Consider the following 224,458-nt stretch of genomic DNA (forward strand, 5'->3'; position numbering starts at 1 on the left):
TCCGTCCGCGTCCTCACCGTGGGCCTGGGCGTCTTCAAGTCCCAGTCGCCCCAGGGTGCACCGGACTGGTCCGGCCTCATGGCGGCAACCCTGGTCTCGGCCCTTCCGGTCCTGATCCTGTTCGCCGCCTTCGGCAAGAAGATCGTCAACTCCATCGGCTTCTCCGGCATTAAGTAACACCCCTCAGCTCCCCAGCTCCCTGACCCCGGCCGCGCCATGGCGGCGCGCCCGGAAGCACACCCTGAAAGGACCCTCATGAACAAGAAGAAAGCACTCGGTTCCCTCGCTGCAGCCGCGGCCGCCGTCCTGGCACTCTCCGCCTGCGGAAGCGGTGGCTCCGCCGAGGCCGGCAAGGGCGAGATCAACTACTGGCTCTGGGACGCCAACCAGCTCCCGGCCTACAAGCAGTGCGCCGACGACTTCCACAAAGCCAACCCGGACATCACCGTCAAGGTCACCCAGCGCGGCTGGGACGACTACTGGGGCACCCTTACCAACGGCTTCGTCGCAGGCACCGCGCCGGACGTCTTCACCGACCACCTGGCCAAGTACCCCGAGTTCGTCAAGAACAAGCAGATCCTCGCCCTGGATGACGCCGTCAAGAAGGACAACATCGACACCGGGATCTACAACTCCGGGCTGGCGGACCTCTGGGTCGGAGAGGACGGAAAGCGCTACGGACTGCCTAAGGACTGGGACACCATCGGCCTGTTCTACAACACCAAGCTGGCAGCGGACGCAGGCGTCACCCCGGAGCAGATGGCCACCCTGACCTGGAACCCCCAGGACGGCGGCACGTACGAAAAGACCATCGCCCACCTGACGGTGGACAAGAACGGCAAGCGCGGCGATGAGCCCGGCTTCGACAAGGACAACGTGGCGGTCTACGGTCTTGGCCTCAATGGCTCCGGTTCCGGCCAGGGCCAGACCGAATGGAGCTACCTGACCGGGACCACCGGCTGGACGCACACTGACAAGAACCCCTGGGGCAAGCACTTCAACTATGACGACCCCAAGTTCCAGCAGAGCATCGACTGGTTCGCAGGCCTGGTGCAGAAGGGCTACATGCCCAAGCTCGAGACCACAGTGGGCGCCAGCATGGCGGACACCTTCGCGGCCGGCAAGTCCGTGATCAACGCCAACGGCTCCTGGATGATCGGCCAGTACACCGGGTACAAGGACATCAAGGTCGGCATCGCCCCTACCCCGACGGGTGTGGACGGCAAGCGCTCCAGCATGTACAACGGGCTGGCTGACTCCATCTACGCCGGCACCAAGAAGCCCGAAGCTGCCGCCAAGTGGGTCGAGTACCTGGGTTCGACTGCCTGCCAGGACGTGGTCGCGGCCAAGGCCGTCGTCTTCCCCGCCATCAAGTCCTCCGCAGACAAGGCCGTCGAGGCGTTCAAGGCAAAGGGCGTGGACGTCACCCCGTTCAGCCAGCAGGTCAAGGACGGCACCACTTTCCTCTTCCCCATTGCGGACAAGGCAGCCAAGGTTGACGGCATCATGAAGCCGGCCATGGACGCCGTGGTCACGGGCAAGGCCCCGGCCAGCTCCCTCACGGCGGCCAATGACCAGGTCAACGCCCTGTTCAAGTAGCCCCTCCACGTGGCTGCGTATGTGGTCGCAGCCACCCCGGCCGGGTGCCGCCGTCCCCCTCCCGGCGGCAGCATCCGGCTACCCTGTCCCCACCCTTTAACTTTCAGCGCACAGCATCATCACGAAGAGAGATTTTCCTATGGACCCCCTGTACCTCCGTTCCGCCGGCACCAGCCTGCTGGTCAGCTTCGACAGCGGGGAGGCCGAGGTCATCCACTGGGGCGCCGACCTCGGAGCAGACGTGCCGCACCTCGGCATCCTGGGCGCTCCGGTGGGGCACTCCTCCATTGACGCCCACGTTCCCGCCGGCCTCCTCCCCTCGGCCGCTTCCGCCTGGCGGGGCCGGCCGGCCCTGCGCGGCCATCGAATCACCGCCGGCGCCGCCGGCTTCGACTTCTCGTCCCGCCTCCGCGTCACCTCCGTGAACACTGAGGGTGCCGCCGCCACCATCGTGCAGGCCGACGCCGACGCCGGGCTCAGTGTCTCCTCCTCCCTTAAGCTTCACGACGGCGGCCTGCTGGAACTGCGCCACACCGTCACCAATGACGGCACCACCCCGTTTCAGGTGGACGAACTGGCCACCGTCCTCCCGGTGGCACCGGACGCCGTCGAACTCCTGGACCTGACCGGGCGCTGGTGCCGGGAACGCCACCCGCAGCGGCACCGGATCCAGCAGGGCACGTGGGTCCGGACCGGACGGCACGGCCGCACCGGCCACGATTCCTCCCTGCTGTTCGCCGCCGGCACCCAGGGGTTCGGCAACCGGCACGGCAAAGTCTGGGCGACGCACCTGGCCTGGAGCGGCAACCACGAACAGTTCGCGGACACCATCGGTGACGGCCGGACCATGATCGGCGGCTCGGAGCTGCTGGGCCCGGCGGAAGTCACCCTGGAACCGGGTGGCAGCTACACCACCCCGGCACTGTTCGCCGCCTACTCGGACCGCGGCCTGGACGGCATCACCGAAGCCTTCTACAGCTGGTTCCGCTCCCGCCCCCACCACGTGCTGCCCGCCGCGTCCACCGGCCTGCCCGCAGGCAAACCGCGCCCCGTGGTGCTCAACACGTGGGAGGCCGTCTACTTCGATCACAACCTGGACACCCTGATCGAACTGGCGGAGTCCGCGGCCGGCCTCGGCGTGGAGCGCTTCGTGCTTGACGACGGCTGGTTCCGGGGCCGCCGTGACGACCACGCCGGGCTGGGCGACTGGTACGTCGACGAGACCGTGTGGCCGGAAGGACTGGCCCCGCTGATCAACGCGGTCACCTCGCGTGGCATGGAGTTCGGGCTGTGGGTCGAGCCGGAAATGGTGAACCTGGACTCGGACGTGGCCCGGGCGCACCCGGACTGGATCGTGGGCCCCTCCGCGGCCGCGCACAAGGACGGCGGCCGGCTGCCCCTGGAGTGGCGCAACCAGCACGTCATCGACCTGGTGAACCCGGAGGCGTGGCAGTACGTCTTCGACCGGATCGATGCGCTCCTGGCCGGGAACAACATCAGCTACCTGAAGTGGGACCAGAACCGTGACCTGGCCGAACACGGCCACGCCGGCCGCCCCTCGGTCCACGCACAGACCCTGGCCGCGTACCGCCTGTTTGACGAGCTCCGGAAGGCCCATCCCGGCGTGGAAATTGAGAGCTGCTCTTCCGGCGGCGGACGTGTCGACCTGGGCATCCTGGAGCGGACCGACCGTATCTGGGCTTCCGACTGCAACGACGCGCTGGAGCGGCAGACCATCCAGCGCTGGACCGGTGCGGTGGTTCCGCCCGAATTGGTGGGCAGCCACATCGGCCCAACCACCTCGCACACCACGGCCCGCACCCACGACCTGTCCTTCCGGGCCATCACGGCACTGTTCGGTCATTTCGGCATGGAGTGGGACATCCGGGGCGTCCAGGGCAAGGACCGCGAGGAGCTGCGGCGCATTGTGGGCCTGTACAAGGAGCACCGGGACCTGATCCACGGCGGCCGCCGGGTCCATGCGGACCTCACCGACGACTCGTTGCTCCTGCACGGCGTGGTGGCCGGTTCTGCCGGGGACGGCATCGAAGTCCAGGAAGGGACGACGGCGGGCCTGTTCGCCCTGGTCAGCACGCGCACCTCGGCAGCGGAGGCACCGGGCCGCATCGGCATCCCGGGGCTCGACGCCGGCCGCAGCTACCGGGTGGAAGCGCTCTTCCCCACCACGGACGACGCCGACCACGCCCACACGTACACGCAGGTCGAGCCGCCCGCCTGGCTGTCCGGCGGCGCAGAGGCCAGCGGCAGGTTCCTGGCAGAGGTGGGGCTGCCCATGCCCATCCTCAACCCGGAGCACGCAGTACTGCTGAAGGTCACGGCCCTCTGACATCCATTGCCGCGTACTTGTCGTTTTGGAGCTTCAGAACGACAAGTACTCAGCAGTCGATGGTGTATGCCGGCGTAAGAATGCGCGGCAGGGATGGCCAACCGATAGATTTGCAGGCATGACTGAAGCCTCCTCCACTGTCGAAGCCGGCCGCGGCACCATCCTCGTAATCAATGGCCCCAACTTGAACATGCTGGGTACGCGGGAGCCGGAAAAGTACGGCACCTCCACCCTTGCCGACGTCGAACAGCTGGCTGCGGCCGCCGGGAAGAACCACGGATTCGCCGTGGAGTGCGTCCAGTCCAACCATGAAGGCGTCCTGCTGGACGCCATCCACGCAGCCCGGGGCGCCGCCGTGGGAATCGTCCTGAACGCGGGCGCCTTCACGCACACCTCCGTGGCACTTCGCGACGCCCTGGCAGCCGTGCAGCTTCCCGCCGTCGAGGTTCACATCACCAACGTGCACCAGCGGGAGGAATTCCGGCACCACTCCTACCTGTCACCGGTTTGCGCGGCAGTGATTGTGGGCGCTGGAGTGTTCGGCTACAAGCTCGCCATCGACTACCTGGCAGAGGTCCTGTAGCCGGAGGGACGCGGTGCCCTTACTTCTGGATGCAGTGCCTTATTTTTGGATGCACTGCCCGGAGGACACGGGTGAGGCCAGCGATGGCGCCTGCTCCGCGACGGGGTCCAGGTCATTCATGGTGATGGCGAACCCCACCTCGGCGTCCGAGGTTGCCTTGGCGAAAATTACGCCTGCCACCTGGCCGTCGGTGGTGAGCAGCGGCCCGCCGGAATTGCCCGGCTGGACGTCCCCGGCAAGGCGGTAGATGTCCTCCGGCGCGGGATTGTTGCCGTAGATGTCCGGGACCAGGACGGTGGCAATGTCCTGGACGGTGGCGGGCTTGGACTGGAATGGGCCGCCGTGCGGGTACCCGGCGAACGCAGCCTGGCTGCCGCCGGGTAGGTCGCGGCTCAGTTGCAGCGGCTGGGACGGCAGGTTGTCCACGGCCAGGACTGCAAGGTCGCGCCGGGTGTCGAAGTAGACCACCCGCCCGGGCATGGCCCCGCCGTCGGGCATTTCCACCACCGGCTGCGACACACCGGCCACCACGTGCGCGTTGGTTACCACGCGGTCCTCCGAGACGACGAAGCCACTGCCGGTCTGGTTCTGGCCGCATTCATAGGCCGTGCCCGCGATCCTCAGGACGGACTGGGCAGCCCTGTTGAGCGCGGGTGTATTGGTGCTGGTGTTGGGCACCTGGACGGCCTGGCCCTGGTCCAGGCCTTCGAGCAGGGTGGGGATGCCGTTGCCGATCACCGTGGACCGCAGCTCCGCCATGGTGGCCTTGACCGGGGTGGGCGTCAGCCCGTCGATGAAGCGGATCACCTTGGATTCAGCCAGCTGCTGGGACACCACGGGCACGCCGAGCGAGCTAACGCTGAATGCCAGCATGGACATCACCAGGGCGGACACCACAAGGTTCAGCGCCCCGCCCACCAGCCGGTCCACCGCCCGCAGCGGCCGGATCCGCACCACGCCGCGGAGTTGGCGCCCCACCATGGTTCCCAGGCCATGCCCCAGTGCCATCAGGACGACGGCGGCAGCGATGATGGCGGTGAGCCTCCACCCGGAGTCCTCAACAAAGGTGCTGACGAGCGGGACGGCAAAGAAAGCGGCAATGGCGCCGGCGGCAAAGCCTGCAAGGCCGCCGACAGTGACCAGGAACCCATTGCGGAGGCCGTAGACCAGGTATGACAGCAGCGCCAGGATCAGGACAATGTCCAGGACAGTCAGGCCGACCACAAAGGCTCCTTATTTACAGTTGAACCCCCATTCTAGTGGCGGACGCTGACAATCTTCTGTGGGGTGCAGCGGCCTCCGGCGGACCGCCGGCGGGCTGCCTGCGGGCGTTTCCCATGCCAAGTTCGTCACAGAACCTTGAAAATTCTGAAACAATGGCAAAAGCGCCCACAGCCGATACTTTTACTCAGGAGATTTCATGGACATCGAGGTACTGCGCCGAGCACCCCTTTTCGCCACGCTCGACGACGACGCATTCCGGCTGCTGACGGACGAACTCACCGAGGTGGACCTTTCCCGCGGCGCATCAGTGTTCCGCGAAGGTGACCAGGGTGACCAGCTGTACTTCATCGTCTCCGGCAAGGTGAAGCTCGGCCGCACCTCCCCGGACGGCCGTGAGTCGCTCCTGGCCATCCTCGGCCCCGGCGAGCTCTTCGGCGAGATGGCGCTGTTTGATCCCAGCCCCCGCACCGCCACCGCCACCGCGGTGTCCGAAACCCGGCTGGCCGGGCTCAAGAACGAGAGCCTGAACGCCCTGCTGCGCACCCGCCCCGAGGTCTCGGCCCAGCTGCTGCAGGCCCTGGCCCGCCGCCTGCGCCGCACCAACGACTCCCTCTCGGACCTCGTCTTCTCGGACGTCCCGGGCCGCGTGGCCAAGGCCCTGCTGGACCTTGCCGACCGCTTCGGCCGCCCGGCCACCGACGGCGTCCTGGTGGCGCACGAGCTCACGCAGGAAGAACTGGCGCAGCTGGTGGGCGCCTCCCGCGAAACCGTCAACAAGGCCCTGGCCGAGTTTGTCCAGCGTGGCTGGCTCCGGCTCGAGGCCCGCGCCGTGGTGATCCTGGACATGCAGCGCCTCCGCCAGCGCTCCCGCTAGGACCACACAAAAAAGGCCGCCCCACGGGGCGGCCTTTTTTGTTGCGCAGCTGCGGGAGTCAGTTTTTCACCACGTCCAGTTCGACGACGGCCCACGACAACGCAGGAAGGCTGAGGCGCAGCTCAGAGCCGTTTGCCTTGGCACCCTCCAGCGGCTTCAGGCCCACGCGGTCCTGGTTGTCCTGGTTGTTGATGGTGAAGCGGTCACCGCCGTCAGGGATTTCCAGCACTTCCGCCCTGACCACCCGCTGCGCGTCGAAGCCCCGCAGGCTGACCTCCACGTCCGCTGCCTCCTCGAGGCCGCGGTTGGCAAGGAACAAGGCCACCCGGCCCGTCTCCTCGTTCCAGGTGGCGCTGACATCGACCAGGTCCGTATCGCCAAACCGGGTATTGGCGTACTTGTCGGAGTCGACGGACAACCGCAGGATCTGGCCCTTCGCCAGTTCCGCCATCCTGGAGAACGGGTGGAAGATCGTTTGCCGCCAGGCCGGACCGTTCTCCTCGCTGAAGATGGGGGCGATGACGTTGACCAGCTGCGCCTGGTTGGCGATCTTGACCCGGTCGCCGTGCCGGAGCAGCGAGTTGAGCAAAGTTCCGACGACGACGGCGTCCGTCACGTTGTACTTGTCCTCGATGACCCGGGGGTGCTCACGCCAGCCGGCCTTGGACACGTTGTGCGGCTGGTCCTCCGTGTCCAGGCCCCGCTGGTACCAGACGTTCCATTCGTCGAAGGACAGGTTGATGTGCTTCTTGTGCTTGCCCTTGGCGCGGACCGCGTCTGCGGTGGCAATGACCGATTCGATGAAGTAGTCGGTGTCCACTGCGCTGGCCAGGAAGCTGCCGACGTCCCCGTCGTGCTCCTGGTAGTAGGCGTGCAGGGAAACATAGTCGACTTCGTCGTAGGCGTGGGTCAGGACGGTCTGCTCCCAGGCTCCGAACGTGGGCATCCGCGAGTTGGAGCTTCCGCAGGCCACCAGTTCGATGTCCGGGTCAACGAACCGCATGGCCTTGGCCGCCTCCTGGGCCAGCCGGCCGTACTCCTCTGCCGTCTTGTGGCCGATCTGCCAGGGGCCGTCCATTTCATTGCCCAGGCACCAGAGCTTGATGTTGAAGGGGTCCTTGTGGCCGTTTTTGGCGCGCAGGTCCGAAAGGCGGGTGCCGCCCGGGTGGTTGGCGTATTCGACGATGGCGCGGGCTGCGTCCACTCCCCGGGTTCCCAGGTTGATGGCTTCCATGATTTCGGTACCGGCCTGGCGGGACCAGTCCACGAACTCGTGGAGGCCGAAGGCGTTGGTTTCCAGGGTGTGCCAGGCCCCGTCAAGCCTGCGCGGCCGGTCTTCGCGGGGGCCAATTCCGTCTTCCCAGTCGTAGCCGGAGACGAAGTTGCCGCCGGGATAGCGGACCACTGTGGCGCCAAGCTCCTTGACGAGTTTGAGGACGTCCTGGCGGAAGCCGTTTTCGTCGGCCTCCGGGTGGCCCGGTTCGTAGATGCCGGTATAGACGCAGCGGCCCATGTGCTCCACGAAGGAGCCAAAAAGGCGCCGGGGCACTTCGCCGATGGTGAAGTCGCGGTCGAGGGTGATTCTGGCGCGGGACATAAGAACGATCTCCTTGGTTGAACGTCAGGCAGGTGGTGGAAAGCGACGGTGGGCGTCAGGTGCCGGCGAGTCCCGTCGTCGCAACGCCCTTGATGATCTGGCGCTGGAAGAACAGGAAAAGCAGGATCAGCGGCAGGGCCGCGAGCAACGCGGACGCCATGTTCTGGGCGTACTGGATGCCGTAGGCGCTCTTGATGGTCTGCAACCCCACGGGGAGGGTCAGGACGGACCCGTCGTTGGTGGCGATGAAGGGCCAGAGGAAGTTGTTCCAGGCGCCGATGAACACGAAGATTGCCACGGCCGCGAGGATGGGGCGGGACAGCGGAAGGATGACCTGGAGGAAAATCCGCATCCGGCTGGCACCGTCCATGACCGCGGCTTCTTCGAGTTCGCGCGGGATCTGGTCGAAGAACTTCTTGAGCACGAACACCATGGCGGGATGGATGACCTGCGGCAGGATGATGGCCCAGGAGGTATCGATCATGTGCAGTGCCACCATTTGGTAGAACAGCGGGATGATCAGGACCGGCGGGGGAACGATGATGGACGCGATGATCACGGTCATCAGGACCTTCTTGCCCCGGAAGTCGATGCGGGACAGCGCGTAGGCCACCAGCGCGGAAATGACCAGCGTGATCACTGTGATGGCCGCCGAGGTGTACAGGGAGTTCCAGGTCCAGAGCGGGATGTTGCCGTCCTGGAACACCTTGACGAACGCATCGGCGGTGAAGCCCGACGGCGGGATCCAGCTGATTTTCGGAGCGGCGGCATCAGTTTCGCTCTTGAAAGCGGTGACGGTTGCCCAGGCAAAGGGCACCATCCAGAGGACGGCCAGCAGGGCGGCGACTGCCAGGACCGCAACGCGGCCGGGGCTCATCCTGCGGCCGTTCCTGCCGCCGGCGGACGGCGTGGCCGTGGAGGGAACAGGGCGGGCGAGGGTTTCAGTTGCCATGGCTATGCACTCCTGCGGCGGGTGATGAGGAACTGGATGACCGAGACAGCCACGATCAGTCCGAAGAAGATGTAGGAGATGGCTGCCGAGTAGCCCAGGCGGTATCCGGTAAAGCCGGTTTCGAAGATGTACTGCACCACGGGCCGGGTGGCGCCGCCGGGGCCGCCGGCTGTCATTTGGTAGACCTGGTCGAAAATCTTCAGCGAGGCCAGGATCTGGAGGAGCACGATCATCACGGTGGTGGGGGCCAGCTGCGGCAGGGTGATGGAGAAGAACTGCCGCCAGGCACCGGCGCCGTCCAGCGACGCCGCCTCATAATGCTGGGCGGGGATGTTCTGCATCGCCGCCAGGTACAGGAGGAAGTTGAAGCCCACCGTCCACCACAGTGTGGCGATGACGATTGCCCACATCGCGACGCCGGGGTCGTTCAGCCACGCAACTTTCGGCAGCCCTATTTTGGCCAGCGAGTCGTTGATCAGGCCCAACTGGGGGTTGTACATCCAGGTGAAGAACAGGGAGACAACGGTGGAGGCCAGCAGGTACGGGGCAAAGTAGGACAGCCGCCACAGCCATTGCGCGGGCAGTCCGACATTGACCAGGGCGGCCATCACCAGGGCGACGACCACCAGCGGGACGGTGCTGATGACCGTGAAGTAGAGGGTGTTGCCCAGCGAATGCCACATGTCGGAGTCGGCGAGGGCTTCGCTGTAGTTCGCCAGCCCAATCAGGCTGTCGTTGGCGCCGGTAAGGGACTTGCCGGTCAGGCTCATGTACAGCCCGTAAAGGAGGGGCCAGACGAGGAAGACCAGGAAGAATGCCAGGAACGGTGCGGCGAAGGCCCAGCCGTTGAGGTTGTCCCTGCTTCCCTGGGAACGGGACCCGGCGGTCCTGGACCCCGCCTGCCTGGACATTCTTTGGCGGGACAGCCCGGGCAGCGAACCCGCCGGACCCTCGCTGCTGTGTGAAGTTGCTACGGAACTCATTTGGACTCCTGTGTCGCTTGGCGGTTCAAACCGGGTTGGGACGGGAAAGCAGGGTATTGGTGCGCCGCACGAAGGCATCCCAGCCATCAGTTGCCTTGTCGCGGCCGAGGAGCACGTTCTGCACGGTCTCCGCAAAGTACGTTTGCCAGTCGGAGCCCGATCCGCTGAACCAGGCCTCCGGGTCGTAGGCGATGATGTCTGCGGCGTTGGCGTAGTGGATCTGGGGCGTGAGTTCGCGGTAGGCCTGGGATTGCACCACCGGCTGGAAGGCGGGGATATGCCCTGCCTCAGCCCAGGACAGCGAGCCCTTGAGGATGTCGCTGACGAATTTGTAGACGTCGCGGCGCTTGGCGTCGTCGACGTTCAGCTGCCGGGGAAGCACGAAGGAATGCGAGTCAGCGTAGGCGGCCGGCGTTCCAAACAGCGTGGGGATGGTGGCGGCGTCAACGGGCAGGTTTGCCTTCTTGAAGGTGGGCAGCTCCCAGACCCCGCTGAAGAGCATGCCTGATCCCCCGCGGGCGAATTCCGCGATGCCGGTGCTGATGTCGCCGCTTTGCGCCGCGATGGTGTCATCGAACAGAGAGGTCATGAATTCCAGGGACTCAACGGCGGCCTCGTTGTCGGCCACCATTGGCTTGCCGGGGGTCAGTTCCATGCTTGCCCCGTGCTGCCGGTAGAGGGTGTAGAAAAGGCGCCACATCTGTGACCCGCTGCCGAGGTACCCGAAGGACAGACCGTGCGCCTGGGTCACTTTCTGCATTTCCCGCGCGATGCTGATGAATTCCTGCGGGGACTTCGCTTCCTGCAACTGCCCGTTGCTGCCAAGCAGTCCTGCCTTTCCCGCCACGTCACGGTTGTAGAACATGACAAAGGGGTGCGAATCCAGGGCGATGGAGAAGACTTTGCCGTTGTTCTGGCTCTTGTCCCAGATCCTGGGCGCGAAGCTCTGGCTGGTGACGCCGAACTCTGACAGCAGGTCCAGGTCCCATGGGTCGATCAGGCCGCCGGGCGCATAGCCGGGAACGCGGCTGGCATGCATGATGGCCAACTGCGGCGGACGGCCGCCGGCCGATGCCATGGCCAGCTTGGTGTAGTACGGCGGCCCCCAGGCAAGAACTGTCGGGTGCACCTTGAACGCGGGGTTGGCGTCGTTCACCTTGCTGATCATGTTCTGCATCTTGATGCCGTCGCCACCGGACAGGAGATGCCAGAACTGGATGTCCCTGGGGGCCGCGGCGGAGGCATTTCCGCCGCACCCGGACAAGGCCGCCGCGGCGAACACGCTTCCCAACGCTGCGCTTCCGGACAACAGCCGGCGCCTGGACAGTTGCCTGTCGTCGAAAAAATCAAACTGCTTCACCCGTCACTCCTTTGGATGGGTCCGCTGAAAGTCATTCCGTTGCCACAACCGTTGCTGCCGGGTGTCCCTCATCGCAGTCCCGCAAGCTCCGGTGTGACGCACGCCTCACATTACATCGATGTAATGTGTCCCGCAACGAAAATTGTTAGCGTTCGCAAAGTGATTCCGCTGTCTCGCTTCGACGCCACGCCAGTGGCCGGCGCTGCGTGCAGGGCCTAGGAAGAGGTGCTTTCCCGCTCCACGACTTCGTAATCGACGGCCACCACCCGCTGCGGGCCCTCGCGGTCCTGCATGCGTTCGGTGAGGAGCCGCAGGGCCTCGCTGGCCACCCTGCGCTTGTCGAACGAGACGGTGGTCAGTGACGGCACCGCGTACTTCGCATCCGCGATGTCGTCGAAACCCGCAACGGCCACATCGTCGGGAACCCGAAGGCCGCGCTTCCACAACACGCTCAGGGCACCGATCGCCATGGAATCGGTGAAACAGAACAGCGCCTCGGGCACCGGGTGCGCGTCAAGGTAGGCGGAAAGAGCATGGGCTGCCGTATCCGGGCTCCACTTTTCGCACGGGATGATCAACGAGTCGTCCCAGGGGATGCCGAGTTCGCCAAGCGCGGCCTGGTACCCGCGGGTGCGGAGGACGGCTGCCGCGGAGCCCCTGCCCTCGGCGGCGCCCAGGACCGCGATACGCCGCCTGCCCGTCCTGCCGAGCGCCAGTGTCATGTCACGGGCGGCGGCGACGCTGTCCACCCACACACGGTCGGCCAGCTTCTGGGACACTTCCCCAAGCAGGACCACGGGGGGCAGGGCGACGCCCACTTTGACGGCACTCTCGTCCAGCACCACGGGGTTGAGGATCAACCCGTCTATCAGGTTGGAGCGCGCGCGGGACATCAATTCGTACTCGCGGGTGGGATCGGATCCCGTCTCCTCGATCTGCACGCTCCAGCCCTGTTCATGGGCTACTTCCACCACGCTGTGCGCAATTTCGGCAGAATACGGCGTGGCCAGGTCCGGCAATGCCAGGGCAATGACGCCAGACCTGCCGTTGCGCAATCCCCGGGCCGAGAGGTTGGGCACGTAATCCAGTTCCGCCATGGCCTGCTCCACCTTGAACCTGGTGGGGCCGCTGACGGGAACAATTCCGTTCATGACGTTCGAAACCGTCTTTGGCGAAACCCCGGCGAGGCGCGCGACGTCCTTGACCGTTGCGCGCAAACGCGCCCCCTTGCTCCCGGTGTGGTTTTGCTGACGAGTTTATACTCCGGCCCGGCGAAGCATCAGCGCTCGCGCTGGTGATCCCCCGCTACAGTCTTGGCCGCTTCGACTTCAAGCATGAGCCTGCCGTCCTCTTCGACCAGGACCGGCTGGTACACGTGCGGCTTGCGCTTGTAGCTCAGATACGCGATGCAGCCGTTGGCCGTCGCCATCTTCTCGAGCATGATCTCGGAACCCGGCACAAGCAGTTCGCCCAGGGGCCGGCCCACGGTGTTCTCCTGGCCTGCCTCGTCACCGAGCTTGCTGGTGTTCCGCTCCCGAACCACCTCCGCGGCGTTCACCCACCTGCCCCACACGCCTTTGCCCTCAAGCAGCGACGGTTCCTGGCCAAGCGGCTGGGTGGCCGCAAAGTAGCGGGTGTCGAACCTGCGGTGTGCAAAGTCGGGGCTGCGCCAGTTGACCAGGGACTTGAGCAGGTCGGTGCGCAGGGAGAGCCCGCGCTTGCCCAGCACCTGGGCCAGGGTCTTCTCCTGGTCCGCAACCGCAACGCGTGCACGCATCCATTCGGAGGTTGAGGTGGCTTCGACCGTATTGGACATGTCCGGGCCGGCCAGCAGGATGCCTGTTTCCTCGAAGAGCTCCCGGATGGCGCCCACCACGTGGCGCCGCGCCAGCCCGACGTCGTCCGTTCCCATCTGCTCAGCCCAGTGCTGCGGCGACGGGCCCAGCCAACCCATGGGCTCGTCGTCGGACGGGTCGAGGGACCCACCGGGAAACGCGAGGACCCCCAGCGGCGAGGAGCCGGGCCGGTAACCCAGCCACGTCTCCAGGCCGGTGGGGGAATCACGCAGGAGAACTACGGATGATGCGTAACGGGCGGCCCTGGGGGTCCGCTCGCCGTGTTCGAGCCAGCTTTGTGCTGCCCCTTCAAGATCCTGGGGCAGTGCAAAAAGGCGTCGTGCGAGGTGAGGCAAGGGAAGTGTCCGGTCTTAGCTGAATTCGGCGATCAGCTCGACCTCTACGGGAGAGTCGAGCGGAAGAACGGCAACGCCGACGGCGGAACGTGCGTGCTGCCCGGCGTCGCCAAGGACGCGGCCCAGCAGTTCCGAAGCGCCATTGACAACCGCGGGCTGGCCCGTGAACGTCGGGTCCGAGGCGACGAATCCCACAACTTTGACGATGCGGGTGATGCGGTCAAGGTCCCCGATGACGCTCTTGACGGCAGCCAGTGCGTTGACCGCGCAGACAGCCGCGTGGCGCTGGGCGTCCTCCGGGGAAACGGTGGGTTCGTCGGCGAACCCTTCCGTACCGGCGGACACCTTGCCCGTAGCTTCGAGTTTGCCGTTAATAAACGGCAGCTGGCCCGAGGTGTAGACGTGGTTGCCGGAGACGACGGCAGGGACGTAGGAGGCTACCGGCGCGGCAACCTCGGGAAGGGTGAGGCCAAGTTCGGCGAGGCGCTGTTCGACGGCGGATGCCGGCGCCGTTGCGGCGCTGGACTGGGCTTCTGCGGGGGTGCTCATGCTACTGCTTCTCCCTCTTGAGGTAGGCGACAAGGCCGTTGCCGTCAGGTCCGGGGACTACCTGGACGAGCTCCCAGCCGTCCTCTCCCCACTGGTCCAGGATCTGCTTTGTGGCGTGGATGATGAGCGGAATCGTCGCGTACTCCCATTTGGTCATGAGAGAAAGCGTAGCCCTTGCCGGTAAAGTGGAAAACATGGCGACTCGCAACAACCCCTTATTCGACACTGCCACCACACTGGGTAAGATCCTTCTTTTCCTTGGTGTGAGCGCGATTTGCGGTGTCCTCGTGGCGGGCCTGCTGGTCCCTGCCGCCGCCGTCTCCGGCAGCGCGGCAAGCGGTTCCATCGATTTCTTCGATTCCCTTCCGGCGGAACTGAAGGTTGATCCGCCGAGCCAGACCACCAGGATCCTGGCTGCCGACGGCAGCGAGATCGCCAGCGTGTACACGGAGAACCGCACAAAGGTTCCGCTGGACCAGATTTCACCGAACATGAAGAACGCCATCATCGCGGTGGAGGACAGCAGGTTCTACGAGCACGGCGGTGTGGACACCACCGGCATCCTCCGCGCGCTGGTCGCCACCGCCCGCGGCAACAAGCAGGGTGCGTCCACCATCACGCAGCAGTACGTCAACAACGTCCTCAACGCCAACCTCGCAGCCGCCGGCGAAGAGGACCAGATCAAGCTCAACGGCGTCAACAAGGGCGTGGGCGACAAGCTCCGCGAAATGAAGCTCTCCATCGCGCTGGAGAAGGAGTTCACCAAGGACCAGATCCTTGAGGGCTACCTGAACATCGTGTTCTTCAACCGTGACGCCTACGGTATTGAAGCGGCGTCCCACTACTTCTTCAGCACCACCGCCAAGGACCTGACCCTGCCGCAGGCGGCGCTCCTGGCAGGCCTGGTAAACAGCCCCTCGGCCTTCGATCCGATCACCAACCCGGAGAAGTCCAAACAGCGCCGTGACTTGGTGCTGGGCCTGATGAAGGACCAGAACAAGATCACCGCGGAGGAGTACCAGGCCGCCGTGGCCACCCCGGTGGAGCCCAAGGTGACCCAGCCGAAGCAGGGCTGCGCTTACGCCGCTTCCGCCCCGTACTTCTGCGACTACATCCTGCACCTGCTGGAGAACAACCCGGCCTACGGAGCGGACGTCAAGGAACGCCAGCGCCTGATCTACGGCGGCGGCCTGACCATCACCACCACCCTTGACCCCAACGCCCAGGCCACGGCCCAGGAACAGGTCAACGCCGCCACCGGGGCCAACCCCGATAAGTGGGGCTCCTCGATGGTGTCTGTGCAGCCGGGTACAGGCAAGATCGTCTCGATGGCCCAGAACACCACGTTCCTGCCCGGCCAGGGCTTTGATTCCCAGTTGAACTTCAATGTGGACAAGCTGGACAAGGACGGCAACGACCTCAACGGCGTGGGCGGTTTCCAGCCCGGATCCACCATGAAGCCCTTCACCTTCGCCGAGTGGCTCAATGAGGGGAAGACCATGAACACGGTGGTCAACGCAGCCCAGCGCGTCTATCCGCTCAACTACCCGTGGAAGAACACCTGCGGCAAGGTCAACGGCGCGTACAACACGGCGCAGAAGTCCTTGGGCGCTGCGGACGACCTCCAGAACGCTGAGCCGCAGTGGTACCGCCCGCTCACCGTCCTTGAGGGCCTCTACAACTCCATCAACACCGTGACGTTCGCGTCGGCAGCGCAGCTGGACTTCTGCGGCATCCAGAAGATCGTCGACGCCGTGGGCCTGCACAGCGGACTGCCCTCGGCAGACGGCAGCGAACCGCACCCCAAGGTGGACATGATGACCTTGGGCAACCTGCTCGGTTCCACCCAGACGTCACCGCTCACCATGGCCAGTGCATTCGCCACGTTTGCGAATGACGGCAAGTACTGCGAACCCATCGCCATCACCTCGGTTGTGGACGCCACCGGCAAGCAGCTCCCGGCGCAGTCCAGCAGCTGCCGCGATGCCATCAAGCCCGAGGTTGCCCGCGGCGTGAACTACGCGCTGCAGGAAGTCATGAACCAGGGCTCCGGCTCCCTGATCCGGCCGCGCCTTTCGACCAAGACCAGCTTCCCCATCGGCGCCAAGACCGGTACCTCCAACAACAACGGTTCCACCTGGGTTGTCGGCCACACCACCGGCCTGGCCACTGCCGCCTGGTTCGGTGACCCCCTGGGCGGTCAGAGCCGCGCGGGACAGAACATCACCGTCAACGGCAAGTTCTACCCGGGCATCGACGGTTACATGATCGCCGGGCCGATGTTCTCCAACTTCATGACCAAGATCGCTCCGGCGTACGGGACCAACCCGTTCCCCGCGCCCCCGAGCAACATGATCAACGGCACCACCCGCAACACCACCCCCGCCACCACTGCGCCGCAGGCCACCCAGGCCCCGGCCCCGGCCCCCTCAACGCAGGCACCCCAGGCTCCCGCAACCCAGGCGCCGGTACCTGCCCCCAGCAACAACGGCAACGGCAACGGCAAGGGAAACGGCTAAACACGCATGAATATCGATAGCCTGGCAAGCCGCGCCCGTTCAATCGGGCGCGGCTTTGCCGTCACTGCCGGAGCCGGGGCAGCGGCTGGAATGGCCGCTTTCGGGTATGGCCTGTGGGAGAAGAACCAGTTCGTCCTCCGCGAGGAAACCCTGGCCATCCTCCCGCCCGGCAGGGCTCCTTTCCGGATCCTGCACCTGAGCGACATCCACTTCGTGCCCGGGCAGAAGAAGAAGGCTGACTGGCTTGGTTCCCTGGCCGACCTCCGGCCGGACCTGGTGGTGAATACAGGCGACAACCTCAGCCACGTCAAGGCTGTGGACCCGCTGCTGGATGCCCTGAAGCCGCTGCTGCGGTTCCCCGGCGTCTTCGTCCCGGGTTCCAACGACTACTTCGCACCCAGCCCGAAGAATCCCGCGTCCTACCTGCTGGGACCGTCCAAGGTGAAGCCCAAGCCGGTTGCCCTGGACTGGCCGCGCCTGCGTTCGGGGTTCGGCATGAGTGGCTGGGTGGACCTGACCAACCGCCACCAGTCGGTTGTCCTCAACGGCATGCGCTTCGATTTCTCCGGCGTCGATGATCCGCACCTGAAGCGGGAAAGGTATGCCGGCTGGCCCCGGGGAACGGTCAACCAGGATTCGAATGACCACCTCCGGATTGCGGTCATCCATGCGCCGTACCAGCGGGTGCTGGACCACTTTACGGAAGACGGCGCAGACCTGCTGCTGGCCGGCCACACGCACGGCGGCCAGCTGTGCATCCCCGGTTACGGCGCCATCATCGCCAACTGCGACATTCCCACCTGGCGCGCCAAGGGCCTCAACGACTGGTCAAGCAACGGAAGCACGACGCCGGTCAACGTCTCGGGCGGGATCGGCACCTCACGTTTCGCCCCCGTCAGGATTGCCTGCAAGCCGGAAGCCGTCCTGCTGACCCTGACCTCCCCCAGCTGACCTTCGCATTACAGAGTGCAATAACTGGGGAAGCCGCCAGCGGGCCGCGGCATCCCTGTGAATCGTCTCACTCCATGGCTTAGGGTTGTTGCTAGAGGAAACTACATTCGTTTTAGAGCTTGAGAAGCGGGCATGGCCAAGCAGACTCCCTTTTTCCGATCCATCAGCCGTCTTTATCCGCACGTCCGGCCGATTATCCCCAGGCTTTTGCTCGGCCTCCTCTGCGCACTCCTGGCCAGCGTGGTGGCCTTGACCATCCCCCAGGTGCTGCGGGTCCTGGTCAACACTGCCCTGCAGCCCGGGGGTTCGGCGGACGCAGTCTGGACCTCTGCAGGCGTCATCCTGGTGCTGGGCGTCGCCGAGGCGGGACTGGTGGCCCTGCGCCGGCAGTTCGTGATCAACCCCGCCACCACCGTGGAAACGCGGATGCGGGTGTCGCTCTATGACCATCTCCAGGAACTGACCGTCTCCTTCCACGACCGCTGGGGCTCCGGGCAGCTGCTGTCCCGGGCCATGACCGACCTGAACTTCCTCCGGCGGTGGATGGCCTTCGGTGCCATCATGCTGGTGGTCACCACCCTTACCGTGGTCATCGGCATCGTGGCCATGTTCGCAATGAGCTGGCAGCTGGCCCTGATCTTCCTTGCCGCCGCCGTTCCCATCATCATCAACAGCTTCCGGTTCCGCACCCGGTTCAGCAAGGTTGCCAGGCGCAGCCAGGACCAGGCCGGCGACCTTGCCACCACGGTGGAGGAATCCGTCCACGGCATCCGCGTGCTCAAGGCGTTTGGGCGGAGCCGCGAAGCCCTGGAAAACTTTAACGAGCAGGCTGAGGAACTGCGGCAGACAGAGATTGAGAAGGCACGCCACCAGGCAACGTTCACCCTGGTGGTCACCTTGCTTCCCGAGCTGGCGCTGGGTGCCGGCCTGGTGGTGGGTGTCATGCTGTGCGCCAGCGGCGAATTGAGCATCGGCTCCCTGGTGGCGTTCTTCGCCACTGCGGCAGTCATCGCCTCCCCCGTGGAGTTCTCCGGCATGCTGCTGGCCATGGCACTTACCGCCAAGACCGCCGTCGACCGACACTACGAAGTGATGGACACCCGGAACACCATCACCAGCCCCGCGGAGCCCCGGCGGCCAGGGGAACTGGCCGGTGCGCTCCAGTTCACCAACGCCACCTTCGCTTTCGAGGATGCCCCGGACAAGCCGATCCTCAAGGACATCAACCTCGACGTCAGGCCCGGGGAAACCATGGCCCTGGTTGGCATCACGGGCAGTGGCAAAAGTGCGCTGATCCAGCTGGTGCCGCGCCTGTACGACGTCACCAGCGGGGCCATCAGCATCGACGGCGTGGACATCAGGGACTTCGAGGTGGAGGAACTGCGCAGGATTGTGGGCGTGGCGTTCGAGGACACCACGCTCTTCTCCAACTCGGTGCGGGACAACGTCCTGCTCGGTGCGCCCGTCCGCTCCGAGGAGGTCCTGGACGAGGCCCTCGACGTGGCGCAGGCCCACTTCGCCTACTCCCTGCCCCAGGGCGTGGACACCCTGATCGGCGAGGAGGGCCTGAGCCTGTCCGGCGGCCAGCGGCAGCGCATCGCCCTGGCCCGGGCCATCGCCGCCCGTCCGCGCGTCCTGGTGCTGGATGATCCCCTGTCCGCCCTGGATGTCCACACTGAGGAACTGGTCGAGGCACGCCTCCGGGAGGTTTTGGCGGACACCACCACCCTCATCGTGGCCCACCGGCCGTCCACGGTGGCCCTCGCTGACCGTGTGGCGCTGCTGGAAAACGGGCGCATCGCCGCGGTGGGAACGCACACCGAACTGCTGGGCCGCAACCAGCACTACCGCTACGTCATCGCCAGCCTGGACCGGGAGCCGCGGGACCTGGACACCGAACTGTCGGCACTTGAGGACCAGGCTGAGGAAGTGACCCGATGACAACCGCATCGTTCGGCACAGCCAACGAAGACAACGCCCACCTCACCAAGGCGGAGAGCCGGGCAGTACGACGCCGGTCGCTCGCCTTGCTGGGGTCGCTCATCCGTCCCGTGCGGGTACGGTTCTGGCTGACGATTGCCATGGTGGTGCTTTCCCAGGCCGCGCGGGTGGCGGGTCCTGCCCTGATCGCCTTCGGCATCGACCATGCCCTCCCCGCCCTCCAGGCCGGCAACAACCTTCCCCTGGTGTTCACCGGAGTCGCTTACCTGCTGGCAGCGGTCGCGACGGCGGGACTCACCGCCCTGTACGTCACCTCCACCGCGCGGCTCAGCCAGGCCATGCTGCTGGACCTCCGGGTCCGCGTGTTCCGCCACACCCAGCGGCTCAGCCTGGAGTTCCACGAAAAGTACACCTCCGGCCGCATCATCGCACGCCAGACCTCTGACCTGGAGGCGCTGCGGGAGCTCCTTGACTCGGGCGTCAGCTCGCTGGCCTCCGGAATATTGTTCATGGCCTTCACCGCCGCCACCATCTTTGCGCTGGACTGGCGGAGCGGGCTGCTGGTGCTGGCCGCCGGCGTGCCCATGTTCTTCCTGTCGCGCTGGTACCAGAAGCACTCGCAGATCGCCTTCCGCGAATCACGCGTGGTCTCCGCCCGGCTGATCGTGCATTTCGTGGAAACCATGACCGGCATCCGCGCCGTGAAGGCCTTCCGCAAGGAGAAGGAGAACTCGGAGCGCTACGGGAAACTGGCAGAGGACTACCGGCTGGTGACCGTCCGCTCCATCAACCTCAACGGCATCTTCCAGCCCGGCCTGGTGCTGATCGGCAACGTCTGCGTCGCCGTCGTCCTGCTCTTCGGCGGGTTCCGCGTGCTGGACGGCGGCCTTGCCGTGGGCGTGCTCCTGGCCCTCATCCTGTCCACCAAGCGGTTCTTCCAGCCCGTAGACCAGATGGCCATGTTCTACAACTCGTTCCAGAGCGCGCAGGCAGCCCTGGAGAAGGTCTCCGGACTCCTCGAAGAGGTGCCAACGGTCCGGCCGCCCAAAAACCCGGTTGCCCTGCCCAGCGCCACCGGGCGTATCGACTTCAACGACGTCGAGTTCCGCTACGGCGACGGCCCCGTGGTGGTGCCCACCCTGGACCTGCACATCCCCGCCGGGCAGACCGTGGCGCTGGTGGGCCAGACGGGTGCCGGGAAATCGACCCTCGCCAAACTCATCGCCCGGTTCTATGACGTCACCTCCGGCACGCTCACCCTGGATGGTGTGGATCTCCGGGACCTGGCCACGTCCGACCTCCGCCGGAACATCGTCATGGTCACCCAGGAAGCGTTCCTCTTCAGCGGCTCCGTGGCGGACAACATCGCTTTGGGCAGGCCGGAGGCGTCACGCGGTGAAATCGAAGAGGCTGCCAAGGCAGTGGGAGCACACGAGTTCATCCTGGAACTTCCGGAAGGCTACGACACGGACGTCAACAAGCGCGGCGGCAGGGTCTCCTCCGGCCAGCGCCAGCTGATCAGCTTTGCCAGGGCCTTCCTGGCGCGGCCGGCGGTGCTGATCCTGGATGAAGCCACCTCCTCGCTGGACATCCCCTCCGAACGCCTGGTGCAGGCCGGACTGGCCAGGCTGCTTGCCGGCACGGAGGCAGCGCGGAGGACTGCGCTCATCATCGCCCACCGCCTTTCCACAGTGGAGACGGCGGACCGGGTCCTGGTGGTCCACGACGGCAGGATCGTGGAGGACGGTACGCCCGAAGAACTCATTGGCGGGGGCGGCCGGTTCGCTGACCTGCACGGGGCGTGGAAGGATTCGCTGGTTTAGGGTTCCCGCGGGTGCCCGGCGTCCGGATTTCGCATCGGGACCCTCGATCGGCTATCCTTGTAAAGTTGCTTTTGCAGCGGATCGGGATGTAGCGCAGCTTGGTAGCGCGCTTCGTTCGGGACGAAGAGGTCGCAGGTTCAAATCCTGTCATCCCGACCATAACGAAAAGAGGGTCTCCTTGCGGAGGCCCTCTTTTTTGTATCTCGATGTGGTTACGGCAAATCCCCCAGCGAGTGTCACCGGCAGTTAAAAGGAACGGCCCCGGAGCTGTCGCTCCGGGGCCGCCTTCGCCTCCTTTTGTGAGGAAGCTATTTAGACGGGGTCAGGCCAGTTGCCGGTGTAGGTGACGTAGCTTGTGTCGGTGGTGGTGGTGCTCTTCTTGTCTTTCTTCACCTTGCCGGAAACAGGATCAGGCCAGTTGCCGGTGGCTACAGCTACATGCTCGGAGTCGGCAAGGGAACCTGCCGCCAGAACGGCCGGGGCGGCCGCCGAAAATGCCAAGGCACCAGCCAGAACGGCTGCCGCTGCAATCTTCTTCAACATATAAGTTCCTCAATACGAGTCGGATTCGTTACAAAGCCAGCACTGTCCTTGTTGACACACATTGTAAAATGTTTTCCACAGGGGCTGTCAAGCCCCCGTGCACGAAGTCCGGAAGAGGAGGAGTCCCGTGGGCAATGGATTCGGGGAAAAGCTCAGGGCGGAGCGGCTCGAGCGGGGCATGACCCAGGCTGAGCTGGGCAAAGACCTTTATTCACCCAGCTACATCTCCCTACTCGAAACCGGGCGTCGTGAGCCAACGGCCGAGGTCATTGAGGAATTAGCCCGAAGGCTCGAATTGGCGCCGAAGGCCCTGGAAGCGTGGAGCCAACCCATCTCCGTCAGCGACGCTGAATATGTTCTCGCGGGCCTGTATGCCCGCCAGGCCTGGGACCTCAGGGACTACCCCTTGGCGGCCAGTCATGCTGCCTCCGCCGCCCAAATAGCACTCGAAGGCAGGAACACGAGCGCCTGGTGGAACATGAGCTACATGCAGGCGGAGTGCCTGCTGAAACATGGAGATCTGCTCGAGTGCCGGCAGTTGACCGAGAGGCTTCTGGAACACCCGATGGCACGGGAGTCCGCGGGGCTGGGGGCGCGTGCCCGCCAAATGCTGGCTGTGGTGTACCAGCGCCAGGGCCAGCTGACAACAGCCGTCGATCTCGCCACTGATGCCGTAGCGGTCGCGCAGCAATTGTCCAAGGGCTCAATAATCACTGTCGGCGCATACAGGGCACTGATTGGTGCCTTGGCCGAAAGTGGCCGCCTCGACGATGCCTGGAAGTACTGTCAGGATCTGCTTGGACAAGTCGATGAAGACGCGATGACGCAACTGGCCGGAGAAGTCGCTTGGGTGGTCGGCAATGTGGCGTTCATGCGCCACGACTACACCGAGGGCGTGAAGCACCACGAGCGGGCGGCCCGCCTGCTCTCCCCCGCCAATGACATCGAGTTGTGGGCGCGGTTCAACAAGGCGTCTGCGGCAGTCAGGCTTTCCTCAGGCATCGTCGAGCCGGAAACGCTGGCTGCGATCGAGCGCGCCGAGCTGGCGTTCTCCATTGTCAGCGGCACCAAGAGCGACGAGCTCGAAGTCGCCTTCATCCGCGCACGATGGCTCTATTTGACGGGGGACATTGTCGCCGCCGTCGAAAAACTCCGCGAAATCCACGCGGAGCGTGCAGAGCTCGCCAAACACACCGCGGGTGAAGTTTCGCTCCTCCTGGGCAAGTCACTCAAAGCATCCGGAGAACTCGATGAGGCACTCGTGCATCTGGAAGAAGCCCGGAAGGCCTTCGCTACAGCCGGTGCGCAGGACCGGGTGCAGCAGGCGCTGGACGCCATCCTTGAAATCAAGCTGGCGCAGAAACGCGCGGCCGCGTCCTCAAAAGCCAGCTGACCACAGGGCCCGCAAGCCAGAAGGCCAGTCAACCGAAAGACCAATTAACTCAAAAGCCAGGCAAGCCCGCGGACGGCGGGCTCACCTGGCTTTTGGTTGCGTCCTAGGAAAAGGTCTTTCCGGTGATCTTCTCGTACGCCTCGACGTACCGGCTGCGGGTACGGTCAACCACGTCTGCCGGAAGGGCCGGCGGCGGGGTGTCGGATGACTTGTCCCAGCCGGATTCGGCCGAGGTCAGCCAGTCACGCACGTACTGCTTGTCGTAGGACGGCTGGGCCTGTCCCGGCTTGTAGGTGGCTGCGTCCCAGAAGCGCGAGGAATCGGGGGTCAGCACCTCGTCGCCCAGGGTGATCGAGCCCGAGACGGCGTCATACCCGAATTCCACCTTGGTGTCCGCCAGGATGATGCCGCGCTCCCGGGCGATCTTTTCCGCCGTCGTGTAGATCTTCAGGGTCAGCTCGCTGAGGCGGCCGGCGATGTCGTCCCCCACCAGGGCCACCACGGCGTCGTAGGTGATGTTCTCGTCGTGCTCGCCGATCAGTGCCTTGGCCGACGGGGTGAAGATCGCGTGCTCCAGCCGGGATCCGTCCACCAGCCCCTCCGGCAACGGGATGTTGCACACCGTTCCGGACGCCTTGTATTCCACAAGACCGGAACCGGTGAGGTAGCCGCGGGCAATGCACTCCACCGGGAACATGTCCAGCTTCTTACAGATCATGGCCCGGCCTTCAACCTCGGCCGGAACACCGTCCTCAACGGTGGAGCCGAGCACGTGGTGTTCAACGCCCAGCTGGTCGAACCACCAGAGGCTCAGCTGGGTGAGGATGCGTCCCTTGTCGGGGATTTCGCTGGACAGCACGTGGTCGTAGGCGCTGATGCGGTCGCTGGCCACCACCAGCACGCAGTCCTGCCCGAACCGCTGAAGGACGGCTTCGTCGGCGGGCTCGTAGAGGTCGCGGACCTTGCCGGAATAGATGTGCTTCCAGCCGGGCAGGTCCAAGGTGTCGGTGGCGTAGCCGCGGTTCTCGGGAGTAGTCATGTCAGGCCTTTGCTTTCACGATGGGCATGGAGCCCGTAGCGCCGTAGGGCACCTTGATTTCGCCGCGGGCGGCCTTGCGGGCGATGTCGCTGCGGAACTGCGAGCCTTCCAGCTGAACCAGCTCCACGCCGTCGTACGCCCGTTCGCGCGCCTCCACCAGGTCGCTGCCCAGGGCGACGACCGCCAGGACGCGGCCGCCGGCCGAAACCACCTTGCCGTCCCCGTCCAGGGCGGTTCCGGCATGGATGACGTGCACGCCGTCCAGGGCTTCCACCTTCTTGAGCCCGCGGATGCGGTCGCCCGTGCGGGGCTTGTCCGGGTAGTTCTCGGAGGCAATGACGACGGCGACGGCGGTTTCCTTGGCCCACCGCAGCTCTTCTGCCTTGTCCAGTTCGCCCTTGGCCGCCGCCATCAGCAGCGCACCGAGGGGGGTCTTGAGCCGGGCGAGGACCGCCTGCGTCTCGGGGTCACCGAAACGGACGTTGAATTCGATGACCCGGGTACCACGGGAGGTGAGGGCCAGGCCGACGAACAGGACGCCAACGAAGGGGGTTCCGCGGCGGGCCATTTCATTGACCGTGGGCTGGGCTACCCGTTCGAGGACTTCCTGCACCAGGCCCTCGGGGGCCCACTCGAGCGGGGTATAGGCACCCATGCCGCCGGTGTTGGGCCCTTCATCGTTGTCGAAGATGCGCTTAAAATCCTGGGCGGGCGAGAGCGCCACGGTGTTCTGGCCGTCGCAGAGGACAAAGAGGGAAACCTCGGGGCCGTCCAGGAATTCCTCGATGACCACGGAGCCGCCGGCGTCGAAGCAGGACTGGGCGTGGGCCAGGGCTTCGTCACGGTTCCTGGTGACCACTACGCCCTTGCCGGCAGCCAGGCCGTCGTCCTTCACCACGTACGGGGCACCAAAGGTGTCCAGGGCGGACGCTGCTTCCTCGGCGTTGGTGGCCACAAGGGCCATGGCAGTGGGGACGCCGGCCTCCGCCATGACCTCTTTGGCGAAGGCCTTGGAGGCCTCCAGCTGGGCGGCAGCCTTGCTGGGTCCGAAGACGGGGATACCGGCTTCACGAACGGCGTCGGAGACACCCGCAGCCAGTGGAGCCTCGGGGCCCACCACCACCAGGTCCACGGCGAGCCGGGTGGCCAGTTCCGCAACCGCATCGGGATCGTTGCCGTTGATGTTGTATGTGGGGACCAGCTTGCTGATCCCGGCATTGCCGGGCGCCGCGTGGACTTCGGACACGTTGGGGTCGGCAAGCAGGGAGCGGACAATGGCGTGTTCGCGGCCTCCGGGGCCAATGACGAGTACCTTCACAGTGTCCAAGGGTACTTTGTGCACCCTTTCCGCTCCTAAGCTGTGTCCTTGCCCGCCCGGTCAATCCGTGCCGCCCGCCGCTCCGAACCATACACATGACAAAGCTTCGAAACCGGATTACGGGCCCCGCCCCCCTGGCCGCACTGGCAGGCGTGGTGGCGGCCGCCGTCGTACTTGCCGTTGCGGAGCTGATCGGCGCATTCTTCACCGCCCGGGCAACGCCCCTGTTTGCCTTGGGCTCGACGTTCATCGACTTCACCCCGCCGTGGATGAAGGACTTTGCGATCGCCACCTTTGGGACCAATGACAAGGCCGCCCTGTTCGTGGGCATGGGCCTGACCATCGCTGTGCTGGCCTGCATCCTGGGCGTGGTGGCCTACCGGAAGTGGGCTCTGGGAGTCCTGGGGGTCCTGTTCATGGGGGCCGTGATCGTGGCCTGCGTGGTGACCCGCTCCGGCGTCAGCGGCGCGGACGCCATCCCGTCCATTCTGGGAACTGTTGCCGGCCTGGCGGTCCTGCGCCGGCTCATGGTGCCGCTGTGGGGGCTGAAGACGTGGCCTGAAGCGCCGGCGGACCAGGCGGACGACGACGACGCCCCGCAGCAGGGTGCGGGCACCAACCGCAGGCGCTTCTTTGCCACTGCCGGGGTTACCGCGGTGGCCGCCGGTATCGCCGCCACCGGCGGGAGGCTACTGGGTGCCGCCCGCAGCAACGTCGCCAAGGCACGCGAAGCGCTAACGCTGCCGGCGCCGGCAAAGGCGGCGTCCCCCGTACCGGCCGGGGTCCAGTCCCCGGTCCCGGGCGTCACCTCGTGGCTGACACCCAACAACGACTTTTACCGCATCGATACGGCCCTGAGCGTCCCGGAAATCAACATTGATGACTGGCAACTGCGCGTGCACGGCCTCGTGGAGCAGGAGATCACGCTCACCTTCAAGGACCTGCTGGACGCACAGCTGATCGAATCCCATGTGACCCTCACCTGCGTGTCCAACCCGGTGGGCGGCAACCTCGCCGGCAACGCCAAATGGCTGGGACTTCCCATCCGCGAGGTCCTTGCCCGCGCCAAGCCCAAGGACGGTGCGGACATGGTGCTGTCAAAATCCATCGACGGTTTCAGCGCCTCCACTCCCCTGGAGGTCCTGCAGGATGACAGGGACGCCATGCTGGCTATCGGCATGAACGGCGAACCGCTGCCGCTGGAGCACGGCTACCCGGTGCGGATGGTGGTTCCCGGGCTCTACGGCTTCGTCTCCGCCACCAAGTGGGTGGTGGACCTGGAGGTCACCCGTTTCGCGGACAACAAGGCCTACTGGACCGAGCGTGGCTGGTCCGAGCGGGGTCCCATCAAGACCATGGCCCGCGTGGATGTGCCCAAGTCCTTCGCCAAAGTGCCTGCCGGGAAGGTGGCCGTGGGTGGTACCGCCTGGGCCCAGACGCGCGGCATCGCCAAGGTGGAAATCCAGATCGACAACGGTGACTGGGCGGAAGCCACGCTTTCCACCGAGGCTTCCACCGTCACCTGGCGCCAGTGGTCCTACGAGTGGGATGCCACGCCGGGCCCGCACTACATCAAGGTCCGCGCCACCGACGGCACCGGGGAGGTCCAGACGGACAAGCGTGCCGATCCGGTTCCCGATGGCGCCTCCGGCTGGCAGTCGGTAATGGTCACGGTTCAGTAGCCACGGTTCAGCAGAAGGTCACGGTTCAGTAGATGGCCACTCCCGCGTAGATGACCACGGCTCAGCAGGGGCTGGCCCATAGACTGGCCGTATGCCGCACAATCCGCACGCAACCTTTACCGTGGACTCCGCCGTCGAACTGGCTGTGATTGAACGCAGCGGCTTCGTGGAGTCGCGGCACATCGGCTCCGCCGTCCTCCTGTCCGCCGACGGCGCGGTGGTGACCGAGCTGGGCGACATCAATACGCCCATCTACGCCCGGTCCGCCCTGAAACCGTTCCAGGCGCTGGCATCCATGCAGTCCGGCGTTCCGCTGCGTGGCGCCCAGGTTGCCATCGCATGCGGAAGCCACACAGGATCCTTGGACCACATGGACGTCGTGGCTGGAATGCTCAAGGCGGCCGGTGTCCGCGAAGACCAGCTTCAATGCCCGGAAGCGTGGCCTCAGGACGAAACGGCCCGGAACTGGCTCGTGCGCTCCGAGAAGGGGAAGTCGCGGCTGGCCTACAACTGTTCCGGAAAGCACGCCGCTTTCCTTTGGGCCTGCACGGAGAACGGGTGGGATACCCACAGCTACCTGGAGCCCAACCACCCCCTGCAGCAGCGGGTCCGCAGCGTCATCGAGGAGTACACCGGCGGGAAGATCGCCCATCTTGGGATTGACGGCTGCGGCGCCCCCCTAGCGGCCGTTTCCCTCAAGGGCCTGGCCCAGGCATACTCACAGCTCGCCAAGGCCCCGGGCGACCACAGCTACAGCGCCAGGGCCGCAACGATCGCCACGTCGATGCTCGATTATCCGTGGGCCGTCCAGGGCCGCGGCGAAGCCAACACCGTGGTCATGGACGAGCTGGAGATCATCGCCAAGATCGGGGCCGAGGGTGTGCTCGCAATGGCCACGCCCCAGGGGGTCTCGGTCGCCGTGAAAATCCTGGACGGGAACATCCGGGCAACCTCGCTGGTGGCCCTGACCTTGCTTGCCGCTGCCGGCGCGGTCGAGATCCCGGGGGTTGCCAGCGCCTTGGAGAAGGTGGTGGAACCCGTGCTGGGCGGCGGCCGGCCGGTCGGCAAGATCCGGTTGGGGCCGGCGGTTTCGGCACTCCTGGATTGACACCCGTCTCCACCCGACGCGAAAGGAAGACTGAGAGCATGGCCGTAGCCCGCCGTCGTATTGACGTCCAGGAAGGCAAGGCAGCGCTGAAGGCATGGCTGGAAGCTGCGCAGCCGCCGTCGGGCACTCCCCTGCCTCGGACCGTTCTGGCCACTGCCGTGCGGTACTCCCTGGAGGAGTTGACGGCGCGGGCGCCGGGCAACTCGGTCGAGGTGCGGGTTCCGCCCTTTGGCGTCACCCAGTGCGTGGAAGGCCCACGGCATACGCGCGGGACCCCACCTAACGTCATTGAGTGCGACGCCGCCACCTGGCTTGCCATGGTCACCGGCCGGATGGCGTGGGCGGACGCGGTCGCTGCCCACAAAGTGGCGGCGTCCGGCCTGCGTGCGGACCTCTCGGCCCTGCTCCCCCTCTAACCTGGCCCCACCTGCGGGTCAGATGGAACGGGCAGCCGGATCCACCTCGGCCGGGCGCGCCGCTGCATGCGGGACCCGGTTCTGCAGCCGGGTGGACAGCGCCGCCACCACGGCAAAAGCAAAAGCGCCGAGCGCGATCAGGACCGACATCACGGCGACCGTGCCGTAGCCGGCAGCCCTCGGATCAAGGAATGGGTACGGGTACCAGTCCACGATGGGGCCCCGGACCAGGCTGTAGGCAAGGTAGAGGACCGGAAACGAAAGCCACACCAGGGAGGTCCGGACCGGGATCCGGGTCCGGGGCAGGTCCACCAGCCAGTCGATGACCATAACGGTGGGGATGGTGTAGTGCAGCACTACATTGATCCACGGGATGGGTGTGTTCACGTCCACGTCACTGAGCAGCAGGCTGTACGTGATCCCAGTAATGGTCATGTAGACGGTGGCGGCGCCGCGGAGCAGCTCGAGCCACCGCGGGCTGCTGCCTTTCCACGCGTACCAGCCCGCGGTCGCCAGGGTCACGAAGGCGATGATGTTGGACTCGATGGTGAAGTAGCTGAAGTAGTTTCCGGCTTTGGCCCCGGGCACGTTCTGGACCAGGTGCAGGAACTGGAACAGCACCGCCACGAAGCCCAGCAGTGCGAACCAGAAGCGGAAAAGGGCCAGTCCCCTGTTTGCGGTCATGGCCTGATCCTAGGGCCTTCTTTATGGCCGGCCCCGCAGCACTGCCCGGGGTGGCTACCCGCGTCCGATGAAGGGCATGCCCGCGGCGGTGACCACTAGCGAGCCCACGCTGGCCGAGGCGGGCATGTTGGCCATCATCAGCACCGCGCGCGCCGCGTCCGCCACCGGGAACATGGGTTCCACCTTGCGGCTGCCGTCCGCCTGCAGCGCCCCGGAGCCGACGCCGATGGTGTCCATGATCTCGGTGGCCGTGTTGCCGATGTCGATCTGCCCGCAGGTGATGCCGTAGCCGCGGCCGTCCAGTTCAATGCTCTTGGTCAGGCCGGTCATGGCGTGCTTGGTGACTGTGTAGGCCACAGTCCTGGGGCGCGGCGAATGCGCGGAGATGGAGCCGTTATTGATGATCCGCCCGCCCTGCGGCTCCTGCCCCTTCATGGCCCGGACGGCTGCGGCGGCACACAGCATGGATCCCGTGAGGTTCACGGCCAGCGTTGCGTTCCAGTCCGCCAGGCTGATTTCGTCCACACCGGCCGCCGGGCCAAAGACGCCGGCGTTGTTGAACAGCACGTCCACCCGTCCCCACTGTTGCCTGGCCGCCTCGAAAAGCCGTTCGACGTCGTCGGGCCGGGTGACGTCGCACGGCACCACCAGCGCGTCCGGGCTGCCATCCGCGGTTTCCTTCAGCTGCGCCTCCCGGCGGCCGGCAAGTGCCACGCGGTAGCCGTCGGCCAGCATCTGCCGGGCAACCTCCCTGCCGATGCCGGATCCGGCCCCGGTGACGACGGCTACTCTTCGGACCTGCTGGGGGGTGCTCACGGTGTTCTCCTGGCTCAGAGCTGTGCCGGCACGGCCGGCGTGTTCAGTGGCCAGCCTATGACGGTCTTGGGCCTTGGGGCAGCGAAGGTCCGCACCTTGGAGGTGGACAGGCGCATCCTGACCAGTGATTCAGCGATGGTCACCGCGGCGGCCACACCGTCCACCACGGGAACGCCGGCCCGCTGCCTGATCTGTTCGTCCAACCCGGCCATGCCGCCGCAGCCCAGGACAATGACCTCGGCCTTGTCCTGGGTGACCGCCAGCATGGCCTGGTTGATGATGGCTTCCACGGCGCGGTCCGGCTCCTCCTCAAGCTCCAGCACGGCCATGCCGCTGGCCCGGACTGAGGCGCACCTGGCGTCCAGCCCGGCCAGCTTCAGCCGGTCCTCAATGAGGGGAACCGTGCGGTCCAAGGTGGTGACCACGGAGTATTTGTGGCCCAGGAACATGGCCGTGCTGGCGGCGGCCTCCGTGATGTCCACCACCGGCACGTCCAGGAGCTCCTGCAGCCCTTCGCGGCCGTGTTCGCCATAGCCGGCCTGGATAACGGCGTCGAACGGTTCCGGGTAGGACGTGACGGCATCCATGACAGCGATGGCAGCCAGGTAGCTTTCGAAGTTTCCTTCGCAGGAGTCCGCGCCAAACCTCGGGGTGATGCCGACGATTTCCGTCCCGGCTGCGGCCACGCTCCGTGCAGAGGCCGCAATCGAGTCGGTCATCGACGAGGTGGTGTTGACGTTTGCGACGAGTATGCGCATGGGGTGGTTCCTTAGTGGGGTGGGCTCAGTGGGTGCTGGCGACGGCGATGGCCTCGCCGTCGTGGTCCACGAGTCTTTGGTTGCGGTCGGCGATGAAGAAGTAGAGCGTTGCGGCGATACCGGCGGCAAAGAACCAGGCGAACGGCGCCGCGGCGGCCAGCCCCGGAACGAAGGCGATGAGGAGGGCCAGGACGGCAGCGGGAACCATGGCGATAATCGCCCTGGGGTTGACGCCCTTCTTGTAGAAGTACGCCCCGTCCGGGGACGCCGTATAGAGTTCCGGCACGTTGACCATGCCACGCCGGATCAGCCAGTAGTCAGCCATGACGACGCCGAACAGCGGGCCGAGCAGCGCACCGAGGCCGCCAAGGAAGTACACAATGACCAGTGGGTTGTTGTAGAGGTTCCAGGGCAGGATGAGAAGGCCGATCGTGGCCGAGACCATCGCCGCCTTGCGGAAGTTGAGCCGCTTGGGGAACAGGTTGGTCAGCGCATAGACGGGGGCCACGAAGTTGGCCATCAGGTTCACTGCGATGGTCAGGATCAGCAGGGCAAGGCAGGCCAGGACCAGGAACAGCGTGTTGGGGATGGTCTGGACGATGTCCGACGGGCTCTTGATGATGGTGCCGTTGATCTTGAACTGGCCGCCGGCCATCACCACCACAATGGCTCCGAAGAGCAGCATGTTGATGGGGATGCCCCAAAAATTGCCGCGCACTACAGCCTTCTTGGATACCGCGGAGCGGGTGAAGTCGCAGAAGTTCAGGACGAAGGTGCCGTAGATGGAGACCCACAGGGCGCCGCCGGCGAAAATAGTGAGCCACATTTCCGGCCCTTCCAAGGCCTTGTCCGAGGACCAGGCAATGCTTCCTCCTGCTTCCACGAAGATCCAGACGGCCATCGCGGCCATGGTGGCAAGGATGACGGGGCCGGCGAAGGCCTCGTACTTGCGGATCATTTCCATCCCGAAGCTGACGATCACCAACTGGACCACCCAGAGGGTCACGAATGCCATCCAGCCCAGCGTGGACAGGCCCAGGATGGAGTCTTTGTCCACGTCTGCCAACGCAGGAAACATGGCTACGAGCATCACGCGGAACACCACGGAAGCGAGGTACGTCTGGATGCCGAACCAGGCCACAGCCACGGCACCGCGGAGGAGGCTGGCAATCTGCGCTCCCCTGATACCAAAGCTGATGCGGCTCATGACCGGAAAGGGAACACCGGTTTTGACGCCCATGAATCCGGAAAGCGTCAGGAGTCCGAACAGCAGCGCCGCGCCAATGCCGAGCGCCATGAGGATCTGCCACCCACCCAGGCCCAAGGCAAACAGTCCAATGGCAAAGGCGTAGTTGCCCAGGCTGTGCACGTCATTCGCCCAAAGGGTGAAGATGCTGTAGCTGGTCCAGCTGCGGCCGGCGCGCTTGGTTGGGGCAAGATCGGAGTTGTACAGGGAAGGGCTGATGGCCGTGCCCGAGGCGGCGCTGGCTGATTCGCAGAGGGCTTCAACGCTGCCGGCGGGATGTGCTGCAGGAGCTGACGGCACTGTCACGCCCTGCTCAGCATCAACGCCCGCCGTGGGAGGGGTTTGCATAGGGGTCTCAATTCTTTGGAGTATTCCGTGTGGTGAGGCCGACCTGCGTCGTTTCTGTTATTCCACATTGCGGAAACGAGATATTGAATAGTGAAATAAGAGTATGACCCGGGTCACTGCGGGTCAAGTGCCGCAGGGTGCCCAGCCCGGTCACAATGCGTTCCTTCGGGGCCGCGTGCGGCAATCCCCGCGCTGGTGGCACCCATCACGTTGACCGGCCGACAGGCTGGCAGTAATCTCATCTAGCAATAATATTTTCTCGCAATACGAAAATATTGCCTAATGCATTCAATGACGAAAAGAGGCTGCCGTGGCTGCAGGAGAAGATACCTCCCATATCCTCAGCGGGTTGACTAACCAGCTGCCTGATCGTGATCCGGAAGAGACTGCCGAGTGGGTTGAGTCCCTGGACGCGTTGATCAGGGAACAGGGCACCGAGCGTGCCCAATACATCATGCGGAGCCTGCTGCAGCGCGCCGGCGCGCAGAGCGTGGGTATGCCGATGGTGACCACCACCGACTACGTGAACACGATCCCGGTGGACCAGGAAGCTGCGTTCCCGGGCAACGAGGAGTTCGAGCGCCGCTACCGGGCGTACATGCGGTGGAACGCCGCGGTCATGGTGCACCGGGCGCAGCGGCCCGATATCGGAGTCGGCGGACACATCTCCACCTACGCCGGGGCCGCGACCCTGTACGAGGTCGGCTTCAACCACTTCTTCCGCGGCAAGGACCACCCCGGCGGCGGGGACCAGGTCTTCTTCCAGGGCCACGCCTCCCCCGGCATGTACGCCCGGGCATTCATGGAAGGACGCCTGTCCGAGGAAGACCTGGACGGGTTCCGGCAGGAAAAGTCCCGCGAGGGCCACGCCCTGTCCTCCTACCCGCACCCGCGCCTGATGCCGCAGTTCTGGGAATTCCCCACCGTGTCCATGGGCATCGGGCCGATGAACGCGATCTACCAGGCCCAGAACAACCGCTACCTGCACAACCGGGGCCTGAAAGACACCTCGGACCAGCAGGTCTGGGCGTTCCTGGGCGATGGTGAAATGGACGAGCCCGAGTCCCGGGGCCTGCTGCAGCTGGCAGCGAACGAGAACCTGGACAACCTGAACTTCGTGATCAACTGCAACCTCCAGCGCCTGGACGGCCCGGTGCGCGGCAACGGCAAGATCATGCAGGAACTCGAAGCGTTCTTCCGCGGCGCGGGCTGGAACGTGATCAAGGTCGTCTGGGGACGGGAGTGGGATGACCTGCTCACCCGCGACACCGACGGGTCCCTGGTAAAGATCATGAACGAAACCGTCGACGGCGACTACCAGACCTACAAGGCAGAGTCCGGCGGGTTCGTCCGCGAACACTTCTTCGGCAAGACCCCGCAGACCAAGGACCTCGTCGCGGACCTCACCGATGACCAGATCTGGAACCTCAAACGCGGCGGCCACGACTACCGCAAGGTCTACGCCGCATACAAGGCCGCCACCGAATTCAAGGGCAAACCCACCGTCATCCTCGCCCACACCGTCAAGGGCTACGGCCTGGGCCCGCACTTCGAGGGCCGCAACGCGACCCACCAGATGAAGAAGCTCACCCTCGATGACCTGAAGAAGTTCCGCGACCACCTGCGGATCCCGGTCACCGACGAGCAGCTGGAGAAGGACTCCTACCGGCCGCCGTACTACCACCCCGGTAACGACGCCCCGGAAATCAAGTACATGATGGAGCGCCGGGCGGCCCTGGGCGGATCCGTCCCGGAGCGCCGCGACACCCACGCCGAGATCGTGCTGCCGGAGGCCAAGTCCTACGAGGTGGCCAAGCGCGGTTCGGGCAAGCAGCAGGCTGCGACCACCATGGCGTTCGTCAGGCTCCTGAAGGACCTGATGCGGGATAAGAACTTCGGCAAGCACATCGCCCCGATCATCCCGGACGAAGCCCGCACGTTCGGCATGGACGCGTTCTTCCCGACGGCGAAGATCTACAACCCCAAGGGGCAGAACTACCTGTCGGTGGACCGGGACCTCGTCCTGGCCTACAAGGAATCCCCCGCAGGGCAGCTGATCCACCCCGGCATCAACGAAGCCGGCGCCGTGGCAGCCTTCACCGCCGCCGGAACCTCTTACGCCACCCACGGCGTACCCCTGGTCCCGGTCTACGTGTTCTACTCCATGTTCGGCTTCCAGCGCACCGGCGACGCCTTCTGGGCCGCCGGAGACCAGATGACCCGCGGCTTCATCATCGGCGCCACCGCAGGACGGACCACCCTCACCGGCGAAGGCCTCCAGCACGCCGACGGACACTCCCCCCTGCTGGCCTCAACCAACCCCGCCGTCCTCACCTACGACCCCGCCTACGGCTACGAAATCGGACACATCATGCGCTCCGGCCTGGAACGGATGTACGGGGAAGAGTCCGAGGGACACAACTGCGACAAGAACTTCATGTACTACCTCACGGTGTACAACGAACCCATCATCCAGCCCGCAGAACCGGAGAACCTCGACGTCGAAGGCGTCATCAAGGGCATCTACCTGCTCGCCCCGGCCAAGATCGACGGTCCCCGCACCCAGATCCTAGCCTCCGGCGTCTCCGTGCCCTGGGCCATCGAAGCCCAGCGCGTGCTTGCCGATGACTGGAACGTCTCCGCCGACGTCTGGTCCGTGACCTCCTGGAACGAACTGCGCCGCGACGGCCTCGCCGCCGAAGAGGAAGCCTTCCTCAACCCCGGCCAACCCGCCCGCGTCCCGTTCGTCACCCAGCAACTCGAAGGCGCCACCGGCCCCATCGTCGCCGTCTCCGACTACATGAAAGCCGTCCCCGACCAGATCCGGCAATTCGTCCCCAACGAATACGCCACCCTCGGCGCCGACGGCTTCGGCTTCTCCGACACCCGCGCAGCAGCCCGCCGCTTCTTCAAGAACGACACCCACTCCATCGTGGTGAAAGTCCTGCAGATGCTCGCGGCGAGGGGCGACGTGGAGGAGGGCGCGCCGTCGTACGCCATGGACCGCTACAAACTCCTGGACGTCAACGCCGGCACCACCGGTGGGGCGGGTGGCGACGCCTGAGCGTTGCTCCCGTAGGGTGCAGCTATGGGTGACGGAAGCAGGACCAGTTCAGCGGGAATGAGGACCACCGGGGTGGTGCTCGCCGCAGGGGCGGGCACCCGCCTGGGACTGGGCCCGAAGGCCCTGCTTCCGTACCGGGGACGCCCGTTGGTGGAGGCTATCGCCGGAACACTGCTCGACGGTGGCTGCCGGGAGGTGGTGGTGGTCCTCGGTGCAGGTGCGGCCCAGGTTGAGGCTGCCGCCAGGCTGGACGGCTGCCGCGTGCTGACCAACCCGGAATGGGAATCAGGAATGGGCAGTTCCTTCCTGCTCGGCAACCAGGCCTCGGACCCGGCAGACCATCTCTTGGTCGCGCTGGTGGACCAGCCGGGCCTGACACTGGAAACGGTGCACCGCCTGTTGTCCTGCCACCGCCCTGGGCGGATCACCGCGGCCGCGTACGGCCGTCGTGATTCCAACGACGGCGGTGCGGCGGGGCTCCGCCGCGGGCATCCCCTGGTCATCGACGCCTCCCTGCGCGACGCCGTGTGTGCAACGGTGACGGGTGACGCCGGGGCCCGTGGCTTCCTGCGGAGCCATCCGCATCTTGTGGATGAGGTTGACTGCAGCGACCAGGACACGGGCGAGGACGTGGACACACCGGACCAGCTTGGCCTGCTCCAGTAGCACCAGCACCCGGAGACCGTCAGGCGTGAGCCCGCAGGAACCGCTCAAGGGCATCCTCCCAGGGGGACGCGCCATGGCGAACGAGGTCGACGCTGCCCGGCCACTTTCCGTCCGGCCACTTCCGATCCGGCCAGCGTGGTGGTTCCCAGTCCTGGTGTTCGCTTTGGTAGTGGCGGCCGGTGGGTGAGGTCCAGCCGGGTGGTTCGTTCTTGGTGGCGGGGGTGGGTTTCCAGGCGGTGGTGTGGCGGAGTTTGTGGTGTTTCGGGCAGGGCTGTCCCAGGTTGCTGATTCCGGTGGTGCCGCCGTTGGCCCAGGCGAGGATGTGGTCGGCGTCGTTGTCCAGGGAGTTGTTGCTGCAGCCAGGGAACGGGCATTTGCCATCCCGCAGCCGCAGCCACGCCCGCATCGCGCCGGTGACCCGGTAGCTTGTCCGGCCGATCTCCAACGGTGCCCCGTCCCGAGGATCCACCAACACCCGGTAGAACGAGCCCGCACCGGAGGCGACGAGTGCCCTGGCCATTGACGGCGGGATGGGACCGTACCCGTCCAGCACCGCCGGTTCATCGGTCAGACCCAGCAGGGAGAACACCGGGACCGTGACCAGCACCTGCGCACGGATCGGTGATTCCGCGCGGTCCCGGGCGGCACCCGCGCCCTCGGTGAAGATACTGCTGCCGCGGGTTTCGGCGTCGTTCGTGGTGCCATTGGTGAGGATCGCCTCGGCGAAGGTGTCGGCCCGGAGTTGGGGCATGCTGCGGGGCTCGTCCGGTCCCTGCATGCCCCGGGCGGCCGCGGTGAGCCGGTTCCACCCGGCCAGGGCCTGGTCCGCGGGAAGGTACGCGGACAGCCAGGCCATCCCGTCCTGGTCCGGGCGGAACTCCACCCGCCGGTCCGCGACCCCTTTGGCGTGGCGTTTTTCGATGGACCCGGCCTGGTGGCGTTCCCGCCAGGTCCGGGCCTTGGCCTTGAACCGGTGCGCCGGCAACTGCCCCACCGGGCACCCCCGCGCCGGGTCCGGGGCGTCCGGGTCAAGGAAATGGGCTTCCAACGCCGCAGCCCCGGCAGGATCAAGGCACGCTGTCTCGTCCGCCATCACCACCGCGTGGCTCCAGGAAATCGCCCCGGCCTGCAACGCCTCCAGCGTCCGCGGCAACGTCGCCGTGACCGCGTGCGAGGTGACCAGGAACGACGACGCCGCCCGCGGACCCAGGGCCAGCACACACCCGATCTCCGCCGCGACCGCCATCTCCTGCGCCCGCACCGGAACATCCGGCCCCGCAACAGCAGCGGCGCTCTCCATATACCCAACGGCAGCCTTGGCCTTCACCGCAGCGATCCCGGCTTCAACCTCACGGGACCCGGCCAGAATCTCCAGGCAACCATCCGCCAAACCAGCCAGAGGGTCAGCCGCAGAAAAAGGCACCGCACGCGCCCCATCCGCCTCCGCATTCAGCACAGCAAGGGCAGCCTTGATCTCCTCAAAAGCCCTTACCACCGTTGCCTTCCCCATAAACCCATCATGACAAAGGGGTACGACATTCAAGACCGGACGCGGAGAATCAGCTCAGGCCGGCATCCCACGCTCCAGCAATTGCTCCAGCCCCAGTTTGAAACCGGACCTGCCACCGTGGGCGGGATGCCGGATCTTCGGTACGTCCAGGCCGCTGCGTTGCAGGCTGTGCTGGGCCACGTTGCCTACGGCCACGATGGTACTGATGCCGAACAGTTCCGCGAGCTCCTGCCAGAAAGGCGTGCCGAGCTTGGTCTCGGAGGGCCGGGGCGTGCGGTTGGACAAGGGATTTCCCGGTTGGTGCGGGTGCCAGGGAAAGGCACTCCACAGCAGTGGAAGGAACCCCACTTCTTCCAGGACCTGCCAGAGCACGGTGGCGGTGGGCTCCGCGGCAACTCCCGCAGCTTCGGGCGGCAGCACGTAGCCCTTGCCAGGGCCGAAAAGCCCAAAGCTGTTGGCGGCCCCTCCGAGGATGACCCTGTTGGTGAAGGGCACCCCGGTGATCCGCATGCCCCTGAAGCCGGGCGCCTCCCCCACCAGCAGTACCTTGGGCCGGCGTTCCAGCATCTCCTGCAGGTAGAGCTCCAGGTTGTGCCGGCGGAGCGCATTCTCCGGAACTGCGTGGTTGAAGAAATTGTTGGCCGCAGCACCCGTGTCGACCACTGCAAGCTGCTCAACGAATGCCGCGATGCCGGAAGCAGGCTCCACTCCCGCCACCTTGGACGCTGTAGTTACCAGCGCGGGTGGATGGCCTCGCGGAAGTAGTGGTCGTAGATCCAGCGGACGCCGTCGTCGGACTCTTTGCCGATGCTGACGCCAGCCGCGGCCGCGTTGGCACGGGCCTGTTCCACGTTGCGGGCGCCCGGAATCACGGTGCTGACCCCGTCCTGCGCAGCAATCCAGGCGATGGCGGCCTGGGCGGTGGTGGCGCCCTCCGGCACCAGCTGCTCGAACTCCTTCACAGCTTTCAGGCCCAGCTCGTAGTCCACGCCGGAGAAGGTTTCCCCGACGTCGAAGGCCTCGCCCTTGCGGTTGTAGTTCCGGTGGTCGTTCTCCGCGAACGTGGTGTCCTTGGAGTATTTGCCGGACAGCAGGCCCGATGCCAGCGGAACACGGGCAATGATGCCCACGCCTGCGGCTTTGGCGGCCGGCAGGACGTCGTCCAGGGGCTTGAGCCGGAAGGCGTTCAGGATGATCTGGACGGAAGCGGTTCCCTCGTGGCGGATCGCTTCCAGGGCCTCGTCCGTGCGTTCCACGGAGACGCCGTAGTTGCGGATGGCGCCCTCGGACACCAGGGTGTCCAGTGCGTCGTAGACCTCGTTGTTGCTGTAGACGGGAGTGGGCGGGCAGTGCAGCTGGACCAGGTCCAGCGTGTCCGTCCCCAGGTTCTTCCTGGAACGGTCCACCCACTGGCGGAAGTTGGCCAGGGTGTAGTTTTCGGGCTGTTGTTCCATCCGGCGGCCCATCTTGGTGGCCACGGTAATGCCGAGGCCCGGGTTCTCCTTCAGGAACTTCCCGATGGCCTGCTCGCTGCGTCCATCACCGTAGACGTCGGCGGTGTCAAAGAAGGTGACTCCCGCTTCCATGGAAGCCGCGAGGATCGCCTGTGCCTGCGCCGGGTCCACGTTGCCCCAGTCCGCGCCGAGCTGCCAGGTGCCGAGCCCCACAATGGACACATTCCGTCCGGTCTTGCCTAAAATCCGCTGTTCCATCCCCCGACTATATGCAACGATGCAAGCCGGGGTCAGATCCGCCCCGCCCGGGGCAGACCCCGGGAGCCGCATGTGGCCCCCGGCGTGGTCCTATGCAGGAACCTGTTCCAGCCCGGGCACCAGTCCCGCTTCCTTGAGCCCCAGGTAGATCCGGTCACGAGCGATCGGCAGGGATGTGAACCGCACTCCCGTCGCGTTCCGGATGGCGTTGGCAAGCGCCGGAGCCACCGGATTAAACGGGCTTTCGCTCATGGATTTCGCCCCCAGCGGACCCATCTTGTCGTTCGTGTCGGCGAAGTACACCTCGCTGCGCGGCACGTCCGCAAACGTAGGGATGTGGTACTGCCGCAGGATGTCCGTGGTGACCTTTCCGGCGTCGTCCACCACCACTTCCTCATACAGCGTGGCACCCAGGGCCTGGGCGATCCCGCCCTCGATCTGTCCGCGGCACTGGCGCGGGTTGACCACCACCCCGGCGTCCGCTGCCTGCACGCTTTGCAGGATCTTCAGTTCGCCGGTGCCGCGGTTTACCGCCACCCGGAAGCCGTGCACGTTAAAGGCGACCGAGCGCGGTGTACCGCCCCAGCGCCCCTCCGCGGCCAGTTCGACGCCGGCATCCGCGGCGGCCCGCGCCAGTTCAGCCAGTGCCACGGGAGTTCCGTCGACCACCACGGCGTCACCGTCGAGGACACAAGCGGACGCCTGGGTCTGCCGGATCCCGGCGGCAAAGGCGCGGATCCGGACAGCCAGCTCTTCCGCGGCTGCCAGGGTCGCCTTGCCGGCCACCACGGTGCCGGCGGAGCCGAACGCACCCGTATCGTGCTCCACCAGGTCGGTGTCCGACTGCCGCACCGCCACCCTGGAGGCCTCCGTGGACAAGGCTGTAGCCGCCAGCTGGGCGTGCACGGTGGTGGTGCCGTTGCCGAACTCGGCGGTCCCGACGTCGGCCTGGTACGTCCCGTCCGGCAGCAGCCGGAGCCGGGAATGGGCAAAGTGGCCGCGCGGGGGCACGGTGTCGATCATGGACAGGGCGGCCCCTTCACCCACCATCCAGTCGGGTCCAAGGTCATCCAGGCCTGCGTCCCGGTACCTGGCCTTGCCGCGGTCCAGGGCATCCCGGACGAGGTCCAGGCACTGGTCCAGTCCGTAGCTGCCGTAGTGGACGTCTTCCTCCGGGTCCGGCTGGGTGGACAGCATGTGGTCGCCCTCGCGGACCATGTTGCGCCGGCGGAACTCCAGAGGGTCCATGCCGATTCCGGCGGCGAGCTCGTCCATGGCGGACTCGATGGCGAAGATCATCTGGCTCAGCCCGTACCCGCGGAACGCACCGGACGGCACGGTGTTGGTGTAGACCGAATGCGCATCCACTTTCTTGTTGGCGCAGTTGTACACAGCCAGGGATTCGCCGCAGCCGTGGAACATGACGCCGGGGCCGTGGTTGCCGTAGGCGCCGGTGTTGGTCACGACGTCCAATTCGAGCGCGGTCACCCGCCCTTCCCTGCTGGCCCCGGCCTTCAGCTTGATGGTGAACGGGTGCCGGGTGGTGGTGGCGGTGAACTGCTCGGTGCGGGTCAGTTCCAGCTGGACCGGCCGCTGCAGCTTCAGGGCCGCGAGCGCCACGAGGTCCTCGGTAAGGACCTCCTGCTTGCCGCCAAATCCGCCGCCGACGCGGCCCGCCACCACATGCACTTTGTCTTCCGGCAAACCGAATACCCGGCACAGGGTGCGGCGGACCAGGAACGGGACCTGGCTGGATGTGCGGACCTGGAGCCGCCCTTCGGCGTCCACCGAAGCGATGGCCGCGTGGGTTTCCAGTGCCACGTGCTGCACCCGCTGGGTCTGGTAGGTCTGTTCGTGGATAAAATCGGCGGCGGCGAAGCCGTCAGCCACGCTCCCCAGCTCCGAGTGCAGTTCCGCCACCACGTTGCCGTCCGGCCGCGAGATGCGGGAGCGGGCGGCATCCTTGTCCCCGTGGACCAACGGCGCGCCGGGACGCAGGGCCTCCTGCGGCGAGAAGACGGCGGGCAGTTCCTGGTATTCCACCTGGAGCGCCCGCACCCCGGCCTCCGCGGCGCCCACCGACTCGGCGACGACGGCGGCCACCCGCTGGCCAATGAAGCGCACCACGTCGTCCAACACCCGCGTATCGTCCGGGTCGTCGGTGAAGAGCTCGTGCTGGGCGGTGGAGAACAGCTGCTCCGGCGCATCCTCGTGGGTGAAGACCGCCACCACCCCCGGAATCTTCAAGGCTGCTTCCGTATCAATGGACACCACCCGGGCGTGTGTGTGCGGCGAGCGCAGGATCTTCAGGTGCAGCAGTGCCCGCTGCTGGTCACCCGGGAGATCCAGGGTGTAACGGGCGGTCCCGGTGACCACCGCCCGGCTGGCAGGCGCGGGAACGTCGTCGCCCAAACGGCCCGGCTCCGGGTCAGGCTGCCCCTCCCCTGCGATACCGGATCCCGGTCCCTGGGGATCGGGGTGGCCGGCGTTCCCGCAGACCGCGTCGGCGATGGCGCGGTAGCCGGTGCAGCGGCAGAGGTTGCCCTTCAGGTTGCGGGGCAGGTTCTCCTTTTGGTCGTCGTCGAACGTGGCGGCCGTCATCACCATGCCCGCCGTGCAGAAGCCGCATTGGAAGCCTTGGCGTTCCATGAACTGCTGCTGCACCGGGTGCAGCTCCCCCTCGGGACCACCGGCGGCGGCGGCCAGCCCCTCGATCGTGGTGACCGCATGGCCCTCCGCGCGTACTGCCGGGTAGATGCAGCTGTGGACCGGCGTCCCGTCCACGTGCACGGTGCAGGCACCGCAGTCTCCGCCGTCGCACCCCTTCTTCACGCCGGTGTTGCCCTGCTCGCGCAGGAACGTCCGCAGGCATTGCCCCGGGCGCGGGTCCGCGCCGGCGGGGGTTCCGTTAATCTCGATGGCCATGCTCAGGCCCCTTTCGGCAGTGTGGTAGTCCCTGCGGCCGGCCTGTCGCCGGCCCGGGGCGGCCAGAAGTCGCCGGAGACAGGAACATCGTGGGCACTGGCGCGTGCGGCGAGTTCTGCGCGGATTTCCTCGGCCAGCCGGGAGGTCATGTCCCGGCGCCATGCAGGCAGGCCGTGGATGTCATCGTGGTAGAGCTCCGCGGGGATGTGGTCATCCAGCGCGGCGGTCAGCCGCTCTGCGTCCGGGAGCGTGTCGAAGCGCAGCTGCACCGGCCGCTTGGTGGCGGCGGTGACCGTCAGGATTAGGGAGGCGTCGCCGTCGAGCCGTCCGATGAGCAGCGCCCCGGACCGGCCCAAGTTGCTGAGGGAGAGGCGCCGGAAGGCCACGCGGGCGGAAAGGGCCGACGCCGGCAGGTGGACGCTGCGAAGCAGCTCGCCGGGTGCCAGGCAGTTTTGCGCATCCCCGGTGACGAACTCCGCCACGGGGACGGTACGGCTGGAACCGCCTGGCGCGAGGACGGTGGCCACGCCATCCAGTCCGGCGCACAGCGAGATGATGGGACCGGCGGGCAGCGAGGTGCAGAGGTTGCCGCCCACCGTGGACATGTTCCACACCTTGAAGGACGCCACGAATGAATCGCAGCATGCACGGACCAGGTCCAGCCCCGGCCAGTTGAGCCCGGCTGCCTCCGGGGTACCGGGCAGGCCGTACAGCTGCGCGATGGTGCAGGTGGCTGCGAGCTCAAGCCCGTCTCCGGTGACGGTGATGGGCGTCCAGCCGGCGTCGCCGAGGTCCAGCAGCCGCTTGAGCGGCCGCGGGCCAAACGCATGGCTGCCGTAGGAGAAAAGGACCGTGCCGCCGGCAAGCCAGGCGTCGCCGTCGCGCCATTGTGCGGGGTCGGCGGTGCGGACCACCGCCTCGATGGTGTTCATGTCCATGCGATCTCCTGCGTATTAAGGTCTGTGGGCGCCGGGGCAGCCGGGTGGTGATGGATGGTGCCGGAGGTTTCCCGCAGCGGCTGGCAGCTGGCTGCGCGGGTGCGGGCGGCGATCAGTTCAGCGGTGACGGATACCGCCACTTCGGCGGGAGTGACCGCACCGAGGTCAAGGCCGATGGGTGAGTGGAGCTGGGCGATACGCTCCGGCGCGACGCCCGCGTTGAGGAGCTGCTCAACCCGTTGGAGGTGGCTCCGCCGGGACCCCATGGCGCCAACGTAGGCGAGGTCCAGGGCCAACGCCGTTTCCAGCAGGGGGAGGTCGAATTTGGGGTCATGGGTGAGGACGGCGGCCACGGTGCGGCTGTCCGTCCGGCCTGCCGCCGCTTCCGCTGCCAGGTAGCGGTGCGGCCAGTCGGTGACCACCTGGTCGGCGGCCGCGAACCGGGGCTGGGACGCGAAGGCTGGCCGGGCATCAACGAGGGTCACGTGGTAGCCCAGCAGCTTGGCTGCGGGGACCAGTGCGGCACCGAAGTCGTTGGCGCCGAATACCAGCATCCGCGGCGGGGCCAGCCTGGACTCCACCAGGATGGCGGGTTCCGCGGCAGGTTGAGCGTCGCCGGACTTGGCGGGGGCGCATTCGCCCGGCTGCAGGAGCCGGACCAGCCCGGCACCGCCGCTGCGCACCAGGGATTCCACCTGCAGGGCCGGTTCCCCGTGCAGCAGCGCTGCCAGCTCCGAAGATGCCGCCAGGCGGAAGGCGCCCGGATCGGAGAGGACGACGGCGGCACATCCTGGAGTACCGAGCAGCCGTACCAACGCCACGGGGTGGGCCGGACCCAGGCCGGCGAGCTGCAGCAGGGCGGCCCGAAGCGGGTGCGGGGTTTCGCCGGGCACGGCCGCGGTCACGGGCTGGATCTGGATGCCCAGTTCGCCCCCGCAGGTGAGTCCGGCCGCGAAGGCATCTGCGGAACTGAAGCCAAAGGTCCCGTGGCGCGGGACGGCGTCGTCCATTGCCTCCTGGGCGAGCGCCACCACGGCGCCTTCCACGCAGCCGCCGGACAAGCTGCCCAGCACGTCACCGGAACCGGCGACCAGCATGGACGTTCCCACGGGCCGCGGCACAGACCCGGAGGCCGCCACGATGGTGGCCACGGCGAACTCCCGGGCTGCGAGCCGGGGCACCCAGGGGCCGAGCGAAGGGATCAGGTCAAGCATGGCGTCGCTCCTTCTTCCGCAGCGGTGGTGTCAATTGTCGGTCCTTCCGGGGGCCGGGCCAAGGGCTGGCACGGCCCCCGGAAGGAAAGGGCACTACTTAGCCGCCCAGCAGGGCGTTGATCGGCCCGCGGGCGAAGTACACCAGGAACCCGGCGCTCACCACCCACATCAGCGGATGGATCTTCTTGGCCTTGCCGGATGCCGCCCCGATCACGGCCCAGCTCACAAAGCCCACGCCGATGCCGTTGGCGATCGAGTAGCTCAGCGGCATGGTCACGATGGTGAGGAAAGCCGGCAGGGCCACGGTGAACTTGGTGAACTTGATCTCCCGGATCTGCGCCATCATCATGGCCCCCACCACCACCAGGGCGGCGGCGGCAACCTCGAGCGGCACCACGCCGGTGAGCGGGGTGAGGAACATCGAGCCGAGGAACAGGACGCCGGTGACCACCGACGCCAGGCCGGTGCGGGCACCTTCGCCGATGCCGGCTGCCGAGTCGATGTAGACGGTATTGGAGGAACCGGAGGTGGCCCCGCCCGCCACGGCGCCGAAGCCTTCCACGATGAAGGCGGACTTCAGCCGCGGGAAGGTGCCGTCCTTGTGGGCGACGCCGGCGCTCTTGGCCAGGCCGGTCATCGTGCCCATGGCGTCGAAGAAGTTGGTGAACACGAGCGTGAACACCAGCATGGTGGCTGCGAGTCCGCCGATCCTGGCGAAGGAGCCGAAGAGGTCGAAGTGGCCTACGAGGCCCAGGTCCGGGGCGGACACCAGCTGGCCGGACAGGACCGGGGTGTTCAGGTGCCAGCCGCCGGGGTTGGTGGCGCTGGCGGGGCCCAGTTTCATGACTGCTTCCACGACGGCGGCCAGCACGGTGGTGCCGACGATCCCGATCAGGAGTCCGCCCTGGACCTTGCGCGCCACGAGGATGCCCATGGCAAGGAGGCCGACGACGAACACCAGCGTGGGCACGGAGGTGATGGAGCCGCCGTCGCCCAGCTGGACGGGCGGGCCGCCCGCGGTGGGCCGGACGAAGCCGGAGTCCACGAAGCCGATGAAGGCGATGAACAGGCCGATGCCGACGGTGATGGCGGCCTTCAGTTCCTTGGGGACGGCCCGGAAGATGGCGGTCCGGGCGCCGGTGACGCCGAACAGGACGATCAGGATGCCGTTGATCACCACCAGGCCCATGGCCTCGGGCCAGGTGACTTCCTGGATCACCGAGACGGCAAGGAAGGAGTTGATGCCCAGTCCGGCGGCGAGCCCGAAGGGCAGGTTGGCGATGAGGCCGAAGAGGATGGTCATGACGCCGGCGGTGAGGCCGGTGACGGCGCCCACCTGCGCGGCGGAGAGCCAGCCCCCGGCGACGTCGGTGGGGGCGTTGTCCGCGCTGAACCCGCCCAGGATGAGGGGGTTGAGGATGACGATGTACGCCATGGTGAAGAAGGTGACCAGGCCGCCACGGAATTCGCGGGCAAGGGTTGAGCCGCGCTGCGTGATGTGGAAGAACCGGTCCAGGAGGGAGTCCGGCGCCGGCGGGGTGCTTCCCAGCCGCGTCCGTCCGGTTGCCTTTTGCGTTTCGCGTGCCGCTGCGGGCTCTGCGCTGTTGTTCCCGTTGGGGAGCAGCGCAGCCTGCTTTTCAGCGGAATTGTCCAGGATTGTCATGTCAGCCACCGGGCCCTAGTAGTCAATCCTGGTTTCGAGCGTGTTCCAGGTGGTGAACGGTTCCAGCGGGGCCGGGGCCTGGGGATCGCCCAGCTCCAGCTTGGAAACCGGCATCAGGGAATCCCTGTCCTGGTTGTCGAAGTATTCGTAGAACACTGCGTCGTCGAAGCCGACCGAGGCGGCGTCGTGGCGGTCCGCCGCGTAGACAACGCGGCTGACCCGTGCCCAGAGTGCGGAGGCCAGGCACATGGGGCACGGCTCGCAGCTGGTGTAGAGGGTGGCGCCGCTGAGGTCGAAGGTCCCCAGCTCGCGGCAGGCGGTGCGGATGGCGGTGACTTCAGCGTGGGCGGTGGGATCGTTGTCAGCAGTGACGCGGTTGACGCCGTCGAACGTCTTGCCGTCCGCCGTGACGATCATGGCGCCGAACGGGCCTCCGCTGTTGAGGACGTTGGCCGTTGCCAGCCGGATGGAGCGGGCCAAAAACTGTTCGGCCGTGACGGTGGTACTCATGATGCGACTTCCTTTTGCCGGGAAGCCTGTTGCCGCGCAGGACCAGTAAAACCAGGTGCGAACGGTTACCAGGCTTCAGCATGTGCTGTGAAGGTTAAGTTGCGCCTGGTAGATAGCTTCCCGGGTTCGGGCGCCCGCCTTTGGCAGAATCGAGATTAGCACCGCTTTGTGGGCCGCGCCATAGTTTTCTGGAAATTTAATTTCGCGATGTGAAATCTATGTTTCGCGCTCTTCACCGGCCCGTCCGTCTCCGCGGTCACAAACAGAGGCATTGACGCAGGCCAGGCCGTTTCCCTACTCTGGTCGCACCCGCGCCGCCCGACTGCACGGGAACCTGGATCAGCAGACAGGGCCTCACTGAGCTGGATATAACTGCACCGCACTCCGCTCAGACAAGGACAGCCCATGACCATTTCCTCCCCTGCCCCCATCAGCCGGCTCTGGATCAGGAATCCGTTGGCCGCGTTTACCGCCAACTCCCTCGACGCCTGCGGCGGCGTGGTGGTCAGCGGCGGTGTTATCACAGAGGTCCTTGCCGCCGGCCAACAGCCGTCCGCGCCCTGCACCGAAACGTTCGACGCCGGCAAACACGTACTGCTGCCCGGCCTGGTCAACACGCACCACCACTTCTACCAGACCCTCACCCGCGCCTGGGGCCCGGTGGCCAACGCCCCACTGTTCCCCTGGCTGCAGAACCTCTATCCAGTGTGGGCGCGGCTCACTCCCAAGGACCTGGAACTGGCCGCAACGGCTGCCCTCGCCGAACTGCTGCTGTCCGGCTGCACCACCGCAGCGGACCACCACTACCTCTTCCCGGCAGGGCTCGAGGATGCCATTGACATCGAGGTGGAAGCAGTGCGCCGGCTGGGCATGCGGGCCACACTGACCCGCGGCTCCATGACCCTTGGAACCGACGACGGCGGCCTGCCGCCACAGTCCACGGTGCAGGATCCGGAGGTGGTGCTGGCGGACAGCGAGCGCCTGGTTTCCACGTACCACGAGCGCGGCGACGATGCCGTGATCCAGGTCGCCCTGGCCCCGTGCTCCCCGTTCTCGGTCACGAAGGACATCATGGCCGAAAGCGCTGCCCTCGCTGAACGGCTGGACGTCCGGCTGCACACGCACCTGGCAGAGACCCTTGACGAGGAGGACTTCTGCCGGGAGATGTTCGGGTTGCGCACGGTGGACTACCTGGACAGCGTGGGCTGGCTGACGGACCGCACCTGGCTGGGCCACGGCATCCACTTCAGCGACGCCGAGATCACCCGCCTCGGTGCGGCGGGGACCGGCGTCGCGCATTGCCCCACCTCCAACATGAGGCTTGCCTCCGGAACAGCCCGGGTCCTGGAACTGGAGGATGCCGGGGTACCGGTGGGGCTCGGCGTGGACGGTTCGGCGTCGAACGATGCCTCCAACATGATCCTGGAAGCACGCCAGGCGCTCTACCTGCAGCGGCTGCGCTACGGGGCCGACGTTCCGGTGGAGCGGGCGCTGGGCTGGGCCACCCGCGGCTCGGCTGCCGTGCTGGGCCGGCGGGGACTGGGTCAGCTGGCACCCGGGATGCAGGCCGACCTGGCGCTGTTCACCCTGGATGAGCTGCGCTTCTCCGGCAGCCACGACCCCATCGCCGCCCTCCTCCTCTGCGCCGCCGACAGGGCCGACCGGGTGATGGTCGGCGGGAAGTGGCGGGTGGTGGACGGCCAGATCCCCGGACTGGACATCGCAGGGCTCATCGCAGAGCACTCAGCCGCGGCACGGCGCCTGGTCAACGGCGGCCGGTGAACGGCTGACAGCGGTCCGGGCCGCTGCTACCGTGGCGGCATGACCCCGTCAAAGACGCCGCCCGAGGTTCTCGACATCGATGGAATCGAAGTCCGCATCTCCAGCCCGGACAAGGTGGTATTCCCGGAGCCGGGGCTGACCAAGCTCGACCTGGTGCGCTATTACCTTGCAGTGGCGGAGGGCGCACTGCGGGGCGCGGGCGGCCGGCCCATGGTGCTCAAGCGGTTCCCGAAAGGCATTGACGCCGAGCCGTTCTTCCAAAAACGCGTGCCGGAAAACCACCCGCCCTTTGTTGGTACCGCCACACTGCATTACGCGTCCGGGACCTCGGCCGAGGAAGCCGTGATCCGGGATGCCGCCGGCCTGGCCTGGGTCATCAACCTTGGCTGCCTGGACCTGAACCCGCATCCCGTGCGGGCAGAGGACCTGGAACACCCGGACGAACTGCGGGTGGACCTTGACCCCATGCCGGGCGTGGACTGGTCGCAGATCGTGGATACGGCGTACGTGGCCCAGGAGGTGCTCGATGACGTGGGCCTGGTGGGATGGCCCAAGACCAGCGGGTCGCGCGGACTTCACATCCTGGTCCGCATTGCCCCGGAGTGGTCCTACTCCGATGTCCGGCTGGCTGCCGAAACCCTGGCACGGGAAGTGGAAAACCGGGCTCCCGGCCTTGCGACGGCACGGTGGTGGAAGGAGGAGCGCGGCGAGAGCGTCTTCGTGGACTTCAACCAGAATGCCAAGGACCGTACGGTCGCGTCCGCCTACTCAGTCAGGCCATTGCCGGATGCCCGCGTTTCAGCGCCGCTCACGTGGGAGGAGATGCGCACGGCCCGGCCTGGACAGTTCACTGTTCCCACGATGCTGAAGCGGTTTGCAGAAACCGGCGATCCGCACGCAGGCATTGACGGGGCGGCCGGATCGTTGGATGGATTGCTGGCCCTGGCGAAGGAACTGGGTCCGGCGGAGAAGGCTCCGCGCAGCGGCAACGGGTCCGGCCGCCGCCAGTCGCTGATGCCGCTCATCGAAGTGGCCCGGACCAGGACCAAGCCGGAAGCGCTGGCTGCGCTCGACGAATGGAAGTCCCGGCACGCCGCCGTCGTGAATTCCCTGCAGCCTGCCGACATCCTGGTCGACGGGATGCGCGGGTCCAGCTCGCTCTGGTACCGGGTACGGGTCAACCTGCAGCACGTCCCCGACGGCGAGCGGCCGCCGCAGGAGGAGCTCATCGCCGACTACGACCCCTGGGCCGGCAGGCAGTGGCCGGGGCGGCCCAGGGCCTGAGGAACGAGCACGCGGAGACGGAGACTGGGTACTGGCAGCCGGAGGGCAGGTTCCGGGCTACTGCCAGGCCCGCACCCAGTCCACCTTGATGGCTCCGGTTTTGCCCAGGACCAGTTTGTCTGGGTTGATGCCGACATTCAGGAGGAGGTAGTGCGGGGCATTGCCGTCGCTGGTGGGGTAGGAAAACTCAAGCTTCCCGTCGAAGTAGACGTCGTTGACGCCGGCCTTCCGGTGCACCCCGTAGGTGTGGTAGCCGCCCGCCCAGCATCCAATGAACCATTTTGCGGGATCCCTGTCCGCAGAGTGATAGACCGTGGTCATGGTCCCGGCGAGGGGTTCTGCAATGTCGATCTCGCCGGTTGCGGGGAACTTTTGGCCGGTGGTCCACCAGGCCGGCCAGTTGTAGATACCGCCCGAGCAGGTTCCCGGGAAGTAGATCCGGGCCTCAACGTAGCCGGTGGTGTACTGGAACCCCACATGGCCCGGAACGCCGTCCTTGGGATTGGTGGACAGCAGCGCCCCCGATTCTGCGTCGGACAGCTGCAGGACCGCGTTTCCGTTCTCCACTTTGACATTGCTGGAACAGGTCTTGACCCCGTTCTTTGTCGATCCGGGATGGCAGTCACGGAACCAGTAGGGAGTCCAAAGACTGGTGTTGAGGGTGTCGAATTCCTCATCGAGCACCAGCTTCCACGCTCCCGGAGGGCCGAGCGGACCGCCCTCCTTGCTGGCCACAACGGGGGTGCCCTTGACCAGGGCTTCACTTACCGGGCCATCGGCGGGGGCTTCCTGGGCTTTGGCCGGTTCTTCCGCGCTGGGCTGCTCCGCTGCCGGCGGCTGGGCAGCTGATGCGTCAGTCCCGCCCGGAGCGGCCGGCTGTTCCGCACCAGTGCCACCGGTGGAATCTGAAAGCGCGGGCCCGGGGTCGGTACCGGCCACCGACGCCTCCTGTCCGGGCGGTGAGGCATCAGGCTGCCCCGCCTGCAGCATGGCACTGCCCGAGAGCCCTGCAACGACCAGCACACAGCACAGGACCTGCAGTAGGCGGGCTGTGGCTTGTGGCATCGCTGTCCTTCCCTCGCACGTAATGGCGATGGCCAGACCAAGGACGAAGCCTCCAAGCCCACGGTCGGCTGTCTATCGTGCAAGGCTAGAAGAATTTCCCACGCCAGTCCCGAGTAGCCGCTACTCAGCTTTAGGGACGGCTTTTACGCGCTTTCGCTGCCGGGGTACGCAGCGACTGGATCCACCGGGACAGGCGCCCGGTGGAGTGGAGGCGCTCCTCCGGCACGTACAGATCAGGGTCGACTCCTCCGCCGAGGGGGAGGTAGAACTCCTGCGCACCGGGCCCTGCGGACGGTGCTGCCGGAACAGGATGGTTGTCTTGCTGGTACATCGGAACCTCCTTTTTCATATTATGGAAAGCAATTTCTGCTATGTGAAAAGAATAGGCGGGCATTGGGGGGCGGTCAAGAGGTCAGCCCTACACTCCCGGCGCCCGGACGGTCACAAACGGAATTTTCAGTCTGTGATGTACACCACCGGATTGCAGGGGTACGCTGGTATGCAACTCGTGGCGCAGGTCACGTAACCTGGGAGCAGCAGGCAGGGTCGTAATGAGCTGGCATCAACGGATGCCGGCTCTTTTTTTGTTGGGTCGGCTCCATCGGAAACGCGCATGAAACGCGCGCTTAATTTCAGTGATGGAACCTAGGTTCCACTTACCGGAAGTTGGGAAAAGACCATGAGCAGCAAGATTATCCTCGGCGAAAACCAGTACGGCAAGGCAGAAGTGCGGGTCGTCAAGATCACCCGCGACACGAACCGCCACGAGATTGAGGACCTGAATGTCACCTCGCAGCTGCGCGGCGACTTTGCAGCGGCCCACCTGGAGGGCGACAACGCCCACGTGGTGGCCACCGACACCCAGAAGAACACCATCTACGCCTTTGCCCGGGAAGGCATCGGCTCGCCGGAAGAGTTCCTCCTGCGCCTCGGGGAGCACTTCACCTCCAGCTTCGACTGGGTCACCGGCGGACGCTGGGAAGCCGAGTCCTACGCCTGGGACCGGATCCAGGCCCACGGCAGCGAACACGACCACTCGTTCGTCCGCAACGGCCAGGAAGTCCGGACCGCGGTCCTGGTCCGGGACGGCGCCACCAGCCACCTCATCTCCGGACTGAAGGACCTGACCGTCCTCAAGTCCACCCAGTCCGGCTTTGTCGGCTACCCCCGGGACCGCTACACCACCCTCCCCGAGACCACCGACCGCATCCTGGCAACGGACGTTTCAGCCCGTTGGCGCTTCAAGACCGGCACCGATTTCAGCGCGCTGGACTTCAACAAGAGCTACGACGACGTCAAGGGTCTCCTGCTCGAAGGCTTCACGGAGAAGTACTCCCACGCCCTGCAGCAGACATTGTTCGACATGGGGACCAAGGTGCTTGAGGCGCACAGCGAAATCGACGAGATCAAGTTCTCCATGCCCAACAAGCACCACTTCCTGGTTGACCTCTCGCCGTTCGGCCTGGACAACCCCAACGAGGTCTTCTTCGCGGCCGACCGTCCGTACGGCCTGATCGAGGCCACCGTCCAGCGCGACGATGCCGCGGCAGCCCCGGCGGCCTGGTCCGGCATCGCCGGCTTCTGCTAAAGCACTCCACCAGGTGGTTGAGCCTGCCGGGTTTGGCGACCCGCAGGCTCAACCGCCAAACCCTGAAGCACCTCCCACAGCCTTACCTGTTAGCCAGACACCAGTTAGCCAGACGATGACGTCTGCCATGAACCAAGAAAGTCTGCCATGAACATCAAGAAGAAACTGGCCCCCGCGGCCGCCCAGCGAGGCGCCCGGCCGGCCCGTCCGGAAGACCAGCGGCTCCCGATCGGCAGCATGTTTGCCTACGGCTTCCAGCACGTCCTCACCATGTATGGCGGCATCATCGCCCCGCCCCTGATCATCGGCGCCGCCGCGGGAATGAATTCCCAGGACATCGGCCTGCTCATTGCTGCCTGCCTTTTCGTTGGCGGCCTGGCCACCATCCTGCAGACCGTCGGCGTCCCCTTCTTCGGTTCCCAGCTGCCCCTGGTGCAGGGTGTGTCCTTCGCAGGGGTTTCCACCATGGTGGCCATCGTCCACGGCGGAGGCGGAATCCAGGCTGTCTTCGGCTCTGTCATCGCAGCGTCCCTGATCGGGCTGCTGATCACGCCGCTGTTCTCGAAGATCATCCGGTTCTTCCCACCGGTCGTCACCGGCACAGTGATTACCACCATCGGCCTGACGCTGATGCCGGTCGCAGCCAACTGGGCCATGGGCGGAAACAACAAGGCACCCAACTACGGCAGCGTGGCAAACATCGGCCTGGCCGCAGCCACCATGGGCATCGTCCTGCTCCTGAGCAAGGTGGGCAGCGCCGCCATTTCGCGGTTGTCGATCCTGCTGGCCATGGTGCTTGGCACGCTGATCGCCGTCGTTTTCGGCATGGCCGATTTTTCCAAGGTGGGCCAGGGCGAAATCGTCGCCTTCCCCACCCCCTTCGCCTTCGGCCCGCCCACGTTTGAGGTCGCCGCCATCATCTCCATGCTGATCGTCATCCTGGTCACCCTCACGGAGACCTCCGCGGACATCATTGCAGTGGGAGAGATCGTGGGCACCAAGGTGGACTCCAAGCGGATCGGCAACGGCCTGCGCGCGGACATGCTCTCCAGCGCCGTCTCCCCGCTCTTCAACTCCTTCACCCAGAGCGCCTTCGCCCAAAACGTCGGCCTGGTGGCCATCACCGGCGTCAAGAGCCGCTTCGTGGTCAGCGCCGGCGGCGTGATCCTGGTGGTCCTCGGCCTGCTTCCCGTCCTGGGCCGTGTGGTCGCAGCGGTGCCCACCCCCGTCCTGGGCGGCGCCGGCGTCGTTCTCTTCGGGACGGTCGCGGCCAGCGGCATCCGGACCCTGTCCAAGGTGGACTACAAGAACAACATGAACCTGATCGTGGTGGCGGCCTCCATCGGCTTCGGGATGATCCCCATCGCCGCCCCGACCTTCTACGACCAGTTCCCCACGTGGTTCGGCACCATCTTCCACTCCGGCATCAGCTCCGCCGCCGTGATGGCCATCCTGCTGAACCTGCTGTTCAACCACCTCCGGGCCGGCAATTCGGACAACCAGTCCGTGTTCGTGGCCGGCACCGAGCGCCTGGTGCGCGCCGAAGACCTCCACTGCCTGGCAGAAGGTGACCGGTTCGAGAACGGCAAGCTGATCGACTGCGACGGCAAGGAAGTCCCCGTCCAGTCAGCCGAAAAGGCACCAGAACATTAGCAAGGACACCGCGAACGACGGCGGCCCGCACCTTCCAGCGAAGGTGCGGGCCGCCGTCGTCCGCTGTTGTGACGCGTCAGGTGCGGTTGAGCTCGCGGGAGATTGCCTCGGCCGCTTCCCGGAGGATCGGCACGGCCTTGTCGGCGAAGTTTTCATCCACCCGGGACACCGGGCCGGAGACCGAGATCGCGGTGGGTGTGGGGGCGTTGGGCACTGCCATGGCGAAGCAGCGGACGCCGAGCTCCTGCTCCTCCTCGTCGATCGAGTAGCCCCGCTCGCGGATGAGCTTGAGGTCGGCCAGGAGTTCCTCCACGTCGCCGATGCTCTTGGGGGTGGGCGTGGGCATCCCGGCGCGGGCAACGATGCCCCGGACGGTGTCGTCGTCGAGCTGGGCCAGGATGGCCTTCCCGACGCCGGTGGCGTGGGTGTGGGCGCGCCGGCCAACTTCGGTGAACATGCGCATGGAGTGCAGCGAAGGCACCTGCGCCACGTAGATCACCATGTCGGAATCCAGCACCGCCATGTTGGAGGTCTCCCCCAACCGGTCCACCAGGATCTTCAGCTGGGGCTGCGCCAGCGCACCGAGCTGCTTGTTGGCCCCCTCACCCAAACGGATGAGCCGGGGGCCCAGCGCGTAGCGCCGGTTGGGCAGCTGGCGGATGTAGCCCAGCGACACCAGGGTGCGGAGCAGGCGGTGGATGGTGGGCAGCGGCAGGTCGGTTGAGGACGAGAGCTCGCTGAGGGTGACGTCGCCCCCGGCATCAGTGATGAGCTCCAGCAGTTCGAAGACGCGCTCCACCGACTGCACCCCACCGGACGCTTTTTCTGCCATTCCGTTGTCTCCTGTGGCTCGGAATCCGACAACTCTTATCCGCATCGTGAAAAGAGTTGCTTAGAACACCCAAGATACAGCACGGCCGTCCCCACGGCGATGCGGGCGTACAGTCGCATTCGGAGGGGTTGTGTTTCCATAAAGTAGATAATAATATCCATAATACGAAAACATTCGGATCAGAGCAGAAGCCGGACCCGGCCCAATCAGGAGGACATTCAATGGCGAACCCCAGCCCCGGAAATTCGATCACCCTGCGCGTGGAAGCACCGTCAAGCTTCAGCGCCACCAGCGAGCTCGCCGCAGCCGTCGGAGCTGCCGGCGCCGCGATCACCGCCCTTGACGTCACCGAGTCCCACCACGAGACCCTGGTGGTTGACGTCACCTGCAATACCACCGATGACGCGCACGCCGCCCGCGTCAAGGACGCCCTCAACGCGCTCGACGGCGTCACGGTCCAGCACGTCTCGGACCGCACCTTCCTGATGCACCTGGGCGGCAAGCTCGAGGTGGTCCCCAAGGTCCCCCTGCGCAACCGTGACGATCTTTCCCGGGCCTACACCCCCGGCGTCGCCCGCGTCTGCCTGGCCATCGCCGAGGACCCCGCCGCCGCGCGGAACCTGACCGTCAAGCGCAACACGGTGGCCGTGGTCACCGACGGATCGGCGGTGCTGGGCCTGGGCAACATCGGCCCCGCCGCGGCCCTTCCGGTCATGGAGGGCAAAGCCGCCCTGTTCAAGCAGTTCGCCAACGTCGACGCCTGGCCCGTCTGCCTGGACACCCAGGACACGGAGGAAATCATCCGCACCGTCAAGCTCCTGGCACCGGTCTTCGGCGGCGTAAACCTGGAGGACATCGCCGCGCCCCGCTGCTTCGAGATCGAGGCCCGCCTGCGCGAGGAACTGGACATCCCGGTGTTCCACGACGACCAGCACGGCACGGCAATCGTGACCCTCGCCGCCCTGGTCAACGCCCTGCGCGTGGTGGACAAGAAGATCGCGGACGTCAAGATCGTGGTGTCCGGGGTGGGTGCCGCCGGCTCTGCCATCATCCAGCTGCTGAAGGCCCAGGGTGCCCGGCACATCGTGGCCGCGGGCCGCTCCGGTGCCATCCACAAGGGTGAGGCGTACAACGATCCGCACCGCACCTGGATTGCGGAAAACACCAACCAGGAAGGCTTCTCCGGCAGCCTGCACGAGGCCCTGGTGGGCGCTGATGTCTTCATCGGCGTCTCCGCCCCGAACATCCTGGAAGAAGAGCACATCGCGTCCATGGCGAACGACGCCATTGTGTTCGCCATGGCCAACCCCACTCCGGAGGTGGATCCGGCCATCGCCTCCCGGCACGCCGCCGTGGTGGCCACGGGCCGGAGCGACTTCCCCAACCAGATCAACAACGTCCTGGCCTTCCCCGGCCTGTTCCGCGGGCTCCTTGACGTGGGGGCGAGCGACATCACCCCGGACATGCTGGTGGCCGCTGCCGAGGCAATCGCCAACCGGGTGAATGATAATGAGCTCAATGCGAGCTACATCATCCCCAGCATCTTCGATCCGCACGTGACCGCCGACGTCGCGGCAGCAGTGGCCGCCGCGGCACACGCCTCAAATGTGGCAACGGCTGCCGAACCGGCCGATTCCGCCGCGGAGCCTGCACTGGCCTCCGCCTGACCGCCCGACTTCCAGCCAAAGGAAAGGACCAGAAATGGCCATCACCGTCACCGATCCCCGTCCGATCAACCGCGCAGAGGAGATCCTCACGCCCAAGGCGCTGGCCTTCGTTGAGGAGCTCCACAACCGGTTCGCCGGCACCCGCAACGAGCTCCTGGCAGCCCGCGCCGTCAAGCGGCAGCGCGTGGCGGAAACGGGCAAGCTGGACTTCCTGCCGGAGACCCAGGACGTGCGCGACGGCGACTGGAAGGTTGCGCCCGCACCGGCAGCTTTGCAGGACCGCCGGGTGGAGATGACCGGACCCGCCTCGCCGGCGAAGATGGCCATCAATGCCCTGAACTCCGGCGCCAAGGTGTGGCTGGCGGACCTCGAGGACGCCAGCACGCCCACCTGGGCCAACGTCATCGACGCCATCCTGAACCTCCGCGACGCCGCCCAGGGCACGCTCAGCTACACCTCGGAGGAAGGCAAGGAATACCGGCTCCGCACCGACGCGCCGCTCGCCGTCGTGGTGGCCCGCCCGCGCGGCTGGCACATGCAGGAGAAGCACCTCCTGGTCAACGGCGAACCCGCCGTGGGCGCATTGGTGGACTTCGGCCTGCACTTCTTCCACATCGCCAAACAACTGGTCCTCAACGGGCAGGGCCCGTACTACTACCTGCCGAAGATGGAAAGCCACCTCGAAGCGCGGCTGTGGAACGACGTGTTCGTTTTCGCCCAGGACTTCCTCGGACTGCACCAGGGCACCATCCGCGCCACGGTGCTGATCGAGACCATCCCGGCGGCGTTCGAGATGGACGAGATCCTCTATGAACTGCGGGACCACGCCTCCGGCCTCAATGCCGGGCGCTGGGACTACCTGTTCAGCATCATCAAGTACTTCCGGGACGCCGGCGAGGAATTCGTCCTGCCGGACCGCGCGTCCGTGGCGATGACCGCCCCGTTCATGCGCGCCTATACCGAACTCCTGGTCAAGACCTGCCACCGGCGCGGCGCCTTCGCCATGGGCGGCATGGCCGCGGTCATCCCCAACCGGCGCCACCCCGAAGTCACCGAGGCCGCCTTCGAGAAGGTCCGCGCGGACAAGACCCGCGAGGCCAACGACGGGTTTGACGGCTCCTGGGTTGCCCACCCGGACCTGGTGCCCACCTGCCGCGAAGTCTTCGACTCCGTGCTCGGCGACAAGCCCAACCAGGTGGACAAGCAGCGGCCCGAGGTGTCGGTCACCGCGGAGCAGCTGCTGGACGTGCAGTCCGCCGGCGGCCAGGTCACCGAGGCCGGCCTGCGCCTGAACCTCTACGTGGCCGTTGCCTACACGGCCGTGTGGCTGTCCGGGAACGGCGCCGTGGCCATCCACAACCTCATGGAGGACGCCGCCACGGCCGAGATTTCCCGCTCGCAGGTGTGGCAGCAAATCCGCAACAAGTCCATCCTCGCGGACACCGGCAACACGGTCACCAGGGAGCTGGTGGAAAAGATCCTGGCGGAGGAAACCGAGCGGCTGCGCACCGAATTCGGGGACGAGGCGTTCCGCCGCTACTACCAGCCGGCCAGCGAACTGATCGCAGACATCTGCCTGTCGGATGATTACACCGACTTCCTCACCACGCCCGCCTACGAGCTGGTGGGCTGAGATGGCAGCACCCAAGTCCTCGCTCTCCGCGGGGGACCTCGCGCACATCGACGGGCAGCTTGCTGCCACGGACCGGCTGCTGGAACAGAACTACCCGGGCGACGATGGCTCCCGCCAGCCCGTGCACACGGTGTACGTCCCCGCGGACCGTTTCACGGCGTCGTTCGCGGCCGACTGGGGCGCCCAGGCAACGGCGACGGCGGAAGCACACGGCGGGTTCGGAAAACTCTGCGAACTGCTGGGCCAGGACGCCGCGCTGGCACAGGCTGTAGCCCCGCGGGTCGAAGCGAAGCTTTCCAGCGAGCCGATCGAGGACCTGCGCCTGGACTTCGAGGACGGGTTCGGGGACCGGGGCGACGACGCCGAGGACGCCGCAGCGGTTGCGGCAGCGTCCGCGGTGGCCCGGGCCGTGGCGGCGGGGTCCGCTCCCCCGTTCATCGGCATCCGCTTCAAGTGCTTCGAGGCTCCCACCCGGGCCCGTGGCCTGCGGACGCTCGACCTGTTCGTATCCGGCCTGGCCGCAGCCGGCGAACTGCCGGACGGCCTGGTCCTCACCCTGCCCAAGGTCACCACTGTGGCCCAAGTGCAGGCCATGGACTATGCGGTCTCCCGGCTCGAGGAGATCCACGGACTGCCCGCCGGCCGACTCCGGTTCGAGGTGCAGGTGGAAACGCCGCAGCTGATCCTGGGCCCGGACGGCACGTCACCGGTGGCGCAGCTCCCGCACGCCGTCCCCGGCAGGATCAGCGGCCTGCACTACGGCACCTACGACTACTCGGCGTCGCTGCAGATCTCCGCCGAATACCAGTCCATGGAGCACCCGGTTGCCGACTTCGCCAAGGAAGTCATGCAGCTCGCCGTGGCAGGCACCGGCATCCGGCTCTCCGACGGGTCCACCAACATCATCCCGGTGGGCGACAACGTGGAGAACGCCTGGCAGCTGCACGGACGCCTGGTCCGAAGGTCGCTGGAACGCGGCTATTACCAGGGCTGGGACCTGCACCCGGCCCAGCTGCCCAGCCGGTTCGCCGCCACCTATGCCTTCTACCGCGAGGGCCTGCCGGCCGCCGCCGCCCGCCTGCGCAACTACGTGGAGCGGACCGAAGGCGGCGTGATGGACGAGCCCGCCACCGCCCGCGCCCTGGCCGCCTTCGTCCTTCGCGGCGTCCAGTGCGGCGCAGTGGGTGCGGAGGAAGTCCAGGCGCTTGCCGGCGTCCGACTTCCGCAGCTCACGGCGCTGGCCCATCCGCGGCTTGCCACTACTTCCAACTCCTAAGCAAAGGATTCCTTTCATGGGCAAGTACTACTCCCCCAGCGGCGGACTCCCGCCGCAGACCCACCTCACCACCGAACGGGCCATCGTCACCGAGGCCTACACGGTGATCCCCAAGGGCGTCATGACGGACATCGTCACGTCCAACCTGCCGGGTTTTTCGAACACCCGGTCGTGGATCATCGCCCGTCCCATCTCGGGTTTCGCCACCACCTTCTCCCAGCTGATCGTCGAGATCGGCCCGGGTGGCGGGGCCCCGAAGGCCGAATTCGAGGCCGGGGTGGAGGGCGTCCTTTTCGTGACGCGGGGCAAGGTCAACCTCACCCTGGACGGCGAACTGCACCCGCTGGAGGAGGGCGGCTACGCCTACCTGGCTGCAGGTTCGGAATGGGGCCTGGAAAACGTCTCTGACGATGTCGTGTCCTTCCACTGGATCCGCAAGGCCTACGAGCGCCTGGAGGGGTACGAGGCCAAGTCCTTCGTCACCAACGAAAAGGACGTGGAGCCCACGTCCATGCCGGACACCAATGACGTCTGGAAGACCACGCGGTTCACGGACTCGAACGACCTCGCCCATGACATGCAGGTGAACATCGTGACGTTCAAGCCCGGCGGGGTCATCCCGTTCCCCGAAACGCATGTGATGGAACACGGCCTGTACGTGCTGGAAGGCAAGGCCATGTACCTGCTGAACAACGACTGGGTGGAGGTGGAGGCGGGCGACTTCATGTGGCTGCGCGCCTTCTGCCCGCAGGCCTGCTATGCCGGTGGCCCCGGTGAATTCCGCTACCTGCTCTACAAGGACATGAACCGCCAGGTGAAGCTCACCTAAGCGCCCCTGACCCATCCGGGCAGACAGCAGAGGCCGTTATGGAATGTACATAACGGCCTCTGCTGTTGATGCTGTTGGTCAGGCGCCGGGGTTCAGGACCACCTTGATGCAGCCGTCTTCCTTCTTCTGGAACTTCTCGTACAGGGCAGGCGCCCCGTCCAGGCCCGAACGGTGGGTGACCAGGTCCATGACACCCAGCGGATCGCCGTCGTCCTCCACGAGCGGGAGGATGTCATCGGTCCAGCGACGCACGTTGCACTGGCCCATGCGCACCTGGAGCTGCTTGTCGAACATGGTGAGCATCGGCATGGGGCTGGCCTGTCCGCCGTACACGCCGCTCAGGGACAGCGTGCCGCCGCGGCGTACCGCGTCGATGGAGGCGTGCAGGGCCGCGAGTCGGTCCACGCCGCCGGTCTCCATCGCCTTCTGGGCCAGCTTGTCGGGCAGGAAGCCCAGCGCCTGGTGGGCAAATCCTGCCACCGGGGATCCATGGGCTTCCATGCCGACGGCGTCAACCACCGCGTCCGGGCCGCGCCCGGCGGTCATGTCCCGGAGTTCGTCTCCAATGGTCTTGCTGTAATCGAGCGTTTCCACGCCGTGCCGTGCCGCCATTTCCCGACGTTCAGCGACGGGGTCGATGCCAATAACCCGGAAACCGCGGTGCACCCCGATGCGGCTGGCGAACTGGCCAACCGGCCCCAGGCCGAACACTGCGAGCGTGCCGCCCGCCGGGACGTCCGCGTATTCCACGGCCTGCCAGGCGGTGGGGAGGATGTCGGAAAGGAACAGGTAGCGTTCGTCCGGAAGCTCGCTGCCCACCTTCACCGGCCCGTAATCGGCGTGCGGCACGCGCAGGTACTCGGCCTGGCCGCCGGGGACTGACCCGTACAGCTCGGAGTAGCCGAAGAGGGCGGCGCCGGATCCCTTTTCCTTGACCTGGGTGGTCTCACACTGGGACTGCAGGCCCTGCTTGCACATGTAACAGGAGCCGCAGGAAATATTGAACGGAACCACCACGCGGTCGCCCTTGCGGAGATTCGAAACGCCACTGCCTACTTCCTCCACGATGCCCATCGGCTCGTGGCCAATGACGTCGCCCTTGTGCATGTAGGGGCCCAGGACCTCGTAGAGGTGCAGGTCGGAGCCGCAGATCGCGGTGGAGGTGATCCGGACGATCGCGTCCGTGGGTTCCTGGATGACGGGATCGGGCACTTCTTCAACGCTTACCGACCGCTTTCCTTGCCACGTCAGTGCTTTCACAGTCTCCCTTTCGTCTACTGTGCCCCTGGAGTTCTCCCGGGGCGGGGCAGGGCACCCGCGGGCACCCTTTCTTCGACGCTATCTGTTTTGGGCGAAAAAAGTAAGCATGCTGATTAAAAGCTTGTGGCCGCCGTCGGCTGCTCATAGCGTAGGAAGGGACCAAGGGAAGACCACGTGAAAGAGGAACGCCATGTCGTTGTACCAGCCGGAACCGGTCGAGATCTCCACCCGAATGCGTCCGGGTGAATGGACGGAAGAAAGCCTGGCGGAACTGGTCAGCACCTACCGCACGCGCGTCCGGGAAATGGGGGCGCCGGCCACAGAGGTGGCCACCGACATCGAGCGGAACGACGACGGCTCGGTGAAGGTGGTGGTGTCGTGGACAAAGCCCGCCATCGCCGGCGACGAGGATTCCGTGCCGGGCGGGCAGCCACTGTAGGCCGGTCAGCCTTCCTAGCGGTGCGGCTGCAGCGCAAGCAGCCGGCCGATGGCGCTTGAGCCCAGGTTCTGCAGCAACTGACGCGGCCCGTCGAAGACCTCAACGGCACCCGCTTCGCGGAGTTGTGCCGCCTGGATTCCACCGCAGGTAAGTCCGATGGCAGGAATGCCCAGCGCGCCCGCCGCCTTCATGTCCCATACAGCGTCGCCCACGTAAACGGCATTGGCAGCCTCGACACCCACGGCCTCCAGGGCGGCTTCCAGGATGTCCGGTGCAGGCTTGCTCTCCTCCGCGTCGTTGGCGCTGGTGGCGGCATCAATGAAGGAGTCGGCGTCCAGCACGGAGCGCATGACCTGCAGGTCCCTTTCCCGCGCCGAGGACGCCAGGGCCACGGCCAGGCCTCCGGCATGGCACTGGCCCAGCAGGTCCTTGGCGCCATCAAGGGTGCGGAGCGAGGGCCAGTGCGAGGCATACAGCGCGCCATGGCTGGCCATGATGTCCTCATCCTCATCCCGGTTCCGGCCATCCGGAAGGAGGGTGTCCACCAGCCGGGCGCCGCCCATGCCCACGAGCTGGTGGATGGCTGCCATGGGGACGTCGTGGCCATACTGGCGGAAGGCATTCCACCAGGCGATGGTATGTATGTACGACGTGTCGATCAGCGTACCGTCGACGTCAAACAGGACCCCCCGGCGGGGGCCGCCAGGGGGTGTGGTGGATTCGGCCATCAGCCCACCGCTGCCCGTCGGGCGCCGGGGGCCTTTTTCAGCTTGGCCGCTTCCTCCTTGGGAGAACTGACCGGCCGGACGCGTTCCCGGATGACGGATCCGGCGCCGTCCAGGCTCTTGTCCCGGATCAGGCCCGTGCCGGCAATTTCCCGGGCCATCGCAACGCCCGCCACAGCGGCCCGCTTGGTGGGGAAGGTAACCGAGATGGCCATCAGGTTCCCGCTTCCGTCCATCATCCTGATCCGGTAACCGCCGTCAGGGGCATCCACGAGTTCGAAAAATCCGGCCATAACTATCACTCCTCCGTCAATCACGGCACTGTGCTTGGGAGCACTCCATGAGGTGTTAGTAAGTATACTTATCTATCCTGCGAAGGAGAAGTTCCAGCCCCGTCCGCGCCGCCTCAGCGCGTATCCGCCTGTGCAGACGGAAGGGGGGTGTCACTGCGCCGAACCGTATCCTGATGAAGCTCCAGGGCGCTAGTCACAAGGGCGAAGTGGCTGAATGCCTGCGGTGTGTTACCCAGTTGGCGCCCGGCTTTCACCGCCCACTCCTCGCTCAGGAGCCCCACGTCGTTGCGCAGTTCCAGCAGGCGTTCGAAGAGCTCGCGCGATTCCTCGTGGCGCCCCGCCCCCAGGAGCGCCTCCACCATCCAGAATGAGCACGCCAGGAAGACGCCCTCGTCGCCCGGCAGGCCGTCGTCGCTCTCTTCCGGCTTGTACCGCAGCACGAAACCGTCCTGGGTCAGCTCCCGCTGAATGGCGTCGATGGTTCCTATGACCTTGGGGTCGTCGTTCGGCAGGAAACCCACCCTCGGAATCAGCAGCAGGCTGGCATCGAGCTCCGGCCGGCCGTAGGACTGCACAAACGTATTGCGCCGGGCATCGAACCCGTTGGCCATGATGTCCCCGCGGATCTGCTCCCGCAGCGCCTCCCAGCGCTCCACCGGACCCGGCAGCCCGGACTCCCGCACGCCCTTCACCATCCGGTCCGCGGCCACCCACGCCATGACCTTGGAGTGGGTGAAGTGCCGGCGCGGCCCCCGCATCTCCCAGAGCCCGTTGTCCGGCTGGTCCCAGATGGTTTCCAGGTGCTCCATCAGGGCGATCTGCACGTCCCAGGCCTCATCCGTGTGCTTCAGCAGCGAGTTCCGGGTCAGCGCGAGGCAGTCAAGGACCTCGCCCCACACATCCAGCTGGAACTGTTCCGCAGCCGCGTTTCCGATCCGCACAGGTGACGAGTTTTCGTAGCCCTTCAGCCAGGGCAGCTCCATCTCGGGCAGCCGCCGCTCGCCATGGATTCCGTACATGATCTGCAGGTCGGCGGGGTCGCCGGCCACGGCCCGGAGCAGCCAGTCCCGCCAGGCGGCCGCCTCGGCGGTGTATCCGGCGGCCAGCAGGGCCTGCAGGGTCATGGCGGCATCCCGCAGCCAGCAGTAGCGGTAGTCCCAGTTCCGCTGGCCGCCCGGCTGCTCCGGAAGGGATGTGGTGACGGCGGCGACGATGCCCCCGGTGGGGGCATAGGTGAGCGCCTTGAGCGTCACCAGGGATCGGACCACCGCGTCCTGGTATTTTCCCTTGACGGTGCACTGCGAGGACCAGCCCCGCCAGAATGCGTAGGTGCTGTCAAGGACGTCCTCGGCATCAACACTGACCGGCCGGCCCACATGGCTTGGTGCCCAGGTGAGCACGAACGGCACCTTCTCGCCGGCGCTCACGGTGAAGTCGCTGATGGTGTGCATGTTCTCGCCGTGCAGGGGCGCAGGGGTGACCAGGTAGACGGCGTCCGGGCCGGCAATGGCGTGCAGCCCGCGCTTGTCCTTGCGGACCCATGGCACGATGTGGCCGTAGTCGAACCTCAGGACCAGCTCCCCGTGCATCTTGACTGTGCCGCTGATGCCCTCCACGATGCGGACAATGTCAGCAACGGAATCTCTGGGCGGCATGAAGTCCGTGACCCGCACCGTTCCGTCCGGCGTCTCCCACTCCGTATCCAGCACCAGGCTGCCGTCGCGGTAGCTCCGCCGGGTGCACGGTCCGCCGCCCTCCGGCGCCAGCAGCCAGCGACCCGAGTCAGGGGTGTCCAGCAGGGCGTTGAAGCACGCCGGGGAATCGAACCGCGGGAGGCAGAGCCAGTCAATGGAGCCTTCCTTGCTGACCAGCGCCCCTGTTTGAAGGTCGCCAACTACCGCATAGTCTTCGATTCGCGCCATGACATTACCCTGCCACACGGGGCTCCGAAGGGAAGGGGAGTGTGCAGGTGTAGCCTGAGGCAAATGGCTATCCACATCGGCACCTCCGGCTGGAGCTACGACCACTGGGAGAACGTCCTGTACCCGCCCGGGCTGCCCGTCCGGGACAGGCTCCAGTGCTACGTCGCCAGGTTCAGCACGGTTGAACTGAACGCCAGTTTCTACCGGTGGCCCAGGGACACCACCTTCGCAGGCTGGAACAGGCGCCTCCCGCCCGGATTCAGCATGTCCGTCAAGGCACCCCGCGGGCTGACCCACGCACGCAAGCTCTATTCACCGGAGGTGTGGATTGAGCGCATCACCAGGTGCTGGCATGAGCTGGGGGACAAACGGGCCGTGCTCCTGGTCCAGCTGCCGCCGCAGCTGGAGCGCGACGACGCCCGGCTGGATTATTTCCTGGCCGCGCTCCCCTCCTGGATCAGGGTGGCCGTGGAGTTCAGGCACCCCAGCTGGGATTGCCCCGAAGTGTTCGCCCTGCTGGAGCGGCACCAGGCGGCCTACTGCATCATGAGCGGCGCCAACCTCCCCTGCATCCTGCGCACCACCGCGCCGTTCGCCTACGTCCGGCTTCACGGGCCGGATCACGAGCACCTGTACGGCGGCTCCTACTCGGACGCCGACATGCACTGGTGGGCAGACCGGATCCGCGAGTGGGACGGCGCGGGCATCGACGTGTACGCCTACTTCAACAACGACGGCGGCGGGAACGCTGTGCGGAACGCCGAGACCCTGCGGGCTTTCCTGGGCGTCAGCTGATGCCTGCTGCCGCCCTGTGGCAGAGTTAGGGCATGGACACGGCTCCGCAGAACCCAGCCCCGGACACGGCACACACACCGCGGCAGAACAAAAAAGGCCAGTACGCACTGTCGGGAAGCCAGTTCTTCCGGCTGGCGCACAGGCTCTCTGATGCGGTCAACGATGTCCGGATCACCCTCGCCAAACGGTGGGACTTCGTGCCCCAAACCATCGCCTACCAGGGCTACGGTTCCACCACCCGGGTACGGGTGCTGGGGCGGGTGCTGCTGACCCAGAAGCCGTTGCCGGGGAGCAAAGCCGAGCACGAAGCGAAAAACGGGAACCAGAACATCCGGGGCTGGCGCGCCTTCACCGGGGTGCCGCTGCAGTTTACCGACGTCGAAATCACCATCGGCGACGTGGTCACCCACGTCACGGCGGACCGGGGCGGACTCATCGACACCGAGGTGGATGTCCAGCTGTCCCCCGGCTGGCATACGGCAGTCCTGCGCGCCGAGGGAACCGAGCCGGCGGAAGCACTGATCCAGGTCATCGCGCCCGGGGTGCAATTCGGCATCGTCTCCGACATTGACGACACCGTCATGGTGACCGCCCTGCCCCGGCCGTTCCTGGCGCTGTGGAACACCTTCGTGCTCAGCGAACGGGCGCGCATGGCCACGCCGGGAATGGCCGTGCTGCTGGACCGGCTGACCATTGAGCACCCCGAGGCTCCGGTCATCTACCTGTCCACCGGCCCCTGGAACGCCGCCCCCACGCTGGGGCGCTTCCTGACCCGCAACATGTACCCCAAGGGCGCGCTGCTGTTGACGGACTGGGGCCTCACCCAGGACCGCTGGTTCCGCAGCGGCCAGGACCACAAGCACCGCAACCTGGAGCGGCTTGCCGAGGAATTCCCGGACATGCGGTGGCTCCTGATCGGCGACAACGGCCAGCATGATGAGGCCATCTACTCCGCCTTCGCCGCCGGGAACCCGGAAAAGGTTGCGGCCATCGCCATCCGGCAGCTGTCCGTCAGCGAATCGGTCTTCGCCGGCGGCCACTCCGAGGACGGCGACCACACCACCTCCCGGGTGCCGTGGATCTACTCCCCGGACGGCGCCGGCATCGCCAAGCAGCTCGCCATGCTGGACCTGCTCCGGGGCTGACCATTCCGGGGCCGGCCCCGTTGCGTCCTACGCCCCGGCACCCAGGGGTGCGCCGTCGTCGGGCGCTTCATTGCCCAACAACTCCCCGTTGTCGAGCAAATCCCCACTGTCCAGCAAATCCCCGCTGCCCAGCAAATCCTCACGGTCCAGCACATCCTCACTGCCGAGCAGATCCGGAACCACGGCCTGGGCGATGCTGGCGTCAGCAGCGGCAGCCAGGTCACGTTCCTCGATGAGCTCCTGGTACCAGAAGTAGGATGCCTTGGGCGTGCGGTCCAGTGTCTCAAAGTCGACGTGCAGCAGGCCAAAGGGCTGCTTGTAGCCGGCGGACCACTCGAAGTTGTCCAGGAAGGACCACACGTAGTAGCCACGCAGGTCAACGGACTCTGCCACGCCGCCGGGGGCCGTGGCCCGCAGTGCGGTTTCAAGGTGGTCGGAGATGTACTTCAGCCGCCGCTCGTCCGGGATGAACCGGGTGTTGGTGGACTTGTCCCGGACGATGATGTCCTCGAAGCTGGCGCCGCCTTCGGTGATGATCACCGGCGGCAGGTTGGGATACCGGTCCGCCATCTCCTTCAGGGCCACGGCCATGTACTCCGGCTTGACCGGCCACCCGTAGGCGGTGATGTCCGCTTCCGGCCAGGCTTCCACGTGGAATGGCGTGGCACCGCTGCCCGTGGCGTTGAGGTCGCTGCCCATGGCTTCCGCCATGCTCGACGGCACTGTACCGCTGCCTGGCCCCGCCGCCACCTTGGTGGGCATGTAGTAGTTGAGCCCGTAGAAGTCCAGGGGCTGGGAAATGATCTCCATGTCCTCGTCGGGGTGTTCAAAGGAGCTGAAGAACTTTGCGGCGCGGATCAGGTCGGGGTATTTGCCCGTCAGGACCGGGTCCGCGTAGAGCCGGTTCTGGCCCAGGTCCATAACCCCGGCACTGATCTTGTCCAGCGGGTTGATCGAGTTCGGCACCATGGGCGAGTAGACGTTGGTCATCCCGATTTCGCCCGGCACCTTGGCAGCGCGCAGGGCCTGGACGGCGAGCCCGTGGCCCAGCAGCTGGTGGTGGACGGTGGGGAAGGCGCCCAGGGCCAGCTCCTTGCCGGGTGAGTGCAGGCCGAATGCATAGCCATTCGCGCTCACGGTGGCCGGTTCGTTGATGGTGACCCAGCGTGCCACCCGGTCCCCGAACGACTCAGCCACGATCGCGGCGTACTCCCCCAGCCGGTAGGCGGTGTCCCGGTTCATCCAGCCGCCTGCTTCATCCAGTTCCAGGGGCGTGTCCCAGTGGTAGATGGTGGCCATGGGCGAGATGCCGTTGGCCAGGAGCTCGTCCAGGAGCCGGTCATAGAACGCCAGCCCTGCGCGGTTGGCCGGCCCGGTCCCGCCGGGCTGGATGCGCGGCCAGGAGAAGGAGAACCGGTAGGAATCGACGCCCAGCTGCTTCAGGAGGGCCACGTCCTGCGGCATCCGGTGGTAATGGTCGGTGGCCACCACGGGGCTGTGGTCCTCCACGATGGCGCCGGGCCTGGCCGCGAACCTGTCCCACCCCGAGGGCCCGCGGCCATCCTCATCCAGCGCCCCTTCAATCTGGAATGCTGCGGTTGCGACGCCAAGCGTGAACCCCGGGGGGATGAGCGCTGCGAGGTCCTTGGCGGTGATGTGCATTGGGGTCCAGCCTTTTGGTCACGGTGGTTTGGGTACGTCCCAGAATGTCACAGCGCAGGACGGCTGACGAGCAGCAACTCCGCGGCGGGCACCGGCGGCTACTGTGAACCGAAAAGGAACTCCTTGGCGTGCGCCACTGCCTTGCGGAAGGCGTCGTTGCGCAGGGTCACCAGGTGCTCGGAATCGCCGTCGGACGGTTCCAGGTAGCCGGTGTACCCGGGCCGCAGGACCCAGATGTCCCCCGCCGGGGGCAGGTAGAACACGCCGAAGGAACGCTGCTGCCTCTCGTCGGCCGTCCAGACCGGGACCACCGCCAAGGCCGCACCGGTGGCAGGGTTGATCCACTGCGCGCGCGGCAGCGGCTGTTCGTGCGCCTCGGGGTCCAGGAAGGGCGCGGTTCCCGGACCCCAGCGCTGCTCAAAGCGCTCATGGAATGCGGGAATGAGGTGTGAATCGTAGCGCCGCCAGTCGCTCATGCAGCTTTCCGCCTCCTTGGATGAATGGCACTGCGTTGGTTGGTTTTCCGGGGTTCAGGGCCCGCTTCAGGGCCGGATTCAGGACCAGCTTTAGGGCCGGGGCCGTTTTCAGGCCCAGGGCCCGCTCTCCCACCGCACGGGGGTGACACGGATGGGAGGCCCGGACGGGCCGCCGGTGCTGCGGACTTTCCGGACCGGAACGATGGTGGGCACCGCCGCCGTCAGCCTCCGGTCGTACTCGGCCCGGCGCCCGGGGTCACGCAGCACGTTGAACGCCTGCATGATCTCCAGGAGTTCGTCACGCTGCCCGGGGTTGCGCGCCACCGCCGGCTGGCTCCCCCCTGGCTGATTGTTCCCGTCCGCCTGCGCGCCGTCCATGTCCGGATGGTGGCTGCGCATGAGGGCCCGGTACGCATGGGAGATTTCCTGCCGGGTGGCATCCCGGCCCACGCCGAGGATGGTGTAGTAATCGGGGACGTCATTCATGCCAGCCTCCTGCTCCGCCGGTGCCCCTGCCGGGCCGGCAGGGGCACGCGAAGGAAAGCCCTACGTGTTGATCTGCTGCATCCCGCCCTGCTGGGTCTGGATTTCGATCCTGCGCGGCTTGGCCTGTTCTGCAACCGGTATCCGCAGGGTCAGGACGCCCTGGTCGTAGCTGGCCTTGATCTTGTCGGTGTCCAGGGTGTCGCCCAGGATCAGCTGGCGGCTGAACACGCCGCGGGGACGCTCAGAGGCCACCAGTTCCACATTGGGCTGCGTGGGGTCCTGGCGCTCGGCCCGCACAGTCAGGACGTTTCGCTCGACGTTCAGGTCCAGCGAATCCACCTTCACTCCGGGAAGGTCGAACGCCACCACGAACTCGCCGTCCTCCTGCCAGGCGTCCATGGGCATGGCGGCCGGACGGGCGGCAGTCCCAAAGACCTGCTGCGTGAGCCGGTCCAGCTCACGGAACGGGTCCGTACGCATCAACATCATTTCCCACTCCTTCAGCTTCCAAGTGTTGATCTGCGTCTGCTCCACTATCACCTAATCTATGGTGGTGGATATAGATTTTTTATAGCACTCGTGGGAAACTGAAGCAAGACACGGGCCGCAGCGATTTTTGGGAGTACACATGGCAGAACCTGATGCGGGACGGCCTGCGCGCTCCGCCGGCTCACGGGCCCTGTACGCCATCTCGGTGGCCGCGGAGCTCACGGGAACCGGGCAGCAGAACATCAGGCTGTACGAAACCAAGGGGCTGCTGACGCCGTCGAGGACAGCAGGCGGCACCCGCCAATACAGCGATGACGACATTGCCGTACTGCAGCGGATCGGCGAGCTCCTCGAGGAGGGGCTGAACCTGGCAGGCGTTGCCAAGGTCCTGGAGCTGGAGGCGGCGAATGTGAAATTGCACAGGGCCCTGAAGCGCGCCAGGTCCCGGCCGCAGTGATGCAGCCGGGACCTGGCTGCAGCGAATCAGCCGAGCGACACAACCGGAATCAAGCAGCCGCGGTGACGCAACTGCAGTGAATTAGCCTGCCGGGGAGGGCGTTACTCCCGGGCGGATTCTTCCTTCGACAGCTCTCCCGTGACCGGCTCCCCGGGGATTCGCGCTGTCCGCCAGGTGTCCAGCGCGATGACTCCGCCCAGGATGAGCAGCGAGAGGGAAAACGATGCAAGGGTATCGGTGGGCCAGTGGTAGCCCAGGTAGAGCCGGCTGCCGATGGCGAGGATGATTCCGATTCCGGCCCCGATGAAACCGAACACCGCTGAGCGGGGGTTCCGGCGCCGGGAGAAGATCAGGTAGGCGCCCACCAGCAGGAAGTCGCAGGCTCCCAGGACGTGCCCGGACGGGTACGAGAAGGTCTGGTCCGCACCGAACAGCATCTGGTCAACGGGAGGCCGCGAGCGCTGGACGATGTGCAGGATGATCTGGGAGATGATCACCCCGGTCAGCATCGCGGACGCCAGCAGGATGGGGCGCCAGGCGTGTTTGGCCGCGAAGCCCCAGACGAGGATCACCACCAGCACGATGATGGGCAGGGCGATGGGGCCGAAGAACACGGCCAGGAAGATCATGAACGCGGTAAGTGCCCCTGAACGGGTTGTCAGCAGCCAGTCGTGCACCGGCTGGTCTGCAACGGTAAGGCCGACACCCTGCACCACGCTGATCAGCGTGGCGATAAAGAGTGCCAGCCCCACCACCGCCAGGATGACCGATGCACGGTAAAGGCGGCGCCGGTCGGCAGGATCGATGTAGCGCTCCTCCACCACGAACTTCTCATGGAAGGTGTGCCACCTGCCCGAGTTTCTCTGCGTGACTGCGGAACCTGCTGATTTTTGTGCCAATGTGCTGCCCGTCCCTGCGCCCTGTTGAATGCACGCCGTGTATGCGTGTTGTTGAATGCCTAGGCTGAAGATTATCCCCATGATTGGCCATTCACTCCATCACCGGGTCACCGGCCATGGAGCCGGCCCCGGCCAGGTAGGGCGCCAGGGCGGCCGCCACGGCCAACGGCAGGGCCGGTCCGGGCGACTAGTACGACCCGGTGGTGAACTGCCAGCTCCGGCCGGCCAGCGGATTGCCGGCGAGGTCGCGGATCCCGGCGGCCCCTCCAACCAGGGTCACCGTATACCGGGCATTGGCGGCCAGGGGTTCCTGGGGATCGAGGATCCACTGGTTGGTGGTGCCGTTGCGGTAGACAGAGGCTGCCACCAAGGCACCGGTGGAAGCGTTCTTCAAAGTGAATGTGGCGGTGCCGGCGCCCTGGACGGCTTCGCTGAAGGTGGCGCTGACGTTGCTGTTCCTGCGGACCAGGAGCGCATTGCTGCCCGGGGTGTAGCTGGTGAGGGTGGGCGCGGGACCGGTGGTGAAACTCCAGCTGGTGGTGGCCAGTGGCGTGCCTGCCGCGTCGCGGATGGCAGAGGTTCCGCCGGCCAGGGTGGCCGTGTAGGTGGTGTCCGCGGCGAGGCTTGCGGCCGGGTCAAGGGTGGCGGTCCTGGTGGTTGCGTTGTACGTGACGGTGGCGGCAATGTTGGTCCCTGCGGCGTTTTTGAGCACGAAGGTCGTGGCGGACACGCCCTGGACGGCGGCGCTGAAGGTGGCCGCCACGTTCGTGCCCGCGGCCACGGCGGTGGCCTTGGCGGCCGGCGAAACCGAGGTGACGGTCGGGGCAGGAGCAGGGGCAGGAGCCGTGGCGTCCGCACCGGTAAACAGCAGGCGGTTCGGGGTACCCGCGGTGACGCCGGTGACCACCCCGGAGGTGGCATTGGCTGCCAGTGCCGCGGCCACGTCCGCCGGTGCCAGGGCGGGGTTCTGCGAGAGCAGCAGGGCAGCGGCGCCGGCGGTGTGCGGAGCCGCCATGGATGTTCCGGACATGGACGCCGTGGCCGTGGTGGAGGTGTAGTAGTCGGAGGTGATGCCGACGCCGGGAGCATACAGGTCAACGCAGGACCCAAAGTTGGAGAACGATGCCTGCTTGTCGGTTGCATCGCTGGCCGCCACGGTGACGGCGCCGGACACGCGGGCAGGTGAGCCCGTGCAGGCGTCCACAGCGGAGTTGCCCGCGGCCACCACAGTGGTGACGCCGTCAGCCAGGACGGCCTGGACGGCGCTGTCCACCGTGCTGCTGGCCGCTCCACCCAGGCTGAGGTTGGCCACGGCCGGTGTTCCGGCTGCATGGTTTGCGGCGATCCAGTCCAGGCCGGCCACCACGTCCGAGTTGTAGCCCGACCCGCTGCAGTCCAGCACCCTGACCGGCACCAGGGTGGCGCTCTTGGCGACGCCGTACGTGGACCCTGCCACCGTTCCGGCTACGTGGGTGCCGTGGCCGTTGCAGTCAGTGGTGCCGTTGCCATCCGCCACGGCGGTCCAGCCCGCCGCCACCCGGCCGCCAAAGTCGCTGTGCGAGGCCAGGATGCCGGTGTCCACCACGTAGGCCGTCACACCGGCGCCGGACCCGGTCCACGAGTAGCTGCCGGAGAGCGGCAACGCCCGTTGGTCGGCACGGTCCAGGCCCCAGGGGGCCGGCTGCTCGTTCCCGGAAACCGTGAGGGGGGCGTCCGGTTCCACCGACAGCACCTTCCCCGACCTGGCAAGGGCTGCCGCCTGGGCGGGGGTTGCGGTGACAACGGCGCCATGGATTGCGTGCTCAAACGTGCGGCCGACGGCGAGGCCCTGGCCGCGCAGTCCGGCCGTCTCTGAGGCGACGTCCGCAGTGGGGGCGTACTGGACGATGTAGCGTCCGGTTGCAGCGGCGGCGGGTTGGACAGTGACAGCAGCCGCGATAGGAGCAGCGGCGGCGGGCAGGGCTGCCGTGGAAAGGACGACGGCGGAGAGCATCGCCGTGAGCGCAGGCAGCACGAAGAATCGGGTACGCATGTGGGGGTCCTTGCGGTGGCGGTTGGCGGTACCAAAAGGATAGGAGCCGGAAGCGCACGGCTTCCGGCTCCTTGGATGATCCTGCGCCAACCTTCGGCGTTTCCTGCGGCCCGGTTACTGCAGGCCCGGTTCTAGCCCTGGCCTCCTCCAGAGCCGGAGCCGGCTGCTGCATGGTTCCGCCAGCTGTGCTCGGGCTCGAAGCCCAGCAGCCGCCGTGCCTTGTCGATGGAAAGCATCGTTTCGTGCTCGCCCAGTTCCTTGGTGACCTTGACGCCGGGGAACACCTCAGCTGCGAGGCCGGCGCTTGACCGGCTCATGACGGTATCGGCATTGGCAATGATGAAGGCCTCGAATCCTGGCTTGGCGTTCTCCAGCGCCCGCGCCACGGCCTGCGCGCCGTCCCTGCCGTCGATGTAGCCCCAGAGGTTCCACTTCCGCAGCATCGCGTCCCCATCGAAGGAAGGGAACTTTTCGTAGTCGGCCTCGTCCATCACGTTGGAGAACCGCAGCCCCGTAATGCTCAGCTCCGGGTCCCACCGCGTCATCTCCACGGCCATCTGCTCCTCCAGCGTCTTCACCAGGGAGTAGGTGCTTTCCGGCCGCGGCGGGTATTCCTCGTCCACCGGGATGTAGGGCGGGTCAATGTCGAACGGCAGCCCCAGCACGGTCTCGCTGGACGCGTACACCACCTTCTTGATGCCGGCGCGCCGCGCGGCCTGGAAGACGTTGTAGGTGGACAGCATGTTGTTCTCGAACGTGGCGGCGTCCGGAAGGATGCCCGGGGCGGGAATGGCTCCCAGGTGCACCACGGCGTCGAACCCGTCATGCCGGTCATCAACCCCCAGCAGCGCGTCCACCACCTGCCCGTAGTTGCGCAGGTCCACTACCAGGAGCCCCGGGCTGCGCTCGCCAGCGCGGTCCAGGGTGAGGACCTGGTGGCCATCGTCGGTGAGCCGGCGCACCACGTGCCGCCCCAGTTTTCCGTTTCCGCCTGTAACGGCAATTCTCATCAGTGTTTCCTTCTGTTGGAGTGCGTTCACCGTGCGGTGTTTCGGTCAGGACGGGGGCCGCGGGGCTGCGAGGAACTGTTCGACGGCGGCGATTGCCACTGCGGTGATCCCGCCTTGATCGCCGCTGCCGTTGACGGACACCAGGATGCCCCGGCCCGCGTACACCGAGACTACTTCATGGGTCTGGCGGTGGTAGAGGTCCAGGCGGCGCCGGAAGACATCGATGGTGTCGTCCGTGCGGCCCTGTTCCGCAGCGCGGCGCTGCATCCGCTCCTCCAGTTCGGCGTCCGGCGCCTGCAGTTCGATGACGGCGTCCAGCGCATGGCCCTGGGCCGCGAGCATGGCATCCAGTTCGGCGGCCTGCGGCGCCGTGCGGGGGTAGCCGTCCAGCAGGAACCCGTGCCTCGCGTCGCCTTCAAGGAGCCGGTCCTTGACCAGTGCGTTGGTTAGGTGGTCAGGTACGAAGTGGCCGCCGTCCAAATACTGCGCAGCCTGGTTCCCCAGGTCTGTCTTCCGGCTTACGTTGCTCCGGAAGATGTCGCCGGTGGACACGGCAGGGACCTGGAAGTGGCGCGCCAGGTGTTCGGCCTGGGTTCCTTTGCCGGAGCCCGGTGGGCCGATGATGAGAAGCCTGGTCATGTTCCTGTCCTTCCGCGGCGGGACCACAGTCAACGGGCCGGCAGAGGCAGCACCGGCTCCCGCATCATTGTGCCGGTTGGTCCTTGCCCGGCGCCAGCAAGCGCTGTCGCCGCCCGGAAGCACATGGGCTTCGCCCCGGCCGGGGATGTATATACTCTGGTTATCGGTTTAGCAGCAGGCCGTTGGAAAGTTCGTCGATCCAGCGACCATCACCGGTTCCCCGCCCTGCTGCGGGGTGCTTGTGTGTTGCAGGCTCGTTTTGACCTGAACGAATGGCACCAGAAAACCGTGGCCAGCGAGTCAACAGCAAAAACCGATACATCCATCACAGAGCACCTGCATGAACTGGTCCTCAACAGCTCCGATGTTGAGGACTTCCTCAATGAACTGGCACAGGTGTCCGCGCGTAACCTCTCGGAGCCAGGCGATGAGATGCTATGCGCCATCACCCTGCTCCGGCAGCGGAAAACCGCCACCGTAGCCAGCAGCAGCCGGGAAGCAAAGTCCATCGGACGCCTTGAGCACAGCTTCGCCGAGACCCCCAGCCTGACGGCATTCACCGTCCAGGAGACAGTCCACGCTCCGGACCTCGAAGGGGACGGCCGCTGGCCGGAATACTCCACGGCAGTTGTGGCACGGGGAGTCAGGTCGGTCGCGGCTCTTCCCTTCCGGCTTGAAGGCGAAACCAAGGCAGCGCTGCTGCTGTACTCCGGCCGGGCCCACCGCTTTGAAGGCCGCGTGCTCAAGTTCGCCGAAGATTTCGTCAGCCAGACCTCGCTGGCACTCCGCCTTGCAGTGCGCTTTGCGCATTACAGCGAGACGGCGGCGAACCTCCGTGCCACGCTGGAGTCCCGCACGGTCATCGATATGGCGGTGGGCATCATCATGGCCCAGAACCGATGCAGCCAGCAGGACGCTTTTGCCATCCTGAAGACCGCGTCGAGCACCCGCAACACCAAGCTGCACGATGTTGCTGCTGCCGTGGTGAATGCCCTGGGCCAGGGCCCGGCGCGCACCCATTACGACGGCTAGGGCGGCGGTCTGCGCCAACGTGTCCTGCCACCAGTAGACTGGTGCCAACTTTTCGCCGGGGGGGCTCAAATGGAACAGCAGCGTGTTTGCCTTGTCGTGGAGGATGACGACGACATCCGGGGCCTGATCTCGGTGGTCCTGTCCCGCGCGGGGTTCAAGGTCACCGCGGTGGGAACAGGTGCGGAGGGCATCGCCGCGGCGTCTGATCCCGCCATCGCCCTGGTCACCCTGGACCTTGGGCTTCCCGACATGGACGGGCACGTGGTGGCCCGCGCCATCCGCGTCCTCACCACCGCACCCTTGCTCTTCCTGACGGCCCGCTCCGAGGAAGACGACGTGCTGGCCGGTATGGCGTCAGGGGCTGCCGGCTACCTCACCAAACCTTTCCATCCGAAGGAACTGAAGGCCCTTGCCGGGCAGCTGTGCCCGGCGGCGGCTGTTTCACAGGAGCCCCAGATACCGGGCAAATCCCACTGCTGAGCCGGCCGCCGGGAATCGAGCCGTAACTCCCGGCGCCCCCGGCAGCGGTGACGCGTCCGGCGGCGGCCCGTGCCGCCGTCGGACGCGCACTGGCGCTACTTCGACAGGAAGTCCAGCAGGGCCTCGTTGACCTCCGCGGCGTGCGTCCACAGCAGGCCGTGCGGGGCACCCTCGATCTCCACGTACTCAGCGCTGGGCAGCGCCTTGGCGAACAGGCGGCCGGTGGAGTCTATGGGCAGGATGTTGTCCGCGGTGCCGTGCACGATCAGGGCCGGGACATCGATCTTGGGGATGTCCTGGCGGAAGTCCGTGAGCCACGTGGGTTGGGCGGCAACGGAAGCCGTTGCACCCGAGCCGGCGGCAAGGTTCCAGCCCGCATTCATGACTTCCTGGCTCAGGCGGGGCGTGCCCAGGAAGGTGTCGGAGTTGTAGAAATTCTTGAAGAATTCGGTGAAGAAGGCGTAGCGGTCGGCCGTGACTGCTTCCAGAAGGCCGTCGAACACCTCCTGGGGGACGCCGTCGGGATTGTCGTCGGCCTTGAGCAGGTAGGGCTCCAGGGATCCGAGGAACGCTGCCCGGGCCACGCGTGCGGAGCCGTAGGTGCCCAGGTAGCGGCCGACTTCGCCGGTGCCCATGGAGAAGCCCACCAGCACCACATCGTTCAGGTCCAGGGTGGTCAGCAGGGTGTCGAGGTCCGCCGCGAAGGTGTCGTAGTCGTATCCCCCGGCAGGCTTGCTGGATTTGCCGAAACCGCGGCGGTCATAGGTGATGACCCGGTAGCCGGCACCCAGCAGGGCAGCGGTCTGCTTTTCCCAGGATGACCCGTCCAGGGGGTAGCCATGGATCAGCACCACGGGCTGTCCCGAGCCGTGGTCCTCGTAGTAGATCTCGATATCAGTGCTGTTCTCAGTGCCAACGGTGATTAAAGCCATCGGGGATGAATTCCTTTCGAGACTGACCAGGCGGCAGGCAGAACGCCGTGCCACGCATCTCCTACTCTAGGGCGGCCGGCTCCGGGCGGGGAGCGTTTTGCGGCAACGGTGGACGTCGCCAAAGTGCGTTGCGGCGGCAGCTGTGACAATATATGCGCATGAATGCAGATAAGAATGCTTGCTCGCTGGGCGCGGACAGCCAATACGTGGAGTTGGCGGTGGAGGTCTTCGCCATGCTGGCCGACGCTACCAGGGTGCGGATTATTTTGGCGCTCCGGGACGGCGAGATGGCGGTGGGCGCCCTGGCGGACGTCGTGGGCAAGTCCCCTGCCGCCGTGTCCCAGCACCTGGCGAAAATGCGCCTGGCCCGGATGGTGTCCACGCGGCAGGACGGGACGCGTGTGCTCTACCGGCTGGAAAACGAGCATGCACGGCAACTGGTGGCGGATGCGATCTTCCAGGCCGAACACGCCCTTGGCGGAGAGCCGGCACACCACCGCATCACCAACCATTCTGCGCAAAGGAGTGCCTCATGAGCGGGCCGCACCAGGAGTCGACACACACGCACAGCCACCCCCATGAGGAGGGGCACGGCGGACACGACCACGGTCATGACCACCCGCACGACCACGGTCATGAGCACCACCACGACCACGGTCACGACCACCCGCACGATCATGACCACGACGGGCACGGCCACCACCACCACTCCGGCTTCAAGGGCTGGCTGTTCGAACTGTTCGTTCCTCACACGCACGATGCCGCCGATTCCATTGACGACGCCATGGAGGCCAGCAGCGAGGGCATCCGGGCGCTGAAGATCAGCATGTTCGTCCTGCTGGCCACGACCGTGCTGCAATTCCTGGTGGTCCTGTTCAGCAGCTCGGTGGCCCTGCTGGCGGACACCATCCACAACTTTTCCGACGCCCTGACCGCGGTACCCCTGTGGGTTGCCTTCATCCTGGGGCGCAGGGCCGCCAACCGCCGGTACACGTACGGCTACGGAAGGGCGGAGGACCTGGCAGGCCTGTTCATCGTGGCCGTGGTGGCCCTTTCCGCCGTCGTTGCCGGCTGGCAGTCAGTGGACCGGCTGATCCATCCCCAGCCGCTGCAGAACCTGGGCTGGGTCACGGCCGCGGGCCTGATCGGCTTTGCAGGAAACGAAGCCGTGGCCATCTACCGCATCCGGGTGGGCCGCAGGATCGGTTCCGCCGCGCTGGTGGCAGACGGTGTGCACGCCCGGACGGACGGCTTCACCTCGCTGGCCGTGGTGATCGGCGCCGTCGGCGTCATGCTCGGTTTTCCGCTGGCGGACCCGATCGTTGGGCTGATCATCTCCGCAGCCATCATGGTGCTGCTGTGGGGCACCGTTCGGAGCATCGGACGGCGGCTTATGGATGGCATCGAACCGGAGCTGGTGTCGCGTGCCCAGTCCGCGCTGGAGGGGACGACGGGCGTCCTCGGCGTCCAGCACCTGCAGCTGCGGTGGTCGGGCCACCGGCTGCAGGGCTCGGCACGCATCGAACTGGCAGACACGGAGCTGTCGCACGCCGAGGAGGTCCTTGACCGCGCCGACCACCGGCTTCGGCAGGCACTGCCCAAGCTGGACCACATGCTCCTGGCTCCCGGCACCCGGCGGTAGCGGGCGCTTAACGCAGAGGTGACCCGGCCTGGCCGGGTCACTTCTGCGTTGCGGGGATTCCGGACCTAGGCGCGGGCAGCCTTTCCGGGCAGCGCGAGCTTGAAGACCTTTGCCCAGGAGGAGCCGACCTGCTTCAGCAGCGGCCCGGTGGTGTACTTCAGGCCGTACCGCTGGCAGATCTCGCGGACCCTGGGCGCCACCTCGGCGTACCGGTTCGAGGGCAGGTCCGGGAAGAGGTGGTGCTCGATCTGGTGTGAGAGGTTGCCCGTCATGAGGTGCATGAACTTCGAGCCCGAGATGTTGGCTGAGCCGATCATCTGGCGGACATACCAGTCACCGCGGGTTTCGCCGTCCACCATCTCTTCCGTGAAGGTGTCGGTTCCCTCCGGGAAGTGGCCGCAGAAGATCACCGCGTGGGCCCAGACGTTGCGGATGGCGTTGGCTGCGATCGTGCCGAAGAGGGCCTGCTTCGCGGACCCGGTGAGCATGGCGACCGCCGGGGTTGCTGCATAGTCCTTGGTGAACTGGGTGACAACCTTCTTGCCGAGCGCCTTGAGGTCCTTGTGCAGGGCCTCCTTGGACTTGGTGCCTTCCTTATACTCGGTCAGCTCAAGGTCGTAGATGGCAATGCCCCACTCGAAGACCGGGGCCAGGATGGCGTTGAACAGCGGGTTGGCCAGGTTGATGGGCTTCCACGGCTGCTGCTCATCCATGCGCAGGAGGTTGTATCCGACGTCGTTGTCTTTGCCCACCACGTTGGTCCAGCGGTGGTGCAGGTCGTTGTGGGTGTGCTGCCAGGAACGCGACGGCGTGACGAAGTCCCATTCCCAGGTGGTGGAGTGGATGTCCGGGTCCCGCATCCAGTCCCACTGGCCGTGCAGGATGTTGTGGCCCAGTTCCATGTTTTCCAGGATCTTGGCCAGGCTCAGCAAGGTGGTACCGGTGACCCAGGCAGCCTTGTTCTTACTGACCAGGAGGGCGGCCCGGCCGGAGATCTCGAGCCCGCGCTGGATCTTGATCATCCGGCGGATGTAGGCAGCATCCTCGGCGCCCCGCTTGGCCAGGACTTCATCCCGGATGGCGTCGAGCTCGCGGCCCAGCTCCGCTACCTGCTCGTCGCTGAGGTGCGCGGCCGCCGGCGGCCGGACGGTGGGGCTGCCCGATTCGGCGAGCTTCCCGGGGCGCGTTCTCGAGCTTCCCGCGGGCGTGACCTTGGTAGGGGTGATTACAGACATTCCGTGGTGCTCCTCAGATTTCGAGGTTTACGGGTCCGGCGGCTGCCGAGACACACGTTTGGATCAGTTGGCCGGGTTCGCCATGGATTTCCCCGGTACGCAGGTCCCGGACCTGCCCGGCAAGCAGCGGTGTGAGGCAGCTGTGGCAGATGCCCATCCGGCAGCCGCTGGGCATCAGCACCCCGGCGTCCTCGCCGACGTCCAGGATGGGGGTGTCGCCGTCGGCCTGCACCTCGCGGTCGGAGGCTTCGAAGGTGACCAGGCCGCCGTCGTGCCCTACGCCCGCGTTGAACGTGGTGTTGAAGCGCTCGATCATCAGGTTGCCGGGGTCGCCCGCCACGGCGACGTCGGAGCCGGGAGCCTTGGCGGTCAGTGCCCGCTTCCAGAGCGCTTCTGCGTCGTCCAGGAAACTGTCCGGACCGCAGGCGTAGGCTGCCCGTTCCTTCCAGTCGGGGCAGATCGCGTCCAGCTCCTTGGTGCTGGAAAAGTCCATGCGGCCCTGCTCGCCGGTGTACCAGTGCGCCAGCCGGAAGTTGGGGAACTGGTCCGCGAGCTCGGCCAGCTCCTCGCGGAACAGGCTGTCATCCGGCGTGCGGGCCGAGTGGACCAGGACGACGTCGGCATCCGGGCGGCGGGGAACGAGGGTACGGATCATGGACATCACCGGGGTGATGCCGCTGCCCGCTGTGACCATGAGCAGGGGGCGCGGGTGCTCAGGGAGCACGAAGTCGCCCTGGGGCGGGGCCAGGAACAGCACGTCCCCGGGCTTCGTGGTGCGCACCAGGGTGCCGGACACGGCGCCGACATCGGTGACCGTGATGGCCGGGTCCTTGCCGGCGGGAGCGCTGAGGGAGTAGGAGCGCCAGTGGCGAACGCCGTCGAGTTCTACGCCGATGCGGGCCCACTGGCCTGCCAGGTGCGCCTTCCAGCCACGGCCCGGGCGGAAGAAGATCGTGGCCGACTGGGCGGTCTCCTGGACCACCCGGGTGACCACGCCGCGCAACTGCCGGGCCGAGTAGACAGGGTTGAACAGCGCCAGGATATCTTCGGGCGCCAAAGGGGTAGTGAGCACTGAGGCCGCCTGGGCCAGCTGTCGTAGCCGGATCATACGGGTAAGCCTAGAGCGGTGCGAGCCATATTTCTCTCTCTCCGTCATATGACCGTTCCGCAGTCACACGCTAGTTGGTGGGCGCGAAGCCCCCACGCCGCACTCTTAAGAGTAACGGTTCGGTCTCACAAAAGGTTCCCGGCGTCCTTTCGGCTCCATCCCAGGGCAGGGGCCACGTATTTTGCGATGTTGCCCAAAAGCTTGGCGTTGAACTCCACGCCCAGCTGGTTAGGAACGGTCAGGAGGAGCGTGTCCGCAGCCTGCACCGCGGTATCGGCGGCGAGCTGCTCCGCCAGGAGGTCCGGCGGCCCCACGTAGCTCTTGCCGAACCTGGCCGTCAACCCGTCAATGACACCCACCTGGTCACGGCCATCGCGGAGCTCGCTTCCGGCAAAGAAGTACTTGTCCTCATCATCCACGATGGGCAGGACACTGCGGCTCACCGAAACCCTCGGCGCATGGGCATGGCCCGCCGCGGCCCACGCCTCCCGGAACAGCTGGATCTGCTCGGCCTGGAGTTCATGGAACGGGACCCCGGTGTCCTCCGTGAGCAGGGTGGAGCTCATCAGGTTCATCCCGAGTTCCGCGGCCCATACGGCGGTCTTCCGGCTGCCGGCACCCCACCAGATCCGTTCCGCCAGCCCCGGGGACTGGGGCTGGACCGGGAGTAGTCCGGTGGCCCCGCCCGCGTAGCGGGGATCGGCCTGGGCCACCCCGGCGCCGGTAATGGCTTTGCGGAAGGTGTCGGTGTGGCGGCGGGCCATGTCCGCATCGGTCTCCCCCGGCTGCGGCCGGTAGCCGAACGCGGACGCGCCCTGCAGGGCGGGCTCGGGTGAACCACGGCTGATGCCAAGCTGCAGCCTGCCGCCGCTGATCAGGTCTGCCGCGGCCGCTTCCTCTGCCATGTACAGCGGGTTTTCGTAGCGCATGTCGATCACACCCGTGCCAATTTCGATGCGGCTGGTGCGGGCCGCGATGGCTGACAGGAGGGGGAAGGGCGATGCCTGCTGCCGGGCGAAGTGGTGGACACGGAAGAACGCGCCGTCCACTCCGAGTTCTTCGGCGGCGACCGCAAGTTCGATGCCCTGGAGAAGGGCATCCGCCGCCGTCCTGGTTTGGGAACCCTGGCCGGGGCCCCAGTGGCCGAATGAAAGGAATCCGATGCGCTCCATACTTCCCCCAACGGTGCTGCCGGCAGCTGCATTCCCGGCTGGGATGATGGCTGGGTGGGTACTCCGGGTGAAACTGTCGCTGTCTTCAAGACCATCGTGCTGTTCGTGCTGGCCGCTGCCGCTGAAATCGGCGGCGCCTGGCTGGTGTGGCAGGCCGTGCGCGAGGGCAGGGACTGGTGGTGGGCGGGGCTCGGCGTGATCGCGCTGGGCGTCTATGGCTTCGTGGCCACGCTCCAGCCGGACGCCCATTTTGGGCGGATCCTGGCGGCCTACGGCGGAGTGTTCGTTGCCGGCTCCCTGGTGTGGGGCATGGCATTTGACGGCTTCCGCCCGGACCGGTGGGACGTCGCCGGATCCCTGGTCTGCCTGCTGGGCGTCGCCGTGATCATGTTTGCACCCCGCAGCGGCGGATAAAGCAGCGGGAGCGTGGCTAAAATCTAGCCACGACGAAAGGCGGGTCCTGTGGAGCGGGTGGACTACTGCGTTATTGGTGGCGGCATCGTAGGCCTTGCAACTGCCTACCAGTTGTTGCAGAGGCAACCGGGAGCCTCCCTGGTCCTGCTCGAGGCCGCGGGTTCCCTGGCTTCGCACCAGACCGGGCACAACAGCGGCGTTATCCATTCCGGCATCTACTACGCCCCGGACAGCCTCAAGGCCCGGTTCAGCAAGGCCGGAGCGCAACAAACCAAGGAGTTCTGCCGGGAGCACGGGATCAGGTTCGCCGAGCCGGGCAAGCTGCTCGTGGCCACCTCGGCCGTGGAGCTGGACCTGCTGGGCCGGCTGGAGGAACGCGCGGCCGTCCATGGGCTGGACTGCGAGCGCCTCGACCAGGCGGAACTCAATAGGCGCGAGCCCAACGTTTCGGGACTGGGCGCGCTGTTCATTCCGAGCACCGGCATCGTGGACTACGGGGAAGTGGCGCGGAAGCTGGCCGACCTCATCTCCGCTGCCGGCGGGCGGGTCATCACCGGAGCCACCGTGGGCTCGATCGTGGAGCATTCGGACCGCGTGGAGGTTGCCACGGGCCAGGCCGCCTACTCGTGCCGCCGCCTGGTGGCGTGTGCGGGCCTGCAGTCGGACCGCGTGGCGGAAATGGCCGGCATGAAGATTGATGTCCAGATCATTCCTTTCCGCGGGGAGTACTTCGAGCTCCCGGAATCCAAGTGGGACTATGTGATCCACCTGATCTACCCCGTACCGGATCCGGACCTGCCCTTCCTGGGGGTGCACCTCACTCCCACCATCAACGGCAGCATCACTGTGGGACCCAATGCGGTCCTGGGCCTGGCCCGGGAGGGCTACCCCAAATTCTCCGTGGACCTCAAGGACGTGGGCCGCTATCTGCGCTTTCCCGGGCTGTGGCACGTGGCAAGGTCCAACGCCGCCACCGCAGTGCGCGAAGTCCGGAACTCGCTGTTCAAGGGCAGCTACCTCCAGGAATGCCGCAAATACGCCCCCGGCCTGTCAAAGGCGGACCTGCTGCCGTACGAGGCAGGCATCCGGGCACAGGCGGTGCACCGGGACGGAACGCTCCTGCACGATTTCCTGCTTGCGGAGACGGACAGGATGATCCACGTCCTGAACGCCCCCTCCCCGGCCGCAACCGCCGCCCTGCCCATCGGGGAACACCTGGCCGGCAAAGCCGTGCTGCACCCCGCGTCCTGACCGGCAGGCTGGCACCGGCCACGGCTAAACTGGCCCGGTGATCAACAGTGAGCAGCCGCCCCGGCCAACGGTCCCGCCGTCGCGCGGGAGGATGGCGGAACGGCTGCTGCCCGGCGGCGAGGAACCGGACCCACGCTTCACGCTGGCGAACGAACGCACCTTCCTGGCCTGGATCCGGACGTCGCTTGCGCTGCTGGCGGGTGGCATTGCCATCGAGGCGTTCACTTCGGGCCTTTTCATTGAGCCTGTCCGGAAAGGCCTGGCCGTCCTGCTGCTTCTGCTGGGCATGATGCTCAGTGGCGGGGCCGCCATGCGGTGGCTCCGGGTGGAGCGCAGCATGCGGAACAAGGCGCCGTTGCCGCTGCCGCTCTTTGTGCCCCTGCTGGCCGGGGCAGGCGCGCTGGCTGCCGCCGTCGTACTGGTCTTTATTCTCTGGCGCTGATTCCGTGGCATCCAGCGGCCCCAGCCCCCACGGCGATCCCGGCCTCCAGCCGGAGCGGACGGCCCTCGCCTGGGGCCGGACCATGCTGGCGCTGGTGACGGCCAGCGCCTTCTTCCTGCGCTGGCTTCCCACCTATGGGCCGCCCATCCTGATGCTGCCGGTGATTTCCGGCGGCGCCGCCCTGGCCATTTACCTCACGCAGCGCCGCCGCTACCAGGCGAGGTCGCACGGGCTGGCCGGCGAAAGCATCGAGGCCGACCTGCCCGCTGTGCTCTGGACCGCCTTCGCCGGGCTCGCCCTGGGGTGCCTGGGCATTGTGGTGGTGCTGGTCAGCTAGAACGGTCCCTGCCAGCTGGACCCGTACCGGCCAGCTAGAACATGGGCAGGACGAATCCGGCCAGCAGGGCCACGGCGCCTATCGCCGTCAGGCACCGGCCCAGGACCGAGGCCGTCCTCCCGGCTTCCTCCGGCCTGGTGGTCTGCCACTGCGTCGGACGCTTGGGGTGGTAATAGATGGGCAGGGTGTCTCCCGCGGCCATGTCCTTGATGTCAAACGGGGACATCGGGGCGTTGTGCACCTGGTGCTTCCGGTCAAACCAGCGGAAGCCAACACCGGTGGAATCGGAGTACACCACGGCCTCGGCCATGTCCCACGGGTGCACGAAGCGGCGGAGGAATCCGGTGTAGAAGAGCAGTCCCAGCCCGGCGGGCAGGCACAACCAGGTGAGCACTTCCAGGATGGGACCTGCCATATCGAGCGCAGTGGGCATGAAGTTGATGGTACAGCTCAGGGGCTGGCTCCTTCAGCACCTGATACGTACGCTGAAGGAGACCGGACCGGAGTAAGGGGAAGCCATGAATGATCAGGACATTTTGACGCACATCCAGGCCCTCGTGGAGGAGGAGCACTCACTGCGTGAGGGCTCGGGGGGCGGGCAGGCCCCGGACCAGGCACGGCTCAAGTATGTGGAAGAAAGCCTGGACCAGTGCTGGGACCTGCTGCGCCAACGGCGGGCCAAGAAGGACTCGGGCGAGAACCCGAACGACGCCGAAGCCCGCCCCATCAGCGAGGTTGAAGGTTACAGGCAGTAGCCGTCGCCGGACCGCCTTGGGTGCCCGGGTCAACCTACCCGGGCACCCCTTTTCCGTTACCCACAGATTGAGTTTCTTCCATGCGTATCGCCGTAGCCCAGATCATCAGCAGTGCCGACACAGCAGCCAACCTTGAGCTGGTGTGGGAGTACGCTGCCCAGGCCAGCAACGCCGGCGCCCAGCTGGTGGTTTTCCCCGAAGCGACGATGCGCGCCTTCGGCCACTCCCTGAAGGACATTGCCGAGCCCGTTGACGGCCCATGGGCCAGCGAAGTCCGCAGGATGGCGAAGGAGCTGGACCTCACGATCGTGGCCGGCATGTTCACTCCGGGAAAGGACGGCCGGGTCCGTAACACACTGCTGGTCACCGGGCCCGGGGTGGAGGCGTCCTATGACAAGGTCCACCTTTTTGACGCCTTCGGTTTCGCCGAGTCCCGGACCGTCGAGGCCGGGGAGGCACCGGTAACCTTCGAACTGGACGGTACCGTGTTCGGCCTGGCGACCTGCTACGACGTCCGTTTCCCGGGCCTGTTCACCGCCAACGCCAACGCGGGTGCCCAGGTGAACATCGTGTGTGCCTCCTGGGGTGCCGGTGAGGGCAAGGCGGAGCAGTGGGACCTGCTGGTGCGCGCCCGGGCGCTGGACAGCACCACTTTTGTGGTCGCCTGCGGCCAGGGCGATCCCGAAACAGTGGGCGCCGGCCCGGCGGGCACAGCACCCACCGGCATCGGGCACAGCGCCGTGATCACCCCCCTGGGCAAGGCGGTGGTGGCGCTGGGCGGCAAGCCGGAACTCGCTGTCGTCGACATTGATCCCTCAACGGTGGACGACGTCCGGACCAAACTGCCCGTCCTGGCCAACGCCCGCACGTTCTGATCGCGTGAGGCGCTGTTCATAGCTTCGAAACAGACGGCGAAAGAGCGGACGACGCCGGGTCTCACCTTGGGCGCCCCGCGGGCGCCCGTGGTGGCAGGCATCGGGTAGGGCCGGGGCGTCCGGAGGCCGGCGGCGGAAGAGGCGCCGTTTACATGCCCGAAACATAGCCGATACGTGAACTTCACGCACGGGCGATTTGTGTAACGTGGCCGCAACTTTAAGCGGCATTGGCTGAAACACACACCGCCAAAAATGGATCCCGGGGGAAATGCCATGGGGCCAATCGGGCCCCTGCACCACGTTCACGTTGCGAAGGGACCCACCGGTGGAAATCACTGCCCAACACGTCTGGCTGATGATCTCGGCAGCCATGGTCCTGCTGATGACCCCGGGCCTTGGCCTCTTCTACGGCGGCATGACCCGCGCCAAGGCCGCCCTCAACATGATCATGATGAGCTTCATCTCGGCAGGGATTGTTGGCGTTGTCTGGGTTCTGTGGGGCTACTCGATGACCACCGGCGACGGCGTGCTGGGCCTCTTCGGCAATCCCTTCACCAGCTTTGGCCTGCAGAACCTCATGGGTTCACCGGACCTCCTCAAGGCCGGGTACAGCGCAACATTCGCCATCATCACCGTTGCCCTGATCAGCGGCGCCATCGCCGACCGCGCCAAGTTCGGGGCCTGGGCCCTGTTCGTGCCGGTGTGGATCACGGTGATCTACTGCCCGCTCGCGTACATGATCTGGGGCGGCGGGCTGATGAGCGCAGGGGGTGCCGTCACGGAAATCTTCGGCCAGATCATCGATTTCGCCGGCGGTGCCGTGGTGGAAATCAGTTCGGGAACGGCTGCCCTGGTGCTGGCCGTGATCGTTGGCCAGCGCCACGGGTTCGCGAAGGACCCCAACCACCGCCCCCACAACCTGCCTTTCATCATGCTCGGCGCCGCGATCCTGTGGTTCGGCTGGTTTGGCTTCAATGGGGGGGCCGCCACCAGCGTCGAACAGGCCGGCCTCATTTGGATCAACACCCTGGTGGCACCCGCGGCCGCCATGCTCAGCTGGCTGGTCACGGAGAAGGTCCGCCACGGACACCCCACATCCCTGGGCGCCGCCTCCGGCGTGGTTGCCGGCTTGGTGGCCATCACCCCTTCCTGCGCCAACATCAGCCCCGTGGCCGCTATCGGCCTGGGCCTGGTGGCCGGCGCGGCCTGCTGCGTATTCGTGGACCTCAAATACCGCTTTGGCCTCGACGACTCCCTGGACGTGGTGGGTGTCCACCTGGGCGCCGGCCTCATCGGCACCCTGTCCCTGGGCTTGATCGCCCTTCCCGTGAACGGCCAGGGCGGCGGCCTCTTCTACGGCGGCGGAGTCCAGCAGCTCATTGCCCAGACAGCCGCCGTCATCATCACCCTCCTGTTGTCCGGTGTTGGAACCGCGGTCATTGCCCGGATCATCAACAAGACGGTGGGCTTCCGGGTCAGCCACGAGGCCGAGACCGCCGGCGTGGACCTGTCCGAGCACGCAGAGACTGCCTACGCATTCGGTGAGATCGGAGCAGGATTCAATCCCCTGCGCCACGCCGCGGCCCACATCCCGACCGCAGCTGCCCCGGCTGAACGGCACGCCAAGGAAGACTCCTTCGCGTAGGTCTGCGTTCTAGTCCGCAAGGATCTTGTAGAGCGCGCGGCGCAATTCGTCCATCTTTTCGACGGCGGCAGCCCGCTGTTCCCCGGTCACTCCGGCGCGGAACTGGTGGATGGCACCCATGAGCTTGGCGATGCTCTGATGGAAGTCCCGGTCCGCGCTGTCCGGTTCAGCGTTCCACGCGTTCTCCATTTCCTCCGAGTGTTCCGCCACGTAGGCGCGGCCTGCATCGGTGAGGGCAAACTCAGTCCCGCGGCCTTCGCTGAGCGCCTCAATCAGGCCCTCGTCCACCAGCTGCTGGAGCGTGGGATAGATGGATCCCGGGCTGGGCCGCCACACGCCGCCGGTCTTGGCGGCAATGGTCTTGATCAGTCCGTAACCATTGGACGGCGCCTCTGCCAGGAGTGACAGGATGGCCGCGCGCACATCACCGCGGCTGGCCCGCCGTCCGCCGCGTCCAAAGCCGGGGCCGAACCCCGGACCAAAACCCGGCCCGAATCCAGGGCCAAAACCAGGCCCGAACCCCGGACCAAAGCCTGGACCGCGGTGCCCATGGGGGCCGCGGTGGCCCCTCCCCCGCTCGAAGCGGCCTCTGCCGAACTCAGGGCCCGGTGGTTTGTCGTCGAATATGCCTTTCATGGTGGAATCGTCCTTTCATACTGTCGTGTTCGCTGCGGATTCAGCGATAGTTAACGATATGTCGGTAACTATCGCTGGTCAATGGTCTGGCGTGATCAAATCCTGACCTTTCCGGCTCTGGTTCGCTCCCCGGCGGGAGCGTATCCTGATCCCACCTTCGAGCGCGGGGGCTGAGGAATGGCAAGGAAGCGGAAGCGCAGGCCCGGTTTTGGGACAGTTCTGGGACGGATCCTGGGGTTCCTCGCAGCGAGTGCCATGTGCGGCGTGCTGGCGGCCAGCCTGGTGGTGCCGGCCGTGGCAGCCGCGGGCATGGGGGTCAGTTCCTCGATCGGATTCTTCGACAGCCTGCCCGCTGAACTGACCGTGCAGCCGCCATCGCAGGCCACCAAAGTCCTCACTTCCGACGGGCAGCAAATCGCCACCTTTTACGCGGAAAACCGCGTGAAGGTGCCGCTGGACCAGATGTCGCCCTTCATCAAGGAAGGCATTGTCGCCATCGAGGACAGCAGGTTCTACGAGCACGCCGGTGTGGACCCGCAGGGGATACTGCGGGCAGTGGTGTCCAACCTGACCAAGGGCGGCGAGCAGGGCGCGTCCACCATCACGCAGCAGTACGTCACCAACGTCCTGAACGAGGCGCAGCTTTCGCAGGACAGGCCGGACGCGGTGGTGCTGAACGGGCAGAAGAACCTGGGCGACAAACTGCGCGAAATGAAGCTGGCCGTCACGCTGGAGAAGAAGTACACCAAGGACCAAATCCTTGAGGGGTACCTCAATATTGTGTTCTTCAGCAGCAACGCGTACGGGATTGAAGCGGCGGCACGCTACTTCTTCAGCACCACCGCGAAGGACCTTACCCTCCCCCAGGCCGCCTTGCTGGCCGGGGTGGTCAACAGCCCCACCCTCTACAACCCGGCCACGAATCCTGATAAGTCGATCGTGCGCAGGAACCAGGTCCTGTCCGAAATGCTGCGCCTGCGCAAGATCACGCAGGCCCAGTACGATGCCGCCGTAGCCACCCCGATCCAGCTGAAGATCACGCCGCAGCAGCAGGGCTGCGCCAACGCTGCCATGGCGCCGTACTTCTGCGACTACATCTCCCATCTGATCCTGAACAATCCCGCCTACGGGCCCACCGAGGCTGACCGCGAACGGAAGCTTTACCGCGGCGGACTCACCATCACCACCACCCTGGACAGCAGGCTCCAGGCAGCCGCCCAGGCCCAGGTGGACGAAACGGCGGGCGCGAACCCGGACCGGTGGGCGGCCTCGCTGCTGACCCTGCAACCGGGCAGCGGCAAGATCCTGGCCATGGCCCAGAACACGGTCTTCCTCCCGCAACCAGGCAAGTTCGACACCAACCTGAATTTCAACGTGGATGCCAAGGACGCCCAGGGCAACGACCTGAACGGCGCCGGCGGGTTCCAGCCCGGGTCCACCATGAAGCCCTTTACCTTTGCGGAGTGGCTGAACGAGGGAAAGTCGCTCACCGCCGAAGTGGACGCCTCACGGCGGGTCTATCCTCTGGGGTTCCCGTGGAAGGACAGCTGCGGGAAGGTGCTGGGAGCGTACAGCACGGCCCAGGCCAACCCTGCCCTCGGCGCTGCCGATGACCTGCAGAATGCGGAGGACGGCTTCTACCGCCCAATGCCCGTCAATTACGGCCTGTACAACTCGATCAACACGGCCACCTTCGCTTCGGCATCCCAGCTCGACTTTTGCGGCATCCAGAAGATGGTGGACGCCGTAGGGCTGCACAGCGGCCTGGACAGCACCCCGGTCAACATGCATCAGCTGGGCAACCTCCTCGGCGGCACCGGCGTGGCACCCCTCACCCTGGCAAATGCCTTTGCCACCTTCGCCACGGAAGGCCGCTATTGTGCTCCCATCGCCCTGGTTGATGTCACTGATCCCTCCGGGGCAAAACTGCCCGCCCAGGCCCCCGACTGCCACGACGCCGTCAAACCCGACGTGGCTCGCGGCGTCAACTCGGTACTGCAGGACGTGCTGAAGAAGGGTTCCGGCGTCTGGATCAACCCGAAGGTGCAGGACAAGGTTCCAACAGCCGCCAAGACCGGAACCTCGAACAACAACGGGTCCACCTGGGTAGTTGGCTACACCAGTGGCCTGGTCACGGCGTCCTTCTTCGGCGATGCCCTCGAAGGCCAAAAGCGGGCGGGGCAGAACGTCACCATCAACGGCACGTTCTACCCCCGCCTTGACGGGTACATGATTGCCGGGCCGCAGTGGGCCAACTACATGCTCAAGGTGGCACCCCTCTACCCGGCGGGTCCATTCGCGCCGCCGCCCGCTTCGATGATTGGGCCCAATCCCAACTACAGGCCGTAGCCCGGCTGGCACTTCCATCCCGGCCAATGCCGCGTCGCAGCAGGTGTGCAGAAGGATTGGCGTGGCCCGCCGGGGCCAGAGCGGCAAGTACTACAACGCCTTGTGCGAGCTGTTCGGGAGCACAAACCCTTCCGCCTAGCCCGTGCCCTTCCAGAGGCGCTTCCACCAGGACCGCTCCGGCTCCGGCTCAGCAGGCGCCTCCACCGCGCGCGCGGTCCGGCGGCTGCGCCAGCGCTCCACTTCGTCCTCCACGTCCCGGGTCCTGGTGACCACCGGCGGGCCGCCCTGGAGCTGGCGGCGGGCGTCGATCACGCGCCGGTTGAAATCCTGCAGGATGTCGCGGACCTGCTGCTCGGTGTACTGGGCGTCCAGCCTGGCGTCGAGTTCGGCGTCCTCAGTGCGGAGCAGGATGGCCGCCGGGCCCAGGCCGCTGATGTTCTCCCGCTGGATCAGCCCCTTCACCCACCAGTCGGGATCGTACGATTCGCCCAGGCCCGGGATCGGCTTGCCCGCGTACTTCAGGTTGTCGAACTTGCCTTGCGCCATGGCGTCGCGGACCAGGTATTCCGCCCGGGCAGCATCGCTGACTTTTTTGCGCTTCTCCCGCTCCTGCGCGTCGAGGGCGTCCAGCGCGGCTTCCTCCTCGGCACTGATGCCGGCACCACGGTATGACCGGACTTCGGCCGCACGCTCCAAGCGCTTGCGGAAATCCCCTGCGCCGCCGCTCATTGCCACCACCGCCTCTCCTCGCTTGGCCCCCATCTTCCAGTATTCAACGGTGGGCTTGGGCGTTCAACGCCCAAGGTGGGCGGACGACGGCGGCGCGTCCCGCCGTCGTCCGCCCACCCGGCGCTGTGGCAAAGGGTGGTGGTAGGTGCGCTGTCAGGCGTTGGCGTGCTCGGCGAGGATGCCGTCCATCTGGCCGACCGCCTCCTTGAGTCCTTCCTCCATCCCCATCTGTATCATCTGCTCCAGCTGTTCCTCGGACTCGAAGGTGGACAGCATGGTCATCCGGGTCCGCTCCCCCAGCGGCTCCAGGGTCACCGTGGCGTGGCTGATGCCGAACTCCCCCGTGGGGTTGCCGTCGCTGTCCGCGAACCCGTCGTCGAACTGCAGCTCCCGCGGGGACTCGATGCTGGTGAACTCCCACCAGCCGTGCGCCTTGTCCCCGCCAGGTCCTGTCATGTAGTAGCTGGCCCGGCCGCCGGGAACAAAGTCATGCTTGTAGAAAGTGGCGGGATAGGTGGGCGGTCCCCACCAGCGCTCCAGCCGGCGCGGATCCTCGAAGAGCTGCCAGACCCGCTCCACGCCGGCGTCGAACTCGGCGACGAGGGTGAGGCTCAGGGCCTCCGGGTTCTTATCCGTACTGATGACTGTCATGGCAATGCCTTCCTAACCTTCAGCGAGAATGTCGGCCATCCGGGCGGCCCGCTGCCGCCAGATCTGTTCAAAGTCATCGAGCAGCCGCCGGGCGTTGTGCAGTCCTTCGTGATCGCCCCGCACGATCTGCTCCCTTCCGCGCTTTTCCTTGGTGACCAGTGATGCGCGTTCCAGCACCGCCACATGTTTTTGGACGGCGGCGAAACTCATGGCGTACAGGGCTGCCAGGCCGGACACGGAGTACTCGCCCACGGTGACCCGGCGGACGATGTCCCGCCGGGTGGAGTCGGCGAATGCCTGAAAGAGGCGGTCCGTTTCGGTCTCGCTTAGCTTTTCTACAACCATTTGGTTGTACGTTAGTCCCGCAGTGACGGCAGGTCAAGCGTTTTTCCTTCCTCCGGCAGCCCGGCAGCGCCGGCCGGTACCTTAGAGCCCATGAGCATTTTCCTTGCCGGGGCCGGCCCGGATCCGCTGGGTTTTCCGGACGTCTTTGACCGGTTCGTGGAGGATATCCGGCGGCACGCCGCACCGGGCCGGCCTGCCCGGGTCGCCATTGCCGTGCATCACCACGGCGGAAGCCTGCAGGAGCTGGTGGAGGCCTGCGCAGGCCCGCTCCGGCCCAGGCTTGACTGTGAGGTGGTGGCGGTGCCGCTGGCAGAAGGCAGGACGGCGGATCCGGCTGGGTTCAGCAGTGTGGACGGCGTGGTGGTGGGCGGCGGATTGACGCCGGCGTACTGGAGTGGCCTCCTCCCGGCGGCCACGGCCATCTCCGGGCTGGTGGCAGGGGGCGCCCCCTATCTGGGGTTCTCCGCCGGAGCCATGGTGGCACCAGCCCGCGCGCTGATTGGTGGCTGCCGGATCAACGGGGTGGATGTGTGCGGGGAGGAGTGCTCGGAGGGCCTGGACGCAGTGGACCTTCGGGAGGGCCTGGGGCTGGTCCCGTTCGCGGTGGACGTCCACGCCGCCCAGGCCGGGACATTGAGCCGCGCGGTGGGCGCCGTGGCAGCAGGCCTGGTGGAATGGGCGGTTGCCATCGATGAGGGCACGGCAGTGGTGCTGGAATCAGTCGGAGCCAGGGACTACGAGGTCATTGGCAGCGGCAACTGCTGGGACATCCGCACGGCAGAAGGCGGGGCGGCGGTGTCCGTGCGGACCGCCCGTTGACCGGACGGGGACCGCTGGTGGACGGCAGGGAGCCTGGGGCGCCGGCCTAGGCCTCGAAGTGCGTCTGGATGCTGCTTCCGGACAGCTGTTCAATCAGTTCCTTGGCCACGTCCCGCAGCTTCCGGTTGCGGTTGCTGGAGACCTTGGTGAGGATCTCCATCGCTTCTTCCTGGGAACACCGGTTCTGCGCCATGATGACGCCGCAGGCCAGGTTGATGGCGGTCCTGCTCTCCAGGGCAGCTTCGAGGTCGTCTGCCCGGTTCTGCGCGGTGTGGATGCGGACCGAGAGGTGCAATGTGTTGTGGGCGGCGGCGGCGAATCCCGCCGCTTTGTCGTAGACGTCTGCCGTGAACACGCCCGGCTTGGTGGCGAAGAAGTTCAGGGCAGCACTGGCTTCGCTGCTGATTTCCAGTGGCACGCCCAGGGTGCTCTGTACGCCCCGGCCTGCCAGTTCCTGGTTGTACTTGGTCCACCGGGGGTCCCGCGCGACGTCGTCGATCAGCACAGGTGCCATCTCACGCAACGCACGGATACACGGACCGTCCCCCAGCGCCTGCTCGATGAGGTCCAGTTCCAGGGCCCGGGCACTGCTGCCGGCCGCAGTGGTGGGCCGGCGCCGGAGCTTCAGGGTCACCGCGCACTCAATGTCGTCACCGGCAGCCGCGGATACTGCCGCTGCCGCCATTCCCGAGAGTCCGGACAGGAACTCCACGGCATTTTTAGCACCCACCAGGACCTCCTGGAGGTTCTGGACGGTCACATCGTCGGCAGGATTCAGCATGGGGTTCATCTTACGGTCGCCCGGCCCCCGCGCGGCAGCGGAGCGGGCATTTACGGGGGCTTAAGCTGAAGTCTCAGGGATCCGCTTGGACTTACGCACGACGAAAGGCTTCAGCAACTTATGGGGAAGGCACGCCAAACGGGCAGCCCGCTGCAGTCCGCCAGCGCCTCGACGCCTGCCGGGTCGCCGGCAGGCCCGAACTAGGAACCAGCCTGTGGGCTTCGATCCAAACGAGCCGGAACAACGGCGCCGGCTCCGGGCGGCCATGAAAGCCGCCGACATCTCCATTTCGGCGTTGTGGCTGAAGTACTTTGGCCTGTCCGGGGACGCGGGCGAATATGAAGTGGAGGCCTATCTGCAGGGGCTCCTCTCGTTGCCGGCAAGCCAGCGCGACCTCCTGGCACTGGCAGCGAACGAACTCATAGAGGACTTGCCGCGCCCCCGCGCCCCGTATTCCGATGACTTCTCCCGCCAACCAGGTGGTTCCCCTGCCGGGCGGTCAGATACGGGCCTGCCATCAAACACGGGCCAGTCATCAGACACAGGGCAGGCAGAGGATGCCTCCGGCCGGGGAGATGGGAACGGCCGCAGCTTCCTGCCGGACGCAGAACACGACAGTGACGGCGGGGCGGGGCCGGGGACGACGACACCCGGCCAATAGGCGGCCGGGCCGCGCGAAGGCAACCGGCCGCTATACCAGAAGGACCCCCAAGGGCGTAGTGTCAAACGTAGGAGATTTCGGGATGGCACCAGGATCCGGAGGTTGAATGCACGGGCCGAACGCGCCAAGAGCGGGCGGCCGCCAGCCAGGAAAAGCAATATCTGGCGCAATTATGGATCGAGGCCAGATGGCCGGGAACAATGCGCTGACCACCGCCGGGCCATTGGGACCGCAAGGATGAACGCCGACTGGACCGGGGACCCTGACCAACTGCAGGAAGCCGACGAGCAGCGAAGGGACGTGGCCCGGCGTTTCCGCGAGACGCAGCTACCGATGCTGAAACTGTGGACGTACTACTACGGCCTCGGCGGCGACGCTGACGAAATGTCATTCGACGCCTACCTCAACGAAGCGCTCCACCTTCCGGCCTCCCAGGTGGGATTGATTGCCACGGCCATGAGGGAACTGTCAGCGGGCGAGGACCAATGACCGGCAGTGACGGGCAGCCCTTCCCGGACCCCGACGAACTGCCGCTGGAGGCAGCAGAGCTGTCCTTGCAGCAACTGGTGCTGGAAAGCCCGGACATCAAGGCGTTCCTGACTGAACTGGCAATCCTGGCAAGTACGCGGCTGTCCGGCCCCGGGAACACGATCCACAGCGGCGTCACGGTGCTGCGGCACAAGCGGCCCCAGGCCGTAGCGGCAAGTGACGCTGCGGCGCGGGCCCTTGACGAGCTGCAAAACGGATTCGGCCAGGGCCCCTGCCTTACCGCGCTCCGGCAGGGAACCACCCTCCTTGTGCCGGACCTGTCCGCCGAGGACCGCTGGAGACCCTATATCCGGACGGCTGCAGCGCACGGCGTGTCCTCCATCCTCGCCGTCCCGCTGGACCTGGCGGGGGAGGCAGAAGCGGTGCTGAACCTCTACTCAGGCCGCAGCAACGGGTTCTCCGGCGAGGACGTCGCCACCGTGGAGTCGTTCGCGGCCCAGGCGGCCAGTTCCCTGCGGCTGATCCTGCGGATTTCGCAGCTCAGGGAAGCCAGGAATGACCTCACCGCCGCAATGCAGTCACGCACCGTGATCGACATGGCCGTGGGCGCGATCATGGCCCAGAACCGCTGCGACCGGGATACAGCCTTCAGCATCCTCACGCGGGCCTCGAGCACCAGGAACATCAAGCTGCGGGACGTGGCCGCCACGGTCATTACGTCGATTTCAGGGGAAGAGAGGATTACTGCCTACTTCGACGAGTAGCTGTGGCGCCGGTCACACGTGATGAGATTCACTCGCAACAAATGCGTGATTTGGTTGAGCAGGCCCGTCCGCCATGGGCACTATGGATAGGCAGGGCCGGAATATCCGCCCTTGACATCCTGGTGACGCAACGAGGCCCACCGGTGAGCGCAGGCCACCGACCCTCCGAGCGCGGACAGGCCATTGCCGGGGACACAACCGGCTTGACACAGGAAAGTACTGAACAATGACGTTTAACACTGCCGAATCCGTGACGCTGAAGATCTGGGACCGGACTTCCCTCCACGAGACCCTCGATTCCGCGGTCTCCGACCTCTCCGCGCGCCACAACACCACCACCTGCCGCATCGCCGTCACCTGCAGCGGACCTAACACCTTCACCTTAAGCGTCCGCGGGAACGAGCCGGCACTGGCCCTCTAAGCGGCCCGCTCGCACAGGGCGTTGACGACGGCGGGCCCAACCCGCCGTCGTCAACGCCCTTTTTGCTGCCCGGATCCGAAAGTGACGACGATCACACGAAAACCTGCGTGAGGTTTTCCGCTCCCGCTGCGTCTTACTTGTGAGGGCGCACGAGGCGCCCTGGAATCCAGTTCCAGAACAAGAAGGAGCGACGCAATGACCACGCAGACGCAAACCCCCGCAACGGTCCAGCAGAAGAAGACGGCTGCCGCCCCTGCCCATGAACTTTCCTCCGCCGCCGGCCACGACGGACGCGGACGCACCACGGTGGCGGACGGCGTGGTGGCCAAGATCGCCGGCATCGCCATCCAGGAGATTGACGGTGTGCACGCCCTGGGCGGCGGCGCAGCCCGGGCCCTGGGCAACCTTCGCGAAAAGGTTGGCCAGAAGGACCTGACCCAGGGCGTCAATGTCGAGGTGGGCCAGACCCAGGTTGCCGTTGATGTGACCCTCGTGGTGGAGTACCCGCACCCCCTCCAGCAGGTGGCGGACAACGCCCGCGACGCCGTCTACTCCGCCGTGGAGGACCTGGTGGGCATGGAGGTCACCGAAGTCAACATCACCATCACGGACATCCATGTTCCGTCCGATGGTGAGGACTCGGACGACGTCGACCGCGAACCGAGGGTTGCATGACCCCGGTGGTTGCCGGGACGGCCGCCGGAGCCGTCCTGGCGCTGGCCGCCCTGGCCTTCGGATTCTGGGGCTTCCTGCTGACGGCGCTCTTCATGGGAACAGGAGCCGTACTGGGAAGGGCCGCTGAAGGCCGGCTGGACCTCGGCGCCGTGCTGGATGCCCTGCGCGGCCGCCGCTCGTCAACGTGACCACGCAGGCGCACACCCGCCAGGGCCACACCCGGATTGAGCAGGCAGCGCTGCGCCACGCCCTGGAAGCGGTGGCGGCCGGTGCCTTCAGGGTCCGGCCGGAGGACGTGTCAGCCACACTGCAGGACGATGCGGGAAAGCTGGGTGTGGACCTCCTGGTGCGGCTCCCGCCGCCCCCGTTGCCCGGACCGTCCGCACTGCAGGGACCGCCGGGACAGGGACAGCTCCCAGTGCTGGAGCGCGCAAGCATCGCCCGGCTGAGGATTTCCTCCCTGGGCCAGCAGATCACCGGGCTGCAGTGCGGCCGCATCAACATCCGCCTCGGAGCGGGAGGCCGGGCCGTCCGCGAGGACCGGGTGGACCAGCGGGTGGACCAGGCAGACCGTTCAGACCGTTCAGACCGCAGATTGGACAGGAGGAAACCGTGAACCAAGGACGCATCACCAAGCGGATCATCCGCCGGGAAACGCACTCATCGCGCGCCGGATTGTCCGTCCTTACCGCAGTCCTGCTGCTGGTGGCGTGCCTGTGGCTGGGAACCGAAAGCGTCCTGTCGCTGCTGGGGCAACCTGCGCTGCTGGCATCCCCAGGCCATCTCGCATCGCTCGTGGCAGCTGTTCCAGAGGCCGTCCTGCCCGCGGGCCTGGTGGCCGGCGGAACCGTCGTTGCCCTGGCCGGTGCCGCCCTGCTGCTCGCGGCGGTCAAGGGCGGGCGCCGCGGCCGGCGTGCCATGCTCAGCGGCCGCAGCGCCTTGGTGGTGGACGACGAAACAATCGCTGCCGCCATCTCACGCAAGGTGCGGCTGGCCGCCAACCTGGCCCCCGGGCAGGTGGCCACCGCCGTGGCCCGCAACCGCGCTCTGGTCCACGTCCACCCGACGTCGGGCATGACCCTGGACCCGGCCGTCCTCACGGCGGCGGCAGCCGAGGAAGTGGCATCCCTGCGCCTTCAAAAAACCATCCCGGCACAAGTCCGGGTTGCCACGGAAGGAGCGGTCGGACGATGAACAGCACCAACAGGGCCATGAACAGGCTCCTCCTGGCCACCGCCGGGCTGGTGCTGCTGGCGGCGGGCCTGCTGGCCGTGGGAGCGGGACTGGTTCCCGCTGTCCGGGAACAGTGGAATGCCGTTGCCACTGGCCTGGTGGAACGGTGGCAGGCCTTGCTTCCCACCGCACCGGCACCGGAGCCCCTGGGCAGTTGGTGGTCCCTCGCCCTGCCCGCGCTGCTGCTCCTGGGTGCGGCGGCAAGCATCTTCTGGTTGACGCGGCAGGGCGGCGGCCGCACCGGCACCGCCGCCAGCGAACAGGATCCGGAGTCCGGGGACACGGCAGTGGACGTCTCCTACCTGGCCGCAGCGGTGGACGAGGCCCTGAAAGGCAACCGGGCCGTCGTCGGAAGCTCCCTGACAGCCTGGCGGGGCCGCACCAAACGGAACACAGCCCCTGCCCTCCGGCTCACGCTGCAGGCCCGCAACGGCGCCTCCCCCCGGGAGGTCGCGGACCTGGCGGAGGACCTGGTTGGCGCGATTGACGCGCTCCTGGGTCATCACCCCACTGTTCTGGTCCGAATAGGAAGTGGAACCAGGACAAAGCTGGCCCGCGCACACCGCGCCGGCTGAGCAGAAACAGGAAACACAACGGAAGGAATCACCATGGGACTCGACGACAAGCTCAACAATGCAGCCACCAACCACCTCGGCGCAGCCAAGGAAGGTGCAGGGAAACTGACCGGCAACGAGGAACTGCAGCGGGAGGGCCAGCGGGACCAGGCCCAGGCCAAGCTGCAGGAGGCCGGCGAAAAGGTCAAGGACGCCGCCAAGGGCATCGGCAGCAACCTCAAGGACGCGGCGGCCAAGGTCAAAGAGGGCTTCAGCAAAGAGTAGGCAGTCCCCCTGCGGCAGGCCCGCTCCACCTCCGAGGTGGGCGGGCCGTCCTGCCGCCCGTCAGGCGCTCGCGCCGATAGTGAAAGCAGAAACCGGTGATACGTTTACCCTTGGTGCGGGACCAGTTGGACGTGGTCCCCGATGCCATCCTGGCAGGCAGGGCAGCCGACGGCGACACGGCGGCTTTCGAGTCCCTGGCCCGCCGCTATGGTCCACACATGCGGGCAGCCGCCCGGCGCCTGACGGGTTCGTATGCGGACGCGGATGACGTGGTGCAGGAAGTGCTGGTCCAGGCGTGGCAGCAGCTGGACACACTGCGCGAACCCGCTGCAGTGAAGGGCTGGCTGCTGCGGCTCACCGGCAGCCGCAGCATCGACCTGCTGCGGAGGCGCCGGAACCACGCCAGCCTCACCACGGCGGACGGGGAGGCGCCGGCGGATACTGTGTCCCCGGGCGCAGGGCCGGAGACAGCTGCCGTGGCCGGCGCCGGCATTGGCTCCCTCAAGGCTGCCCTGGCTGCGTTGCCCGAAGAGCAGCGGCGCTGCTGGATCCTGAAGGAAATCAACGGCCAAAGCTACGAAGAGATTGCCCGGACCCTGAACATCAGCCCAGCCAGTGTCCGGGGGCGGCTCGCCCGGGCCCGGATTACACTGGTCCGCGAAATGGAAGATTGGCGATGAGCATGCCCAACGACACGTTCGAGTGCGGCCACACGCTCGAGGAACTCAGCCTCTACCTGGACACCGGTGAATTCCCCGATCCGCCCCACCTGGAATCCTGCCCGGAGTGCCGCAACGGCCTCGACTCCCTCCGGCGGCTCTCCGCGGCCGGCGACGAACTCTTCGCCACTGACCTGGCAGCTGCCGGCAGCGGCACCGACGACTGGCTGAAGGACATCCTGGCAAACCTGGCGCTGGAACTGCGGCCGGGACGGAGCATCCCGCTGAGCTCCGACGATCCCGCGGACACCCTGTCCGAAACCGAGGGTTCCATCGTTGCCCTGGCCCGGTCCGTGGCGGACAGCCAGCCGGGAGCAGTGGCCGGCAAGGTCCGGCTGGAGGGAGACGTCACCGTTCCGGGCAGCCCTGTGGCGGTCCGGCTGGACCTGGCGGTCCTGTTCGGCCATGCGCTCATGGCCAGCGCCGCGTCGCTCCGGCAGGATCTGGCCGAGGCGCTGGCCCGCCACACCGAGCTGAACATTTCGGCCATCGACATCACCATTACCGACGTCATCGACGCACCACGGGAGGAACCGTGACCACCGCTCTGCAGCAGGCCATTATGGCGGTCGACGGCGTCACGGAAGTCTTTCCCGCCCGGACCCTGTGGCAGCGGCTTCCCGGCCAGGCGGCATCCCTGCTGCAGCGGAACAACGCCGACGCCCCTCCGCTGGTAGAGGTCCGGGAAGACGGCGGCCGCACCGAGGCAACTGTCCGGATCGGCGTCAGCCCGGACGCCTGGACGCCGGAAGTGGTCCGCGCCGTGGCTGCCGCCGTTCGAAGCCATTTGGCGCCGGGCAACGTCGCCGTCCAGGTCACGGTGGTACGCATCGCGGCCGGTTCGCCGCCCGCAGGCCGGGAGGGCTGACCTCGTCCAGTCACCAACCGGCGTAGCATTCGTCAGGTACACCCAAACGACGGGAAGGGCATATGGCTGCGCACCGGAAAAGCACCAGGTTCAGGCTCGAGTCGCTGGCGCTGCCCGTCATCCAGGCGCCCATGGCCGGGGGACCGTCCACCCCACAGCTTGCAGCGGCCGTCAGCGGGGCCGGCGGCCTGGGTTTCGTTGCGGCTGGCTACAAGACTGCCGCTGCCATGCGCGCCGAGATCGAGTCCGTCAGGAGCCAAACGGACAAGCCGTTCGGCGTGAACCTCTTCGTACCCCAGGCGTCCGTCATCAGTCCGGCGTCCCTGCAGCAATACGCCGATTCGCTGGCCCCGGATGCTGAGCGCTTCGGCGTGAGCCTCGGCGAGCCCCGGCATGACGATGACGACTGGGACCAAAAGCTCGAGGCCTTGCTGGACCTGGCACCGGCGGTGGTTTCATTCACCTTCGATATTCCGGAAACCAGCGTGGTGGAAGCACTGCAGCACCGCGGGATGTACGTCATCGCCACGGTCACGGACCGTGAAGAAGCGCTGCAGGCGCTCGCGGCAGGCGCCGACGCCCTGTGCGTCCAAGGCCCCGAAGCCGGAGGCCACCGCGGAACGTTCAAACCTGACGCGCCTGCTCCCCTGGTTCCCCTCCACGGGATCCTGGGCGGGCTGTCTGATCTGGAGGTGCCCCTCATCGCGGCGGGTGGCATTGCCTCGTCGGAGCACACCCGGGCTGCGCTGGCCGTCGGGGCGGTTGCGGTCCAGGCCGGCACCGCGTTCCTCCGCGCTGATGAAGCGGGAACCAAGCCCACGCACCGGGCTGCCCTCTCGGCGTCGGACCATTTCACCACCACCGCCGTTACCCGAGCCTTCTCCGGCCGCAACGCGCGCGGCCTCTACAACGGGTTCATGCGCCGCCACGACGGCGACGCCCCGTACGGCTACCCCGAGATCCACCACCTCACCACTCCCCTGCGCGCCGCAGCCGCGGCAGCAGGGGAGCCGGAGTGGCTGAACCTGTGGGCCGGCATCAATTACCGGGACACGAGGGAAGGCTCCGCGGTTTCCATCCTGGAAAGCCTCGCGCCGTAAGGCTTGGGCCGCCGTCGTCCGCTTTTTAAAGCCCGACGGCGGCCCGGCCCCTTGTGGGAGCCGGCCCGCCGCGCGCGCCGTGAAAGCGGGGGTGGTGCTTTAGAAGGTGGCGGTGTCGATCACGAAGCGGTACCGGACATCCGATGCCAGCACGCGCTCGTAGGCGTCGTTGATCTTCTCAGCCGGGATGACTTCGATCTCGGCACCAAGCCCGTGCTCGGCGCAGAAGTTCAGCATCTCCTGGGTCTCGCGGATGCCGCCGATCATGGAACCGGCGAAGGAACGGCGTCCGCCGATCAGCGCGAAGGCGTTGACGGGAAGCGGTTCCGCGGGGGCGCCCACGTTGACCAGGGCGCCGTCGAGCTTCAGCAGGCCCAGGTAGGAGCTGATGTCGATCGAGGCGCTGACCGTGTTGATGATCAGGTCGAAGGAGCCGCCGAGTTCGGAGAAGGTGTTCTCGTCGCTCGTGGCGAAGTAGTGGTCGGCGCCCAGCTTCAGGCCGTCCTCCTGCTTCTTCAGCGACTGTGACAGGACGGTCACCTCGGCTCCCATGGCGTGGGCCAGCTTGACGGCCATGTGGCCCAGGCCGCCGAGGCCGACGACGGCAACGTTCTTGCCGGGACCGGCACCCCAGTGCCGCAGCGGCGAGTAGGTGGTGATGCCGGCGCACAGCAGCGGTGCGGCGACGTCGAGGTCGATGCCCTCGGGAATGGTGACGACGAAGTCTTCGGTGACCACAACGTGGGTGGAGTAGCCACCCTGCGTGATGGTGCCATCGCGGTCAACCGCGCCGTAGGTGCCGGTGTTGCCCTTGAGGCAGTACTGCTCCTCGCCCTTCTGGCAGTTGACGCATTCCCGGCAGGAGTTGACCATGCAGCCAACGCCAACGCGGTCGCCCACTTTGTGCTTGGTCACCTCGGCCCCCACCTCGGTGACGATGCCGGCAATCTCGTGGCCGGGCACCAGCGGGTACTGCTGCGGGCCCCAGTCACCGCGGACGGTGTGGATGTCCGAGTGGCAGATGCCGGCGAACTTAATGTCGATCAGGACGTCGTGAGGGCCCACTTCGCGGCGCTCAATGGTGGTAGCCACCAGGTCCTCCGTGGCGGACGGGGATGCATAAGCCTTGACGGTAGTCATGGTTCTCCTGTGATCTGTTGGGGGGACATATAAATGCTACCGGGGTTGTTCGGAGCAAACCCGGGAAAAGGGGGCACCAAGGTGGCCCTGTTGTGACTGGTCTTGAGAGTCCTACCCTTTGGGCCCGTGTGGGCCATCGGGGCAAGGATGCGCTAGGGGCGCAGCAGCACCTTGATGGCGCGGCGTTCGTCCATGGCCTTATACGCGTCCGCGGCCTGCTCGAGCGGGAGTTCCAAGTCAAACACTTTTCCGGGATTGATCGTGCCGCCGAGGATCAGGTCGATCAGCTCCGGCAGGTATTGCCGGACCGGAGCAGGGCCGCCGTGCAGGTGCACATGCGAGTAGAACAGGTCCCGCCCGGGCAGCGCCACATCGTGGGAGACTCCCACAAAGCCCACATGGCCGCCTGCCCTGGTGGCGTGGATGGCCTGCAGCATCGATTCCTGCGTGCCCACGGCTTCGAGGACGGAGTGCGCGCCAAGGCCGCCGGTGAGTTCCTTGATCTTCTTCACGCCCTCGTCCCCGCGCTCCTCCACGATGTCAGTGGCGCCAAACTCGCGTGCCAGCGCCTGCCGGTCCGCGTGGCGGGACATGGCGATGATCCGTTCAGCACCCATCTGCTGCGCTGCGAGGACCCCCAAAAGTCCCACGGCGCCGTCGCCCACTACTGCCACTGTCTTGCCCGGGCCCACCTCGGCCGCCTTCGCGGCGAACCATCCTGTCCCCAGGACGTCGGAGGCCGCAAGCAGCGACGGAACCTTGGCGGCGTCGGGCATGCCGGGTGTTGCCACCAGGGTGCCGTCTGCGAGCGGGACGCGCATGTATTCCGCCTGTGCACCGCCCACGCCCTGGCGGTGGACACACGCGCTCTGGTAGCCGGAGCGGCAGATGTCGCAGGTGTTGTCCGAGGCGAAAAATGACCCGACGACGAACTGTCCAGGGCGGACATTCCTGACCCCGGCACCGACTTCCTCGACGATTCCCACGTACTCGTGGCCCATCGGCGCGGGCTTGGAAATTTTGTCAGCGCCGCGGTAGGGCCACAGGTCCGACCCGCAGACGCAGGCGGCAACGAGTTTGATGACCGCATCCGTGGGCTGCCGGACGGCTGGTTTGTCACGATCCTCGACCCGGACGTCTCCGGGCGCGTGCATGATGGTTGCGCGCATGCTGGGTCCTCCACATGGTGAAACGGCTGAAAGGGACAGTCCCATCAAACCCGGCCCCGGCACCGTTGGCGAGGGCCCTGCTGTAACTGGTTCTGGCAGAACCTCCTTAGGGTCCTGCCATCCGTCGTAACGTGTTCCCTATGGATAACCGAGCCGAGGTACGGCAGTTCCTGTCTTCACGCCGTGGGCGGATCACCCCCGAGCAGGCCGGCATCGAACCCTATGGCGGCCGCCGCCGTGTACCGGGGCTCCGGCGCGAGGAAGTGGCGCGGCTGGCCGGAGTCAGCGTGGACTACTACACGCGGCTGGAACGGGGAAACCTGCACGGCGTTTCTGACAGCGTCCTGGATGCCATCGCCGGTGCCCTGGAACTGGACCGCGCCGAGCATGACCATCTCTATGACCTGGCCCGGGCGGCCAACACCTCGGGCCGCAAGCGGGCTGCGGGTACCGGCGGCTCCGCCCCGTCCAAGGTCCGGCCGGAGCTGCAGTACCTGCTGGATGCCATCACGGAGGCGCCGGCTTTCATCGGCAACAACCGCCTGGACATCGTGGCCGCCAACACCCTGGGCTATGCCCTGTATTCGGACATGTACCGCACTCCGTCACGGCCGGCCAACCACTCCCGGTTCATCTTCCTGGACCCCCGCGCGCACAACTTCTACACGGACTGGGACCGGGCGGCCAACACCAACGTGGCCATCCTGCGACGGGAGGCCGGCCGCAATCCCCATGACAAGGGCATTGCCGAACTCATTGGTGAACTCTCGATGCGCAGCGACGAATTCCGCACGCTGTGGGCAGCCCACAACGTCCGCCGCCACTACGCGGGCACCAAGTTCTTCCAGCATCCCGTGGTGGGACTCCTCGAGCTGAACTACCAGGTGCTGGGCCTGGAAGAGGACCCGGGGCATACCCTCACCGTTTATCCCGCCACCCCCGGCAGCCCGTCCGAGGAAGCCCTCAAGCTCCTGGCCTCCTGGGCCGTCACCGAAAACATCGTGGAAACGGTGCAGGCGAAGGTGGGCGGCTAGAAACCTGCCCGGGCCGGCACCCGCCGCACCATCCGGCGGCCCGGAATCCACGTCCAGTCACATGAACTGCCGTTGCGGTTCCCTTAACCCAGGTTTCGGTTCGTGGCGCAGCATTGCCTGTTATGTCCCAAGAATGGCGCCATAAGTAGCGCCGTTTCGCCGCGTTTAGCGTCCGTTGCGTGACGCTGGCCAACACCCTCCGGGCCATGTTTAGGTGTTTGCACGGCACCGGCCACGCCGAACGCAGCATTCAGGAACCTCACCAAAACACAGCTCCTCAAGCACCCTCATCCCGCCGCACGGGCGGACCCATCCACCCCTTTACGCCCGCCCGGGCACCCACCCCGGGCGCCGTCGTCGTACCCGGAAACTTCCCGAAAGGAACACCATGTCCTTCCCAGCATCACCACCCAATCCCGCCCTGGGCATCCCCGCCTTTTCCCGCCGCCGTGCCCTGGGCGCGCTCCTGGCGGTGCCCGCCGTCGGGCTGCTCTCAGCCTGCGGCGGAGCGGCAACGGCCGGCAGTGAGCGGATCAGCCAGGGCGCCCTGGAGCCACTGGCAGCCAGCGTCCCTGCCGGCACCACCATCAAGGTGGGCGACCCCAGCATCAAGGTGGCGCTGGAACTGTCCGGCCTGATCAAGGAACTGGACGGCTTCACCGTGGAGTTCGCCAACATCTCCGGCGGCCCGCAAACCACCGAGGCCTTCCGGGCCAATGCGCTGGACACCGGTTCCGTGGCGGACATCCCGCCCATCCACGCCACCTGGACCGGACTGGACGTCCGCATCATCGCCGCCGGGTACCGGCAGGACGCCGTGGGCCACCCCATCTATGAACTCGGCCTGGCCCCGGGAGCAGGCATCACCCGGCTCGAGGACCTCCGCGGCAGGAAGATTGCCTACAGCCCCGGCCAGGCCCAGGGCGCGTTGGTCCTGCGGATCCTCGACAAGGCCGGGCTCAAGCAGGAGGACGTCAAGCTCGTGGAACTGCCCAGCACCGGGGATGCCTATGCCACGGCGCTGGCCAGCAGGCAGGTGGACGCAGCTCCCCTGGGCGGCGTCCAGATCAAGCGGTACCTGGCCAAGTACAAGGCCGACGGCGGGACCACCATCCGCCACGGGCTGCGGGACGATCCCAGCCTCCTCTACTCCCCCGCCAAAGTCCTGGCGGATCCCGCGAAGGCCGCCGCACTGGCCACCTACGTGAAGGTCTGGGGCAAGGCCCAGCGCTGGATCGAAGACCACCCGGCCGAGTGGCTGGAGGGCTACTACGTCAAGGACCAGGGCCTGTCCCGCGAGGACGGCCAGTACCTGATCGACGCCACCGGCAAGCGGGACATCCCAACGTCCTGGACGGACGCCATCGCCCGGCACCAGGAAACCATCGATCTCCTGGCCCGTGAACAGAAGAAGCCGCAGCTGACGGCGGCCGACCTCTACGACACCCGCTTCGAAGCCATCGCAGGCACTGCCTTCGCTTCCGCCGGAAAGGCGGGTGCCGCATGAGCGCCGTGCTGGAACGTCCCGTGGCGGCGGCACGCCCGGACCCGGCACTGGCTGAACAGCCCGACGTGCGGCCCACAGGGAAGAGGCTTGGGCCCGGACGACGCCGGCGGCTGGCCTGGGTGGGCCCGCTGGCTCTGCTCCTGCTCTGGACCGCCTCTTCCGCCACGGGGCTGCTTGACCCGCGGATCCTGTCCGAGCCGTGGACCGTGGTGGCCACCGCCGGTGAGCTCATCACGGACGGCCGCCTCCAGGAGAACCTCGCCATCTCGGCCCAGCGCGCAGGCCTGGGGCTGTTCTTCGGAATCGTGGTGGGCGCCGTGCTGGCGCTCCTGTCCGGACTGAGCCGGGTGGGCGAGGCGCTGATCGACGGCCCGGTGCAGATCAAGCGCGCCATACCGGGCCTGGCGTTGATCCCGCTGCTGATCCTCTGGTTCGGCATCGACGAGACCATGAAGGTCCTCACCATCACCCTTGGCGTCTTCGTTCCCGTCTACCTGCAGACACACGCAGGGCTGCGCGGCATCGACCTGCGCTTCGTGGAACTCGCCCAGACCGTAGGGCTAAGCCGGGCCGGCTTCATCCGCAAGGTGGTCCTCCCCGGCGCACTGCCCGGGTTCTTCCTGGGCCTGCGCTTCGCGGTCACCGGCGCCTGGGTGTCCCTGGTGGTGGTGGAGCAGATCAACGCCACCAGCGGCATCGGCTACATGATGGAGCTCGCGCGCACCTACGGCCAGACCAACATCATCGTCCTGGGCCTGGCCGTCTACGGCATCCTGGGCCTCCTCTCCGACGGCATTGTCCGCTTCATCGAACGAAAGGCCCTGTCATGGCAGCGCACCCTGGCGGGCTGACCGCCGCCGCATCTGCACCAGCAGCACCGTCCGCCGTTTCCGTGCGAAAGCTGGTCCGCAGCTTCGGCACCAAGAGTGTCCTGGACGGTGTGGACCTGGACATCGCGCCCGGCGAATTCGTGGCGCTGCTTGGCCCCAGCGGCTGCGGCAAAAGCACCCTGCTGCGGGGCTTGGCCGGCCTGGACCACGAGGTCCGCGGCGGCGGCGTGATCAGCGTTCCGGACCGCGTGTCCGTGGTCTTCCAGGATTCCCGGCTGCTGCCGTGGGACACGGTCCTGGGCAACGTCACCCTGGGCGTCCGGGAGCACGACGCCGATGCCCGGGCCCGCAAGGCCCTCGCCGAAGTGGGACTCGCCGGACGTGAAAAGGCGTGGCCGCACCAGCTTTCCGGCGGTGAGCAGCAACGCGTGGCGCTGGCCCGGTCGCTGGTCCGGGAACCGCAGCTGCTGCTGGCCGACGAGCCGTTCGGCGCGCTGGACGCCCTGACCCGGATCAGGATGCACGGGCTGCTCCAGGACCTGGTGGCGGCCCACCGGCCAGCCGTCCTGCTGGTCACCCACGACGTGGACGAGGCCATCGCGCTGGCGGACCGGATCGTGGTCCTGGACCGCGGGCGCATCGCCACCGTCCGCCCGGTGCCACCCGCAATCCGCTCTTCCGCCGATGCCGCGGGGCACGAATCCCTGCGCCGCGACCTCCTCACGGCGCTGGGCGTCGAGGCCGCGCGCACTACTGAACCGGCCGCCGTCGGCCGCTAACCAAACTGCAAGGAGCACGTCATGACATCGAAGTACCCATCCCAGCGCCAACTCCACCTCAACGCCTTCCTCATGAGCACCGGCCACCACGAGGCGTCGTGGCGACTGCCGGAAAGCGATCCCTATGCGGGAACCAAGGTGGAGCATTACCAGCAGCTCGGCCGCACTGCAGAGCGCGGCAAGCTGGACTCCATCTTCTTCGCCGACTCCCCTGTCCTGTTCGGCGAGGTGGGCCGCCGCCCCGCCGGCAAGCTGGAGCCCACGGTGCTGCTCACCGCCATCGCGGGCGCCACCGAGCGCATCGGGTTGATCGCCACGGCCTCCACAACCTACAACGAACCGTTCAACCTGGCCCGCCGCTTCGCCTCGGTGGACTGGGCCAGCGGCGGGCGCGCCGGTTGGAACGTGGTGACCACGGCAGGCCCGGACGCCGCGCGGAACTTCGGCGTCGACGACCAGCCCGCCCACGCCGTCCGCTACGAGCGCGCCGCGGAATTCATCGAAGTGGCCCAGAAGCTGTGGGACAGCTGGCAGGACGACGCCGTACTGGCGGACAAGGCCGGAGGCGTGTGGGGTGATGCGGGCAGGATCCGGACTATTGACCATCAGGGCAGGCATTTCAAGGTCCGCGGCCCGCTCAATGTTCCGCGTTCGCCGCAGGGGCACCCGCTGATCGTCCAGGCAGGTTCTTCGGAGGACGGGAAGGACCTCGCCGCCCGGTACGCGGATGCCGTCTTCACCGCGCACCAGACCCTGGCCGACGCGCAGGAGTTCTACCGCGACCTGAAGGCCCGCACCGCGGCTGCCGGCCGGGATCCGGAAACCATCAAGATCCTCCCGGGCATCGTCCCCGTGATCGGTGCCACCGAGGAAGAGGCGCTGGAGCTGGAGCGCGAACTGGACCGGCTGATCAAGCCCGAATACGCCCGGATCCAGCTGGCCCGGACCCTCCGCGTGGACCCCGTGGACCTGCCGCTGGACCGCCAACTGCCGGACAACCTGCCCAGCGAGGACGAAATCGAAGGCGCCAAGAGCCGCTACACCCTGATCGTGCAACTGGCCCGGCGCGAACAACTCACCGTTCGCCAGCTGATCGGGAGGCTTGGCGGCGGCCGCGGGCACCGCACCTTCACCGGCACGCCCGTGCAGGTGGCGGATGCCATCCAGGAATGGTTCGACGGCGGGGCCGCGGACGGCTTCAACATCATGCCGCCGGTGCTCCCCTCCGGGCTGGAGGCGTTCGTGGACCAGGTGGTGCCCATCCTGCAGGAACGCGGACTGTTCCGCACGGAGTACACCGGACGGACCCTGCGGGAGCACTATGGGTTGGCGCGGCCCGAAACCCGGAACGGCAGGCAACTGGACGCCGCCTCGGTTTGACCGGCGGCGGTGATTGTCAGGGAAAGTTCGGCGGCGGTGCGGGCGGCACGGCGTCCGCACGCCGCCGGCCTGCCAGTTCGCCGAACCGGTCGACGGCATCCTGGGCAGCACGGTACAGGGCCGGATCCGGCCAGGGTGCCCGCGCCCAGGCATCCACGGCCGCGAGTGCCTCGGCCAACAGCCTGGCGGGACGGTCCCCCGGGGACCCTTGGGCCAGGATGGTGTCCCGGCCTGCTTCCAAAGTGTCCGCCATGGTCCGGGTGCTGACCCGCTGCCAGACATCGGCGATGGCATTCACATCGGTCAGCCGCTCCCGGAGCGGCCAGTTACCAATGAAACGGGCCACCCATGCCTGGTGCCGCTGCTTATAGTCCTTGAGGAACTGCCGTCTCTTCCACGTCGGGTAGGCGCCCAGCACGAGGAGGCACGGGACGAGGACGGCCAGCGCTGTCAACACCCAGCCAGCTTGTCCGGCATCCCGGTCCTGGACCGCATCCTTGTAGAGTCCCAGCATCACTCCCGCGGTGATGCACCCCAAAATCCAGATGGCGCGCAGGAGGATGGTCCGGCGTTCCTGTTTCCTGGAAGGGTGGAGGGCCGGTGCCGGTTCCGCGGCCACGGTTGCCTCAGCCTCGGTCAGGCCGGTGTTCAGGAGTCTGCTGGTACCTGCACCGGGCATTCCTGATTTATCCGGCACGTCCACATAGACGGGTGGCAGGCCCGTCCGATCCTGTGCAGCCTGCTTGGAAAGCTCGTCCATGTTCCCCCATCAACCCAGTCATGACCCCCCTGCAGAGTCTACGGTTAGGCGGGCTCCGGGCGGGTAGTCCCTAGACTGGCCAATGGACGTTGTATGCCGGGAATGACGAAGGAGCGAAACGATGAGTGGAGTAGTTGTAGTAGGTGTGGATGCCAGCCCGTCCGCACGGAAGGCCGCAGAAGTGGCGCTGGACCTGGCGGAGTCACTGGGAGCGTCCCTCCATGTGGTGACTGCCTTTGAGATCGAGAACGCCGAAACCTTTGGGGTGGGCTCGGACAAGGTGAGGATCTCCAACGCGGACAGCTCGGAGATGGTGGCAAAATCCCTGGGCGCATCGCGGCCGGGAGTGCAGATCACCCACTTCGCCGCCCGCGGCAAGCCGGCGGATTCGCTGATCAAGGAAGCCATCCGGCTGGATGCCCGGGTGATCGTGGTGGGTAACCGGAGGATGCGCGGCATCGGCCGGCTCCTGGGCAGCGTCGCCAACAGCGTGGCGCACAACGCCCCGTGCGACGTCTACATCGCGAACACCTACGAGGACTAAGCTGCCCCGCAAGGTAGTGGGCGGACGACGGCGGGACTTCCCGCCGTCGTCCGCCCACCGTCGTTAAGGGTTCTTAGGCCCCGTATTCCTCATCGGTGACATGCTGGAGCCAGGTAACCACCTGCCCGTTTTCGTCCGCTTCCTGCATGGCGACGTGGGCCATGAAGCGCTCCGGGGTCGCACCGTGCCAATGCTCCTCCCCCGGCTCGATGAAGACCACGTCGCCGGGACGGATTTCCTGGACCTGCCCGCCGCGCCGCGCCACCAGCCCGATGCCGTCCGTGACATAAAGGGTCTGGCCCTTGGGGTGGTGGTGCCAGGCGGTGCGGGCCCCGGGGGCGAATCGGACATGGGCGCACCCGACCGCTGACTGTTCATCGGGGTTGCGGATGCCGTCAATCTGCACGGAGCCGGTGAACCATTCCTTCGGTCCGGCTCCTGTCTGGCCGCCGCTCTTGGTGTACTTCATGTTCTCCTCCTGTGAGTTCGGTTGACTGGAAAGTTTGTTGGCGGGTCAGGCGCTCCGGCGTGTGATCCGTGCCGTCACGAACGCCAGGACCGACGAGACCGCGAGGGCAGCGGCGGCCACCAGGAAGGCGCCGCCGTGGCCGGCGGAGTCGAACAGGACGCCACCCAGCGTTGATCCGACGGCGATCGAGGTCTGGACGACGGCCACCATCAGGCCCCCACCGCCCTCAGCGTCGTGGGGCATGGCCTCTGCGATCCAGCTCCACCAGCCCACCGGGGCGGCCGTGGACAGCAGCCCCCAAACGCCCAGGAGGACCATGACGACGGCGAGCCAGCCGCCGGTGGGGACCAAGGCGGCGGCGATGAGCGCCATAAGGGCCGGGATGGTGACCAGTGTCCGGTACAGGCCCTTCCCCAGGAACCGGCCAATCAGCATGGTGCCGGCAAACCCTGCCACACCCATCACCAGCAGTACGAGCGACACAGTGGCCACCTCCACGCCGGTCACCCGCTCCAGGAACGGACGGACGTAGGTGAACAGGACGAACTGGCCCATGAAGAAGGTGCCGCAGGCGGCCATCCCCCAGGCGACAGCCGGGCTCTTGAAGGCGGCGAAAATTCCGAGGATGTTTCCGGACGCCCGCTTTTCCACCGGCATGGAAGGAAGGCTGATCCACTGCCAGACCAGGGCGAGCACCGCCACGGGAACCAGGCAGAAGAACGCTCCACGCCACCCGATAAATGAGCCCAGGTAGCTGCCCAGCGGCGCAGCCAGCACGGTGGCCAGGGCGTTGCCGCCATTGAAGACCGCCAGGGCGCGCGGCACCTGGTGGGCCGGCACCAGCCGCATGGCGGTGGCTGCGGACATGGACCAGAAACCGCCGATGACCACGCCAATGAGGGCACGGCCCACCATGAAGAGCAGGTAGCCCGGGGCCATGGCGACCAGCGCACCGGAGACGGCCATCACCGTGGTCAGGCCCAGCAGCAGGGTCTTGCGGTTCATGCTGCCGGCCAGCGTGGACACCGACAGGCTGGTGGCGACGGCGAACAGGCCGGAGATCGCGATGCCCTGCCCCACCATCCCCTCGGAAACCCGGAGTTCGGCGGCCATTGGGGTGAGCAGGCTGACCGGCATGAATTCGGAGGCGATCAGGGCGAAGACGCACAGGGACATCGCGAAGACGCCTCCCCAGTGCGCGTGGTGCTGCACGCCTGGTTCTTGGGGCGCACGGGTGCTGGTGACAGTTGTTTCGGGGGCCATGCCTTCCATCAAACCGTGCTCCCGGAGCCCTAGCGAGGGCCCTGCTGAAACCGGTTTTGGCAGACCCCCTTTAGGGCAAGGCTGCCGTGGAACTATGCAGAGGTTCCTTGCCGCTGCATGTTGTGCGGGCTCTTCCGCAGGTCTTTTTCCAGTTCTGCCAGGCAGTAGTCCTTGAACCAGTGCCTGATGCGCAGCGGCAGCATGGGGTAGGCCACCGCAAGGACGCGCCATGTCCGGTCGAAGCGGTGCTGGTGGCGGTCGCTCCATGCGAGGCCGTAGTCCTTCCGCAGTTGCTCCGGGAGGAGCCCGGCGGTGAGGAACCTCGCGGACGGCATGATGGCGCGGTACCAGAGTGCGGTGTGCTTGGGGAACAGCAGGCCGCGCCCCACGCGCACGCCTTCCTCCTCGGCACGGAGGGTTGAAAGCTGCTCATCCCAGTAGCGTCTGAACGCCGCCCGGTCCTTCGGCCACATGTCCGGTGGAAGCTGCAGGGCGGTCCCAATCCGTGCGTAGTCACGGTACATTGCGTCGGCCGCCTCGTCGCCGAGCGGGCCGCGGATCTTCTCGACGATGGTCAACGCGGTGTCATAGAGCGTTGCCGCCACCCAGAGCTGCAGTGCCGGATCGAAGGCGTTGTAGCCGGCGGACGGTTCGGCCGCCGTGCGGCGTACCGGAACGTGCGCGTGGTTCACCCTGCGCCGGACTTCCTTGGCCTGCTCCTCCGTTCCGTACACGATGCCGTAGACGTAGGTGAGAGTGCCCTTGAGACGGTTTACCGGGCGTTGGGTGAACGTGCTGTGCGCCGCCACGCCGCGGCCGATCGCGGGGTTGGCAAGCTGCAGCAGAATGGCCCGTCCTGCCCCGGCGAGCAGGATGCCTTCAGCCCGGAAATCGGCCTCTCCCTGCACCATGTGAACAGGGTACCGGAGGGGCAGGACATCAGGACGGGCCCTTTGGCCCGTTGTGCCCGGGCAGAGGAGGGCCGCAGGACCTGTCCTGCCTCCTCCCCTGCCCGGGTGTGGGGCGTTAGCGCTCCAGGAGGGACACGTCCCGGACGGCGCCCTTGTCCGCAGAGGTGGCCATGGCGGCGTAGGCACGCAGGGCAGCGGAAACCTGGCGGTCCCGGTCCTTGGGCTTGTACCCGCCGTTGACTTCCAGTTTCTCGCGGCGTTCGGCGAGGATTTCGTCAGAGACCTCCAGCTCCATGGAGCGCTGCGAGATGTTGATGCTGACGATGTCGCCGTCCTCCACCAGCGCGATGGTTCCCCCTGACGCAGCCTCCGGGGAGATGTGGCCGATCGACAGGCCGGACGTACCGCCGGAGAAGCGGCCGTCCGTGATGAGCGCGCACTTCTTGCCCAGGCCGCGGCCCTTGAGGAAGGACGTGGGGTAGAGCATCTCCTGCATGCCCGGACCACCCTTGGGGCCTTCGTAGCGGATCACCACCACGTCGCCTTCCTTGATCTGCTTGTTCAGGATCTTCTCCACGGCTTCGTCCTGGGATTCGCAGACCACAGCCGGCCCGGAGAAGGTCCAGATGGATTCGTCCACGCCGGCGGTCTTCACCACGGCGCCGTCCACGGCAATGTTGCCGCGCAGCACGGCCAGGCCGCCGTCCTTGGAGTAGGCGTGCTCCACCGAGCGGATGCAGCCACCTTCAGCGTCGGTGTCCAGGGAGGTCCACTCGTTCGACTGCGAGAACGCGGTGGAGGACCGGACGCCGCCGGGAGCCGCGTGCCACAGGGCCTGCGCCTCGTCGGTGGCCTTGCCGCCGCGGATGTCCCAGTCGTCCAGCCAGCCGTCCAGGTCGGCGGAGTGCACGGAGTGGACATCCTTGTGCAGGAGGCCGCCGCGGTTCAGCTCGCCCAGCAGGGCCGGGATGCCGCCGGCGCGGTGCACGTCCTCCATGTAGTAGGTCTTGTCCTTGGCCACGTTCGGGGCCACCTTGGCCAGGCAGGGCACCTGGCGGGACTTGGCGTCCATCTCGGCCAGGCCGTAGTCCACGCCGGCCTCCTGGGCCGCGGCCAGCAGGTGCAGGATGGTGTTGGTGGAGCCGCCCATGGAGATGTCCAGCGCCATGGCGTTGTCGAAGGCCTTGGCGGTGGCGATGGAGCGGGGCAGCACGGAGTCGTCGTCGCCGTCGTAATAGCGCTTCACCAGCTCGACGACGGTGGCGCCGGCCTTCTCGTACAGCGCCTTGCGGGCGGTGTGGGTGGCCAGCACGGAGCCGTTGCCCGGCAGGGAGAGGCCGATGGCCTCGGTGAGGCAGTTCATGGAGTTGGCGGTGAACATTCCGGAGCAGGAACCGCAGGTGGGGCAGGCGTTCTCTTCGATGAGGTTGATGTCCGCGTCGGAGATGGACTCATCCACGGCGTCGGCGATCGCGTTGACCAGGTCCAGGGAGCGGACGGAGCCGTCGGTCAGGGTCACGCGGCCGGCTTCCATGGGGCCGCCGGAGACGAAGACTACGGGGATGTTCAGGCGCAGGGCTGCCATGAGCATGCCGGGGGTGATCTTGTCGCAGTTGGAGATGCAGACCAGGGCGTCGGCGCAGTGGGCGTTGACCATGTACTCAACGGAGTCGGCGATCAGGTCGCGGGACGGCAGCGAGTAGAGCATGCCGCTGTGGCCCATGGCGATGCCGTCATCCACGGCGATGGTGTTGAACTCGCGCGGCACGGCGCCGGCGGCGAGGATCGCATCGGAGACGATCCGGCCCACCGGGGCAAGGTGGGTGTGGCCCGGGACGAATTCGGTGAAGGAGTTGGCGACGGCGATGATCGGCTTGCCGATATCGGAGTTGGCGACGCCGGAGGCGCGCAGCAGTGCGCGGGCGCCGGCCATGTTGCGGCCATGGGTGACTGTTTTAGAGCGGAGTGCAGGCATGCTTACCATCCTCTTGCCTTGCAGGGCTGGGTGGAAGACAGCGCTGCTACTAGTAGTAGGAGTACCAGAGTAATAGTATTTTGAGGTGAACAATCCCGGCCGCCGCAAAGAACTGGGGCTCTTCCTCCGGGCCCGGCGCGACCAGGCGCTGCGGGCCGATTACGGCCTGCCGCCCGTGGGCCGCACGCGGGAGCGGGGGCTCCGCCGCGAGGAGGTGGCGTTCCTTTCCGGCGTCAGCGTCACCTGGTACACGTGGCTGGAGCAGGGCCGGGACATCAGCCCGTCACGGCAGGTCCTGGAGGCCATCAGCCGCGCACTGCATCTGTCCAGCACCGGCCTGGGCTACGTCCTGTCGCTGGGCGGCTACGCCTCAGCAGCCCCTGCTGGGCCGGCAGCCGATACCGCCCCGCCCCACATCCAGCGCCTCCTGGATGCCCTGGACCCCAATCCGTCCTTCGCCCTGTTTCCGGACTGGGGCGTGGCAGGGTGGAACAGGGCCTATGCGGCGCTGTACCCCAACATCGCCACGGTGCCGGCGGCGGACCGGAACCTGCTGTGGCTGGTGTTCACGGATCCCTACGTCCGGAACCTGCTGCCGGACTGGGACACCACCAGCAAGCGGTTCCTTGCGGAGTTCCGGGCCGAAACCGGGCAGCGGCTGGGCGATCCGGACATCCAGTACCAGGTGGAACGGCTCAAGGAAGCAAGCCCGGAGTTCCGGCAGGGCTGGGACCTGTACGACATCCTGGGTTTCGAGTCCCGCGAGCGCCTCTTCCACCATCCGGCCGTGGGGGTGCTGCAACTGGAACACCACCAGGTGTCCCCGTCGGACCGGCCGGACCTGCACCTCGTGGTGTACACACCGGCCCCGGGCAGCGACGCCGCAGCGCAGATGAAGTCCCTGCTGTCCGTGGCCGGCTAGGCTTCGTCCGCACCGAGGTAGGCGAGCGCGGCAGCCGCCTGGGCCCTGGTGGCCATGGGGAGGGTGGGCTCGACGGCGGGCAGGAACGACGGCGAGTGGTTGGCAGGGATGTCGGCGTCCACCGTGCCATTCGCCACCGCCCGCCGGTAGGTTTCCGGGGGAACGGAGCCGACCACCCAATAGACGTATGGGATGCCGAAAGCGTCAGGGATGCGGCTGAAGTCCTCTGACGCCGTCTGCGGAGTGGTGCGGTAGACAGCGTCCGTGCCGAAGGCCCTGGTGAAGGCTGCAGTGACCCGGGCGTTGGCCTCCGCATCGTTGCTGGTCAGCGGGTACTGGTCGTAATACTCAAACTCCGGTTCCTGCGGCGAGCCGGCGGCTGCGCACTCGCCCCGTACTATCCGCTCGATGGCGGCCACCATGGCGGCCCGGACGGCAAGGTCGTACGTGCGGAGGTTGAGCAGCAGCTCCACCCGGTCCGGGATGATGTTGGCCGTGGCTCCGGCGCTCACCGAGCCAACAGTCAGCACTGCGAACTCCCCTGGAATCGTTTCGCGGGACACCACGGTCTGCAGGCGGAGGACGATCGAGGCGGCGAGCACCACCGGATCCACGGACTTGTGCGGCATGGAGCCGTGGGCGCCGCGGCCGTGGACGGTAATCCGTACAGAGTCGCCGGCCGAGAGCACCGGGCCCGGCGTGGTGCCGATGGTTCCCGCTTCGGTGGGCATGACGTGCTGGGCCAGCGCGACGTCCGGGCGCGGGATTCCGGCGGCCAGGCCGTCGTCGAGCATTGCCTGCGAGCCTGCGGCCGTCTCCTCTGCCGGCTGGAACAGGGCGGTGTAGGTTCCCCGCCAGGCATCCCGGTGGTCTGCCAGGTACTTTGCCGCGCCGAGCAGCGCGACCACGTGCATGTCGTGAGCGCACGCGTGCATCACCCCCGGGACGGCGGAGGCGTAGCGTGCCCCGGTTGCCTCGGTGACCGGGAGGGCGTCCATGTCGGCCCGGGCCAGGACACCCGGGCCGGGTCCGTTGGCCAGGACGCCCACCACGCCGGTGCCGCCAAAGTGCCGGACGTCGAACCCCCAGGCCGCCAGCTTCGCCGCAACAGCAGCGGAGGTCTGGTGTTCGGCGAGGCCGAGCTCCGGATTCCGGTGGAGCTGTTCGTAGAGCGGGACCTGCCAGGCCAGCTCCTGCTCGATCCCGTCCGCAGCGTTGTTGGCCAGTTCCATCTGAAGGCTCCTTCCGGCCGGCGGCAGCCGGCCCCTCACGGCCACCATAGGCAGCACCCCTGGATGGTGTCCATGGGCAACCAAAAGCGGCCGGCGGCGGGAAATCCCGCCTCCGGCCGCTTCTTGCCCACGGACGCTAGGCCAGCACCCCCTGCCGCACCACGGCCGGCTTGAACTGTGCACCCGCACCCGGGAATACCGGCACCTCGATCCGCGCGTGGGTGTGGACCTCGGTGACCGTGGCCTTGGTGTGCCGGGCAATGTTCTCCATGGTGGTCACCCACATGCCGTCCATTGCCTTCACCCGCTCCATGAGCTGCTCCAGCGCCACGGCTTTGGATGGCCGGCCGGAGATGAACGGGTGGTTGGTGAGGACGAAGCAGCTGCCCTGGGAATGGTGGGCCTCGGCTTCAAGCGTCCACATTTCCAGGACCTTGGCCGGGCTCTCGATCACGCCACTGCCCGTAACGCCCGGGTAGAAGGCGTACTGCTCCCAGTCGTCCAGGGTCCAGTCCACCGGGATCTCAACGATGTCCCGGGGATCATCGGCGGCGACGGCGAAGCGGTAGGGGGCATCGCCGTCGAGCAGGCTGGAATCGTAGAGGAAGCCGCGGTCCGCCAGCAGGCCCGGGGAGTGCCAGTTCAGTTCCCACCACGGTGCGCGGTAGCCCACGGGTCGGACACCTGCGACTTTGGCCAGCGCCTCCAGGCCGCGGTCAATGTAGCTGGCCTCGGTGGCGGCGTCGATGCCCTGCATGGGTTCGTGCAGGTAGCCGTGGTGCGCCACTTCGTGGCCGCCGTCAACAATCTGCCGGACCACGTCCGGGTAGGACTCGGCCGTGAAACCCGGGATGAAGAAGGTGGCCTGGATGTCCTGGCGGGCCAGCATGGCCAGGAGCCGGGGTACCGCGATCTTGGGGCCGTACGACTGGTGGCTCATCAGCGACATGCGCCGGGTGCTGGTGGGATCGTGGGCGATAGTGCAGGATTCGGCGTCCACGTCGAAAGTGAAGGAAGCTGCAGCCTTGAAGCCTTCGGGCCAGGTGATGGGGTGCAGGGGGTCCGCGATGGCGGGGTTGTTCACGGGAAATCCTTTCGGCGGGCGCTGTGGGCGCCCGCCAGGTTCTACGGGATGGTGAGCTTAGAGGGCGGGAAGGGCGGGCGTGCTCTCCGCGCTCCCAGCTTCGGGGGCGGTCGCTCCAGGGGTGGCGTCCACCTTCTGTGCGGCGCGTGGCTCGAGGGCCAGGTAGCGGATGTGCTGGCGCGGGCCGAGGATGGCGTACACCCCGGCGCTGGTCAGGCCGCCGGCCAGCCAGGACAGGTCCCAGCCGCCCAGGGCCACGGCGATGGGGCCCTGCATGATGGGGATCAGTCCGTACATGAACAGCCACGTGGCGAAGATCCCGGCCAGGAGGGAGATGACGCCGGCGAAGTTGACCACCGGCAGCCGCTTTGTGCCGACGCCGTCGAACAGACGGTCGGTTCCGCCCGGCCAGCGCTTCTCCAGCCAGAAGTAGTGCACCAGCATGATTCCGCCCCAGGCGGCCACCCAGGCCACCAGGCCGATCAGCCAGGCGTCGAGTACCGCTGCGAAGTCCTCCTGGAAGATGAAGAAGACGACGGCGCCGAGCGAGAAGACGCCGACGAACAGGTTGAGTTTGCGGCGGCTGATGGAGATGTCCAGGGCCTGGGTGGCCACGGAGAAGGTGTAGATGTTCAGGATGTTGGTGGCGATGGGGCCATGGAGCACCATGAGCAGTACGGGCAGGGCCATGGCGCCGAAGTTCATGACGATGAGCTTGCCGGGATCGATCTCACCGCTGTTGGTGGCAAGGCTGGCGCCCAGGACGCCGAGCCACACCACGGGGATGAACTGGCCCAGGACCGAGGCGAGGTAGACCTTCTTCTTGGGGACGCTTGTGCTGACGAACCGGGAGTAGTCCGCGGCGTAGGTGAACCAGGTGATGCCCCAGCCAATGCCGATGGCGGTCATTACGGCGCTCATGGCCGCGATCCGCTCAGAGCCTTCCAGGACGGCGCCGGCGGGACCGGCGTAGCTCCAGTTGATGTCCATGCCGAACCAGGCCACCGCGGACATGACGGCCAGGATGAGGATGGTGGGCGGCACGGTCCACTTCTCGAAGGCGGCGATGGCCTTGTAGCCGAACCAGGCGATGGCAACCTGAAGGGCCATGATGAAGGTGGCGACGCCGATCTTCCAGCCGTAGTTGGGGGCTTCCGGGTCAACCCAGCCAAGGGTTCCGAAGAGCGCCATGACCAGGTCCAGGATGATCCAGGTGTTCACCGCGCACCAGCCGATGACCAGCAGGGCCTGGATGGCGGCCGGCAGGTAGTTGCCGCGCCGTCCGAATGCCGCCCGGGCCAGGACCATGCCGGTGGCTCCGGTCTTCTGGCCCAGGAGGACGAAGCAGCCAAAGAGCAGCATGCCGATCAGGTTGCCCAGCACCAGCACGGTGATGGTGTCCGCGAGTCCGAGTCCCAGCTGGATACCGAGTGCCCCCAGCACCCAGTTGATGGGTGCCAGGTTGGCGCCCGCCCAGATCCAGAACTGGCCGGATACCTTGCGTGTTCGTGCTGATTCGGGGATGGGCTGCAGCCAGGCTTCGTGGTCCACGGCGCTGTGGTCCTGCGTGGCCTGGTCAGGTTGGCCGTGCGTGGCTGTAGAAAGCTTTTCTTGCATGGGGGCCTCCGTGAGGTGGATAAGTACCAACTAGGCTATGTGGCCCCCATCACAAGCAACAAGATACAATGTGTCGAATAAATCCCCCTACTACGTTACGGACTGTCGTGTCAGTGTTTCTTGGCGAAATACTCGCCCACCCCGCCCTCGCCGCCGCCGATCCCGTGGTCCACCCCCAGGGCGTGGTGGCTGATGCGCAGCCGGTCCGCTGGGTCCACTCCAGTGAGGTGCTGGACATCGCCCCCCTGCTCCGTGGCGGTGAACTGCTGCTCTGCGGCGGGATCACGCTGGCCACCGCCACCCCGGCCAGACGCGGGGACTACGTCCGTGAGCTGGCGCAGCGCGGCGTCGCTGCGCTGGCCATCGAGACCGGCGGTGCACTGCCGGAAATTCCTGCGGACATGCTGCAGACGGCTGAGGAATACGGCCTTCCCGTGGTGGAACTGCGCAAGGTGGTCCCGTTCGTCGGCGTCATGCAGGCCATCAACTCCATGCTGGTCAGCGAGTCGGTGGGGCACCTGCAGCAGGCGGATGCCGCCACGCGCGCCATGGCTGCCGAGCTGGCGCATGGCGCTTCACTGGACAAGATCCTGGGCGTGCTGGCAGGCATCACCGGCTCGGCCGTGAAGCTCACCTCCCCGTGGGGAGTGACCATGGGCAGCGCGGCGCCGGAGGGTTGGAGCAACGGGGTGGACGCGGAAGCCGGAGAAGGAACAGCGGACGACGACGGCACCGGGCCAGGCGGGCACGGCGGCTTTTACCCGGTGGCCGGCGGAACGGTCATCACCGTGGACATCCCCGTGCGCGGGGTCCTCATGGGGCGGCTCGAGGTGCACGTGCCGGATGTCGCGGACACGGCGCTGGCCCAGGTGGCGGGCGAGCGCGCAGTGGACATCCTGGGCCTGGCGCTGCTGCAGCACACGCCTCCGGGACTGCACGCCCTGGCCGGCGCTGAACTGATGCGCGCCGTGCTGAATTCCGCACCGGAGTGGCGCCTCGAGCAGCTGGCCCCCGGCGCCGGCTTCCCCACGGACTCCCCCGCCGTGGTGGCCGCGATCCACGCGGCGGCACCGCAGGAGCTGCGCGGCGCCGTCGAAAACTTCCTGAGCTCGCAGCGGATTCCCTGTGCCGCGTACCTGGATGACACCGAGCTGGTGGTGATGATCGGCCTGCCGTGCACCGAGACGGCCGGCGAGCGGCGGCAGCTCCTGGAATCCCTGCAGGGACTGGAGGGGGACCACGATGCCGTGATCGCCGTCGGGCCGCTGGCAGACGGCGTGGCGGAGGCAGCCTGGTCACTGGCGGAAGCCCGGCGCGCCCTGGAGGTACGGCAGATCCGCCGCCGGAATGCGTCCGCGCGCAGGCGGCACCCGTCCCGGGGCCTGGTTGTGGTTGACGCCCAGGACGCCGCCGTGGAAAGCCTCGCTCTGACCTGCCTGGATGCCTCGTCCAGGGAGGCGTTCGTGAGCCGGCAGTTGCGGGCGGTCCTGGAGCATGATGCGCAGCGGCAGTCCCAGCTGCTGGAGACCCTGCAGGTGTGGCTGGACTCCGGCTGCAATACCGCACAGTCGGCGCGCGAACTGCACCTTGAGCGGCAGTCGATGCACCACCGGCTGCAGCGGATTTTCGAGCTCTGCGGAGGGGATCCGCGCGGGACGGGGCGGCTCGCGGCGCTGCACCTGGCGGCGAGGATGGCCGGGCTGCCCTGACCTCCTGCGGGGCCCCTGCTTCCGGACGTATGCTTGCCTGGCATTTCCCTGTGGCCGGGCCCCGGGTCCGGGCAGCTCGGATGGAAAGGGCGCGGCGGATGGCAAAGCGGAATACTTCCTTAGTGGGTGCGCCGTGCTGGGTCGACACCTGGCAACCGGACCCCCAGGGTGCCAAAGAGTTCTATGGCGGACTGTTCGGCTGGACGTTCGACGATCCGATACAGGTGCCGGGATTCGAGGGCGGGTACTGTCTGGCGCGCCTTGACGGCCGCTCCGTAGGCGGCGTGGGGCAGGCCCCGCCGGGATCACCAGCGGGATGGCTGACCCATATCCGGGTGGGCGATGCCGGGAAGGCTTCAGCGCTGGCGGAACAGGCGGGCGGCCGGCAGCTCGGGGCCATCGGCGCCGGGACCCGTTCGCAACTGGTTGCCGATTCCTCCGGCGTGCTGTTCTGCCTGCGGCAGGCGGGCGTCAATGACGGCGTTGAGCTTGCAGACCAGCCCAATAGCTGGGCCATGAGTTCGCTGCACACCCCGGATCTTGGAAAGGCCCAGGAGTTCTACAGGGCATTGTTCAACTGGGAACTGGCGTCGCCGCCGGACGCCCCGTTTTCACTGTGGCTCCGCGAAGACCAACTGGTGGCCGTGGCTACCCCCGCCGACGGCGTGACTGTTCCTCCACATTGGAGTGTGAACTTCGGGGTCACCGATGCAGACAGGACCGCCGACCGGGCCGTTGCCCTGGGCGGCGGCATTGTCATGGCACCCATGGATACCCCCGGGTTCAGGAGTGCCGTGATCAGCGACCCCTGGGGCGGTGTGGTCGCGGTCAGCGCGGTCACGGAGCAAACCGGCACCCCGCCGGCACGGGCCTGACCAGGCAGCGTCAGCTTCCCGGGCGGCCACCCAGCCGGGTGGTCACCTTGGCGGCGGCGGCGACGCAGGCCTCCCCCAGACTCTCGAACTGTTCCTTGGACACCCGGAACCGCGGCGCCGGAATCAGGACGGCCGCCACAACGTCGCCGCGGTGGTCGCGGACAGGCGCGGCCACGCCCACCTCGTCCATGGACGATTCGCCGTAGTTCCCCGCCCATCCCCGCTGCGCAACATCCTGGAGCCGGACTTCGTACGCTGCCAGTCCGTCGTCGTCCAGTCCCGGAAAGGTGATGGTTCCGCTGCGCAACAGTTCACGCACCCGTTCGGCCGGCAGCGTGGACAGGAACACCTGGACCGAGGCGCTCATCGCGTCACGGTAGCGGGCGCCCAGGGGGGTGGTGTGCTTGATCTGGTGGTGGCTCGCGATCTGCTCCACGCAGATGGCCTCGTCACCGTTCCACAGCATGAGGGCACTGGTTTCGCCGGTCTGCTCGGTCAGCTGCCGCAGGACGGGGTAGGCAACGCGGCGTTCCTCCATCTCGGCCAGCAGCGGTCCGGCGACGGCGATGAGCCCCAGGCCCAGCCGGAACCGCTTGGTTTCCGGGTCGCGTTCCACCAGGTTTTCCTGCTCGAAGGTGGCCAGGATACGGGACACGCTGGACTTGTGCATGCCCACGCGGTTGGCGATTTCCGTGACGCCCAGCAGGGGTTCGTCCGCCGTGAAGGTGCGCAGGACGGCGATGGCGTTGACGACGACGGAGGCTCCTTTGGCGTCCGTCCCGCCGTTGGTGCCGGTTCCGCTGCCGTTGCTGTCTGGGGTTTTCGCAGGAGTCATGGTGGACACCATCTTTCCCTATGGTCGGGGCTGGACACCGAAAGCGGCGCCGTGGTGCACGGCGCCGCTTCGGCTGTTCAGATGGTTATCCCTGGACGATGTTGTGTTCCGGGCCGAACGGGAACTTGGTGATGTTTTCCACCGTGTTGTCCTCGCCGATCACCAGGATGTCGTGCTCGCGGTAGCCGCCGGCGCCCGGCAGGCCGTCCGCCACCGTGATCATGGGCTCCATGGAAACCACCATGCCCGGCTCGAGGACGGTGTCGATGTCCTCGCGCAGCTCCAGGCCGGCTTCGCGGCCGTAGTAGTGGCTCAGGACGCCGAAGGAGTGGCCGTAACCGAAGGTGCGGTTGGCCAGCAGGCCGTGGCTGATGTAGATCTCGTTGAGCTCGGCGGCGATGTCCTTGCAGACGGCGCCGGGCTTGATCAGTTCCAGGCCGCGCTCGTGCACCTCGACGTTGATGTTCCACAGCTCCAGCGAGCGCTCGTCCGGCTGGCCCAGGAAGAGGGTCCGCTCCAGGGCGGTGTAGTAACCGGAGGTCATGGGGAAGCAGTTGAGCGAGAGGATGTCGCCCTGCTGCAGCTTGCGGGTGGTGGCCCAGTTGTGGGCGCCGTCGGTGTTGATGCCGGACTGGAACCACACCCAGGTGTCGCGGACCTCGCGGTCCGGGAAGGTCCTGGCGATCTCGTGCACCATGGCCTCGGTGCCGATGAGGGCCACTTCGTACTCGGAGATGCCTTCGCGGATGGCGTTGCGGATGGCTTCGCCGCCCAGGTCGCCGATGCGGGCGCCGTGCTTGATGACTTCGATTTCCTCGGCGGACTTGATCATGCGCTGGCGCATGGCGTCCTGGGAGACGTCCAGGAGCTGGGCGCCGGGGAACGCCGCGGCGATCTTTTCGCGGGTCAGGCCCGGGAGAAAGTCGTCCTCGACGCCCAGCCGGGTGGCCTTGACGCCTCGCTGGCGCAGGGCTTCCTGGAGGCCGAAGTAGAAGTTGTCGCGGCGCCAGTCGGTGTAGACGATGTTCTCGCCGTAGGAGGTGCGCCACGGCATGCCGGCGTCGATGTTGGCGGTGACGGTGACGGAGTCGTTGGCGGTGACCACCAGGGCGTAGTTGCGGCCGAACGTGGTGTACAGGAAGTCGGAGTAGTACTTGATGCCGTGGTAGCTGGTGAGGATAACCGCGTCCAGCTCCTTGGCGGCCATGATCTTGCGGAGGCCGCCAAGGCGGCGCTCGAACTCTGCGTCGGAGAACGTGAGCTTGCCCTTGGTGCCGTTGTGCAGGACCTTGAGGCGCTCGAGTTCGGCGATGGAGGAGGCGTTGTCGGCAGTGATAGTCACGGGTGGTGCCTTTCTAGTGGGTGCCAGCTGCTGTTGGTGCAGTTGGTGTTGTTTGCGTAGTGAGGTTGGTCTGTGGACCCGGATGGGTCAGGGGCCTCTGGTTGGTCAGAGGTGCTTGAGGGGCTTCCGCGAGGTTTCGGTGGCGAACAGCACGGCCATGAGCGACACGGCGGATGCGGCCACGAGGTACCAGCCCGGCGCCAGCTTGCTCTGGGTCATGCCGATCAGCAGGGTGGCCATGAACGGGGCCGTGCCGCCGAACAGGGCGTTGGAGAGGTTGAAGCTGACGGCGAAGCCGCTGTACCGGACTTTGGTGGGGAACAGTTCGGCCAGGAAACTGGGCAGCGTTCCGTCGTTCAGCGTAAGCATGCCGCCCAGCAGGATCTGGACCAGGACGATCACCAGGAAGTTGCCCGTGTCCAGCAGCATGAAAGCGGGAACAGTCAGCAGCATGAACAGCACGGACGCGGTGATCAGCATGCGCTTGCGGCCGAACCGGTCCGAGGCGAGGCCGGTCAGGAAGATGAAGCCGATATAGCTGGCCAGGGCGATCGTGGTGGCAAGGAAGGATTCGGTGGGCCCGAAGCCAAGTTCCTCGGACAGGTAGGTGGGCATGTAGCTGAGGATGACGTAGAAACCGACGGCGTTGAGCAGCACGGCACCGCAGGCGATCAGCAGCTGTTTGCGATAGGTCCGGAACATGTCCAGCGCAGGGGCTTTGGGAGCGGATTCCTCCTGGTCGGCCAGTGCGCGGAAAGCGGGGGTGTCCTCCAGCTTGGTGCGGATGTAGCGGCCAATCAGACCCATGGGGGCGGCCAGCAGGAAGGGCAGCCGCCAGCCCCACTCGTGCAGCTGGTCGGTGCTGAGCACTGAGCTGAGGAGCGCCGCGATCAGTGAACCCAGGAGCAGGCCCGCGGCGGTACTGGCGGGAACGACGGCGGCATAGAGTCCGCGGCGGTTGGCCGGCGCGTATTCCACCAGGAAGGCTGATGCTCCGGCGTATTCGCCGGCCGCCGAGAAGCCCTGGACCACGCGGACCAGGAGCAGCAGGACCGGGGCCAGCATGCCGATGGTTCCGTAACCGGGGATGAGGGCGATGCAGAAGGTTGAGACGGACATGATGACGATGGACAGGGACAGCGCCTTGCGCCGGCCGAGCTTGTCGCCGATGTGACCCCAGAAGAAGCCACCCAGGGGACGGACGAAGAACGAGATGGCAAAGACGGCGAAAGTAGCCAGCAGCGCGGTCTGCCGATCGGCCTCAGGGAAGAACACTGAGGAAATTACTGCGGCCAGATAGCCGTACACCGCGTAGTCGAACCATTCGACAAAGTTGCCGATGAAGCTCGCAGTGACCACCCGGCGTCGAACGTCCTTGCTGGCAACGGCGTTGTCCATGCCGCCACCAGCCCCGGCAGGAGCGTTGGCGTCAGCGGCAACCATCCCTGCCTCGGGTGAGTTTTGTTGGGTACTCATGAAACCACCAATGAAAGTTGGAGTTGCATTGCTTGCAACGTGGTTGCTTCAAGATAGGCCGTGACGCGCAACACAGTCAAGAGGTTTCACAATGATTAATCCCCGGGATCCGCACATCATGACGACAAGGCCGACGGCACGATATCCAATCAGGAACGAAAGCCTTTGTTGCAGTAAAAACAACAGAGTTGTAACACACGCGAATTCTGGCCTTAACGCAATAGTGGCCGCCAAGCGGGAAGGCTTGGCGGCCACTGTTGGGCAAAGGCATGGACGGCTGTTACCGCAACGGAACGGCTTCCCCTGCTATCACCGGATGGTCCCGGTGCAGGTTCCCAACGGCTGATGCACCCTGCGGTGACCCCAGCTCCGAGAAGAACTCCACGTTCGCCAGGACGTAGTCCGCCCATTCATCGGGGACGTCGTCGGAAAAGTAGATCGCCTCCACCGGGCACACGGGATCACAGGCACCGCAGTCCACGCATTCCGATGGGTGAATGTAGAGCGAACGTTCGCCCTCGTAGATGCAGTCCACCGGGCACTCCTGGATACAGGCCTTGTCCTTCACATCCACGCAGGGCTGGGCGATCACATAGGTCATGGCAGCTACACACCCGTGTACACGGTCTTGGCCCACGTGAAGAACTCCAGGGCGGACCTGCCCTGTTCGCGGAACGTGTTGGTTGAGGAGTCCTTGACGCCGCCGAACGGCACGTTCAGGTCCAGCCCGGCGGTGGGGCGGTTGACTTTGATCACGCCGGCCTGGGCCCTTGCGGAGAAGTCGGTGGCCAAGGCCAGCGAATCCGTGCAGATGCCGGCGGTCAGGCCGTAGCGGGAGTCATTGATGGCGGCCACGCCTGCCTCGTAGTCAGCCACCTCCAGGACCGCCACCACGGGACCGAATATCTCCTCGGTCACGGCCTGATCGTCGAAGGCCAGGTCGGTGAGCACGGCGGCGGGGAAGAACAGCGCTTCGGAGGAGTCGCCATCGTGCTTTCCGTGCAGGAGGGTTGCACCGCGTTCGACGGCACCGCGCACCGCTGCTTGGTCCTGCTCGAACTGCTGCGGGCTCACCACCGCACCCATGGCCGACTCCAGGCCGTCGCCCGGCGTGTACTTGGCGGCTTCCGCCACGAGGGCGTCGAGGAAGGCGGCGCGGATACCGGGGGTAACGTACACCCGGGACGTGGCGGTGCAGGCCTGCCCGGTGAGGCCGAAGGCCCCGGCAGCCACCACCTGGGCTGCCTTGCGCGGGTCCGCGTCATCTAGGACCAGGACGCCGTTCTTGCCGCCCATCTCCAGCTGCACGCGGGCGCGCCGGCCGTTGAGGATCTCCTGGAGGCCCAGGCCCACGTTGGTGGAACCGGTGAAGGACATACCGGCAATACGGGGATCGCGGGCCAAAGCATCGCCCACCACGCGGCCCTTGCCGTGCACCACGTTGAATACGCCCGCCGGCAGTCCTGCGTCCTGGAGGGCGCGGGCCAGGTGCGTGGCGGACAACGGAGTGAGCTCCGCGGGCTTGATCACAACGGCATTGCCGCTGATCAGTGCCGGCGCGGCCTTCCAGGCCGGGATGGCGATGGGGAAGTTCCAGGGCGTGATCAAGCCGACGACGCCCAGCGGCTCGCGCCGCGTCGTGATGGTGGTGTCCGGCAGCCCGCTCGGCAGCACTTCGCCGCTGGCGGCCCAGCCGAGTGAACCGAAAAAGCGCAGCACGTCGGAGGCGCGTTTCACTTCGCCCTTGGCTTCGGCCAGGGTTTTGCCTTCCTCCCGGACCAGGTCCTCGGCGATGGTGCCCTGCCGTTCGACCAGCAGGTTTCCCGCGGTGATGAGGATGGCTCCGCGGGAGGGGGCGGGCAGTGCGGCCCAGGCCGGCTGCGCGGCTGCGGCGGCGGCAATGGCGGCGTCAACGTCCGCGGCGGTTCCGCTGGGTGACAGTGCCGCCAGCTCATCCGGCCGGGCGGGGTTCATGCGCCGGGTGTCCGCCTCACCAAGCCATTGGCCGTTGATGAGGTGCTGGGCGGTGAGGTGCGCGTGGGCGGTGGAAGTTTCGGCGGCAAGTGCGGTGGAGGTCATGGTGTTCCTTCAGGATGTTGGGTGTGGCTAGAGGCTGCGGATGAGGCCGCCGTCGCACCGCAGTGCCACGCCGGTGATGTACGACGCCGGGGCGCTGCACAGGAAGGCGGCAGCGGCGCCGAATTCGGCGGGTTCCCCATACCGCCGCGCGGGGATGGTTTTCCGGGACTCGAGCCGGATCTCTTCCAGCGTGGTGCCGCGGCGCTTGGCGGCGGCCTGGTCCAGCTCTGTGACGCGGTCCGTGGCGATCCTTCCCGGCAGGAGGAGGTTCACTGTCACCCCGTCCAGCGCCACCTCGGCGGCGAGCGTCTTGAGGTAGGCAGCAAGCGCGGCGCGCCCGGTGTTGGAGATGGCCAAATTGGGCAGCGGCGCTGCCACGCCGCTTGACCCGACGGCCAGGATCCTCCCCCAGCGCCGCTCGCGCATGCCGGGAAGTGTCAGGGCCACCAGTGCCTGGTGTGGCTTGACCAGGGTGTCGAATGCCGCGGCGATGTCCTCGGAGCCCAGGGTGGCAGCGGCGCCGGGCTTGGGGCCGGGCCCGTTGAGGACCAGGATGTCGATGGGACCCAGGCCGGATTCGGTCTGGGCTACTGCCGCCTCCACTCCGCCCTGAACGGTGAGGTCGGCTTCGACGGCGATGGCCGCGAAACCGGGATTGCCGCCGTATGCTGCCTGCAGCTCGCCCACGATCTCATCGGCCCGGTCCCGCCGCCGGCCCACGATGGCAACTTTGGCCCCTTCCGCAGCCAGCGCCCGAGCCACGGCGAGTCCCAGCCCTCCGGTGGAGGCGGCCACCAGCACTGTCCGTCCGACGATGCCCATGTCCATCAGAGGCTCCCGGCCGTAATGGGGGCACTGGTGAGCTTCAGTGCCGTGGCGGCTTCGCGGAGGTGAGCGGTCATGGCGTGGCGCAGGTTCTCGGGGAAGGCAGCCGCCGGGGCCCGGACGCCTGAGTCCTTGATCCAGCCCCGTTCCCGCAGGCATTCCTTGCGGATGGCCAGTGCCACCTTGGCCTGCTGCTCGAAGTTGATGAGCGGCAGGTAGGGCACCAGTTGGGCCGCGGCAGCCGCGTACCCTTCCCGCCGCCAGGCCCGGACGCAGGCGATGAGCGCCTCGGGGTAGGAGAATCCCGTCATGGCGCCCGCCGCCCCGGCCAGGAGCTCGTCCAGCAGTCCCTGGCCGCCGAGGCCACCGAACACTGAGATTCCTGTAGCAGCACTGAGCGTGCCGATGGCCACGCTGGTGGGCGGCGCCTCGGCCTTGATGGCAACAACGGACGGGCTTGCTTTGACCACTGTAATGAGCGCGTCGGTGGAGATGGTGACGCCGCTGGCGAGGGGATAATCCTGCAGCACCACCTTGACGCCGGTGGCACGGTGGATGGCGTCCAGATGGGCGGCCACCACCTCCGGTTTTGGCGAGTTGGCCTGCACCATGACAGCAGTAAGGCGGTGGCCGGCCACCTGTTGGGCTGCACGGATTTCCTCGATAGCCGGCCGGGTGGCCAGTGCCGTCACTCCCACCACCAGGGGCAGGCTGGTGCATTCGACGGCGATTTCCAGCACCTGCCGCCGCTCCTCCGCAATGAGGGCGGCAGCCTCGCCGAAAACGCCCAGGACGGTCAGGCCGGTGGCGCCGATGGTTTCGTAGCGTTCCACGAGGTCCGAGAGGCTGTCCAGGTCCAGGTCCAGGGTGCTGCCCTGGAACGGGGTGGCAACAACGCCCCACACGCCCGGGGCCAGGGATTCACGGTTTTCAGGCGCGGCGGATTGCGGCATGAGTGGTCCTTCTTTTGTTGGAACTCTTAGTGGGAAACGTGTATTCAGCGGCCCGGCCACACCGGCGGACGTTTTTCCTGGAACGCGCGGACGCCTTCGGCGGAGTCTTCGCTGTCCAGGGCGGCCATGAGGGCGGGCAGCCGGAGACCGCGTGCTTCGGCGGCCGTCAGGTGCGAAGTCCGGGCAGCCATCTGCTTGACCGCCCGGACGGAGGTGGGGGCGCAGGCGAGGATCTGGTCCACCCAGCGCTGCACTGCGTCGTCGAGTTCGTCAGCAGGAACCACTTCGTTGACCAGGCCCATGGCCTGCATTTCGGCGGCGTCGGCTTTCCGGCCGGTGAGCAGCATGCCCATGGCCTGGGTGTAGGGGACGCGGCGCAGCAACTGGTGGATGCCGCCGTCGAGCGCCAAGCGCCCCACCCGGGGCTCCGTCAGCCCGAACTTCGCGCTGTCCACGGCCACCACGATGTCCGCGCCCAGGACGATCTCCATCCCGCCGCCCAGCGCGTAGCCGTTGACCTTGGCGATCACGGGGACGTCCAGTGTGGTGCGCAGGCTCAATCCGCCGAAGCCGTTGGGGTCCAGGCCGGCCCAATACTCCAGGCCGGTCTTATCCACCGCGGACGCGGACATGTCCGCTCCGACGCAGAAGGCACGGGACCCGGCACCGGTGATGACCACGGTCCGCACTGACGGGTCCTGTTCCAGCTGGTCCCAAATCCGGTTGAGCCGGGCCTGCGCGGTACCGTCGACGGCGTTCAGGACATGCTGGCGGTCGATAGTGACGGTTGCGACGCCGTCATTGATCAAGAGGGTGACCTCGTCAACCCGCTCTGCCACTGCCGTCACCGCAGGACTCCCAGCTGCTGAAGCCGGGCAATCGCCTCGGCGTCGAAGCCGTTCTCCAGCAGGACCTCCACGTTGTGCTCCCCCAGGCGGGGGGCGGCGCGGCGGATACTGGGCGGAGTGGCGGAGAGCCGGATGGGCGCGTTGAGCATCTTCACGGTCCCCACCCGCGGGTGTTCAGCCTCCACGATCATGCCGTTCGCCTCGGTCTGGGCATCAGCGAGCGCCTGTTCCAACGTGTGGACGGGAGCGTTGAGCAGTCCCTGTTCCTCCAGTTTCCCGGTCCAGTACTCGGTGGTGTTGGCGGCGAAGTGCTCCCGGAAGATGGCCTGCAGGGCGGGCTTGTTCTTGAACTGCTGCTCCAGGGTAGCGAACCCGGGGCGTTCGGTGAGGTCCTCGTCCAGGCCCAGGGCGTCGGAGATCCTCGCCAGCGGGTCAGGGGTAAAGCCGCCCACCATGCACACGGCACCGTCGGTGGTTTCGAAGACGCCGCTCAGTGGCATGGCGCCCCAGTTGACCTCATAGCCGCGGTTGAGCTGCATGCAGGCCTCCTGCATCTGCAGGTGCAGCATGGAGTCGTACATGGTCACCTCCACTTTCTGCCCCACGCCTGATGCCTGGCGCGTCCGCAGCGCCAGCAGGATGCCCTGCATGAGGTGCATGCCGGTGATGTAGTCGCAGAGCGTGGTGGGGTAGATCGCGGGCTTCTGGTCATCCGATTCGCGCCGCCACATCACACCGGAGTACGCCTGGGCAATCGCATCCTGGCCGCCCTTGTGCGAGTACGGTCCCACCGGGCCGAAACCGGTGCCGGAGGCCCAGATGATGCCGGGGTTATTCGTCTTGAGCTCCTCGTAGCCGAAGCCCATCCGCTCCATGACGCCGGAGCGGAAGTTGCTGACCACCACGTCGGCGTCGGCCAGGAGCCGGTGCAGCACCTCGCGGCCTTCGTCGGTCCGCGTGTCCACGGAGACGCTGCGCTTGTTGCGGTTGATGGACAGGAAGATCGGGTTGTCCTGGCCGTCCTGGTCCGGGAACGAGTTACGGGAGATGTCACCCGCGCCGGGCCGCTCCACCTTGATGATGTCCGCGCCGTAGTCGCCCAGCAGCTGGGTGCAGGACGGGCCCATGAACACCTGGGTGAAGTCGACGATCCGGATGCCCTCCAGCGGAAGGGGCACCGGTGACGCAGCGGCCTTGGCGCCCGCCGCCGTCGTGCGTTCCTCCACCCGCTCTACCGTTGCCGCGCTCACGCCAGGACCGCCACTTCGGCGTCCAGGGTGGCGTTCGACGACGGGACGTCGCCGGGGTCCGCGCCGTGCCGGCGCATCCCCTGCTGGATGTCCGCTGCCGCCACGTCGCGGACCAGCACGCCGGATTCGACGGCGAGAGCGGCGGCGACGCCGACGGCCTGTCCCATGGCCATGCAGGGCGGGATCTCGCGGGACATCTTCTGCGCCTCCGGGGTGGCGGAGTAGTGGCGGCCGGCCACCAGCAACTGGTCCACTTCCTTGGGCAGCAGCGAGCGGTACGGGTAGTAGTAGTCCCGGCCGCGGGCCACGCTGTCCTGGAAGTGGCGGCGGGACGTGACGTCATCCTTGGTCATAACGTACTCGCCCTGCAGCAGGCGGGTCTGGCGGACGCCCATCTGGGAGGCGACGTCCAGCATGTAGCACTTTTCGAATCCGGGGAGGTTGGCCCGGACGTAGTCCACGGCCTCGGAGATCTTGTCCCGGGCGGAGAACTCGGCGGCGGTCATGTCCGCCGGATCCACGCCGTCGTATCCGGTCATGTGCGGGGCGTTGCACCAGACCACGCCGTCGATGGGGGTCTTGAGCCACCACAGCTCCCAGGCCCCGCCCAAGAGGCGCTTGATCTTGCGGTTGATGGCGCGCGCTTCCTTGGGGTTGGCCTGCTCGAAGGCTTCTGCAGCGGCGGTGTCCACGTTGCCCAGCCGGAACACGAGGGTGGTGAGGTAGTTGTCCTTGGCGTAGCTGGCGCCGGCGCGGGAGGCCACGTCGATGTCGCCGGTGGTGTCGATGACCACGTCCGCCATGAAGGCCTGCGGGCCGAGCTTGGTTTCGCAGATGACGCCCTTGATGACGCCGTTGTCCACGATGGGGCGGGAGAACCAGGAGTGCAGCCGCAGGTCCACGCCGGCCTCGCGGACCAGGTCGTTCGAGACGCGCTTCCAGCCGTCAGGGTCGAACGCGGCGGCGTAGCAGATGGGCTTGGGATTGGTGTGGGAGTGGAAGTCGAAGGTGCCGTAGCGGCCCCACTTGTTCCAGAGTTCCTCGGAGGTGCGGCGGTCCTCGGCGGGCGGGACGATGGCCAGGCCCAGTTTCTGCAGGCGTTCCACGTATTCGGACACGATGCCGGTGACGGTGATGTCCTGGCCGTTAATCATGTCATCCAGGACCAGCACCATGCCGCCGGAGGCCAGGCCACCCAGGGAGGAGTAGCGCTCCAGGAGGGTCACCTTGGCGCCGGAGCGGGCGGCGGTGACGGCAGCGGCCACGCCTGCGGGGCCACCACCAACCACAAGGACGTTGGACCGGGAAATCACCGGGGCGGTGAGGTCCGCCGTGGTGGTGGAGAGCTCCAGGGAACCGGTTTTGGGCGCGGCGAAGCTGGGTGTGTTGTTCATGAGGGAAGTCCTTACTTTCCGACGAAGATGCCGTTGGTACGGCGTGCGGCGAGGTAGAAAACGATGCTGAGACTGGAGAGGACGGCTACGTAGACCGGGAAGACCCAGGTGAGGTCAAGGGACTGCAGCCAGACCAGGAGGTAGGAGGCCGTGCCGCCGAAGACGGCCACGCCGATGCCGTAACCCAGGGCCACGCCGGTGCCACGGATGTTCTTGGGCATCAGGGAGGAGCTGACCACGTTGTAGAGGGTCATGTTCAGGACCAGGACGATCGAGCCGCCCAGCAGGACTGCTGCGAATCCGCCGATGCCGGGCTGGACGTACAGGAGCATGAGGAACACGGACGGGATGGCCAGGACGCGGGTCACCAGGAACCAGCGGGACATTGACCGGCCGTCGGCCAGCTTGCCGATGATCCAGCTGCCCACCACGAGGATAACGCCCAGGATGGTGGTTAGGGCGAAGACGGCGGTGGGGTCTTCCTTGAAGCCACTGCGGGCGGCGCTGGGCAAGCCCACGTTCCAGGCGTAGTTGTAGGCCTGGGCGGCGCCCACCACGAAGATGATGGCCAGGACGGAGAGCCAGTGCTTGCCCACACCGGACCACACGGTCTTGGCGGTGTTGGCGGCGCGCTCTTCTTCCTTGAGTGTTTCGGGCAGCGAGCGCCGCAGGTAGAGCACCACGAAGCCGAACAAGGCGCCGATGATGAACGGGATGCGCCAGCCCCACTCCCCCATGGCGGCGCCACCGATGGTAAGGCTGCAGACGAAGCTGACGAGGGAGGCCAGCAGGATGCCGATGTTGACGTAGAAAGACATGATGCCGGCCACGTAGCCTTCGCGGCCTTCTGGAGCCAGTTCAACGGCGTGGGAGGTGGAGAGCGGGGCTTCGATGCCGGTGGAGATGCCCTGCAGGACGCGGCATGCCACCAGGATGATGCCGGACCAGGCGCCGATGGTGGCGTAGCTGGGGGTTACGGCGATGACCAGGGTGGTGCCGGCCATCAGCATGATGGACAAAAGCATCACACGGCGGCGGCCGATGCGGTCCGCCAGCGTCCCGAGCAGGATGCCGCCCAGTGGTCTGAAAGCGAAGCCGACGGCGAACACGGCCAGCGCGTTCAAGGTGGCGGAAAGAGGCTCGGTATTGGGAAAGAAATTCGGGCCGATGAAGGCGGACAGGAGGCCGAAGACCATCCAGTCATACCATTCCAGGGCGTTTCCCAGGCCGAGGCCCAGGAGTCCTTTACGCACTTCGGGGGAGAATTTGTCGCGGTTGCGGGGCGATGGAGTGGTCGAACGGGATGACGGTACGGAATTGTCCGTCGCTTGGATATCGAGCATGGAAGTGTCCTTACGCTGGCGCCGGGGAGGGCGCAGGAGGGTATGACGCAGCGGCGCCTGTTGGAGGAGGCGCAGGATGCGAAGGTGGCAAGGATTGTCCGGGGCCACGGGTTGGGTCCGGACAGCTAGGGGAAAACGCAGGGGCCGGCGGGGACCGGCTGGCCTACCACTTGTGTGGTGCGTTCACCCAGATGGCTACGCATACCTCTTCGTAGCTGTTCTTGTACCAGTGCGGGGTTTCTGCCGGATAGGTGATGGAGTCGCCTTCTTCCAGGCTGTAGCAGACGCCGTCCAAGTAGACGTCCTTGCGGCCCGAGATGATGTAGCAGAACTCTTCCCCGCTGTGGGTAAAGGGTGTTGCGCTGGTGTCGTGCCCTGGGGGCGTCATGATCCATTGCGCTTCGATGGTGCCGTCACGGTCCGGAGTGAGCAGTTCGTGAACTGCCTCGCCCACGGATTCGCGGGTGACGTTTTTCAGGTTCCGCCGTGCGGATCTGCGAACGACGGGTGACTTGGTTTGGTCCTGGCCGATGAAGAACCTTCCCACGGGAATGTCCAGTCCATGGGCCAGCTGGGCAAGGGTTGTGAAGGACGGGTTGGCCATTCCGCGTTCGATCTGGCTGACGATCGCCTGACTGAGCCCGGTGACATCCGAGAGCTTGGCCAGGGTCATGCCCTTTTCCTTGCGCATGGACCGCACCTTGTTACCAACCGTGGCCAGCAGTTCGCTGGTGGCTGGCGGTGCGGTGGTGCTACTCTCGGTGGTCATCGGTTGTCTTTCACTGGGTGAGCTTACTCACATAACTATAGTGAAGATTTTCACTCAAACAACCCTTTTTCCTAAATATCCTGAAGATTCGACGCGGGCACGGCAAAGACGGGCCAAAAGACACGCGTGGATCGCACGCCCCTGCCCCATACTGGCGCCATGGACGAGACTGCCGCCAGGGAGCACACTGCGCGAAGACCGGACCGGATCCTGCTCGCGCTGGTGGGGGTGGTGGTTCTGCTGGTGGTGGTTGCCCTCGCGGTGGTCTTCACCCGCGGCGAGCCGGCTCCCCTCGATGAGGCGAGCCCGGCCGGGGTGGTCCAGCGGTACAGCAAGGCAGTGATCGACGGCGACAGCACCACCGCCCTGTCGTACCTCACCGAGGGTGCCAAGAGCCGGTGCCGGGGCGCCTACGTCAGCGAGCCGGCCCCCGCCCGGGTTGTCTTGGTTTCGACGACGGAACGCACCGATTCAGCCACGGTGAAAGTTTCGATCGTCCGATCGTCCCAAGGTGGACCGTTTGGCCCGTCGGAGTACGAAATGGAGGACGCCTTCTCGCTCCTGAAGGTGAACGGCAAATGGCTGATCGACCAGCCGCCGTACCCACTGGTGGACTGCACCGTTGTGCCGGTGAAGCCATGACGGCGCCGGCAGCAACCACCGTCCCTGCCCCGGCGGGCGGGCTGGCAACCCTGCGCCGGCTGATCCTGTACGTCCTGCTGTTTGCCCTGGTGGTAATCTCGGCCTCAGGGCTCCAGGGACTGCTGGAGCGGCTTTTCCGGACGGCATCCACTCTGGTCTCCGGTGATGTGGCCGGCCTGGCGCTGTCCCTGGCCTTCACCCTGATCGGCGGCCCGCTGGCGCTGCTGCTGTGGTGGTTCGTGTGGAGACGCCTTGACGACGAGTCGGAACGCCGGGCGCCCGGGTGGGGCCTCTACCTGACCGGGATGTACGCGGTCTCCCTGATCATCGCCACTACGTCACTGTTGAACCTGGCCACCTCCTTCATCGATACGCAGGAAAGCCAATGGCCGTCCCCGCTGGCCAACGGGATGGTGTGGTCGGCTATCTGGTGGTGGCACAGGTGGATGTGGAAGCACCCCCGCAAACCGTCGTCACACCTTGAGGACGTGCGGGCCGTCGTCGGCTCTGTTTTTGGGCTGCTGCTGGGCGCCGGCGCCGCCATCGCCGCGCTGGGCACCCTGCTGGACGTGGCAATCCGCGGTTTCACGGCAGCGGCCGCCTTTGAGCCATGGTGGTTCCCTGTCCTGCGGTCCCTGGTATGGGCTGCCGGCGGGGCTGTGGTCTGGTGGTGGCACTGGTTCCGGGAGGGCGGCCGGCGGTTCCAGACAGGGCTGGTGGACGTCACCATCATCGCCGTGGGTATCTTCGTCGCCGGCATCACCGCCCTGGGTGGCCTCGGGGTCATCCTGTTCGTCCTCCTGCGGCTGGCGTTCGACCGGAGCGACCCCCTCGGCGACCTGCTCGAGCCACTCGCCCCAGCCATCGCGTCCGCTGTCATCGGGGCCCTGGTCTGGCGCTACCACCGCACCACGTCCGTCACCCGTTCCATCAGGACCCGCCGCGCCAGCCTCCTGGTGACGTCCGCTGTAGCCCTCGCTGCGGCAGCTTCCGGCATCGGCGTTGTGGTCAATGCCCTGCTGGCCGCCGCCGTGTCACCCTTGGCCGGCGGCGCCACCCGCACGCTGCTTCTGGGCGGCATCAGTTCGCTGGTGGTGGGGGCACCGGTCTGGTGGCTGGCCTGGAAGCCGAGGCACCAGCCGCGCACCGCTGGGGACATTCCGCCCGGCCGGCGCGTCTACCTGGTGGCATTCTTCGGCGTCAGTGCCGTGGTGGCCCTCATTACGCTGCTGGTCATCGGCTACCGGCTCTTCGAATTCCTGCTGGGCGATGTCACCGGCGGAAGCCTCCTGGACCGCGTCCGCGCACCCCTCGGCCTCCTCGTGGCGGCAGGCCTCGTTGCGGGCTACCACTTCGCGCTCTGGCGGCATGACCGGGCACTGCTTGCCGCCTCGGCGCCCGCGCACAAGCGCGTCGTTGAGCGGGTCACCCTGGTCAGCGGATACCCAGCAGGTTCCGTGGATCCCGAGGCATTGGCCCGCGGCATCGCTGACGGCACCGGCGCCAAGGTGACCACCTGGCTGCGGGCGGACGACGGCGGCCCCGGACTTCCGCCGTCGACTGAGCCTTCACCCGCGGCCGACGATCTCATCCGGCAGGTGACGGCGGCACTGGAGGGCGCCACAACGCAGCAGATCCTGGTCGTTGCAGGCCCGGGGAACCGGCTGGAGGTCATCCCGTTGGTCGGCGTTGGTGGCGCTACAGTCCTTGATGGCCCTGCCGCCCTTGGTGGCCACGCGCCTGGCCGGGTCCTACGGCCCTAGCTGGCGCGGAAGCCGGAGCCTAGCGTGATGGCAAAGGAGGCCGGCGATGGCTGTTCGTGGACCCGTGAAGCATGGTGGTGCCACCCCGGGAAGGAACAGCAGGCGCGGCCTCGGATGCCTGGCGGCCGTCCTCCTCGCCTTGGCCGCGTGCACACCCGGCGGTACACCCCCGCCAAGCGGCCCATCCGGCAGTTCGGCCTCTCCCGCCTCCGCCTCCCCTTCCATCCCGGGGCCGGCAGTGTCACCGTCCAAGCCCTTCTCGGACGCGGAACTTGCAGCCATCATCAACGGCGTGGGACGGTCGCGCAACCTGCCGTATCCTACGGCCCAGGACTCAACCCGCCTGCGCTCGGGTGCGGCAAGCGGGTCCCTCCCGCAAACCCGGACGGAGACCACCCCGGGTGACTGTGCTGCCCTGGTTCCCCAGGACCCGTTCACCCGCTGGGCGGACAAGGACATCAATTTTGCCGAGGGCGCGATGCCGCCGGCCGGCGGTCAGTCCGGCCCCACCAGCACCATCATGATCGTGTTGCGGTCTGCGGACCAGGACGTCCTCGCCAAGGCCGATTTCGGTTACGCGGATGACCTCGCGGCCCGCTGCAGCCAGTTCGATCTGGCCTACACCGAGTCTGGCCGGACCTCCACCTACGCTGTCCAGTTGCTGGCCGCTCCACGCATCGGCGACAAGCAGCATGCGTTCACGCAGGTCACCAAGCCGAAGGGGCAGGGAGACTTCGGCATGGCCGGATTGCGTGTCCTGGACGGTACCCTGTCCATCACGCTTACGCTCTCTGTTGCCACCCTGAACTCTGAAGCCGACGCCAAACCGGCCCTGGATTTGATGGCGGAACTGGCGAAGGAGCTCATCAGCGAAGCGGGCAGGCCCCAAGCACCAGCGGAACCAAGCGCTCCAAACTCAATGACGCCTGAGCAGATGGTGGCGCTGTTCAAGGGCATGACCGCCCCCGGCGGGGAAACGGTGAGCCTGCCGCAGGCGGGGATCATTGGGCCTCCCCAAGGCTCCACGCCCACAGTCCTGACGCCGCCGGCCGACTCCCCCTGCACCTTCGATGACCAGGCGTACACCGCGTCGCTGGCGGGTTCCGTCTCCGGGCAGGGGCAGATCCAGGGTGCGACCAAGATGGACTACACCGACTTCACCGCCGTCAATATGCCGTCGACTGCGCAGCCGCCCTACCCGTTCGACGCCAGAGCGGAACGGCTCCGCAGCTGTACCTCTGTGCAGGAAATCCTGTTCGAGGGCACGGGCCGGACGTGGTCTCCTGTTGCCGCATTGGTCACCGCCATCACCGCTGATTCGAGCTACGCCGTGGCCTATCAGCTCAGCGACGGCACAGGCCAATGGCACGTGCGGTGCGGGGCGCGCCGGGGAACACTGTCCATCGAGGCGGCCAGCGGCACGGCTTCCCAGGCCGAGGCACAGTCCAGGGCCGACGCACTGGCATCTTTCTTCGACGCTGTTTTCTCCCGTGCAGGAAAGTGAATGTGCCGCCGGTCCATCTCCGCTGGCAGCCTTCCTCAAGATTTGCGCAGTTTATCCGGCTGGTGGATTAACCCTCTTCCCTTGGCATTCGGGGGTGCCTAGTGTGGGCACACACGCTTGCAAGGGGGATAAGTGAAAAGCTCAGTCGAAGGTCTTCAGGACGCCACGGACCAGGATGCGCAGCAGGTCGCTGTGGCGGATTCACTGGACGTACAGCACAAGCTGGCGGAATGGACGTCTGACTGTCTCCTGACATTGCACAGCCCCGTCAGGTTCACCCGGGCAGACTGGCCCTAGCGTCCGGTTGCCGGGCTGACGGGACGGGCCACCTGGACCACCGGTATGACTCCTCAGAGCCTTGCGCCCAACACGGCCAGCGCACTGGCCCAGGTCGTTACCCGCCGTTTCAGGCCCGCCCGGCTGATGTTCAGCTGGACGCGTCCCGCTCGATTTCCTCGGCGAGGTCATCCACTTCTTCGGGGCGTGCATCAATGCCCGCTTCCTCGAACCGTTCTTCAAGGACGTGGGCTACGTCGTCCTGGACCTGGCCCAGTTGGATGTCGTGGCGGACATCCTCGGCAATGCTCTCAGGCGTCTCGACGTGTCCGCTGCCGCCCACAATCCCGTCGTTGCCGTCAAAGGGATCGTTGGCTCCGCCCGCTCCGGAATCAGTCATACTCCATCGTTACCCTTCTCCGTCCGGCAGTAAACGGGCGGAAGGATCCCAGGGGAAGGGACGACGGCGGCCGCGTCCCGCCGTCGTCCCTTCCCCTGCAACGTCAGGCTGCTTCGGCGAGAAGCCCGTCGATGCGGGTCAGCAGCCCCGGCCAGCCGTTGCCCATGCCTTCGATGGCGTGGCGGCCCATGGGTGTGTCGAGCTGGAAGCCGGCGTGTTCAAAGTGGAGGACGGTGCCGTCCTCGACGGGCTCAAGGCGCCAGGTGATGGTGGTGTCCAGCTGGCCTTCGGAGAACAGGAAGCTGATGGACTTTCCGGGGTCTACGGCAAGGACCTCGCACTGCTGCTGGCCCCAGGCGTCCATGTCCATGGTGAAGCGGTGCCCTGCAACGGGTGCGATGTTGCCTGGCGCCCACCAGCGGGCCAGCAGTTCCGGGGTTGTCAGGGCGGCCCAGACGGCGGCGGCGGGGTGCGGGTAGCGGCGTTCCAGCCTGATCGCATTGTCGGTCATGTCGGTCTCTCCTCGTCCAGAAGGTCTGCCAGCGCATCCAGCCGCTGGTTCCAGTAGTGCTCGAAGCGCTTCACCCAGGTGCCAACCTCGGCGAGGGGCGCCGGCTGGAGGTGGTACACCCTGTTCCGCCCCTGCCGTTCCTCCCGCACCAGCCCTGCATCCCGGAGCACGGCGAGGTGCTCCGACGCTGCCGGACGGCTGAGGTCCAGCAGGCCGGTGAGTTCACCAGCGGTCCTGGGTCCCTGGCGCAGCTCGTCCAGGATTATCCGCCGCGCCGGGTTGGACACGGCGGCGAAGATATCGGGAAGCACATTTTCAGTATACGTCGGAAATTTCCGACCTATCCGAAAAGGGCAGAAGGCGGCCATGTTCCCCGTATCACATCAGGGCTACGCTGGGCCGAAACAGGCGTACGCTGTAACTGCATGCAAATGCATGAACTTACCAACGGACCGAAGGAGAATGCCCCATGAAGGCATGGCAGTTCACCGGCACCAACAACCCCCTCACCCTCAACGAAGTGGCTGAACCCAGTGCCGGTCCGGGCCAGGCAGTGGTCAGCGTCAAGGCCGCCGGGGTGTGCCACTCGGACGTGACCGCCCTCGACGACGCCGGCTGGATGCCGCTGTTCCCGGAACTCCCCCGCACCATGGGCCACGAAAATGCCGGCGTCATCACCGAAGTGGGCCCCGGCATGGAGCACTGGAAAGTTGGCGACCGGGTTGGCCTCTCCCCCGTCATGAAGGACGGCGACGCGCTGGGTTACGGCAAATGGGACGGCGGCTTTGGCCCCAAACTGCTCGCCACCGACGACAACCTGGTGAAACTGCCCGATGAGGTCTCCTTCGAGCTGGGTGCGATGGCCACCGACGCCGGACTTACCGCCTACCACGCCATCATGGCCGTGGGCGGGGCCAAGGCGGGCATGAAGGTAGGCGTGATCGGCCTGGGCGGACTGGGCTACATCGGCGCCCGCGTCGCAGCACTGTCAGGCGCAGAAGTCTATGGCGCCGAGGTGAACCCCGAGACACAGAAGCTCGCGGACGAGATCGGCCTGGCCGGAGTGGCTGACTCCATCACCGAATTCAAGGACAAGAACCTGGACCTGATCGTTGATTACGCCGGGTTCGGCACCACCACCTCCGCGGCACTTGAGACCCTCGCCGAGTTCGGCACGCTGGTCCAGGTGGGCATGGGACGCCTTGAGGCGACCATCAACACCTACCCGCTGATCATCAACCAGCTGTCCATCAAGGGATCCAAGTCGGGCACCAAGGAGGACCTCGAGAACCTCTACGCCCTCATGAAGTCGGGCGAACTGAACCCGCCGATGAACCTCATCCAGCAGGCCGATATCCCCGGCGCCATCGACAAGCTGCGCAAGGGCGGCGTGGTGGGCCGCTTTATCGCGGTCTACGAGGACTGAATCAGCCGCGCACTGGGCTGAGCGGACGACGGCGGCCGGGTCGCGCCGTCGTCCGCTTGCTTTTTTGACGGCTGCTGCGGCACGCCCACGGTTCATCCACTAGGCTCACTTTTGGTCCGTTGTGGACCTTGACCCGGCTGCGCCGGACTTATTGGGGGACATATCCATGGTGGAAACTTGCACTACATCAAAGACGCCGTCCAAGCGCGTGGCCTGGCCGCATACCGCGGCAATTGTCCTGCTGCTGGCCGGGTTGGCGGGATGTACCTACTCTGATCACGCGGCAGAGCCGGCGGCCGCCGTCCAGTCCACACCCGCCCCCACCACGTCCTCCGCCGCGAAGCCCGCGTTGAGTGGAGAAACCGTGCGGGACTCGTTTGGCAACGTGGACTTTTACACCACGGCGGCGGGCGACACGCTCGCAGCAGTAGCGAAGGCATACAAGCTTTCCGAGGCAAAGGTCGCAGAGTTTAACGGACTCCAGCCCGGAACTCCCCTCACTCCGGGCACGAAGCTCCGGCTGCTGCCGTCCGGTCCAACGCGGGGCGCAATGGGCGCTGCCACGGGCGACGTAAACGGCATTCCAATGGATTACACAGTGGAACCCGACGACAGCCTGGCCGGCATCACCTACCGGTTCAACCTGACCGAGGAGCAGTTGGCGGAAGCGAATAAGGTTCCGTTCGCCTACGAAAAGGGGAACGTCTTCTTCATCCAGGCCGGAAGGGCCATCCGCCTACAAAAAAACCCGGTGGACAGCCGCTCGGGGTCCGGCACAGAGGTCAACAACTCGTTCGGCCAGACGGTCTTCTACACCACGGTGGACGGCGACTCGTTCGACAGCCTTGGCTACAAGTTCCGCTCAACCACCGCACAGATCCTGCTGTACAACCCTTCCTTGGCGGCGGACCAGCCCATCCCTCCAGGCACGAAGGTTCGCCTGATTCCGGGCGCACTGAAGATTGAGGGCGCACAGGGAAGCTTCACCGCAGACGCCAACGGGATTCCGCTGACCTACACCACGGCGCCCGGGGACACGGAGCGTCAGATCGTCTTCCGCTTCGGCGCGACTGACCTGCGCGCGGCCAATCGCCCCAGCAAAGGAACAGGCGGGGCGTGGTACGAATTTACCGACCTGCCGTCCGGGGAACTGGCACCCGGGCAGACCATCAGTGTGGCGCTGGACAAGCCCATCAATAATCCCGAACGCTAACGTCAACACTCAGTGACCCGGCCCATTCACTGCGGGCAGAGACCTGGGGTGCCCTACTCTGGAGTAACCCGAGAGAGGACCCGACATTGGCGTGTGACGGCTGCACCACATCTTCGCGGCTGGACTTTGACTTCAGCATGGCCTTCCAGCCGATTTTCGACGCTGGGGCGCACCGCGTCTGGGGCTATGAGGCCCTGGTCAGGGGCTTGTCCGGCGAGGGCGCCTACGAGGTCCTGGGAAAAGTGCTGCCGGAGCAGCGGTACCGTTTCGACCAGGACTGCCGGGTTAAGGCCATCGAGCTGGCATCACGGCTGTTCCCGTCGGATGAGGAGCTGATGCTGTCCATCAACTTCATGCCCAATGCGGTCTATGAGCCGGCGGCCTGCCTCCGCGCCACCCTCCATGCCGCGAAGCGCTGTGGCTTTCCGACATCGTCCATCATGTTTGAGTTCACGGAGAACGAAGAAGTCACCGACACTGCCCACCTGACCAGCATCATCACCGAGTACCGTAAACAGGGCTTCACCACAGCCATCGATGATTTCGGTGCCGGCCATGCGGGGCTGGGCCTGTTGGTGGACTTCCAGCCGGACTTGTTGAAGATCGACATGAAGCTGATCCGTGGCATTGACACCAGCCCGGCACGGCAGGCAGTGGTGGCCGGCATCGGCGGCATCGCAAAGGAGCTGGGAATCACGGTGCTTGCAGAGGGCGTGGAAACCGAGGAGGAGTTCCGGGTCCTGAAAGCCGGTGGAGTCCCCTTGTTCCAGGGCTACTGGTTCGCCAAACCGGAATTCGAGGCCCTGCCGGGAATCCGGGCGCTGGGCATCCCCGCCGCCTAGCCCCGACCCCTCACTCCTGGGCGGATCCTCCCTTGCGGCCCAGCCTGTACCCCGCCCAGAACGCGAGCACCAGCAGGCCGGCCACCATGACAGCCAACCCGATCTGAGTGCCTTGCGTGACGAAGGCGGCCCCGTTGGCAACGAACGGCTTATTGCTGAGCGGCGCGTAGGCGAACCAGCCAGTGAAATCGCGGTTCAGGTATGCGATCAGGACGCCCGCCAGCACTGCCGCAATTCCCAGCACAGGCACCGCGGCGGCAGGAACTTTGGCGTGCTTTGACGGTCGGTGTTCTTCAGGTGTGTTGTCTTCCCCCATGCCCGCGAGTCTAGCCGTGCCCCGCTTCCCGGTACCTACCGGGCCAGGCGGATCGGGTCTAGGCTGGCCGGATGTTGACTATAGGAACCATTGTCCTCGGCGTCAACGACGTCGCCGCCGCCACCAAGTTCTGGAACGACGCCATCAGCTATGTCCCCCGGGAGGCCGGCGACGAGACGTGGGTGACCCTTGTACCGTCGTCGGGCCCGGGCACGGAACTGTCCCTCATGCTCAGCGAAACCCCGGTCCAGGACCACCCGCGGATCCACCTGGACCTGTATGCGGACGACCAGTCCGCGGAGGTGGAGCGCCTGGTCGCGCTCGGCGCACGGCGCGTGGACTGGGACTCGTACCCGGAGGACCCCGACTTCGTGGTCCTGGAGGATCCGGACGGGAACCGGTTCTGCGTCATCGACAAGAGTCCACGGTAGGACCGGGCCCCGGCATCCCGGGAACAAGCCCGGTGCGCGGCCCGTTGGCATCCGTACACGTACCGCATCCCGATGCGGTGGAACCGACGGAAGGGATCTCATGGTCAGGGCTGTCTGGAACGGAAAAGTCATCGCCGAATCCGCGGACACGGTGGTGGTGGAGGGAAACCACTATTTCCCGCGCGACGCCGTCAATCCCGCGTATTTGCGGGACAGCGACAAGAACACCTTCTGCCCGTGGAAGGGCACGGCCAGCTACCACACGCTGGACGTTGACGGCGAGCTGAACGAGGCCGCGGCCTGGTACTACCCGGAGCCCAAGCCGCGTGCGAAGCATATTGAGGATCGGGTTGCGTTCTGGCGAGGCGTCACCATCGAGGCCTGACAGGCCGCGTGAAGCGGACGACGGCGGATACTTGTCCGCCGTCGTCCGCCCCCCAACAATGTGGCCCGGCACGCATCATCGAGTGCCGGGCCGGCTAAGCGGCGAGCGGCAGGTCGAACAACTGCACAGCAAGCCTGATGAGGTGGCGGGGAGCGTCGCACTCTCCGTCCGACGGGCCGCGGCCCAGGAACAGGGCCGTCCCCTGGATGGTTCCGTCGAGATCGATTCCGGCCTCGCGGATGAGCACCTCAGCGCGGGGATTCGTGGCCAGCGTATGGGTGGGGCTGTCCAGATAGACGCGCCAATCCATGCCGGCGATGTGGCCGATGCCGCCGGAGGCGATCTTCTGGAAGGCCGTCTCATCAAAGTCGATCGGCCGGAGGTGGACTGGCTGGGTGAGTCGGGTGGGGACGACTAAAGCGTTGTGGGAGGTCATCACGGTGGTGTCCTTCGGCTGATCGCCCGGCTGTGGGCGCGGTGGAGCTTGCCGCTGTGGCGCGGGCGGCCGCGGGCTAGGAGTCCCGGGCGGCCGCCCGCTGGCATGGTCAGCGCTGGTTTTTGCGCGGTTTTATAAAATTCAGTTCGTTATTTTCGTTTTTCGCTCTTTTGTCGGCCCGTTTTTCCAGGATGGACTTGCCGGCTTTTTTCGCGGCGCCGCTTTTGGGGGATTTTCCGGACATCGGAATCACGCCTTTCTTTGCTTTGCGTTACCCGATACCATACCTACTTTTATTTTTTTATCCAGTCCTGCGAATGCCCGTCAGCAAGCGGCATGATGGCACACACTGCCGGGCGTGCAGGATGGGTTCGGAGCCGGGTGGGTTTTTTAAAATTTTGCCGGCCCGCAGGGATTTGCGTTTCTTTTGCTTTGCCTCAAGAAAGCAGCCGGAAACTCTGCGCGCACCAGGAAAACAACCTCAAATTCGCTTATTTCATTTCCTCCAGAATTCTGTGAGCATCGCGGCGCGGGCTTTTCCTTCGTTGTATCCGGACTGGGCTGCTGCGGGACGGAGTGACACATCCATTGCGTTGGCTCCGAACATGTGCCCGGCCCCGCTGTCCGGGAAGATGACTTCGACCCTGCTGCCCCCTGCCCGCAGCTCTTCCACCTGCGCCGCCAGCTGCATGCCCCATTCCAGTGGCATCCGCGTTCTGCCACCGAAAGGCGACAGAACCAGGACACACCCGCACCCGGCCGCCAGGTCGGCGTTCTCGTTGCGACGGTAGCCGCCGTCGATATAGCTCCTGTCCCCAATCCGGTACGCCGAGCCGCTGGAGCAACTGGCGGCGACGGCGTCAACCAGGTCGATGCCGCTGGTGCGGTCGAACACTGCCGGGTCCCCGGTAGCCGCACCGACGGCTGTGATCAGCAGTTCATGCTCCGGCCATTCCTCCGTGGGCAGCCGCGCCGCGACCGTGGCCCGCCACCGCTCCGAGGCGTCGTAGGCCGCCGCCAGGTCCAGTGCCGTTGCGCCCATCCTGCGGCGCATGTCCGGCGCATCCACGGAGGCGGCGATGATCCTGCTGGTCCGCTCCAGATGGCCGGACACCGGACTGCCGGACGTTCCCGTGGGACGCGTCCGCTGCGGAAGCGGAGCGTCAAGGACGGCGGCATAGAGTTCGGCGGCCCCGGCGCCGGCAATCTGCGCGGCTGCCGTGGACCCCGCCGATGTTCCAATGACCCGGTCGGCGCCGGTCACGTCCAGCCCGGCGTCTGCCAGGCCGGCGAGGACGCCGATCAGCCACGCGTTGCCGGTGGAGCCACCGCCTCCAAGGACCAGGGCGCGTTTGGATCTTCCCGTCGGAGCGGCGTGCGGGACGGAGGAAGGTGTTGTGTTCATGGGAGTCGCCTTTCGCGAATGTGCCTGTGCGGCGCTCCCGGTAGCGGCTGGGTCAGCCGCTGATCGTCGACTGCGGGGGAGCGCCCATTACGGATACAGCATTCATGGGTCTCACCTCCTGGAGCCGGGTCACGATCAGGGGAATCCTGCCACACGGGCGCTGATTTTCGCAACGGGTAAATTTGAAGCGATGATTTCGATTGACCGGGACAGCCCCATGCGTGATGACGTCCACCTGCTCCTGAACGAACACCTGGCCGACATGTTCGCCACCTCGCCCGCCGAAAGCGTGCACGCCCTGGACCACTCCGCACTCTCCGCCCCGTCCATCACGTTCTGGACGGCCCGCGAGGACGGAGCCCTTTTGGGGTGCGGCGCGCTTAAGCTGCTGGACTCCCCCGCCGGCCCGGCGAGGCATGGCGAGATCAAGTCCATGCGCACTACAGCAACCGCCCGGGGACGCGGCGTGGCCACCCTCCTGCTCGGGCACATCCTTGATGCCGCCCGGACGCGGAACCTTGAGCGCGTCTGCCTGGAAACCGGAACAGAGGACTACTTTGCGCCCGCGCGGCGGCTCTACGCCCGGCACGGGTTCACGGAGTGCCCGCCGTTCGCCGACTACGTGCTGGACCCCCACAGCGTGTTCATGGAACTCCGCCTGTAGTCCCACACAAGGAAAGCGGACGACGGCGGGTGGGCCCCCGCCGTCGTCCGCTCCTGAAGCAGCGCTCGATTCAGCTTCCGCCGCCGGTCACCGAAGCTCTGCCTCCGACGCCCGAAGCCGGGCGAATTCCTCCTCCGGGGCACCGGCCACCAGGCGGTGGCGGCTGTAGAAGGCGAAGTAGAGCAGGCCGATGACGAATATTGCCGCAGTGATCGCGGCAGCCTGGACGTCCACGACGAAGGTGGCCACGACCGCGATGACTGCGAGGACGAGTCCGACGGCGGTGGTCAGTGTGCCGCCAGGGGTCCGGTAGGGGCGGTGCAGCTCCGGTTCACGCCTGCGGAGCACGATGTGGGAGAGGTTGAGCAGCACGTAGGACACGGCTGCGCCGAACACTGCGATGTTGATGAGTTTGTCTCCGTCGGCGACGGCGGCCGCGAGGATGAAGCCGATGGCGCCGGGGACGATCAGCGCCCAGGTGGGTGTTTTTCGTGAGCTGGTGCGGCTGAGCCAGGTGGGAAGGTAGCCTGCGCGGGACAGTGCGAAGAGCTGGCGGGAGTAGGCGTAGACGATGGAGAAGAAGCTGGCCACGAGTCCGGCGATGCCTGCGTAGTTGACGAACACGGCCAGGCCGTCATTGCCGACAGCGCGCAGGGCGTCAGGGAGCGGGCTCGAGGACGTGCTCATCGCCGCCGCCCCGGCTCCGCCCGGAGCAAGAACCAGGACGGACAGGCCGGTGAACGCCAGTACGGCCATTGCGACGATGATGGCGCGGGGCATGTCCCGCTGCGGATTTTCGGCCTCCTCGGCCGCCAGGGGCACGCCCTCAACAGCCAGGAAGAACCAGATGGCGAAGACCAGCGCGCCGAGGATGCCGCCGGCACCATTGGGCAGGAACGCGCTGGCACCGGCGGCGTCAGTGACCGGAATATCGAACAGTTTTGCGGGATTAAAGTGCGGCACCATGCCGATGACGAAGGCGATCAGCGCCACCACGGCGATTCCCGTGATGGCGAACATTGCCTTAAGAGCCTCACCGACGCCAACCAGGTGGATACCGATGAACAGCGCGAAGCACACGAGGTACACCGGCCAGCCGTCCGTGATGCCGAACAGTCCCAGGCTTTCCACATAGCCGCCGATAAAGACAGCAATCGCCGCAGGCGCTATCGAATACTCGATGAGGATGGCGAGCCCGGTGGCGAATCCGCCCAAACGGCCGAGCGCGCGGCGGGCAAAGCCGTACCCGGCACCGGCCACGGGCAGCGCAGAGGACATTTCTGCAAGACCGAAGACCATGCAGGCGTACATGACGCCCATCAGGACGAAGGCGATCAGCAGGCCGCCCCATCCCCCGGCCTCCAGGCCGAAGTTCCAGCCCGAGAAATCGCCGGAAATCACGTACGAAATGCCAAGGCCGGCAAGGAGCAGCCAGCCTGCGGCGCCCCGCCTGAGGGACCGCTGTTCAAAATAGGCCTTGTCCACGGCCCGCTGGTCCGCGGCCGGAAGGGTTTGAGTCATGGGAGTCTCCAGGAAAGTAGAGGAAGAGGGTGGCTGCAGCCGGAAATGGCGCGAAACGGACGGCTTGGGCAGGTCAGTCGAACAGCCAGGTGGGCGAGGCGAGGTAGCGCTCGGCGACAGCCACCGTGCCGGGGATCTGGGCGGCCCACAGGTCAGCAGGCAATGCATCGGAGCGGTGGGTAGTGGTCCAGCCGAGCATCGTCAGGCGGCGGATCATGCTGAGCGCCGCGGCGTGCTTCAGGTCGGACTCCGAGAGGCTGCGGACGGTGCGGTACCCCTCAACCCAGCCCTTGGCGATGTCCGGCGCATAGGCCTCGTGTTCGATGAAGGACAGTGCCGAGGCGAAGTCGTAGAGCAGCCAGGAGAAGCCGCAATCGTCGAAGTCGATCACGGTGAGCGCGCCGCCGTGGATCATGATGTTGGAGGGCCTCAGGTCGGCGTGCACCAGGCCCCAGGCGTCACCTGACACCGGAAGACCGTCGAGCGCCGCAACTGCGGCGAATTCTGCCTGCGCCAGAAGTGAGGCCTGTTCAGGGGTGAGGTTCGCACCCCGCCAGTCACCCCATCTGCTGGACGCGCCCAGCATGTCTGTCAGCTGCCAGGAAAAGCGGGTGAATCCATCCGGCAACTGCCAGCGCTTCACCTGCTGATGCAGACGGGCTGTGGTGGCGCCGATTTCCGCGTAATAGGGCCTCGGGTCGGCGAAATCCTCCAGGATGTCCCCCGAAACGAAGGCAAACGCGACACAGTGCCATTGGGAGCCGCCCCCGTCCGTGAAGGTATGCAGGAGCTGGCCGTCGGCGGTAGGAACGACGTCGGGCACCCGCACTTCCGCTTCTTCGGCAAGACGCCGGACCCAGGTCAGCTCACCGGCGATCTGGCGGGCATCCCCCACATGCCCGGGGCGGTGTACCCGCAGAACGGAGACGGGGACGCCGTCGACTGTTATCCGGAAGGTGGCGTTCTCGGATACGGCGATCAGGGTGATGACGGTGCGCTGGGGATCCAGGGCCCAGGCTGAAGTAACTTCACCGGCAATCCACTCAGGTGCCGGCTCCCCGCGTCGAAGATTATTGAAGACGGCGAGCGGGGAAGTATCTGTCATGGTGTTCATGGATGCTCCTCGGAGGGCGAGGAGGGTTGGGCTCCGGTAGCGAGTATGGCATGGGCGGCCGCCGCAGGCCGCCTCCGTCCGGAGGATTTTACGGTCTCGAAACAAACCCGCGACACGGAAACAAACCGTTCAAATTTGGCGGCCTTTTCGTAACGCCGGGTTCACGTCCGGGCCGATCAGGCCAAGCGCACCCAAACATACTTGAAGTACCGAAATTGATCCGAGGGTTGGGCCCGTCCGGACATCGTCGAAACGCCACAAACAGCAAGGAACCCACCATGGTCATCCGTTCCACCATCATGGACACCAACAGCTTTCGCGCAGAGCATGCCGATGGATTGGACCCTGAAACCCGCCGGCTGACCGAGCGCCGCGACACCGTGCTGGGAGCCTCCTACCGGCTCTTCTACCGGAACCCCGTCCACCTGGTCCGGGGCGAAGGACAGTACCTGTGGGACGCTGCCGGGCGGAAATACCTGGACGCGTACAACAATGTGGCCAGCCTGGGTCATTGCCATCCTGCTGTTACCGCGGCGGTGACGGCCCAGATGCAGCAGCTGAATACGCACACCCGGTACCTGCACGAGAACATCCTGAACTACACGGACGACCTCCTGTCCACCATGCCGGACGGGCTGAACAAGGCCATGTACATGTGCACGGGCTCCGAAGCGAACGACCTCGCCATCCGGGTGGCCAAGGCATACAGCGGAGGCGAAGGCATCATTGCCACCAGGGAGGCGTACCACGGCACCAGTGAACTGACCTCCGGGGTATCGCCGGCATTGGGCACCGGACAGCCGCTGGCACCTACCGCCCGCCTGGTGGACGCGCCAGATGCCTACAGGTTCGGCGCCGAAGCAGGCCCCGACGGCGCCGGGCTGGGCACTTGGTTCGCCAACCGGATCCGCGCGGCCATCGCGGACATGGAGGCGAACGGCATACGCTTCGCCGGCTTCATCGCGGACTCGATCTTCTCCTCCGACGGCGTCCTCCCGGGCCCCCCAGGGTACCTGCGCGAGGCTGCGGACGTCATCCACCGCGCCGGCGGCATCATCATTGCCGACGAGGTCCAGCCCGGTTTCGGCCGTACCGGCGAGGCGTTTTGGGGATTCCAGCGCCACGGGATCGTCCCCGACGTTGTCACCCTGGGCAAGCCGATGGGCAACGGAATTCCGGTGTCCGGGCTGGTGGCCAAGGCCGACGTCCTGGCCACCTTCAGTGACACCATCCCCTACTTCAACACCTTCGGCGGCAATCCCGTCTCCATGGCAGCGGCGCAGGCAGTGCTTTCCACCATCCGCGCGGAAGGCCTGCAGGAGCATAGCCGGCGTGTTGGGGCGGCGCTGCTTTCCGCCCTGTCCGGTCTTAGTGCCACGCACGGGTCGGTGGGCGATGTCCGCGGTGCAGGACTGTTCATCGGCTTCGAGCTCGTGAAGGACCGCGGCACGCGGGAACCGGATCGTGACCTCGCGCTCGCCGTGCTGGAGCAGCTGCGCGAACGCGGCGTGCTGACCTCGGTGGCGGGCCCGCACGGGAATGTCCTGAAACTGCGCCCGCCGCTGGCCTTCCAGGCGTCCGATATCGATTGGCTCGTGGGTGCCCTGGATGACTCACTGACAGCATTGGGCGCGTAATCCGTACATTTGATCCATGGCAACAGGAACAGACGGGGCAAAAGGAACGGACGGGCAGCCCTCGGCATCGACTCCGGCAGACGCCGCCCATGCCGCTCTCACCCGGTACGCCAGGATGGAGAGGTTCAACCCGGGCGAGCTGATGGGGAGCGAACGGGCGTTGGCCGAACGGCTGGGGATTGGCCGGGCGGTGCTGCGGCAGGCGATTGAGCGGATGGAGGCGGAGGGCACGGTCCGCCGTGTGCTGGGCCGATCCGGGGGCGTGTTCTTCAATGACGGACGCATCCAGCGCCACCTGAACACGGTGGAGGGGGTTCCCCAAATGGTCCTCCACCAGGGGCGGGCCCTCGCCACCCACGTCCTGCGCGCAGAGATGGGGCTCCCGCAGCCGGACGAGCGGCGCAACCTGCGCCTGGACGGCGGAGACGCGGTGCTGCGCATCCAAAGATTACGGCTTGTGGACGGCCTGTCTTGGTCCCTGGATTTGTCCGTGCTGCCTGCCGCCCGGTTCTCCGGCCTGCTGAACCATCCGCTGGAGGGTTCGCTGTACCACCTCCTGACCTCGGAGTACGGGCTCGAGCTGGACCGCGCCGACGAAACAGTGGAAGCCGTTCCCGCCTCCGCCGAGCAGGCGGACGTCCTCGGCGTTCCAGCCGCGGCGGCCCTCCTGGAGATCCGGCGGCTCGCTTGGGACGTGCAGGGCGCGCCCGTGGAGTATGCCCGTGACTTCTTCCGCGCCGACCGCACCCGGGTGCACATGCAAAAGTACGGGACCAACTGGAAGAGGACGGTCCGGCTGGGACGGGAGTGAAACGTCCGGGCAGCAGCACCGCCTGTAGTCCCACACAAGGAAAGCGGTCGACGGCGGGTGGGCCCCCGCCGTCGTCCGCTCCTGTTTGTTCGTGAAGGACCGTGCCGCTGTCCTAAACCTCGCCGCGCCAGCCGCCGGTCTCGCTGCCGCGCGATTCGATGAAGTCCTTGAACTTCCGCATGTCGGCCTTGACCTGTATGTTGTCGATCTTCAGCGCGGCGCCGGCCTTTTCAGTTGCGGTTTCCGGTGCCCATTCGAAATGGACTTTGACCTTGGTGTGGGTGGCATCCAGGGGCGTGAACCTGATGATGCCGGCATGCGACTTGCCGTCGGTGCTGCGCCAGGCGATCCGGTCATCAGGCGCCTGGTCAACGATTTCGGTGTCGAACTCCCTCTGGACGCCGCCCACCTTGGTAACCCAGTGGTTGGTGGTGTCGGTCAGCTGCGTCACCGACTCGACGCCGGACATGAACTGCGGAAACGATTCGAACTGGGTCCACTGGTTGTACGCGGTCCGCACCGGAACAGCGACTTCCACCGTCTCTTCAACCTCTTCAACGTGTGCCATCTGCTTCCTCCTCATGACGGACGGCCGCAATGGCGGACTGGCAGCATGGGCCATCCTGCCAGTCGGGCAGCCGCCACCTTTGCACGATAAATCCGGCGACTACCCGTGTCCAGACCTAAAACGAAAGCGGACGACGACGGGTGGGCGCCCGCCGTCGTCCGCTTCTTCTGCGCTGCTACTGGCTGAAGGGGACCTTTTCCCAGCTCAGCACGTCGGCGCCTTTGGCGCTGTTGCCGGCCACCGTGAAGCGGACGTAATCCACTGCGTTGTTGGCGCCGTCCACCGTGACCCGCTGCAGGTTGTCCGCGGCGGGTGAGCCGTAGATGTCCAGCCAGGGTGAGCCCGCGGCGAGGGGCTGGTTTGCGGCGAAGACGTGGCTGTCGCCGTTGACCAGGTAGACCGGGGCGTCGAAGTTGTTGGTTTCCTCGACGATGGCCTGGACGATCCCGCGGAAGCCGGAGACGGTCGCCGGGTTTGCGGTGGCGTCGGCCAGGAGCGACGGATCGAACATGTCGGCCTGCTGCATGAGCACCACGGCGCGGTCGTTACTGCGCCTGGCCTCGGCGAAGGTCTGGTGGATCTGGGCGATGACCGCGTCCGTGCGGTGTTCCACCTCGGCGAGCTGCTCGGGCGTGGCGGCCGTCTTGCCCAGTCCGGTCCACGGCAGGAGGGAGTTGTTGCTGCCCTGGACGTTCAGCACCGAGAAGGCCACCCGGTTCTTCTCGAAGCGGACGTCCTCCGGGAGGCCCAGGTTCTCCTGCGACTTCACCGGCATGGTGGCGCCCAGGGTCTTGCCGGGCTGGTTGAAGAAGACCTCCCGGATCTTGTCCAGGCGCTCCAGCGGGTTGTAGGCCCCGTTGTTGGTGCGGTGGCAGTCCACCCATTCGTCGTCGCCGGGCGTGTAGACCAGCGGGTGGGCGAAGGTGTCGAACTGGGTGCGGATGTAGGAGAAATACTCGTCCGAGCAGACGGACGAACCGTTCTTTATATCGCCCACGTGTGCTACAAACTTCAGTTCCTTGTCCGCGTTGAGATCCTGGATGTGGGACGGAAACTTGGCGATCTCGGCGGCGCCGTAGGGGATGTCGCCGATGGCGGCGAAGGTGAAGGCCTGGTTGCCGTCGCTGGTGCTGTCCGCCTGGGCTGTTTCGGCTAAGGCGGGCTGGGACGCCAGGAGGCCGAATGCCAAGGTGAGCGCCGCCGTCGTGATTGTCAAAGTCTTTGAAGGCATGGGGGCGTTCCTGTTTCTGTTGTCGGCTGGAGAGGGGGGCTCAGGCGCCGCGGGCGGTGAGGAACTGCTGGAGGCCGGCGAGGTCGTCGGTGTTGATGTGGTCCACGCCGGCGTCGGCGAGTTCGGTCCAGACGGCGTCGCGGGCGGTACCGGGCTGGTCCGGGGTGGCCCAGAAGCGGACGCGGTAGCCGTTGGCGTGTGCGGTGGCCACGAAGGCGCGCAGCTTGGCGCGCTCGGCCTCCGGCATGGGGCCAACGCCCTGCCAGGTGAAGAGCTTGGTCCAGTTGTCGCTGACCAGCGGCATCAGGGCGGCGGGCAGGCCGGAGGCGAGGTCGGTGGAGCGGCCGTCGTAGAAGCTGAAGCGCTTGTCCTGGGCCTGCATGGTGGCCAGCGGGCGGTTGCCGCTGACGACTGCGGTGACCGGGCCGGTCTTGACGTTGCCGTTGGTGTAGCGGCTCATGATGTCGCGGTGTTCGGCCAATTCCTGCTCGATGGCGGCGTAGGTGGCCTCGCCCTCGCTCTTGATGTCGATCAGGAGCTGCAGGCTGCCGTCCCACTTGGGGTAGACGCTGTGGCCGGGCTGGCTGCGGACCAGGTCCTGGAGTGGGTCGAGGTAGAGGCTCTCGAGCGTGACGCCCTGTTTGGCGTCAGCGAGGTCGTGGGCCACGCGCAGTTCACCGTCGACCAGCCATACGTCCGCCTCGACGCTGGTGAAACCGTGCTCCAGTGCGTCGAACAGGGGGCGGTCGTGCTCGTAGTCGTTGTGGGCATGGGTGCCGGCAAGGGGTTGGCCGACGACGACGGGCGCCGGATTGGGTGCCTCGGCCCCGGCTTGGGCGGGGGCTACGGCTGTCCCGGCCAGGGAGGCGAAGACAGCGACGGCGGCGAGGGTGCTTTTCACGAACACGGGAGTACTCCTGGTACCTCGGGGATGTCCGCCCGGTGATGGGGTGTTCCGGGCGTGAGGGTGCGTGAAAAGACTGCTTGGCCTGGCGAAACGGTTCAGGGCGTCTTGGTTGCATCGTGGTGAACGGCGGGGAACATCAACATCGGGGCTGGCGTGAGTTCCGCAGCCGTGATGGAGCTGGAGGGTGTGTCCCGCGGGCAGCCCAACTAACCGCTGGTCAGGAGACCGCGAGATAATCCACCACCAAAGCCTCCAGCACGCTGGCCTCTTCCGGAAGGCAGCCCGGCGGCCAGAGTGTGGGTGCCCGGTCCGGCTGCTCTGCGTTGTACTGGCGGCCACCTGGAGAAGTCCAGCCCGGCGGCTCATTCCTGGAAGCCGGACCAGGACTCCAGCCGGTTCGGTGCTTGAGCCGGTGATGTTTGGGGCACAACTGTCCCAGGTTGCTGATTCCGGTGCTGCCTCCGCGCTCCCAGGCCGTGAGGTGGTCCGCCTCATTGTCCTGGCTGTGGTTGCTGCAGCCGGGAAAGGTGTACTTTCCATCCCGCATCCGCAACCACCGCTTTAGCGATTCCGGGAGCCGGTAGCTGGTCCGGCCAAGTTCAAGCGGGGCTCCGTCGCGTGGGTCCACCAAAACCCGGTAGAACGAGTTGGCACCTTCCGCGACGAGTTTTCGCGCCATCGATGCGGGGATGGGTCCGTAATTGTCCAGGTCTGCGGGCTCGTCCGTGGCACCGAGGAGGGAACAGACCGGTACCGTGACCAGCACGTCAGCTTTGAGGGACGGCCCAGGCCCGGCAAGGTCCCCGGTGTCACCGAGCAGCAACTTTGCGGCCAGGTCTGCCCTGAGCTGGGTAGGGGTTCTCGGCTCCTCAGGTCCCTGCAACCCGCGGGCCAGGGCAGACGTCCTGTTCCAGACAGCACAGGCCTTGTCCGCAGCCATGTAAAGCGAAACCCAGGCCATATCGTCCCGGCCCGGCGAGTACTCCATCCGCCGATCCGCAACGGACTTCACATGCCTGATTGTTAGGGACTCGGGGTGATGGCGTTCCCGCCAGGCACGGACTTTCCGACGGAAACGGCCCGGGACCAGCTCTCCGGCAGATGCGCCCCGGGCCGCGTTAGGCGCCTCCGGGTCCAGGAAGTGAGCTTCCAAGGCTGTTGCAGCTGCAGCGTCCAGGCTGCTGGTTTCGTCGACCATGATCTGGGCATGCCGCCAGGAGACGGCGCCGGCCTCCATGGCGTTGAGCGTCGCCGGAAGAGAGGTGGTGAGCGCATGGACGTCCTGCAGCAGCGCGGATGCGGCTCCCTCGCCGATGGTGAGCGTGCAGGCGACTTCGGCGACGACACTCATTTCCCGCGCCGATGATTCAGAGGCGCTTTCTGCCGGCGCTTCCATGGCGGCTGCGGCCCCCGAATACTCTGCGAGCAGCCGCACTTTCACGGCTGCAGTAGCAGCTTCGATTCGGGCCACGATGCCGAGGCCGTCCAGACAGGACTCGGCAACGTCCCGAAGCGGATCATGACTGTCGACGCCATGAGCACTATCCGCAGCATCCGAAGAACCGCTCAGGGCTCCTGTTAGTTCGTTCACCAGCCCAGCCAGGGATGCGACGGCACCGGCGAGTCCGGCCCTACTTTTCGCATCCACAACCGCTCCGGTTTCCATACCCAAAGCCTGTCACGGGGGTCTGACATTTTGAGTTCGGCGCCGCAACACACCCGCGTCGGCCGTTGACCGCCGATTCTGCGGACCGATTTGCCATCGCATCTTCGTTCCTGCTGTCCACGGGGACAGCGGAGTTCCCGGAGACTTCCGGCACTGGCACTGGCTTACTGGCAGGCGGCCTGTTGGCGGACCGGGTGACGGTGGGCGGCTCCCGCCGTCGAGAGGGCCCTAAGGACGGGTGAAAGGTATGGCACACATCGGCATAGACGGCGCCATACCGTTACTCCTGGCGGAACGCCGAGATGCCGGTGATCCGCTGGCCCAGGATAAGGGTGTGGACCTCGTCAGTACCTTCATACGTGCGCACTGATTCAAGGTTGTTGGCATGCCGCAGCGGTGAGTAGTCCAAGGTGATTCCGTTTCCCCCCAGGATTGTGCGCGCTTCGCGGCAGATGGCAATAGCCTCCCGTACATTGTTCAGTTTTCCCACGGAGATCTGTACCGGATCCAGCGTCCCGGCGTCCTTGAGGCGCCCCGTATGGAGCGCCAACAGCGTTCCCTTCTGGATTTCCAGCAGCATATTCACCAGCTTTTCCTGCGTGAGCTGGTAGCCGGCAAGGGGCTTGCCGAACTGGAGACGGTCCCCGGCATAGGCCAGCGCGGCTTCGTAGGAGTCCCGGGCAGCACCCATGGCGCCCCAGATGATTCCGTAGCGGGCTTCGTTGAGGCAGGAGAACGGACCCCTGAGTCCGTGCGCGCCCGGCAGGAGTGCGTTGGCAGGCAACCGGACGTCATCAAGAGTGATGTCGCACTGGATGGAGGCGCGCATGGAGAGCTTTGCACTGATGGGCGTCGCGGTGAAGCCGGGGGTGTCCGTCGGCACGATGAACCCGCGGATCCCTTCGGCGGTGTTGGCCCAGATGACCGCGATCTGCGCCACGGAAGCAAGCCCGATCCAGCGCTTTGCCCCGTTAATGACCCACCCGCCGGCTCCGTCAGGTGCCGCAAAAGTCGCCATGCTGGAAGGGTCGGAGCCGGCGGTCGGCTCGGTAAGCCCGAAGCAGCCGATCTTTTCACCCCGCGCCATGGCCGGCAGGTGCTCGTTCCGCTGCTCTTCGGACCCCCACTTGTGAATGGCGGTCATGGCCAGGGAACCCTGGACGCTGACAAAGGTCCGAAGCCCTGAGTCGCCGGCTTCCAGTTCCATGGCGGCGAGGCCGTACTCGACGGCGCTGCGGCCGGGGCATCCGTAGCCCTTCAGGTGCATCCCGAGGACCCCAAGCTTGCCAAGCTCGGGAACAAGCTCGAGCGGGAAGTGGGCATCTTCGTACCAGCCCGCAATGTTGGGCCTGATCCGTTCATCCACAAAGTCCCGGACAGTGCTGCGCAGTTCCAGTTCCCCGGGGGTCAGGAGGGTATCGAGGTTGAGAACGTCGTCGAAGACCCGGGCGGGTGCGGTTGCGGTTACGGTCACGGTGGTTCTCCTGGCAGGTAAGGGGACAGGTTGGCGGCGGCGGTGGCGTGGTGTGCGTCCGCCGTGATCTCCACCACTGTGCCAGTCAGATTGCCGTCAGATCCAATACCTAATAGTGAATCCGCTGATGCTCCAACTGCATCAATGTGCGGTTCAGGCCGGTGACGGGAGGACCTCTTCCGAGAGCCGAAGGACTTCCCGCAGGGCCGGACTGGCGTTGTCCTTCCGCCAAACCAGCCGCAGTTGGATGGCATCTGCCGGGTCTTCCAGGGGGAGAAAGACGACGCCCGGGTGGCTGAAGTTTTCAGGCACCGAAGAAACCGTCAGCGCGACGCCGATTTCCGCCGCCACCAGCGCCATGAGCGTCTGTGAATCCGGCGCCACTTGGGCAATCTCCACGACGTACCCCGCGGCACTGGAGAGCCGCCGAAGGTGGTCATGGAGGATGGCGCCAGGATGCTCAGGCAACGTAACGAAGGGCTGCCCCGCAAGGTCAGCCATGCGCAGCGAAGCCTGTCCACTCAACGGGTGGCTTTCATACAGCGCCACAACGAGCCGCTCGTTGGCCACGATCCGCGAGTCGAGGACAGCGGGAATGAAGTTCCAGCGGCCCAGGCCGACTTCCATGGCCCCGCCCATGACCTTGTCCATGGCCGGTAGAGCGAAGTTGGAACTGGACAGTTCAAAGTCGATCCCGGGGTGGACTTCCCGGACACGCTTGGCGAGCCTGCCAACCATCACATGCGAGGAAACGCCGGCAAAGGCGACCCGAACCCGCCCGGTTTCGCCCCGGCCCACCGAGGCCACCGCCAGGCGCCCCCGCCGGCACCCTTCGAGGATGTCGCGTGCCGGGCCAACCAACGCCTGCCCTTCCGCGGTCAACTGGACTGTCCGCGTGCTGCGGATAAAGAGGGGCGCCTTCAATTCATGCTCAAGCCGCTGGATGGAACGGCTCAACGGCGGCTGGGCCATATGAAGCCGGCGGGCGGCCCGGCCGAAATGCAATTCCTCCGCCACGGCAAGGAAGGCCCGGATCTGATGTATTTCCACTCCAGCGCTCAGCTCCTGCCCGGGTAAACGTCATTGTCCATACGCCCAAGATACCCAAGGAACGCGCCGACGCTGATGACGGACGGGTATCAGTCCAGCACCAAATACGTATTGGACGTGAATCAGTCCGCTTGCAAAGGTTGGTGATGCAGACCACATTGCGGAGGATTTCAGATGACACAACCGATCGACGAATCGGTCTCCAGGCGGCAGGACCAGCCCGCAGGAGGCAACGATAACCACGGCTTTGATGCCCTGGGCAGGGCAAGCGCCGGGCCCCTCGCCGGCATCGTGGTCGCAGATTTCAGCAGGGTGCTGGCCGGCCCATACGCCACCATGCTCCTGGCTGACATGGGCGCCACAGTGATCAAGGTGGAGGGACCCGAGGGTGACGACACCCGTACGTACATGCCCCCTGTCCGGGACGGCGAGGCCACGTTTTTCCTCGCGGTCAACCGCAACAAACATTCCATTGCCCTGGACCTGAAAGACCCGGAAGACCTCGACGTAGCACGTTCCCTGATCAGCACGGCCGACGTCATGATCGAGAACTTCAAGCCCGGCAACATGGCACGGCTGGGCTTGGATTACGCGGCCGCGGCCGAATTGAACCCGGACATCATCTACGCTTCCATCACAGGATTCGGTACCGGAGCCGGCGCCCACATTCCGGGGTACGACCTTTTGGTGCAGGCCGCATCGGGAATGATGAGCCTGACCGGGGACCAGGACACCCAGCCGTACCGGGCAGGCATCGCACTATTCGATGTCATCACAGGCCTGCATGCTGCCATCGGCATCCTGGGGGCGCTGCACCACAAGGACCGGACCGGCGAAGGTCAGCTGGTAGAGCTCAACCTGCTGACCTCGGCCCTGTCCGGCATGGTGAACCAGTCTGCGGCCTACGTATCGGGCGGTGTAGTACCCACCAGGATGGGTAACGAACACCCCAGCATGTATCCATACGCCCCGATGCAGACCGGAGACGGCACCATCATCATCGCGACGGGCAATGACGCCCAGTTCGTCCGGCTGTGCGGGGCGCTGGGGATTCCCGACGTAGCGAGGGATCCGAAGTTTGCGACGACGCTGCAGCGCAACGCCAACCGCGACGAGCTGCGGGGCATCCTCCACGCCCAGTTGGCTGCCCAATCAGCTGACGAATGGTTCCGCGAGCTCTCGTCGGCAGGGCTGCCCTGCGCTCCGATCCAGGATGTCCGCGGCGGCGTCGAGCTGGCTGAACAGCTGGGGCTAAGCCCGGTAGTGATGGCGGGCGAAGGGGAACGGAAGATCCCCACGGTCCGACACCCTGTCGAGTATTCCCTCACCCCGGTGGACTACTCACTCGCACCGCCCGAGTTGAACGCAAGCTCCGGGCTGGTGCGGGACTGGCTGCTGAACCGGAAAGCCCTGGTCGATGCCTGAAACCTACCGGACCCGCGTCTGCCCCCGGTGGTCCGACCAGGACCTCAATGGGCACGTCAACCACGCCGCCGTCGTCACCCTCCTGGAGGAGTCAAGAATCAAGTGGCGATCCTCGATGCCAGGAATACGTCAAGCCGAGGCAACCCCCACGGTGGTGGCCAGCCTCGACGTGAACTACCGGCGGCCGGTGCATCACGGCGAAGACCTGGAGGTTGAACTGACCGTGATCAGGATCGGCACGAGTTCATTCAGCCTGGAATTCAGGGGCAGCCAACACGGCGCAGTCGCCGTAGATGGCCGGACCGTGCTGGTTTCAGTCCATCGGGACACTGGCAAGTCCCGGCCGTTGGCCGAACACGAGCGCCACTGGCTCACCCTTTTCCAACCTTCACAAGGAAACACGGACCCGCAGCGTAAGCGGGTTCCCGATCACACACCACTGGAGTTCTCTCGATGACACCGGAAACCGCCGCGAACGGCACCGATTTTTACCTTATGGACGATTTCCTCAGCGCTGAGGACCGGGCGCTCCGGCTCAAAGTCCGCGCCTTCGTGGACAAAGACCTGCTGCCCGTCATTAATGGCTACTGGGAACGTGCCGAATTTCCCGTCGACCTTGTTCCCAAGCTTGCCGGGCTCGGCATCGTCGGAACAACCATTCAGGGTTACGGATGTCCTGGGCTAAGCCGGCTTGCCGCCGGGATTGTTGCCGCGGAGATCTCCCGCGGCGATGGTTCCGTTAACACCTTCCTCGGCGTCCAGTCCGGACTGGCGATGGGAACCATCAACATGCTCGGCAGCGAGGAGCAAAAACAGCGGTGGCTCCCCGGCATGGCAGCCCTTGGCAAGATCGGCGCCTTCGCCCTGACCGAACCCGAGCACGGATCTGATTCGGTGGCACTCGAAACCAGCGCGCGCCGGGATGGGGACAGCTACATCATCAATGGACGCAAGCGCTGGATCGGCAACGCCAGCATGGCCGACGTCGTCATCATCTTTGCCCGCGACGAAGCAGACGCGAAGGTAAAGGCGTTCGTGATGGAGCGGAACGGGGACGGCAGCTTTCCGGACGGATACTCCACCGAAGTCATCACCGGCAAGATCGGCAAGCGGGCGATCCTCCAGCCGGATATCACCCTCGATAACCTCCGGATCCCGGCCGCCAACCGGCTCCCGGAATGCCACTCGTTCAAGGACGTCACCCGCGTACTGACCTCAACGCGAAGCGGCGCGTCCTGGGAGTCCTACGGCCACGCAATGGCTGCCTACGAGATCGCACTGGACTACGCGAAGACCCGCCAGCAGTTCGGCAAACCCATCGGCAGTTTCCAGCTCGTGCAGAACAAACTGGCCAACATGCTCGCCGAACTGACCGCCATGCAGCTGATCTGCTTCCGGCTGGCCGAACTCGCCGAAGACGACCGGATGACCGGGCCCATGGCGTCACTCGCCAAGATGCATACGGCACGGAAAGCCCGCTGGATCTGTTCCGAAGCGCGGGACATGCTCGGCGGCAACGGCGTACTGCTGGAGAACCACGTGGCGAGGCACATGACCGACATGGAGGTTGTCTCCACTTACGAAGGCACAGACTCCATCCAGTCCCTGCTCGTAGGCCGGGAGATCACCGGCCTCTCCGCCTTCAGCTAGATGCCCGCTGGGCTTCGGCAGCACGACATTAACGAAATCCATATACGCAAAGGAATAGTCATGAGCAACTTCACGAACCGGGTGGCCGCGGTCACCGGAGGGGCGCAGGGCATCGGTGCTGCCACCGCGCTGAAACTGGCCGCAGGGGGTGCCACCGTCGTCGTCCTTGACCTCAATGAGGACCGCGCCAAGGACACCGCACAGCGCATCTCGGACCACCCGGACGTCCTGGCGGCAGGTGGAAAAGCCGTTGCCGCCTGCTGCGATGTCACGGATGAGGAAGCCGTGGACCGGGTGTTCGATGACATCCACAGGGAGTTCGGCCGCCTGGACATCCTGGTAAACAACGCCGGCATTACCCGCGACAATATGTTCTTCAAGATGGAGCGGCCGGACTGGGACTCCGTCCTGACCACCAACCTCACCAGCGCCTACCTCTGCTCGCGCGCTGCCCAGCGGTACATGGTTCCGGCCAAGTACGGAAAGATCGTCTCGCTCAGCAGCCGCAGCGCACTGGGCAATCGTGGCCAAGCCAACTACGCTGCGGCAAAAGCCGGCATCCAGGGTCTGACGGCGACGCTCGCCATCGAACTTGGTCCGTTCAACATCACGGTCAACGCCGTGGCACCGGGTTACATCGCCACGTCGATGACTGCCGCCACTGCCGAGCGTGTCGGGGCCAGCCCGGCCGAACACCAGCAGGCGGTCGCGGAGCGCACCCCGCTGGGACGCGTCGGCCAACCGGAGGAAGTCGCCGCTGCAGTCGCTTTCTTCGCCGGTGACGACTCCTCCTACATCTCCGGTCAGACCCTCTACATCAACGGCGGGGCGCGCTGATGCCCGAGGCATTCCTCGTCGGAGGTGTCCGCACGCCCGTGGGCCGTCACGGCGGCGCGCTCGCGACGGTCCGCCCCGACGACTTGGCCGCCCTGGTGCTGCAGGCCGCCGTGGACCGCGCCAGCGTCGATCCTGCCGCCGTCGACGAAGTAATCCTCGGCTGCGTCAACCAGGCCGGGGAGGACAACCGAAACGTTGCCCGGATGGCCGCGCTGCTGGCCGGCTTCCCGCATGCCGTTCCGGCCGTGACGGTCAACCGGCTGTGTGCCTCCGGGCTAACCGCCATCGGCATGGCGGCGCAATCGGTGCGCAACGGTGACGCCGACCTTGTAGTGGCTGGCGGCGTGGAATCCATGACCCGCGCGCCGTGGGTCATGGCCAAACCGGAGAAGCCGTACGGCAAACCGGGTGAAGTCGCGGACACCTCAATCGGTGCACGGTTCACTAACCCGCGGATGGAGTCCGGGGCGCTGTTTTCCATGCCCGAAACGGCAGAAGAAGTGGCTGGCCGGGAGAACATTTCGCGTGCGGACGCGGACAGCTTTGCACTGCGCTCGCACAACCTGGCTGTGGCGGCGATCGACGCGGGCCGTTTCAAAGATGAGATAGTCCCTGTTCCGGTCAAGGGCAGGCGGGGGGAAGTCTCGCTGGTGGAGACCGATGAAGGGCCCAGGCGGGGGTCAAGCGCTGATGCCCTCGCCGCCCTCCGGCCCATCGTGGCGCCCGGTGGAGTGGTCACCGCCGGCAACTCAAGCTCCCTCAACGACGGTGCATCCGCAGTAGTAGTCGCCAGCGGCGAGGCCGTGGAGCGCTACGGGCTCACCCCGCGGGCCCGCATCGTCACCAGCCAAGCGGCCGGTGTGGCGCCGGAAGTGATGGGCATCGGCCCGGTGCCTGCGACTCAAAAGGCACTGGCCAAGGCTGGCTGGGGCCTGGCGGACGTGGGCGCCGTCGAACTCAATGAGGCGTTCGCAGCGCAGGCGCTGGCCTGCATGCGGCTGCTTGGTATGGATGCAGGAACTGTCAACAACGACGGCGGTGCAATCGCCTTGGGGCATCCCCTGGGTTCCTCCGGTTCACGGATCGTCGTCACGCTGCTGGGGCGGATGGAACGCGAAGACGCCAACCGCGGCCTGGCCACCATGTGCGTCGGCCTGGGCCAGGGCGTCGCCATGCTGCTGGAGAGGGTCTAGATGAGACTGTTCAAGGACGCCGCCGAGCTGGCCAGCATGACGGGACAGGAAATCGGGGTCAGTGGGTGGCACACTCTGGACCAATCCCAGATTCAGGCCTTCGCCAACGCCACACTGGACCAACAGTGGATCCACACGGACCCGGAGCGGGCCGCCGACGGACCGTTCGGCACCACCGTGGCGCACGGTTACCTCAGCTTGTCGATGCTGCCGTACCTGGCTGGCCAGGTGTATCGCGTTGATGGGGCTGCGATGATCATCAACTACGGCCTGAACAAGGTACGGTTCCCTGCCCCGGCCAGGGTCAACTCACGCATCAGGGACCGGCTGACGCTGGCCTCAGTGAGCGAGACAGCCAGCGGACGGCAGCTGCAGTTCCATCACCTGATCGAGCTGGAAGGCTCGCAAAAGCCTGCCTGCATAGCGGAGACTGTCTCCCTGCTCCCGAGCTGAGCTGCTCCTGAAGACCTTGCACCACCATCCGAACAACGACGTTACGGCTGGGCCTGCCTGCAGGCCCTTTCCGAGGGAGAAACCCCATGAGCACAGAAAACTCAAACCTGAAATACGTCGACGCTGGCCTCCAGGGGCCCGCGTCGGAACTGAAGGTGTCGCCTGCTGAACTGCGCCGCACCTCAGTTTCGTCCTTCCTTGGTTCCGCGTTGGAATACATGGACTTCACGCTTTATACCCTGGCGGCGGCGCTCGTTTTCGGGCCGCTGTTCTTCCCCAATACAGACCCTGCCATGGCCTTGCTCGCCAGCTTTGCCGCTTTTGGTTCCGGATTCCTCGTCCGGCCCTTGGGCGGGGTCTATTTCGGCTACCTTGGGGATAAATACGGGCGGAAATCCGTCCTGGTCATAACCGTGGGAATGATGGGGATCGCCACTCTGGGAATGGGTCTTTTGCCCACGTTTGCCCAGATCGGGGTCATGGCTCCCATCCTCCTGGTGCTCCTGCGGCTTATCCAGGGCTTCGGCGCCGGCGCCGAGCTGTCCGGGGCCTCGCTGCTGCTGGTGGAATCCGCCCCGTCGAATAAGCGCGGATTTTACGGCGCCGTGGTGGCACTGGGAACGGCAACAGGTGTGCTGTTGGCCAGCGGACTGTGGCTGCTGCTCTCGCAAATGCCTAAAGACGAGTTCCTCGCCTGGGGATGGCGTCTTCCCTTCCTGCTGAGCGTCGGTACCACCCTTGTGGCACTGTACTTGCGGCGCAGTGTGAGCGAATCACCGGTCTTCGAGGCGGTGAAGGCGCGGCGGGCAGCGGCGCGCCTGGAGGCCAAGCAACAAAGCGTCTGGCGTGACGTTGCCGATTCCAAGAAGGCCTTCCTCGTCTCGCTGGGCATCAAACTCGGCGAAAACGGCTCCGTGTACCTCGTCAAGGGATTCCTTATCGGATGGACGGTGTCTGTGGTGAAGATGGACCCCAATCTGGTCACTACGGGCGTGACGCTCGGCTCCGTTTTGGGCGTGCTTACGGTCCTGCTGACCGGTAAGCTCACTGACCGGTTCGGCCGACGCAAAGTTTGGCTCTGGCTCTCCGGGTTCCAGTTCGCCTTCACCATTCCCGCGATGCTGATGATCGAAACACGGAACCCCGTATTGGTGGCCCTGGTCTTCGTTGTCTATGTAGGCGGTCCGCTGCCGAACCTGTATGGCGTGGAGTCCACGTGGCTGGTGGAGATGTTCGGCTCCAAACGTCGCTTCTCCTTTATGACGACCGTCAAGGAAATCGGCGCCGTTCTGTCCGGAGGTCTTGGACCCATTATTGCTGCCAGCGTCGTTGCTGCGACCGGACCGGGGTGGATCCCAGTTGCCGGAATCCTCATGGCCTACGCGGCGATCGGTCTTGCGGCAGGCTTCTTTGCCCCGGAAACCAGGGGCCGGGACCTCAACGCGGAGGCAGACGCGTTCTAAGCCCACAAAAGCGGGCGACGGCGGGAGCTCTCAGCCGTCGCCCGCTTTCGAGCGTCCAGTCGCGGCAGGCCTCAGACCTCCGCCACAGGAGCCGCGAACTGCGCCTCGTACAGCCGCGCGTAGGCCCCGCCAGCAGCGAGGAGTGACGCGTGCGTCCCCTGCTCCACGATCTGCCCGTTCTCCATCACCAGGATGAGGTCGGCGTCGCGGATCGTGGACAGGCGGTGCGCAATCACAAAGGACGTCCGGTCGGACCGCAGCGCGCTCATCGCCTTCTGAACCAGCACCTCCGTCCGGGTGTCCACGGAGGACGTCGCCTCATCCAGGATCAGCACAGAAGGCGAAGCCAGGAATGCCCGCGCAATCGTCAGCAGCTGCTTCTCGCCGGCGGAGACGTTGGAGCCTTCGTCGTCCAGCACGGTGTCGTACCCCTCGGGCAGGGACTTCACAAAGCGATCAACATACGTCGCCCGGGCAGCTTCCAATACGTCTGAAGAGGAAGCAGCAGGCCGGCCGTACGCAATGTTGTCGCGAATGGTCCCGCCGAACAGCCACGTGTCCTGCAGCACCATCCCCATCCGCGAGCGCAGGTCGTGCCGGCTCATGGTGGTGATGTCCACACCGTCCAAAGTGATGCGGCCGCCGTCGAGCTCGTAGAACCGCATCATCAGGTTCACCAGCGTGGTCTTGCCCGCCCCGGTCGGCCCCACAATCGCCACCGTCTGCCCCGGCTCTGCCACCAAGGACAGCCCACTGATCAGCGGCTTGTCCGGCGAATACGAGAAGGACACATCCTCAAACACCAGCCGCCCCCGGGCAGCACCGTCAGGGCTTTGCAGCGAAGCCCCCACAGGATCCGGTGACTGTTCCTCCGTATCCAACAGCTCGAACACACGCTCGGCAGAGGCCACCCCTGACTGCAGCAGGTTCGCCATGGACCCCAGCTGCGCCAGCGGCTGAGTGAACTGCCGCGAGTACTGGATGAACGCCTGCACATCGCCCAACTGCATGGCCCCGGACGCCACCTGCAGGCCACCCACCACGGCGATCCCCACGTACACCAGGTTCCCGATGAACGTCATGGCAGGCATGATCAGCCCGGAAATGAACTGTGCCCCGAAGCTCGCCTCATACAGTTCTGCGTTCTTCTGACGGAACCGCTCCCCCACCTCACGCTGCCGCCCAAAGACCTTCACGAGTGCGTGCCCGGTGTAGGTCTCCTCGATCTGCCCGTTCAGCTCGCCGGTGTTCTTCCACTGCTGCACGAACAGCTTCTGCGAGCGCTTGGCGATCAGCGTGGTGATCCCCAGCGTCAGCGGAATGGTCACCAGCGCGATCAGCGCCAGCGTGGGCGAGAGGATGAACATCATCACCAGTACGCCCAGCACCGTCAGCACGGACGTCACGGCCTGGCTGATGGACTGCTGCAGGCTCTGCGAAATATTGTCCACATCGTTGGTCACCCGGCTGAGCAGCTCACCGCGCTGGATTGAATCGAAGTACCGCAGCGGCAGCCGGTTGATCTTCGCCTCAATCTGCTCGCGCAGCCCAAACACGGTCCGCTGCACCACGCCGTTCAGCACATACGCCTGCCCCCACATGAACGCCGAGCCCAGCACGTACAGCACCAGGGCCCACGTCAGCACACTGGCCAGCGCAGAAAAGTCGATCCCCGCGCCCGGCGTCAGCGTCATGGCGCTGAGCATGTCCGCCTTCTGGTTCTCCCCCGACGCCCGCAACATCGCAATCAACTGCGCCTGCGTCATCCCCGGCGGCAGCTGCTTGGACACGACACCTGAAAAAATCAGGTTGGTGCCCTCGCCCAGCAGCCGCGGCCCAATCACCTGCAGCACCACGCCCGCCACAGCCATGGCCAACACCAGCATCAGCCAGAACCGCTCGGGCCGCAGCGTGCCCAGCAGGCGTTTGGCGGAGCCGCTGAAGTTCAGGGCCTTCTCCGCCGGGACGTTCATTCCGGCAAAGGGTCCGCCATGACCGGGGCCGCCGCGCGGCCGTGGAATGCGTACGACGTCGGCCTGGCCGCCTGCGGAGGCGGGCGCGGCTTTGGTGCCGCGTGCGGGGGTGGATCCGTGGCTCATACCGTCTCCTCCGCTGCCAGCTGGGACGACACAATCTCGCGGTACGTCTCCGATGTCTCCAGCAACTCGTGGTGCGTGCCCTGCGCAACGATCCTGCCGTCGTCGAGCACCAGGATCTGGTCCGCATCAACAATGCTGGACACCCGCTGGGCGATGATCACCATGGTGGCGCCGGCGATGTTGCGCTTGAGTGCCTGGCGCAGCCGGGCATCCGTGCCGGTATCAAGGGAGGAGAACGAATCGTCAAAAATGTAGAGCTCGGGCCGCTTCACCAGAGCCCGGGCGATGGCCAGCCGCTGCCGCTGCCCGCCGGAGACGTTGGTGCCGCCCTGGGAGATGGTCGCATCCAGCCCCTCCTCCATCTGCTCCACAAAGTCCCGGGCCTGCGCAATCTCCAGCGCGCTCCACAGCTCATCCTCGGTGGCATCCGGGTTGCCGTACAGCAGGTTGCTGCGAACGGTGCCGGAGAACAGGTAGGGCCGCTGGGGCACCAGGCCGATGTGCCCCCACAGCAGGTCCGGGTCCAGGTCGCGGATGTCCACGCCGTCCATCAGTACCGCCCCCGAGGTGACGTCGAAGAGCCGCGGCATCAGGTTCACCAGCGTGGTCTTGCCGGAGCCGGTGCTGCCGATGATCGCCGTGGTCTGCCCCGCGCGGGCGGTGAAGCTGATCCCGGACAGGACGGGCTGGTCCGCACCCGGGTACGCGAATCCGACGTCGCGCATTTCCAGCTCACCGCGCCGGACCGCGCTGGTGACCGGCTGCTTCGGCGGCAGGACGCTGGAACTGGTGCCCAGCACCTCGCCGATCCGGTCCGCCGATACCGACGCCCGCGGGATCATCACCGCCATGAACGTGGCCATCATGACGGACATCAGGATCTGCATCAGGTAGCTCAGGAACGCGATCAGGGTTCCCACCTGCATGGACCCGTCCTCGATCCGGAACGCGCCGAACCAGATCACGGCCACGCTGGAAACGTTCAGGATCAGCATGACGGTGGGGAACATCAGGGCCATCAGGCGGCCGGCACGGAGCGCAACATCGGTAACGTCCGTGTTGGCGCCCGCGAACCGTTCCGTCTCCATGTCCTCCCGCACGAAGGCCCGCACCACCCGGATGCCGGTGAGCTGCTCGCGCAGCACCCGATTGACGGTGTCGATCCGGGCCTGCATCTTGCGGAACAGTGGCACCATGCGCGTGACAATAAGGCCGACGGCGATCAGCAGCACCGGGACGCACACGGCAATGAGCCAGGACAGCTGGGCGTCCTGCCGGATAGCCATGATCACCCCGCCGATGCTGAGCATGGGCGCGGCCACCATGAGCGTGGCGGACATCAGCACCAGCTGCTGGACCTGCTGGACATCATTAGTGGAGCGGGTGATCAGGCTGGGCGCGCCGAACCTGGTGACCTCCTGCTCGGAAAACTGCCCCACCCGCTCGAAAATGGCCCCGCGCAGGTCGCGGCCCAGGCCCATCGCCGCCTTGGCACCGAAGTACACGGCCACCACGGCACACGCGATCTGCGCCAGGGTGATGAGCAGCATGATGCTGCCGGTGGACAGGATGTAGCCGGTATCGCCCCGGGCCACGCCCTGGTCAATGATGTCCGCGTTCAGCGTGGGCAGGTACAGCGACGCGATGGACTGCGCCAGCTGGAAAACCACGACGGCGGCCAGCAGCGGCCGGTGCGGCCGCAGGTATTCGACAAGCAACTTCCAGAGCAAGGCGGCTCCAAACCTGACGGAATGTCCACAAACGTGGTGCGAGCGTCAGTTTACGTCCAGCAGCTGGGACTTGACCGGGCCACCAAGCCAGAACTTTGCAGGTTCTCCCACGGCGTATTCGGGGGACTCGCCGGGGATCCAGCCGGGCCGGTGGGTACATGGGTGTGAGAGAACTGGATGGGCGCCAAAAACGCGCCGCCCCACCGAAGGATGGAAGAAACAACGATGTTTGCCGGCACACGGAACCCCTCCCAGCACACTGCCAGGTTCGGAGTCGCCTTCATCGGCGTCCTGCTCATCGCAGTCAACCTTCGGGTGTCCTTTGTCAGCGTCGGACCGGTCCTGGTCAACATCAGCAGCGACCTGGGATTGTCCAGTGCCGCAGCGGGATTCCTCACCGGCCTCCCGCTCATCGCGTTCGCTGTCTTCTCGCCCCTTGCGCCCGGCTTTGCTGCCCGGCTGGGCCTGGACCGGGCACTGTGGATGTCATTGCTGATCCTCGCCTCGGGCATCGTGCTCCGCTCCCTGCCCGTGCCCGGCTTCATCTGGGCCGGGACGGTCCTGATCGGCGTGGCCATCGCGTTCCTCAACGTCCTGGTACCCTCCCTCGTCAAGCGGGACTTTCCGTTGCGGGTCAGCCAGGTCACCGGCAGCTATACCGCTGCCCAGGCCGCGTTCGCAGCGGTGGGGGCCGCCGTCGTCGTTCCCGTGGCCCAAACGTCGCCGGCAGGATGGCGGCTCGCCCTCGGCGCCTGGGTGGGGCTTGCCCTCATCGCCATGGCCGTGCTGCTGCCATGGTTGCGCCGGCACGGAACAAGCGCCGCGCACGCCGCACCGCAGGAACGGGCACACCGATCGCCCTGGGGCTCGGCGCTGGGCTGGCAGGTGACGGCGTTTATGGGGCTGCAATCGATCGCCTTCTACGTCCTGATGGCTTGGCTGCCCACCATCGAGCAAAGCCGCGGGATCCCCGCCACCACTGCCGGCGTACACCTGTCCGTCTTCCTGCTGATCAGCGTGTTCGCCAGCCTGGGGACGGGCGCGGTCCTGCACCGTGGACCCGACCAGCGGCTGGTGTCCTTCGCCAGCGGGGCGTTGGTGTTCGTAACCTTCCTGGGCCTTGCACTCGCGCCGGACCTCATCCTCCTGTGGGTCCTGCTGGGCGCCGTCGGATGCGGAAGCCTCATTGTCATTGCCCTGTCGCTGTTCAGCCTCCGGACGGTGAACCACCCGCAGGCAGCATCCCTGTCCGGCATGGCACAGTCCGTGGGCTACGGGCTGGCCGCGGTGGGCCCGGTGGCCTTCGGTGCCCTCAAGGATGCCAGCGGGGACTGGACGCTTCCACTGCTCGGCACCGCCGGTGCCATGGCCATCCTGGCAGTGACCGGGTTGTTCGCCGGCCGCGACCGTGTCATCAGGGAATCAGCTTCTCGGCGCGGTAGCGGTCAAACAGCGACGTAAAGGCGTCCAGCGTCCGCCGGTACCCGGTAAAGCCGGCGTCACGGCTCTTCCCCATGTCCGTCACCACCTCGATGCCGCGCCCCAGGTCTCCGTCCGTATGCCACCAGCTCGCCACCCGGTCCAGGTCCGGTTCGCTGAGGTTGTGTTCCGCGGCGATCCGCCGCCACTGCTCCTCCCGGCCCGCCATGGACTGCTCAAGGGGACGGGGCTCCGCCTGGTATCCCTCCCACTCCAGGCCGAAGTAGGCGGCGAGTTTCGGCCACATCCAGCGCCAGCGGAACACGTCGCCGTTGACGATGTTAAAGGCCTCGTCAGCGGCCGCGGGGGTGGTTGAAGCCCAGAGCATGTGCTCGGCGAGCAGGCCGGCATCCGTCATGTCCGTGAGCCCGTTCCACTGCGTTTCCGACCCCGGGAAGATGAACGGCTGCCCGCTGTCCCGGCACAGGGTGGCCTGCGCGGCGAGTGTGAGTCCCATGTTCATGGCGTTGCCCACCGCATGCCCGATTACCGTGTGGGCGCGGTGGACGGACCAGGTGAACCCCTGCCGGGCCGCGGCCGCCCAGAGCTCGTCCTCCTGGGCGTAATAGAAGTTCGGCACCGGAAGGCGCGGTTCCTCCTCGTGGAAGGGGGTGTCCGGCATTTCTCCGGCGGCGTATGCCTCGAACGGTCCCAGGTAATGCTTGAGTCCGGTCATGAGGGCAACGTGGGCCACGTCCTTGCCCTGCAATGCTGAGAGGAGATCACGAACCATGCCCGCATTGACGGCGATGTTCTCTTCCTCGGTGGCGCGGCGCGACCATGCGGTGAAGAAGACATGTGACGGGTTCTCCGGACCCAGCACAGCGGCAAGGGATTCGGCCGAGGTCAGGTCCGCGGAGAGCCACCTGACGCCGGCGCGTCCGGGACCTGGCCGGCGGGACAAGGCCAGGACTGTCCAGCCTTCGCCCACCAGGGTATCCACCAGTGCGGACCCTGCGATGCCGGTGGCCCCTGCCACCAGCGCTGTCCGTCCGTTGCCCGCTGCTGTTCCTGATCCTGATCCTGATCCGATGGTCATAGTGCTCCTCTTCGTAGGTGCTTGGTTGCATCCGCGCGTCAGCGCGGCCTCACGCCTGGGCGGAGGCCCGCGCGCTGCGTTACGCCGGGACAGTGGGCCACCATGGACCCTCTGGCGACAAGTCGGAGCGTCAGCCAGATATTCCGGCGCCGGCAAGTGGCGGACAGGAGGTTCCGAACAAATTGCAGGGTGCGGGGCGGTGACAGGCCGGGTTTCACCCATGGCGTAGGAGGGTCTCTCCCTGTCACCCGTCCATGGTCAAATAGGAGGGTTGCACCGGCTGCCCGAGTCCAACCGCGGCCTCGGCCCAACGGAAGGAATAAGCACATGACCGATCCCCAAGACCATCCCCCGGTCCCCACTCCCGGGAGCGCACAGGGCCTGGACCAGAAGGTTGAGGGCGGGTGCCCGGTGGCCCATGGCAGTGCCACCGCCCAGGGCAGTGAAAGCGAAAACCCTGCGATCGATTCGCCGACGCCCAAGGGGCACCGGCCACGGACCAACCAGGACTGGTGGCCCAACCAGCTGGACCTCTCCGTGCTGCACACGCACGGCCAGGCGAGCAACCCGCTTGGCCCGTCCTTCAGCTACCGCGAGGAATTCCAGAAGCTCGACGTCGAAGCCCTCAAGCAGGACATCAGCCAGGTGCTGACTACTTCCCAGGACTGGTGGCCGGCGGACTTCGGCCACTACGGCGGACTGATGATCCGCCTGAGCTGGCACGCCGCCGGAACCTACCGCGTCCACGACGGCCGCGGCGGAGCGGGCGACGGCAGCCAGCGGTTCGCCCCGCTGAACAGCTGGCCGGACAACGCCAACCTGGACAAGGCCCGCCGCCTGCTGTGGCCCGTCAAGCAGAAGTACGGCCAGAAGCTTTCCTGGGCGGACCTGTTGGTCCTCGCCGGCAACGTTGCCCTTGAGTCCATGGGCTTCAAGACGTTCGGTTTCGCCTTTGGCCGCGAGGACGTGTGGGAGCCCGAGCAGATCTTCTGGGGCCCGGAGGACGCCTGGCTCGGTGACGAGCGGTACACCGGTGAGGGCACTATGGCGGACAACGTCGGTTCCACCGAAATGGGCCTCATCTACGTCAACCCCGAAGGCCCCATGGGCAACCCGGACCCCGTGGCTGCTGCTGCGTTCATCCGTGAGACGTTCAAGCGCATGGCGATGAACGACGAAGAGACTTTCGCGCTGATCGCCGGCGGCCACACGTTCGGCAAGACCCACGGCGCCGGCCCCGCAGACGCACACGTCGGCCCCGAACCGGAGGGCGCAGACCTTGAGGCGCAGGGCCTGGGCTGGCTCAGCACCTACGGCAGCGGCAAGGGCGGCGACACCATCACCTCCGGGCTGGAGGTCACGTGGACGGACAAGCCCACGCAGTGGAGCAACCGCTTCCTGGAGATCCTCTTCGAATACGAATGGGAACTGGTCAAGAGCCCCGGCGGCGCCCACCAGTGGGTCGCCAAGGACGCCCCCGAGATCATCCCGGACGCGCACGACCCCAACAAGAAGCACCGGCCCACCATGCTGACCACGGACCTGTCGCTGCGTTTCGACCCGGAGTACGAGAAGATCGGCCGGCGTTTCCTGGAGAACCCGGACCAGTTCGCCCTGGCCTTCGCCAAGGCCTGGTACAAGCTGCTGCACCGCGACATGGGACCAGTGGGCCCGCACATGCTGGGGCCCTGGGTTCCGGAGGCACAGCTGTGGCAGGATCCGGTCCCCGCCGTCGACCACGAACTGATCGGCGAACAGGACATTGCCGAGCTCAAGGCCAAGCTCCTTGACTCCGGACTGACCATCCCGCAGCTGGCCAGCACAGCCTGGGCATCGGCTGCAACCTACCGAAAGACGGACCGCCGCGGCGGGGCCAACGGCGCCCGGATCAGGCTGGAGCCGCAGCGCAGCTGGGAGGCCCACGAACCGGAGCAGCTGGCTGCCGTGCTTCCCGTACTTGAGCGCGTGCAGGAGGAGTTCAACTCGGCACAGTCCGGCGGCAAGAAGGTCTCACTCGCGGACCTTATCGTCCTGGGCGGCGCTGCTGCCGTGGAAAAGGCAGCAGCCGACGCCGGGTTCCCCGTCACGGTGCCGTTCCGTCCGGGCCGCACGGACGCCACGCAGGAACAGACCGACGTCGAATCCTTCCAGTACCTGGAGCCGCGGGCCGACGGGTTCCGCAACTATCTGCGCCCCGGTGCGAAGGTCCAGCCGGAGACCCTCCTGCTGGACAAGGCGTACATGCTGGACCTCTCCGCGCCCGAGATGACGGCGCTGGTGGGCGGCATGCGTGCCCTGGGCACCAACGTGGCCGGCTCCAGCCACGGTGTGCTGACGGACAAGCCGCAGGTCCTGACGAACGACTTCTTCGTCAACCTGCTCTCGCCCGGCACCAAATGGAAGGCGTCGGAGTCGGAGGAGAACTTCTACGAGATCACCGATGTTGCCACCGGTGAACTCAAGTGGACGGCCACCCCGGTGGACCTGGTCTTCGGTTCCAACTCCCAGCTGCGGGCACTGGCCGAGGTCTACGCCAGCGATGACGCCAAGGAGAAGTTCGTGAACGACTTCGTGGCCGCCTGGGCAAAGGTCATGGAACTGGACCGGTTCGACCTGAACTAGCCTCCACAATCCAGGCTCCGGGCCGGCTGCATTCCGCAGCCGGCCCGGACCTGCTGAGGCGGCTTTATTGGTCGGCCGGGAAGCTGATGACCGCCGTGGTCCCGCCGCCGGGTGATTCCTTCAAGCTCAATTCCCCACCGTGCGCCTCAACAATGCGGCGGCAGATGGCCAACCCAAGGCCGGAGCCGTGCCCGTCCCCGTCGCGGTGCAGCCGGACCAGTGGTTCCAGCACGCGCTGCCGGTCCACCGGCGCAATGCCCTTGCCGTTGTCCGCCACCAGCACAGTGGTTCCGTGGTAATTCGAAATGCCGCTGATGCGCACGCTGAGGTCCCGGTCCGGGCTCCGGTAGTTCATGGCGTTGGCCACCAGGTTCTGCAGCAGGGTGCGCAACTGCCCGGGGTCCACGTGGAGCTTCATCTCCCCGCTGTCCAGGACGGCGCCGGGCCCGAAGGACAGGCCCAAATCCCTGGCCACTTCGGCCGCCACGTCCTGAAGGGATACGTGCTGCCGCTGGAGGACACCGCCCATCCGTGAGTAGGTCAGGACGTCCTCAAGCATGGTCAGCATGCGGTGGCCGCTGGCGCCGATGATCTGCAGATACTCGGCCGCCGGGTGGTCCCCGTCCACTTCATCCTCTGCCATCTCCACGTAGCCCAGCATGGTGGTGAGTGGTCCGCGCAGGTCATGGCTGACGCGTCCTGCAAACTCCGCCAGCTTGGCGTTGCTTTCCCGCACCTCGTCGAGGGCACTGTTCAACTGCAGCGTGCGCCGCTGGAGCTCAAGCAGCTGCACTGCCTGGCGGGCCAGGATCTCCAGCATGTCCAGCTGGTCCTTATCGGGTGTGCCCGCAGAATTGGAAAAGACGCACAGCGACCCCAGCACGAACCCGGACGACGTCTCCAACGGAACCGAAGCATAGAACCGGACGGCGGCAATTTCCCCTGTCACAAACGGATTCGATGCGAGGCGGGGGTCCAGGGATGCGTCCGGGACAACTGTTGTCTTCCCCGAGAGGAAGACTTGTGCGCACATGGAGTCCTCCCGGGCGCAGACGGCGGCCTCAAAGCCGACGGCGGCCACCTGCTGTTGCTCATCGGACGTGACAACGTTAATCACGCCGTAGGGGACGCCGCAGAGCTTTGCGGCAAGCTGGACAAGGTTTTCGAGGGGTTCCGTTGAAAGCGCCTGATCAACGCTCCGCTGGCGTCCCCCGCCGTTGGCGAAGGTGAATCCGTACTCCTGCAGTAATTCGTCCCGTCCGAGTGGATCGCTGAGCGCTGCTGTCATCGAGTGCGTGCCAACCATGAACGTCCCTTCCCAGACCGCAAAGGGGTCCCCGGGGAGATAGTACAGGCCACCACCCGTGTCCCGGGAATACGTTTCCCCGCTCCTCTGCCGCGGGCCGGGATTCAGAGGCATTGCTCCGGCAGGCGGCATAGGATCCAGTTATGGCCCAACTCATCGTCCCGGACCCAGCCCTCCACTCTTCCTGGCTGGAAGGAACTGCGGAGTTCCAAGGTGCCCACCTGGACGGCGCAGGCGCCGAGGGCTGGTCCCCGGACGATCTCCAGGACCCCGCCGTCTTTGGCCGCTTCGTCGATGCCCTCATCAAAGACGCGCAGCCGGAAACCGTGCGGAAGCCGGGCTACGTGCCCTGCACCTATCTATGGATTGCCGACGGCGGCACCTTCCTTGGGTCCCTGGCCATCAGGCACGGGCTGAACGACCACCTCCTCAACGAAGGGGGGCACATCGGCTACAGCGTCCGGCCCTCCGCCAGGCGCCGCGGCCATGCCGCGAAAGCACTTGCCGATGCGCTGCCCCTGGCACGGGCATTGGGAATCACGCAGGTTCTCCTGACGTGCGACGAGGACAACGCCGGCTCGCGGGCAACCATCGAAAAGAACGGCGGCCAATACGAGGACACGCGCAACGGCAAGCGCCGCTACTGGATCGACACCGAATAGCCGGCGAACGCGTGCCAAACTTGGCGGGTGATCACAGAACACGCGCTGCTTCCGGTCATACCCGGCCGGGAAGAGGACTTCGAGGAAGCTTTCGCCCAGGCCCGGCACATCATCGCTTCAATGCCGGGCTTCCTCGCCATGTCTTTGTTGCGCTCGATTGAATCTCCCCAAACGTACCTGCTGCTCGTTGAATGGGAGTCGCTGGAAGACCATACAGTGGGCTTCAGGGGATCCCCGGGGTACCAGCAGTGGCGTTCTTTGCTGCACCGCTTCTATGAGCCGTTTCCGGTGGTGGAGCACTTCGAAACAGTTAGCGCCGCGCCGAAAGCCGCGTCATAAGCCGCGCCGCGGACGTTGGGGGGAAGCCCCCGCGCGAGTCTCGCTCCAGCGCGGGGGCTCCTTGCTTCCTGCCGGGGAACTGGCGTTGGAAACAGTTATAAATTACCGGCCGGTAGCTTGCGGAAATCACAGATTGCAGCGGCTTTGGCCAATCTTGATGGAACTTTGAGGGTGGCCCCGGGTCCCTTCAATCTGCGGGGCCCTCTAGTCCGCGAGGCCCTTTAGTCTGCCGGGCCCGCCGAGGCGTCGGGGTCCTCCTCCGGCTCAAAAGTGTTGGGCTCGGCCCCACCGGAGATCCCGACGCCGTCTTTCCCGCCGGGGATCCCGCCGTCGGGGTTGCCTTTCCTGGCGGCCGTGTCCTCCTGCGGCTCGTCCTCAGGCAGTGAATCAGGTGAATTGATAGACATCGCTCCTCCTTCTGTGGCTGGGCCTCAACGCTAACAGCCGGTGCCGGAAAAGGCTCCGGAACAGCTTGAGGTTTTCTGCCCGTCCCCCAAAAACCGCCGCCCGCTAGCTGCCGGGGGCCGCTGCCCGCTGCTGCCTCAGGATGTAGCGCTGGAGCTTTCCCGACGGCGTCTTGGGCAGGTCCGCAACGAAGTGGATGCGGCGCGGATAGGCATGGGCGGCGAACTGCGTCTTGACCATGGTCTGGAGTTCAACCAGCAGGGCATCACTGGCGGCGGTGCCGTCCGCCAGGACCACGTAGGCCTCCAGGACTTCACCGCGCAGTTCGTCGGGAGCGCCCACCACGGCACATTCCAGGACCGCCGGATGCGTGGCCAGGACGCTTTCCACGTCGAACGGGCCAATCCGGTATCCGGCCATGATGATCACGTCATCATCGCGGGAGGAGAAGAAGTAGTAACCGTCCGCGTCCACCATGCCCGCGTCCCCGGTCAGGTACCACTTGCCGTCCGCGCTGAACCTTTCGGCGGTCTTCTTCGGCGCATCCTGGTAGCCCTTGAACCACATCATGGGACTTTCCGCCACGTTGACGGCGACGCGGCCCAGCTCGCCGGGCGCGGCCGGCTCGTCGGCATTGTCCTTGAGGACCGCGCAGCTCCACCCCGGCAAGGGCCGGCCCATGGAACCCGGCCTCAGTTCCGTCCTCACATCGTCATGCCAGGCGTTGATGATCATCATTCCGTGTTCGGTCTGCCCGTAGTGGTCCCGCACCGGAACGCCCAGCACCTCCCGGGCCCAGCTGATCACTTCAGGGGTCAGCGGTTCGCCGGCGGATGAAGCGCGCCGAAGCTGGAACGGCCCGGTTCCGGCGCCGGCCTTGGCCCGCATGGTGCGGTACACGGTAGGCGCGGCGGCGAAGTTGGTCACCGAGAACGCCTCCAGCACCTTGAAGCTGAGTTCCGGGGAGAACCCGGGGCGCAGCAGGATGTTCCGCCGTCCCGCCGCCATGGGACCGAGGATCCCGTAGTACAGGCCGTACGCCCAGCCGGGGTCTGCGGCATTCCAGAAGACATCCCCTTCACTGACGTCCAGGCCCAGTTCGATGTACTGGCGGAACGCTGCCAACGCCCGGACCGGCACCGGCACGCCCTTGGGGGCGCCCGTGGTGCCGGACGTAAAGATGAGGACCAGGCCGCCGTCCCCTCCCACAGCTTCGGAGGCGATCCCCGGCCGCTGCCGGGCCAGGAGCGGCGTGAGCGCCAGGTCCGGCGCGGAGGCTTCTTCGCCGGCAACCACCACGGCGGCGCCGGTTTCCTGGATCTTCGCCCGCTGGTCGGGGTCGGTGATCACCACCTTGGCACGGGAAGCGGTAAGGCGGAGTTCGATGGCGGGCCACGCGAAGGCCGTGAACAAGGGCACATGGACGGCCCCGCGCCGCCAAATGGCCAGGAGCATAACCGCCAGGTCTGCCGACTTTCCCATCAGGGTGGCCACCGCGTCCCCGGGGCCGACCCCCAGTTCCGCCAGGGCGGCGGCTCCCCGTTCCGACCGCTCCCGCAGCTGGCCGTAGGTAATGTCCTCCGCCGAAAAGTCAGCTGCGACCACTGTGAAGGCAACGGCATCGGGATCGTGGCTGTCACACAGGAGCTCGGCCGCGCAGGCGTCCGGCGCACCGTAGGTGGCGAGAAGGGCATCGACGGCTGGAACCGGACGGGACATTCATTCTCCTTTGAACAACAGCACCTTGAAGCACCGGCATGTGTAACACGGTGGAATCAACCTACTGCACTGAGATCGCCGTCACATGCCGCGCCCTGCTGTCATGCGCCGACAGGTCACCCCTTGGCGCCGGGCGGCCGGATGATCCGCCGCTGCGTGGCGGCAGCGATGGCGGCCGTGCGGTTGTCCACGCCGAGCTTGCCGTAGATGTGCACCAGGTGGGTCTTCACGGTCGCCTCCGAAATGAAGACCTGCCTGGCAATGGCGCGGTTGGACAGGCCCGTGGCCAGCAGTTCCAGCAGCTGCACTTCCCGCGGGGTCAGCGACGTGCCGGGGTTGCTGATCCGGTTCATCAGCAGCGCGGCCGCCCGCGGTGCCAGGACCGTGCCGCCGGCGGCAGCCTGCAGCACCGCTTGCCGCAGCTGCTCCGGCGGGGCGTCCTTCAACATGTAGCCACTGGCCCCTGCCTCCACGGCGGCGAGGATGTCCGCGTCGGTGTCATAGGTGGTGAGGATGAGCACCGGCGGCGGAGCATCGAGCTTCCGGATCTCGGCCGTGGCCGTGACGCCGTCCATGTCGTCCCCCATCTGCAGGTCCATGAGGACCACATCCGGCGCTTCACCCAGGGCGGTCAACCGGGCCAGTTCCTTCAGCGCTGCCCTGCCGTCAGGGGCCTCCGCGGCGATCGAAATGCCTTCAAAGCCGGTGAGCATGGCACGCAGCCCGGCGCGGACCACAGGGTGGTCGTCCACCAGCAATACCCGTATGTCGCTCACGGTTCCTCCACCGGGAGCCTGATGGCCACCACTGTGCCCTCGCCCGGCGCCGACTCCACCGCCAGCGTGCCGTTCAAGGGGGCGACCCGTTCCCGCAGCGAGCGCAGCCCAAAGCCGCTGCCGTCCGCTGCGCCCGCGGCACTTTCCCGATCTGGCGGGTCAAAGCCCGTGCCGTCGTCGTACACGTCCATGGTCACTTCACTGCCCAGGAAGGCAAGGCTGACGACGGCGGTGCTTGCCCGGGCGTGTTCGCGGACGTTCGCAAGGCTCGCCTGCGCCGCCCGCAGCAGGGCAATGCGGACAGGCTGGGGCAGGTCCTGTGGCTCCCCGTCCACCTCCAGGCGGCAGTGCAGGGGCGCCCCCGCGGCCTCGGCGTCTGTCCAGGTCCTCTCGCACAGCCGTCCCAGGGCCTCCACCAAGGTGATGCCCTCCAGCTGGGGTGAGGACAGGCCGCGGACAAAACTGCGGGCCTCGGCCAGATTATCCGCCGCGGTCTGCTGCACCAGCGCCAGCCGCCCTGAAGCCGTGGCGAGATCACCGTCGGCGAGGGACTGCCCTGCGGCCCGGCCCAGCAGCACGATGCTGGACAGGCCTTGCGCCAGCGTGTCGTGGATTTCCCGGGCCAGCCGCTCCCGCTCGGCCAGTACGCCCGCCTGGTGCTGGGACCGGGCCAGCTCCTCCCGTGTCCGCCGCAGCTCGTCCGCCGCGCGCCGTTGGTTTTCCGCCTCGCGGTACAGGGCTGCGTAGGCCAGGCCGGTGATGACGGAAAAGATCGCGCCCAGGACAGGCCCGACGACGGCCGCAGCGTGCGGGACAGGAGCGCCGCTGGCAGCCCATTGGGAAGCGATGACCGCCACCGTCATCAGCGCGATGGTCAGGAGCGCGGCGCGCCGTGGCAGCAAATGAAGGTGCAGGAAAAAGATGGGGAACGCCAGCCAGGCGAAATCGGCGCTGCCGGCCAGCAGGAAAACCCACAGGGCCGTGACCAGGCCCAGCCAGAGCAAACCGTAGCGGCGGGGATCCACAACGGTCCGGCCCTCGGCATGGCGCTTTTCCAGGACTGTGCCGGCCAGGTAGACAGCAGCGAGGACCACAGCGGCGCTGGCCCACACCCAGCGCAGGGCACCTCCCGCCATCAGCATCCGGACCAGGCCGACGGCCAGCAGCAGCGCGAACCCGGTGTGCAGCGTGACCCGCAGGACTCGGAGGATAGCTGCGGATGATGCGTTTTCCAGGGCATTCAGCGGCCCCCGCCCGGAAACACCTGCGGCCTTCTCCGGTGGTGTTGGCAAGGGAGTGGCAGGCATTTCATCAGCTTATGCCGGGGACTGCGGGGAGCGGATCAACCGAAAGGTTGACTCCGGGCTCAACCGTTCCATGCCCGCGGATCAACCATCCCCGCGATGTCCGTGGAGGCTCCGGCCGGGATGGTGGAACTACAGAACAATTCACCCCTGCTGAGAGAAGAAACAACGTGTTCCTGGCAATCCGCGATATCCGCTTCGCCAAAGGCCGGTTCGCCATGATGGGCGGCGTCGTAGCCCTGATCACCCTGCTGCTGGTCATGCTGTCCGGCCTGACCGCGGGCCTTGCCGAGCAATCCACGTCCGCCATCGCCAGGCTCGGGGCAGCTGCGGCCAGCCCTGTGGACACCATCGTCTTCGGCGCCCCCGGCACCGGTTCCCCCAAGGCGTCCTTCACCGAAAGCGCCGTGACCGCCGCCCAGGTGGACAGCTGGAAGGACCGGCCCGGGGTCCGGTCCGCCGAACCGCTGGGCATCATCCAGACCCGGGCGCAGACGGCGGAGGGTTCGGGGACAGCGAATGTTGCCCTGTTCGGCGTCGCGCAGGGCAGTCCGCTGCCACCCGCGGAGGTCTCCACCGGCACGGCCGTGGTGGGCTCCTCGGTGGCGGAGGCCCTGTCGGTGGGCCAGGGCGGCAAGCTGTCTTTGGGCGGCGTGGAACTTTCGGTCGCGGCCGTGGTGCCGGACCAGTGGTACGCGCACACCAGCGTGGTGTGGACCGCGCTGCCCGCGTGGGCCAAGGCGGCACACGTGTCCGACGGCGGACAGCTGGCCACGGTCGTCGCCGTCACCTATGCGAACGGGGCCACAGTGGATGAGGCGGCGGCGAACGCTGCAGCCCACACCGTCAGCGCGTCGCGCACCGGATCCTTCCAGGCCCTGGGCTCCTTCAAAAGCGAAAACGGGTCGCTGGCCCTGATGCAGGCGTTCCTGTACGGAATTTCGGCACTGGTGATCGTGGCCTTCCTGAGCGTCTGGACCATCCAGCGCACCAGGGACATCGCCGTCCTCAAAGCCATGGGCGCGCCCAGCACCTACATCCTGCGCGACGCCATGACCCAGGCCGCCATTGTGCTGCTGGCGGGCGCCGGAGCGGGCGGGGCCGTGGGTGTTGCCGCCGGAGCGTTCGCGGCCCAGGCCGCCCCCTTCCAGCTGAGCCTGGGCACCACGGTGATTCCCGTCGTCGGGATCGTTGCCCTGGGCCTGGCCGGTGCCGCGCTGGCTGTCCGCCGCGTCACCAAAGTCGATGCGCTCCTCGCGCTCGGCGGCAACTAACCCCTCTTCCCTCCCCCGAAAGGAACCCACCATGGCCACAACCGCTCCCTTGAGCCTGGTCAACGTCACCCTCGAATACCCGGACGGCGGCGGGACCACCACCGCCCTGGACCAGGTCAGCCTCACCGCAAGCGCGGGCCAGCTGGTCTCCCTCGTGGGCCCCTCAGGATCCGGCAAATCCAGCCTCCTGGCCACCGCCGCCACCCTGGTCCGGCCGACCCGCGGGCAGGTCCTCATTGATGGCACCGATACGGCGGGCCTCAAGGACAAGGAGCTCACCGCGCTGCGGCGCGAAAAAGTGGGCATCATCTTCCAGCAGCCCAACCTGCTGCCGTCACTCACCGCCGTCGAACAGCTCGTCATCAGCGCCCACCTGCGGGGAAAAACCGCCAAAGCAGCCCGTGCGAGGGCAGCGGGGCTGCTGGACGTGGTGGGTCTTTCCGCGAGCGCGGACAAGCTGCCTCACCAGCTCTCCGGCGGCCAGCGCCAGCGCGTGAACATCGCCCGGGCGCTCATGGGAAGTCCCAAGGTACTGCTGGTGGATGAGCCGACGGCGGCGCTGGACCACGAACGGAGCGCGGCCATCGTGGGACTGCTGCGGCAAGTGGCCACCGAGTTTGGCGTGGCCACGGTAATGGTCACGCATGACACCGAGTTCGTGCCCCTGACGGACGCGGTGGCCACCATGCGGGACGGCAGGCTCACGGCGCCCGTCAGTGCCCTCAGCCCAAGTGGTGCACCGTAAACGCTGTCAGGAACCCCACGGATGCTGTCAGCCCGGTGAGGTTGTGATGCTCCTCAAAGGCCTCCGGGATCATGGTGTCCGCCAGCATGGCCAGGATGCCGCCGGCCGCCACGGACGTAATGAACGCGACCAGCTCGTCCGGCGCATCCTCCAGCGCCACATACCCCAGCAGCGCGGCCACCCCGCTCAGGATCGCGATGCCGCCCCACAGTCCGAACACGTACCCCCTGCTCCGGCCGGCCTTCTTCATGCCGGCTGTCCCGGAAAGCCCTTCGGGCACGTTGGAGATGAAAACGGCGGCCAGCATGGCAGGACTCACCGCTCCCCCGGCCAGCAGGCCGACGCCAAGGACCACGGATTCCGGGACGCCGTCCAGCAGCGCTCCGACGGCGATTGCCGTGCCGCTGCCGGGATCATCTTTTTCGGACGGCTGCTGGTCTCCGGACCGCTTGCGGTGCTTGGCGCCGGCCTTGGCCAGGAGCATATTGGCGCCGACGTACACCACCGCACCGGCCAGGAACCCTGCAACGGTGGGCCACAGGCCGCCACCCTTGACGGCTTCGTCCACCAGCTCAAAGGCCAGGGCAGAGATCAGTACGCCCGCGCCGAACGACATGATGGTGGACACCACCTTGGAGGGTATGGACCACCGCCAGGACACGGCTGCTCCCAGGACCAGCGCGGCACCGGCACCGGTGCCCCATACAAGTGACATCAACCAAGTAGGCATACGTGTCCCGTCCCCAGCTGCGCAGAACTGAAACAGAGGGCCGTCCCGGGAGGCTCGCTGGGCGGCCAGCCGGCCGTACCCGGTCCGTGGGGCGCCGCGCGCAGAATTGATGGGATCTTGAGCCAAACCTTACGATCCCCATACCTTGCGGGTCCACGCTGGAGAGATCAGACCAACCAGCTTGTGGGGAGCAGGAAGTCATGGGAAGCAGAACAGCGTTGGACAGCGACGTCACAACCGTGGGCGGTGTGCTGACAGACCGGCAGCCGCTGGATTTCCACACGTTGGGCCTCGCCGGCTGCATCGACCGGCTCACGGCGCCCTTGCGGCAGCGCGGGACCGTGGTCCACTGGGATACTCCACACTGGGGCATCGAGATCCCGGCGGACTCCGCGTCCCTCCTGTACCAGTCCGCCCGCGAGGCACTCAGCAACGCCTTCAAGTACTCCGCTGCGCACACGCTCACCATCCAGCTGGCAGCCGTTGACCACGGCATCCGCCTGGTGGTGGCCGACGACGGCACAGGCTTTGACAGCGACCTCGCCACGTGCGGGCGGCACCACGGCTATGGCCTGCGGCTCATGGCTGTCGCCGTGCAGGAAGCGGGCGGGGCCGTTGATATCAACGCCACCCCGGGGATGGGCACCAGCGTGACCGTGACGCTTCCGCTGGACTGACCCGCACGCCCGGATCGCAGGCGCCAAACCCGCCTGCCCATAAACTCGGATGCCCGCCGTTGCTGGGACGGAGGGCATCCGTATGCGTGGTGGAACCGCCTGATGGAAAACTGCCTGGTGGAGAACCGAACTACCGGGAAAGCTTGGCGGCGTCCGGTTCCAGGTCACCGATGTGGCCCGGGGCGTTCGCAGCCAGGACCCTCGCCACGAAGGCTGCATACTCGTCCATGTAGTGCCCCAGGAACTTGGCGGTGGACGCATCCTTGACCTCGCCGTCGTCCCCAAAGGCTTCTGCCTTGTAGGTGATGTACGCCTCCGGCGCATTCAGCTGCGGCGCGTCGAGGAAGCTCAGGACGCTGCGCATGGAGGACTGCATCACCGCCGTGCCGATGCTGCCCGGCGAGGCGCCAATGATGCCGGTGGGCTTGCGGGCAAAAGAGTTGGTTCCCCACGGGCGGGAACCCCAGTCGATGGCGTTTTTTAGGGCGCCGGGGATGGAGCGGTTGTATTCGGGCGAGACGAACAGGATCCCGTCGGCGGCCTCGATGGCTTCCTTGAGGGCACGGCCCTCGGGCGGGAAGTCGGCGTCATAGTCGTAGCTGTACAGCGGGAGGTCCTTGATGGGGATCTCGGTGAATTCCAATTCCTCCGGAGCGAGCTTGATCAAGGCCTTGGCCAGGACCCTGTTGATGGAGCCGCTTGCCAGGCTGCCCACGAAATATCCGATCTTGTACGTTGCCATGAGGGATCCTTTCCAACAGCCGGTCCGCGCCGGCTGGCTGAGTGTGGCTGGAAATGGTGCCGTCCCCGGCACGGGCCGGAAGCGGCGGTTGGTGCCCAGTGCCTCATCAGTCCAGCACACCAGGGCGGCTGCGGCCAGAGGGTGAACGGTCCCGGCCTCCGGCGGAGCGGAAACGCCCATGGCATTGCGGCCGTCCCGCCTAGCAATAACCCCTTGCATGCACGCCCCCCGGTCTACTACGTTGTAGTCCAATCAAGAAAGCGCTTTCCCATCTGGGTTGGGTCTTCTGCGCGCAGCAACAAGTGGAATTGGATGACATGGCTGACAACATCCTCATCAAGTGGATCGACGGACAGGCCCCTGCGGAAATCAGCGGCGGAAGCACCTGGGGCATGCCGTTCCCGCGCGGCACGGTGCCCGGGGTGGAGGCCCTGGCCGTTGCGGACGCCAACGGCGCCCGCGTCCCCAGCCAGGCGTGGCCCCTGGCCACCTGGCCGGACGGATCCCTGAAGTGGGCGGGGGTCGCACTCCCGGCAACCTGCTCGCCGTCGGACACCTACCACGTGACGTCCGACGCCGGCACACCCGCCGGGGCTGGCCAGCCGTCGTCGGGCTCCGCCTCAGTCATGGTCACCGAAAGTGCCGACGCCTTCACTGTAGATACCGGCGTCCTGCAGATGGTTATCAGCCGCGGCGGTTCCACCCTGTTCAGCAGCCTTTCCCGGGACGGCAGGACCGTTGCCCGGGACGCCCGGCTGGTCAGCCTGGTGCAGGATGGCATCCCCGAAGGGGCTGGGACGGCCCGGCGGGAGGCCTTCACCGGAGAGGTCACCGCAGCGGCCGTCGAACAAAACGGCCCGGTCCGCGCGGTGGTGCGGCTGGAAGGGCGCCACCGCCAGGACGGCCCCGGCAACGGGCGGGCCTGGCTGCCCTTTGTGGTGCGCTTCTACTTCCACGCCAACGCCCGCAGCGTGCGGATGGTGCACTCCTTCATCTGGGACGGCGACCCCGAGCGGGACTTCCTGGCCGGACTCGGCGTACGGTTCACCGTGCCGCTGGAGGCGGAACTGCACAACCGGCATATCCGCATTGCCGGAGCCGACGGCGGTTTCCTCGCCGAGGCAGTCCGCGGCCTGACCGGGCTCCGCCGGGATCCGGGGGCGGAGGTGCGGGAGGCGCAGATCGCCGGACGCGCCACTCCCACGGAACAGACCTGGAACCCGGAGGTCTCAGGCCGGCTGCACCTGATCCCCACGTGGAGTGACTACACGCTCAGCCAGATCAACGCGGACGGTTTCGAACTGCGCAAGCGCACGGCTGCCGGCCACGGCTGGGTGGGCATCTCCGGTGGAACCCGTGCCGCCGGTTTCTGTTCCTTGAGCGATACCCACGGCGGCCTGGGAATCGGCATCAAGGACTTCTGGCAATCCCACCCGGGACAGCTGGACATCCGCGGCGCGGCTGGCAGCGAAGCCGACCTGACAGCATGGTTGTACTCCCCCGAAGCGCAGCCCATGGACATGCGGTTCTACCACGACGGCCTGGGGCAGGACACGTTCGAGGAACAGCTCGAAGGCTTGGAAATCACTTATGAGGACTACGAGCCGGGGTTCGGCAACCCCACGGGCATTGCCCGGACCCACGAACTCACCCTGTTCGCCTACGAGGCCACCCCGCCAACCGAAAGCCTGGCCGCCGACGCCGCCGCTGCCTCCACGCCCGCCCTGCTGCAGGCCACGCCGGAGTACCTGCATTCCGCGGGTGTGTTCGGCGACTGGGCCCCGGTGGACCGGAGCACGCCGGCACGGGCACGGCTGGAAGACCGACTGGACTTCCTCTTCGATTTCTATGCCGGCCAGGTGGAGCAGCGCCGCTGGTACGGCTTCTGGAACTACGGCGACGTCATGCACACGTACGATTTCGACCGGCACGTGTGGCGGTACGACGTGGGCGGCTATGCGTGGGACAACTCCGAACTCTCCCCCGACCTCTGGCTCTGGTACTCCTACCTGCGCTCCGGCCGGGCGGACATCTTCCGCTTCGCCGAGGCCATGACCCGCCACACCGGCGAGGTGGACGTCTACCACCTGGGCCCATGGAAAGGCCTCGGCTCCCGGCACAACGTCCAGCACTGGGGCTGCAGCGCCAAGCAGCTGCGGATCAGCACCCCCGCCTACCGCCGCTTCTACTACTACCTGACGGCGGACGAGCGCACCGGCGACCTCCTGACCGAACTGGTGCACAGCGACCAAAACTTCCTGGGGCTGGACCCCGTCCGCAAAGTCCGCCCGGACGCCGCCACCTACCGCCCCAACCGCGGCGCCCTGGGCGTGGGTCTCGGAACAGACTGGGGCTCGCTCGCCGCCACCTGGCTCACCGACTGGGAGCGCACCGGCAATCCCCGCTCCCGCGACCGGCTGCTGGGCACCATGGCTGACATCGGCGCGCTCAAGTACGGCTTCCTCACCGGCGAGGCGCTGTACGACCTGGACAAGGGACGGTTCGACACCGGCCGGGAGCAGATTTCGGTGTCGCACCTCAGCGCGGTGTTCGGGCTGGTGGAGATCTGCAGTGAGCTGGTGGACCTGGCCCCTGACCCGCAGTTCGAGCAGGCCTGGCTGCAATACTGCCGGCTGTTCCTGGCCACGAAGGAGGAGCAGGTGGAGGCGGTAGGACAGGCCCTGGAGGGCATCCACCTCACCCAGGCGCACAGCCGCCTGACGGCCTACGCGGCGGCAAGGTTGCAGGATCGTGACCTGGCAGCCCGGGCCTGGGAGAGTTTTGCCGAGGGCGGGGAACACCTGAACCATGGATCAGCGTTCTCGCTGCGGCGGATCAGGCCCCCATTCGTGCTGCAGCCGGTGGATGAGGCGCCCACCGTCTCCACCAATGACACCGCGCAGTTTGGGCTTGCTGTCATCCAGAACCTTGCATTGGTGGGCCAGTACCTGGACTGACGCACCGTGCCCGGCCGAAACAGCGGCGGTGGCACCCGGCCGGGCGCCGCCGTCGTCCGCTTTTCCCTTCCAGGCAACGCTTAGGTAACGCCCGGAATTACACCATTTTGGGAGGCAGGAGAAGTTACGCAGTCGACGCCTGCCACCTGTTTACACCCCCTTTAAGGCGGTCATAGGGTGCTCACCTAAACAAGGTTGAAAGCAGCCTTGGGAAGGGAAAGAGCACCATGAAAAGCAAGATTGCGGTCATGGCCCTGGCTGCCCTGAGCTTGATTCTGGCCTTAGTCGCCGGGGCCCCCGCATCAGCCCATGCCGCCGACAAGCCGCTGATCGGCCTGACCTTTGACGACGGGCCATCCGCCGAGCGCACCGCCTTTGTCCTCGACGTCCTCAAGGAAAAGAACGTCAAGGCAACGTTCTTCCTCCAGGGATCCCACGCCCAGCAGTACCCTGACCTGGTCCGCCGGATCAAAGCCGAGGGACATGTGATCGGCAACCACTCCTGGGACCACGCCAACTTCCCCGACCTCACCCAGGCGAACCAGAAGCAGGAAGTTGACCGCACCAATGCCGCGATCAACTCGATCACCGGCACCACACCCGTGCTGATGCGCTTCCCGTTCGGCAACAGCACCCCCTACGCGCTCAAATACATCAGGAGCCTCGGCATGAGCGGCGGCATCCAGTGGCACTGGGAGGTCGGCGAGCCCGGCGACTTCGAGTGCCCCGGTGCAGCTGGAGTCCAGAAGTACGTGCTGGATGAGGTTGCCCCGGGTGCAATCATCCTGCTCCACGACGGCAACGACGTCCTGTCCTGCCCCGCCTCCCAGTGGGACTACCTGTCCAGGACCATCGACGCCATCCGGGCCAAGGGCTACGACTTCGGCGTAGTGGCTCCTTCCAACAAGCCAAGCGCGCTCAACGAAGGGTCCTATGGCGTTGTGGTGGCGCCCTGAGTAAGGCCGCCTTTCGGACGTTTCACCTCTTCGTCGCCCACCGCTCTGGAATCCGAAGCACCTATTAGGTATGTTGGTAAGCATGCTGATGATTTTTCCCTGGTCGTCAGCCCCCGGTAACAAAGCGAAGGAGACGTTATGAGCACGAAGGTGGAAAAACGCATTCTGGTGAACGTACCGGTGAGCACCGCATACAACCAGTGGACCCAGTTCGAGGAGTTCCCGCACTTCATGGGCGGTGTCAAGAGCGTCACGCAGCTCACTGACGACCGGTTGGAATGGGTGGCCGAGATCGGCGGCGTCCGCAGGCAATGGGAAGCCAAAATCCTGGAGCAGGTCCCGGACCGGCGCGTTGCCTGGGCCGCCACCGAAGGCGCCACGAATGCCGGCGCCGTGGACTTCGAGGACGTTGGCGGCGGCCAGACCTCCCTCCGGCTGACCCTCGAATACGAGCCCGAGGGCCTGGTGGAGAAGGTGGGCGACAAACTGAACGTCGTTGACCGGCAGGCGGAATCGGACCTGCAGAAGTTCAAGGAATTCATTGAGGATGAAGGCTACGCCAGCGGCGCCTGGCGCGGATCGGTCAACGCTGGCTCCGCGGTTGGCACGCCCGGTGTTGAACACGCGGGCGCGTCCCGCGGCGATTCCGGCAAGGCCGGGGTTTCGGGCAAGGTTGCCGCCGGCGTCGGCATCGCCGCAGCCGCCGGTGCAGCAGCGGCGATGGCAGCCAGTGGCAACAAGGACAAGACGGAAACGCATGACGTGACGGTTGCGGAGACCACTCCGGTGGTTCCGGCAGAGCCGGTTGTTCCCGCCGAGCCCCTGACCACCGGATCCACCACGGGCTCGGCCGACGCAGGCGTCGGGATTCCGGCAGCGGGCACGACGGCGGCGGCCGGCTCCACCGGTTCAGTCGCCGATCTGGGCGATGACAGGATCGGGCACGCTTTCGACCAGACCAACGGCCTGGTGGACACCACCGGGGAGTCCGACGAGACGCTCGAAGGCGAGAACCTCAGCGCCGGCGAACGGCGCGGGGACGACCGCGGTTCCGAGGGCGGCCTTCCGCCGGTGGGTGGCAACCTCGGCGGCCACTGACCCGCACTGACCCGCAAGCAAGCGCCGCCCGCCTTCCCCCAAGGCGGGCGGCGCTTTCGCGTCTTCGGCCGGCCTATTTGGCCTTTCCGGCGTAGAAGACGGCCGGCATGGCCGGTGCCTGCATACCCTCGCCGATGAAGAAGCTCGGGTGCGGCGGCTGGTTGTAGCCCACCGTTTCGCGGGCCACGCCGGTCCGGTACATCGGGTCATGCATCAGGGTGCGCAGCCGGACGTCGGTGGGCGAGGTGCTGGTGTAGATCCGCAGCTCGGTGCTGTCCGCTGAAGGGAACACCAGCTCTTCCCGCCAGTCGCCCAGCAGGTCCGCCTGCAGCGACGGGTTGCCCTTGGTGTAGTTGTTGGTGCGGGCGCCAGTGGCCGTCAACAAACGGTCGCTGGATTCGGTTTCCCAGTTCCACTTGGAGATGGTGGGCACGCCGTACCCGGCCACGGCATCGAAGTCGTGGTCCACGATCTCCCGCAGCAGGTCGCCGTCCCACCAGGCCATGAAGTTGGCTGCAGGGATCTTGTCCGAGATCCGCTCGCCCTTGGCGGACATGAGGAACCCCACCGGGGAGTTCCACGCGGCGTCGCCGCCTACGGCCCAGCTTTCAGAACCCGGGAATCGGGGGTCGATGTCGCCGGTGGCGCCGCGGCCGGTGTCCTTGACGGCGGGGATGCTCCACAGCACTTCGCCGGTGGCGGCATCGCGGAACGTGGCGCCGCGGTTGCCGCTCTGGCTCATGCTTTCGTGCACTGCGAAGGTTTCGAGCCCCGGCCGGGAAGGATCAAGATCGCCCGTGTGGATGGCGTCGCCGTGGCCGAGCCTGGTGTTGTAAAGCGGGGTGCCGTCGTCGTCGATGGTCATGGAACCAAAGACGAATTCGTCCTTGCCGTCGGAGTCCACGTCCGCCACCGACAGATTGTGGTTGCCCTGGCCCTTGTACTCGGCTCCGGCCACATCGGAATCGAACTTCCAGCGCTTCACCAGCTTGCCGTTCACAAGGTCGTAGGTGACCAGCACCGTGCGTGTGTAGTAGCCGCGGCTGAACATCATGGACGGGTGTTCACCGTCCAAATAGGCCACTCCGGCGAGGAACCTGTCCACGCGGTTGCCGTAGTTGTCGCCCCACGCGGATACGGCGCCGCGCGGCGGATCGTAGGGAACGGTGTCCATGATGGTGCCGCTGGCGCCGTTGAACACCGTGAGGAATTCCGGCCCGGACAGGACATAGCCGGCACTGGTGCGGTAATCGGCCGCGGCATCACCGATGACAGTTCCCGCCGCATCGGTGGTTCCGTCCGCGGTCTTGAACGCCACCTCGGCCTTGCCGTCACCGTCAAAGTCGTAGGCCAGCATCTGCGTATAGTGGGCGCCCGCCCGGATGTTGCGGCCCAGGTCGATGCGCCACAGCTTGGTGCCGTCCATCCTGTAGGCGTCCACGTAGACGTTGCCGGTGTACCCGGACTTGGAGTTGTCCTGCGCGTTGGATGGGTTCCACAGCTGGATGATCTCGTAGGCGCCGTCACCATCAAGGTCGGCGACGCTGGAATCGTTGGCGCTGTAGGAGTATGGCTTTCCGTCCTTACTGACGCCGTCAGCCGGCTTGTCCAGCTTGATGGGGAGATAGTTCTGTGCCAGCGGGCTGAACCCGGCGCTGAGTTTGTCCTGCCCGTTGCCGTTGCCCACGGTCTTGATGACGTACTTGGAGTCCTTCGTGCCATCCGGGTCCAGATACGTGGTGGTGTCCCGGATGGGTTCGTCGGTGATAATGGCGCCGTCGCGAATGACCTGGAATCCAATGCTGTCCTTGTCCAGGCCCAGCATGCGCCAGCCCAGGCTGACCCCCTGGTCCGTCAGGACGGCAACCGGGGCGCGGTCCAGGTTCTCCACCTGGCGCGTGAGGCCGGAGTGTGCGCGGGCCGCCGGAGCGGCAGGACCTCCCGGGCCGGGATCAGCGGCAGCAAACGGGACACCGGCCAAGGCCATGGCTGCTGCAGCGAGCGTGGCCGCCGCGGCAGCCGGCACAGCCTTCCGCGCCCTGCCCGCCGGGGATTTCGGGGAACACATTGAGGGGTTTGCCAAAAGAACATCTCCTTTGATGCGGCGGCAGCTGAGTCTGCCGCACGACAGTTTGGAACGTTTCATTCGATGCGGAGCATCCTTCTCATGAGTGATTTTGAGGAGGTGCAAGCAATGAGGAAAGCGCTTTCTGCCCTTTAGGTTTATCAGTGCCTTACAAGAATGGTCAAGAGTTTGACCGTGAGGAAATGGGAGAATTTGTTCTAGGTCGATTGCTTCTGTTCCTCTAACGCCTATTGCTTCTTTGCGGCCGCCTGCAGCAATGGCACGGTCCGTGTGGGCATCACTTCCACCAGGGACATGGCGGTGCTGGTCCGGACGACGCCGTCAATCGCCAGCATCGCGTTGGTGATCCGGTGCAGGTCGGCCGGGTCCCTCGCGGCCACCTTGGCCAGCAGGTCGGCATCGCCGGTGGTGGCATGCATTTCAATGATCTCCGGGATGGTCTGCAGCGCTGCCACGGCGATGTCGCTGGAGGACTGGCTGATGGAAATCGAGATGAAGGCGATCAGCGGCAGGCCAAGTGCCTCGGTCCGCACCCGCTGGCTGAAGGGTGCCAGGCTGCCGTCATTTGCGAGGCGGCGGAGCCGGGCATGCACCGTATTGCGGGCCACGCCCAGCGTGCGGGAGAGGGACAGGACAGTAGCCTGCGGGTCCCGGTCGAGTGTGAGGAGGATCTCTGCGTCAAGGGCATCAATGAGGTGCATAGTGAGCATTTTGCCACTTCTGGAGATAACATCCGCTGGATCTGTCCTGCTCGATCCTCCTCTGTTGCGCAGACGTCCTGATTTCACCCATCATGCTGTCCATGACCCGCACCCTTCCAGAAGCCGCGGCACCAGAGGTCCGCGCCGTCGTCGCCCAGCTTCCCGCCTACGTGGCCGGCAAGAGCGCCCAGTCAGCCCTGACCGCGGCCCTTGCCTCAAACGAAAGCCACTTCACTCCCCTGCCGTCCGTCGTCGACGCGATTGCCGCAGAGGGCGGCAGGATCCACCGGTACCCGAGCATGGGCGCGGTGGAAGCACGGGAGGCCATTGCCGGACACTTCGGTGTCAGCGCCGATGAGGTTGCCGCCGGACCGGGAAGCTCCGGAGTGCTGCAGCAGATTATCTCCGCCGTCTGCTCGCACGGGGACGAGGTGGTGTACGCCTGGCGGTCCTTCGAGGCATATCCCATCCTTGTGGCGGTGGCGGGCGCGGTTTCGGTCCCCGTGCCGCTGCTGGCGGATGAGCACCACGATCTCACGGCCATGGCTGCGGCCATTACGGAGCGCACCCGGCTGGTGATCCTATGCTCGCCGAACAACCCCACCGGGGTGTCCATCAGCGCGGAGGCGCTGGAGGAGTTTCTCCGGTCCGTTCCCCCGCGGGTGCTGGTGGTCCTGGACGAGGCCTACATCGAGTTCCAGCGCGGCCCGGGCGTCGACTCCCTGGACTTCTACCGCCGCTACCCCAACCTCTGCATCCTGCGGACCTTCTCCAAGGCGTACGGACTGGCTGGGCTGAGGATCGGCTACGCCATTGCCCGGCCGGAGATCGCCGAAGGCCTTCGGCGCACGGCCGTTCCGTTTGGCGTCAACAGGATGGCGCAGGCTGCCGCGGTTGCTTCGCTTGCTGCGGAGGACGAGATCCTTGAGCGCACCGAGGCGGTGGCACAGGAACGGACCCGCGTGATCGGAGCACTTCGGGGCCTCGGCTGGGACGTCCCGGACAGCCAGGCGAACTTCTACTGGCTGCGGGCTTCGGACGAGCTGCGCGTGCAACTCCTTGACGCGCTGGCCCAGGCCGACATCCTGGCACGCGGCTACGCGGTGGACGGCGTGCGCATCACCCTGGCCGATGCCGCCACTAATGACCGCGTGTTGGCAGTCCTGGCAGACCGCGGGCGGTTCCTGCCTGGGGCGGGCGCCGCCCAGTGAGCACCTCCACGGAAACACGCGCTGACGCAACCACTGCTGCCCCGGCCACGCACCCGGAAGAGCCGACGGCGGGACGTCCCGTGCCGCCGTCGGCCGTCCGCCATTCGGTGGTAGAGGACGTCCTGGGCATCCTCACCGGCACCTTTGCGGCGTCACTTGGCCTGTTCCTCCTCAAGTCCAGCGGCGCGGTCACCGGCGGCACCGCGGGCCTGGCGCTGCTGCTCAGCTACTCCGTTGCACTGCCGTTTGGTGTCATCTTCTTCGCCGTGAACCTGCCGTTCTTCGCGCTGGCGGTCTGGAAGAAGGGCTGGAATTTCGCCCTCCGTACCGGGGCGGCCATCGCCCTCGTGTCAGTGATGGCAAGCCTGCACCCTGCCGCGCTGGGGTCACTGCACCTCGACCCGGTGTACGGCGTCATGGGCGGAAACCTGCTCGCCGGCGTCGGCCTCCTGATCCTGTTCCGGCACCAGTCCAGCCTGGGCGGCTTCAACATCCTTGCCCTGCTGTTGCAGGAGAAGCTGAACTGGCGCGCCGGGTATGTGCAGATGGTGCTGGACGTTGCCATCGTGCTGGCATCGCTTGTTTTGGTGCCGCCGATGCTGGTGCTGCTGTCCGCTGCCGGTGCCACGCTGCTGAACCTCATCCTTGCGCTGAACCACCGCCCGGGCCGCTACCTGGGTAAATAGGTGGCCGGAAAGTAGCCAGAGCCCAGCCCTTTTATTCCCGGGCACCGGCTGAAATATCTGCAGGGGGACCGCTGTTGCCGCCACTATGACAACAATCGGAATCATCGGTGCAGGACATATTGGCAGCCAGGTCGCACGGAAGGCCGTGGAACTGGGCTACGACGTAGTCATCAGCAACTCGCGCGGGCCGGAGACGCTCCAGGACCTGGTGGCTGAGCTTGGCCCGAAGGCCCGGGCGGCCACCGCAGCCGAAGCGGCAGCCGCGGGCGACTTCGCAGTGGTGACAGTGCCCCTGAAGAACTACAAGGACGTCCCGGCGGAGCCGCTGGCCGGCAAGGTTGTGATCGACACGAACAACTACTACTGGGAGCGGGACGGCCGGATCCCCGCCCTGGACAACGGCGAGGCCACCACCTCCGGGCTGCTGCAGGAGCACCTCCCACAGTCGAAGGTGGCCAAGGGCTTCAACCACATCATGGCCAAGGACATCACCACCGACGGATCACCCGCCGGCACCGCCGACCGGCGGGCCCTGGCCACCGCCAGCGACTATCCGGAAGCAGCCGAACTGGTGACCCGCCTCTACGACGAGTTCGGTTTCGACACCGTCAATGTCGGCCCGCTCTCAGAGAGCTGGCGTGTGGAGCGGGACCGTCCGGCCTACGTGAAGCGGCAGACCGCCACCCAGCTGAAGGACAACCTGGCCAAGGCTCCGCGCACCATCTGATCCGTCCCTCCGGATCCCGCAGGTCCGTCCTTCCGGATCCCACAGGCCAAACTGGCCGGCAGCCCCTGCTGCCGGCCAGTTTCTTATCACGGCACTACTTCCGGGCCGGAACCAACACCACTTCGAACGGGCTGGGCGGCTGGTTGAACTGCGCGTTCACGGCGGCCAGCGTATTTCCGAACAGGGCCACGGTGGTGGGGACATTGAACGAGCCGCTCTTGATGGTGCCTTCCACGACGCCGGAGGACAGGTCCCCGGACAGATCAATGCGGGCTATCTGGTTCAGCTGATTCTGGACCGCCCACAGGGTGCCGCCGCGCACCAGGATGCCGTCCACGAAGGGGACGCTGACGCCCTCAATGGCTGCACTCTCCCCCGTTTCAGGGTTGACCGTGTACACCGCACTGTCGGCTGTATGCGCCACCAGCAGGACCCTGCCGTCGTCAGCCGAGGCGATGCCGTTGAGGTTGAAGTCCGGCGTGAGGTCCGCGGCCGGCCCGCTCAGCTTAAGGGTCTTCACCGTTCCCAGTTCACCGTCTTCTCCCACCGGCAGGAAGTAGAGTTCCGCCGCGGCCGAATTGGTGAACCAGGCGCCCTCGCTGGTCAGGGTGACGTCGTTGATGAATCCCTTGGCCAGGTCAAAATCGGCCACAGGTTTGCCGGTGACGGTGTCGTAGACGAAAGCCTTGCCGGTGGTGGCGCCCGCCACGAACAACAGGTTGTGGCAGGGATCGGCCTTCATTCCGGCGGCTGCGCGCCCCTCGGGGGCGTGGATGAAGCGGGTGGCGGTGCTTTGGCGGAGGTTACCGCGGAAAATATCACCCGTGGTGAGTTCCCCTGCGTAAAAAGTCCTCCCCTCCCCCGCCGCGATGCCCTCCGCGGAGGTGGCGCCGTCGAGCACGATCTCCCCTGATCGGGGCGCGGCCGACGCCGGAACGGCTGTGGGGAGGAGCAGTGAAAGCAGGGCGGCAAGTCCCGCGGCGGCACGGCGGCGTACTGTTCGGCGCATGCTGGTTCCTTAGTCTGGTCTGATGCGCGCGGGGCCCATCTGCGGAAGCTCCGCACGATTGGTACTGCCAGTTTAAGCGCCGGTATTGGGCTTGCGAAGGCATGGGGGTACCCAATCTGCTTACAATCGAAACCTCTGACCACTACCGAGGGACCCATGAAGAAATTCGCCACAGCCCTGTTTGCCGCCGGCCTCGTTGCTTCTGCTACGGCCTGCACCGCCACACATCAACTGACCACCGCTGAGACCTGCGAGCGGATCCAGGCCGTTGTGTCGAACCCCGCCAACAACGCCGGCAAGACGGGCATGAACAACCTCGCCAACCAGATCCGTCCCATCCACGCCGTGGCCTCGGACGACCTCAAGCCTGCCCTGGCGCAGATCCTGGCGTACACGGACGAACAGGCCAAGGAGAACCCGGACAAGGACAAGCTTGCCGATTTGCAGTCCGGCTACCAGGAGGCCGGCAGCACCTACAGCAAGTTCTGCGGCCAGGGCGCCCAGTAGTCAGCTGATCCAGCCCGGGCGTCCTGTTCGCCCGGGCTGCGTCACAGCGTGGCCGGATCCGTGTTGGCACCGCAGAGGATGACGGCAACGCGCTCGTTCGTCCCCGGCACATACGCGCCGGAGGTCAACGCAGCGTAGGCCGCTGCAGCGCCGTGTTCCACCACGATCCGGTAGTCGTTCCAGAGTGCCGAGCGTGCCGCAATGATGTCAGCGTCGCTGACAAGGACGCTTTCGACGCCGCAGCGGACCGCCACTGAAAGGCCGATGTCGCCTGCGCGGCGGGCACCCAGGGAGTCGGCCGCGATACCCGATACGGCGACGTCCACCGGCTCACCGGCTGCCAGGGCGGCGTGCAGGGTCGGCGCTGTTTCCGGTTCGACGGCCACCACTTTGGCTGAGCCCTCGACGGCGGCGGCTACCCCCGCCATCAGCCCGCCTCCGCCCACTGCCACCAGGACGGTGTCCACGTCCGGTACCTGCTCCAGCAGCTCGGAGCCCACTGTTCCGGCACCGGCAGCGATTTCGGGCTGGTCATAGGCGTGGCAGTAAACCGCGCCGGTTTCCTCGGCGTGGGCCACGGCGGCCTGGTAGGCGACCGCGTACTCCGCCCCGCCCTGCACCACGGTGGCACCGATGGCCTTCAGCTTGGCGACCTTGACGGCGGGCGCGGCTTCCGGGACAAAGACGGTGGCCGGAACCCCCAGCTGCTTGGCGGCATAGGCATTGGCCAGCCCCGCGTTTCCGCCGGACGCCACCACGACGCCGACGCCGCCCCTGAGTTCCCCGCGCTCCTTCGCTGCCAGGATGCGGTTGAGCGCGCCACGCGCCTTGAATGTGCCCGTGTGCTGCATGAACTCGCATTTGAGCCAGACCTGGCCGTCGGACAGGCCCCGGTCCGCCTCCATCACGGGTGTTCTGCGGATAAGTCCGGCGGTCCGGCGCGCGGCCCGGTCAATGTCGGTGCGGGAGATCATGCCTAGACTTCGTCGTCCCAGGTACCCGGCTCCCCCAGCGCCTCTTCCGGCTTGCTTTCCTCCGGCTTGTCGCCGCCGGCCGCGTCCCCGCCCCCAACATAGGACGCGGGAACGGTTCCGGCGGCGTGGACCTGCTGTTCCTCACGGATGTTCGACGCGCCCGGCTGTTCGGGGTGCTGCCCGGACTGGGGTGCCTTTTTGGCGGCCTCCCTGGCTTCGTCCGGATCGCCCGGGCCCCGGAGGTCTGCGGTGTTCTGGGGATCGTCGCTGGAAACGGTCATGGTCCTGCCTTTCACCTGGGAACTGCCTGTTCTGCAGTTGCCTGTTGTGGAACTGCCTGCCGGCCGGGGAGACCCCTTCCGGGCCTCCAGCCTACGGTCTCGAGGCAGCCGTCGGTCCCTTCCGGCGCGCAATTTCCGGCAACCCGGCGCGCGACTCCCGGCAGCGGCAAATGGAATGTCATGATGCTTTCCATGGGCAAGCCGCACCCCGAGTGCTTGCCCCCGTGACCGGTGGCATGTTCAACCAGGCAGCCGCCATGAGACCGGAGCCTGCCATGACCGCTGTCCAGATCATCCCGCTGGTGATCCTCGTGGCGATGTTCGTCATCGCCACCAAATGGCCGCTGAACATCGGGGTGATGGGGCTGGTAGCCTCCTTCGGCGTCGGCTATTTCATGCTGGGAATGTCCGACCGGGAGATCCTGGCGGAATTCCCCGCCAGCATCGTCTTGACCATCATTGGCGTCACCTACTTCTTCAGCATGGCCCAGCGGAACGGCACCATCGACATCATCGTCAAGGGCTGCGTGCGGATGGTCCGCGGAAAGACCCTGCTGCTGCCGTGGGTGTTCTTCCTGATCGCCGCCGCGCTGACCTCGCTCGGCACGTTCTCGCCCGCCGCCGTCGCGCTGCTCGCTCCCGCGGCCATCGGATTCGCCTACGAATCGAGGATCCACCCCGTCCTCATGGGCGCGTTCATCATCAACGGCGCCCACGCCGGCGGCTTCTCCCCGCTGTCCGTTGCCGGTGTGCTGGTGCATGACATCGCCCTGAAGAACAACTTCCCCATCTCCCAGGGCGGCCTGTTCACTGCCAGTTTCGCCCTGAACCTGATCCTCTCCGTGCTCACCATCGTCCTGTTCGCCCTGATCGGCAGGCTGCGTGACGGCACCGCGGGCCAGCACGCGGACATCGACACCTCCGCCACCGGACGCCCGCACGGCCAGCAGGTCCTGACCCTCGTCCTGATCGCCGTGATGCTGGCAGCCACGCTCGGTTTCCACCTGCCCATCGGCTTTGTGGCCCTCTCCGCAGGCCTGCTCCTGGCATTCATCAACATTAAGGAGCACAGGACCTTCATCGGCGGCATTTCCTGGTCCACGGTCCTGCTGGTTGCCGGGATGATCACGTACGTCTCCCTGCTGGAGCACGTGGGCGTCATCGATACCTTGGCCGGGCAGGCCCTGGCCCTGGGTACGCCGCTGCTCATCGCACTGGTCCTGTGCTACGTGATCGGTGTCGGCTCGGCCTTCGCTTCCTCCACCGCCCTACTCACCGCGTTCATACCCCTGGCCGGACCCCTCCTGGCCACGAGCTCCCTCAGCGCCTCCGGAACTGTGGCCGCGCTGGCCATCGCGGCCACCGTCGTCGACGTCTCCCCCTTCTCCACTGATGGCGCACTGGTGGTGGCCAATGCCCGGGATCACGACCGGCAACGGGTCTACAAGCAGCTGACGTTCTATGCCGGCGGCGTGGTGATGGTGGCTCCGGCCCTGGCCTGGGCGCTGCTGGTACCCACCAACATTATGTAGCACTGCACTTCACCCCGCCGCTGGCGCCTGTGAATTCCAGCTCATTCGGGACATTGCGCCCGTCCCCGGCGTTAAACGGAGCGGCGGGAGGAGGCCGGATGATCATTGTGCTGACGGGCATCGACGGATCGGGAAAGTCGACGGCGGCCCGCGCCTTGGTGTCGATGGTGCGGGCCCGCGGCGGACGGGCCTTGCTGGTGAGCAACCATGCGGGCCGGCGGGTCATGTCCCTGGCCGCGGCCAGGCTGGGAGTGCGGCTGCCGGACAGGGTGGCAGACGGCGTCGAAACCCTTCTGCGGGTGGGCAACGTGCTGGTATCGCACCTGCGCGCCAGCCGGTTCGACGGCCTGGTGGTGATGGACCGCCACCTTCACTGCCAACTGGCACTGCGGCACGCAAAAGGGCTGCCCCGCGGACGCTTCCTCCCCTGGCTGCTGGCCCGGCTGCCGCAACCGGACGCCGTCTTCCACCTGGACATAGACAACGCCGAAGCCCACCGCCGCATCATTGTCCGTGGGACGGATTCGGAGAGCCTTGCTGACCTCGCCGCGTTCCACCACGGGTACCGGGAACTGCCGGAGTACGCGGGCTTTTTGCGGATAGACGCGTCCGCACCGGCGGGCGAGGTCGCGGCGGAGCTCAATTCCCGGCTGGAGTTCGCGCAGGCCTGAGGGGCGCGCAGGACGGGCCAGGACTTTGCAGTCCTGGCCCGCCTCCGCGCTGTGGGTTGCGGCTACCGCGAGGCAGTCGGGGAGGCCGACGACGAGGCGCCAGTGCCCGATGACATCGTCGCCGAAGAGGTGGACGAGGCGGTCGACGAAGCCGAGCCACTCGGCGAGGACGTGCCCATGGAACCCGACGAACTGGTGGAGGACGGGCTGGAAGTGCCGCCCCCGCCGTCGGCCTTCTTTAACACGTCATTGATGAGGCCCTCAAGTTCCTTCTGGTCCTTGTCGCCCAGGTCGGTGCCGCTCTTCGTGGCTACCACCAGAAGGCGCCCCTGCGCGGCGGAAACCTGCATCAGCTTCTGCTGGTTGTCACCGCTGCGGGTGCTGACGGTGGCGAAGGTCTTGTCCGCGTCGGTGTCCGCCTTCAGTTCCTTGCTGGACACGTCGTATTTCTGCCCCAGCGCGGAGACCGAGAACTTGGCGCACTGGTCCATCTTGCCGCTGATGTCGTTCAGGGTCTTTACGGCGTCTGGGCCGTCGCTGCCGGACTGGGCCGACAGGCTGCGCGGCTGGTTACCGTCCGAAAGTGCTACGGCAACGTCACCGTTTTCCACCTTGTCCAGCAGTCCAGCCGTGGCAATGTCCTTGCAGTCCTTGGGGTCGATGGTTGCCGTGCTCATGAGCAGGTTGGCGATATTTCCGCCCTGGTCAACCTGCTCCTTGGAGTACAGCTTGAGCTCATTGCCGTCAGCGTCCTTCATGCCCGAGATCAGGTCACGGAGCTGATCCTCCGAGTACACCTTGGCGTCCGCGGTCGGGCTGGCGGACGGCGACGCGGTGGCCGAACTGGACGGGGTGGCCGTACCGCCGCCCCCGCCCGAGCAGCCGGCCAATGCCAGCATCGCCGCAGCCATTACTCCAAGCGCAGAAACTTTTCGCATCAGGTTCACCCTCCAAAATAGACAGCATGCTTATCACTTTCACTGTAGACGTTCCCATTGGCACGGTGAAATAACGGCACGGGGGAAGTTTGCCGGATAGTGCCGCGTGCAGGATTTGTGCCGGATGCCCGCGGGGCCGTTGTGGAATAATCCGTGGCGGGAGGCGAGTGGACCGTGAACAGTGAGCTCATCCTCCGCGGGCACATTGTTTCGGCGACCCTGGATGTGCCGGACGGCGTTGTAGCGGTCGACGGCGGCGTGGTCACCTTTGCTGGGCCGGCGTCGGAATTTCCCGGGGTTCTTCCGGATCAGGCCGCGGCACCGGGGTTTCTCCTGCCGGGCCTGGTCGACCTGCACTGTCACGGGGCACACGGCTCTGACTTCTCGGAGGGCAACCCTGACGGTGCCCGCCACGCCGCCCGCTACCTTCACAGCCGCGGCACAACTACGCTTCTGGCCAGCATCGTCACGGGGCAGCCCGGACAGCTTGTCCGCAACCTTTCCGCTCTTCGGGGGCTGGCTGGTGAGGGCCTCATTGCCGGTTCGCATCTCGAGGGTCCATTCCTTTCAACGGAGCAGTGCGGCGCCCATGACACTGCGCTGCTGTTGGATCCCGATCCGGGCCTGGTGTCCGGATTCCTTGGTGCTGCCGGGGAATCAATGGTTTCCATGACCCTGGCGGCCGAGCTTTCCGGAGCGTTCGAACTTGTGGATCTCCTCGCGGCGCGCGGCATCATCCCGTCCTTGGGACACACGGCTGCGGATCATCCGACGGCGGCGGCTTTCCTTAAGCGCGCAGCGGGCGGTTTGGCCGCTGGCGGGCATTCCACGGGGCGGCGGCGGCCGACGGTTACCCACCTGTTCAACGCCATGCCTCCACTGCACCATCGCTCCCCCGGACCCGTCGCGGCATGCCTCAGCGCGGCACGGGCGGGAGAAGCGGTGGTGGAACTGATAGCCGACGGTGTACATGTGGCGCCCGAAACGGTGCAGTTGGTCTTTGATCTAGTTGGTGCGGACAATATCGCCCTCGTTACCGACTCGATGGCTGCAACCGGTCTTGACGACGGCCAATACCTGCTGGGGTCCCTTTCCGTCACGGTAGACCAAGGCGTGGCGCGGGTGGATGCCACTGGTGCCATTGCGGGTGGCACCAGCACGCTGCTGGAGGTCCTCCGGACTACTGTGGCCGCGGGTGTTTCCCTGCGGGACGCCGTAACCTCGGCGTCGGCTGTTCCAGCGTCCGTGCTGGGGCTCTCGGCGCAGGCCGGGGATCTGCGTCCCGGGATGCCGGCGGACGTGTTGGTGCTTGACCAGGATTTGAAGCTTGCCCGCGTGCTGCGGAAAGGCGCGAGGGTAAACTCCTCGGGCTGACCGCTACAGCCTGCTGAGGCGCACCGGTTTCGGGCGCCGCTTCGAATGTCGGACCCCCGTTGGATGATGTTCTTATGGGAATCGCCGGTGGTGTTGGGGTGGCTTTGGAAGGTGTCCATGCCTCCGTTGCTGCCCTTGATGCGCTGGAGAAAGAGGACGATTTCCTGGCTTCCGGGGCTCATGCTGGTGCCGGTGTGGATGTTAGCGCCGGTACGGATGTTTTGCAGCGGCGGTATGGGATTCGGCTGGAACGGCTGGAGCTTATGGCTCGGCTGGAGGCGCAGCTCGCTGCGACGAAAGCACACGACGCCGCTGAGGCAGTGGAGTTCCAGCAAGCGATGACGCCGCCGGACGCCTCGATCCAGGACCGCACTTACGCTGACATGTCGGTGGTGGAGGAAATCGCCGGGGTGCTGACCATCAGCTCCACGGCTGCGGGGGCGTTGGTGGAGCAGTCACGGCGCATCTGTTCCCTGCCACACGTCATGAACGCCCTGGCCGCGGGCGCGATGTCGTGGCAGCACGCACGAATTGTCGCCGACGAAACCGAAGGCCTCACCCCGGAGGGCGCGCTGAAGCTGGTGGCGCATTTCTTCGACCCTGACGCACCCCAGCCCGCCCGCGGCGCGGCCCCGGGTGACCTCGTTCCGTGCCGGTTCCGGGCCAAGGTCCGTGGGTGGCGGGAACGCCATCACCCCGACTCGATCGAGAAGCGCCATGTAAAGGGCGTGGCTGACCGGCGGATGGAATACACCCCCGACAAGGACGGCATGGCCTGGGTCTCCCTCTACCTCCCCGGGGACACCGCTTGCGCGATCTGGAACCGCACCACCGCCACCGCCCGCGGACTCCAAGGCCCCGACGAAGAGCGCACCCTCACCCAGCTGCGCCCCGACATCGCCGCATCCCTGCTTCTCGGCGCCGGGAACACCACACAGACCGGGAAACCCTCCGAGGCCGGGAAGGTGCCCACCCCGCGGGCCGACGTCCTGGTGATGGTGCCCGTATTCTCCCTCCTCGGAGTGACCGATGAACCCGCCGTACTGGATTGTTTCGGGCCGATCCCGGCGTCCATGGCACGGAAACTTGTCGCCGACGGGGCGGACTCCCTCTACCGGGTCCTGATCGACCCACGCGACGGCGCACCACTGGAAATCGGCCGCAAAAACTACCGGCTCACCGAAACCATCAAACGCTGGATCAGGCTGCGCGATACCAAGTGCACCTTCCGGGGCTGCACCAACCGCACCCCCGACAACGAAACCGACCACCTACAAGCCTGGCAACACGGCGGCACCACCAACGTCAGCAACCTGGCCCAACTCTGCCCCAAACACCATCGACTCAAACATCACAGCCAATGGACACCCGACCCGGCCACCAAGAATGAACCACCCGGCTGGACCTCACCCACGGGACGGCACTACAACGCCGAATACCAGGACTCAGAACCAACCCACTGGCCACCGGGAAACTGGCCGCAATGGCTGCAAAGGCTCATGCCAACGGAGCGAAGCCTCTTGGAGGAAGCCCTGTTGGAGCGCCTTGCCGTGTAGGAACTCTGGAGGAACCACAGAGCGACTGATGCTCCCCTTGGCACATCCCGGACAGCCAGCGAACCGGCTAGGCAGCCTCGGGGGATCCCGCAGCGCGGCCACGGAGCCTCATCCGTTGCGTGCGCTCCTTCATAGTGAGAGCCCGCAGCCGCGGAACGGCCCCAAGAGCAAGCGGCTGCCCATGGCCCGGCGCCAGCAACCGGGGACCCAGACCTGCGAGGCGTGTGATGGAGTCCATGGATTGCTCCCAGTTCCAGGTGGTGTACCTGGGTGGCCCGGACAGGTCCGGTACGCCTGAGAGGATGCCGCGGATGGAATTCAAACCCACCGTCACCACCGCATCCCCGGTGAGCAGGACGCCGTCGCCGGCGCGCCAATAGGCAACATGTCCCGGGGTATGGCCGGGCGTGGGGATGGCCGCCCACCCTGGCAGCCCTGGTATTCCTCCATCGCGGGGCAGGCGGCGGGCGACGTCCGTGATGTCACCGGACGCTTCGATCCTGCGGCGGGTGCGGGCGGGCAACGACCACAGGAGCGGGGCGATGATCCAGCGGTCCAGCGGCATTGAAAACTCGGGGATGTATTTCCCGGCGGCCATGGGCAACTCTGCTTGGTGAACGTACACCGGCACCTCCCACGTCCGGGCCAGGGCACCGGCAGCGCCGGAGTGGTCCGGATGGATGTGCGTCAGCAGGATGGCACCAGGCGTGATGCTATTCCCCAACTCTTGCTCCACAGCGCGCCGGACCGGCTCCGCGCTGCCGGCCCAGCCACAGTCCACCATCGCCCAGGTGGTACCCGAGCGCACAAGGTAGAGGTTTGCGGCCATTGGACCTGCACCGGAGGTCATCAACAGCACGCCGGAAGCAATCTCCCGCGGTTCGGTTACACGCGTCATCAGTCTTTTACACCACCGGGTGGCGAATCAGCGTTCGCAGCTTGTCAGGTGCGCTGCGGCGGGGATCGCCGAGGTAGATTTCGTGGTGCCTGCCGCGGACCTTCAGCCCGGCCTCCACCACCGCTGCGTCGAGGCGGGCGATTGTGGCGCCTTCGTCGGCGTAAGGACCGACATGGAGGGTCTGGGCGCAGCGGCCCTCTTCCCAACGCTCGAACTGGAGCAGGTCCAGTGCCGGAAGTTCCTTGGCCCGGGACTCCTCCCTGGCCCGCTCCAGCATGGCTTCGTCGATTGGTTCGGGCTGAACCATCATGGCCTGCCATCGCCATGATTCCCGGTCGACTCCTGAAAGGCCGCCGAAGCCTGCTGTTACGGGCTCGTCGGGGTCAGCGTGCCCAGGCTCGTCGAACCACCACAGTGCTTCCAGCGGCATTACTTTCGTGGCCAAACCAGCCCGCTTCTTGAGCCCGAAGTGCGCGGCGTAGCTGATGGTAAAGAGCGCCTGGACTGCTTCCGCGAATGCAGGTCCGTCGGGGTCCCCCTGGCCCCGGACCATGGCGAAGAGCAACAAAGGAACGTCAACGAAATCGACGGATCCCTTCCGCCCCTTGTAGAGGACTGCGATGTCCTCGCGAAGATCGCTCACCGCCCCTGGACTCACCTCGCCTGGATTCTCCTTGACGTCGCCATGCACCCAGTTTTTCGCCGCCCTTGCCAACCCAACAGGGCCTAACGGCCTTTCTAGCCGTCAGCCCCGGGCAGGCGCACCTCCACGAGTTCCCCGGTCACCCGCGTTTCGAAAAGTGGCTGCCGCGAAGTTGCCGGGCCGGCTTTCACTTCACCGGTGCGCAGAGAGAATGTGCTCCGGTGCCAGGGGCAGACGACGCACGGGTCGCCGTCGTGGTCTTTGATCTTGCCCTCGTGAAGCGGACCGGAGAGGTGGCTGCAGACGTCGGAGAGTACGTTGACCGTTCCGCCCTCACGGTGTACCAGCAACGGGATGCCGGCCACTTCGCGCTTGTGCAGGCCGCCCTCGGGCAGCTCCGTCAACGGTGCCAACGGGTGCCATCCTGACGGGAAGCGGTGCGGGATTTCCTCGCTGTGGTTCACGCCTGCTGCCTGGCGGTACGAAAGGTGGCCGCCCAGGAAGCCGCCGGCGCTGACGGTGGCCAGTCCAAGATATGCAAGCACCTTGCCGCTTCCCTGGCTGCCAGTTGACCGCTGCACCAGCGACGTGATGTAGAGGCCTGTGGCGGTGACGTTGGCCGCGGCGTGCACCAGGCCCACCCTCTGCTGCTGCGGATGAAGCTGGGACCAATCGGTGAATCCGGCCAGCGCAGACGGAATCACGCTGGCAGTGCCCACCCCTATAAGCAGCCGGGCAGCTTTTTCTCCGCCCGGGACCGCGTCGAGTACTCCTGCGGAGAGCCAGGCACCGATGGGCACCTGGACAGCAAGGGGATGCACCGGGTGGCCGATGGGAACGCCGTGGAGGACATCACGGGCCCAGCGCGGTTTGATGACCTTCAGGACGATTTTCCGGACGCTCTTGGCCAGTGGGTCAAGCCACTCGGCATCCTCGAAACGGGTGACAAGCTCAAGTGCGGGTAACGGTTTCATGTGTCCTCCCTTACCCCGATTACCGCAATCCACTCGCCGCTGAATACCCGTCCTGGGAAGGAGGTATTTCGCTTTTGGCGGCAGCTACCGAAGCGGGGACCCCAGCACCGTGAACCGGTGGCCTCCCATTTCACCGGACAGCAGCGGCTTCGCCTCGGCGATCGCGGCCTGCGTGCTGTCCAACTGCAGCGATGCCTGGTGCGCTTCGGCAGACTCCCACAGTTCCGAGACGAACACGGTGTCCGGCATATCGGCATTAATTCCCACCTCATACAGCAGGCACCCGGCTTCCTTCATCCCGGGTTTCGGCCGGAGCAGGATGGCCACCAGGGCATCGCGCTGGCCGGGCTTGGTTCCCAGCATTCCCACATTCGCAAAAGTCATAGGGACAGTCTGCCGCTTGCGGCGAACGCCGGAAAGGAGCACAAAGGCCAGCCCCGGCACAAGCGGCGCCCAGCTCCAAGCAGGGTGCGGTTGCCCCTAGCGCAGCTGCGCAGAGGGGAGGATATTTTTAAACACCGGATCAGCGAACAGAAGGATCCGGAGTCGAAGCCACCCGCACTGCGGGGCGCGCTGTTTGAAACGGGACGGGCAGGCTCCTGCCACCACAACGGTTTATTGAAAATGTGCTCAATTCCGGCGGCTTAAGGCTGCCCGCAAAGGTGAATCGCATCCTTTGAGGAGCAACAAGATATGTCCAACACTCGAATTAAGAGGCCAACCCGGGCAAGGCTGGCCATGGTTCCGGTCCTCTCACTGGGCCTGTTCGGAGGTTTCCTTGCGTTGGCCGCACCCGCCAACGCGGAAACAAGCCGCAACGGCTGTACCGTCGACCCAAAGGATCCCAAGGATCTCCGGGGCAACAAGGTCGATTTCAGGATCAAAGTGGACTGCAACGGCGAAAAGACCGTCGAGATCCGCCAGTTGCGCTACGAAGACGACCCCGGTCCGCGCAGCAGTGACGACTTCCTCGGCCGCACAGTCTTCACCGAGCAGTTTGATCGCCACGACGGCGCGAGGACCCTTTCCAGCATTGACCGTGTGCCTAACCTCGACCGCAGGGGCGCAGAAGAGGTCTACCAGCTGGTCTCGTTCCGCGTGCAGAACCACGGCGGACACTGGTCCGACTGGACCCCATGGGAGAAGAGCGCCGTAGTGGAAGTCCACCGCGACGGGAAGTAGAACTCTTCTTCCCCTTAGCGGGGAGCCAGGGGCAGCGTCCCTGGCTCCTCCCCGTTACGATCTGTCCGTTTCAGTCTGCGGCGCCCAGGTTTCCGGCATGGACGACGGCGCCACTCGCCGTCGTATCTTCCTTCAGCATCCAGCCCACCCGCTTGACCGTCCGCAGCATCACCGCGCTCTCCACAATGTCGATGCCGGGCACCTTCTGCTGCAGCGCCAGTTCAGCGGACATGACGTCTGCCAGCGTGTGCAGCCACATGATGATCACGAAGTTGGTGGGTCCGGTGGTGGAGGCGCTCAGCCGCACGTTGCTGATGGTGCGGATCTCTGCTGCGGCTGCCTCGTGCTGGCCGGCCGGTACGTTCACGAACCATTGGCAGGTCACCGGGAACGACGAGTAGCGCTGCGCGATTTCGCAGCGGAACGACAGGATGCCGCTGGCCAGCACGCGGTTCAGCTGGCGCTGCACGGTGGCGGGATGGCGGCCAAGGGCGCGGGCAATCTGCGCAGCTGTGGCACGGCCATCCCGGGCCAGGAACGGCAGCAGGTCAAGGTGGCTTTGCGGAAGCTGCCCGGCCACCTGCGCCGGCTCCGGGCGTGCCTGCGGTGCGAGGGTCCGCAGGGTGGCCAGCTGCGAACGGCTCAGGACATTCAACCGCCAGTCGTCGCCGCTGCTGTGCAGCCGTGTGCACAGGGCCACCTGGTACTTGGTCAGCCCGTCGATGGTTTTCAGCTGCGAGACCACCCGGTCGCTGAATTCCTCCAGCGACCGGGTAATGACAGTCAGCATCAGGTCCCGGTTGCTGGCCGCCTCCTCCACCGTCACGATCTCCGGCACAGCGGCCAGCTGCGCCGTGACGCTGTCCCGCCGGTTCATTTCGCAGTCAACGGCCACATACGCCAGGAGCATCTGCTTGGGGTCACCCGCCAGGTGCGCCGTCGTCCACGCAGCGCCCTGCGAGGCCAGCCTGTCCCAGCGGGCGGCGAGGGTAGTCGCATGGACGTCCAGCACCTTGGCGGCGTCAGCCCAGCCAAGCCTCGGCGCAGCCTGCAGCACTTGGATCAGGGCAAGGTCATCCTCGCTGAGCTCCACCCACGCCTCCTTCACCTTGCATGAATCCTGACGCCATCAGGCACTTGCAGAATAATTCCAGCGCTTTCCTTGATTGTGAACCACGCCACTTCAGAATAGTCCCCAAGCCCTGATGCCCATGCCAAGGAGTAACACGTGACCATAACCGCCGACGCCAAGGACCTGCAGGATGACCTGGTCCGCCTGCGCCACGACCTGCACCGGCAGCCGGAAATCGGGCTCCACCTTCCGCGCACCCAGGAGAAGGTTTTGGAGGCGCTGGACGGCCTCCCCTTCGAGATCACCCTGGGCAAGGAGACGACGTCGGTCACCGCAGTCCTGCGTGGCGGCAACTCTGATCCCGCCGGGCAGCGTCCCGCGGTCCTCCTCCGTGCAGACATGGACGGGCTGCCCGTCCAGGAGAAGACCGGGGTCCACTTCACATCCCAGGCTGACGGCGCCATGCACGCCTGCGGCCACGACCTGCACACCTCCATGCTCGCCGGAGCCGCCACCCTCCTGGCCGAGAAGAGGCACCAACTCCAGGGCGACGTCGTCCTCATGTTCCAGCCTGGCGAGGAAGGCTGCGACGGGGCCAGCTACATGATCCGGGAGGGCGTCCTGGACGCCGCTGGTCCACGCGTCCAGGCAGCGTACGGCATGCACGTGTTTTCCTCGCTGGAGCCGCACGGCACCTTTTGCACCAAGCCCGGCGTCATGCTCAGCGCGTCGGACGGCCTGGAAGTCACGGTGCTCGGCGCCGGCGGCCATGGTTCGGCACCGCATTCCGCGAAGGATCCGGTCACCGTGGCAGCAGAAATGGTGACAGCCCTGCAGGTCATGGTCACCCGCCAGTTCAACATGTTCGATCCCGTAGTCCTGTCCGTGGGCGTGCTGCACGCGGGGACCAAGCGGAACATCATCCCGGAATCTGCGCGCATCGAAGCAACCATCCGGACCTTCTCGGAAGCATCCCGCCTGAAGATGATGGACGCCGTGCCACGCCTGCTCAAGGGGATCGCCGCCGCACACGGAGTGGAGGTCGCCGTCGACTACCTGCAGGAATACCCGCTCACCATCACCAACGAAGACGAAACACACACCGCCGAAAAAGTGATCACCGAGCTTTTCGGCGAGCGCCGCCTCTCGCGCTGGGCCACCCCGCTCAGCGGCTCGGAGGACTTCTCCCGCGTGCTGGCCGAGGTACCCGGCACGTTTGTGGGCCTCAGCGCCGTGTCCCCCGGGGGCGACCCCGACGCGTCGCCGTTCAACCACTCCCCGTATGCCACGTTCGATGACGCGGTGCTCGCGGACGGCGCCGCACTCTACGCGGAACTCGCCATTTCGCGGCTGGCCACGCTCTCGCGGACCGCCTAAGTTTCCCCTCCCGTCCCCGGCAGCAGCGCCGCTGCCCTTTCCCGCAGACCAACCGACCAGGAAGAAGACCATGTCCGTTGCAGTAACCAAGCCCCAGACTGGACGCATGTCCACCGCCAAGACCATCGTCGGCACCGGCATCGGCAATGCCGTTGAGTGGTACGACTGGGCCATCTACGCCACGTTTACTCCCTTCATCGCCAGCCAGCTGTTCAGCAAGGAGGACCCGGCGTCGGCGGTGCTGTCCACCCTGGCGATCTTTGCGGTCGGCTTCGTAGCCCGGCCCTTCGGCGGCTTCCTCTTCGGCTGGATCGGCGACCGGGTGGGCCGGAAGACCTCGATGACTTTCGCCGTCGGCCTCGCCTCGCTGGGCAGCCTGCTGATCGGCATCGCCCCCACGTTCGCCAGCGTCGGTGCTTTCGCTTCGCTCATGCTGCTGGTGGCCCGCCTGGTGCAGGGCCTGGCACACGGCGGCGAGCTGCCGTCCTCGCAGACGTACCTGTCCGAGATGGCCCCCAAGGAACACCGCGGCTTCTGGGCCACCCTCATCTACACCTCAGGGACCGTGGGCATCCTCTTCGGAACGCTGCTGGGCGCCGTCCTGAACATGGCGCTGAGCACCGAGGCGATGAATGCCTGGGGCTGGCGGATCCCGTTCCTGATCGGTGCCGCCATGGGCCTGTACGCGCTGATCATGCGGTCACGCCTGCACGAGACCGAGGCATTCAAGGACGAGGCCGTCACCGCCAAGCGCGCTCCCATCTGGCCGCAGATTGTCCGCTACCGCAAGCAGGCCATGCAGGTCATCGGCCTGACCGTGGGCCTGACGGTGATCTACTACATCTGGGGCGTGGTGGCGCCAAGCTACGCCACCACCGCGCTGAAGATCGACCGCGGCGAGGCACTGTGGGCGGGCGTGATCGCCAACATCGTCTTCATCGCCGCCCTGCCCGTATGGGGAAAGCTCTCGGACCGCATCGGCCGCAAGAAGGTCCTGTGGGCCGGCGCAATCGGCTCCGCGGTGCTGCACTTCCCCATGACCTGGCTGCTGAAGGACTCCGCCTGGCAGCTGGCCGTGAGCATGTCCGTGATGCTGGTCTTCGTGGCTGCGAGCGCCGCCATTGTTCCGGCCGTGTACGCCGAGCTGTTCCCCACCTCCATCCGCACGGTGGGCGTGGGCGTGCCCTACTCCATCTGCGTGGCGGTGTTCGGCGGCACCGCCCCCTACCTGCAGCAGTGGCTGGGCTCGTCCCTTGGGGCGCCGCAGGTGTTCAACATCTACGCAGTGCTGCTCCTGGCGGTCAGCGCAGCGTTCGTGTTCACGATTCCTGAAACCAAGGGCAAGGACCTGACCCACTAGTCCCCGGCTTTACTGCAAACATCCCCGGCGCGGTTTTCCGTGCCGGGGATGTTTGGCGTTTCCAGGGTTTCGCGGCGGCCAGGTTGGATGGCGGCCAGGGTGGATGGCAGCCGGGCTGGATGGCAGGTTGGATGCGGCCCGGCTACGCGGCAGTGGGAAGCACCAGGAGGTAGCCGGCGGCCAGGCCGCTGCTCCAGCGCCGCGGCTCGCGGACTACGAACTGCGTGGCCAACTGCTCCGGCGTCAGCAGGGCATTGGGCGCCGGCGACGGGCCCCACTGGCCACTGCCGTAGGGGTAGAGCGGATCGAGGACGCGGATGCCGGTCACTGAAAAATCGGGGAACTGGCGCGGATCGCCCACCGATTCGAATCCGCTCATCACCCAGGCGTGGCGGCCACTCCACATCACCAGGCCCACCGGCCTGCCCGTCTCCGTGATGGCACGCGCCGCCGTCCGCACCGCTTCTTCATAGCCCGGAACGCTCACGACGGCGTACGGCCCCATCCCCGCTTCCGTCAGCACCTGCGCCCAGCCGAAGGGATTGGCGCCGTTGAACGAGTCCGAAGAGTGGGCGCGGGCCGTCTCCCACAGTTCGTTCTGCTGCGCGCGGTCAGCCCAGGTGCCGCCGCCGGTGTCGTCAATCAGGTTGTGCGCCATCTGGATGCTCGCGGCCACGCACCAGTCGAAGGTGTACTGCGGAACGAAGTCCCCCTCCCGGTACAGGTTGAGGGCAAACGGCTGGGGCACCGGGGCGGGAGCGGGAGCACTGGCGGGGGCGGGAGCGGGAGTGGCGGCCGGGATCGGCGCCTGCGGCGGAGCGAGGGCGACGTCGGCCGCATCCGGCGCGGAGCTTGCCGAACCGGACGCCGGGGTGGGCACCGTCGCGATCGCCCCAGGTGACGGGGCCGCGGATCCAGACACGGCTTGCCCCGCGCCCACCCCGGGCGTGCAGCCGGCAAGGAAGGCCATCACGGCGATGAGCCAGGCCAGAAGCCGGAGGCGGGCAGCGGTCATGATCGCTCCAGTCCATTTCACGTCGGGCGGACGTACCTGCTACCAGTCTCCCGCCCGCGCCTCCCCTTGACTACCCCACCCCACCTTCCCTACACTTTTCATAAAGCAGAATCTAAATTCCACAAAGCGGAAACGGTGAAGATGCCGGCAGCAAGGGAAGATAGATCAAAGCCCCTCCTCGGAAGGACCTACGATGACGTACACAGTGAACTGCTCCATCCTCCTCACGGAGCTTCCCCTGCTCGAACGCCCCGCCGCCGCCAAGGCCGCAGGCTTCGACGCCGTTGAGTTCTGGTGGCCCTTCGAAACCTCGGTCCCGGCGGACAGCGAGATCACCGCGTTCGAGAACGCCATCACGGACGCCGGGGTGCAGCTCACGGGCCTGAACTTCAACGCCGGCAACATGCCCGGCGGTGATCGCGGCCTGGTGTCCTGGAAGGGACGGTGCTCCGAGTTCAAGGACAACATCGACGTCGTGGCCGGCATCGGCGGGCGCCTGGGCTGCAAGGCCTTCAACGCCCTCTACGGCAACCGGCAGGACGAATTCACCCCCGAAGAGCAGGATGAACTCGCCGTCAAGAACCTGGCGGCAGCGGCCGAAGGCGTAGCCCGCATCGGCGGCACCGTCCTCCTCGAACCCGTAAGCGGCGCACCCAAATACCCGCTCCTCACCGCCGACGACGCACTCCAGGTCATCGCCCGCGTCAAGGAGGAAGCCGGCGTCGGGAACATCAAGCTCCTCGCCGACTTCTACCACCTGGCAGTCAACGGCGACGACGTCCAGGCAGTCATCGAAAACCATGCCAAGGAGTTCGGCCACATCCAGATCGCCGACAACCCCAGCCGCGGCGCCCCCGGCACCGGCACCCTCCCGCTCGGCGAATGGATCGCCCGCAGCCGCGAACTCGGTTACGAGGGCTACATCGGCCTCGAGTACAAGGAACCGCAGGAAACGGCCTTCAGCTGGGCCATCCGCCAGCGCATCTCCCAGTAATCCCCACCCGCCCAACTGAGTAGCAGTAGATGTCGTTTAGACCGCCCAAAACGACATCTACTGCGACCTAGTTGGGTAACCCCACACAGACTTTCAGGAAAGAGAACCATCATGAGCAACGTTGCAGTCATCGGACTCGGAATCATGGGCCTGCCCATGGCCATCAACCTGGTCAAGGCCGGCCACACTGTCACCGGATTCAACCGCAGCCAGGACAAGATCGACAAGCTGGTCTCCGAGGGCGGCCAGGGCGCCTCGAGCATCGCGGACGCCGTCAAGGACGCCGACGTCGTCATCACCATGGTGCCGGACTCCCCCGACGTTGAGGGCGTGGTCAGCGGCAAGGACGGCGTCTTCGCCAACGCGAAGCAGGGCGCGCTGTGGATCGACGCCTCCAGCATCCGCCCGGACATGGCCAAGCGCCTGTCCGACGAAGCCCGCGAAGCAGGCATCCGCCCCCTCGACGCCCCTGTCTCCGGCGGCGAACAGGGCGCCATCGACGCCGTCCTGTCCATCATGGTGGGCGGCGACAAGGCAGACTTCGACGACGCCCAGGACGTCCTGAACGCGGTCGGCAAAACCATCGTCCACGTCGGCCCCTCCGGCTCCGGCCAGACCGTCAAAGCGGCCAACCAGCTGATCGTGGCCGTCAACATTGAAGTCCTCGGCGAGGCCATCGCCTTCCTTGAGGCTTACGGCGTGGACACCGACGCCGCCCTCAAGGTCCTCGGCGGCGGCCTGGCCGGCTCCAAGGTCCTGGACCAGAAGGGCCAGAAGATGCTGGACCGCAACTTCGACCCCGGCTTCCGGCTCGCCCTGCACCACAAGGACCTGGGCATCGTCACCGCGGCCGCCCGCGAAGCGAACGTCGCCATCCCCCTCGGCGCAGTCGCCGCCCAGCTCGTCGCCGCCACCGTCAACCAGGGTGACGGCGCACTGGACCACTCCGGACTCTTCAAGCAGGTCCTGCAGCTCAGCGGCAGGAAGTAGCCACTCCCGGCGCAGCCGGGACAAAAGCGCGGAACAAGCACCTCAGCAGGGAACCCGCCGTCGTACACGAAACGACGGCGGTCCCTCCAGCACACCCAAAAACAGACTTTCAAGCTTTCAAGGAGCACCCCATGAGCAAGATGCGTACCGTTGATGCAGCGGTGGCCATCCTGGAAAAGGAAGGCGCCATCGAGGCGTTCGGCCTGCCAGGCGCCGCCATCAACCCCTTCTACTCCGCAATGCGCGCCCACGGCGGCATCCGCCACACCCTGGCCCGCCACGTTGAAGGTGCCAGCCACATGGCCGATGGCTTCAGCCGCGCCAAGGACGGCAACATCGGCATCTGCATCGGCACCTCCGGCCCCGCCGGCACCGACATGATCACCGGCCTGTACGCCGCCTGGGCAGACTCCATCCCCATGCTCTGCATCACCGGCCAGGCCCCCGTGGCCAAGCTGCACAAGGAGGACTTCCAGGCCGTGGACATCGAGTCCATTGCCAAGCCCGTCACCAAGATGGCCATGACCATCCTGGAACCGGGCCAGGTTCCCGGCGGCTTCCAGAAGGCCTTCCAGCTGATGCGCTCCGGCCGCCCTGGCCCGGTGCTGCTGGACCTGCCCATCGACGTGCAGATGGCAGAAATCGAATTCGACATCGACACCTACGAGCCACTCCCCGTTGAGAAGCCCAAGGCCTCCCGCAAGCAGCTGGAAAAGGCCCTGGACATGCTGCTCGCCGCCAAGCACCCGCTGATCGTGGCCGGCGGCGGCATCATCAACGCCGGCGCCTCCGCGGAGCTGGTGGAGCTGGCCGAAACCCTGAACGTTCCGGTCATCCCCACCCTGATGGGCTGGGGCACCATCCCGGATGACCACCAGCTCATGGCCGGCATGGTGGGCCTGCAGACCAGCCACCGCTACGGCAACGAGAACTACCTGCGGAGCGACTTCGTGATCGGCATCGGCAACCGCTGGGCCAACCGCCACACCGGCGGCCTGGAAACCTACACGGCAGGCCGCAAGTTCGTGCACATCGACATCGAGCCCACCCAGATCGGCCGCGTGTTCTCACCGGACCTGGGCATCGCGTCCGACGCCGGCGCGGCGCTGGCAGGGCTGGTTGAGCTCGCAAAGGAGCGGGCAGCGGCCGGGTCCCTGCCGGACTACAGCGCCTGGGTTGCCGAGTGCCAGGACCGGAAGGCCTCCCTGCACCGCAAGACGCACTTCGAGAACATCCCCATCAAGCCGCAGCGCGTGTACGAGGAGATGAACAAGTCCTTCGGCCGCGACACCACCTACGTTTCCACCATCGGCCTGTCCCAGATCGCCGGCGCGCAGATGCTGCACGTCTTCGGCCCGCGCAAGTGGATCAACGCCGGCCAGGCAGGCCCCCTGGGCTGGACCGCCCCGGCCGCCCTCGGCGTCGCCCGCTCCAACCCGGACCAGACCGTGGTGGCCCTCTCCGGCGACTACGACTTCCAGTTCATGATCGAGGAACTGGCCGTGGGCGCGCAGTTCAACCTGCCGTACATCCACGTGGTGGTGAACAACTCCTACCTGGGCCTGATCCGCCAGTCCCAGCGCGGCTTCAACATGGAACAGAACGTGTCCCTGGCGTTCGAAAACATCAACAGCTCCCACCTGTCCGAGGACACCCGCGGCTACGGCGTGGACCACCTGAAGGTGGCCGAGGGCCTGGGCTGCAAGGCCGTCCGCGTGGAGGACCCCAGCGACCTCGCCGCCGCGTTCGACAAGGCCAAGGCCCTGATGGGCGAATTCCGGGTTCCCGTGGTGGTGGAAGTGATCCTGGAAAAGGTCACCAACATCTCCATGGGCGTGGAAATCAACGCCGTGAACGAGTTCGAGGAACTGGCGGAATCCGCCGCCGACGCTCCCACCGCCATCCTGGCACTGCAGGCCTAACCATGCGCATCGTGATCGCCCCGGACAAGTTCAAGGGATCCCTGTCAGCCCTGGAGGTGTGCAGCCACCTGGAAAAGGGCCTGCAACGCGGGGCCGGCGGCAACCTTGACATCGTCCAGATTCCGGTGGCCGACGGCGGCGAGGGCACCCTCGACGCCGCCGTCGGCTCCGGCTTCACCCGCCGCACGGCAACGGTCGCCGGGCCAACCGGACAGCCGGTGGAAGCCGAGTTCGCCGTCCGGGGCCACGAAGCCGTCATCGAAATGGCCACAGCCTCCGGGCTGGCGCTGGTCCCCCGGGTAAAGGACGGCGGCCGCCCCAGCCCGGCGCATGCCACCACGGCCACCAGCCTGGGCACGGGGCAGCTCATCCGTGCCGCGCTGGACGCGGGTTGCCGCCGCATCGTGCTGGGCGTTGGGGGCAGCGCGAATACCGACGGCGGTGCGGGGCTCCTGCAGGGCCTCGGTGCCAGGTTCCTGGACAGCCGCAACAACGAACTTCCCCCGGGCGGTGCTGCGCTGGCCAACCTGCACAGCATCGACTTCACCGATTTTGAGCCCCGCCTGGTGGACACCCGCTTCGTGCTGGCATCCGACGTGGATAACCCGCTGCTCGGCGCCCAGGGCGCCGCGGCGGTGTTCGGTCCGCAAAAGGGCGCCACACCACAAGACGTCGGTATGCTCGACGCCGCCCTGGCCAGGTTTGTCGAAGTCCTGGCCAGGGAAATCGGATTCCGCGCCGTCAAGGCTGCCGAGGCTCCCGGAGCCGGGGCAGCCGGCGGCGTGGGCTACGCCGCCATCGCCGTCCTGGCCGCAACACGGCGGCCAGGCATCGACGTCGTCCTGGAATTCACCGGGCTGGCGGACCGCCTGGCCGGCGCCGACCTGGTGATCACCGGCGAAGGCAGCCTGGACGAACAAAGCCTGCTGGGCAAGACACCCATGGGCGTTGCCCGCTCCGCAGCGGCGCAGGGGGTCCCCGTCATCGCCGTCTGCGGCCGGACCACCCTGGACCAGGACCAGGCAGTGGCTGCCGGGTTCGAGGATGTCTACGCTTTGACGGCGCTCGAAACCGATGTAAACAGGTGCATAGCAGAGGCAGGACCGCTGCTGGAGCAGCTGGGCACCCAGATCAGTGCGGGGTTGGCGGCCGACAGGACCGCCGCCGCAAGTACCAAGGAGGACCTCCGTGTCTGAAGAACGTTTTGACCTCGTCATCCGGGGCCGGCGCATCCTGACCACCGCAGGCATCGCCCCGCGTGAAGTGGGCGTGCGCAATGGCAAGATCGTGGCCATTGAGCCGCTGGGCAACGGCCTGGCCGGCACCGAGGTCATCGAACTGGCCGACGACGAAACCCTGCTGCCCGGCCTGGTGGACACCCACGTCCACGTCAACGAACCAGGCCGCACCGAGTGGGAAGGCTTCGCCTCCGCCACCCGTGCAGCCGCGGCCGGCGGCGTGACCACCATCATCGACATGCCGCTGAACTCCGTCCCGCCCACCACCACGGTGGAGAACCTCAAGCTCAAGCGCGAGGTAGCCGAGGACCAGGCCTTCATCGACGTCGGGTTCTGGGGCGGCGCCATCCCCGGCAACAAGGCAGACCTGCGTCCCCTGCACGACGAAGGCGTGTTCGGCTTCAAGTGCTTCCTCCTGCACTCCGGCGTGGACGAGTTCCCGCACCTGGACGCGGATGAGATGGAAGAGGACATGGCCGAGCTGAAGTCCTTCGACTCGCTCATGATCGTCCACGCCGAGGACTCGCACGCCATCGACCGCGCACCCCACCCCGGCGGCGACCACTACGAAACCTTCCTCGCCTCCCGCCCCCGCGGTGCCGAGAACAAGGCCATCGCCGAGGTCATCGAACGGGCCCGCTGGACCGGTGCCCGCGCGCACATCCTGCACCTCTCGTCGTCGGACGCGCTGCCCATGATCGCCTCGGCAAAGCGCGACGGCGTCAAGCTCACCGTGGAGACGTGCCCGCACTACCTGACGCTGATGGCCGAGGAAATCCCGGACGGCGCAACCGCGTACAAGTGCTGCCCGCCCATCCGCGAGGCCTCCAACCGGGAACTGCTGTGGCAGGGCCTGCAGGACGGCACCATCGACTGCATCGTCTCGGACCACTCCCCCTCCACCCTGGACCTCAAGGACCTGGAAAACGGCGACTTTGCCGTGGCCTGGGGCGGCGTCTCGTCACTGCAGCTGGGCCTGTCCCTGATCTGGAGCGAAGCCCGGCACCGCGGCATCCCGCTGGAACAGGTGGTGTCCTGGATGGCGGAGAAGCCCGCCAACCTGGCCCGCCTCACCAACAAGGGACAGCTGGCGCTGGGCTACGACGCCGACTTCGCGGTCTTCGCCCCTGATGAGGCCTTCGTGGTGGACGTGTCCAAGCTCAAGCACAAGAACCCCATCACGCCTTATGACGGCAAGACCCTCGCCGGCGTGGTCCGCAAGACCTTCCTGCGCGGCGCCGTGGTGGACGGCCAGACCCCCACGGGCAAGCTGATCCGCCGCGGCGGCGTATAAGGGCCCGCCATGGCAGTGGAAGCCCACCATCCGCGGACGGCGGTCCCGCATCCGGTTCCGCACGGCGTTCCGCACCGGGTTCCGCCCAGGCGCGCCACCGCCCACGGGCTGGCCGTCTGGGTGGTCCCGGCCGAAGGGACCAGCCCGGATATCCTGCGCCACGCCGCCCAAATGGTCCTTGCCAGGGCCCTCGAAACTGCTCCGGAGGCGGAAGTCCATTGGCCTGCCGCCGGAGCCCCCACGTCCGGGGTCTCCGCCAATGCGGAAGGAGCCGCAGCCGACTCCTCTCGCGTTCCTTCCATGGCGGAGAACCCCGGCGCAACCGCGGCCGACGGCGGCACCCGCCTGCCGCCGTCGGCCGGCCCCGTCAGCAGGGTCGCCGTGGACCTCGCCGCCGACTCCGTCCTGCTGGACGGCAGGCCGGTGGCGCTGACCGGCGTCGAATACAAGGTGCTGCGCTACCTGGTGACGCACCTGTCCCGCACGGTAGGCCGCGAAGAGCTGCAGGAGTTCCTGGAATCGTTGGATTTTCCCGGAGCCACCGCACGTTCCATCGACGTCTACGTGGGCAGGATCCGCAAGAAACTGGGCAATGCCCGCCATGCCGTGGCCACTGTCCGCGGCGGCGGCTACCAGTTTGTGCCGGGCCCGCACGCAGCCGTTCGGGGTCCGGCGGAATACTGCATATGACGCGCTGGTTTGTATCAGTAAGCGGTGACCCGCTTCACTTGATGTTTGGCCATCACTGACCGAGTCTTACAAAGGAACGCCATGAGCCCCACCCTGACCACCAAGCTTCAGCCCGGCACCCCGGCTCCTGATTTCACCCTCCGGGACGCCCAGGGCCGCGAGACCTCTCTGGCCGATTACCGTGGCAAGAACGTCATTGTCTACTTCTACCCGAAGGCCGCGACCCCCGGCTGCACCACCGAGGCCTGCGACTTCCGCGACAGCCTGGCCTCCCTGCAGGGCAAGGGCTACGAGGTAGTGGGCATCTCCCCCGACGCGCAGGAAGCCCTGGCCGGCTTCAGCGGCGACTTCTCCCTCACCTTCCCCCTCCTCTCCGACCCCGACCACGCGGTTGCCCTGGCCTACGGCGCCTGGGGCGAAAAGCTGGTCCAGGGCGAAATCCACGAAGGCATCGTCCGCTCCACGGTTGTGGTGGACCCTGCAGGAAACGTCACCCTGGCCCAGTACCAGGTACAGGCCGACGGCCACGTTGGCCGCCTCAAGGAAGCCCTGGGACTCTAGCGCCCATCACTTCCTGCAGCATTTCCACGGACGCCCCGGCACCTGGTGCCGGGGCGTCCGGTGTTTAATGCGCAGTTTCTGCCGCCACCTGCGCATACGACGCGGAAACCCGCCGGTAGACCGGGGCAAGGAAGGCCAGCAGTGCGGCCGCGATCATGATGATTCCGGCCACCAGGAACACCAGGGCGATGCCGCGGGAGGTGCCCTCACCCAGCAACGGCGCCAGGAGCGCGGCGCCCTCCGCGGACCGCGCATACGGGATGATCCAAAACTGGGCGATGGGCGCGACGAGGAACGCCGTGACGGGGGCCGCGGCGGACTCAAACGCCATGGCGAACCCGAAGACACGCCCCTGCCGTTCCAGCGGCACCACCCGCTGGATGACGGTTTGTTCTGCCGCCTCCACGAACGGGACCAGCACCAGGTACAGCCAGATCCCCAGGATGTAGAGCCACGCCCACTCCCGCAGCGTAAAGACCGCGCCGAGTACGCCCATGGCCGCCACGGCGACCAGGAGGGTGCGCAAGGGGTTGGCACCGAGCCCGAACTTGCCGATCAGGGCACCGCCAAGGATGAATCCCGTGGATCCAACCGCGAAGACCGCACCCCACATCTCCACCGAGAACATTTCCAGCCCGTACGGGTCCATCAATGCCATGTAGACGCCGCCGATGAAGTTGTTGAACGTTGAAAACAGGATCAGCGCGAAGAGCCCCGATATGGCCAGCACTGCCGTGAACGAGCCCCGGAGGTCGAATCCGCCGTGGGCGTCCGATGCCGCCGCACGCATCTCCTCGGGCATCCGGAGGGTCAGCAGGTGTGCCGCAGCCAGCGCCGTAAGCACCAGCGCGACGGCGATGGTCCAGCCCATGCCCAGCAACCCGATGGACAGCCCGGACAGCAGGGAGGTGACGATGAACATCAGGCCCTGCACCATCCCCACCAGCCCGTTGGCATTCGCCCGCCGTTCCGGTTCGATGAGGATGGTCACTGTGGTGGACAGGGCGATGTTCCGCAGGTTTTCC

At 66.4% G+C, this 224,458-nt stretch carries 218 protein-coding genes, 1 tRNA gene and 1 pseudogene (2 of these 220 cut by a window edge); 111 read left to right on the forward strand and 109 right to left on the reverse strand.

The features are described from left to right. From LDO22_RS10425 to aroQ, 4 genes are all read left to right on the forward strand, one after another. Positions 1 to 177, forward strand: the 3' portion of a protein-coding gene (locus LDO22_RS10425; protein ID WP_224027029.1) for a carbohydrate ABC transporter permease. It extends 747 nt beyond the left edge of the window; 177 of the gene's 924 nt are visible here — the last part of the coding sequence; its start codon lies beyond the left edge, outside the window; it ends in the stop codon at positions 175 to 177. Positions 178 to 255: 78 nt separating this feature from the next. Further along, positions 256 to 1,599, forward strand: coding sequence for a sugar ABC transporter substrate-binding protein (locus tag LDO22_RS10430; protein ID WP_224027030.1), 1,344 nt, complete (start codon positions 256 to 258; stop codon positions 1,597 to 1,599). A gap of 139 nt (positions 1,600 to 1,738) precedes the next feature. Further along, entirely contained in the window at positions 1,739 to 3,946 is a 2,208-nt protein-coding gene (locus LDO22_RS10435) for an alpha-galactosidase (protein ID WP_224027031.1), read from the forward strand. A gap of 118 nt (positions 3,947 to 4,064) precedes the next feature. Further along, complete coding sequence (aroQ, locus tag LDO22_RS10440; RefSeq protein WP_159630704.1) at positions 4,065 to 4,529, forward strand: type II 3-dehydroquinate dehydratase; 465 nt, start codon at positions 4,065 to 4,067, stop codon at positions 4,527 to 4,529. Positions 4,530 to 4,568: 39 nt separating this feature from the next. Here the strand turns inward: aroQ and LDO22_RS10445 are convergent, their stop codons facing one another. Next, the gene (locus LDO22_RS10445) at positions 4,569 to 5,753 is read right to left on the reverse strand and encodes a MarP family serine protease (RefSeq protein WP_159630702.1); all 1,185 of its coding nucleotides are present in this window, start codon (positions 5,751 to 5,753) and stop codon (positions 4,569 to 4,571) included. A gap of 196 nt (positions 5,754 to 5,949) precedes the next feature. On the opposite strand from LDO22_RS10445, the gene LDO22_RS10450 reads away from it, so the two are divergent. After that, positions 5,950 to 6,627 carry a Crp/Fnr family transcriptional regulator gene (locus LDO22_RS10450; protein WP_011775987.1) on the forward strand — a complete coding sequence of 226 codons (678 nt, stop codon included), beginning with the start codon at positions 5,950 to 5,952 and terminating at the stop codon, positions 6,625 to 6,627. A 58-nt stretch (positions 6,628 to 6,685) separates the two neighbouring features. On the opposite strand, the gene LDO22_RS10455 is transcribed toward LDO22_RS10450, so the two are convergent. The 8 genes from LDO22_RS10455 to LDO22_RS10490 form a co-directional block, all read right to left on the reverse strand. Beyond that, a complete protein-coding gene (locus LDO22_RS10455) occupies positions 6,686 to 8,224 on the reverse strand; it encodes an alpha-N-arabinofuranosidase (RefSeq protein WP_224027032.1) in 1,539 nt (512 codons plus the stop codon). A 55-nt stretch (positions 8,225 to 8,279) separates the two neighbouring features. Further along, positions 8,280 to 9,176, reverse strand: a complete 897-nt coding sequence (locus LDO22_RS10460; protein ID WP_224027033.1) for a carbohydrate ABC transporter permease — start codon at positions 9,174 to 9,176, stop codon at positions 8,280 to 8,282. A gap of 2 nt (positions 9,177 to 9,178) precedes the next feature. Next, complete coding sequence (locus tag LDO22_RS10465) at positions 9,179 to 10,087, reverse strand: sugar ABC transporter permease (RefSeq protein ID WP_159635166.1); 909 nt, start codon at positions 10,085 to 10,087, stop codon at positions 9,179 to 9,181. Positions 10,088 to 10,184: 97 nt separating this feature from the next. Next, positions 10,185 to 11,519, reverse strand: a complete 1,335-nt coding sequence (locus tag LDO22_RS10470) for an extracellular solute-binding protein (protein WP_159630696.1) — start codon at positions 11,517 to 11,519, stop codon at positions 10,185 to 10,187. Positions 11,520 to 11,734: 215 nt separating this feature from the next. Beyond that, positions 11,735 to 12,736: a LacI family DNA-binding transcriptional regulator gene (locus LDO22_RS10475; RefSeq protein ID WP_224027034.1), complete on the reverse strand. Its 1,002-nt coding sequence runs from the start codon at positions 12,734 to 12,736 to the stop codon at positions 11,735 to 11,737. A 62-nt stretch (positions 12,737 to 12,798) separates the two neighbouring features. Further along, positions 12,799 to 13,710 (reverse strand): NUDIX hydrolase, encoded by a 912-nt coding sequence (locus tag LDO22_RS10480; protein ID WP_224027035.1) that lies wholly within the window; start codon positions 13,708 to 13,710, stop codon positions 12,799 to 12,801. 15 nt (positions 13,711 to 13,725) lie between these two features. Beyond that, a complete protein-coding gene (locus tag LDO22_RS10485; protein WP_224027036.1) occupies positions 13,726 to 14,259 on the reverse strand; it encodes a RidA family protein in 534 nt (177 codons plus the stop codon). Between the two features lies 1 nt (position 14,260). Continuing rightward, entirely contained in the window at positions 14,261 to 14,416 is a 156-nt protein-coding gene (locus tag LDO22_RS10490) for a DUF4177 domain-containing protein (protein ID WP_009359196.1), read from the reverse strand. Positions 14,417 to 14,453: 37 nt separating this feature from the next. Here LDO22_RS10490 and LDO22_RS10495 point away from each other — a divergent pair, with 37 nt between their 5' ends. The 5 genes from LDO22_RS10495 (at position 14,454) to LDO22_RS10515 (ending at position 21,652) form a co-directional block, all read left to right on the forward strand. After that, positions 14,454 to 16,778: a transglycosylase domain-containing protein gene (locus LDO22_RS10495; RefSeq protein WP_224027037.1), complete on the forward strand. Its 2,325-nt coding sequence runs from the start codon at positions 14,454 to 14,456 to the stop codon at positions 16,776 to 16,778. Between the two features lie 6 nt (positions 16,779 to 16,784). Then, on the forward strand, positions 16,785 to 17,729 hold the full coding sequence (locus LDO22_RS10500; protein ID WP_159630688.1) for a metallophosphoesterase: 945 nt from the start codon (positions 16,785 to 16,787) through the stop codon (positions 17,727 to 17,729). Between the two features lie 132 nt (positions 17,730 to 17,861). After that, positions 17,862 to 19,670, forward strand: coding sequence for an ABC transporter ATP-binding protein (locus LDO22_RS10505; protein WP_224027038.1), 1,809 nt, complete (start codon positions 17,862 to 17,864; stop codon positions 19,668 to 19,670). After that, positions 19,667 to 21,493, forward strand: coding sequence for an ABC transporter ATP-binding protein (locus LDO22_RS10510; protein ID WP_159630684.1), 1,827 nt, complete (start codon positions 19,667 to 19,669; stop codon positions 21,491 to 21,493). The genes LDO22_RS10505 and LDO22_RS10510 overlap by 4 nt, the downstream gene beginning before the upstream one ends. 82 nt (positions 21,494 to 21,575) lie before the next feature. Next, a tRNA-Pro gene (locus LDO22_RS10515) sits at positions 21,576 to 21,652 on the forward strand. Between the two features lie 153 nt (positions 21,653 to 21,805). Here LDO22_RS10515 and LDO22_RS10520 read toward each other — a convergent pair. Beyond that, complete coding sequence (locus LDO22_RS10520; RefSeq protein ID WP_159630682.1) at positions 21,806 to 22,036, reverse strand: hypothetical protein; 231 nt, start codon at positions 22,034 to 22,036, stop codon at positions 21,806 to 21,808. 127 nt (positions 22,037 to 22,163) lie between these two features. Here LDO22_RS10520 and LDO22_RS10525 point away from each other — a divergent pair, with 127 nt between their 5' ends. After that, on the forward strand, positions 22,164 to 23,429 hold the full coding sequence (locus tag LDO22_RS10525) for a helix-turn-helix transcriptional regulator (protein ID WP_159630680.1): 1,266 nt from the start codon (positions 22,164 to 22,166) through the stop codon (positions 23,427 to 23,429). A gap of 103 nt (positions 23,430 to 23,532) precedes the next feature. Here LDO22_RS10525 and LDO22_RS10530 read toward each other — a convergent pair whose 3' ends face one another. Together LDO22_RS10530 and purD are read right to left on the reverse strand one after the other, a co-directional pair. Then, entirely contained in the window at positions 23,533 to 24,468 is a 936-nt protein-coding gene (locus LDO22_RS10530; protein ID WP_224027039.1) for a phosphoribosylaminoimidazolesuccinocarboxamide synthase, read from the reverse strand. A gap of 1 nt (position 24,469) precedes the next feature. Further along, on the reverse strand, positions 24,470 to 25,786 hold the full coding sequence (purD, locus tag LDO22_RS10535; protein ID WP_159635163.1) for a phosphoribosylamine--glycine ligase: 1,317 nt from the start codon (positions 25,784 to 25,786) through the stop codon (positions 24,470 to 24,472). 95 nt (positions 25,787 to 25,881) lie between these two features. Between purD and LDO22_RS10540 the strand changes: the two genes are divergently transcribed. The 3 genes from LDO22_RS10540 (at position 25,882) to LDO22_RS10550 (ending at position 28,992) form a co-directional block, all read left to right on the forward strand. Beyond that, positions 25,882 to 27,468, forward strand: a complete 1,587-nt coding sequence (locus tag LDO22_RS10540; RefSeq protein WP_224027040.1) for a molybdopterin-dependent oxidoreductase — start codon at positions 25,882 to 25,884, stop codon at positions 27,466 to 27,468. A 91-nt stretch (positions 27,469 to 27,559) separates the two neighbouring features. After that, the gene (locus LDO22_RS10545; RefSeq protein WP_224027041.1) at positions 27,560 to 28,576 is read left to right on the forward strand and encodes an asparaginase; all 1,017 of its coding nucleotides are present in this window, start codon (positions 27,560 to 27,562) and stop codon (positions 28,574 to 28,576) included. Positions 28,577 to 28,614: 38 nt separating this feature from the next. Beyond that, a complete protein-coding gene (locus LDO22_RS10550; RefSeq protein WP_159630672.1) occupies positions 28,615 to 28,992 on the forward strand; it encodes a sterol carrier family protein in 378 nt (125 codons plus the stop codon). Positions 28,993 to 29,010: 18 nt separating this feature from the next. Here the strand turns inward: LDO22_RS10550 and LDO22_RS10555 are convergent, their stop codons facing one another. From LDO22_RS10555 to LDO22_RS10570, 4 genes are read right to left on the reverse strand one after another with little or no spacing between them, the layout of a single operon-like run. Continuing rightward, a complete protein-coding gene (locus LDO22_RS10555) occupies positions 29,011 to 29,676 on the reverse strand; it encodes a Pr6Pr family membrane protein (protein WP_159630670.1) in 666 nt (221 codons plus the stop codon). A gap of 54 nt (positions 29,677 to 29,730) precedes the next feature. After that, a complete protein-coding gene (locus tag LDO22_RS10560; RefSeq protein ID WP_224027042.1) occupies positions 29,731 to 30,492 on the reverse strand; it encodes an SDR family oxidoreductase in 762 nt (253 codons plus the stop codon). Between the two features lie 14 nt (positions 30,493 to 30,506). After that, positions 30,507 to 31,250, reverse strand: a complete 744-nt coding sequence (locus LDO22_RS10565; RefSeq protein ID WP_224027043.1) for an aspartate/glutamate racemase family protein — start codon at positions 31,248 to 31,250, stop codon at positions 30,507 to 30,509. 25 nt (positions 31,251 to 31,275) lie between these two features. Beyond that, entirely contained in the window at positions 31,276 to 32,844 is a 1,569-nt protein-coding gene (locus LDO22_RS10570; protein WP_224027044.1) for an NCS1 family nucleobase:cation symporter-1, read from the reverse strand. Between the two features lie 310 nt (positions 32,845 to 33,154). Here LDO22_RS10570 and aceE point away from each other — a divergent pair, with 310 nt between their 5' ends. Together aceE and nboR are read left to right on the forward strand one after the other, a co-directional pair. Then, positions 33,155 to 35,908 carry a pyruvate dehydrogenase (acetyl-transferring), homodimeric type gene (gene aceE, locus LDO22_RS10575; RefSeq protein ID WP_224027045.1) on the forward strand — a complete coding sequence of 918 codons (2,754 nt, stop codon included), beginning with the start codon at positions 33,155 to 33,157 and terminating at the stop codon, positions 35,906 to 35,908. Positions 35,909 to 35,965: 57 nt separating this feature from the next. Further along, a complete protein-coding gene (nboR, locus tag LDO22_RS10580; RefSeq protein ID WP_224027046.1) occupies positions 35,966 to 36,574 on the forward strand; it encodes a nicotine blue oxidoreductase in 609 nt (202 codons plus the stop codon). Between the two features lie 19 nt (positions 36,575 to 36,593). On the opposite strand, the gene LDO22_RS10585 is transcribed toward nboR, so the two are convergent. The 8 genes from LDO22_RS10585 to LDO22_RS10620 all read right to left on the reverse strand — a co-directional run bounded on the left by LDO22_RS10585 (position 36,594) and on the right by LDO22_RS10620 (position 47,046). Continuing rightward, on the reverse strand, positions 36,594 to 38,084 hold the full coding sequence (locus LDO22_RS10585) for an HNH endonuclease signature motif containing protein (protein WP_224027047.1): 1,491 nt from the start codon (positions 38,082 to 38,084) through the stop codon (positions 36,594 to 36,596). Between the two features lie 54 nt (positions 38,085 to 38,138). After that, entirely contained in the window at positions 38,139 to 38,792 is a 654-nt protein-coding gene (locus LDO22_RS10590) for a uracil-DNA glycosylase (protein ID WP_224027048.1), read from the reverse strand. Between the two features lie 23 nt (positions 38,793 to 38,815). Next, complete coding sequence (locus LDO22_RS10595; protein ID WP_224027049.1) at positions 38,816 to 39,796, reverse strand: aldo/keto reductase; 981 nt, start codon at positions 39,794 to 39,796, stop codon at positions 38,816 to 38,818. A gap of 90 nt (positions 39,797 to 39,886) precedes the next feature. Then, a complete protein-coding gene (locus LDO22_RS10600) occupies positions 39,887 to 42,721 on the reverse strand; it encodes a molybdopterin cofactor-binding domain-containing protein (protein ID WP_224027050.1) in 2,835 nt (944 codons plus the stop codon). Between the two features lie 2 nt (positions 42,722 to 42,723). Next, positions 42,724 to 43,659: an FAD binding domain-containing protein gene (locus LDO22_RS10605; protein ID WP_224027051.1), complete on the reverse strand. Its 936-nt coding sequence runs from the start codon at positions 43,657 to 43,659 to the stop codon at positions 42,724 to 42,726. Further along, a complete protein-coding gene (locus LDO22_RS10610) occupies positions 43,650 to 44,873 on the reverse strand; it encodes an XdhC/CoxI family protein (protein WP_224027052.1) in 1,224 nt (407 codons plus the stop codon). Before LDO22_RS10610 ends, LDO22_RS10605 begins: the two co-directional genes overlap by 10 nt. 97 nt (positions 44,874 to 44,970) lie before the next feature. Further along, entirely contained in the window at positions 44,971 to 46,536 is a 1,566-nt protein-coding gene (locus LDO22_RS10615) for an NCS2 family permease (protein WP_224027219.1), read from the reverse strand. A gap of 15 nt (positions 46,537 to 46,551) precedes the next feature. Continuing rightward, the gene (locus LDO22_RS10620) at positions 46,552 to 47,046 is read right to left on the reverse strand and encodes a nucleoside deaminase (protein WP_159630648.1); all 495 of its coding nucleotides are present in this window, start codon (positions 47,044 to 47,046) and stop codon (positions 46,552 to 46,554) included. A gap of 405 nt (positions 47,047 to 47,451) precedes the next feature. Between LDO22_RS10620 and LDO22_RS10625 the strand changes: the two genes are divergently transcribed. Both LDO22_RS10625 and ligD read left to right on the forward strand, forming a co-directional pair. After that, the gene (locus tag LDO22_RS10625) at positions 47,452 to 48,828 is read left to right on the forward strand and encodes an 8-oxoguanine deaminase (RefSeq protein ID WP_224027053.1); all 1,377 of its coding nucleotides are present in this window, start codon (positions 47,452 to 47,454) and stop codon (positions 48,826 to 48,828) included. Positions 48,829 to 48,867: 39 nt separating this feature from the next. Further along, positions 48,868 to 50,112 (forward strand): non-homologous end-joining DNA ligase, encoded by a 1,245-nt coding sequence (ligD, locus tag LDO22_RS10630; RefSeq protein WP_224027054.1) that lies wholly within the window; start codon positions 48,868 to 48,870, stop codon positions 50,110 to 50,112. Positions 50,113 to 50,169: 57 nt separating this feature from the next. Here ligD and LDO22_RS10635 read toward each other — a convergent pair whose 3' ends face one another. Next, positions 50,170 to 51,177 (reverse strand): family 16 glycosylhydrolase, encoded by a 1,008-nt coding sequence (locus tag LDO22_RS10635; RefSeq protein ID WP_224027055.1) that lies wholly within the window; start codon positions 51,175 to 51,177, stop codon positions 50,170 to 50,172. 130 nt (positions 51,178 to 51,307) lie between these two features. Continuing rightward, the gene (locus LDO22_RS10640; RefSeq protein WP_224027056.1) at positions 51,308 to 51,508 is read right to left on the reverse strand and encodes a hypothetical protein; all 201 of its coding nucleotides are present in this window, start codon (positions 51,506 to 51,508) and stop codon (positions 51,308 to 51,310) included. A gap of 348 nt (positions 51,509 to 51,856) precedes the next feature. Here LDO22_RS10640 and pucL point away from each other — a divergent pair, with 348 nt between their 5' ends. Beyond that, the gene (gene pucL, locus LDO22_RS10645) at positions 51,857 to 52,765 is read left to right on the forward strand and encodes a factor-independent urate hydroxylase (protein ID WP_224027057.1); all 909 of its coding nucleotides are present in this window, start codon (positions 51,857 to 51,859) and stop codon (positions 52,763 to 52,765) included. 147 nt (positions 52,766 to 52,912) lie between these two features. After that, complete coding sequence (locus tag LDO22_RS10650; protein ID WP_224027058.1) at positions 52,913 to 54,418, forward strand: nucleobase:cation symporter-2 family protein; 1,506 nt, start codon at positions 52,913 to 52,915, stop codon at positions 54,416 to 54,418. 76 nt (positions 54,419 to 54,494) lie between these two features. On the opposite strand, the gene LDO22_RS10655 is transcribed toward LDO22_RS10650, so the two are convergent. Then, positions 54,495 to 55,250, reverse strand: coding sequence for an IclR family transcriptional regulator (locus tag LDO22_RS10655; protein WP_224027059.1), 756 nt, complete (start codon positions 55,248 to 55,250; stop codon positions 54,495 to 54,497). Positions 55,251 to 55,471: 221 nt separating this feature from the next. On the opposite strand from LDO22_RS10655, the gene LDO22_RS10660 reads away from it, so the two are divergent. Genes LDO22_RS10660 through LDO22_RS10675 form a run of 4 tightly spaced genes read left to right on the forward strand, consistent with a single transcriptional unit; the run spans position 55,472 to position 60,655 of the window. Beyond that, a complete protein-coding gene (locus LDO22_RS10660; protein WP_224027060.1) occupies positions 55,472 to 56,917 on the forward strand; it encodes an NAD-dependent malic enzyme in 1,446 nt (481 codons plus the stop codon). Between the two features lie 34 nt (positions 56,918 to 56,951). Then, a complete protein-coding gene (gene aceB, locus LDO22_RS10665; protein ID WP_224027061.1) occupies positions 56,952 to 58,550 on the forward strand; it encodes a malate synthase A in 1,599 nt (532 codons plus the stop codon). A gap of 1 nt (position 58,551) precedes the next feature. Then, positions 58,552 to 59,826, forward strand: coding sequence for an aldolase (locus LDO22_RS10670; protein WP_224027062.1), 1,275 nt, complete (start codon positions 58,552 to 58,554; stop codon positions 59,824 to 59,826). A gap of 16 nt (positions 59,827 to 59,842) precedes the next feature. Beyond that, on the forward strand, positions 59,843 to 60,655 hold the full coding sequence (locus tag LDO22_RS10675; RefSeq protein WP_224027063.1) for a bifunctional allantoicase/(S)-ureidoglycine aminohydrolase: 813 nt from the start codon (positions 59,843 to 59,845) through the stop codon (positions 60,653 to 60,655). 78 nt (positions 60,656 to 60,733) lie between these two features. Here the strand turns inward: LDO22_RS10675 and LDO22_RS10680 are convergent, their stop codons facing one another. Further along, positions 60,734 to 61,915 carry a zinc-dependent alcohol dehydrogenase gene (locus LDO22_RS10680; protein WP_224027064.1) on the reverse strand — a complete coding sequence of 394 codons (1,182 nt, stop codon included), beginning with the start codon at positions 61,913 to 61,915 and terminating at the stop codon, positions 60,734 to 60,736. Positions 61,916 to 62,105: 190 nt separating this feature from the next. Here LDO22_RS10680 and LDO22_RS10685 point away from each other — a divergent pair, with 190 nt between their 5' ends. Beyond that, positions 62,106 to 62,354: a hypothetical protein gene (locus LDO22_RS10685; RefSeq protein WP_224027065.1), complete on the forward strand. Its 249-nt coding sequence runs from the start codon at positions 62,106 to 62,108 to the stop codon at positions 62,352 to 62,354. A gap of 14 nt (positions 62,355 to 62,368) precedes the next feature. On the opposite strand, the gene LDO22_RS10690 is transcribed toward LDO22_RS10685, so the two are convergent. The 3 genes from LDO22_RS10690 to LDO22_RS10700 all read right to left on the reverse strand — a co-directional run bounded on the left by LDO22_RS10690 (position 62,369) and on the right by LDO22_RS10700 (position 65,294). Continuing rightward, positions 62,369 to 63,082, reverse strand: coding sequence for an HAD family hydrolase (locus LDO22_RS10690; protein ID WP_224027066.1), 714 nt, complete (start codon positions 63,080 to 63,082; stop codon positions 62,369 to 62,371). Next, on the reverse strand, positions 63,082 to 63,372 hold the full coding sequence (locus LDO22_RS10695) for a ribosomal protein L7/L12 (protein ID WP_141159327.1): 291 nt from the start codon (positions 63,370 to 63,372) through the stop codon (positions 63,082 to 63,084). Before LDO22_RS10695 ends, LDO22_RS10690 begins: the two co-directional genes overlap by 1 nt. A 113-nt stretch (positions 63,373 to 63,485) precedes the next feature. Beyond that, positions 63,486 to 65,294: a glycoside hydrolase family 15 protein gene (locus LDO22_RS10700; protein WP_224027067.1), complete on the reverse strand. Its 1,809-nt coding sequence runs from the start codon at positions 65,292 to 65,294 to the stop codon at positions 63,486 to 63,488. A gap of 63 nt (positions 65,295 to 65,357) precedes the next feature. Between LDO22_RS10700 and LDO22_RS10705 the strand changes: the two genes are divergently transcribed. Together LDO22_RS10705 and LDO22_RS10710 are read left to right on the forward strand one after the other, a co-directional pair. Continuing rightward, positions 65,358 to 66,089 (forward strand): DUF72 domain-containing protein, encoded by a 732-nt coding sequence (locus LDO22_RS10705; protein WP_224027068.1) that lies wholly within the window; start codon positions 65,358 to 65,360, stop codon positions 66,087 to 66,089. A 32-nt stretch (positions 66,090 to 66,121) separates the two neighbouring features. After that, complete coding sequence (locus LDO22_RS10710) at positions 66,122 to 67,234, forward strand: phosphatase domain-containing protein (RefSeq protein ID WP_224027069.1); 1,113 nt, start codon at positions 66,122 to 66,124, stop codon at positions 67,232 to 67,234. 27 nt (positions 67,235 to 67,261) lie between these two features. Here LDO22_RS10710 and LDO22_RS10715 read toward each other — a convergent pair whose 3' ends face one another. The 4 genes from LDO22_RS10715 to LDO22_RS10730 all read right to left on the reverse strand — a co-directional run bounded on the left by LDO22_RS10715 (position 67,262) and on the right by LDO22_RS10730 (position 70,344). After that, positions 67,262 to 68,896 (reverse strand): family 1 glycosylhydrolase, encoded by a 1,635-nt coding sequence (locus tag LDO22_RS10715; protein WP_224027070.1) that lies wholly within the window; start codon positions 68,894 to 68,896, stop codon positions 67,262 to 67,264. A 98-nt stretch (positions 68,897 to 68,994) separates the two neighbouring features. Further along, positions 68,995 to 69,372, reverse strand: coding sequence for a hypothetical protein (locus tag LDO22_RS10720; RefSeq protein ID WP_224027071.1), 378 nt, complete (start codon positions 69,370 to 69,372; stop codon positions 68,995 to 68,997). 108 nt (positions 69,373 to 69,480) lie between these two features. Beyond that, positions 69,481 to 69,858, reverse strand: a complete 378-nt coding sequence (locus LDO22_RS10725; RefSeq protein WP_224027072.1) for a DnaJ domain-containing protein — start codon at positions 69,856 to 69,858, stop codon at positions 69,481 to 69,483. Between the two features lie 60 nt (positions 69,859 to 69,918). After that, positions 69,919 to 70,344 carry an HSP20 family small heat-shock protein gene (locus LDO22_RS10730; protein WP_159635154.1) on the reverse strand — a complete coding sequence of 142 codons (426 nt, stop codon included), beginning with the start codon at positions 70,342 to 70,344 and terminating at the stop codon, positions 69,919 to 69,921. A 142-nt stretch (positions 70,345 to 70,486) separates the two neighbouring features. On the opposite strand from LDO22_RS10730, the gene LDO22_RS10735 reads away from it, so the two are divergent. Next, complete coding sequence (locus LDO22_RS10735; RefSeq protein WP_159630611.1) at positions 70,487 to 70,804, forward strand: MerR family transcriptional regulator; 318 nt, start codon at positions 70,487 to 70,489, stop codon at positions 70,802 to 70,804. Between the two features lie 101 nt (positions 70,805 to 70,905). Here LDO22_RS10735 and LDO22_RS10740 read toward each other — a convergent pair whose 3' ends face one another. From LDO22_RS10740 to LDO22_RS10755, 4 genes are all read right to left on the reverse strand, one after another. Further along, complete coding sequence (locus LDO22_RS10740) at positions 70,906 to 71,703, reverse strand: phosphatase PAP2 family protein (protein ID WP_224027073.1); 798 nt, start codon at positions 71,701 to 71,703, stop codon at positions 70,906 to 70,908. Positions 71,704 to 71,890: 187 nt separating this feature from the next. After that, the gene (locus LDO22_RS10745) at positions 71,891 to 73,735 is read right to left on the reverse strand and encodes a S8 family serine peptidase (RefSeq protein ID WP_224027074.1); all 1,845 of its coding nucleotides are present in this window, start codon (positions 73,733 to 73,735) and stop codon (positions 71,891 to 71,893) included. Between the two features lie 131 nt (positions 73,736 to 73,866). Further along, positions 73,867 to 74,745, reverse strand: a complete 879-nt coding sequence (locus LDO22_RS10750; protein WP_224027075.1) for an NAD(P)-dependent oxidoreductase — start codon at positions 74,743 to 74,745, stop codon at positions 73,867 to 73,869. 45 nt (positions 74,746 to 74,790) lie between these two features. Further along, a complete protein-coding gene (locus LDO22_RS10755) occupies positions 74,791 to 75,384 on the reverse strand; it encodes an adenylate kinase (protein ID WP_159630605.1) in 594 nt (197 codons plus the stop codon). A gap of 288 nt (positions 75,385 to 75,672) precedes the next feature. Between LDO22_RS10755 and LDO22_RS10760 the strand changes: the two genes are divergently transcribed. Together LDO22_RS10760 and LDO22_RS10765 are read left to right on the forward strand one after the other, a co-directional pair. Then, positions 75,673 to 76,416 (forward strand): GAF and ANTAR domain-containing protein, encoded by a 744-nt coding sequence (locus LDO22_RS10760; protein WP_159630603.1) that lies wholly within the window; start codon positions 75,673 to 75,675, stop codon positions 76,414 to 76,416. 69 nt (positions 76,417 to 76,485) lie between these two features. After that, complete coding sequence (locus tag LDO22_RS10765; protein WP_159630601.1) at positions 76,486 to 76,896, forward strand: response regulator transcription factor; 411 nt, start codon at positions 76,486 to 76,488, stop codon at positions 76,894 to 76,896. A gap of 95 nt (positions 76,897 to 76,991) precedes the next feature. Here LDO22_RS10765 and LDO22_RS10770 read toward each other — a convergent pair whose 3' ends face one another. After that, on the reverse strand, positions 76,992 to 77,828 hold the full coding sequence (locus LDO22_RS10770) for an alpha/beta hydrolase (protein ID WP_224027076.1): 837 nt from the start codon (positions 77,826 to 77,828) through the stop codon (positions 76,992 to 76,994). Between the two features lie 158 nt (positions 77,829 to 77,986). Between LDO22_RS10770 and LDO22_RS10775 the strand changes: the two genes are divergently transcribed. Together LDO22_RS10775 and LDO22_RS10780 are read left to right on the forward strand one after the other, a co-directional pair. Then, positions 77,987 to 78,364 (forward strand): metalloregulator ArsR/SmtB family transcription factor, encoded by a 378-nt coding sequence (locus LDO22_RS10775; RefSeq protein ID WP_224027077.1) that lies wholly within the window; start codon positions 77,987 to 77,989, stop codon positions 78,362 to 78,364. Then, entirely contained in the window at positions 78,361 to 79,470 is a 1,110-nt protein-coding gene (locus LDO22_RS10780) for a cation diffusion facilitator family transporter (RefSeq protein ID WP_224027078.1), read from the forward strand. Before LDO22_RS10775 ends, LDO22_RS10780 begins: the two co-directional genes overlap by 4 nt. A 65-nt stretch (positions 79,471 to 79,535) precedes the next feature. Here the strand turns inward: LDO22_RS10780 and LDO22_RS10785 are convergent, their stop codons facing one another. From LDO22_RS10785 to LDO22_RS10795, 3 genes are all read right to left on the reverse strand, one after another. Continuing rightward, entirely contained in the window at positions 79,536 to 80,705 is a 1,170-nt protein-coding gene (locus LDO22_RS10785) for an acyl-CoA desaturase (protein WP_224027079.1), read from the reverse strand. 13 nt (positions 80,706 to 80,718) lie between these two features. Continuing rightward, on the reverse strand, positions 80,719 to 81,813 hold the full coding sequence (locus LDO22_RS10790; protein WP_224027080.1) for a ferredoxin reductase: 1,095 nt from the start codon (positions 81,811 to 81,813) through the stop codon (positions 80,719 to 80,721). 125 nt (positions 81,814 to 81,938) lie between these two features. Continuing rightward, positions 81,939 to 82,985, reverse strand: coding sequence for an LLM class flavin-dependent oxidoreductase (locus LDO22_RS10795; RefSeq protein WP_224027081.1), 1,047 nt, complete (start codon positions 82,983 to 82,985; stop codon positions 81,939 to 81,941). Between the two features lie 54 nt (positions 82,986 to 83,039). Here LDO22_RS10795 and LDO22_RS10800 point away from each other — a divergent pair, with 54 nt between their 5' ends. From LDO22_RS10800 to LDO22_RS10815, 4 genes are all read left to right on the forward strand, one after another. Next, positions 83,040 to 83,399, forward strand: a complete 360-nt coding sequence (locus LDO22_RS10800; RefSeq protein ID WP_224027082.1) for a YnfA family protein — start codon at positions 83,040 to 83,042, stop codon at positions 83,397 to 83,399. Between the two features lie 48 nt (positions 83,400 to 83,447). After that, complete coding sequence (lhgO, locus tag LDO22_RS10805; RefSeq protein ID WP_224027083.1) at positions 83,448 to 84,650, forward strand: L-2-hydroxyglutarate oxidase; 1,203 nt, start codon at positions 83,448 to 83,450, stop codon at positions 84,648 to 84,650. Between the two features lie 91 nt (positions 84,651 to 84,741). Further along, complete coding sequence (locus LDO22_RS10810) at positions 84,742 to 85,092, forward strand: DUF202 domain-containing protein (protein ID WP_159635145.1); 351 nt, start codon at positions 84,742 to 84,744, stop codon at positions 85,090 to 85,092. 4 nt (positions 85,093 to 85,096) lie between these two features. After that, entirely contained in the window at positions 85,097 to 85,429 is a 333-nt protein-coding gene (locus tag LDO22_RS10815; RefSeq protein ID WP_159630585.1) for a DUF202 domain-containing protein, read from the forward strand. Between the two features lie 34 nt (positions 85,430 to 85,463). Here LDO22_RS10815 and LDO22_RS10820 read toward each other — a convergent pair whose 3' ends face one another. Then, the gene (locus LDO22_RS10820; protein ID WP_224027084.1) at positions 85,464 to 85,862 is read right to left on the reverse strand and encodes a hypothetical protein; all 399 of its coding nucleotides are present in this window, start codon (positions 85,860 to 85,862) and stop codon (positions 85,464 to 85,466) included. Between the two features lie 85 nt (positions 85,863 to 85,947). Between LDO22_RS10820 and LDO22_RS10825 the strand changes: the two genes are divergently transcribed. The 3 genes from LDO22_RS10825 (at position 85,948) to LDO22_RS10835 (ending at position 88,704) form a co-directional block, all read left to right on the forward strand. Continuing rightward, complete coding sequence (locus LDO22_RS10825) at positions 85,948 to 86,184, forward strand: DUF2630 family protein (RefSeq protein WP_159630581.1); 237 nt, start codon at positions 85,948 to 85,950, stop codon at positions 86,182 to 86,184. Positions 86,185 to 86,264: 80 nt separating this feature from the next. Beyond that, the gene (locus LDO22_RS10830; RefSeq protein WP_224027085.1) at positions 86,265 to 87,059 is read left to right on the forward strand and encodes a carbon-nitrogen hydrolase family protein; all 795 of its coding nucleotides are present in this window, start codon (positions 86,265 to 86,267) and stop codon (positions 87,057 to 87,059) included. Between the two features lie 325 nt (positions 87,060 to 87,384). Further along, entirely contained in the window at positions 87,385 to 88,704 is a 1,320-nt protein-coding gene (locus LDO22_RS10835; RefSeq protein WP_224027086.1) for an ammonium transporter, read from the forward strand. A 9-nt stretch (positions 88,705 to 88,713) separates the two neighbouring features. Here the strand turns inward: LDO22_RS10835 and LDO22_RS10840 are convergent, their stop codons facing one another. Then, the gene (locus tag LDO22_RS10840) at positions 88,714 to 89,340 is read right to left on the reverse strand and encodes a PadR family transcriptional regulator (protein ID WP_224027087.1); all 627 of its coding nucleotides are present in this window, start codon (positions 89,338 to 89,340) and stop codon (positions 88,714 to 88,716) included. Positions 89,341 to 89,517: 177 nt separating this feature from the next. On the opposite strand from LDO22_RS10840, the gene LDO22_RS10845 reads away from it, so the two are divergent. Beyond that, positions 89,518 to 91,689, forward strand: a complete 2,172-nt coding sequence (locus LDO22_RS10845) for a transglycosylase domain-containing protein (protein ID WP_224027088.1) — start codon at positions 89,518 to 89,520, stop codon at positions 91,687 to 91,689. 135 nt (positions 91,690 to 91,824) lie between these two features. Here LDO22_RS10845 and LDO22_RS10850 read toward each other — a convergent pair whose 3' ends face one another. The 3 genes from LDO22_RS10850 to LDO22_RS10860 form a co-directional block, all read right to left on the reverse strand. Then, the gene (locus LDO22_RS10850) at positions 91,825 to 92,418 is read right to left on the reverse strand and encodes a DUF1992 domain-containing protein (RefSeq protein WP_224027220.1); all 594 of its coding nucleotides are present in this window, start codon (positions 92,416 to 92,418) and stop codon (positions 91,825 to 91,827) included. 153 nt (positions 92,419 to 92,571) lie between these two features. Beyond that, positions 92,572 to 93,069 carry an SRPBCC domain-containing protein gene (locus LDO22_RS10855; protein ID WP_224027089.1) on the reverse strand — a complete coding sequence of 166 codons (498 nt, stop codon included), beginning with the start codon at positions 93,067 to 93,069 and terminating at the stop codon, positions 92,572 to 92,574. Between the two features lie 12 nt (positions 93,070 to 93,081). Beyond that, on the reverse strand, positions 93,082 to 93,414 hold the full coding sequence (locus tag LDO22_RS10860) for a metalloregulator ArsR/SmtB family transcription factor (protein ID WP_224027090.1): 333 nt from the start codon (positions 93,412 to 93,414) through the stop codon (positions 93,082 to 93,084). Between the two features lie 90 nt (positions 93,415 to 93,504). Here LDO22_RS10860 and LDO22_RS10865 point away from each other — a divergent pair, with 90 nt between their 5' ends. Beyond that, entirely contained in the window at positions 93,505 to 94,233 is a 729-nt protein-coding gene (locus LDO22_RS10865; protein ID WP_224027091.1) for a Type 1 glutamine amidotransferase-like domain-containing protein, read from the forward strand. 46 nt (positions 94,234 to 94,279) lie between these two features. On the opposite strand, the gene LDO22_RS10870 is transcribed toward LDO22_RS10865, so the two are convergent. Further along, on the reverse strand, positions 94,280 to 95,014 hold the full coding sequence (locus tag LDO22_RS10870; protein WP_224027092.1) for a GAF and ANTAR domain-containing protein: 735 nt from the start codon (positions 95,012 to 95,014) through the stop codon (positions 94,280 to 94,282). Between the two features lie 214 nt (positions 95,015 to 95,228). On the opposite strand from LDO22_RS10870, the pseudogene LDO22_RS10875 reads away from it, so the two are divergent. The 14 genes and pseudogenes from LDO22_RS10875 to LDO22_RS10940 all read left to right on the forward strand — a co-directional run. Then, positions 95,229 to 95,480, forward strand: a pseudogene (locus LDO22_RS10875) (hypothetical protein); the annotation flags it as partial. 432 nt (positions 95,481 to 95,912) lie between these two features. Then, the gene (locus LDO22_RS10880) at positions 95,913 to 96,164 is read left to right on the forward strand and encodes a hypothetical protein (RefSeq protein ID WP_224027093.1); all 252 of its coding nucleotides are present in this window, start codon (positions 95,913 to 95,915) and stop codon (positions 96,162 to 96,164) included. Then, positions 96,161 to 96,928, forward strand: coding sequence for a GAF and ANTAR domain-containing protein (locus LDO22_RS10885; protein ID WP_224027094.1), 768 nt, complete (start codon positions 96,161 to 96,163; stop codon positions 96,926 to 96,928). The genes LDO22_RS10880 and LDO22_RS10885 overlap by 4 nt, the downstream gene beginning before the upstream one ends. Positions 96,929 to 97,154: 226 nt before the next feature. Next, positions 97,155 to 97,349, forward strand: coding sequence for a hypothetical protein (locus LDO22_RS10890; protein ID WP_159630557.1), 195 nt, complete (start codon positions 97,155 to 97,157; stop codon positions 97,347 to 97,349). Between the two features lie 195 nt (positions 97,350 to 97,544). Next, positions 97,545 to 98,024: an Asp23/Gls24 family envelope stress response protein gene (locus tag LDO22_RS10895; RefSeq protein ID WP_224027095.1), complete on the forward strand. Its 480-nt coding sequence runs from the start codon at positions 97,545 to 97,547 to the stop codon at positions 98,022 to 98,024. Further along, positions 98,021 to 98,212 carry a DUF2273 domain-containing protein gene (locus LDO22_RS10900; RefSeq protein ID WP_224027096.1) on the forward strand — a complete coding sequence of 64 codons (192 nt, stop codon included), beginning with the start codon at positions 98,021 to 98,023 and terminating at the stop codon, positions 98,210 to 98,212. Before LDO22_RS10895 ends, LDO22_RS10900 begins: the two co-directional genes overlap by 4 nt. Beyond that, positions 98,209 to 98,640 carry a hypothetical protein gene (locus LDO22_RS10905; RefSeq protein WP_224027097.1) on the forward strand — a complete coding sequence of 144 codons (432 nt, stop codon included), beginning with the start codon at positions 98,209 to 98,211 and terminating at the stop codon, positions 98,638 to 98,640. The genes LDO22_RS10900 and LDO22_RS10905 overlap by 4 nt, the downstream gene beginning before the upstream one ends. Further along, a complete protein-coding gene (locus LDO22_RS10910; RefSeq protein WP_224027098.1) occupies positions 98,637 to 99,218 on the forward strand; it encodes a hypothetical protein in 582 nt (193 codons plus the stop codon). The genes LDO22_RS10905 and LDO22_RS10910 overlap by 4 nt, the downstream gene beginning before the upstream one ends. Continuing rightward, positions 99,215 to 99,832 carry a hypothetical protein gene (locus tag LDO22_RS10915; RefSeq protein WP_224027099.1) on the forward strand — a complete coding sequence of 206 codons (618 nt, stop codon included), beginning with the start codon at positions 99,215 to 99,217 and terminating at the stop codon, positions 99,830 to 99,832. Before LDO22_RS10910 ends, LDO22_RS10915 begins: the two co-directional genes overlap by 4 nt. 33 nt (positions 99,833 to 99,865) lie before the next feature. Further along, positions 99,866 to 100,096 (forward strand): CsbD family protein, encoded by a 231-nt coding sequence (locus LDO22_RS10920; protein ID WP_224027100.1) that lies wholly within the window; start codon positions 99,866 to 99,868, stop codon positions 100,094 to 100,096. A 113-nt stretch (positions 100,097 to 100,209) separates the two neighbouring features. Next, a complete protein-coding gene (locus LDO22_RS10925; RefSeq protein ID WP_224027101.1) occupies positions 100,210 to 100,776 on the forward strand; it encodes an RNA polymerase sigma factor in 567 nt (188 codons plus the stop codon). Further along, positions 100,773 to 101,354, forward strand: a complete 582-nt coding sequence (locus tag LDO22_RS10930; protein WP_224027102.1) for an Asp23/Gls24 family envelope stress response protein — start codon at positions 100,773 to 100,775, stop codon at positions 101,352 to 101,354. Before LDO22_RS10925 ends, LDO22_RS10930 begins: the two co-directional genes overlap by 4 nt. Next, positions 101,351 to 101,683 carry a hypothetical protein gene (locus LDO22_RS10935; RefSeq protein ID WP_224027103.1) on the forward strand — a complete coding sequence of 111 codons (333 nt, stop codon included), beginning with the start codon at positions 101,351 to 101,353 and terminating at the stop codon, positions 101,681 to 101,683. The genes LDO22_RS10930 and LDO22_RS10935 overlap by 4 nt, the downstream gene beginning before the upstream one ends. A 62-nt stretch (positions 101,684 to 101,745) precedes the next feature. Next, complete coding sequence (locus LDO22_RS10940; protein ID WP_224027104.1) at positions 101,746 to 102,783, forward strand: nitronate monooxygenase; 1,038 nt, start codon at positions 101,746 to 101,748, stop codon at positions 102,781 to 102,783. A 99-nt stretch (positions 102,784 to 102,882) separates the two neighbouring features. On the opposite strand, the gene LDO22_RS10945 is transcribed toward LDO22_RS10940, so the two are convergent. Both LDO22_RS10945 and LDO22_RS10950 read right to left on the reverse strand, forming a co-directional pair. Then, on the reverse strand, positions 102,883 to 103,923 hold the full coding sequence (locus LDO22_RS10945) for an NAD(P)-dependent alcohol dehydrogenase (protein WP_224027105.1): 1,041 nt from the start codon (positions 103,921 to 103,923) through the stop codon (positions 102,883 to 102,885). Positions 103,924 to 104,075: 152 nt separating this feature from the next. Next, complete coding sequence (locus tag LDO22_RS10950; protein ID WP_224027106.1) at positions 104,076 to 105,092, reverse strand: zinc-dependent alcohol dehydrogenase family protein; 1,017 nt, start codon at positions 105,090 to 105,092, stop codon at positions 104,076 to 104,078. Between the two features lie 140 nt (positions 105,093 to 105,232). Between LDO22_RS10950 and LDO22_RS10955 the strand changes: the two genes are divergently transcribed. From LDO22_RS10955 to LDO22_RS10975, 5 genes are all read left to right on the forward strand, one after another. Then, positions 105,233 to 106,126: a helix-turn-helix transcriptional regulator gene (locus tag LDO22_RS10955; protein ID WP_159630535.1), complete on the forward strand. Its 894-nt coding sequence runs from the start codon at positions 105,233 to 105,235 to the stop codon at positions 106,124 to 106,126. A 388-nt stretch (positions 106,127 to 106,514) separates the two neighbouring features. Next, entirely contained in the window at positions 106,515 to 107,633 is a 1,119-nt protein-coding gene (locus LDO22_RS10960) for an ABC transporter substrate-binding protein (protein ID WP_224027107.1), read from the forward strand. Beyond that, positions 107,630 to 108,484, forward strand: coding sequence for an ABC transporter permease (locus LDO22_RS10965; protein ID WP_224027108.1), 855 nt, complete (start codon positions 107,630 to 107,632; stop codon positions 108,482 to 108,484). The genes LDO22_RS10960 and LDO22_RS10965 overlap by 4 nt, the downstream gene beginning before the upstream one ends. Continuing rightward, positions 108,460 to 109,242: an ABC transporter ATP-binding protein gene (locus tag LDO22_RS10970; protein ID WP_224027109.1), complete on the forward strand. Its 783-nt coding sequence runs from the start codon at positions 108,460 to 108,462 to the stop codon at positions 109,240 to 109,242. Before LDO22_RS10965 ends, LDO22_RS10970 begins: the two co-directional genes overlap by 25 nt. Positions 109,243 to 109,263: 21 nt before the next feature. Beyond that, positions 109,264 to 110,622: an LLM class flavin-dependent oxidoreductase gene (locus LDO22_RS10975; protein ID WP_224027110.1), complete on the forward strand. Its 1,359-nt coding sequence runs from the start codon at positions 109,264 to 109,266 to the stop codon at positions 110,620 to 110,622. 16 nt (positions 110,623 to 110,638) lie between these two features. On the opposite strand, the gene LDO22_RS10980 is transcribed toward LDO22_RS10975, so the two are convergent. After that, positions 110,639 to 111,301: a hypothetical protein gene (locus tag LDO22_RS10980; RefSeq protein WP_224027111.1), complete on the reverse strand. Its 663-nt coding sequence runs from the start codon at positions 111,299 to 111,301 to the stop codon at positions 110,639 to 110,641. Positions 111,302 to 111,503: 202 nt separating this feature from the next. On the opposite strand from LDO22_RS10980, the gene LDO22_RS10985 reads away from it, so the two are divergent. Then, a complete protein-coding gene (locus LDO22_RS10985) occupies positions 111,504 to 111,926 on the forward strand; it encodes a universal stress protein (protein WP_224027112.1) in 423 nt (140 codons plus the stop codon). A 73-nt stretch (positions 111,927 to 111,999) separates the two neighbouring features. Here the strand turns inward: LDO22_RS10985 and LDO22_RS10990 are convergent, their stop codons facing one another. From LDO22_RS10990 to ilvD, 4 genes are all read right to left on the reverse strand, one after another. Further along, complete coding sequence (locus LDO22_RS10990; RefSeq protein ID WP_224027113.1) at positions 112,000 to 112,395, reverse strand: cupin domain-containing protein; 396 nt, start codon at positions 112,393 to 112,395, stop codon at positions 112,000 to 112,002. A gap of 45 nt (positions 112,396 to 112,440) precedes the next feature. Next, the gene (locus tag LDO22_RS10995; RefSeq protein ID WP_224027114.1) at positions 112,441 to 113,658 is read right to left on the reverse strand and encodes an MFS transporter; all 1,218 of its coding nucleotides are present in this window, start codon (positions 113,656 to 113,658) and stop codon (positions 112,441 to 112,443) included. Positions 113,659 to 113,750: 92 nt separating this feature from the next. Then, complete coding sequence (locus LDO22_RS11000) at positions 113,751 to 114,569, reverse strand: oxygenase MpaB family protein (protein WP_159630516.1); 819 nt, start codon at positions 114,567 to 114,569, stop codon at positions 113,751 to 113,753. A 115-nt stretch (positions 114,570 to 114,684) separates the two neighbouring features. Further along, positions 114,685 to 116,544, reverse strand: coding sequence for a dihydroxy-acid dehydratase (ilvD, locus tag LDO22_RS11005; RefSeq protein ID WP_159630514.1), 1,860 nt, complete (start codon positions 116,542 to 116,544; stop codon positions 114,685 to 114,687). A gap of 85 nt (positions 116,545 to 116,629) precedes the next feature. On the opposite strand from ilvD, the gene LDO22_RS11010 reads away from it, so the two are divergent. Continuing rightward, a complete protein-coding gene (locus LDO22_RS11010; RefSeq protein WP_224027115.1) occupies positions 116,630 to 117,466 on the forward strand; it encodes a helix-turn-helix transcriptional regulator in 837 nt (278 codons plus the stop codon). Here the strand turns inward: LDO22_RS11010 and LDO22_RS11015 are convergent. The 3 genes from LDO22_RS11015 to LDO22_RS11025 form a co-directional block, all read right to left on the reverse strand. After that, positions 117,463 to 118,698 carry an amidohydrolase gene (locus LDO22_RS11015; RefSeq protein WP_224027116.1) on the reverse strand — a complete coding sequence of 412 codons (1,236 nt, stop codon included), beginning with the start codon at positions 118,696 to 118,698 and terminating at the stop codon, positions 117,463 to 117,465. The genes LDO22_RS11010 and LDO22_RS11015 overlap by 4 nt on opposite strands. Positions 118,699 to 118,834: 136 nt before the next feature. Further along, the gene (locus LDO22_RS11020) at positions 118,835 to 119,782 is read right to left on the reverse strand and encodes a polysaccharide deacetylase (protein WP_224027117.1); all 948 of its coding nucleotides are present in this window, start codon (positions 119,780 to 119,782) and stop codon (positions 118,835 to 118,837) included. A 57-nt stretch (positions 119,783 to 119,839) separates the two neighbouring features. Continuing rightward, positions 119,840 to 121,399, reverse strand: coding sequence for a cytosine permease (locus LDO22_RS11025; RefSeq protein ID WP_224027118.1), 1,560 nt, complete (start codon positions 121,397 to 121,399; stop codon positions 119,840 to 119,842). A 107-nt stretch (positions 121,400 to 121,506) separates the two neighbouring features. Here LDO22_RS11025 and LDO22_RS11030 point away from each other — a divergent pair, with 107 nt between their 5' ends. Both LDO22_RS11030 and LDO22_RS11035 read left to right on the forward strand, forming a co-directional pair. Beyond that, the gene (locus LDO22_RS11030) at positions 121,507 to 123,108 is read left to right on the forward strand and encodes a PucR family transcriptional regulator (protein ID WP_224027119.1); all 1,602 of its coding nucleotides are present in this window, start codon (positions 121,507 to 121,509) and stop codon (positions 123,106 to 123,108) included. 122 nt (positions 123,109 to 123,230) lie between these two features. Continuing rightward, on the forward strand, positions 123,231 to 123,983 hold the full coding sequence (locus tag LDO22_RS11035) for a VOC family protein (RefSeq protein ID WP_224027120.1): 753 nt from the start codon (positions 123,231 to 123,233) through the stop codon (positions 123,981 to 123,983). Positions 123,984 to 123,993: 10 nt separating this feature from the next. Here the strand turns inward: LDO22_RS11035 and LDO22_RS11040 are convergent, their stop codons facing one another. From LDO22_RS11040 to LDO22_RS11095, 12 genes are all read right to left on the reverse strand, one after another. Then, positions 123,994 to 124,818, reverse strand: coding sequence for an IclR family transcriptional regulator (locus LDO22_RS11040; RefSeq protein ID WP_224023088.1), 825 nt, complete (start codon positions 124,816 to 124,818; stop codon positions 123,994 to 123,996). Between the two features lie 85 nt (positions 124,819 to 124,903). After that, positions 124,904 to 126,160, reverse strand: coding sequence for an aminopeptidase P family protein (locus tag LDO22_RS11045; RefSeq protein ID WP_159630498.1), 1,257 nt, complete (start codon positions 126,158 to 126,160; stop codon positions 124,904 to 124,906). A 105-nt stretch (positions 126,161 to 126,265) separates the two neighbouring features. Next, positions 126,266 to 127,558, reverse strand: coding sequence for an MFS transporter (locus tag LDO22_RS11050; protein ID WP_224027221.1), 1,293 nt, complete (start codon positions 127,556 to 127,558; stop codon positions 126,266 to 126,268). Between the two features lie 358 nt (positions 127,559 to 127,916). Continuing rightward, on the reverse strand, positions 127,917 to 128,237 hold the full coding sequence (gene fdxA / locus LDO22_RS11055; protein WP_159630494.1) for a ferredoxin: 321 nt from the start codon (positions 128,235 to 128,237) through the stop codon (positions 127,917 to 127,919). Between the two features lie 5 nt (positions 128,238 to 128,242). Next, on the reverse strand, positions 128,243 to 129,715 hold the full coding sequence (locus LDO22_RS11060) for an aldehyde dehydrogenase family protein (RefSeq protein WP_224023090.1): 1,473 nt from the start codon (positions 129,713 to 129,715) through the stop codon (positions 128,243 to 128,245). A gap of 27 nt (positions 129,716 to 129,742) precedes the next feature. Then, on the reverse strand, positions 129,743 to 130,543 hold the full coding sequence (locus LDO22_RS11065; RefSeq protein ID WP_224023092.1) for an SDR family oxidoreductase: 801 nt from the start codon (positions 130,541 to 130,543) through the stop codon (positions 129,743 to 129,745). Further along, complete coding sequence (locus LDO22_RS11070) at positions 130,543 to 131,493, reverse strand: dihydrodipicolinate synthase family protein (RefSeq protein WP_224023095.1); 951 nt, start codon at positions 131,491 to 131,493, stop codon at positions 130,543 to 130,545. Before LDO22_RS11070 ends, LDO22_RS11065 begins: the two co-directional genes overlap by 1 nt. A gap of 44 nt (positions 131,494 to 131,537) precedes the next feature. Next, the gene (locus LDO22_RS11075) at positions 131,538 to 132,341 is read right to left on the reverse strand and encodes an enoyl-CoA hydratase-related protein (protein WP_159630486.1); all 804 of its coding nucleotides are present in this window, start codon (positions 132,339 to 132,341) and stop codon (positions 131,538 to 131,540) included. Further along, the gene (locus LDO22_RS11080) at positions 132,338 to 133,591 is read right to left on the reverse strand and encodes a CaiB/BaiF CoA-transferase family protein (RefSeq protein WP_159630484.1); all 1,254 of its coding nucleotides are present in this window, start codon (positions 133,589 to 133,591) and stop codon (positions 132,338 to 132,340) included. The genes LDO22_RS11075 and LDO22_RS11080 overlap by 4 nt, the downstream gene beginning before the upstream one ends. Next, on the reverse strand, positions 133,588 to 134,985 hold the full coding sequence (locus LDO22_RS11085; protein WP_224023097.1) for an FAD-dependent oxidoreductase: 1,398 nt from the start codon (positions 134,983 to 134,985) through the stop codon (positions 133,588 to 133,590). The genes LDO22_RS11080 and LDO22_RS11085 overlap by 4 nt, the downstream gene beginning before the upstream one ends. Positions 134,986 to 134,996: 11 nt before the next feature. After that, entirely contained in the window at positions 134,997 to 136,328 is a 1,332-nt protein-coding gene (locus tag LDO22_RS11090) for an MFS transporter (protein WP_224023099.1), read from the reverse strand. Positions 136,329 to 136,491: 163 nt separating this feature from the next. Further along, positions 136,492 to 137,097, reverse strand: coding sequence for an XRE family transcriptional regulator (locus tag LDO22_RS11095; protein WP_159630478.1), 606 nt, complete (start codon positions 137,095 to 137,097; stop codon positions 136,492 to 136,494). A gap of 159 nt (positions 137,098 to 137,256) precedes the next feature. Between LDO22_RS11095 and LDO22_RS11100 the strand changes: the two genes are divergently transcribed. The 4 genes from LDO22_RS11100 (at position 137,257) to LDO22_RS11115 (ending at position 141,303) form a co-directional block, all read left to right on the forward strand. Then, complete coding sequence (locus LDO22_RS11100) at positions 137,257 to 137,739, forward strand: hypothetical protein (protein ID WP_224023101.1); 483 nt, start codon at positions 137,257 to 137,259, stop codon at positions 137,737 to 137,739. After that, entirely contained in the window at positions 137,736 to 139,502 is a 1,767-nt protein-coding gene (locus LDO22_RS11105; RefSeq protein WP_224027222.1) for a DUF5671 domain-containing protein, read from the forward strand. The genes LDO22_RS11100 and LDO22_RS11105 overlap by 4 nt, the downstream gene beginning before the upstream one ends. Before the next feature lie 238 nt (positions 139,503 to 139,740). Then, a complete protein-coding gene (locus LDO22_RS11110; protein WP_224023103.1) occupies positions 139,741 to 141,006 on the forward strand; it encodes a hypothetical protein in 1,266 nt (421 codons plus the stop codon). A 132-nt stretch (positions 141,007 to 141,138) separates the two neighbouring features. After that, the gene (locus LDO22_RS11115; RefSeq protein ID WP_224023105.1) at positions 141,139 to 141,303 is read left to right on the forward strand and encodes a hypothetical protein; all 165 of its coding nucleotides are present in this window, start codon (positions 141,139 to 141,141) and stop codon (positions 141,301 to 141,303) included. A gap of 130 nt (positions 141,304 to 141,433) precedes the next feature. Here LDO22_RS11115 and LDO22_RS11120 read toward each other — a convergent pair whose 3' ends face one another. The 3 genes from LDO22_RS11120 to LDO22_RS11130 all read right to left on the reverse strand — a co-directional run bounded on the left by LDO22_RS11120 (position 141,434) and on the right by LDO22_RS11130 (position 142,504). Next, positions 141,434 to 141,682 (reverse strand): hypothetical protein, encoded by a 249-nt coding sequence (locus LDO22_RS11120; protein WP_159630474.1) that lies wholly within the window; start codon positions 141,680 to 141,682, stop codon positions 141,434 to 141,436. Between the two features lie 103 nt (positions 141,683 to 141,785). Then, a complete protein-coding gene (locus tag LDO22_RS11125) occupies positions 141,786 to 142,193 on the reverse strand; it encodes an SRPBCC domain-containing protein (RefSeq protein WP_159630472.1) in 408 nt (135 codons plus the stop codon). After that, positions 142,190 to 142,504, reverse strand: coding sequence for a metalloregulator ArsR/SmtB family transcription factor (locus LDO22_RS11130; RefSeq protein ID WP_224023107.1), 315 nt, complete (start codon positions 142,502 to 142,504; stop codon positions 142,190 to 142,192). The genes LDO22_RS11125 and LDO22_RS11130 overlap by 4 nt, the downstream gene beginning before the upstream one ends. Positions 142,505 to 142,662: 158 nt before the next feature. Between LDO22_RS11130 and LDO22_RS11135 the strand changes: the two genes are divergently transcribed. From LDO22_RS11135 to LDO22_RS11145, 3 genes are all read left to right on the forward strand, one after another. After that, complete coding sequence (locus LDO22_RS11135) at positions 142,663 to 143,619, forward strand: zinc-binding dehydrogenase (RefSeq protein WP_224023109.1); 957 nt, start codon at positions 142,663 to 142,665, stop codon at positions 143,617 to 143,619. 166 nt (positions 143,620 to 143,785) lie between these two features. Then, on the forward strand, positions 143,786 to 144,832 hold the full coding sequence (locus LDO22_RS11140) for a LysM peptidoglycan-binding domain-containing protein (protein ID WP_224023111.1): 1,047 nt from the start codon (positions 143,786 to 143,788) through the stop codon (positions 144,830 to 144,832). Positions 144,833 to 144,969: 137 nt separating this feature from the next. After that, entirely contained in the window at positions 144,970 to 145,674 is a 705-nt protein-coding gene (locus tag LDO22_RS11145; protein WP_224023113.1) for an EAL domain-containing protein, read from the forward strand. Between the two features lie 10 nt (positions 145,675 to 145,684). Here the strand turns inward: LDO22_RS11145 and LDO22_RS11150 are convergent, their stop codons facing one another. Beyond that, positions 145,685 to 145,990, reverse strand: a complete 306-nt coding sequence (locus LDO22_RS11150; protein ID WP_159630462.1) for a hypothetical protein — start codon at positions 145,988 to 145,990, stop codon at positions 145,685 to 145,687. A 71-nt stretch (positions 145,991 to 146,061) separates the two neighbouring features. On the opposite strand from LDO22_RS11150, the gene LDO22_RS11155 reads away from it, so the two are divergent. Both LDO22_RS11155 and LDO22_RS11160 read left to right on the forward strand, forming a co-directional pair. Further along, positions 146,062 to 146,421, forward strand: a complete 360-nt coding sequence (locus LDO22_RS11155) for a VOC family protein (protein ID WP_159630460.1) — start codon at positions 146,062 to 146,064, stop codon at positions 146,419 to 146,421. A gap of 100 nt (positions 146,422 to 146,521) precedes the next feature. Then, positions 146,522 to 146,806 carry a DUF427 domain-containing protein gene (locus LDO22_RS11160; RefSeq protein WP_224023115.1) on the forward strand — a complete coding sequence of 95 codons (285 nt, stop codon included), beginning with the start codon at positions 146,522 to 146,524 and terminating at the stop codon, positions 146,804 to 146,806. Positions 146,807 to 146,900: 94 nt separating this feature from the next. On the opposite strand, the gene LDO22_RS11165 is transcribed toward LDO22_RS11160, so the two are convergent. From LDO22_RS11165 to LDO22_RS11170, 3 genes are all read right to left on the reverse strand, one after another. Next, positions 146,901 to 147,242, reverse strand: a complete 342-nt coding sequence (locus LDO22_RS11165; protein ID WP_159630456.1) for a hypothetical protein — start codon at positions 147,240 to 147,242, stop codon at positions 146,901 to 146,903. A 109-nt stretch (positions 147,243 to 147,351) separates the two neighbouring features. Further along, complete coding sequence (locus LDO22_RS21775) at positions 147,352 to 147,486, reverse strand: hypothetical protein (RefSeq protein ID WP_263422179.1); 135 nt, start codon at positions 147,484 to 147,486, stop codon at positions 147,352 to 147,354. Positions 147,487 to 147,738: 252 nt separating this feature from the next. Beyond that, the gene (locus LDO22_RS11170; RefSeq protein WP_224023117.1) at positions 147,739 to 148,647 is read right to left on the reverse strand and encodes a patatin-like phospholipase family protein; all 909 of its coding nucleotides are present in this window, start codon (positions 148,645 to 148,647) and stop codon (positions 147,739 to 147,741) included. Between the two features lie 190 nt (positions 148,648 to 148,837). Here LDO22_RS11170 and LDO22_RS11175 point away from each other — a divergent pair, with 190 nt between their 5' ends. After that, complete coding sequence (locus tag LDO22_RS11175; RefSeq protein WP_224023118.1) at positions 148,838 to 149,311, forward strand: GNAT family N-acetyltransferase; 474 nt, start codon at positions 148,838 to 148,840, stop codon at positions 149,309 to 149,311. Positions 149,312 to 149,398: 87 nt separating this feature from the next. Here the strand turns inward: LDO22_RS11175 and eat are convergent, their stop codons facing one another. Together eat and LDO22_RS11185 are read right to left on the reverse strand one after the other, a co-directional pair. Continuing rightward, positions 149,399 to 150,832 carry an ethanolamine permease gene (eat, locus tag LDO22_RS11180; RefSeq protein ID WP_224023120.1) on the reverse strand — a complete coding sequence of 478 codons (1,434 nt, stop codon included), beginning with the start codon at positions 150,830 to 150,832 and terminating at the stop codon, positions 149,399 to 149,401. A gap of 73 nt (positions 150,833 to 150,905) precedes the next feature. Then, positions 150,906 to 151,946 (reverse strand): phosphotransferase, encoded by a 1,041-nt coding sequence (locus LDO22_RS11185; protein ID WP_224023122.1) that lies wholly within the window; start codon positions 151,944 to 151,946, stop codon positions 150,906 to 150,908. Between the two features lie 278 nt (positions 151,947 to 152,224). Here LDO22_RS11185 and LDO22_RS11190 point away from each other — a divergent pair, with 278 nt between their 5' ends. Next, entirely contained in the window at positions 152,225 to 153,583 is a 1,359-nt protein-coding gene (locus tag LDO22_RS11190; RefSeq protein WP_224023125.1) for an aspartate aminotransferase family protein, read from the forward strand. Between the two features lie 16 nt (positions 153,584 to 153,599). After that, a complete protein-coding gene (locus LDO22_RS11195; RefSeq protein ID WP_224023127.1) occupies positions 153,600 to 154,394 on the forward strand; it encodes a GntR family transcriptional regulator in 795 nt (264 codons plus the stop codon). Positions 154,395 to 154,506: 112 nt separating this feature from the next. On the opposite strand, the gene LDO22_RS11200 is transcribed toward LDO22_RS11195, so the two are convergent. From LDO22_RS11200 to LDO22_RS11225, 6 genes are all read right to left on the reverse strand, one after another. Then, positions 154,507 to 154,962 carry an SRPBCC family protein gene (locus LDO22_RS11200; RefSeq protein ID WP_224023129.1) on the reverse strand — a complete coding sequence of 152 codons (456 nt, stop codon included), beginning with the start codon at positions 154,960 to 154,962 and terminating at the stop codon, positions 154,507 to 154,509. A 175-nt stretch (positions 154,963 to 155,137) separates the two neighbouring features. Then, positions 155,138 to 156,193, reverse strand: coding sequence for a hypothetical protein (locus LDO22_RS11205; protein ID WP_224023131.1), 1,056 nt, complete (start codon positions 156,191 to 156,193; stop codon positions 155,138 to 155,140). A 40-nt stretch (positions 156,194 to 156,233) separates the two neighbouring features. Further along, positions 156,234 to 157,100 (reverse strand): phosphatidylinositol-specific phospholipase C/glycerophosphodiester phosphodiesterase family protein, encoded by an 867-nt coding sequence (locus tag LDO22_RS11210; protein WP_224023133.1) that lies wholly within the window; start codon positions 157,098 to 157,100, stop codon positions 156,234 to 156,236. Positions 157,101 to 157,317: 217 nt separating this feature from the next. Beyond that, positions 157,318 to 158,766: an HNH endonuclease signature motif containing protein gene (locus LDO22_RS11215; RefSeq protein WP_224023134.1), complete on the reverse strand. Its 1,449-nt coding sequence runs from the start codon at positions 158,764 to 158,766 to the stop codon at positions 157,318 to 157,320. A 280-nt stretch (positions 158,767 to 159,046) separates the two neighbouring features. Beyond that, entirely contained in the window at positions 159,047 to 160,240 is a 1,194-nt protein-coding gene (locus LDO22_RS11220; protein ID WP_224023136.1) for an acyl-CoA dehydrogenase family protein, read from the reverse strand. A 153-nt stretch (positions 160,241 to 160,393) separates the two neighbouring features. Then, positions 160,394 to 161,290 carry a LysR substrate-binding domain-containing protein gene (locus LDO22_RS11225; RefSeq protein ID WP_224023138.1) on the reverse strand — a complete coding sequence of 299 codons (897 nt, stop codon included), beginning with the start codon at positions 161,288 to 161,290 and terminating at the stop codon, positions 160,394 to 160,396. A gap of 174 nt (positions 161,291 to 161,464) precedes the next feature. On the opposite strand from LDO22_RS11225, the gene LDO22_RS11230 reads away from it, so the two are divergent. The 7 genes from LDO22_RS11230 (at position 161,465) to LDO22_RS11260 (ending at position 168,311) form a co-directional block, all read left to right on the forward strand. Beyond that, a complete protein-coding gene (locus LDO22_RS11230; RefSeq protein ID WP_224023140.1) occupies positions 161,465 to 162,715 on the forward strand; it encodes a CoA transferase in 1,251 nt (416 codons plus the stop codon). Continuing rightward, the gene (locus tag LDO22_RS11235) at positions 162,708 to 163,172 is read left to right on the forward strand and encodes a thioesterase family protein (RefSeq protein WP_224023142.1); all 465 of its coding nucleotides are present in this window, start codon (positions 162,708 to 162,710) and stop codon (positions 163,170 to 163,172) included. Before LDO22_RS11230 ends, LDO22_RS11235 begins: the two co-directional genes overlap by 8 nt. Continuing rightward, positions 163,169 to 164,365: an acyl-CoA dehydrogenase family protein gene (locus LDO22_RS11240; RefSeq protein WP_224023144.1), complete on the forward strand. Its 1,197-nt coding sequence runs from the start codon at positions 163,169 to 163,171 to the stop codon at positions 164,363 to 164,365. Before LDO22_RS11235 ends, LDO22_RS11240 begins: the two co-directional genes overlap by 4 nt. Before the next feature lie 60 nt (positions 164,366 to 164,425). Further along, positions 164,426 to 165,202, forward strand: coding sequence for a 3-oxoacyl-ACP reductase FabG (gene fabG, locus LDO22_RS11245; protein ID WP_224023146.1), 777 nt, complete (start codon positions 164,426 to 164,428; stop codon positions 165,200 to 165,202). Beyond that, positions 165,202 to 166,395 (forward strand): acetyl-CoA C-acyltransferase, encoded by a 1,194-nt coding sequence (locus LDO22_RS11250; RefSeq protein WP_224023148.1) that lies wholly within the window; start codon positions 165,202 to 165,204, stop codon positions 166,393 to 166,395. Before fabG ends, LDO22_RS11250 begins: the two co-directional genes overlap by 1 nt. Next, positions 166,396 to 166,848: a MaoC family dehydratase gene (locus LDO22_RS11255; protein WP_224023150.1), complete on the forward strand. Its 453-nt coding sequence runs from the start codon at positions 166,396 to 166,398 to the stop codon at positions 166,846 to 166,848. It abuts the gene before it with no gap. An 86-nt stretch (positions 166,849 to 166,934) separates the two neighbouring features. Further along, complete coding sequence (locus LDO22_RS11260; RefSeq protein WP_224023152.1) at positions 166,935 to 168,311, forward strand: MFS transporter; 1,377 nt, start codon at positions 166,935 to 166,937, stop codon at positions 168,309 to 168,311. Positions 168,312 to 168,382: 71 nt separating this feature from the next. On the opposite strand, the gene LDO22_RS11265 is transcribed toward LDO22_RS11260, so the two are convergent. Together LDO22_RS11265 and LDO22_RS11270 are read right to left on the reverse strand one after the other, a co-directional pair. Next, positions 168,383 to 170,410 carry an ABC transporter ATP-binding protein gene (locus LDO22_RS11265; protein WP_275966640.1) on the reverse strand — a complete coding sequence of 676 codons (2,028 nt, stop codon included), beginning with the start codon at positions 170,408 to 170,410 and terminating at the stop codon, positions 168,383 to 168,385. Next, positions 170,407 to 172,140, reverse strand: coding sequence for an ABC transporter ATP-binding protein (locus LDO22_RS11270; RefSeq protein WP_224023154.1), 1,734 nt, complete (start codon positions 172,138 to 172,140; stop codon positions 170,407 to 170,409). Before LDO22_RS11270 ends, LDO22_RS11265 begins: the two co-directional genes overlap by 4 nt. A 225-nt stretch (positions 172,141 to 172,365) precedes the next feature. On the opposite strand from LDO22_RS11270, the gene LDO22_RS11275 reads away from it, so the two are divergent. Then, a complete protein-coding gene (locus LDO22_RS11275) occupies positions 172,366 to 173,601 on the forward strand; it encodes an MFS transporter (protein ID WP_224023156.1) in 1,236 nt (411 codons plus the stop codon). Here LDO22_RS11275 and LDO22_RS11280 read toward each other — a convergent pair. Further along, positions 173,555 to 174,658: an SDR family oxidoreductase gene (locus LDO22_RS11280; RefSeq protein WP_224023158.1), complete on the reverse strand. Its 1,104-nt coding sequence runs from the start codon at positions 174,656 to 174,658 to the stop codon at positions 173,555 to 173,557. The two genes, LDO22_RS11275 and LDO22_RS11280, sit on opposite strands and share 47 nt — an antisense overlap. Before the next feature lie 327 nt (positions 174,659 to 174,985). On the opposite strand from LDO22_RS11280, the gene katG reads away from it, so the two are divergent. After that, the gene (gene katG / locus LDO22_RS11285; protein ID WP_224023160.1) at positions 174,986 to 177,280 is read left to right on the forward strand and encodes a catalase/peroxidase HPI; all 2,295 of its coding nucleotides are present in this window, start codon (positions 174,986 to 174,988) and stop codon (positions 177,278 to 177,280) included. 64 nt (positions 177,281 to 177,344) lie between these two features. Here katG and LDO22_RS11290 read toward each other — a convergent pair whose 3' ends face one another. Continuing rightward, the gene (locus LDO22_RS11290; protein WP_224023162.1) at positions 177,345 to 178,586 is read right to left on the reverse strand and encodes a GAF domain-containing sensor histidine kinase; all 1,242 of its coding nucleotides are present in this window, start codon (positions 178,584 to 178,586) and stop codon (positions 177,345 to 177,347) included. A gap of 143 nt (positions 178,587 to 178,729) precedes the next feature. Between LDO22_RS11290 and LDO22_RS11295 the strand changes: the two genes are divergently transcribed. Both LDO22_RS11295 and LDO22_RS11300 read left to right on the forward strand, forming a co-directional pair. Beyond that, positions 178,730 to 179,248, forward strand: coding sequence for a GNAT family N-acetyltransferase (locus tag LDO22_RS11295; protein ID WP_224023164.1), 519 nt, complete (start codon positions 178,730 to 178,732; stop codon positions 179,246 to 179,248). Positions 179,249 to 179,275: 27 nt separating this feature from the next. After that, a complete protein-coding gene (locus tag LDO22_RS11300) occupies positions 179,276 to 179,587 on the forward strand; it encodes an antibiotic biosynthesis monooxygenase (protein WP_224023166.1) in 312 nt (103 codons plus the stop codon). 221 nt (positions 179,588 to 179,808) lie between these two features. Here LDO22_RS11300 and LDO22_RS11305 read toward each other — a convergent pair whose 3' ends face one another. The 4 genes from LDO22_RS11305 to LDO22_RS11320 all read right to left on the reverse strand — a co-directional run bounded on the left by LDO22_RS11305 (position 179,809) and on the right by LDO22_RS11320 (position 183,794). After that, positions 179,809 to 179,994, reverse strand: coding sequence for a hypothetical protein (locus tag LDO22_RS11305; RefSeq protein ID WP_224023168.1), 186 nt, complete (start codon positions 179,992 to 179,994; stop codon positions 179,809 to 179,811). Between the two features lie 103 nt (positions 179,995 to 180,097). Then, positions 180,098 to 181,711, reverse strand: coding sequence for an AMP-binding protein (locus LDO22_RS11310; RefSeq protein ID WP_224023170.1), 1,614 nt, complete (start codon positions 181,709 to 181,711; stop codon positions 180,098 to 180,100). A 116-nt stretch (positions 181,712 to 181,827) separates the two neighbouring features. Next, positions 181,828 to 182,487 (reverse strand): response regulator transcription factor, encoded by a 660-nt coding sequence (locus LDO22_RS11315; RefSeq protein ID WP_159630414.1) that lies wholly within the window; start codon positions 182,485 to 182,487, stop codon positions 181,828 to 181,830. Then, positions 182,484 to 183,794: a sensor histidine kinase gene (locus LDO22_RS11320; protein WP_224023172.1), complete on the reverse strand. Its 1,311-nt coding sequence runs from the start codon at positions 183,792 to 183,794 to the stop codon at positions 182,484 to 182,486. The genes LDO22_RS11315 and LDO22_RS11320 overlap by 4 nt, the downstream gene beginning before the upstream one ends. Before the next feature lie 167 nt (positions 183,795 to 183,961). Between LDO22_RS11320 and LDO22_RS11325 the strand changes: the two genes are divergently transcribed. Beyond that, complete coding sequence (locus tag LDO22_RS11325; protein WP_224023174.1) at positions 183,962 to 185,065, forward strand: ABC transporter permease; 1,104 nt, start codon at positions 183,962 to 183,964, stop codon at positions 185,063 to 185,065. Between the two features lie 31 nt (positions 185,066 to 185,096). Next, positions 185,097 to 185,810, forward strand: coding sequence for an ABC transporter ATP-binding protein (locus tag LDO22_RS11330; protein ID WP_224023176.1), 714 nt, complete (start codon positions 185,097 to 185,099; stop codon positions 185,808 to 185,810). Here the strand turns inward: LDO22_RS11330 and LDO22_RS11335 are convergent. Continuing rightward, on the reverse strand, positions 185,788 to 186,540 hold the full coding sequence (locus tag LDO22_RS11335; RefSeq protein WP_159630406.1) for a ZIP family zinc transporter: 753 nt from the start codon (positions 186,538 to 186,540) through the stop codon (positions 185,788 to 185,790). The two genes, LDO22_RS11330 and LDO22_RS11335, sit on opposite strands and share 23 nt — an antisense overlap. Before the next feature lie 200 nt (positions 186,541 to 186,740). On the opposite strand from LDO22_RS11335, the gene LDO22_RS11340 reads away from it, so the two are divergent. After that, complete coding sequence (locus LDO22_RS11340) at positions 186,741 to 187,217, forward strand: ATP-binding protein (protein ID WP_159630404.1); 477 nt, start codon at positions 186,741 to 186,743, stop codon at positions 187,215 to 187,217. Between the two features lie 130 nt (positions 187,218 to 187,347). Here the strand turns inward: LDO22_RS11340 and LDO22_RS11345 are convergent, their stop codons facing one another. Continuing rightward, a complete protein-coding gene (locus LDO22_RS11345; RefSeq protein ID WP_224023178.1) occupies positions 187,348 to 187,959 on the reverse strand; it encodes an NADPH-dependent FMN reductase in 612 nt (203 codons plus the stop codon). A 317-nt stretch (positions 187,960 to 188,276) separates the two neighbouring features. On the opposite strand from LDO22_RS11345, the gene LDO22_RS11350 reads away from it, so the two are divergent. The 3 genes from LDO22_RS11350 to LDO22_RS11360 all read left to right on the forward strand — a co-directional run bounded on the left by LDO22_RS11350 (position 188,277) and on the right by LDO22_RS11360 (position 192,970). Further along, positions 188,277 to 190,916: a Tat pathway signal sequence domain protein gene (locus LDO22_RS11350; protein WP_224023180.1), complete on the forward strand. Its 2,640-nt coding sequence runs from the start codon at positions 188,277 to 188,279 to the stop codon at positions 190,914 to 190,916. A gap of 227 nt (positions 190,917 to 191,143) precedes the next feature. Further along, positions 191,144 to 191,872, forward strand: a complete 729-nt coding sequence (locus LDO22_RS11355; protein WP_224023182.1) for a polysaccharide deacetylase family protein — start codon at positions 191,144 to 191,146, stop codon at positions 191,870 to 191,872. Between the two features lie 138 nt (positions 191,873 to 192,010). Beyond that, positions 192,011 to 192,970 (forward strand): SRPBCC family protein, encoded by a 960-nt coding sequence (locus LDO22_RS11360; protein ID WP_224023184.1) that lies wholly within the window; start codon positions 192,011 to 192,013, stop codon positions 192,968 to 192,970. A gap of 73 nt (positions 192,971 to 193,043) precedes the next feature. On the opposite strand, the gene LDO22_RS11365 is transcribed toward LDO22_RS11360, so the two are convergent. Both LDO22_RS11365 and LDO22_RS11370 read right to left on the reverse strand, forming a co-directional pair. Then, positions 193,044 to 195,038 (reverse strand): rhamnogalacturonan lyase, encoded by a 1,995-nt coding sequence (locus LDO22_RS11365; protein ID WP_224027224.1) that lies wholly within the window; start codon positions 195,036 to 195,038, stop codon positions 193,044 to 193,046. Positions 195,039 to 195,283: 245 nt separating this feature from the next. After that, entirely contained in the window at positions 195,284 to 195,766 is a 483-nt protein-coding gene (locus tag LDO22_RS11370; protein WP_224023186.1) for an Lrp/AsnC family transcriptional regulator, read from the reverse strand. Positions 195,767 to 195,849: 83 nt separating this feature from the next. Between LDO22_RS11370 and hisC the strand changes: the two genes are divergently transcribed. The 3 genes from hisC (at position 195,850) to LDO22_RS11385 (ending at position 198,381) form a co-directional block, all read left to right on the forward strand. Next, positions 195,850 to 196,968 carry a histidinol-phosphate transaminase gene (gene hisC / locus LDO22_RS11375; protein WP_224023189.1) on the forward strand — a complete coding sequence of 373 codons (1,119 nt, stop codon included), beginning with the start codon at positions 195,850 to 195,852 and terminating at the stop codon, positions 196,966 to 196,968. An 80-nt stretch (positions 196,969 to 197,048) separates the two neighbouring features. After that, positions 197,049 to 197,654 (forward strand): YitT family protein, encoded by a 606-nt coding sequence (locus LDO22_RS11380; protein ID WP_224027225.1) that lies wholly within the window; start codon positions 197,049 to 197,051, stop codon positions 197,652 to 197,654. Between the two features lie 85 nt (positions 197,655 to 197,739). Beyond that, positions 197,740 to 198,381 (forward strand): NAD(P)-binding domain-containing protein, encoded by a 642-nt coding sequence (locus LDO22_RS11385; protein WP_224023191.1) that lies wholly within the window; start codon positions 197,740 to 197,742, stop codon positions 198,379 to 198,381. A gap of 94 nt (positions 198,382 to 198,475) precedes the next feature. Here LDO22_RS11385 and LDO22_RS11390 read toward each other — a convergent pair whose 3' ends face one another. Beyond that, positions 198,476 to 199,390 carry a hypothetical protein gene (locus tag LDO22_RS11390; RefSeq protein ID WP_224023193.1) on the reverse strand — a complete coding sequence of 305 codons (915 nt, stop codon included), beginning with the start codon at positions 199,388 to 199,390 and terminating at the stop codon, positions 198,476 to 198,478. Positions 199,391 to 199,546: 156 nt separating this feature from the next. On the opposite strand from LDO22_RS11390, the gene LDO22_RS11395 reads away from it, so the two are divergent. Further along, a complete protein-coding gene (locus tag LDO22_RS11395; RefSeq protein ID WP_159630386.1) occupies positions 199,547 to 199,897 on the forward strand; it encodes a hypothetical protein in 351 nt (116 codons plus the stop codon). Between the two features lie 41 nt (positions 199,898 to 199,938). Here the strand turns inward: LDO22_RS11395 and LDO22_RS11400 are convergent, their stop codons facing one another. Both LDO22_RS11400 and LDO22_RS11405 read right to left on the reverse strand, forming a co-directional pair. Further along, the gene (locus LDO22_RS11400) at positions 199,939 to 200,871 is read right to left on the reverse strand and encodes a threonine/serine dehydratase (protein WP_224023195.1); all 933 of its coding nucleotides are present in this window, start codon (positions 200,869 to 200,871) and stop codon (positions 199,939 to 199,941) included. Positions 200,872 to 200,873: 2 nt separating this feature from the next. Next, on the reverse strand, positions 200,874 to 201,152 hold the full coding sequence (locus LDO22_RS11405) for a hypothetical protein (protein ID WP_224023196.1): 279 nt from the start codon (positions 201,150 to 201,152) through the stop codon (positions 200,874 to 200,876). Between the two features lie 275 nt (positions 201,153 to 201,427). On the opposite strand from LDO22_RS11405, the gene LDO22_RS11410 reads away from it, so the two are divergent. Together LDO22_RS11410 and LDO22_RS11415 are read left to right on the forward strand one after the other, a co-directional pair. Further along, complete coding sequence (locus LDO22_RS11410) at positions 201,428 to 202,684, forward strand: SLC13 family permease (RefSeq protein ID WP_159630380.1); 1,257 nt, start codon at positions 201,428 to 201,430, stop codon at positions 202,682 to 202,684. A gap of 98 nt (positions 202,685 to 202,782) precedes the next feature. Then, positions 202,783 to 203,355: an AAA family ATPase gene (locus LDO22_RS11415; protein WP_224023198.1), complete on the forward strand. Its 573-nt coding sequence runs from the start codon at positions 202,783 to 202,785 to the stop codon at positions 203,353 to 203,355. A gap of 62 nt (positions 203,356 to 203,417) precedes the next feature. Here LDO22_RS11415 and LDO22_RS11420 read toward each other — a convergent pair whose 3' ends face one another. Then, positions 203,418 to 204,293 (reverse strand): hypothetical protein, encoded by an 876-nt coding sequence (locus LDO22_RS11420; protein ID WP_224023200.1) that lies wholly within the window; start codon positions 204,291 to 204,293, stop codon positions 203,418 to 203,420. Positions 204,294 to 204,467: 174 nt separating this feature from the next. Here LDO22_RS11420 and LDO22_RS11425 point away from each other — a divergent pair, with 174 nt between their 5' ends. Both LDO22_RS11425 and LDO22_RS11430 read left to right on the forward strand, forming a co-directional pair. After that, positions 204,468 to 205,667 carry an amidohydrolase family protein gene (locus LDO22_RS11425; RefSeq protein WP_224023202.1) on the forward strand — a complete coding sequence of 400 codons (1,200 nt, stop codon included), beginning with the start codon at positions 204,468 to 204,470 and terminating at the stop codon, positions 205,665 to 205,667. 74 nt (positions 205,668 to 205,741) lie between these two features. Further along, a complete protein-coding gene (locus LDO22_RS11430; RefSeq protein ID WP_224023204.1) occupies positions 205,742 to 207,223 on the forward strand; it encodes an HNH endonuclease signature motif containing protein in 1,482 nt (493 codons plus the stop codon). Between the two features lie 67 nt (positions 207,224 to 207,290). Here LDO22_RS11430 and LDO22_RS11435 read toward each other — a convergent pair whose 3' ends face one another. The 4 genes from LDO22_RS11435 to LDO22_RS11450 form a co-directional block, all read right to left on the reverse strand. Then, positions 207,291 to 208,121, reverse strand: a complete 831-nt coding sequence (locus tag LDO22_RS11435; protein ID WP_224023206.1) for an MBL fold metallo-hydrolase — start codon at positions 208,119 to 208,121, stop codon at positions 207,291 to 207,293. Between the two features lie 7 nt (positions 208,122 to 208,128). After that, positions 208,129 to 208,764: a GyrI-like domain-containing protein gene (locus LDO22_RS11440; RefSeq protein WP_224023208.1), complete on the reverse strand. Its 636-nt coding sequence runs from the start codon at positions 208,762 to 208,764 to the stop codon at positions 208,129 to 208,131. 95 nt (positions 208,765 to 208,859) lie between these two features. Beyond that, a complete protein-coding gene (locus LDO22_RS11445) occupies positions 208,860 to 209,738 on the reverse strand; it encodes a Rieske 2Fe-2S domain-containing protein (protein WP_224023209.1) in 879 nt (292 codons plus the stop codon). Between the two features lie 84 nt (positions 209,739 to 209,822). Continuing rightward, the gene (locus tag LDO22_RS11450) at positions 209,823 to 210,122 is read right to left on the reverse strand and encodes a putative quinol monooxygenase (RefSeq protein ID WP_159630366.1); all 300 of its coding nucleotides are present in this window, start codon (positions 210,120 to 210,122) and stop codon (positions 209,823 to 209,825) included. A gap of 309 nt (positions 210,123 to 210,431) precedes the next feature. Between LDO22_RS11450 and LDO22_RS11455 the strand changes: the two genes are divergently transcribed. Next, entirely contained in the window at positions 210,432 to 210,920 is a 489-nt protein-coding gene (locus LDO22_RS11455) for a hypothetical protein (RefSeq protein ID WP_224023212.1), read from the forward strand. A gap of 70 nt (positions 210,921 to 210,990) precedes the next feature. Here the strand turns inward: LDO22_RS11455 and LDO22_RS11460 are convergent, their stop codons facing one another. Beyond that, positions 210,991 to 212,013, reverse strand: a complete 1,023-nt coding sequence (locus LDO22_RS11460; protein ID WP_224023214.1) for an Lrp/AsnC family transcriptional regulator — start codon at positions 212,011 to 212,013, stop codon at positions 210,991 to 210,993. Positions 212,014 to 212,148: 135 nt separating this feature from the next. Between LDO22_RS11460 and LDO22_RS11465 the strand changes: the two genes are divergently transcribed. Beyond that, complete coding sequence (locus LDO22_RS11465) at positions 212,149 to 213,369, forward strand: M20 family metallopeptidase (RefSeq protein ID WP_224023216.1); 1,221 nt, start codon at positions 212,149 to 212,151, stop codon at positions 213,367 to 213,369. Between the two features lie 70 nt (positions 213,370 to 213,439). Continuing rightward, positions 213,440 to 214,729, forward strand: a complete 1,290-nt coding sequence (locus LDO22_RS11470) for an MFS transporter (RefSeq protein WP_224023218.1) — start codon at positions 213,440 to 213,442, stop codon at positions 214,727 to 214,729. A gap of 142 nt (positions 214,730 to 214,871) precedes the next feature. Here the strand turns inward: LDO22_RS11470 and LDO22_RS11475 are convergent, their stop codons facing one another. Continuing rightward, a complete protein-coding gene (locus LDO22_RS11475; RefSeq protein ID WP_224023220.1) occupies positions 214,872 to 215,744 on the reverse strand; it encodes a hypothetical protein in 873 nt (290 codons plus the stop codon). Positions 215,745 to 215,937: 193 nt separating this feature from the next. On the opposite strand from LDO22_RS11475, the gene LDO22_RS11480 reads away from it, so the two are divergent. From LDO22_RS11480 to bcp, 7 genes are all read left to right on the forward strand, one after another. Then, the gene (locus LDO22_RS11480) at positions 215,938 to 216,738 is read left to right on the forward strand and encodes a TIM barrel protein (protein ID WP_224023221.1); all 801 of its coding nucleotides are present in this window, start codon (positions 215,938 to 215,940) and stop codon (positions 216,736 to 216,738) included. Positions 216,739 to 216,798: 60 nt separating this feature from the next. Next, a complete protein-coding gene (locus tag LDO22_RS11485) occupies positions 216,799 to 217,728 on the forward strand; it encodes a 2-hydroxy-3-oxopropionate reductase (protein ID WP_224027226.1) in 930 nt (309 codons plus the stop codon). A 131-nt stretch (positions 217,729 to 217,859) separates the two neighbouring features. After that, positions 217,860 to 219,650: a glyoxylate carboligase gene (gcl, locus tag LDO22_RS11490; protein WP_224023223.1), complete on the forward strand. Its 1,791-nt coding sequence runs from the start codon at positions 217,860 to 217,862 to the stop codon at positions 219,648 to 219,650. A 2-nt stretch (positions 219,651 to 219,652) separates the two neighbouring features. Next, positions 219,653 to 220,846 (forward strand): glycerate kinase, encoded by a 1,194-nt coding sequence (locus tag LDO22_RS11495; protein ID WP_224023225.1) that lies wholly within the window; start codon positions 219,653 to 219,655, stop codon positions 220,844 to 220,846. Continuing rightward, a complete protein-coding gene (gene allB / locus LDO22_RS11500; protein ID WP_224023227.1) occupies positions 220,839 to 222,182 on the forward strand; it encodes an allantoinase AllB in 1,344 nt (447 codons plus the stop codon). Before LDO22_RS11495 ends, allB begins: the two co-directional genes overlap by 8 nt. 9 nt (positions 222,183 to 222,191) lie before the next feature. After that, complete coding sequence (locus LDO22_RS11505; RefSeq protein ID WP_224023229.1) at positions 222,192 to 222,872, forward strand: winged helix-turn-helix domain-containing protein; 681 nt, start codon at positions 222,192 to 222,194, stop codon at positions 222,870 to 222,872. Between the two features lie 81 nt (positions 222,873 to 222,953). Then, on the forward strand, positions 222,954 to 223,433 hold the full coding sequence (bcp, locus tag LDO22_RS11510; RefSeq protein ID WP_224023231.1) for a thioredoxin-dependent thiol peroxidase: 480 nt from the start codon (positions 222,954 to 222,956) through the stop codon (positions 223,431 to 223,433). Positions 223,434 to 223,497: 64 nt separating this feature from the next. Here bcp and LDO22_RS11515 read toward each other — a convergent pair whose 3' ends face one another. After that, positions 223,498 to 224,458: the 3' portion of an MFS transporter gene (locus tag LDO22_RS11515; RefSeq protein WP_224023233.1), read on the reverse strand. The gene runs 428 nt beyond the window's last position; 961 of the gene's 1,389 nt are visible here — the last part of the coding sequence; its start codon lies off the right edge, out of view; the stop codon is at positions 223,498 to 223,500.

The sequence above is a fragment of the Arthrobacter sp. NicSoilC5 genome (genome assembly GCF_019977395.1).
Lineage (GTDB): Bacteria > Actinomycetota > Actinomycetes > Actinomycetales > Micrococcaceae > Arthrobacter.

Bases quoted from the DNA above. Each gene is read 5' to 3' on its own strand.
- LDO22_RS10430 (WP_224027030.1), top strand. From the start codon at position 256: ATGAACAAGAAGAAAGCACTCGGTTCCCTCGCTGCAGCCGCGGCCGCC.
- LDO22_RS10435 (WP_224027031.1), top strand. From the start codon at position 1,739: ATGGACCCCCTGTACCTCCGTTCCGCCGGCACCAGCCTGCTGGTCAGC.
- aroQ (WP_159630704.1), top strand. From the start codon at position 4,065: ATGACTGAAGCCTCCTCCACTGTCGAAGCCGGCCGCGGCACCATCCTC.
- LDO22_RS10450 (WP_011775987.1), top strand. From the start codon at position 5,950: ATGGACATCGAGGTACTGCGCCGAGCACCCCTTTTCGCCACGCTCGAC.
- LDO22_RS10455 (WP_224027032.1), bottom strand. From the start codon at position 8,224: ATGTCCCGCGCCAGAATCACCCTCGACCGCGACTTCACCATCGGCGAA.
- LDO22_RS10460 (WP_224027033.1), bottom strand. From the start codon at position 9,176: ATGGCAACTGAAACCCTCGCCCGCCCTGTTCCCTCCACGGCCACGCCG.
- LDO22_RS10465 (WP_159635166.1), bottom strand. From the start codon at position 10,087: ATGTCCAGGCAGGCGGGGTCCAGGACCGCCGGGTCCCGTTCCCAGGGA.
- LDO22_RS10485 (WP_224027036.1), bottom strand. From the start codon at position 14,259: ATGAGCACCCCCGCAGAAGCCCAGTCCAGCGCCGCAACGGCGCCGGCA.
- LDO22_RS10490 (WP_009359196.1), bottom strand. From the start codon at position 14,416: ATGACCAAATGGGAGTACGCGACGATTCCGCTCATCATCCACGCCACA.
- LDO22_RS10495 (WP_224027037.1), top strand. From the start codon at position 14,454: ATGGCGACTCGCAACAACCCCTTATTCGACACTGCCACCACACTGGGT.
- LDO22_RS10500 (WP_159630688.1), top strand. From the start codon at position 16,785: ATGAATATCGATAGCCTGGCAAGCCGCGCCCGTTCAATCGGGCGCGGC.
- LDO22_RS10505 (WP_224027038.1), top strand. From the start codon at position 17,862: ATGGCCAAGCAGACTCCCTTTTTCCGATCCATCAGCCGTCTTTATCCG.
- LDO22_RS10510 (WP_159630684.1), top strand. From the start codon at position 19,667: ATGACAACCGCATCGTTCGGCACAGCCAACGAAGACAACGCCCACCTC.
- LDO22_RS10520 (WP_159630682.1), bottom strand. From the start codon at position 22,036: ATGTTGAAGAAGATTGCAGCGGCAGCCGTTCTGGCTGGTGCCTTGGCA.
- LDO22_RS10530 (WP_224027039.1), bottom strand. From the start codon at position 24,468: ATGACTACTCCCGAGAACCGCGGCTACGCCACCGACACCTTGGACCTG.
- LDO22_RS10540 (WP_224027040.1), top strand. From the start codon at position 25,882: ATGACAAAGCTTCGAAACCGGATTACGGGCCCCGCCCCCCTGGCCGCA.
- LDO22_RS10545 (WP_224027041.1), top strand. From the start codon at position 27,560: ATGCCGCACAATCCGCACGCAACCTTTACCGTGGACTCCGCCGTCGAA.
- LDO22_RS10550 (WP_159630672.1), top strand. From the start codon at position 28,615: ATGGCCGTAGCCCGCCGTCGTATTGACGTCCAGGAAGGCAAGGCAGCG.
- LDO22_RS10555 (WP_159630670.1), bottom strand. From the start codon at position 29,676: ATGACCGCAAACAGGGGACTGGCCCTTTTCCGCTTCTGGTTCGCACTG.
- LDO22_RS10565 (WP_224027043.1), bottom strand. From the start codon at position 31,250: ATGCGCATACTCGTCGCAAACGTCAACACCACCTCGTCGATGACCGAC.
- LDO22_RS10570 (WP_224027044.1), bottom strand. From the start codon at position 32,844: ATGCAAACCCCTCCCACGGCGGGCGTTGATGCTGAGCAGGGCGTGACA.
- nboR (WP_224027046.1), top strand. From the start codon at position 35,966: ATGAGGACCACCGGGGTGGTGCTCGCCGCAGGGGCGGGCACCCGCCTG.
- LDO22_RS10585 (WP_224027047.1), bottom strand. From the start codon at position 38,084: ATGGGGAAGGCAACGGTGGTAAGGGCTTTTGAGGAGATCAAGGCTGCC.
- LDO22_RS10595 (WP_224027049.1), bottom strand. From the start codon at position 39,796: ATGGAACAGCGGATTTTAGGCAAGACCGGACGGAATGTGTCCATTGTG.
- LDO22_RS10600 (WP_224027050.1), bottom strand. From the start codon at position 42,721: ATGGCCATCGAGATTAACGGAACCCCCGCCGGCGCGGACCCGCGCCCG.
- LDO22_RS10605 (WP_224027051.1), bottom strand. From the start codon at position 43,659: ATGGACATGAACACCATCGAGGCGGTGGTCCGCACCGCCGACCCCGCA.
- LDO22_RS10610 (WP_224027052.1), bottom strand. From the start codon at position 44,873: ATGCTTGACCTGATCCCTTCGCTCGGCCCCTGGGTGCCCCGGCTCGCA.
- LDO22_RS10615 (WP_224027219.1), bottom strand. From the start codon at position 46,536: ATGACAATCCTGGACAATTCCGCTGAAAAGCAGGCTGCGCTGCTCCCC.
- LDO22_RS10620 (WP_159630648.1), bottom strand. From the start codon at position 47,046: ATGAGTACCACCGTCACGGCCGAACAGTTTTTGGCCCGCTCCATCCGG.
- LDO22_RS10625 (WP_224027053.1), top strand. From the start codon at position 47,452: ATGACCATTTCCTCCCCTGCCCCCATCAGCCGGCTCTGGATCAGGAAT.
- ligD (WP_224027054.1), top strand. From the start codon at position 48,868: ATGACCCCGTCAAAGACGCCGCCCGAGGTTCTCGACATCGATGGAATC.
- LDO22_RS10635 (WP_224027055.1), bottom strand. From the start codon at position 51,177: ATGCCACAAGCCACAGCCCGCCTACTGCAGGTCCTGTGCTGTGTGCTG.
- LDO22_RS10640 (WP_224027056.1), bottom strand. From the start codon at position 51,508: ATGTACCAGCAAGACAACCATCCTGTTCCGGCAGCACCGTCCGCAGGG.
- pucL (WP_224027057.1), top strand. From the start codon at position 51,857: ATGAGCAGCAAGATTATCCTCGGCGAAAACCAGTACGGCAAGGCAGAA.
- LDO22_RS10650 (WP_224027058.1), top strand. From the start codon at position 52,913: ATGAACATCAAGAAGAAACTGGCCCCCGCGGCCGCCCAGCGAGGCGCC.
- LDO22_RS10655 (WP_224027059.1), bottom strand. From the start codon at position 55,250: ATGGCAGAAAAAGCGTCCGGTGGGGTGCAGTCGGTGGAGCGCGTCTTC.
- LDO22_RS10660 (WP_224027060.1), top strand. From the start codon at position 55,472: ATGGCGAACCCCAGCCCCGGAAATTCGATCACCCTGCGCGTGGAAGCA.
- aceB (WP_224027061.1), top strand. From the start codon at position 56,952: ATGGCCATCACCGTCACCGATCCCCGTCCGATCAACCGCGCAGAGGAG.
- LDO22_RS10670 (WP_224027062.1), top strand. From the start codon at position 58,552: ATGGCAGCACCCAAGTCCTCGCTCTCCGCGGGGGACCTCGCGCACATC.
- LDO22_RS10675 (WP_224027063.1), top strand. From the start codon at position 59,843: ATGGGCAAGTACTACTCCCCCAGCGGCGGACTCCCGCCGCAGACCCAC.
- LDO22_RS10685 (WP_224027065.1), top strand. From the start codon at position 62,106: ATGTCGTTGTACCAGCCGGAACCGGTCGAGATCTCCACCCGAATGCGT.
- LDO22_RS10690 (WP_224027066.1), bottom strand. From the start codon at position 63,082: ATGGCCGAATCCACCACACCCCCTGGCGGCCCCCGCCGGGGGGTCCTG.
- LDO22_RS10695 (WP_141159327.1), bottom strand. From the start codon at position 63,372: ATGGCCGGATTTTTCGAACTCGTGGATGCCCCTGACGGCGGTTACCGG.
- LDO22_RS10700 (WP_224027067.1), bottom strand. From the start codon at position 65,294: ATGGCGCGAATCGAAGACTATGCGGTAGTTGGCGACCTTCAAACAGGG.
- LDO22_RS10705 (WP_224027068.1), top strand. From the start codon at position 65,358: ATGGCTATCCACATCGGCACCTCCGGCTGGAGCTACGACCACTGGGAG.
- LDO22_RS10710 (WP_224027069.1), top strand. From the start codon at position 66,122: ATGGACACGGCTCCGCAGAACCCAGCCCCGGACACGGCACACACACCG.
- LDO22_RS10715 (WP_224027070.1), bottom strand. From the start codon at position 68,896: ATGCACATCACCGCCAAGGACCTCGCAGCGCTCATCCCCCCGGGGTTC.
- LDO22_RS10720 (WP_224027071.1), bottom strand. From the start codon at position 69,372: ATGAGCGACTGGCGGCGCTACGATTCACACCTCATTCCCGCATTCCAT.
- LDO22_RS10725 (WP_224027072.1), bottom strand. From the start codon at position 69,858: ATGAATGACGTCCCCGATTACTACACCATCCTCGGCGTGGGCCGGGAT.
- LDO22_RS10730 (WP_159635154.1), bottom strand. From the start codon at position 70,344: ATGTTGATGCGTACGGACCCGTTCCGTGAGCTGGACCGGCTCACGCAG.
- LDO22_RS10735 (WP_159630611.1), top strand. From the start codon at position 70,487: ATGGCAGAACCTGATGCGGGACGGCCTGCGCGCTCCGCCGGCTCACGG.
- LDO22_RS10745 (WP_224027074.1), bottom strand. From the start codon at position 73,735: ATGCGTACCCGATTCTTCGTGCTGCCTGCGCTCACGGCGATGCTCTCC.
- LDO22_RS10750 (WP_224027075.1), bottom strand. From the start codon at position 74,745: ATGAGAATTGCCGTTACAGGCGGAAACGGAAAACTGGGGCGGCACGTG.
- LDO22_RS10755 (WP_159630605.1), bottom strand. From the start codon at position 75,384: ATGACCAGGCTTCTCATCATCGGCCCACCGGGCTCCGGCAAAGGAACC.
- LDO22_RS10765 (WP_159630601.1), top strand. From the start codon at position 76,486: ATGGAACAGCAGCGTGTTTGCCTTGTCGTGGAGGATGACGACGACATC.
- LDO22_RS10770 (WP_224027076.1), bottom strand. From the start codon at position 77,828: ATGGCTTTAATCACCGTTGGCACTGAGAACAGCACTGATATCGAGATC.
- LDO22_RS10775 (WP_224027077.1), top strand. From the start codon at position 77,987: ATGAATGCAGATAAGAATGCTTGCTCGCTGGGCGCGGACAGCCAATAC.
- LDO22_RS10780 (WP_224027078.1), top strand. From the start codon at position 78,361: ATGAGCGGGCCGCACCAGGAGTCGACACACACGCACAGCCACCCCCAT.
- LDO22_RS10785 (WP_224027079.1), bottom strand. From the start codon at position 80,705: ATGTCTGTAATCACCCCTACCAAGGTCACGCCCGCGGGAAGCTCGAGA.
- LDO22_RS10790 (WP_224027080.1), bottom strand. From the start codon at position 81,813: ATGATCCGGCTACGACAGCTGGCCCAGGCGGCCTCAGTGCTCACTACC.
- LDO22_RS10795 (WP_224027081.1), bottom strand. From the start codon at position 82,985: ATGGAGCGCATCGGATTCCTTTCATTCGGCCACTGGGGCCCCGGCCAG.
- LDO22_RS10810 (WP_159635145.1), top strand. From the start codon at position 84,742: ATGGCGGAACGGCTGCTGCCCGGCGGCGAGGAACCGGACCCACGCTTC.
- LDO22_RS10820 (WP_224027084.1), bottom strand. From the start codon at position 85,862: ATGCCCACTGCGCTCGATATGGCAGGTCCCATCCTGGAAGTGCTCACC.
- LDO22_RS10825 (WP_159630581.1), top strand. From the start codon at position 85,948: ATGAATGATCAGGACATTTTGACGCACATCCAGGCCCTCGTGGAGGAG.
- LDO22_RS10830 (WP_224027085.1), top strand. From the start codon at position 86,265: ATGCGTATCGCCGTAGCCCAGATCATCAGCAGTGCCGACACAGCAGCC.
- LDO22_RS10840 (WP_224027087.1), bottom strand. From the start codon at position 89,340: ATGAAAGGCATATTCGACGACAAACCACCGGGCCCTGAGTTCGGCAGA.
- LDO22_RS10845 (WP_224027088.1), top strand. From the start codon at position 89,518: ATGGCAAGGAAGCGGAAGCGCAGGCCCGGTTTTGGGACAGTTCTGGGA.
- LDO22_RS10850 (WP_224027220.1), bottom strand. From the start codon at position 92,418: ATGAGCGGCGGCGCAGGGGATTTCCGCAAGCGCTTGGAGCGTGCGGCC.
- LDO22_RS10855 (WP_224027089.1), bottom strand. From the start codon at position 93,069: ATGACAGTCATCAGTACGGATAAGAACCCGGAGGCCCTGAGCCTCACC.
- LDO22_RS10860 (WP_224027090.1), bottom strand. From the start codon at position 93,414: ATGGTTGTAGAAAAGCTAAGCGAGACCGAAACGGACCGCCTCTTTCAG.
- LDO22_RS10865 (WP_224027091.1), top strand. From the start codon at position 93,505: ATGAGCATTTTCCTTGCCGGGGCCGGCCCGGATCCGCTGGGTTTTCCG.
- LDO22_RS10870 (WP_224027092.1), bottom strand. From the start codon at position 95,014: ATGCTGAATCCTGCCGACGATGTGACCGTCCAGAACCTCCAGGAGGTC.
- LDO22_RS10880 (WP_224027093.1), top strand. From the start codon at position 95,913: ATGAACGCCGACTGGACCGGGGACCCTGACCAACTGCAGGAAGCCGAC.
- LDO22_RS10885 (WP_224027094.1), top strand. From the start codon at position 96,161: ATGACCGGCAGTGACGGGCAGCCCTTCCCGGACCCCGACGAACTGCCG.
- LDO22_RS10890 (WP_159630557.1), top strand. From the start codon at position 97,155: ATGACGTTTAACACTGCCGAATCCGTGACGCTGAAGATCTGGGACCGG.
- LDO22_RS10895 (WP_224027095.1), top strand. From the start codon at position 97,545: ATGACCACGCAGACGCAAACCCCCGCAACGGTCCAGCAGAAGAAGACG.
- LDO22_RS10900 (WP_224027096.1), top strand. From the start codon at position 98,021: ATGACCCCGGTGGTTGCCGGGACGGCCGCCGGAGCCGTCCTGGCGCTG.
- LDO22_RS10915 (WP_224027099.1), top strand. From the start codon at position 99,215: ATGAACAGCACCAACAGGGCCATGAACAGGCTCCTCCTGGCCACCGCC.
- LDO22_RS10920 (WP_224027100.1), top strand. From the start codon at position 99,866: ATGGGACTCGACGACAAGCTCAACAATGCAGCCACCAACCACCTCGGC.
- LDO22_RS10930 (WP_224027102.1), top strand. From the start codon at position 100,773: ATGAGCATGCCCAACGACACGTTCGAGTGCGGCCACACGCTCGAGGAA.
- LDO22_RS10940 (WP_224027104.1), top strand. From the start codon at position 101,746: ATGGCTGCGCACCGGAAAAGCACCAGGTTCAGGCTCGAGTCGCTGGCG.
- LDO22_RS10945 (WP_224027105.1), bottom strand. From the start codon at position 103,923: ATGACTACCGTCAAGGCTTATGCATCCCCGTCCGCCACGGAGGACCTG.
- LDO22_RS10950 (WP_224027106.1), bottom strand. From the start codon at position 105,092: ATGCGCGCAACCATCATGCACGCGCCCGGAGACGTCCGGGTCGAGGAT.
- LDO22_RS10955 (WP_159630535.1), top strand. From the start codon at position 105,233: ATGGATAACCGAGCCGAGGTACGGCAGTTCCTGTCTTCACGCCGTGGG.
- LDO22_RS10960 (WP_224027107.1), top strand. From the start codon at position 106,515: ATGTCCTTCCCAGCATCACCACCCAATCCCGCCCTGGGCATCCCCGCC.
- LDO22_RS10965 (WP_224027108.1), top strand. From the start codon at position 107,630: ATGAGCGCCGTGCTGGAACGTCCCGTGGCGGCGGCACGCCCGGACCCG.
- LDO22_RS10970 (WP_224027109.1), top strand. From the start codon at position 108,460: ATGGCAGCGCACCCTGGCGGGCTGACCGCCGCCGCATCTGCACCAGCA.
- LDO22_RS10975 (WP_224027110.1), top strand. From the start codon at position 109,264: ATGACATCGAAGTACCCATCCCAGCGCCAACTCCACCTCAACGCCTTC.
- LDO22_RS10980 (WP_224027111.1), bottom strand. From the start codon at position 111,301: ATGCCCGGTGCAGGTACCAGCAGACTCCTGAACACCGGCCTGACCGAG.
- LDO22_RS10985 (WP_224027112.1), top strand. From the start codon at position 111,504: ATGAGTGGAGTAGTTGTAGTAGGTGTGGATGCCAGCCCGTCCGCACGG.
- LDO22_RS10990 (WP_224027113.1), bottom strand. From the start codon at position 112,395: ATGAAGTACACCAAGAGCGGCGGCCAGACAGGAGCCGGACCGAAGGAA.
- LDO22_RS10995 (WP_224027114.1), bottom strand. From the start codon at position 113,658: ATGGCCCCCGAAACAACTGTCACCAGCACCCGTGCGCCCCAAGAACCA.
- LDO22_RS11000 (WP_159630516.1), bottom strand. From the start codon at position 114,569: ATGGTGCAGGGAGAGGCCGATTTCCGGGCTGAAGGCATCCTGCTCGCC.
- ilvD (WP_159630514.1), bottom strand. From the start codon at position 116,544: ATGCCTGCACTCCGCTCTAAAACAGTCACCCATGGCCGCAACATGGCC.
- LDO22_RS11015 (WP_224027116.1), bottom strand. From the start codon at position 118,698: ATGGAACTGGCCAACAACGCTGCGGACGGGATCGAGCAGGAGCTGGCC.
- LDO22_RS11025 (WP_224027118.1), bottom strand. From the start codon at position 121,399: ATGCAAGAAAAGCTTTCTACAGCCACGCACGGCCAACCTGACCAGGCC.
- LDO22_RS11040 (WP_224023088.1), bottom strand. From the start codon at position 124,818: ATGACTCCTGCGAAAACCCCAGACAGCAACGGCAGCGGAACCGGCACC.
- LDO22_RS11050 (WP_224027221.1), bottom strand. From the start codon at position 127,558: ATGGACAACGCCGTTGCCAGCAAGGACGTTCGACGCCGGGTGGTCACT.
- fdxA (WP_159630494.1), bottom strand. From the start codon at position 128,237: ATGACCTATGTGATCGCCCAGCCCTGCGTGGATGTGAAGGACAAGGCC.
- LDO22_RS11060 (WP_224023090.1), bottom strand. From the start codon at position 129,715: ATGACCTCCACCGCACTTGCCGCCGAAACTTCCACCGCCCACGCGCAC.
- LDO22_RS11065 (WP_224023092.1), bottom strand. From the start codon at position 130,543: ATGGACATGGGCATCGTCGGACGGACAGTGCTGGTGGCCGCCTCCACC.
- LDO22_RS11070 (WP_224023095.1), bottom strand. From the start codon at position 131,493: ATGCCGCAATCCGCCGCGCCTGAAAACCGTGAATCCCTGGCCCCGGGC.
- LDO22_RS11085 (WP_224023097.1), bottom strand. From the start codon at position 134,985: ATGAACAACACACCCAGCTTCGCCGCGCCCAAAACCGGTTCCCTGGAG.
- LDO22_RS11090 (WP_224023099.1), bottom strand. From the start codon at position 136,328: ATGCTCGATATCCAAGCGACGGACAATTCCGTACCGTCATCCCGTTCG.
- LDO22_RS11095 (WP_159630478.1), bottom strand. From the start codon at position 137,097: ATGACCACCGAGAGTAGCACCACCGCACCGCCAGCCACCAGCGAACTG.
- LDO22_RS11100 (WP_224023101.1), top strand. From the start codon at position 137,257: ATGGACGAGACTGCCGCCAGGGAGCACACTGCGCGAAGACCGGACCGG.
- LDO22_RS11105 (WP_224027222.1), top strand. From the start codon at position 137,736: ATGACGGCGCCGGCAGCAACCACCGTCCCTGCCCCGGCGGGCGGGCTG.
- LDO22_RS11120 (WP_159630474.1), bottom strand. From the start codon at position 141,682: ATGACTGATTCCGGAGCGGGCGGAGCCAACGATCCCTTTGACGGCAAC.
- LDO22_RS11125 (WP_159630472.1), bottom strand. From the start codon at position 142,193: ATGACCGACAATGCGATCAGGCTGGAACGCCGCTACCCGCACCCCGCC.
- LDO22_RS11135 (WP_224023109.1), top strand. From the start codon at position 142,663: ATGAAGGCATGGCAGTTCACCGGCACCAACAACCCCCTCACCCTCAAC.
- LDO22_RS11140 (WP_224023111.1), top strand. From the start codon at position 143,786: ATGGTGGAAACTTGCACTACATCAAAGACGCCGTCCAAGCGCGTGGCC.
- LDO22_RS11145 (WP_224023113.1), top strand. From the start codon at position 144,970: ATGGCCTTCCAGCCGATTTTCGACGCTGGGGCGCACCGCGTCTGGGGC.
- LDO22_RS11150 (WP_159630462.1), bottom strand. From the start codon at position 145,990: ATGGGGGAAGACAACACACCTGAAGAACACCGACCGTCAAAGCACGCC.
- LDO22_RS11155 (WP_159630460.1), top strand. From the start codon at position 146,062: ATGTTGACTATAGGAACCATTGTCCTCGGCGTCAACGACGTCGCCGCC.
- LDO22_RS11160 (WP_224023115.1), top strand. From the start codon at position 146,522: ATGGTCAGGGCTGTCTGGAACGGAAAAGTCATCGCCGAATCCGCGGAC.
- LDO22_RS11165 (WP_159630456.1), bottom strand. From the start codon at position 147,242: ATGACCTCCCACAACGCTTTAGTCGTCCCCACCCGACTCACCCAGCCA.
- LDO22_RS21775 (WP_263422179.1), bottom strand. From the start codon at position 147,486: ATGTCCGGAAAATCCCCCAAAAGCGGCGCCGCGAAAAAAGCCGGCAAG.
- LDO22_RS11170 (WP_224023117.1), bottom strand. From the start codon at position 148,647: ATGAACACAACACCTTCCTCCGTCCCGCACGCCGCTCCGACGGGAAGA.
- LDO22_RS11175 (WP_224023118.1), top strand. From the start codon at position 148,838: ATGATTTCGATTGACCGGGACAGCCCCATGCGTGATGACGTCCACCTG.
- eat (WP_224023120.1), bottom strand. From the start codon at position 150,832: ATGACTCAAACCCTTCCGGCCGCGGACCAGCGGGCCGTGGACAAGGCC.
- LDO22_RS11185 (WP_224023122.1), bottom strand. From the start codon at position 151,946: ATGAACACCATGACAGATACTTCCCCGCTCGCCGTCTTCAATAATCTT.
- LDO22_RS11190 (WP_224023125.1), top strand. From the start codon at position 152,225: ATGGTCATCCGTTCCACCATCATGGACACCAACAGCTTTCGCGCAGAG.
- LDO22_RS11195 (WP_224023127.1), top strand. From the start codon at position 153,600: ATGGCAACAGGAACAGACGGGGCAAAAGGAACGGACGGGCAGCCCTCG.
- LDO22_RS11200 (WP_224023129.1), bottom strand. From the start codon at position 154,962: ATGGCACACGTTGAAGAGGTTGAAGAGACGGTGGAAGTCGCTGTTCCG.
- LDO22_RS11205 (WP_224023131.1), bottom strand. From the start codon at position 156,193: ATGCCTTCAAAGACTTTGACAATCACGACGGCGGCGCTCACCTTGGCA.
- LDO22_RS11215 (WP_224023134.1), bottom strand. From the start codon at position 158,766: ATGGAAACCGGAGCGGTTGTGGATGCGAAAAGTAGGGCCGGACTCGCC.
- LDO22_RS11230 (WP_224023140.1), top strand. From the start codon at position 161,465: ATGACACAACCGATCGACGAATCGGTCTCCAGGCGGCAGGACCAGCCC.
- LDO22_RS11235 (WP_224023142.1), top strand. From the start codon at position 162,708: ATGCCTGAAACCTACCGGACCCGCGTCTGCCCCCGGTGGTCCGACCAG.
- LDO22_RS11240 (WP_224023144.1), top strand. From the start codon at position 163,169: ATGACACCGGAAACCGCCGCGAACGGCACCGATTTTTACCTTATGGAC.
- fabG (WP_224023146.1), top strand. From the start codon at position 164,426: ATGAGCAACTTCACGAACCGGGTGGCCGCGGTCACCGGAGGGGCGCAG.
- LDO22_RS11250 (WP_224023148.1), top strand. From the start codon at position 165,202: ATGCCCGAGGCATTCCTCGTCGGAGGTGTCCGCACGCCCGTGGGCCGT.
- LDO22_RS11255 (WP_224023150.1), top strand. From the start codon at position 166,396: ATGAGACTGTTCAAGGACGCCGCCGAGCTGGCCAGCATGACGGGACAG.
- LDO22_RS11260 (WP_224023152.1), top strand. From the start codon at position 166,935: ATGAGCACAGAAAACTCAAACCTGAAATACGTCGACGCTGGCCTCCAG.
- LDO22_RS11265 (WP_275966640.1), bottom strand. From the start codon at position 170,410: ATGAGCCACGGATCCACCCCCGCACGCGGCACCAAAGCCGCGCCCGCC.
- LDO22_RS11275 (WP_224023156.1), top strand. From the start codon at position 172,366: ATGTTTGCCGGCACACGGAACCCCTCCCAGCACACTGCCAGGTTCGGA.
- LDO22_RS11280 (WP_224023158.1), bottom strand. From the start codon at position 174,658: ATGACCATCGGATCAGGATCAGGATCAGGAACAGCAGCGGGCAACGGA.
- katG (WP_224023160.1), top strand. From the start codon at position 174,986: ATGACCGATCCCCAAGACCATCCCCCGGTCCCCACTCCCGGGAGCGCA.
- LDO22_RS11290 (WP_224023162.1), bottom strand. From the start codon at position 178,586: ATGGTTGGCACGCACTCGATGACAGCAGCGCTCAGCGATCCACTCGGA.
- LDO22_RS11295 (WP_224023164.1), top strand. From the start codon at position 178,730: ATGGCCCAACTCATCGTCCCGGACCCAGCCCTCCACTCTTCCTGGCTG.
- LDO22_RS11305 (WP_224023168.1), bottom strand. From the start codon at position 179,994: ATGTCTATCAATTCACCTGATTCACTGCCTGAGGACGAGCCGCAGGAG.
- LDO22_RS11310 (WP_224023170.1), bottom strand. From the start codon at position 181,711: ATGTCCCGTCCGGTTCCAGCCGTCGATGCCCTTCTCGCCACCTACGGT.
- LDO22_RS11320 (WP_224023172.1), bottom strand. From the start codon at position 183,794: ATGCCTGCCACTCCCTTGCCAACACCACCGGAGAAGGCCGCAGGTGTT.
- LDO22_RS11330 (WP_224023176.1), top strand. From the start codon at position 185,097: ATGGCCACAACCGCTCCCTTGAGCCTGGTCAACGTCACCCTCGAATAC.
- LDO22_RS11335 (WP_159630406.1), bottom strand. From the start codon at position 186,540: ATGCCTACTTGGTTGATGTCACTTGTATGGGGCACCGGTGCCGGTGCC.
- LDO22_RS11340 (WP_159630404.1), top strand. From the start codon at position 186,741: ATGGGAAGCAGAACAGCGTTGGACAGCGACGTCACAACCGTGGGCGGT.
- LDO22_RS11345 (WP_224023178.1), bottom strand. From the start codon at position 187,959: ATGGCAACGTACAAGATCGGATATTTCGTGGGCAGCCTGGCAAGCGGC.
- LDO22_RS11350 (WP_224023180.1), top strand. From the start codon at position 188,277: ATGGCTGACAACATCCTCATCAAGTGGATCGACGGACAGGCCCCTGCG.
- LDO22_RS11355 (WP_224023182.1), top strand. From the start codon at position 191,144: ATGAAAAGCAAGATTGCGGTCATGGCCCTGGCTGCCCTGAGCTTGATT.
- LDO22_RS11360 (WP_224023184.1), top strand. From the start codon at position 192,011: ATGAGCACGAAGGTGGAAAAACGCATTCTGGTGAACGTACCGGTGAGC.
- LDO22_RS11365 (WP_224027224.1), bottom strand. From the start codon at position 195,038: ATGTGTTCCCCGAAATCCCCGGCGGGCAGGGCGCGGAAGGCTGTGCCG.
- LDO22_RS11370 (WP_224023186.1), bottom strand. From the start codon at position 195,766: ATGCTCACTATGCACCTCATTGATGCCCTTGACGCAGAGATCCTCCTC.
- hisC (WP_224023189.1), top strand. From the start codon at position 195,850: ATGCTGTCCATGACCCGCACCCTTCCAGAAGCCGCGGCACCAGAGGTC.
- LDO22_RS11385 (WP_224023191.1), top strand. From the start codon at position 197,740: ATGACAACAATCGGAATCATCGGTGCAGGACATATTGGCAGCCAGGTC.
- LDO22_RS11390 (WP_224023193.1), bottom strand. From the start codon at position 199,390: ATGCGCCGAACAGTACGCCGCCGTGCCGCCGCGGGACTTGCCGCCCTG.
- LDO22_RS11395 (WP_159630386.1), top strand. From the start codon at position 199,547: ATGAAGAAATTCGCCACAGCCCTGTTTGCCGCCGGCCTCGTTGCTTCT.
- LDO22_RS11400 (WP_224023195.1), bottom strand. From the start codon at position 200,871: ATGATCTCCCGCACCGACATTGACCGGGCCGCGCGCCGGACCGCCGGA.
- LDO22_RS11405 (WP_224023196.1), bottom strand. From the start codon at position 201,152: ATGACCGTTTCCAGCGACGATCCCCAGAACACCGCAGACCTCCGGGGC.
- LDO22_RS11410 (WP_159630380.1), top strand. From the start codon at position 201,428: ATGACCGCTGTCCAGATCATCCCGCTGGTGATCCTCGTGGCGATGTTC.
- LDO22_RS11415 (WP_224023198.1), top strand. From the start codon at position 202,783: ATGATCATTGTGCTGACGGGCATCGACGGATCGGGAAAGTCGACGGCG.
- LDO22_RS11420 (WP_224023200.1), bottom strand. From the start codon at position 204,293: ATGCGAAAAGTTTCTGCGCTTGGAGTAATGGCTGCGGCGATGCTGGCA.
- LDO22_RS11430 (WP_224023204.1), top strand. From the start codon at position 205,742: ATGGGAATCGCCGGTGGTGTTGGGGTGGCTTTGGAAGGTGTCCATGCC.
- LDO22_RS11435 (WP_224023206.1), bottom strand. From the start codon at position 208,121: ATGACGCGTGTAACCGAACCGCGGGAGATTGCTTCCGGCGTGCTGTTG.
- LDO22_RS11445 (WP_224023209.1), bottom strand. From the start codon at position 209,738: ATGAAACCGTTACCCGCACTTGAGCTTGTCACCCGTTTCGAGGATGCC.
- LDO22_RS11450 (WP_159630366.1), bottom strand. From the start codon at position 210,122: ATGACTTTTGCGAATGTGGGAATGCTGGGAACCAAGCCCGGCCAGCGC.
- LDO22_RS11455 (WP_224023212.1), top strand. From the start codon at position 210,432: ATGTCCAACACTCGAATTAAGAGGCCAACCCGGGCAAGGCTGGCCATG.
- LDO22_RS11470 (WP_224023218.1), top strand. From the start codon at position 213,440: ATGTCCGTTGCAGTAACCAAGCCCCAGACTGGACGCATGTCCACCGCC.
- LDO22_RS11475 (WP_224023220.1), bottom strand. From the start codon at position 215,744: ATGACCGCTGCCCGCCTCCGGCTTCTGGCCTGGCTCATCGCCGTGATG.
- LDO22_RS11480 (WP_224023221.1), top strand. From the start codon at position 215,938: ATGACGTACACAGTGAACTGCTCCATCCTCCTCACGGAGCTTCCCCTG.
- gcl (WP_224023223.1), top strand. From the start codon at position 217,860: ATGAGCAAGATGCGTACCGTTGATGCAGCGGTGGCCATCCTGGAAAAG.
- LDO22_RS11495 (WP_224023225.1), top strand. From the start codon at position 219,653: ATGCGCATCGTGATCGCCCCGGACAAGTTCAAGGGATCCCTGTCAGCC.
- LDO22_RS11505 (WP_224023229.1), top strand. From the start codon at position 222,192: ATGGCAGTGGAAGCCCACCATCCGCGGACGGCGGTCCCGCATCCGGTT.
- bcp (WP_224023231.1), top strand. From the start codon at position 222,954: ATGAGCCCCACCCTGACCACCAAGCTTCAGCCCGGCACCCCGGCTCCT.